The sequence below is a fragment of the Pseudomonas sp. ZS1P83 genome, assembly GCF_054897825.1.
In genome coordinates this window covers 1,139,726-1,370,411 of the sequence record NZ_CM142706.1, presented here as the reverse complement: position 1 = coordinate 1,370,411, position 230,686 = coordinate 1,139,726, and the positions used below count along the sequence as shown (strand labels likewise).

The 230,686-nt window shown below is 58.2% G+C and carries 201 protein-coding genes, 1 tRNA gene, 1 other RNA gene and 9 pseudogenes (2 of these 212 cut by a window edge); 97 read left to right on the top strand and 115 right to left on the bottom strand.

Annotated features, from left to right (window positions below; all coding sequences use genetic code 11):
* The 4 genes from ACYZT0_RS06540 to ACYZT0_RS06525 all read right to left on the bottom strand — a co-directional run.
* On the bottom strand, nucleotides 1–2,184 hold the 5' portion of the coding sequence (locus ACYZT0_RS06540; protein WP_462045118.1) for a VapE domain-containing protein. 33 nt of this gene lie to the left of the window's left edge; 2,184 of the gene's 2,217 nt are visible here — the first part of the coding sequence; it begins with the start codon at nucleotides 2,182–2,184; the stop codon falls past the left edge of the window.
* The gene (locus ACYZT0_RS06535) at nucleotides 2,174–2,401 is read right to left on the bottom strand and encodes a TraR/DksA family transcriptional regulator (protein WP_462045117.1); all 228 of its coding nucleotides are present in this window, start codon (nucleotides 2,399–2,401) and stop codon (nucleotides 2,174–2,176) included. Before ACYZT0_RS06535 ends, ACYZT0_RS06540 begins: the two co-directional genes overlap by 11 nt.
* The gene (locus tag ACYZT0_RS06530) at nucleotides 2,394–2,912 is read right to left on the bottom strand and encodes a phage regulatory CII family protein (RefSeq protein WP_462045116.1); all 519 of its coding nucleotides are present in this window, start codon (nucleotides 2,910–2,912) and stop codon (nucleotides 2,394–2,396) included. Before ACYZT0_RS06530 ends, ACYZT0_RS06535 begins: the two co-directional genes overlap by 8 nt.
* Nucleotides 2,913–3,247: 335 nt before the next feature.
* Nucleotides 3,248–3,508, bottom strand: a complete 261-nt coding sequence (locus tag ACYZT0_RS06525) for a hypothetical protein (RefSeq protein WP_442114647.1) — start codon at nucleotides 3,506–3,508, stop codon at nucleotides 3,248–3,250.
* Between the two features lie 79 nt (nucleotides 3,509–3,587).
* Between ACYZT0_RS06525 and ACYZT0_RS06520 the strand changes: the two genes are divergently transcribed.
* From ACYZT0_RS06520 to ACYZT0_RS06470, 11 genes are all read left to right on the top strand, one after another.
* A complete protein-coding gene (locus ACYZT0_RS06520) occupies nucleotides 3,588–4,319 on the top strand; it encodes a LexA family protein (RefSeq protein ID WP_462046511.1) in 732 nt (243 codons plus the stop codon).
* A gap of 23 nt (nucleotides 4,320–4,342) precedes the next feature.
* Nucleotides 4,343–5,887, top strand: coding sequence for an AAA family ATPase (locus tag ACYZT0_RS06515; RefSeq protein ID WP_462045115.1), 1,545 nt, complete (start codon nucleotides 4,343–4,345; stop codon nucleotides 5,885–5,887).
* Nucleotides 5,862–6,533, top strand: coding sequence for an HNH endonuclease domain-containing protein (locus ACYZT0_RS06510; protein ID WP_462045114.1), 672 nt, complete (start codon nucleotides 5,862–5,864; stop codon nucleotides 6,531–6,533). Before ACYZT0_RS06515 ends, ACYZT0_RS06510 begins: the two co-directional genes overlap by 26 nt.
* A 282-nt stretch (nucleotides 6,534–6,815) precedes the next feature.
* On the top strand, nucleotides 6,816–7,406 hold the full coding sequence (locus ACYZT0_RS06505; protein WP_462045113.1) for a hypothetical protein: 591 nt from the start codon (nucleotides 6,816–6,818) through the stop codon (nucleotides 7,404–7,406).
* A gap of 10 nt (nucleotides 7,407–7,416) precedes the next feature.
* On the top strand, nucleotides 7,417–7,701 hold the full coding sequence (locus ACYZT0_RS06500; protein ID WP_462045112.1) for a phage antirepressor KilAC domain-containing protein: 285 nt from the start codon (nucleotides 7,417–7,419) through the stop codon (nucleotides 7,699–7,701).
* A gap of 158 nt (nucleotides 7,702–7,859) precedes the next feature.
* Nucleotides 7,860–8,174 carry a pyocin activator PrtN family protein gene (locus ACYZT0_RS06495; RefSeq protein ID WP_462045111.1) on the top strand — a complete coding sequence of 105 codons (315 nt, stop codon included), beginning with the start codon at nucleotides 7,860–7,862 and terminating at the stop codon, nucleotides 8,172–8,174.
* A 57-nt stretch (nucleotides 8,175–8,231) separates the two neighbouring features.
* Nucleotides 8,232–8,651, top strand: coding sequence for a hypothetical protein (locus ACYZT0_RS06490; protein ID WP_462045110.1), 420 nt, complete (start codon nucleotides 8,232–8,234; stop codon nucleotides 8,649–8,651).
* Nucleotides 8,648–8,869, top strand: coding sequence for a hypothetical protein (locus ACYZT0_RS06485; protein ID WP_462045109.1), 222 nt, complete (start codon nucleotides 8,648–8,650; stop codon nucleotides 8,867–8,869). Before ACYZT0_RS06490 ends, ACYZT0_RS06485 begins: the two co-directional genes overlap by 4 nt.
* Nucleotides 8,870–8,958: 89 nt before the next feature.
* The gene (locus ACYZT0_RS06480; RefSeq protein ID WP_462046510.1) at nucleotides 8,959–9,216 is read left to right on the top strand and encodes a hypothetical protein; all 258 of its coding nucleotides are present in this window, start codon (nucleotides 8,959–8,961) and stop codon (nucleotides 9,214–9,216) included.
* Nucleotides 9,156–9,968 (top strand): DNA cytosine methyltransferase, encoded by an 813-nt coding sequence (locus ACYZT0_RS06475; RefSeq protein ID WP_462045108.1) that lies wholly within the window; start codon nucleotides 9,156–9,158, stop codon nucleotides 9,966–9,968. Before ACYZT0_RS06480 ends, ACYZT0_RS06475 begins: the two co-directional genes overlap by 61 nt.
* A 12-nt stretch (nucleotides 9,969–9,980) precedes the next feature.
* On the top strand, nucleotides 9,981–10,253 hold the full coding sequence (locus tag ACYZT0_RS06470) for a pyocin activator PrtN family protein (protein WP_462045107.1): 273 nt from the start codon (nucleotides 9,981–9,983) through the stop codon (nucleotides 10,251–10,253).
* Here the strand turns inward: ACYZT0_RS06470 and ACYZT0_RS06465 are convergent.
* Both ACYZT0_RS06465 and ACYZT0_RS06460 read right to left on the bottom strand, forming a co-directional pair.
* On the bottom strand, nucleotides 10,250–10,855 hold the full coding sequence (locus tag ACYZT0_RS06465; RefSeq protein ID WP_462045106.1) for a hypothetical protein: 606 nt from the start codon (nucleotides 10,853–10,855) through the stop codon (nucleotides 10,250–10,252). The two genes, ACYZT0_RS06470 and ACYZT0_RS06465, sit on opposite strands and share 4 nt — an antisense overlap.
* A gap of 41 nt (nucleotides 10,856–10,896) precedes the next feature.
* On the bottom strand, nucleotides 10,897–11,988 hold the full coding sequence (locus ACYZT0_RS06460) for a tyrosine-type recombinase/integrase (RefSeq protein ID WP_462045105.1): 1,092 nt from the start codon (nucleotides 11,986–11,988) through the stop codon (nucleotides 10,897–10,899).
* Nucleotides 11,989–12,090: 102 nt separating this feature from the next.
* On the opposite strand from ACYZT0_RS06460, the gene dusA reads away from it, so the two are divergent.
* From dusA to tal, 5 genes are all read left to right on the top strand, one after another.
* On the top strand, nucleotides 12,091–13,110 hold the full coding sequence (gene dusA, locus ACYZT0_RS06455) for a tRNA dihydrouridine(20/20a) synthase DusA (protein WP_462045104.1): 1,020 nt from the start codon (nucleotides 12,091–12,093) through the stop codon (nucleotides 13,108–13,110).
* Nucleotides 13,111–13,297: 187 nt separating this feature from the next.
* The gene (locus ACYZT0_RS06450; protein ID WP_462045103.1) at nucleotides 13,298–13,540 is read left to right on the top strand and encodes an AbrB/MazE/SpoVT family DNA-binding domain-containing protein; all 243 of its coding nucleotides are present in this window, start codon (nucleotides 13,298–13,300) and stop codon (nucleotides 13,538–13,540) included.
* Entirely contained in the window at nucleotides 13,537–13,932 is a 396-nt protein-coding gene (locus ACYZT0_RS06445) for a PIN domain-containing protein (RefSeq protein ID WP_462045102.1), read from the top strand. The genes ACYZT0_RS06450 and ACYZT0_RS06445 overlap by 4 nt, the downstream gene beginning before the upstream one ends.
* Nucleotides 13,933–13,989: 57 nt before the next feature.
* On the top strand, nucleotides 13,990–14,448 hold the full coding sequence (locus tag ACYZT0_RS06440; RefSeq protein ID WP_462045101.1) for a hypothetical protein: 459 nt from the start codon (nucleotides 13,990–13,992) through the stop codon (nucleotides 14,446–14,448).
* 209 nt (nucleotides 14,449–14,657) lie between these two features.
* The gene (gene tal / locus ACYZT0_RS06435) at nucleotides 14,658–15,584 is read left to right on the top strand and encodes a transaldolase (protein WP_462045100.1); all 927 of its coding nucleotides are present in this window, start codon (nucleotides 14,658–14,660) and stop codon (nucleotides 15,582–15,584) included.
* A gap of 127 nt (nucleotides 15,585–15,711) precedes the next feature.
* Here tal and rssC read toward each other — a convergent pair whose 3' ends face one another.
* The 3 genes from rssC to ACYZT0_RS06420 form a co-directional block, all read right to left on the bottom strand.
* On the bottom strand, nucleotides 15,712–16,194 hold the full coding sequence (gene rssC, locus ACYZT0_RS06430; RefSeq protein ID WP_007935262.1) for an anti-sigma factor antagonist RssC: 483 nt from the start codon (nucleotides 16,192–16,194) through the stop codon (nucleotides 15,712–15,714).
* Complete coding sequence (gene rssB / locus ACYZT0_RS06425) at nucleotides 16,194–17,375, bottom strand: two-component system response regulator RssB (protein WP_462045099.1); 1,182 nt, start codon at nucleotides 17,373–17,375, stop codon at nucleotides 16,194–16,196. The genes rssC and rssB overlap by 1 nt, the downstream gene beginning before the upstream one ends.
* Before the next feature lie 349 nt (nucleotides 17,376–17,724).
* Nucleotides 17,725–18,414, bottom strand: a complete 690-nt coding sequence (locus ACYZT0_RS06420; RefSeq protein WP_462045098.1) for an MlaA family lipoprotein — start codon at nucleotides 18,412–18,414, stop codon at nucleotides 17,725–17,727.
* Nucleotides 18,415–18,614: 200 nt separating this feature from the next.
* Between ACYZT0_RS06420 and ACYZT0_RS06415 the strand changes: the two genes are divergently transcribed.
* Together ACYZT0_RS06415 and ACYZT0_RS06410 are read left to right on the top strand one after the other, a co-directional pair.
* Nucleotides 18,615–19,235, top strand: a complete 621-nt coding sequence (locus tag ACYZT0_RS06415) for an HAD family phosphatase (RefSeq protein ID WP_462045097.1) — start codon at nucleotides 18,615–18,617, stop codon at nucleotides 19,233–19,235.
* Between the two features lie 110 nt (nucleotides 19,236–19,345).
* The gene (locus tag ACYZT0_RS06410) at nucleotides 19,346–19,609 is read left to right on the top strand and encodes a DUF4404 family protein (RefSeq protein ID WP_462045096.1); all 264 of its coding nucleotides are present in this window, start codon (nucleotides 19,346–19,348) and stop codon (nucleotides 19,607–19,609) included.
* A 51-nt stretch (nucleotides 19,610–19,660) separates the two neighbouring features.
* On the opposite strand, the gene queF is transcribed toward ACYZT0_RS06410, so the two are convergent.
* Nucleotides 19,661–20,491, bottom strand: a complete 831-nt coding sequence (gene queF / locus ACYZT0_RS06405) for an NADPH-dependent 7-cyano-7-deazaguanine reductase QueF (protein WP_449646005.1) — start codon at nucleotides 20,489–20,491, stop codon at nucleotides 19,661–19,663.
* Nucleotides 20,492–20,552: 61 nt separating this feature from the next.
* Nucleotides 20,553–21,089, bottom strand: a complete 537-nt coding sequence (gene copI, locus ACYZT0_RS06400) for a copper-resistant cuproprotein CopI (protein WP_462045095.1) — start codon at nucleotides 21,087–21,089, stop codon at nucleotides 20,553–20,555.
* 155 nt (nucleotides 21,090–21,244) lie between these two features.
* On the opposite strand from copI, the gene ACYZT0_RS06395 reads away from it, so the two are divergent.
* Both ACYZT0_RS06395 and ACYZT0_RS06390 read left to right on the top strand, forming a co-directional pair.
* Nucleotides 21,245–21,925, top strand: coding sequence for a heavy metal response regulator transcription factor (locus tag ACYZT0_RS06395; protein WP_462045094.1), 681 nt, complete (start codon nucleotides 21,245–21,247; stop codon nucleotides 21,923–21,925).
* Entirely contained in the window at nucleotides 21,925–23,274 is a 1,350-nt protein-coding gene (locus tag ACYZT0_RS06390) for a heavy metal sensor histidine kinase (RefSeq protein ID WP_462045093.1), read from the top strand. The genes ACYZT0_RS06395 and ACYZT0_RS06390 overlap by 1 nt, the downstream gene beginning before the upstream one ends.
* A gap of 99 nt (nucleotides 23,275–23,373) precedes the next feature.
* On the opposite strand, the gene ACYZT0_RS06385 is transcribed toward ACYZT0_RS06390, so the two are convergent.
* The 3 genes from ACYZT0_RS06385 to ACYZT0_RS06375 form a co-directional block, all read right to left on the bottom strand.
* A complete protein-coding gene (locus ACYZT0_RS06385; RefSeq protein ID WP_462045092.1) occupies nucleotides 23,374–24,618 on the bottom strand; it encodes a lipoprotein-releasing ABC transporter permease subunit in 1,245 nt (414 codons plus the stop codon).
* A gap of 65 nt (nucleotides 24,619–24,683) precedes the next feature.
* Nucleotides 24,684–25,367 (bottom strand): lipoprotein-releasing ABC transporter ATP-binding protein LolD, encoded by a 684-nt coding sequence (gene lolD, locus ACYZT0_RS06380; protein ID WP_462045091.1) that lies wholly within the window; start codon nucleotides 25,365–25,367, stop codon nucleotides 24,684–24,686.
* A gap of 7 nt (nucleotides 25,368–25,374) precedes the next feature.
* Nucleotides 25,375–26,625 (bottom strand): lipoprotein-releasing ABC transporter permease subunit, encoded by a 1,251-nt coding sequence (locus tag ACYZT0_RS06375; RefSeq protein ID WP_462045090.1) that lies wholly within the window; start codon nucleotides 26,623–26,625, stop codon nucleotides 25,375–25,377.
* Nucleotides 26,626–26,719: 94 nt separating this feature from the next.
* Here ACYZT0_RS06375 and ACYZT0_RS06370 point away from each other — a divergent pair, with 94 nt between their 5' ends.
* Both ACYZT0_RS06370 and ACYZT0_RS06365 read left to right on the top strand, forming a co-directional pair.
* Nucleotides 26,720–27,301 carry a PilZ domain-containing protein gene (locus ACYZT0_RS06370; protein WP_462045089.1) on the top strand — a complete coding sequence of 194 codons (582 nt, stop codon included), beginning with the start codon at nucleotides 26,720–26,722 and terminating at the stop codon, nucleotides 27,299–27,301.
* Nucleotides 27,302–27,315: 14 nt separating this feature from the next.
* Nucleotides 27,316–28,038 carry a glycerophosphodiester phosphodiesterase gene (locus ACYZT0_RS06365; protein ID WP_462045088.1) on the top strand — a complete coding sequence of 241 codons (723 nt, stop codon included), beginning with the start codon at nucleotides 27,316–27,318 and terminating at the stop codon, nucleotides 28,036–28,038.
* A 42-nt stretch (nucleotides 28,039–28,080) separates the two neighbouring features.
* Here ACYZT0_RS06365 and sthA read toward each other — a convergent pair whose 3' ends face one another.
* The 3 genes from sthA to ACYZT0_RS06350 form a co-directional block, all read right to left on the bottom strand.
* On the bottom strand, nucleotides 28,081–29,475 hold the full coding sequence (sthA, locus tag ACYZT0_RS06360; RefSeq protein WP_046047831.1) for a Si-specific NAD(P)(+) transhydrogenase: 1,395 nt from the start codon (nucleotides 29,473–29,475) through the stop codon (nucleotides 28,081–28,083).
* A gap of 207 nt (nucleotides 29,476–29,682) precedes the next feature.
* Nucleotides 29,683–30,663, bottom strand: a complete 981-nt coding sequence (locus ACYZT0_RS06355; RefSeq protein ID WP_462045087.1) for an FAD:protein FMN transferase — start codon at nucleotides 30,661–30,663, stop codon at nucleotides 29,683–29,685.
* Nucleotides 30,664–30,831: 168 nt separating this feature from the next.
* A complete protein-coding gene (locus tag ACYZT0_RS06350; RefSeq protein WP_462045086.1) occupies nucleotides 30,832–32,295 on the bottom strand; it encodes a glyceraldehyde-3-phosphate dehydrogenase in 1,464 nt (487 codons plus the stop codon).
* A gap of 362 nt (nucleotides 32,296–32,657) precedes the next feature.
* On the opposite strand from ACYZT0_RS06350, the gene mfd reads away from it, so the two are divergent.
* The 3 genes from mfd to ACYZT0_RS06335 all read left to right on the top strand — a co-directional run bounded on the left by mfd (nucleotide 32,658) and on the right by ACYZT0_RS06335 (nucleotide 39,656).
* Nucleotides 32,658–36,107 (top strand): transcription-repair coupling factor, encoded by a 3,450-nt coding sequence (gene mfd, locus ACYZT0_RS06345; protein WP_462045085.1) that lies wholly within the window; start codon nucleotides 32,658–32,660, stop codon nucleotides 36,105–36,107.
* Between the two features lie 10 nt (nucleotides 36,108–36,117).
* On the top strand, nucleotides 36,118–36,684 hold the full coding sequence (locus tag ACYZT0_RS06340) for a CsiV family protein (protein ID WP_462045084.1): 567 nt from the start codon (nucleotides 36,118–36,120) through the stop codon (nucleotides 36,682–36,684).
* A 278-nt stretch (nucleotides 36,685–36,962) separates the two neighbouring features.
* Nucleotides 36,963–39,656 (top strand): DEAD/DEAH box helicase, encoded by a 2,694-nt coding sequence (locus tag ACYZT0_RS06335; RefSeq protein WP_462045083.1) that lies wholly within the window; start codon nucleotides 36,963–36,965, stop codon nucleotides 39,654–39,656.
* A 105-nt stretch (nucleotides 39,657–39,761) separates the two neighbouring features.
* Here ACYZT0_RS06335 and ACYZT0_RS06330 read toward each other — a convergent pair.
* The 5 genes and pseudogenes from ACYZT0_RS06330 to ACYZT0_RS06310 form a co-directional block, all read right to left on the bottom strand.
* A pseudogene (locus tag ACYZT0_RS06330) lies at nucleotides 39,762–41,175 on the bottom strand (DEAD/DEAH box helicase); the annotation flags it as partial.
* Nucleotides 41,156–41,953 carry a hypothetical protein gene (locus ACYZT0_RS06325; RefSeq protein WP_462045082.1) on the bottom strand — a complete coding sequence of 266 codons (798 nt, stop codon included), beginning with the start codon at nucleotides 41,951–41,953 and terminating at the stop codon, nucleotides 41,156–41,158. The gene ACYZT0_RS06325 and the pseudogene ACYZT0_RS06330, both read right to left, overlap by 20 nt.
* A 45-nt stretch (nucleotides 41,954–41,998) precedes the next feature.
* The gene (locus tag ACYZT0_RS06320) at nucleotides 41,999–42,736 is read right to left on the bottom strand and encodes an S-methyl-5'-thioinosine phosphorylase (protein ID WP_462045081.1); all 738 of its coding nucleotides are present in this window, start codon (nucleotides 42,734–42,736) and stop codon (nucleotides 41,999–42,001) included.
* Nucleotides 42,737–42,752: 16 nt separating this feature from the next.
* Entirely contained in the window at nucleotides 42,753–43,751 is a 999-nt protein-coding gene (nagZ, locus tag ACYZT0_RS06315) for a beta-N-acetylhexosaminidase (RefSeq protein ID WP_462046509.1), read from the bottom strand.
* Between the two features lie 169 nt (nucleotides 43,752–43,920).
* Nucleotides 43,921–44,628, bottom strand: a complete 708-nt coding sequence (locus ACYZT0_RS06310; RefSeq protein WP_283190374.1) for a TetR/AcrR family transcriptional regulator — start codon at nucleotides 44,626–44,628, stop codon at nucleotides 43,921–43,923.
* Nucleotides 44,629–44,857: 229 nt separating this feature from the next.
* Here ACYZT0_RS06310 and lexA point away from each other — a divergent pair, with 229 nt between their 5' ends.
* Nucleotides 44,858–45,466 (top strand): transcriptional repressor LexA, encoded by a 609-nt coding sequence (lexA, locus tag ACYZT0_RS06305; protein ID WP_046047841.1) that lies wholly within the window; start codon nucleotides 44,858–44,860, stop codon nucleotides 45,464–45,466.
* Between the two features lie 10 nt (nucleotides 45,467–45,476).
* Nucleotides 45,477–45,950 (top strand): SOS-induced cell division inhibitor SulA, encoded by a 474-nt coding sequence (gene sulA / locus ACYZT0_RS06300; protein WP_462045080.1) that lies wholly within the window; start codon nucleotides 45,477–45,479, stop codon nucleotides 45,948–45,950.
* A gap of 94 nt (nucleotides 45,951–46,044) precedes the next feature.
* Here sulA and ACYZT0_RS06295 read toward each other — a convergent pair whose 3' ends face one another.
* The 7 genes from ACYZT0_RS06295 to ACYZT0_RS06265 all read right to left on the bottom strand — a co-directional run bounded on the left by ACYZT0_RS06295 (nucleotide 46,045) and on the right by ACYZT0_RS06265 (nucleotide 54,508).
* Nucleotides 46,045–46,278, bottom strand: a complete 234-nt coding sequence (locus ACYZT0_RS06295) for a hypothetical protein (RefSeq protein ID WP_140893639.1) — start codon at nucleotides 46,276–46,278, stop codon at nucleotides 46,045–46,047.
* A gap of 154 nt (nucleotides 46,279–46,432) precedes the next feature.
* Nucleotides 46,433–46,957, bottom strand: a complete 525-nt coding sequence (locus tag ACYZT0_RS06290) for a DUF6586 family protein (protein WP_046047843.1) — start codon at nucleotides 46,955–46,957, stop codon at nucleotides 46,433–46,435.
* A 139-nt stretch (nucleotides 46,958–47,096) separates the two neighbouring features.
* The gene (gene topA / locus ACYZT0_RS06285; RefSeq protein ID WP_462045079.1) at nucleotides 47,097–49,724 is read right to left on the bottom strand and encodes a type I DNA topoisomerase; all 2,628 of its coding nucleotides are present in this window, start codon (nucleotides 49,722–49,724) and stop codon (nucleotides 47,097–47,099) included.
* A gap of 114 nt (nucleotides 49,725–49,838) precedes the next feature.
* On the bottom strand, nucleotides 49,839–50,075 hold the full coding sequence (locus tag ACYZT0_RS06280) for a DUF1653 domain-containing protein (RefSeq protein WP_046047845.1): 237 nt from the start codon (nucleotides 50,073–50,075) through the stop codon (nucleotides 49,839–49,841).
* A 99-nt stretch (nucleotides 50,076–50,174) separates the two neighbouring features.
* Nucleotides 50,175–51,350 (bottom strand): acetyl-CoA C-acyltransferase FadA, encoded by a 1,176-nt coding sequence (gene fadA / locus ACYZT0_RS06275; protein ID WP_462045078.1) that lies wholly within the window; start codon nucleotides 51,348–51,350, stop codon nucleotides 50,175–50,177.
* A 32-nt stretch (nucleotides 51,351–51,382) separates the two neighbouring features.
* Entirely contained in the window at nucleotides 51,383–53,530 is a 2,148-nt protein-coding gene (gene fadB / locus ACYZT0_RS06270; protein WP_462045077.1) for a fatty acid oxidation complex subunit alpha FadB, read from the bottom strand.
* Between the two features lie 540 nt (nucleotides 53,531–54,070).
* Nucleotides 54,071–54,508, bottom strand: a complete 438-nt coding sequence (locus tag ACYZT0_RS06265; RefSeq protein ID WP_461973216.1) for a hypothetical protein — start codon at nucleotides 54,506–54,508, stop codon at nucleotides 54,071–54,073.
* Nucleotides 54,509–54,612: 104 nt separating this feature from the next.
* Between ACYZT0_RS06265 and ACYZT0_RS06260 the strand changes: the two genes are divergently transcribed.
* Nucleotides 54,613–55,050, top strand: a complete 438-nt coding sequence (locus ACYZT0_RS06260; RefSeq protein ID WP_462045076.1) for a universal stress protein — start codon at nucleotides 54,613–54,615, stop codon at nucleotides 55,048–55,050.
* A 63-nt stretch (nucleotides 55,051–55,113) separates the two neighbouring features.
* Here ACYZT0_RS06260 and ACYZT0_RS06255 read toward each other — a convergent pair whose 3' ends face one another.
* Nucleotides 55,114–57,030, bottom strand: a complete 1,917-nt coding sequence (locus ACYZT0_RS06255) for an ATP-binding cassette domain-containing protein (RefSeq protein WP_462045075.1) — start codon at nucleotides 57,028–57,030, stop codon at nucleotides 55,114–55,116.
* A gap of 213 nt (nucleotides 57,031–57,243) precedes the next feature.
* Here ACYZT0_RS06255 and ACYZT0_RS06250 point away from each other — a divergent pair, with 213 nt between their 5' ends.
* On the top strand, nucleotides 57,244–59,172 hold the full coding sequence (locus ACYZT0_RS06250; RefSeq protein ID WP_462045074.1) for a transglycosylase SLT domain-containing protein: 1,929 nt from the start codon (nucleotides 57,244–57,246) through the stop codon (nucleotides 59,170–59,172).
* Nucleotides 59,173–59,251: 79 nt separating this feature from the next.
* Here ACYZT0_RS06250 and ACYZT0_RS06245 read toward each other — a convergent pair whose 3' ends face one another.
* Entirely contained in the window at nucleotides 59,252–61,045 is a 1,794-nt protein-coding gene (locus ACYZT0_RS06245; RefSeq protein WP_462045073.1) for an ABC transporter transmembrane domain-containing protein, read from the bottom strand.
* A gap of 259 nt (nucleotides 61,046–61,304) precedes the next feature.
* Between ACYZT0_RS06245 and ACYZT0_RS06240 the strand changes: the two genes are divergently transcribed.
* Nucleotides 61,305–61,484: a PA1571 family protein gene (locus ACYZT0_RS06240; protein ID WP_449644286.1), complete on the top strand. Its 180-nt coding sequence runs from the start codon at nucleotides 61,305–61,307 to the stop codon at nucleotides 61,482–61,484.
* 93 nt (nucleotides 61,485–61,577) lie between these two features.
* Here the strand turns inward: ACYZT0_RS06240 and pdxB are convergent, their stop codons facing one another.
* On the bottom strand, nucleotides 61,578–62,720 hold the full coding sequence (gene pdxB / locus ACYZT0_RS06235; protein ID WP_462045072.1) for a 4-phosphoerythronate dehydrogenase PdxB: 1,143 nt from the start codon (nucleotides 62,718–62,720) through the stop codon (nucleotides 61,578–61,580).
* A 329-nt stretch (nucleotides 62,721–63,049) separates the two neighbouring features.
* Here pdxB and ACYZT0_RS06230 point away from each other — a divergent pair, with 329 nt between their 5' ends.
* Entirely contained in the window at nucleotides 63,050–64,459 is a 1,410-nt protein-coding gene (locus ACYZT0_RS06230; protein WP_462045071.1) for an MATE family efflux transporter, read from the top strand.
* Here the strand turns inward: ACYZT0_RS06230 and tusA are convergent.
* A complete protein-coding gene (gene tusA, locus ACYZT0_RS06225) occupies nucleotides 64,456–64,707 on the bottom strand; it encodes a sulfurtransferase TusA (RefSeq protein ID WP_095052036.1) in 252 nt (83 codons plus the stop codon). The genes ACYZT0_RS06230 and tusA overlap by 4 nt on opposite strands.
* A 182-nt stretch (nucleotides 64,708–64,889) precedes the next feature.
* The gene (gene rlmM, locus ACYZT0_RS06220) at nucleotides 64,890–65,963 is read right to left on the bottom strand and encodes a 23S rRNA (cytidine(2498)-2'-O)-methyltransferase RlmM (protein ID WP_462045070.1); all 1,074 of its coding nucleotides are present in this window, start codon (nucleotides 65,961–65,963) and stop codon (nucleotides 64,890–64,892) included.
* Between the two features lie 221 nt (nucleotides 65,964–66,184).
* On the opposite strand from rlmM, the gene acnA reads away from it, so the two are divergent.
* The 3 genes from acnA to ACYZT0_RS06205 all read left to right on the top strand — a co-directional run bounded on the left by acnA (nucleotide 66,185) and on the right by ACYZT0_RS06205 (nucleotide 71,491).
* Nucleotides 66,185–68,926, top strand: a complete 2,742-nt coding sequence (gene acnA, locus ACYZT0_RS06215; protein ID WP_462045069.1) for an aconitate hydratase AcnA — start codon at nucleotides 66,185–66,187, stop codon at nucleotides 68,924–68,926.
* Between the two features lie 104 nt (nucleotides 68,927–69,030).
* A complete protein-coding gene (locus ACYZT0_RS06210) occupies nucleotides 69,031–69,822 on the top strand; it encodes a CPBP family glutamic-type intramembrane protease (protein WP_462045068.1) in 792 nt (263 codons plus the stop codon).
* A 103-nt stretch (nucleotides 69,823–69,925) separates the two neighbouring features.
* Nucleotides 69,926–71,491, top strand: coding sequence for a methyl-accepting chemotaxis protein (locus ACYZT0_RS06205; RefSeq protein WP_462045067.1), 1,566 nt, complete (start codon nucleotides 69,926–69,928; stop codon nucleotides 71,489–71,491).
* 101 nt (nucleotides 71,492–71,592) lie between these two features.
* Here ACYZT0_RS06205 and ACYZT0_RS06200 read toward each other — a convergent pair whose 3' ends face one another.
* Complete coding sequence (locus ACYZT0_RS06200; protein WP_462045066.1) at nucleotides 71,593–72,282, bottom strand: alpha/beta family hydrolase; 690 nt, start codon at nucleotides 72,280–72,282, stop codon at nucleotides 71,593–71,595.
* Nucleotides 72,283–72,391: 109 nt separating this feature from the next.
* On the opposite strand from ACYZT0_RS06200, the gene ccoN (ACYZT0_RS06195) reads away from it, so the two are divergent.
* From ccoN (ACYZT0_RS06195) to ccoP (ACYZT0_RS06160), 8 genes are all read left to right on the top strand, one after another.
* Entirely contained in the window at nucleotides 72,392–73,816 is a 1,425-nt protein-coding gene (gene ccoN / locus ACYZT0_RS06195; RefSeq protein ID WP_462045065.1) for a cytochrome-c oxidase, cbb3-type subunit I, read from the top strand.
* Nucleotides 73,817–73,826: 10 nt separating this feature from the next.
* Nucleotides 73,827–74,435: a cytochrome-c oxidase, cbb3-type subunit II gene (gene ccoO, locus ACYZT0_RS06190; RefSeq protein ID WP_283183761.1), complete on the top strand. Its 609-nt coding sequence runs from the start codon at nucleotides 73,827–73,829 to the stop codon at nucleotides 74,433–74,435.
* A gap of 9 nt (nucleotides 74,436–74,444) precedes the next feature.
* Entirely contained in the window at nucleotides 74,445–74,663 is a 219-nt protein-coding gene (locus ACYZT0_RS06185) for a cbb3-type cytochrome oxidase subunit 3 (protein ID WP_462046508.1), read from the top strand.
* Nucleotides 74,660–75,613, top strand: a complete 954-nt coding sequence (gene ccoP / locus ACYZT0_RS06180) for a cytochrome-c oxidase, cbb3-type subunit III (RefSeq protein WP_462045064.1) — start codon at nucleotides 74,660–74,662, stop codon at nucleotides 75,611–75,613. The genes ACYZT0_RS06185 and ccoP (ACYZT0_RS06180) overlap by 4 nt, the downstream gene beginning before the upstream one ends.
* Before the next feature lie 482 nt (nucleotides 75,614–76,095).
* Nucleotides 76,096–77,538 carry a cytochrome-c oxidase, cbb3-type subunit I gene (ccoN, locus tag ACYZT0_RS06175; RefSeq protein WP_462045063.1) on the top strand — a complete coding sequence of 481 codons (1,443 nt, stop codon included), beginning with the start codon at nucleotides 76,096–76,098 and terminating at the stop codon, nucleotides 77,536–77,538.
* The gene (gene ccoO, locus ACYZT0_RS06170) at nucleotides 77,538–78,146 is read left to right on the top strand and encodes a cytochrome-c oxidase, cbb3-type subunit II (RefSeq protein WP_462045062.1); all 609 of its coding nucleotides are present in this window, start codon (nucleotides 77,538–77,540) and stop codon (nucleotides 78,144–78,146) included. The genes ccoN (ACYZT0_RS06175) and ccoO (ACYZT0_RS06170) overlap by 1 nt, the downstream gene beginning before the upstream one ends.
* 5 nt (nucleotides 78,147–78,151) lie before the next feature.
* The gene (locus ACYZT0_RS06165; RefSeq protein ID WP_003175465.1) at nucleotides 78,152–78,337 is read left to right on the top strand and encodes a CcoQ/FixQ family Cbb3-type cytochrome c oxidase assembly chaperone; all 186 of its coding nucleotides are present in this window, start codon (nucleotides 78,152–78,154) and stop codon (nucleotides 78,335–78,337) included.
* Nucleotides 78,334–79,317, top strand: a complete 984-nt coding sequence (gene ccoP, locus ACYZT0_RS06160; RefSeq protein ID WP_462045061.1) for a cytochrome-c oxidase, cbb3-type subunit III — start codon at nucleotides 78,334–78,336, stop codon at nucleotides 79,315–79,317. The genes ACYZT0_RS06165 and ccoP (ACYZT0_RS06160) overlap by 4 nt, the downstream gene beginning before the upstream one ends.
* A gap of 79 nt (nucleotides 79,318–79,396) precedes the next feature.
* Here ccoP (ACYZT0_RS06160) and ACYZT0_RS06155 read toward each other — a convergent pair whose 3' ends face one another.
* Nucleotides 79,397–79,645: a hypothetical protein gene (locus ACYZT0_RS06155; protein WP_462045060.1), complete on the bottom strand. Its 249-nt coding sequence runs from the start codon at nucleotides 79,643–79,645 to the stop codon at nucleotides 79,397–79,399.
* Nucleotides 79,642–79,878 carry a hypothetical protein gene (locus tag ACYZT0_RS06150; protein ID WP_462045059.1) on the bottom strand — a complete coding sequence of 79 codons (237 nt, stop codon included), beginning with the start codon at nucleotides 79,876–79,878 and terminating at the stop codon, nucleotides 79,642–79,644. The genes ACYZT0_RS06155 and ACYZT0_RS06150 overlap by 4 nt, the downstream gene beginning before the upstream one ends.
* 516 nt (nucleotides 79,879–80,394) lie before the next feature.
* Here ACYZT0_RS06150 and ccoG point away from each other — a divergent pair.
* The 8 genes from ccoG to ACYZT0_RS06110 all read left to right on the top strand — a co-directional run bounded on the left by ccoG (nucleotide 80,395) and on the right by ACYZT0_RS06110 (nucleotide 88,816).
* Complete coding sequence (ccoG, locus tag ACYZT0_RS06145) at nucleotides 80,395–81,801, top strand: cytochrome c oxidase accessory protein CcoG (protein WP_462045058.1); 1,407 nt, start codon at nucleotides 80,395–80,397, stop codon at nucleotides 81,799–81,801.
* An 11-nt stretch (nucleotides 81,802–81,812) separates the two neighbouring features.
* The gene (locus tag ACYZT0_RS06140; protein ID WP_462045057.1) at nucleotides 81,813–82,352 is read left to right on the top strand and encodes a FixH family protein; all 540 of its coding nucleotides are present in this window, start codon (nucleotides 81,813–81,815) and stop codon (nucleotides 82,350–82,352) included.
* Nucleotides 82,353–82,487: 135 nt separating this feature from the next.
* The gene (locus ACYZT0_RS06135) at nucleotides 82,488–84,938 is read left to right on the top strand and encodes a heavy metal translocating P-type ATPase (protein WP_462045056.1); all 2,451 of its coding nucleotides are present in this window, start codon (nucleotides 82,488–82,490) and stop codon (nucleotides 84,936–84,938) included.
* Nucleotides 84,939–84,960: 22 nt separating this feature from the next.
* Nucleotides 84,961–85,179, top strand: a complete 219-nt coding sequence (gene ccoS / locus ACYZT0_RS06130) for a cbb3-type cytochrome oxidase assembly protein CcoS (RefSeq protein ID WP_007905420.1) — start codon at nucleotides 84,961–84,963, stop codon at nucleotides 85,177–85,179.
* The gene (locus tag ACYZT0_RS06125) at nucleotides 85,172–85,855 is read left to right on the top strand and encodes a sulfite exporter TauE/SafE family protein (RefSeq protein ID WP_462045055.1); all 684 of its coding nucleotides are present in this window, start codon (nucleotides 85,172–85,174) and stop codon (nucleotides 85,853–85,855) included. The genes ccoS and ACYZT0_RS06125 overlap by 8 nt, the downstream gene beginning before the upstream one ends.
* A gap of 88 nt (nucleotides 85,856–85,943) precedes the next feature.
* Nucleotides 85,944–87,326 carry an oxygen-independent coproporphyrinogen III oxidase gene (gene hemN, locus ACYZT0_RS06120; protein WP_462046507.1) on the top strand — a complete coding sequence of 461 codons (1,383 nt, stop codon included), beginning with the start codon at nucleotides 85,944–85,946 and terminating at the stop codon, nucleotides 87,324–87,326.
* Between the two features lie 128 nt (nucleotides 87,327–87,454).
* Nucleotides 87,455–88,189 (top strand): fumarate/nitrate reduction transcriptional regulator Fnr, encoded by a 735-nt coding sequence (fnr, locus tag ACYZT0_RS06115; RefSeq protein ID WP_282380436.1) that lies wholly within the window; start codon nucleotides 87,455–87,457, stop codon nucleotides 88,187–88,189.
* Nucleotides 88,190–88,267: 78 nt separating this feature from the next.
* Entirely contained in the window at nucleotides 88,268–88,816 is a 549-nt protein-coding gene (locus ACYZT0_RS06110) for an adenine phosphoribosyltransferase (protein ID WP_462045054.1), read from the top strand.
* A 148-nt stretch (nucleotides 88,817–88,964) separates the two neighbouring features.
* Here ACYZT0_RS06110 and ACYZT0_RS06105 read toward each other — a convergent pair.
* From ACYZT0_RS06105 to dnaX, 5 genes and pseudogenes are all read right to left on the bottom strand, one after another.
* A pseudogene (locus tag ACYZT0_RS06105) lies at nucleotides 88,965–90,114 on the bottom strand (acyl-CoA dehydrogenase family protein).
* Between the two features lie 168 nt (nucleotides 90,115–90,282).
* Nucleotides 90,283–90,885: a recombination mediator RecR gene (recR, locus tag ACYZT0_RS06100; protein ID WP_064676559.1), complete on the bottom strand. Its 603-nt coding sequence runs from the start codon at nucleotides 90,883–90,885 to the stop codon at nucleotides 90,283–90,285.
* Nucleotides 90,886–90,963: 78 nt separating this feature from the next.
* A complete protein-coding gene (locus tag ACYZT0_RS06095; RefSeq protein ID WP_462045053.1) occupies nucleotides 90,964–91,998 on the bottom strand; it encodes an NADP-dependent oxidoreductase in 1,035 nt (344 codons plus the stop codon).
* A 267-nt stretch (nucleotides 91,999–92,265) separates the two neighbouring features.
* Complete coding sequence (locus tag ACYZT0_RS06090; protein ID WP_008028561.1) at nucleotides 92,266–92,604, bottom strand: YbaB/EbfC family nucleoid-associated protein; 339 nt, start codon at nucleotides 92,602–92,604, stop codon at nucleotides 92,266–92,268.
* A 66-nt stretch (nucleotides 92,605–92,670) separates the two neighbouring features.
* Nucleotides 92,671–94,764, bottom strand: a complete 2,094-nt coding sequence (dnaX, locus tag ACYZT0_RS06085) for a DNA polymerase III subunit gamma/tau (RefSeq protein ID WP_462045052.1) — start codon at nucleotides 94,762–94,764, stop codon at nucleotides 92,671–92,673.
* 95 nt (nucleotides 94,765–94,859) lie between these two features.
* On the opposite strand from dnaX, the pseudogene ACYZT0_RS06080 reads away from it, so the two are divergent.
* Nucleotides 94,860–94,994 (top strand): annotated as a pseudogene (locus tag ACYZT0_RS06080) (amino acid ABC transporter substrate-binding protein); the annotation flags it as partial.
* A gap of 31 nt (nucleotides 94,995–95,025) precedes the next feature.
* On the opposite strand, the gene ACYZT0_RS06075 reads toward ACYZT0_RS06080, so the two are convergent.
* Entirely contained in the window at nucleotides 95,026–96,726 is a 1,701-nt protein-coding gene (locus tag ACYZT0_RS06075; RefSeq protein ID WP_462045051.1) for a putative bifunctional diguanylate cyclase/phosphodiesterase, read from the bottom strand.
* Between the two features lie 270 nt (nucleotides 96,727–96,996).
* On the opposite strand from ACYZT0_RS06075, the gene ACYZT0_RS06070 reads away from it, so the two are divergent.
* Nucleotides 96,997–97,311 carry a helix-turn-helix domain-containing protein gene (locus ACYZT0_RS06070; protein WP_462045050.1) on the top strand — a complete coding sequence of 105 codons (315 nt, stop codon included), beginning with the start codon at nucleotides 96,997–96,999 and terminating at the stop codon, nucleotides 97,309–97,311.
* A gap of 182 nt (nucleotides 97,312–97,493) precedes the next feature.
* Here the strand turns inward: ACYZT0_RS06070 and ffs are convergent.
* The 6 genes from ffs to ACYZT0_RS06040 form a co-directional block, all read right to left on the bottom strand.
* An RNA gene (gene ffs, locus ACYZT0_RS06065) (signal recognition particle sRNA small type) lies at nucleotides 97,494–97,590 on the bottom strand.
* Nucleotides 97,591–97,735: 145 nt separating this feature from the next.
* Complete coding sequence (locus ACYZT0_RS06060) at nucleotides 97,736–98,899, bottom strand: zinc-binding metallopeptidase family protein (RefSeq protein ID WP_462045049.1); 1,164 nt, start codon at nucleotides 98,897–98,899, stop codon at nucleotides 97,736–97,738.
* A gap of 154 nt (nucleotides 98,900–99,053) precedes the next feature.
* On the bottom strand, nucleotides 99,054–101,411 hold the full coding sequence (gene ligA / locus ACYZT0_RS06055) for an NAD-dependent DNA ligase LigA (RefSeq protein WP_462045048.1): 2,358 nt from the start codon (nucleotides 101,409–101,411) through the stop codon (nucleotides 99,054–99,056).
* A gap of 142 nt (nucleotides 101,412–101,553) precedes the next feature.
* A complete protein-coding gene (gene zipA, locus ACYZT0_RS06050; protein WP_462045047.1) occupies nucleotides 101,554–102,408 on the bottom strand; it encodes a cell division protein ZipA in 855 nt (284 codons plus the stop codon).
* A 260-nt stretch (nucleotides 102,409–102,668) separates the two neighbouring features.
* Nucleotides 102,669–106,157 carry a chromosome segregation protein SMC gene (gene smc, locus ACYZT0_RS06045; protein WP_462045046.1) on the bottom strand — a complete coding sequence of 1,163 codons (3,489 nt, stop codon included), beginning with the start codon at nucleotides 106,155–106,157 and terminating at the stop codon, nucleotides 102,669–102,671.
* Nucleotides 106,158–106,159: 2 nt separating this feature from the next.
* Nucleotides 106,160–106,819: a GntR family transcriptional regulator gene (locus ACYZT0_RS06040; RefSeq protein ID WP_462045045.1), complete on the bottom strand. Its 660-nt coding sequence runs from the start codon at nucleotides 106,817–106,819 to the stop codon at nucleotides 106,160–106,162.
* Nucleotides 106,820–107,085: 266 nt separating this feature from the next.
* On the opposite strand from ACYZT0_RS06040, the gene xdhA reads away from it, so the two are divergent.
* From xdhA to guaD, 4 genes are all read left to right on the top strand, one after another.
* Entirely contained in the window at nucleotides 107,086–108,540 is a 1,455-nt protein-coding gene (gene xdhA / locus ACYZT0_RS06035) for a xanthine dehydrogenase small subunit (protein WP_462045044.1), read from the top strand.
* A complete protein-coding gene (xdhB, locus tag ACYZT0_RS06030) occupies nucleotides 108,533–110,932 on the top strand; it encodes a xanthine dehydrogenase molybdopterin binding subunit (protein ID WP_462045043.1) in 2,400 nt (799 codons plus the stop codon). The genes xdhA and xdhB overlap by 8 nt, the downstream gene beginning before the upstream one ends.
* Nucleotides 110,933–111,074: 142 nt before the next feature.
* A complete protein-coding gene (gene xdhC / locus ACYZT0_RS06025; RefSeq protein WP_462045042.1) occupies nucleotides 111,075–111,920 on the top strand; it encodes a xanthine dehydrogenase accessory protein XdhC in 846 nt (281 codons plus the stop codon).
* A 24-nt stretch (nucleotides 111,921–111,944) separates the two neighbouring features.
* Nucleotides 111,945–113,249, top strand: a complete 1,305-nt coding sequence (gene guaD, locus ACYZT0_RS06020) for a guanine deaminase (RefSeq protein WP_462045041.1) — start codon at nucleotides 111,945–111,947, stop codon at nucleotides 113,247–113,249.
* Nucleotides 113,250–113,360: 111 nt separating this feature from the next.
* Here guaD and ACYZT0_RS06015 read toward each other — a convergent pair whose 3' ends face one another.
* The gene (locus ACYZT0_RS06015) at nucleotides 113,361–114,125 is read right to left on the bottom strand and encodes a GntR family transcriptional regulator (RefSeq protein ID WP_462045040.1); all 765 of its coding nucleotides are present in this window, start codon (nucleotides 114,123–114,125) and stop codon (nucleotides 113,361–113,363) included.
* Nucleotides 114,126–114,483: 358 nt separating this feature from the next.
* Between ACYZT0_RS06015 and ACYZT0_RS06010 the strand changes: the two genes are divergently transcribed.
* A complete protein-coding gene (locus ACYZT0_RS06010; protein ID WP_462045039.1) occupies nucleotides 114,484–115,674 on the top strand; it encodes a benzoate/H(+) symporter BenE family transporter in 1,191 nt (396 codons plus the stop codon).
* A gap of 124 nt (nucleotides 115,675–115,798) precedes the next feature.
* Here ACYZT0_RS06010 and ACYZT0_RS06005 read toward each other — a convergent pair whose 3' ends face one another.
* A complete protein-coding gene (locus tag ACYZT0_RS06005) occupies nucleotides 115,799–116,143 on the bottom strand; it encodes a YggL family protein (protein WP_007896965.1) in 345 nt (114 codons plus the stop codon).
* A gap of 234 nt (nucleotides 116,144–116,377) precedes the next feature.
* On the opposite strand from ACYZT0_RS06005, the gene dacB reads away from it, so the two are divergent.
* Complete coding sequence (gene dacB / locus ACYZT0_RS06000; RefSeq protein WP_462045038.1) at nucleotides 116,378–117,838, top strand: D-alanyl-D-alanine carboxypeptidase/D-alanyl-D-alanine endopeptidase; 1,461 nt, start codon at nucleotides 116,378–116,380, stop codon at nucleotides 117,836–117,838.
* Nucleotides 117,839–117,968: 130 nt separating this feature from the next.
* Here dacB and ACYZT0_RS05995 read toward each other — a convergent pair whose 3' ends face one another.
* The gene (locus ACYZT0_RS05995) at nucleotides 117,969–120,368 is read right to left on the bottom strand and encodes a sensor domain-containing diguanylate cyclase (protein ID WP_462045037.1); all 2,400 of its coding nucleotides are present in this window, start codon (nucleotides 120,366–120,368) and stop codon (nucleotides 117,969–117,971) included.
* Between the two features lie 142 nt (nucleotides 120,369–120,510).
* Nucleotides 120,511–122,781: a bifunctional 23S rRNA (guanine(2069)-N(7))-methyltransferase RlmK/23S rRNA (guanine(2445)-N(2))-methyltransferase RlmL gene (rlmKL, locus tag ACYZT0_RS05990; protein WP_462045036.1), complete on the bottom strand. Its 2,271-nt coding sequence runs from the start codon at nucleotides 122,779–122,781 to the stop codon at nucleotides 120,511–120,513.
* 529 nt (nucleotides 122,782–123,310) lie between these two features.
* On the opposite strand from rlmKL, the gene rmf reads away from it, so the two are divergent.
* Complete coding sequence (gene rmf, locus ACYZT0_RS05985) at nucleotides 123,311–123,526, top strand: ribosome modulation factor (protein WP_003223300.1); 216 nt, start codon at nucleotides 123,311–123,313, stop codon at nucleotides 123,524–123,526.
* Between the two features lie 126 nt (nucleotides 123,527–123,652).
* Here the strand turns inward: rmf and ACYZT0_RS05980 are convergent, their stop codons facing one another.
* Complete coding sequence (locus ACYZT0_RS05980; protein ID WP_462045035.1) at nucleotides 123,653–124,672, bottom strand: quinone-dependent dihydroorotate dehydrogenase; 1,020 nt, start codon at nucleotides 124,670–124,672, stop codon at nucleotides 123,653–123,655.
* A gap of 229 nt (nucleotides 124,673–124,901) precedes the next feature.
* Between ACYZT0_RS05980 and ACYZT0_RS05975 the strand changes: the two genes are divergently transcribed.
* From ACYZT0_RS05975 to cobA, 8 genes are all read left to right on the top strand, one after another.
* The gene (locus ACYZT0_RS05975; protein WP_462045034.1) at nucleotides 124,902–126,113 is read left to right on the top strand and encodes a CmpA/NrtA family ABC transporter substrate-binding protein; all 1,212 of its coding nucleotides are present in this window, start codon (nucleotides 124,902–124,904) and stop codon (nucleotides 126,111–126,113) included.
* A gap of 15 nt (nucleotides 126,114–126,128) precedes the next feature.
* Nucleotides 126,129–126,704 (top strand): ANTAR domain-containing response regulator, encoded by a 576-nt coding sequence (locus ACYZT0_RS05970; protein ID WP_008146285.1) that lies wholly within the window; start codon nucleotides 126,129–126,131, stop codon nucleotides 126,702–126,704.
* A gap of 228 nt (nucleotides 126,705–126,932) precedes the next feature.
* Nucleotides 126,933–128,144, top strand: a complete 1,212-nt coding sequence (locus tag ACYZT0_RS05965; RefSeq protein ID WP_462045033.1) for a nitrate/nitrite transporter — start codon at nucleotides 126,933–126,935, stop codon at nucleotides 128,142–128,144.
* 7 nt (nucleotides 128,145–128,151) lie between these two features.
* Nucleotides 128,152–129,819 (top strand): protein kinase domain-containing protein, encoded by a 1,668-nt coding sequence (locus ACYZT0_RS05960; protein WP_462045032.1) that lies wholly within the window; start codon nucleotides 128,152–128,154, stop codon nucleotides 129,817–129,819.
* A 293-nt stretch (nucleotides 129,820–130,112) separates the two neighbouring features.
* Nucleotides 130,113–132,581, top strand: coding sequence for a nitrite reductase large subunit NirB (nirB, locus tag ACYZT0_RS05955; protein ID WP_462045031.1), 2,469 nt, complete (start codon nucleotides 130,113–130,115; stop codon nucleotides 132,579–132,581).
* The gene (gene nirD, locus ACYZT0_RS05950; protein ID WP_462045030.1) at nucleotides 132,578–132,895 is read left to right on the top strand and encodes a nitrite reductase small subunit NirD; all 318 of its coding nucleotides are present in this window, start codon (nucleotides 132,578–132,580) and stop codon (nucleotides 132,893–132,895) included. Before nirB ends, nirD begins: the two co-directional genes overlap by 4 nt.
* Complete coding sequence (locus tag ACYZT0_RS05945; protein ID WP_462045029.1) at nucleotides 132,895–135,612, top strand: nitrate reductase; 2,718 nt, start codon at nucleotides 132,895–132,897, stop codon at nucleotides 135,610–135,612. The genes nirD and ACYZT0_RS05945 overlap by 1 nt, the downstream gene beginning before the upstream one ends.
* Nucleotides 135,613–135,622: 10 nt before the next feature.
* A complete protein-coding gene (gene cobA, locus ACYZT0_RS05940) occupies nucleotides 135,623–136,387 on the top strand; it encodes a uroporphyrinogen-III C-methyltransferase (protein ID WP_462045028.1) in 765 nt (254 codons plus the stop codon).
* Nucleotides 136,388–136,472: 85 nt separating this feature from the next.
* On the opposite strand, the gene ACYZT0_RS05935 is transcribed toward cobA, so the two are convergent.
* The 8 genes from ACYZT0_RS05935 to ppsA all read right to left on the bottom strand — a co-directional run bounded on the left by ACYZT0_RS05935 (nucleotide 136,473) and on the right by ppsA (nucleotide 144,534).
* Entirely contained in the window at nucleotides 136,473–137,507 is a 1,035-nt protein-coding gene (locus ACYZT0_RS05935; RefSeq protein ID WP_462045027.1) for an OmpA family protein, read from the bottom strand.
* 107 nt (nucleotides 137,508–137,614) lie between these two features.
* Nucleotides 137,615–138,205: an RNA polymerase sigma factor SigX gene (gene sigX / locus ACYZT0_RS05930; RefSeq protein ID WP_449644329.1), complete on the bottom strand. Its 591-nt coding sequence runs from the start codon at nucleotides 138,203–138,205 to the stop codon at nucleotides 137,615–137,617.
* Between the two features lie 86 nt (nucleotides 138,206–138,291).
* Nucleotides 138,292–139,116, bottom strand: coding sequence for a mechanosensitive ion channel family protein (locus ACYZT0_RS05925; RefSeq protein ID WP_008027407.1), 825 nt, complete (start codon nucleotides 139,114–139,116; stop codon nucleotides 138,292–138,294).
* Between the two features lie 2 nt (nucleotides 139,117–139,118).
* Nucleotides 139,119–139,367 carry a hypothetical protein gene (locus tag ACYZT0_RS05920; RefSeq protein WP_045060997.1) on the bottom strand — a complete coding sequence of 83 codons (249 nt, stop codon included), beginning with the start codon at nucleotides 139,365–139,367 and terminating at the stop codon, nucleotides 139,119–139,121.
* A 63-nt stretch (nucleotides 139,368–139,430) separates the two neighbouring features.
* Nucleotides 139,431–140,426, bottom strand: a complete 996-nt coding sequence (locus ACYZT0_RS05915; RefSeq protein ID WP_462045026.1) for a zinc transporter ZntB — start codon at nucleotides 140,424–140,426, stop codon at nucleotides 139,431–139,433.
* Between the two features lie 38 nt (nucleotides 140,427–140,464).
* Nucleotides 140,465–140,956, bottom strand: a complete 492-nt coding sequence (gene rraA, locus ACYZT0_RS05910; RefSeq protein WP_462045025.1) for a ribonuclease E activity regulator RraA — start codon at nucleotides 140,954–140,956, stop codon at nucleotides 140,465–140,467.
* 121 nt (nucleotides 140,957–141,077) lie between these two features.
* Entirely contained in the window at nucleotides 141,078–142,067 is a 990-nt protein-coding gene (locus ACYZT0_RS05905) for an alpha/beta fold hydrolase (RefSeq protein WP_462045024.1), read from the bottom strand.
* A 91-nt stretch (nucleotides 142,068–142,158) separates the two neighbouring features.
* Nucleotides 142,159–144,534, bottom strand: coding sequence for a phosphoenolpyruvate synthase (gene ppsA, locus ACYZT0_RS05900; protein ID WP_462045023.1), 2,376 nt, complete (start codon nucleotides 144,532–144,534; stop codon nucleotides 142,159–142,161).
* A gap of 174 nt (nucleotides 144,535–144,708) precedes the next feature.
* Here ppsA and ppsR point away from each other — a divergent pair, with 174 nt between their 5' ends.
* Nucleotides 144,709–145,527 (top strand): posphoenolpyruvate synthetase regulatory kinase/phosphorylase PpsR, encoded by an 819-nt coding sequence (gene ppsR / locus ACYZT0_RS05895; protein ID WP_462045022.1) that lies wholly within the window; start codon nucleotides 144,709–144,711, stop codon nucleotides 145,525–145,527.
* 123 nt (nucleotides 145,528–145,650) lie between these two features.
* Here ppsR and ACYZT0_RS05890 read toward each other — a convergent pair whose 3' ends face one another.
* Nucleotides 145,651–147,060, bottom strand: coding sequence for an aminotransferase-like domain-containing protein (locus tag ACYZT0_RS05890; RefSeq protein ID WP_462045021.1), 1,410 nt, complete (start codon nucleotides 147,058–147,060; stop codon nucleotides 145,651–145,653).
* Nucleotides 147,061–147,197: 137 nt separating this feature from the next.
* Between ACYZT0_RS05890 and ACYZT0_RS05885 the strand changes: the two genes are divergently transcribed.
* On the top strand, nucleotides 147,198–148,085 hold the full coding sequence (locus tag ACYZT0_RS05885; RefSeq protein WP_462046506.1) for a DMT family transporter: 888 nt from the start codon (nucleotides 147,198–147,200) through the stop codon (nucleotides 148,083–148,085).
* A gap of 126 nt (nucleotides 148,086–148,211) precedes the next feature.
* On the opposite strand, the gene prpD is transcribed toward ACYZT0_RS05885, so the two are convergent.
* From prpD to ACYZT0_RS05855, 6 genes are all read right to left on the bottom strand, one after another.
* Complete coding sequence (prpD, locus tag ACYZT0_RS05880) at nucleotides 148,212–149,696, bottom strand: 2-methylcitrate dehydratase (RefSeq protein ID WP_462045020.1); 1,485 nt, start codon at nucleotides 149,694–149,696, stop codon at nucleotides 148,212–148,214.
* 191 nt (nucleotides 149,697–149,887) lie between these two features.
* A complete protein-coding gene (prpF, locus tag ACYZT0_RS05875) occupies nucleotides 149,888–151,090 on the bottom strand; it encodes a 2-methylaconitate cis-trans isomerase PrpF (protein WP_462045018.1) in 1,203 nt (400 codons plus the stop codon).
* Between the two features lie 67 nt (nucleotides 151,091–151,157).
* The gene (gene acnD / locus ACYZT0_RS05870) at nucleotides 151,158–153,752 is read right to left on the bottom strand and encodes a Fe/S-dependent 2-methylisocitrate dehydratase AcnD (RefSeq protein WP_462045017.1); all 2,595 of its coding nucleotides are present in this window, start codon (nucleotides 153,750–153,752) and stop codon (nucleotides 151,158–151,160) included.
* A 202-nt stretch (nucleotides 153,753–153,954) separates the two neighbouring features.
* Nucleotides 153,955–155,082 carry a bifunctional 2-methylcitrate synthase/citrate synthase gene (gene prpC / locus ACYZT0_RS05865; RefSeq protein ID WP_462045016.1) on the bottom strand — a complete coding sequence of 376 codons (1,128 nt, stop codon included), beginning with the start codon at nucleotides 155,080–155,082 and terminating at the stop codon, nucleotides 153,955–153,957.
* Nucleotides 155,083–155,235: 153 nt separating this feature from the next.
* The gene (prpB, locus tag ACYZT0_RS05860) at nucleotides 155,236–156,126 is read right to left on the bottom strand and encodes a methylisocitrate lyase (protein ID WP_149420202.1); all 891 of its coding nucleotides are present in this window, start codon (nucleotides 156,124–156,126) and stop codon (nucleotides 155,236–155,238) included.
* Nucleotides 156,123–156,842 (bottom strand): GntR family transcriptional regulator, encoded by a 720-nt coding sequence (locus tag ACYZT0_RS05855; protein ID WP_178122757.1) that lies wholly within the window; start codon nucleotides 156,840–156,842, stop codon nucleotides 156,123–156,125. Before ACYZT0_RS05855 ends, prpB begins: the two co-directional genes overlap by 4 nt.
* Nucleotides 156,843–157,144: 302 nt before the next feature.
* On the opposite strand from ACYZT0_RS05855, the gene rloA reads away from it, so the two are divergent.
* The 4 genes from rloA (at nucleotide 157,145) to pabB (ending at nucleotide 161,635) form a co-directional block, all read left to right on the top strand.
* Nucleotides 157,145–157,681: a retropepsin-like aspartic peptidase RloA gene (gene rloA, locus ACYZT0_RS05850; protein ID WP_462045015.1), complete on the top strand. Its 537-nt coding sequence runs from the start codon at nucleotides 157,145–157,147 to the stop codon at nucleotides 157,679–157,681.
* Between the two features lie 5 nt (nucleotides 157,682–157,686).
* Nucleotides 157,687–159,222, top strand: coding sequence for an osmotic stress tolerance membrane protein RloB (rloB, locus tag ACYZT0_RS05845; protein WP_462045014.1), 1,536 nt, complete (start codon nucleotides 157,687–157,689; stop codon nucleotides 159,220–159,222).
* Nucleotides 159,222–160,208 carry an alpha-L-glutamate ligase-like protein gene (locus ACYZT0_RS05840; protein ID WP_462045013.1) on the top strand — a complete coding sequence of 329 codons (987 nt, stop codon included), beginning with the start codon at nucleotides 159,222–159,224 and terminating at the stop codon, nucleotides 160,206–160,208. Before rloB ends, ACYZT0_RS05840 begins: the two co-directional genes overlap by 1 nt.
* Before the next feature lie 89 nt (nucleotides 160,209–160,297).
* The gene (pabB, locus tag ACYZT0_RS05835; protein ID WP_462045012.1) at nucleotides 160,298–161,635 is read left to right on the top strand and encodes an aminodeoxychorismate synthase component I; all 1,338 of its coding nucleotides are present in this window, start codon (nucleotides 160,298–160,300) and stop codon (nucleotides 161,633–161,635) included.
* An 87-nt stretch (nucleotides 161,636–161,722) separates the two neighbouring features.
* Here the strand turns inward: pabB and thrH are convergent, their stop codons facing one another.
* The gene (gene thrH / locus ACYZT0_RS05830; protein WP_462045011.1) at nucleotides 161,723–162,340 is read right to left on the bottom strand and encodes a bifunctional phosphoserine phosphatase/homoserine phosphotransferase ThrH; all 618 of its coding nucleotides are present in this window, start codon (nucleotides 162,338–162,340) and stop codon (nucleotides 161,723–161,725) included.
* 173 nt (nucleotides 162,341–162,513) lie between these two features.
* On the opposite strand from thrH, the gene ACYZT0_RS05825 reads away from it, so the two are divergent.
* On the top strand, nucleotides 162,514–163,254 hold the full coding sequence (locus ACYZT0_RS05825; protein WP_462045010.1) for a phosphoadenylyl-sulfate reductase: 741 nt from the start codon (nucleotides 162,514–162,516) through the stop codon (nucleotides 163,252–163,254).
* 249 nt (nucleotides 163,255–163,503) lie between these two features.
* Here ACYZT0_RS05825 and ACYZT0_RS05820 read toward each other — a convergent pair whose 3' ends face one another.
* Nucleotides 163,504–164,118, bottom strand: coding sequence for a YitT family protein (locus tag ACYZT0_RS05820; RefSeq protein ID WP_462045009.1), 615 nt, complete (start codon nucleotides 164,116–164,118; stop codon nucleotides 163,504–163,506).
* 162 nt (nucleotides 164,119–164,280) lie between these two features.
* On the bottom strand, nucleotides 164,281–164,487 hold the full coding sequence (locus ACYZT0_RS05815) for a hypothetical protein (RefSeq protein WP_462045008.1): 207 nt from the start codon (nucleotides 164,485–164,487) through the stop codon (nucleotides 164,281–164,283).
* Between the two features lie 281 nt (nucleotides 164,488–164,768).
* On the opposite strand from ACYZT0_RS05815, the gene ACYZT0_RS05810 reads away from it, so the two are divergent.
* A complete protein-coding gene (locus tag ACYZT0_RS05810) occupies nucleotides 164,769–165,515 on the top strand; it encodes a 3-oxoacyl-ACP reductase family protein (protein WP_462045007.1) in 747 nt (248 codons plus the stop codon).
* Between the two features lie 69 nt (nucleotides 165,516–165,584).
* Here ACYZT0_RS05810 and ACYZT0_RS05805 read toward each other — a convergent pair whose 3' ends face one another.
* Complete coding sequence (locus tag ACYZT0_RS05805) at nucleotides 165,585–166,280, bottom strand: HAD-IA family hydrolase (RefSeq protein ID WP_462045006.1); 696 nt, start codon at nucleotides 166,278–166,280, stop codon at nucleotides 165,585–165,587.
* 262 nt (nucleotides 166,281–166,542) lie between these two features.
* On the opposite strand from ACYZT0_RS05805, the gene ACYZT0_RS05800 reads away from it, so the two are divergent.
* Nucleotides 166,543–171,069 (top strand): RHS repeat-associated core domain-containing protein, encoded by a 4,527-nt coding sequence (locus ACYZT0_RS05800; RefSeq protein WP_462045005.1) that lies wholly within the window; start codon nucleotides 166,543–166,545, stop codon nucleotides 171,067–171,069.
* A 257-nt stretch (nucleotides 171,070–171,326) separates the two neighbouring features.
* Nucleotides 171,327–171,758, top strand: a complete 432-nt coding sequence (locus ACYZT0_RS05795; protein WP_462045004.1) for a DUF6896 domain-containing protein — start codon at nucleotides 171,327–171,329, stop codon at nucleotides 171,756–171,758.
* A gap of 139 nt (nucleotides 171,759–171,897) precedes the next feature.
* Here the strand turns inward: ACYZT0_RS05795 and ACYZT0_RS05790 are convergent, their stop codons facing one another.
* From ACYZT0_RS05790 to ACYZT0_RS05725, 14 genes and pseudogenes are all read right to left on the bottom strand, one after another.
* Entirely contained in the window at nucleotides 171,898–172,110 is a 213-nt protein-coding gene (locus ACYZT0_RS05790) for a hypothetical protein (RefSeq protein ID WP_462045003.1), read from the bottom strand.
* Between the two features lie 107 nt (nucleotides 172,111–172,217).
* Nucleotides 172,218–172,400: a hypothetical protein gene (locus ACYZT0_RS05785; protein WP_462045002.1), complete on the bottom strand. Its 183-nt coding sequence runs from the start codon at nucleotides 172,398–172,400 to the stop codon at nucleotides 172,218–172,220.
* Nucleotides 172,401–172,527: 127 nt separating this feature from the next.
* Nucleotides 172,528–172,956 (bottom strand): glycine zipper domain-containing protein, encoded by a 429-nt coding sequence (locus tag ACYZT0_RS05780; RefSeq protein WP_462045001.1) that lies wholly within the window; start codon nucleotides 172,954–172,956, stop codon nucleotides 172,528–172,530.
* A 183-nt stretch (nucleotides 172,957–173,139) separates the two neighbouring features.
* Nucleotides 173,140–173,511, bottom strand: a complete 372-nt coding sequence (locus tag ACYZT0_RS05775) for a hypothetical protein (RefSeq protein WP_059404653.1) — start codon at nucleotides 173,509–173,511, stop codon at nucleotides 173,140–173,142.
* Nucleotides 173,512–173,843: 332 nt separating this feature from the next.
* Entirely contained in the window at nucleotides 173,844–174,026 is a 183-nt protein-coding gene (locus ACYZT0_RS05770; protein ID WP_462045000.1) for a hypothetical protein, read from the bottom strand.
* Between the two features lie 144 nt (nucleotides 174,027–174,170).
* Nucleotides 174,171–174,485: pseudogene (locus ACYZT0_RS05765) on the bottom strand (YbjQ family protein); the annotation flags it as partial.
* A gap of 27 nt (nucleotides 174,486–174,512) precedes the next feature.
* A pseudogene (locus tag ACYZT0_RS05760) lies at nucleotides 174,513–175,793 on the bottom strand (serine hydrolase domain-containing protein).
* Nucleotides 175,794–175,890: 97 nt separating this feature from the next.
* Nucleotides 175,891–176,604 (bottom strand): phosphocholine cytidylyltransferase family protein, encoded by a 714-nt coding sequence (locus tag ACYZT0_RS05755; protein WP_462044999.1) that lies wholly within the window; start codon nucleotides 176,602–176,604, stop codon nucleotides 175,891–175,893.
* Between the two features lie 87 nt (nucleotides 176,605–176,691).
* A complete protein-coding gene (locus ACYZT0_RS05750) occupies nucleotides 176,692–177,279 on the bottom strand; it encodes a gamma-glutamyl-gamma-aminobutyrate hydrolase family protein (protein WP_462044998.1) in 588 nt (195 codons plus the stop codon).
* Nucleotides 177,276–179,591, bottom strand: a complete 2,316-nt coding sequence (locus ACYZT0_RS05745) for a PEP-utilizing enzyme (protein ID WP_462044997.1) — start codon at nucleotides 179,589–179,591, stop codon at nucleotides 177,276–177,278. Before ACYZT0_RS05745 ends, ACYZT0_RS05750 begins: the two co-directional genes overlap by 4 nt.
* Before the next feature lie 5 nt (nucleotides 179,592–179,596).
* Entirely contained in the window at nucleotides 179,597–180,346 is a 750-nt protein-coding gene (locus ACYZT0_RS05740; RefSeq protein WP_462044996.1) for a class I SAM-dependent methyltransferase, read from the bottom strand.
* Nucleotides 180,343–180,891 (bottom strand): adenylyl-sulfate kinase, encoded by a 549-nt coding sequence (locus tag ACYZT0_RS05735; RefSeq protein ID WP_462044995.1) that lies wholly within the window; start codon nucleotides 180,889–180,891, stop codon nucleotides 180,343–180,345. Before ACYZT0_RS05735 ends, ACYZT0_RS05740 begins: the two co-directional genes overlap by 4 nt.
* 46 nt (nucleotides 180,892–180,937) lie before the next feature.
* The gene (locus ACYZT0_RS05730; protein WP_462044994.1) at nucleotides 180,938–182,128 is read right to left on the bottom strand and encodes a hypothetical protein; all 1,191 of its coding nucleotides are present in this window, start codon (nucleotides 182,126–182,128) and stop codon (nucleotides 180,938–180,940) included.
* 423 nt (nucleotides 182,129–182,551) lie between these two features.
* Nucleotides 182,552–182,641 (bottom strand) — tRNA-Ser (locus ACYZT0_RS05725).
* Between the two features lie 308 nt (nucleotides 182,642–182,949).
* On the opposite strand from ACYZT0_RS05725, the gene ACYZT0_RS05720 reads away from it, so the two are divergent.
* The 3 genes from ACYZT0_RS05720 to ACYZT0_RS05710 all read left to right on the top strand — a co-directional run bounded on the left by ACYZT0_RS05720 (nucleotide 182,950) and on the right by ACYZT0_RS05710 (nucleotide 185,711).
* On the top strand, nucleotides 182,950–183,639 hold the full coding sequence (locus ACYZT0_RS05720) for a crotonase/enoyl-CoA hydratase family protein (RefSeq protein WP_462044993.1): 690 nt from the start codon (nucleotides 182,950–182,952) through the stop codon (nucleotides 183,637–183,639).
* A 214-nt stretch (nucleotides 183,640–183,853) separates the two neighbouring features.
* Complete coding sequence (locus ACYZT0_RS05715) at nucleotides 183,854–184,576, top strand: 1-acylglycerol-3-phosphate O-acyltransferase (RefSeq protein WP_462044992.1); 723 nt, start codon at nucleotides 183,854–183,856, stop codon at nucleotides 184,574–184,576.
* Between the two features lie 163 nt (nucleotides 184,577–184,739).
* On the top strand, nucleotides 184,740–185,711 hold the full coding sequence (locus ACYZT0_RS05710) for a magnesium and cobalt transport protein CorA (RefSeq protein WP_462044991.1): 972 nt from the start codon (nucleotides 184,740–184,742) through the stop codon (nucleotides 185,709–185,711).
* A gap of 114 nt (nucleotides 185,712–185,825) precedes the next feature.
* On the opposite strand, the gene ACYZT0_RS05705 is transcribed toward ACYZT0_RS05710, so the two are convergent.
* The 3 genes from ACYZT0_RS05705 to ACYZT0_RS05695 all read right to left on the bottom strand — a co-directional run bounded on the left by ACYZT0_RS05705 (nucleotide 185,826) and on the right by ACYZT0_RS05695 (nucleotide 190,020).
* Complete coding sequence (locus ACYZT0_RS05705) at nucleotides 185,826–186,548, bottom strand: amidotransferase (RefSeq protein WP_462044990.1); 723 nt, start codon at nucleotides 186,546–186,548, stop codon at nucleotides 185,826–185,828.
* A gap of 96 nt (nucleotides 186,549–186,644) precedes the next feature.
* Nucleotides 186,645–188,789 (bottom strand): 3-hydroxyacyl-CoA dehydrogenase NAD-binding domain-containing protein, encoded by a 2,145-nt coding sequence (locus tag ACYZT0_RS05700; RefSeq protein WP_462044989.1) that lies wholly within the window; start codon nucleotides 188,787–188,789, stop codon nucleotides 186,645–186,647.
* Nucleotides 188,790–188,814: 25 nt separating this feature from the next.
* Nucleotides 188,815–190,020 (bottom strand): acetyl-CoA C-acetyltransferase, encoded by a 1,206-nt coding sequence (locus ACYZT0_RS05695; RefSeq protein ID WP_462044988.1) that lies wholly within the window; start codon nucleotides 190,018–190,020, stop codon nucleotides 188,815–188,817.
* Between the two features lie 582 nt (nucleotides 190,021–190,602).
* Between ACYZT0_RS05695 and ACYZT0_RS05690 the strand changes: the two genes are divergently transcribed.
* The gene (locus tag ACYZT0_RS05690) at nucleotides 190,603–191,430 is read left to right on the top strand and encodes a c-type cytochrome (RefSeq protein ID WP_462046505.1); all 828 of its coding nucleotides are present in this window, start codon (nucleotides 190,603–190,605) and stop codon (nucleotides 191,428–191,430) included.
* A gap of 84 nt (nucleotides 191,431–191,514) precedes the next feature.
* On the opposite strand, the gene ACYZT0_RS05685 is transcribed toward ACYZT0_RS05690, so the two are convergent.
* The 8 genes from ACYZT0_RS05685 to ACYZT0_RS05650 all read right to left on the bottom strand — a co-directional run bounded on the left by ACYZT0_RS05685 (nucleotide 191,515) and on the right by ACYZT0_RS05650 (nucleotide 197,899).
* On the bottom strand, nucleotides 191,515–192,324 hold the full coding sequence (locus ACYZT0_RS05685) for a transglutaminase family protein (RefSeq protein ID WP_462044987.1): 810 nt from the start codon (nucleotides 192,322–192,324) through the stop codon (nucleotides 191,515–191,517).
* Nucleotides 192,321–193,271, bottom strand: coding sequence for an alpha-E domain-containing protein (locus ACYZT0_RS05680; protein WP_111450675.1), 951 nt, complete (start codon nucleotides 193,269–193,271; stop codon nucleotides 192,321–192,323). Before ACYZT0_RS05680 ends, ACYZT0_RS05685 begins: the two co-directional genes overlap by 4 nt.
* Nucleotides 193,272–193,283: 12 nt before the next feature.
* Nucleotides 193,284–194,693: a circularly permuted type 2 ATP-grasp protein gene (locus ACYZT0_RS05675; protein WP_462044985.1), complete on the bottom strand. Its 1,410-nt coding sequence runs from the start codon at nucleotides 194,691–194,693 to the stop codon at nucleotides 193,284–193,286.
* Between the two features lie 397 nt (nucleotides 194,694–195,090).
* Nucleotides 195,091–195,432, bottom strand: coding sequence for a ribonuclease E inhibitor RraB (locus ACYZT0_RS05670; RefSeq protein ID WP_059404670.1), 342 nt, complete (start codon nucleotides 195,430–195,432; stop codon nucleotides 195,091–195,093).
* 214 nt (nucleotides 195,433–195,646) lie between these two features.
* Nucleotides 195,647–195,880 (bottom strand): hypothetical protein, encoded by a 234-nt coding sequence (locus ACYZT0_RS05665; RefSeq protein WP_461973342.1) that lies wholly within the window; start codon nucleotides 195,878–195,880, stop codon nucleotides 195,647–195,649.
* Between the two features lie 130 nt (nucleotides 195,881–196,010).
* Nucleotides 196,011–196,886 (bottom strand): polyamine aminopropyltransferase, encoded by an 876-nt coding sequence (speE, locus tag ACYZT0_RS05660; RefSeq protein ID WP_462044984.1) that lies wholly within the window; start codon nucleotides 196,884–196,886, stop codon nucleotides 196,011–196,013.
* A gap of 208 nt (nucleotides 196,887–197,094) precedes the next feature.
* Complete coding sequence (locus ACYZT0_RS05655) at nucleotides 197,095–197,286, bottom strand: PLDc N-terminal domain-containing protein (RefSeq protein WP_262169451.1); 192 nt, start codon at nucleotides 197,284–197,286, stop codon at nucleotides 197,095–197,097.
* Nucleotides 197,287–197,368: 82 nt separating this feature from the next.
* Nucleotides 197,369–197,899 carry a hypothetical protein gene (locus ACYZT0_RS05650; RefSeq protein ID WP_462044983.1) on the bottom strand — a complete coding sequence of 177 codons (531 nt, stop codon included), beginning with the start codon at nucleotides 197,897–197,899 and terminating at the stop codon, nucleotides 197,369–197,371.
* Between the two features lie 178 nt (nucleotides 197,900–198,077).
* Here ACYZT0_RS05650 and ACYZT0_RS05645 point away from each other — a divergent pair, with 178 nt between their 5' ends.
* The gene (locus tag ACYZT0_RS05645) at nucleotides 198,078–199,559 is read left to right on the top strand and encodes a methyl-accepting chemotaxis protein (protein ID WP_462044982.1); all 1,482 of its coding nucleotides are present in this window, start codon (nucleotides 198,078–198,080) and stop codon (nucleotides 199,557–199,559) included.
* A 227-nt stretch (nucleotides 199,560–199,786) separates the two neighbouring features.
* Nucleotides 199,787–200,002 (top strand): annotated as a pseudogene (locus ACYZT0_RS05640) (DUF962 domain-containing protein); the annotation flags it as partial.
* 27 nt (nucleotides 200,003–200,029) lie between these two features.
* On the opposite strand, the gene ACYZT0_RS05635 reads toward ACYZT0_RS05640, so the two are convergent.
* The 3 genes from ACYZT0_RS05635 to ACYZT0_RS05625 all read right to left on the bottom strand — a co-directional run bounded on the left by ACYZT0_RS05635 (nucleotide 200,030) and on the right by ACYZT0_RS05625 (nucleotide 202,172).
* Nucleotides 200,030–200,827 (bottom strand): acyl-CoA thioesterase, encoded by a 798-nt coding sequence (locus ACYZT0_RS05635; protein WP_462044981.1) that lies wholly within the window; start codon nucleotides 200,825–200,827, stop codon nucleotides 200,030–200,032.
* Nucleotides 200,828–201,080: 253 nt separating this feature from the next.
* Complete coding sequence (locus ACYZT0_RS05630; protein ID WP_462044980.1) at nucleotides 201,081–201,848, bottom strand: CHAD domain-containing protein; 768 nt, start codon at nucleotides 201,846–201,848, stop codon at nucleotides 201,081–201,083.
* Between the two features lie 45 nt (nucleotides 201,849–201,893).
* Nucleotides 201,894–202,172 carry a hypothetical protein gene (locus ACYZT0_RS05625; RefSeq protein WP_462044979.1) on the bottom strand — a complete coding sequence of 93 codons (279 nt, stop codon included), beginning with the start codon at nucleotides 202,170–202,172 and terminating at the stop codon, nucleotides 201,894–201,896.
* A gap of 222 nt (nucleotides 202,173–202,394) precedes the next feature.
* Here ACYZT0_RS05625 and ACYZT0_RS05620 point away from each other — a divergent pair, with 222 nt between their 5' ends.
* The gene (locus ACYZT0_RS05620; RefSeq protein WP_462044978.1) at nucleotides 202,395–203,435 is read left to right on the top strand and encodes a patatin-like phospholipase family protein; all 1,041 of its coding nucleotides are present in this window, start codon (nucleotides 202,395–202,397) and stop codon (nucleotides 203,433–203,435) included.
* 110 nt (nucleotides 203,436–203,545) lie between these two features.
* Here ACYZT0_RS05620 and ACYZT0_RS05615 read toward each other — a convergent pair whose 3' ends face one another.
* From ACYZT0_RS05615 to kdpF, 6 genes are all read right to left on the bottom strand, one after another.
* Nucleotides 203,546–204,235, bottom strand: a complete 690-nt coding sequence (locus ACYZT0_RS05615; RefSeq protein ID WP_462044977.1) for a response regulator — start codon at nucleotides 204,233–204,235, stop codon at nucleotides 203,546–203,548.
* A gap of 68 nt (nucleotides 204,236–204,303) precedes the next feature.
* Nucleotides 204,304–206,949, bottom strand: a complete 2,646-nt coding sequence (locus ACYZT0_RS05610) for a DUF4118 domain-containing protein (protein ID WP_462044976.1) — start codon at nucleotides 206,947–206,949, stop codon at nucleotides 204,304–204,306.
* Between the two features lie 141 nt (nucleotides 206,950–207,090).
* The gene (gene kdpC, locus ACYZT0_RS05605; protein ID WP_462044975.1) at nucleotides 207,091–207,636 is read right to left on the bottom strand and encodes a potassium-transporting ATPase subunit KdpC; all 546 of its coding nucleotides are present in this window, start codon (nucleotides 207,634–207,636) and stop codon (nucleotides 207,091–207,093) included.
* Nucleotides 207,637–207,718: 82 nt separating this feature from the next.
* Nucleotides 207,719–209,776 (bottom strand): potassium-transporting ATPase subunit KdpB, encoded by a 2,058-nt coding sequence (gene kdpB, locus ACYZT0_RS05600; protein WP_462044974.1) that lies wholly within the window; start codon nucleotides 209,774–209,776, stop codon nucleotides 207,719–207,721.
* A 23-nt stretch (nucleotides 209,777–209,799) separates the two neighbouring features.
* Nucleotides 209,800–211,494, bottom strand: coding sequence for a potassium-transporting ATPase subunit KdpA (gene kdpA / locus ACYZT0_RS05595; RefSeq protein ID WP_462044973.1), 1,695 nt, complete (start codon nucleotides 211,492–211,494; stop codon nucleotides 209,800–209,802).
* An 8-nt stretch (nucleotides 211,495–211,502) separates the two neighbouring features.
* On the bottom strand, nucleotides 211,503–211,592 hold the full coding sequence (kdpF, locus tag ACYZT0_RS05590) for a K(+)-transporting ATPase subunit F (protein ID WP_007899818.1): 90 nt from the start codon (nucleotides 211,590–211,592) through the stop codon (nucleotides 211,503–211,505).
* Between the two features lie 382 nt (nucleotides 211,593–211,974).
* On the opposite strand from kdpF, the gene ACYZT0_RS05585 reads away from it, so the two are divergent.
* Together ACYZT0_RS05585 and ACYZT0_RS05580 are read left to right on the top strand one after the other, a co-directional pair.
* Nucleotides 211,975–212,166 (top strand): hypothetical protein, encoded by a 192-nt coding sequence (locus ACYZT0_RS05585; RefSeq protein WP_462044972.1) that lies wholly within the window; start codon nucleotides 211,975–211,977, stop codon nucleotides 212,164–212,166.
* 239 nt (nucleotides 212,167–212,405) lie between these two features.
* Entirely contained in the window at nucleotides 212,406–212,573 is a 168-nt protein-coding gene (locus ACYZT0_RS05580) for a DUF2897 family protein (RefSeq protein WP_462044971.1), read from the top strand.
* A gap of 101 nt (nucleotides 212,574–212,674) precedes the next feature.
* Here ACYZT0_RS05580 and ACYZT0_RS05575 read toward each other — a convergent pair whose 3' ends face one another.
* Together ACYZT0_RS05575 and ACYZT0_RS05570 are read right to left on the bottom strand one after the other, a co-directional pair.
* Entirely contained in the window at nucleotides 212,675–213,526 is an 852-nt protein-coding gene (locus tag ACYZT0_RS05575; RefSeq protein ID WP_462044970.1) for an urea carboxylase-associated family protein, read from the bottom strand.
* Between the two features lie 15 nt (nucleotides 213,527–213,541).
* A complete protein-coding gene (locus tag ACYZT0_RS05570) occupies nucleotides 213,542–214,195 on the bottom strand; it encodes a GntR family transcriptional regulator (protein WP_462044969.1) in 654 nt (217 codons plus the stop codon).
* Between the two features lie 176 nt (nucleotides 214,196–214,371).
* Between ACYZT0_RS05570 and ACYZT0_RS05565 the strand changes: the two genes are divergently transcribed.
* Nucleotides 214,372–214,932, top strand: a complete 561-nt coding sequence (locus ACYZT0_RS05565; RefSeq protein ID WP_462044968.1) for a TetR/AcrR family transcriptional regulator — start codon at nucleotides 214,372–214,374, stop codon at nucleotides 214,930–214,932.
* On the opposite strand, the gene fabF is transcribed toward ACYZT0_RS05565, so the two are convergent.
* From fabF to ACYZT0_RS05540, 5 genes and pseudogenes are all read right to left on the bottom strand, one after another.
* Nucleotides 214,929–216,203, bottom strand: a complete 1,275-nt coding sequence (gene fabF / locus ACYZT0_RS05560) for a beta-ketoacyl-ACP synthase II (RefSeq protein ID WP_462044967.1) — start codon at nucleotides 216,201–216,203, stop codon at nucleotides 214,929–214,931. The genes ACYZT0_RS05565 and fabF overlap by 4 nt on opposite strands.
* Nucleotides 216,204–216,269: 66 nt before the next feature.
* Nucleotides 216,270–216,566, bottom strand: a pseudogene (locus ACYZT0_RS05555) (SDR family NAD(P)-dependent oxidoreductase); the annotation flags it as partial.
* 206 nt (nucleotides 216,567–216,772) lie between these two features.
* A complete protein-coding gene (locus tag ACYZT0_RS05550) occupies nucleotides 216,773–217,108 on the bottom strand; it encodes a ComEA family DNA-binding protein (protein WP_462044966.1) in 336 nt (111 codons plus the stop codon).
* Between the two features lie 112 nt (nucleotides 217,109–217,220).
* The gene (locus tag ACYZT0_RS05545) at nucleotides 217,221–219,215 is read right to left on the bottom strand and encodes a polysaccharide biosynthesis protein (protein ID WP_462044965.1); all 1,995 of its coding nucleotides are present in this window, start codon (nucleotides 219,213–219,215) and stop codon (nucleotides 217,221–217,223) included.
* 87 nt (nucleotides 219,216–219,302) lie between these two features.
* Nucleotides 219,303–220,331 carry an MraY family glycosyltransferase gene (locus tag ACYZT0_RS05540; RefSeq protein ID WP_462044964.1) on the bottom strand — a complete coding sequence of 343 codons (1,029 nt, stop codon included), beginning with the start codon at nucleotides 220,329–220,331 and terminating at the stop codon, nucleotides 219,303–219,305.
* A gap of 365 nt (nucleotides 220,332–220,696) precedes the next feature.
* Here ACYZT0_RS05540 and ACYZT0_RS05535 point away from each other — a divergent pair, with 365 nt between their 5' ends.
* The 6 genes from ACYZT0_RS05535 (at nucleotide 220,697) to ACYZT0_RS05510 (ending at nucleotide 227,706) form a co-directional block, all read left to right on the top strand.
* A complete protein-coding gene (locus tag ACYZT0_RS05535; RefSeq protein ID WP_462044963.1) occupies nucleotides 220,697–221,722 on the top strand; it encodes a glycosyltransferase in 1,026 nt (341 codons plus the stop codon).
* Nucleotides 221,722–222,879, top strand: a complete 1,158-nt coding sequence (locus tag ACYZT0_RS05530; RefSeq protein ID WP_462044962.1) for an FAD-dependent oxidoreductase — start codon at nucleotides 221,722–221,724, stop codon at nucleotides 222,877–222,879. The genes ACYZT0_RS05535 and ACYZT0_RS05530 overlap by 1 nt, the downstream gene beginning before the upstream one ends.
* Nucleotides 222,876–223,613 (top strand): glycosyltransferase, encoded by a 738-nt coding sequence (locus ACYZT0_RS05525; RefSeq protein ID WP_462044961.1) that lies wholly within the window; start codon nucleotides 222,876–222,878, stop codon nucleotides 223,611–223,613. Before ACYZT0_RS05530 ends, ACYZT0_RS05525 begins: the two co-directional genes overlap by 4 nt.
* A 2-nt stretch (nucleotides 223,614–223,615) precedes the next feature.
* Nucleotides 223,616–224,557, top strand: coding sequence for an aldo/keto reductase (locus ACYZT0_RS05520; protein ID WP_462044960.1), 942 nt, complete (start codon nucleotides 223,616–223,618; stop codon nucleotides 224,555–224,557).
* Nucleotides 224,558–224,572: 15 nt separating this feature from the next.
* A complete protein-coding gene (locus ACYZT0_RS05515; protein WP_462044959.1) occupies nucleotides 224,573–224,941 on the top strand; it encodes a GtrA family protein in 369 nt (122 codons plus the stop codon).
* Between the two features lie 872 nt (nucleotides 224,942–225,813).
* Nucleotides 225,814–227,706, top strand: a complete 1,893-nt coding sequence (locus ACYZT0_RS05510; protein ID WP_462044958.1) for a hypothetical protein — start codon at nucleotides 225,814–225,816, stop codon at nucleotides 227,704–227,706.
* 449 nt (nucleotides 227,707–228,155) lie between these two features.
* On the opposite strand, the pseudogene ACYZT0_RS05505 reads toward ACYZT0_RS05510, so the two are convergent.
* A pseudogene (locus ACYZT0_RS05505) lies at nucleotides 228,156–228,479 on the bottom strand (transposase); the annotation flags it as partial.
* 14 nt (nucleotides 228,480–228,493) lie between these two features.
* Here ACYZT0_RS05505 and tnpB (ACYZT0_RS05500) point away from each other — a divergent pair.
* The 4 genes and pseudogenes from tnpB (ACYZT0_RS05500) to tnpC all read left to right on the top strand — a co-directional run.
* A complete protein-coding gene (tnpB, locus tag ACYZT0_RS05500; RefSeq protein ID WP_076962084.1) occupies nucleotides 228,494–228,853 on the top strand; it encodes an IS66 family insertion sequence element accessory protein TnpB in 360 nt (119 codons plus the stop codon).
* A gap of 17 nt (nucleotides 228,854–228,870) precedes the next feature.
* Nucleotides 228,871–229,533, top strand: a pseudogene (locus ACYZT0_RS05495) (transposase); the annotation flags it as partial.
* Between the two features lie 87 nt (nucleotides 229,534–229,620).
* On the top strand, nucleotides 229,621–229,980 hold the full coding sequence (gene tnpB / locus ACYZT0_RS05490; RefSeq protein ID WP_076962084.1) for an IS66 family insertion sequence element accessory protein TnpB: 360 nt from the start codon (nucleotides 229,621–229,623) through the stop codon (nucleotides 229,978–229,980).
* Nucleotides 229,981–229,997: 17 nt separating this feature from the next.
* Nucleotides 229,998–230,686: the 5' portion of an IS66 family transposase gene (tnpC, locus tag ACYZT0_RS05485; RefSeq protein WP_462044750.1), read on the top strand. It continues 847 nt past the right edge of the window; only the first 689 of its 1,536 coding nucleotides appear in the window; the start codon lies at nucleotides 229,998–230,000; the stop codon falls past the right edge of the window.

Here is a 230,686-nt window from a genome sequence, read left to right as displayed (position 1 = left end):
CTGCAATACAGACACACGCCCCCAAGTCGCAGGTTTCTGATAGGCCCACTGCCGGATACCACTCTTTGCCAAAGCCGGCATACGCTTCTTTCGCCAGCCCAGTCGGTGCATTATCGCGCCGACCCGCATCTGCTCCGGCTTGCCCCAATGGCCAACGTCCAACTTGAGCGCCTGGGTCAGGATTTCGTTGCCGGTAGCGGTTTCGCCGATCTGCGACTCCTCCAGCCAGGTCAGGATCGGCCCTTCCCACTCGTCGACAACGAAGCGCTCATCCTGTGCTTCAGCGAACATCCAGGACTCGTCCTTCGTCACCCACCAGATATCGCCAGCCTCAAAGCAGAACACCGCCTCTGCCCACAGCTGGTCGCGCATCTCACGCAACTGTTCCAAGTCAACCTTGTTGCAGAACACCGGCCAATAACGCCGGTTGCCCGTGGCGTCCTTGAGGTATTCCTCTTGGTTGGTGGTACCGACGAACACACACTGGCGTGGCACGTCGTTCGTTCTGCGGCCGTAACTCTCACGGTAAGTGTCGGTCGACGCAGAGAAGAACTGCTTGGCTTTGGTGCTTTCGGCCTTGTTGAAGCTATCCAGCTCCCCCAGTTCGACGATCCATTTGCCGCGAATCGCCTGAAAACTGTCCTTGTCGCCTAGAGCAAAAGGCGTGTCCATAAACCACTCGCCACCGAGAATGCCCATGGCGGTGGATTTACCTTCACCCTGTCCACCTTCGAGGATCATCACCGAGTCAGCCTTGCAGCCAGGGCGCATCACCCGAGCCACCGCCGAGATCGGCCAGCGTTTACCAACTTTGGCCGAGTACTCATTGGCCTGAACACCCAGTACATCGGTTAACCAGGATTCCAGCCGAGGTATGCGATCCCATTCGAGCTTTTCCAGGTATTCACGCACCGGGTGAAAAGCATGATCATGGGCGACCACACTCACCGCCTCGATCACATGGGACGCTTTGACCCGCAGGTTGTATTGCTGCGCGAGCCACTTCATCACCCGCATGTCATCAATGTCAGCCCAGTCGCCAGCACCGCCACCAAAAGGTGCGGACCGCAGCTTGACAATTTTGGAGCTGAACACGCTGTAACCGATGACACCGGCCCAGCGTTCGTCGTTACCCAGGATCAGCTCGACGTTCTGCATGTGTGCGATCAGAGAGCCGTTTTCAGTGCGGGCCAATTGATCCTTCCAACCGCCCGCTGCTGGAGGTTTGACCACTGCCAATACCTGGCGACGGACAGCCTCCAAGCCTTCAGCAAGGTGCAAGTCGTTGAAGTCGGTCCACTTGATTTCGCGGTCACCCGAAAAGACCGGCGCGACTACCTGGCCGCCGACGATCAACGCCGCGTTGTTGGCCTTTTCCTCACCCGGGTTCCATGGCTCGCTATTCGGACGCTTGGTTTTCCAGTCATCGTCCCGGCAGAGGATCAGCGGGCAGCCAGGAAATCGCTCGCGCATGGCCTTGGAGACTGGCAGCAAGTTGCCCGCATCAAAGGCAATGGCAACAGTGAGCGAAGTCGCCATGTGCAGGCTAGCGCCCGTGGCGTAACCCTCACACACCAATACCGGCTCACCGGGCTCAGGGTGCGGGCCAATCAGGTGAAAGGCACCTTCTTTCGACATGCCGTAAGGCCAGTAGGCTTTGTCGCGGCCAGTGTCTTCTTGCTTTGCCGGGAAAATCACCTGCAAGCCAACGATCTGATCCCGTACGTTACACATAGGAATCAAAAAAGCGCCGGTACGTGGCGCATAGCGAACCTTGAAACCAACAATCTGCTTTCGATCCAGGTAGGCACTCTTGCCCTTTTCCGGCATGCGTTTGAACAGGCCGGCTGCACGGCTGGCCGCTCGCCTTGCCGCGTTGGCTGCGATCTCTGCGGCCTTACGCTTGGCTTCTTCTTGACGGGCACGCATGACTTCGCGTTCTTCCGGACTCATGCGCCCAGCTTTCACCTTGATCTTTTGCGATTCGCCCGAACGCCAGTCACCGAAGCTGCCGAAGATCAGCGTTTCATTTTTCTCGGTGCGATGCTCGTGGACAACGTACCAACCGTTCTTTTCCTTGCCCTTGTCCTGAGTGGTTTTGCAGCGGGTCAACTTGCCAAAAATCAGCGGCTGCTCAGGCTCAAGCCCATAGTCTGCGAATTGCCCCAAAACCTCATCGAGCATGGCGGGCCTCCCGAGATTCGTCGATCGACCGGCAGATCACACACAGAGTGCAACCCGGTAGTGCGAGTCGACGTGCTTCAGGGATAGGATCGTCGCAATCCTCGCAAAATAGGAAAGAATGCGCCGCCGAAGCGGGCTTGGCGGCATTACGCGCAGCAAGCGCCTGATCAAGTCGTTCCTGCACCAGGTCATTAGCAAAATCTGCAATGTCAGCCACGTTCACCCCCCCGCGTCGTCTGGTTGACGTAAGTGGCGCGGTTGAACATCCCCAGCAAACCTTGAATACCGCGAAATACCTGCAGGCGAATCGCGGCCAGTTCTTGGTCCGTAACCACGCCGTCGCCAATACTCTTAGCCCAGGTATCCGCCAAATCAGCGACCTGCCGAAAATATTCAGCGATGCCGGTGGTCAACGTTTCAGGCATGTCGTTGGTGTACGCCTCGGCCAACTCCTGCCAGGTCGTATCCCCTACCAACGCGTGTACGGCATCCAGAATGCGGCGGTCCTTGGTCAGCTCCAGGATCTCGCCAAACTCCTGAATATTCACCGTGTGGCTGGGGTGGGTCGGCGACAGCTTGTGCTGCAGCGTGGTGGCGTTTCTGCCGGTGGTGGCGGCAATTGCAGCTGCGCCGCCGGGATAGTCCCGAGCAGCATGGTAAAGCGCGAGATCGAGCGGCAGAATTTCCCGCTGCGCTCGTTCGACAGAACTAAGAGCGATTCGGCTCATGGCATTAATCCTTAAGGTTGCCAGTGCCGCGCGACATGCAGTGGTGATACATTTGCCGCGTGGCTTGAAAGGGCCCAAACGCCGGCTAGATCTTCAGGATCGACACCGGCACCGTGCCGAGGCAAACGATCCGTCGTTTACCTCTGGCGCAACAGCTGCCAAATCTGTGGTGGAAAAGGCAGCAACACCAAGGCATCCGTGCCTTGGAAAACGCGGTAAAGGTCGACGGATCGCATGTGGTGTGCTCGCCTATCTTTATCGCGACCCGACAGCGCTGTGGTGGTGCGTGCCGGGAGGAACTGGGCGACCTTTGGGTCGCCTTTTTTCTGACTATGCTAAGCAGCAGCTTTCTGTGGCGCAGATGCATTCAGCAACCAGGCGGACTCAAACGAGTTGCCCTTCTGCTTCGCAGCCGATGCCAAAAGAACTGCGTATTTGGTTTCACCGGTATAGTCGGTTCGCGGCAGGCTGGCAGCCAGGCGCCACTTGTTCAACGCCTGATAACTCCTATCGCACACCTTCGCGGCCGCTCCGATACCACCTACTGCTTCAAAAGCGAACGCGATGGCGTTCGGAAAATCAGCGGGGTCCAGCATGGCAACCTCCAATTATCAACCCGCGGTTGATATTAAACATCAACTGACTATTGCGCAAGCTCCATGGCACTCTCAACCCATGGTTGATAAAAATGCACTACGCGCAGCTTTCAGCTCGCGCCTACACGAAGCCCTCGACGATGCCGGCGTACGCAGCCGGGGTCGAGGTGTGGATATACACCGCAAGTTAAAGACCTTGGGAGTTGATAAGACGACTCAGGCCGTCAGCAAGTGGCTGAACGGTGAGGCCATAGCCGAAGCAGATAGCATGGTCGTACTGTGCTCTTGGCTGAAAGTTCGCCGAGAGTGGTTGGAATACGGCGTACTACCTAAAGAGCAGACCGGTGAAAGCAACGTGTGTCAACTGGCTGTCGGTGATGAGAGCAACGTCAGAGAGATCAATCAACGCTTTGGCAAGGTTCCGTTGATTTCTTGGGTTCAAGCTGGATCCTGGTGTGAGGCGATTTCAAATTTTGAGTCATGTGATGCTGACTCTTGGTTATCTTGCCCTGTTCCGATCAGTAACCAAGGCTACGCTCTGAAGGTATTGGGCGATTCGATGACGAATCCGGGCCCAGGCCGTAGCTATCCAACTGGTTGTATTATCTTTGTTGATCCCGAAGCAGAGACTAAGACTGGAGACAGAGTGATCGCTAGGGTACCTCGTACTAATGAGGCTACGTTCAAGATTTTGGCAGAGGATGCAGGACGGCAGTTTTTACGACCAATAAATCCGCAATACCCAATCATAGACATTACTGAAGAAACGCATATTTGCGGCAAGGTTGTTGGCTCCTTTATTCCAGAGTAAAGTCTGAGGGAATACTTTCAGCAATGAAAAAACACTTATATTCATTCAAAGACATACCGCTAATAATTCCCGAAAAATATGATCATTTTAAAAATAGCTATACCATATTGGTTGGAAATAACGGCGTAGGTAAAAGTCGATTACTTAATGCACTCTCAAGATCCTTAATCCAGAAAACGCCTCACCACAACCCCGGCAATCCGTCACGCTTCACCAACATATTAAACCTACACTCTATTGCTGCAATACAGCCAATCCCTTCACCCAGTACTAATTTATTTCAAAATTATTACAGCATTGCAAACTACGCCACAGACAATGAAAATAACAGCCCTAAAGTAATCACGGTATCCACAAGCCCATTTGATGCATTCAAACTAGAAAGTATCACTAGCGACAGAAAAGGCGGACACGACTCTAACTATCGATATATTGGCATGAGGGGAGCCAACTCAAATTCATCCGCATCAATATCACTAATAAACTCCGCCTCTAGCGGGCTATTAGAAAAACTTCGATTCAACAACACCTTTGAACGCCTTAACAAAGTCTTCAATGTGCTTCAGTTTGATCCTACGCTAGAATTCACGTTTAAACCCATGTATCAAAAAATCCACGGAGATACATATGGTGATACACAGAACTTGACATACGGTGAACGATTAAATTTATTCCAACCTGACCAAGCGCACCGATTCCTACATACATTCTCACTTAAACGCATGGAGAATATTGAATCCCGCCTAGGTATAAAAGTTGATTCCCGAATATATTCAGGCTTAACAGACCTTCCTGAAAGTGCTCTATCCAGCATAAGAGATTCATTATCGATCATTTCTGAGTTCTTTTCAGATGGAAAGCATTTCAGACTAAAAGCTTCGTATGAAAACCAATGGACCTATAGCTTTAACGGCCAAAATTCAAATAACGAAAAAATACTGAACGCTGTACATTTATTACTGAAGTACGACTTATTGAAACTGATGGATTTGAAGCTATCAAAACCTTCAAACCCCGAAATATCGCTACGCAGAGCAAGCTCGGGCGAGCAATGCATGCTAGTTATTATGCTAGGTATAGCTGGTCATATTACTGATCATTCGAGCATCTTCATTGATGAGCCGGAAATCAGTTTACACCCTCAATGGCAAGAAAAGTTCATGAGCCTTTTGATAGAGGTATTCTCACCCTACGCAGGCTGTAATTTTTATATTGCGACCCACTCGCCTCAGATAATTTCAAAACTTAGTGAAGAAAATTGTTTTATAACGTCATTAACAAAAAAAGAAATATTTCACGCTTCTGACTACAGAGAACGATCTGCTGACTTCCAACTTGCAGAAATCTTCGATACACCAGGAGCAATGAATGAATATTTAATACGACTAGCATTCGGATTGATATCAAGAATAAAATCAACAAAAAAAGTCAGCAGTACCGATCTTGAAGAAATATACAAACTTCAAACATTTGTGGAAAAATTAGAGCCTAACGATCCATTGCTCGAGCTAATTAAAACAGTTTGTGGAATGTCCGAATATTATGCCGTTGATAACCAATCCTTATAGTTGCAGCAAGCACCAATCACTGATCATTCGGAATAAATTATTAGAGTCAAATTTCAATCATAAAGATTGGAACAGTGATGATCTTGAAAACATTCGCTCAGATATCAGGCAGCATTATCGAAACGAACAGAATGGACTTTGCGCATACTGCAAAAACATTATTTCCTTCAGGTCTGCGAGCAATGCACACATAGAACACATCGCACCAAAATCGATATATCTTGATTTTATATTCGAGACAAAAAACCTATGCGTCGTTTGCGCAGACTGCAACGAAATAAAAAGAAATCAAGAAGTATTGAGCGCAATCCCTGACACAATAAAGCCCCCATCAGGGGGAATAGCAAGAAAAATTTACCCGAGAAGTTCCGGCGCGTTCTTAATTATCCACCCTCACTTTGACGATTGGGATGATCACTTAATTAAATTTGGGCACCAATATACAGACAAATCCGAAAAAGGTGCCTTTACAATTCTTGCGTGCAAACTTAATAGATATTTTCACCAAGTTTTCAATATGGATGATTCATTTGTTAATGACGAGATCCTAGTTGAAAAAATGAAAGCATACATAGAATCAGGATCTTCTCTTCAACGTACCAAAATACTCGAAGACCTAAAAAAAGACTTGAGCAAATCCCTGTGAAGGATTTGGAGCGAGTGCCGCAACAAAAATATCAACCGCTGGTTGTTGACCTATCGAAACCAATGGTTGATATTTGTCTCACTCTTCCACCACAGAGCGAGGCAATACCATGCACACCACAGCTACTCTGCACATCCACCCGGCCGCAACTGACCCCTTCCGCATTTTCGAAATTCGCCGCCTAGCCCGCTTATGTGGCTGCACATTTGTCACCACCAAACCGAAGCAGAAAGATCGCACCGCTCCTAGCCCATTCGACCCAAATGGCGGAGGGCATGCAGCGTGATCAAGTACAAAATCGACAACCGTACTCTGCTGTTGCTCAACGCTCAGGTCAACCTGACAGAAACCTTCAACCACGTCCTCCGGACAGCGCCAAAGCGTGAGTGCCTTGCATTCCGCCTTAAGGTTGAACGAGGTACAGCTGAAAGCACTTTCGTCGTAGAGCTAGCCAGCGAACGCCACACGCTGACACTGCAGAACGACAAAAAAACGCACCTCAAACTGGCCGACTTCATCGAAGAGGTCGCCAATGGTCAATTCGATGCAAGCTACACCAACGATCTGGCGCACCGACCACACGCCGGCCGCGAATACGGCCGCTTTGTAGTCTCGGACAAGCAACGCGTGTTCGAACTGGTACGCACTGGCGGCGTACTTAGCCTCGACATGGGGTTTGACTACCCTCTACTCGTCGCTCTACATCGCACTCAATCTCGCTCGGGCGTCACCACCATTTTGAGCATCGGCAACAAAAGTCCGCACACCCGCTGCTTCACCGTTTACGGCAGCGATGTCGATATCTACGGCAAAGTCACCGAGTCCATCAATCACCTTGCTGCAGCGGCAACCCCTGCCGCGCACGCGGTATGAGGGCGACGCCATGGAACGCACTCTCGCCCAAGCCGCCAAACACCTGGGTATCACCCGCCCCAAGCTGATCAGTCTCATGCAAGAAAAGGCACTGCTGAACGCGCAAAACCTTCCCGCTTATCCGAACCGGGATCGCGATTACCTGGGAGTCAAAAATGGCAACTGGTACCACGAAAAGCTTGGCATGCAATACAGCCAGTCAACCCGGGTGAAGCAAGCCGGTATCCATTGGCTCGCTGATGAACTGGGGCTGAACCTGCCAGCAATCCCGGCAGATCACCGTGACGTGGCCTAGGGAGTACGCCCGCCAGATCATCGCCATGAGTACCCGCGAGGAGCGCAACGCTGCGCTCCTCGAAGTACCAGAGCATCTGCGGGAGTTGACCAGGCGCCACTGTTTGAACGCGTGGAATCACCCATCAAGACTTAAGCGCAAGGAGGCCGAGCACCACCATGAGTAACGTAAACCAAACACCGCTACGACTACTTCCCGCACCGGATAGCTCCACCGTCGAGATGCTGCACCAGATCTTTGGCGATGTGCTTATCCCCCTTGAGGAGCTGCGCGAGCGGTACTTCAAAAATCTCAACGAGAAGACGTTTTCGGAGGCGATCAACAGCGGGCGGATTCAGCTCCCGGTGACCACCATCGACGGAAGCGTGAAGGCTCTGCGGTATGCCCATATCAGGCACGTTGCCGCCCTGATCGACATCCGAGCCTACAAGGCCGACGAGGACATGCCACGCCCTCAAAACGAATCCAGCTAGAACCACCCACTGAATGGCTGCCACCACCAGCCAACTTCACTTCAAGGAGCACACCACATGACTGCAATTCAGATTTGCGCACTGATCGTTCTAATCGTACTTGTAGGCCTCACCTACTGGGCTGGCTATCGCGGCGGCCTGATCGATGGTCGCCTCGAGGGAATCGACGAAGGCAAAGACATTCAACAGTCTGACAACTCGGAGGCAATCCAAAACCTGAAGCTCTCACTTGACCAGGCCCGTGATCACCACAAGCAATTGTTCACCCACTACGAGCGTGCGTTAGCCGCCTCGAAATTGGGAGAACCAGCACGCCTAACCCTGCAGGAAATTGCGGAAAAACTGCGAATCGCGGCCGAGACATTCAGCGCATTCCGCACAGGTAAAAAACTCGAACGCGACACCCTTGCACTACGCGAGCAAGCAATCGCCATAGCCGCTCTCCTAGAGCCAGAAGTACAGGAGAACGCGGCATGAATCACCTTCCCCCAACGTTGCGCCTCACACCCCAGGCAGCCGGCAAGCTGCAGCAGCAATGCGCCAGGGTGATAACCGAACTACGGGAGCTAACGCGTATACGCAAAGAGTTCGATCGCCAACTCGCCGTGCTAATCGGCAATGACGCCCTACGCAAACTCCACAAAGACACCAAGAACGCGCTGCTACTGGTGGACCTGATCAAGGAGGCAGCATGAGTCCAAATTCCCGCCACCATCGCAGCGCGGCTCACGCTTTACCAGCGCCTGATGGACCAACTCACTATCGAGCACCGGAGGAAAGCGGCATGAAGATGGGCCTGAATACCAACCAAACATCAACCGCTTTGCTCTGCAATGCTAATGGCGTCGACGCAAAAACAACAAAGAGTCTCTGCTGCGCAGCAGCAGGCATTATTGCCCCTCTCAGCGCCACTGCCGAGGTGCTTATACCCCACGAAAAGCTGCGCGAGGCAGTCGCGCCTGATGCAACGCTGATCGCTCAGTGTCGCCCGCCCGCGCAGCCTGTCATGGGGTATGCACACCTTTCTATGGAGTCCATGTGAATGAGCTGGCTCTTTTCGCAGGCGCTGGCGGCGGAATACTCGGCGGACACCTTCTCGGATGGCGCACCGTCTGCGCCGTTGAGCGTGATGCCTACGCCGCACAGCTTCTGGCGCAACGACAAACCGATGGACTGCTCCCGCCTTTCCCGATTTGGTCTGACGTGTGCAGTTTTGACGGACGCCCATGGCGAGGCCTTGTTGACGTGGTTTCGGGAGGATTCCCTTGCCAGGACATCTCGGCCGCAGGCAATGGTCAGGGTATTGCTGGAGCCCGCTCTGGACTGTGGCGGCAGATGGCACGAATTACCGATGAGGTACGACCGCACTACGTCGAATTGGAAAACTCACCGTTGCTTGTGGGAAGAGGACTTGCCGTGGTGCTCGGTGACCTTGCCGAAATGGGGTATGACGCACGATGGGGTGTTATCGGAGCGGCTGACGTCGGAGCGCCCCACCAGCGAGACCGGATCTGGCTCATCGCAGAAGACACCCGGCAAGCGGTGGCCTACCCCCGTGGCGAGCATGTCAAAGGGGTCCTCACCAGCAGCGCTGACTCGCCGATCGGGAGCCGACCGCTCCAACGATCGCTTGGATCACGCCGTGATGGCATTTCATGGTGGTCATCTGAACCCGGAATGGGCCGAGTGGCTGATGGGGTGGCCCATCGGGTGGACCGACTTAAGGCCATTGGCAACGGACAGGTTCCAGTCGTGGCTGCGAGCGCATTCGAATTACTCTCCGACAGACGATAACCGGGAGGTCGCATGAACACCCTTTTCCTGTTAATGGCCCAGTACAACGGGCAAGCGGTCATCCCCTTGGATCGCGTGTGTGCCGATTACATGAATTTAACCGTGGAGAAATTCAAGCAAAAGCGCTTGGCCGGCGAAATCGATATTCCAGTGGTGCGACTGGGCGCCAATAGTCAGAAGGCCGGGCTGGGCATCCACCTGAAAGACCTTTCCGACTACATCGATCGCCAGCGCGAGAAAGCCGCGAAGGAGCAAAACCAGCTCATGGGAAGAGAACGGGATTAAGTGGCTGGAGATTGTATAGAGATAACCTTATTGCAATGAAAACTGAAAGAATGCTGCTCGTTACGAGTAAGAAACCCACGGTACTTCTTTTCCAGCGAATGAGCCTGAGCAAGAGCAGCAATCTCGGAAAATTTGGCTACTGCGGTGTTGAACTTGTTTAGATCCGCTTGGCTCCCGCAATAAGGATTGGCGTTCAGATTGACACCCAAAGCGGAAAACTCGGACATGAGGACCTGAAGCTGTCTCTCGGCAGCTTTTTCCTCCTGTTCCGCACTGAGCGACTGCTGATCCAGCTTGAGCTGTTCAGATAAACGCTGATACTGAAGTTCACGGGCCTTCAGCGCCTTATCTCGCTCGGCGTAATTCGATTCAACTTGCGCCGCTATATACTCACGATTCTTCAACTCAAGTTCACGCTTGTTCTGAGCTTCGGCCGCCTCAGATTTACGGTGTTCGAACTGGGCTGTTTGTTGCTGCAGATCTTTATACTCGCTCCACAGCCATGCGCCCACTGTCCCTGCCGCACCTGCGAACGTCCCACCAACAATCAGAAAAACAGCAAGGTTATGCTTGACGAAGCTAAGGGTATTGCTGGAACTCATATTTCACTCACTCGATAGAAAAAAAACAGTAAGGCCACTGGCTAGGCCAATACCTGTTTCAACCATTTCCAACCAGCGTACTGATCCCCTCTCCCGCGCAAATGTGTGTATCGCCGAAGTGAGTTCCAATCCCGATGCCCGGAAACACTCGACACCCTGGGAATATCCCAATCCATCTCGAACAGCCGGCTCACCCCGTCATGCCGCAGGTCATGAAAATGCAGGTCCTCAATGTCCAAAAGCGGACAGGCACGCGTAAAGGACGCCGACACCGACTTGCCGTTGTAGGGAAAGATTTCATCGGCCGTTTTCGGCATAGCTTGAATAATGGCCCAAGCCTCATCGGGCAAATGGCACCACACATTATTGCCAATTTTCTGCCCCGGGTTCTTCATGTCGCGCACCAGGACAGCCTGACGGGTGCAGTCGAGATCATGCCAGCGGATCCGTGTGATTTCCTCCTGCCGACGCGTCGAGAAGATCGCAAAGGCGATGATCTTCGGCATGTCGATCTGGGCCTTGCGGCGCGTCTGCATCTCGAAGTAATGCACCATGAGCTTGTCCAGCTCTGCCAACGTCGGCCGACGGTTGCGCTCTTTGCTTTTGCTCACCATACCGAGCTTGCGCAATACCTTGCGCGCGTCGGGCATGGCCAGCGGATCGACTTCATAGCCCCACGCCGGCCGCGCCACGGATAGCACCGCACCCAGGTGCGACAGATCGTTACCGACCGTCTGCGCCTGGACACCACCGCCCTCCTTGCTCATTCGCCATTGCGCGAACTCCACCAGCTTCTGGCTGGTCAACGACGAGTCGTCGAGCTCGCCCAGCCAGGTGTCCTTGATCGCAGTAAGCGTCGCGCTTTTGGTTTTGCCCAGCGGGCGAATCTTTTCGTACTCGTCCAAGTACTGCTCGATCATCTTCTTGATCGTCACACCCTTGCGGTTCGCGCGCTCGATACCACCGGGCTCTGCCAGCTCCGTCTCACGACGCTTGATCCAGGCCTGAGCGACCTGCTTGCGGTCGAAGGTCTGGCTTTCCTGATAAACTGTCTTCCCGTCCCGATTGATCCGTATCTGCGCCGTATAGGCCGTCGAGTTGTCCTTGCGCTTGCGTGATGTGATCGTGCCCATTTCCAGTTACTACATTGCTGATCTCGCTTGCTACATTGTAGCAACCGACTTCGAAAAACAAGGAAAAATGGGTAAAAACCGCTGTATAAAAGACCAGTATCAATGAATTTCGAAAAACCTAAAGCGCCCGTAAACACTAGCCAAGCCCGCTCCGAGCCGTCTCGTCGCTTCAGCGTGGCCCCGATGATGGATTGGACCGATCGCCACTGCCGTTTCTTCCTGCGCCTACTCTCCAAGCACGCGCTCCTCTACACAGAAATGGTCACCACAGGCGCGCTCCTCAACGGTGACCACGACCGCTTCCTGCGTCACAACGAAGCCGAACACCCGCTCGCCCTGCAACTTGGAGGCAGTGTGCCTCTGGACCTGGCGATGTGTGCGCGCATGGCCCAGGAGCACGGTTACGACGAGGTGAATCTGAATGTCGGCTGCCCGAGTGATCGGGTGCAGAACAATATGATCGGTGCGTGCCTGATGGGGCATCCGCAGTTGGTGGCTGATTGTGTGAAGGCGATGCGCGATGCGGTGTCGATTCCGGTGACGGTGAAGCATCGGATCGGGATCAATGGGCGGGACAGTTACGAGCAGTTGTGTGATTTCGTCGGCACGGTTCGGGATGCCGGGTGTACGAGTTTTACAGTGCATGCGCGGATTGCAATTCTGGAGGGGTTGTCGCCGAAGGAGAACCGCGACATTCCGCCCCTGCGCTATGACGTGGCGGCGCGGTTGAAGACGGATTTTCCGGAGCTGGAGATTATCCTCAACGGCGGGATCAAGACGCTGGAAGCCTGTCACGAGCATTTGCAGACGTTCGACGGTGTGATGCTGGGTCGTGAGGCGTATCACAATCCTTATGTGATGGCTGAGGTGGATCAGCAACTGTTTGGCAGCACGGCGCCGCTGATCAGCCGGGCCGAGGCGCTGGCGCAGTTGCGGCCTTATATAGTGGCGCATATTGATGCGGGTGGTTCGATGCACCACATCACCCGGCATGTACTGGGGCTGGGCACCGGGTTTCCGGGGGCGCGCAAGTTTCGGCAGTTGTTGTCGGTGGATATTCACAAGGCTAAAGAGCCTTTGGCGTTGTTGGATCAGGCAGCGGAGTTGTTAGAGGGGCGTTGATCAGCTGTGCTGGCCAACTCCTCCAGCCCGTGTTTGTTGTGCCGGGATAATGCGTCTTTACCGAAGCGGCTGGTCTGTTCCGATCAGCTTCGTTTTCACCGCCCATCGTTCTCCGTTCCGTTGAGCATTGATTTCCAGAAATCCTTACCATAATGTAAGGAAAATCTGACTTGACGGAGCATCCACCATGGCAACCGCCACACTGACCTCGAAAGGACAAATTACCATTCCGGCACAGGTTCGGGCTTCTCTTGGCCTCGACACTGGGGATCGCATTGAATTTGTAGCCATAGGCGATGGTAAATTCGCCATTATGGCCGCGACTCATTCGGCTCGCGACCTCAAAGGACTCATTCGTAAGCCCCCTAAAGCTGTAAGCATCGAGGACATGAACCAGGCCATCGCAGTACAAGGATCCAAAGCCATATGATAGGTCTGGATACCAACGTACTGGTCAGGTATGTCGCTCAGGATGATCCAGAGCAGTCAGCTAAAGCCTCCGAACTGATTGAGTCGCTGACGATAGCCTCACCTGGCTTCATCACGACGGTTTCGATAGTCGAGTTGGTCTGGGTACTTCAATCCTGCTACGAGAGCGCAAAAAGCGAGATCGTTACAGTCCTCGAAACGCTTTTGCGAACTCGTGAATTGACGGTGGAAAACCCCGAAATTGTTTGGCAGTCGCTGCGTAGTTACTCACAGGCCAACGCCGACTTCGCAGACTGCTTGATTGAGCGCAGCGCCAACGCGGCAGGCTGCGAGTACATCGTCACCTTCGACAGCAAGGCCGCCAAGACGGCAGGCATGCGTCGCCTGACTTGACTTGGCACCTTCAGATCAACCGCTTTGCATTCTTAGCGCGACACGCCCAGGAGAGAAATGGAATACCACCGAGCTCGCCTTCAGTATCAATTCAACAAACTTCAACCTATCCGCGATGGCATTTTTCCGGCCTATGGAGGGAACATCGAGTTTGAGTTATTTAACTTCTTCGAGGTCTGTTATCACCTCAAAGACTGGGTGAAACACTCCCCGAACTACGCCTCGCTCAGCAACGTGGAAGACTACATAAGCCAAAGCCCTGCACTGAGAATATGCGCCGACGTCTGTAACAAGCTTAAGCACAGGAAGCTTGATAGGAAGTTGCGCAGCGGGTCAGAGCCTGGATTCTTCATGATCACATCTACGATGACTGTCGGTCCAATTGGGACTACCTCGATCGTGAGCATCGACGAGGCAAGAATTGAGACTGAACGTGGCGATGAATGCTGTTTTGAGCTCGCTCAGGAATGCATGGAGGCGTGGAAGACGTATTTCATCTTGAACTATGCAACTTAGCCTCAGCTCCATCGGCATTAAGCCGCGTTAGCCGTCAGACCGGTTGAACCTGCGTCCCATTTCAGCATCGTATTTACCGACACCGCGCCCCGCCTTTCAAACGGCCGTTTTCCGGTTGTTGCCGCTGGGGCCATCGATACGTACACGCACCCTTGAGTGGCTGTCAGCGCTCGGGTAATGTCATTAGACCCATAGGACAGAGCACGCCCATGACTTCCAAGCTGGAACAACTCAAACAAATGACCACCGTGGTTGCCGACACCGGCGACTTCGAAGCTATCGCTCGCGTTAAACCCGTGGACGCTACCACCAACCCTTCCCTGCTGCTCAAAGCGGCGGCCATTTCCGGTTATGCCGAGTTGCTGAACACCTGCGTTCACGACTGCAAGGGCGATGTTGGCCTGGCCAGCGACCGTTTTGGCGTTGCGGTAGGGCAAGAAATTCTGAAGGTGATCCCTGGCCGTATTTCCACCGAAGTGGATGCGCGCCTGTCGTTCGACACTGACGCCGTATTGAAGCGTGCTCACCGTCTGATCGACCTGTACGACAAGGCCGGTATTGGCCGTGACCGCGTGCTGATCAAGATCGCTTCCACCTGGGAAGGCATCCGTGCCGCCGAGACGCTGGAAAAGGAAGGCATCCAAACCAACCTGACGTTGCTGTTCTCGTTCGCTCAGGCTGCGGCGTGTGCTGACGCCGGGGTTTTCCTGATTTCGCCATTCGTGGGTCGTATCTACGACTGGTACAAGAAGGCCAACGGCAACGACTACACCGGCGCGGATGATCCGGGCGTGCAGTCGGTGACGCGCATCTACAACTACTTCAAGGCCAATGACTACAAGACTGTGGTCATGGGCGCGAGCTTCCGTAACCTGAATCAGATCGAGCAACTGGCCGGTTGCGACCGTTTGACCATCAGCCCGGATTTGATTGATAAGCTGGCGGCGGATACTGGCAAGCTGGAACGCAAATTGGCGCCGGGACATGCAGGTGAAGCACGTTTGAGCCTGAATGAAGCGCAGTTCCGTTGGTTGTCCAACGAGGACGCGATGGCGACCGAGAAACTGGCTGAGGGTATTCGTCAGTTTGCTCGGGATCAGGAAAAGCTTGAGGCGTTGTTGCAGGCCAAGCTGTGATCCAGTAAGAGCAAACGCAAAAAGGGCGAACCCTCACAGGTTCGCCCTTTTTTGTGCACCATTTTTGGGTCTGCTTCGCAGCCCAGCGGGACGGTGCGGCGTTCCGACAAGCTCCCTTGCCAAAGGATCAGTGACGCTCGAGGGCGTTCACCAGATCATGGAATGCTTCACGATTGGAGTCGTTGAGGCCCATGAGGATCTTGTGTGCTTCGAGCACTTTGATCCGCACCACTTCTTCGGACTGATCCTGGTCCGGCAGGTCAGTCAGGCACTCAGGGCACGGGATCGGGCGGTCAACGATGTTGAACACTTGCTCGAAGCCCATGGACTGCAGCAGACGGGTGATGTCTTCGTGGGTGGTGACGACGGTCGGCAGCAGGCCTACCTTTTGCCGCGACAGGATCGACAGTTTGGCCAGCAGGCCCAACGTGGTGCTGTCGATGCTGCGGGTTTCGGTCAGGTCGATCACGATCGCATTGAAGTTCAACGCCGTGAAGATCCGCTCAATAGTCGCATCCAACGCCGAACACAGGGTCAGGCGAACTTCACCGACGAACTTCAGGACGAAGGTGCCATCCTGCTCGGCGAACTGGATTCTACCGGTACTCATTAAAGATTCCTGCTCAACACCAACAGGGCGATATCATCCGGCATCTCCCCTAGCGTGGCCAATCCAAAAACCTGCCGCAGACCATCCAGGCTGCCGCCCGCGGCCTTGACCCGTTGGGGCAAAGCCGCTTCTTTCTCTTTGAGTGTAGGTTCTGGCAAAAGGTCCAGAATGCCATCGGACATCAGCGTCAGGCTGAATGTCGGCGGCAGCTCCAGAACGTGATCTTCGTAGGTGGCTTCATTAAAGAGGCCCACCGGCAGACCACGCCCTTCCAGATAACGAACACTGTCTGGCGTGTACAACACTGGCAACGGCAAATGACCACCGATGCTATAGGTCAACAAACCTGTCTCCTCGTCGATGACTCCACCGACCATTGTGACGTGTTTGCCCAGCTTACAACTGATCAGGCCTCGGTTGATATGACCAAGGACCTCTGAAGGCTTGAATTCCGGCAATGTGCCGCTGCGCTTGGATTCGAACAGCAAGCGCGTGGTCATGAACTTCAGCAACACGGTAACGAAGGCTGAAGAGGCGCCATGACCGGAAACGTCCGCCAGGTAGAAGGCTACCCGACGCTCGTCGACCCGAAAGTAGTCAACGAAATCACCCGACAGGTACAGCGACGGGATGATCTGGTGCGCAAACTGGAACTCGTCGATGGTCCAGGGACTGACCGGCAGCATGTTCATCTGCACTTGGCGACCGGCGTTCTGGTCTTCCTGGAGCAGGTTCAGGCTGGCGGCGAGCTCGCGATTGGCCTCTTCCAGCTTCTCGCGGTAGCGCTGGTTTTCCAGCAGCAGGCGCGCACGATCCAGGGCCCGGCGAACAGAATGCTCGAGCACGGCAAGATCTTCGAGAGGCTTGATCAGGTAGTCCGCCGCGCCCAGGCGCAGGGCCTCGACCGCATCGTTCATCACGCCGGCACCCGAAACCACGATCACCGGGGTTTGTGGCGACAGCTCGGTGACCTGGCGAATGAGTTCGAGCCCGCCCATCTGCGGCATGCGCAGATCGCAGATGACCAAGTCGGGCTTGTCTTGCTCGAATACCTGAAGACCCTGCTGGCCATTGCTGGCCTGCAGGACACTGAAACCACTGTCTTCCAAGTAGGCCGCGAGGCTCGCGCGCACTACTTCGTCATCATCGATTATCAGCAGCGTGGCACTGGTTTTTGGCATGTGGGCAAACGGCGCCAGAATTAGGTTGGCGTAGCAGGCAGGGGCTTTGTCCCGGCTCACACTACTGGATTCGCTTTCTAGCCTCTCTACTGCACTGTTTTCGAGCGCTTGCCCTACACACAGGTACACCAAAGGTGCCCTTCTAAGGCGCAGACGGTACTCCCATCCGCGGGGCGTTTCAAGCTCACGCCGATCGTCGCTTGACGTCTTTCCATTTCAAATCACCGAGAGTTATAAGAACAGGCAAAACCGTAACCTAATGGAAGGTTAGAACCCATGGTCAAACCGGTCCCGGAGGCCAACGAAAGAAGGCGACCAACAGGCCGCCTTCTTGGTTTACCGGTCGAGATCAAAAATCGTCTTCGACCTGGCCGTCTTTGACTTTGAATTCGCGGTTCTGCAAGTACGCATTGCGGATGAAGGTGTACTTGTCGCCACTGATCAGCTTCTCGGCCGACAGCAGGCTGGCACGGGTATCGACAATGTTCAGGCCGAAGATCGAATTACGCACGGGCACATCGTGGATATATGGGTACGGGCCGGTATAGCCGTCGACATACTTGGACGGCGCGTCACGTAGCGTGCTTGGCCCCAACAACGGCAACATCACGTACGGGCCGCTACCCACACCCCAGTAGCCGAGTGTCTGGCCGAAGTCTTCGTCACTGCGTTGCAGGCCCATTTTGGTGCCCACGTCGATGAAGCCCAGCAGGCCGAAGGTGGTGTTGAAGATCAAGCGTGCGGTGTCGACGCCAGCGGCGGCCGGTTTGGCCTGCAAGATGTTATTGGCAAGGTTGGTGACATCACCGACGTTGCGGAACATGTTGTGAATACCGTCTTCAAGAAACTGCGGGGTCACGAACTGATAGCCTTGCGCCAAAGGCTTCAGTGCATAGGTATCGACAACGTCGTTGAACGTGTAGATCGGGCGGTTGATGCTTTCCCAAGGGTCGTCTTCCGAGGCTGCCTGGGCAACGAACGGAACCAGCAATACGCTGGCAAACACACAAAGCTGAGCTAGATGATTGCTCCAGCGCATAGAAAAACTCCTTGGATTGTACTGTCGAGGGCGCTTAGCCCAAGCGTGAAGCTGGCTAGTATAAGACGGAAAAGCCGCTTAAGGCAGCACCGTGCGAGGCAGCCTACGGATCATTCGCGATAATTATGAGCGATTCACATCAGTGTCACTCAACTGTCACCGTCACCGCCTAGCCTTCAGGCTATTTCAGGGACGTTGATATGCCGCACGCCGAAAAATTACCCCACATTGCGCCCAGCCTGACCGCCGTACTGTTCGGCCTCAGTGGTTGCCTGGTGGATTTCGGCGCCCGCACGCGCACGCAAGGCCGCCACTCTGCCGTGCACGCCGAGGCCACGCCCGGTGCCCTGGATAGCCTGCGCAGCTTGCAGCATCAGCAGATTCCCTGTGCCTGGCTCGATGAGCTCCCCCCTGCCCTCAGCAATTCCCTGGCCGCCGCATTGCCTTCATGGATCAAACCCTCGCAATACCCCGAAACAAACAATCCATGGCCGGCACCGCATGCCTGCTGGCAAGCCTTGATGACGCTGAATGTCGAACGACTGGAGGGTTGCGTACTGGTCAGCGGCGAACCGCGATTGCTGCAAGCGGGGCTCAATGCCGGATTGTGGACGATTGGGCTGGCGTCCTGCGGCTCACTCTGCGGCCTTGCGCCCAACGAGTGGCAGGCGCTGACTCAGCAGGAACGGGAATTCAAACGCGGAAAGGCAACGGTGCAACTGTTCAGTCTGGGTGTGCATTCGGTGATCGATCACCTCGGTGAACTTGACACCTGCCTGGCAGATATCAGCCTGCGCCGACTCAAGGGCGAAAAGCCCTGATGGAGATCATGCAGGTTGTGCGCGAGTGGATTAATCTAAAGGCCAAGCCATAGACCTTTGGCGTGCTGCTGCGGTCTATGCCAGTGCCTATCGATAAAAGGAAGAACGCCATGCCTGCCCGCGAACTGCAAGAACAGCTCAATACTCTGCGCGAGCAATTGGAACAGAATCCGCCGCTGACCGAAGCCGAGCGCGAAGACCTGCACGCGCTGATGGAACAGATCGAACTGGAGATTGAGCTCGAAACCAAGACCAAGGATTCAAGCCTGGCTGACAATGTGAACCTGGCCGTCGAACGCTTTGAAATCGAACACCCTACCCTTGCTGGCACATTGCGTAACATCGTGCAAACATTGGGCAATATGGGGATCTGAACCCGCCAGATGTAAAAAAGCCCCGCTAGTGATAGCGGGGCTTTTTTGCTCTTACTGGCGGACCAGCCGATGGTTCGGCAACTGCACTTCTTCAGTGCTGCGATACGGGTTGATGTCCAACCCACCGCGCCGCACATACCGCGCATACACCGTCAATTTCTCCGGTTTCAGCAACCGTTGCAGGTCGAGGAAAATCCGCTCCACGCACTGTTCGTGGAAGTCGGAGTGCTGACGGAAGCTCACGATGTATTCCAGCAAACTCGCGTGATCCAGCGCCGCGCCACGGTATTCCACCGCCACGCTACCCCAGTCAGGCTGACTGGTGACCGGGCAGTTGGATTTGAGCAAATGACTGTGCACGCTCTCCTCCACAATGCGCGATTCATCGCAACGCAGCAGTTCCGGACGCGGTTGCTCATAGTTGCTGACGCTGATATCCAGATCATCAATGCACACACCCGGTAACGCCACAACGCCTTCGGCCTCGACGTCCTTGAGCCTGCGAATCCGCACGCCGACCGGTTTACCGGCAGCAGCCGACAGGTCTTTGACCAGCGTCGATTCAATGCTTGCAGTGTCGGCAAACGGCGTCTGGTTCAGGGAGTTGAGATACAGCTTGAACGACTTCGACTCGATGATATTCGGTGAATCCGCCGGGATGCTGAATTCGCCAATGGCCACCACTGGCTTGCCCGAAGGCAATAGCCACGACAATTCGAAGCAGTTCCAGAAATCCACGCCTTTGTAGGGCAGGGTTTCAGCCGTCAGGCCCAGTTCGGCCCATTTCGCGGTGCGCGGGATCGGGAACAGCAACGACGGTGTGTAGGTGGCGATGTATTCGCTGGATTTGCCCAGCGGCGAGTGTTCGGCTGCGGGATGCATGGCGGAAACCTGACTGAAGAATCAGCGGATTCTACCAGTCTTTGCTCCCTCCTTTGAGTGCTTACTGACTGACAGTCAACTTGCCGACCATCCCGGCCTGGTAATGACCGGGGATGTTGCAGGCAAATTCCAGGTTGGTCGCCTTGCTGAAGGTCCAGGTCAGCTCGGTTGTTTTGCCCGGCTCGACGAGCACGCTGTTAGGGTCGTCGTGTTTCATACCATGCCCTTGAGATGAGTGTTCCATGCCGGGCATTGAGCCGTAGTCCATATCCGCAATGCCTGTAGGCGTGAGCATGCCGCTGCGCTGTATCTTCATCATTTCCTGCTGATGGCTGGCATGCATTGCCGCGTCATCGAGGTTGAATTCGTGCAACAACTGGCCTTTATTCACCAGCACAAAACGAACCGTCTCTCCGGCCTTGATATCAATCGCCTTGGGAGTGAACGACATGTCGCCCATGACAACTTCAACGCTGCGAGTCGCCTTGGCCGCCGGGGCCGGTTGACCGAAGTCGTAGGTAGGCGACGGGGAAGCCCACGCCGGCGAGCTCAGCACCAGCAAACACACGGCCCGCACCAGGGATTTGCGCAACAACATAGTCGTACTCCAACAAGGTAAGGTTCAGCCTGTGGAAAACTCTAAACTGCAGCGACTGCCCGCAACCTGACAGCCAAATTACAACGTTGTCAGGTTGGCCTGTATTAACGCCGCCCACGGTATAAAGCATTCGTTCCATTAGTCCCGAGTCGCCCATGAAACTGCTGATTGTCGAAGACCAACCGAAAACTGGCCACTCCCTGCGCCAAGGCCTGACCGAGGCCGGTTTCAACACTGAACTGGTGGCGGACGGCAGCACCGGCCAGCAACTGGCGTTGACCGGCGATTACGCCCTGTTGATTCTCGATGTGATGCTGCCCGGTCGCGATGGCTGGCAGATTCTGCAAGCGGTGCGCGATGCCGGCCTCGACACGCCGGTATTGTTTCTTACAGCGCGAGACGCAGTGGAGGACAGGGTTCACGGCCTCGAACTGGGCGCCGACGACTACCTGGTCAAACCTTTCGCCTTCTCCGAACTGCTGGCCCGGGTCCGCAGCCTGTTGCGCCGCGGTAGCGCCACACCTCAGGAAACCAGCCTGCAACTGGCGGACTTGCGCCTTGACCTGATCCGCCGCCGCGTCGAACGCAGCGGTCAGCGCATCGACCTGACGGCCAAGGAATTCGCCCTGCTGGAAATGCTCCTGCGCAGGCATGGCGAAGTCCTTCCCAAGTCGCTGATCGCTTCCCAGGTCTGGGACATGAATTTCGACAGTGACACCAATGTCATCGAAGTGGCGATCCGTCGTTTGCGCCTGAAGATCGACGATGAATTCCCCAACAAGTTGATCCACACCGTGCGTGGCATGGGTTACGTCCTTGAAGAGCGCCCCGCCTGATGCGTCGACTTTCGTTAAGCAGCCGTCTGGCGCTACTGTTTGCGGCGTGCACCGCCGTCGTTTCATTGTTCGCCGGAGTGTTGTTCAGCCGGGCCAGTGAAGCGCATTTCGTTGAACTCGATCAGCAGTTGTTGGACGGCAAGTTGATTGGGTTGCGCCGGGCACTGCATGACATTCAGTCGCGTGAAAGCGAAGTCAAACTGGCCGATGAGTTGAACCGACAGGCTGATCTGTCGCTGCGGATCACCGGCAGCGACGGCAGGCGCTGGTATGACAGCTCGACGCGCCTGCCCCAGGAATTGCCTACCCGACCGGGTTTGTCCACGGTGAGCAATGACGGTACTGATTACCGCGTCCTCAACGCTCCGTTGTATCTCGACAAATCCGACTCGCCGCAGCTGACCTTGCTGCTGGACATCACCCATCACCAGCACTTTCTGCAACGCATGCAGCATCTGATCTGGCTGACAGTCGGTTTGTCAGCACTGGCCACTGCCCTGCTCGGTGCGTGGGCAGCACGCAGTGGGTTGCGGCCGTTACGGCGCATGAGTGCAGTGGCGAGCGGCGTTTCGGCACAATCGCTCAATGCACGCCTGCCAGAAGAAAACATGCCGCCAGAACTCGCGGAAATGGCCCACAACTTCAACGCCATGCTCGGACGCCTTGACGACTCTTTTCAACGGCTCTCAGCCTTCTCCGCCGACATCGCCCACGAATTGCGCACGCCGTTGTCGAACTTGCTGACCCACACCCAGGTCACCCTCACCCGCCCACGCCCCATCGAGGACTATCGCGAAGCACTGCACAGCAACCTCGAAGAACTGCAATGGATGGCGCAACTGGTCAACGACATGTTGTACCTGGCCAAGGCAGACCACGGGTTGTTGATGCCCAAGCGCGAACTGCTGGAGCTGGCGGAAGAAGCGGACCTATTGCTGGAGTTTTTTGCGCCGCTGGCGGAGGACGCTCAGGTCAGGTTGAGTCGTGAAGGTAGTGCGCGCATGGAGGGCGATCGCAGCATGTTGCGTCAGGCGCTTTCCAATTTACTGGACAATGCGTTGCGGTTTACGCCTGCCCAGGGCGAGGTTCGGGTGCGGATAGTCGAGCAAGCCAAAGGATTGAGCGTGACGATTGAGAACAGTGGAGACGGAATTGACAGGGCGTTACTGCCGCGTTTATTTGATCGCTTCTACCGGGCTGATCCGGCGCGCCAGGAAGGCAGTAGTGAACATGCGGGATTGGGGTTGGCGATTACTCAGTCAATCATCCGTGCCCATGGCGGGCAGATTCGTTGCGAGTCGGATAACGGGTGGACGCGGTTTGTGATTGAGTTGCCCAAGGGGGATTGAGGCCAGCCGGGCAGGCCCCTTCGCGGGCAAGCCTCGCTCCTACTCGGAAATACGTACCACCGTAGGAGCGAGGCTTGCCCGCGAAGGCGATTTCAAAGCTTACGAATACCGCAACGCGTGAGCCGGTTCGATCTTCGCCGCACGCCATGCCGGGTAAACGGTGGCGAGGAAGCTCAGAATGAAACCCGCCGAGCAGATCAACAACACATCCCCACCCTGCAGTTCAGACGGCAAGTTACTGACGAAGTACACGTCGGAACTGAAGATGTGCTGTCCGCTGACCCGCTCCATCCAGCCCACCAGCTCACTGACGTTCAGCGCCGCAATCACGCCGAGCACACCGCCGATTAAGGTGCCGACAATCCCGATCACCGTGCCCTGGACCATAAAGATCGCCATGATTTGCCCCGGAGTGGCACCGATGGTGCGCAGGATCGCAATGTCGGCGCCCTTGTCGTTCACCACCATGATCAGTGTTGCGATGATGTTGAACGCCGCCACCGCGACGATCATCAGCAACAGCAGACCGATCATGGTCTTTTCCATTTTCATCGCGCTGAACAGACTGCCCTGAGTGTGGGTCCAGTCGTCAGCCTTGTAAGCGGTGCCCAGCCCGCCAGCAATATCGCTGGAAACCTTCGGCGCCGCGTACAAATCCTTCACTGCCAGGCGCACGCTCTGCACCTGATTCGGCGCCCAGTGCTGCATCTGCGCGGCATCGGCAACGTGGATCAGCGCCATGGAACCGTCCAGCTCGGCACCGACCTTGAACACGCCGACCACGTTCAACCGCTGCATGCGCGGGGTGATGCCGCCCGGTGCGTTGCTGACTTCCGGCACGATCAGGGTGATCTTGTCGCCGACGTTCAAACGGAAGCGGCGCGCCGTGATCTCGCCGATCACCACGCCGAACTCACCCGGCTTCAAGGCATCGAGACGGCCCTGAACAATGTGCTGGGCGACGATCGAAACCTTGCCTTCGAGCGCTGGATCGACGCCGCTGACCTGGATCGGCTGCATCGTGCCCTTGTAGGACAGCATGCCCTCCATCTCGGTGAACGGCACGGCGGCCGTCACTTCAGGATTCTTCATGGCCGCAGCGGCGACGGGCTGCCAGTCATCGATCGGATTGACGCCGACAATAGTCGCGTGAGGCACCATGCCGAGGATGCGCGAGCTCATTTCGCGCTGGAAGCCGTTCATCACCGACAGCACCACGATCATCGCCAGCACGCCCAGGGCGAGGCCGATCATCGAGGTCATCGAGATGAAGGAAACAAAGCGATTGCGGCGCTTGGCGCGGGTATAGCGCGTGCCGATAAAGATCGATAACGGTCTGAACATTCGCTGGGGCACCGTATAAAAATAAAAGACCCGACGCACTTTTCAGTACGCCGGGTTTCGGCCAATCAGATGGGCGTCAGGCAACCTTCCTGCAAATGCAGGACGCGATCCATCTGGCGAGCCAGGTTCATGTCGTGAGTCACCACCAGGAACGCCGTGCGCATCGAGGTGCTGAGTTCCAGCATCAAATCCTGAATGCCCTGGGCGGTGTGGGAGTCGAGGTTGCCGGTCGGCTCGTCGAGCATCACCAGGCCTGGCTTGTTCACCAGGGCGCGGGCGATGGCCACACGCTGACGTTCACCACCGGACAGCTCGGACGGTTTGTGTTCCAGGCGATGACCCAGCCCTACTCGCTCCAGCAATGCCGTCGCACGTTGACGCGCTTGCGGGATCGCGGTCTTGCCGATCAGCAGTGGCATGCAGACGTTTTCCAGCGCGGTGAACTCGGGCAACAAGTGATGGAACTGGTAAACGAAACCCAGCGACCGATTGCGCAGCAAACCGCGAGCCTTTTCGTTCAGCGCCGAGAGCTCTTCACCGGCCAGCCAGACGCTGCCCTTGGTCGGCGTATCGAGGCCGCCCAGCAGGTTGAGCAACGTACTTTTGCCCGAACCCGACGTACCGATAATCGCCACGCGCTCACCCGGATGCAATTCCAGTTGCAGACCCGCCAGAACTTCTACCGATTCCGGGCCTTCCTCGTAGGATTTGCCCAGGTTGCGGCAGCTCAAGATTGCTTTATCACTCATGCCCGACTCACTCATAACGTAGCGCCTCCGCAGGCTGGGTGCGCGCGGCACGCCAGGCTGGATACAGGGTGGCGAGGAAACTCAGGACCAACGCGGCGGCGCAGACCATCAACACATCCTGGCTCTGCACTTGCGACGGCAGGTAATCGATGAAGTACACGTCGGCGTTGAGGAACTTGTGCCCGATGAGGCCTTCGAGGGCCGAGATCGCGGCGCTGACGTTCAGCGCGGCGAAGATCCCGACCACGGCGCCGATCAGCGTACCGATCACACCAATGACCGTGCCCTGGACCATGAAGATCGCCATGATCTGCCCCGGCGTGGAGCCCAGGGTGCGCAGAATCGCGATGTCGCCCTTCTTGTCGTTCACCACCATCACCAGTGTGGAAATAATGTTGAACGCAGCGACGGCGACGATCAGCAGCAACAGCAAACCGATCATGGCTTTTTCCATCCGGATCGCTTGATACAGATTGCCGTGGGTGCGCGTCCAGTCGCGGGCATAAAAATGGTCTTCGCCGAGCTGCTGGGCGATGGTCCACGCGACACGTGGCGCCTGGAACAGGTCATCGAACTTCAGGCGAATGCCTTGGACCTGATCCGGTTTCCAACGATGCAACTTGGCCAGATCCTGAAGATTGGTGATGCCCAGGTAGCCATCCAGTTCACCGGCGCCGACATGGAAGATGCCGACCACAGTGAAGCGTTTCATGCGCGGGAACATCCCGGCCGGGGTCACGGTGACTTCCGGCGCCACAAAGGTCAGCTTGTCACCGATCGCCGCGCCAAGCTTGGCCGCCGCCTTGTCGCCGATGACGATGCCGAAACTGCCCGGCGCCAGGTCGTCGAGTTTGCCCTGCTGCATGAAGTTATCAATGATCGAGACCTGGCGTTCCAGCGCAGGGTCGATGGCATTGAGCAGGACTTTGGAGACCTTGCCGTTGTTGGTCAGCAAACCCTGCATCTGGGTAAACGGCGCCACGGCCGTCACCTGCGGGTTCTGCTTGACCTTGGAGGCCAGGCTTTTCCAGTCGCTGATCGGTTCACCGGATTCGATGGTCGCGTGGGGCACCATGCCCAGCACGCGGGTACGCATCTCATGATCGAAGCCGTTCATGACCGACAGCACAACGATCATCACGACCACGCCAAGGGCGAGCCCGATCATCGAAGTCAGGGAAATGAACGACACAAAATGATTGCGACGCTTTGCACGGGTATAACGCGTGCCAATAAATACGAAGAGAGGTCTGAACATGTCGGGGCTTGTTCGGAGGGAAAAGGAACGTCCTTGTGGCGGGGGTCGATAACCAGCTTTACACTCAGACCACCGCCGCTACCATGGGTTCGCCATGTCGACATTAGATGAAGAAGATCGCCGCGAATACTACCGTATCGAGGACACGATCGCACTGGAAATTCGGCCCCTGTCCGCTCCCGAAGCCGCAGGCCAGGAAGTGTTGCAGGATGCTTCCCCGCTGTTCAACTTGCTCAGCGAGCTGCACCTGAGCGAATTCGAGTCACAGCACCTGTTGCGCCAGATCAGTGAGCGCGACCGGAACCTCGCAGCGTTCCTGAAATCCCATAATAAACGCATCGAGTTGCTGAGCCAGGTGATCGCAATCACCGTGCTCGGGCAAATCGGCGAGCCGCAGCCGGTGATCATTTCCGAAGGCGGGATCGACTTTCAGCATCCGACGCCCATTGCCGAGGGCGCACACCTGTCGGTCAAATTGGTGCTGATGCCGCAAGCCCTCGGACTGTTGCTGCGGGCCCGGGTCACCCATTGCGATCGCAAAGGCGACGGCTACGATGTCGGTACCGAGTTCGAGTACCCGACCGATGCCCAGCGCCAATTGCTGGCCCGCTACATTTTGCAGAGGCAGGCCCAGGAACGACGTCTGGCCCGCGAACAAAACGAATCAGGCATTTAATTTAAGGAAGAACCGTGACTCTCATCTACGGCCATCGCGGCGCCAAGGGCGAAGCACCGGAAAACACGCTGACCAGCTTTCAGCAATGCCTCAAGCACGGCGTACGCCGCTGCGAACTGGACCTGCACCTGTCCATGGACGGCGAGCTGATGGTCATCCACGACCCGACGCTCAAGCGCACCACCGACCGACGCGGCAAAGTCGTCGAGCACACGGCGACCGAGCTGGCGACCTACGACGCGCGCAAGGGCGGCCCGGGCTGGATCAAGCCCTGCCCGATTCCAACACTGGAAGAACTGTTCGAGAAATGCGATTTCGAGCACTGGCAGCTGGAAGTCAAAAGCGCTTCACGCACCCGCGCCGCGACGACGGTGTTGGCGATTCGCGAAATGGCTCAGCGTTTTGACCTGCTCGACAAGGTCACGATCACCTCGAGTTCACGCGAAGTGTTGAAAGCCGCGCTGGACCTGGTGCCGGACGTGTCCCGCGGATTGGTGGCCGAGTACGCCTGGCTCGACCCGTTGAAGGTCGCGCAAAGCTATGGCTGTGAGATTCTGGCGCTGAACTGGACCCTGTGTACGCCGGAACGCCTGCAGAAGGCGCAGCGTCAGGGCCTGCATGTGTCGGTATGGACAGTCAACGAGCCCGCGCTAATGCGCAGACTCGCCGACTTCGGCGTTGACAGCCTGATTACAGACTTTCCCGGTTTGGCCAGCGCCACGCTCGAGAATTGCTGAAATCGGTCTCCCCGGCCGGCTCAGGCCACCGGCCGGAGCCACTTAAAAAAGCCGGTTGAGGCCATCGTACGCCGCTACCCGATAGGCTTCGGCCATGGTCGGGTAGTTGAACGTCGTGTTGACGAAGTACTTCAGCGTGTTCATTTCGCCCGGCTGGTTCATGATCGCCTGACCAATGTGAACGATCTCCGACGCCTGATAACCGAAGCAGTGGACGCCCAGCACTTCCAGGGTTTCGCGGTGGAACAGAATCTTCAGCATGCCCTGAGGCTCGCCGGCGATTTGTGCACGCGCCATGCCCTTAAAGAATGCCTTGCCTACTTCGTACGGCACCTTGGCCTGAGTCAGCTCCTGCTCATTCTTGCCGATCGAGCTGATCTCCGGAATGGTATAGATACCGGTCGGCACGTCGTTGACGAAGCGCCAGCTGTTGTTATCAACGATGCTGCCAGCGGCCGAACGACCCTGGTCGTGAGCAGCACTGGCCAGGCTCGGCCAACCAATCACGTCACCGGCGCCGTAGATGTTCGGCTTGCAGGTACGGTAGGCCTCGTCGACTTCGATCTGGCCACGGCTGTTGACCTTCACGCCGACGTTTTCCAGACCCAGCTGATCGGTGTTACCGGTGCGACCGTTACACCAGAGCAAGGCGTCAGCCTTGATCTTCTTGCCGGATTTGAGGTGCAGGATCACGCCGTTGTCCACGCCTTCGACGCGGTCGTAGTCTTCGTTGTGGCGAACCGTGATGTTGTTGTTGCTGAAGTGGTAGCTCAGGGCCTGGGAAATTTCCGAGTCGAGGAAGCTCAGCAACTGACCGCGGTTATCCACCAGTTCAACCAGTACACCCAGACCGCTGAAGATCGAGGCGTATTCGCAACCGATCACACCGGCGCCGTAAACGATGAGTTTGCGCGGGGTGTGGCCGAGGCTGAGGATGGTGTCGCTATCGTAGATACGCGGGTGGTGAAAATCGATGTCCGCCGGGCGATACGGACGCGAGCCGGTGGCGATGATGATGTGCTTGGCCACCAGTTTTTCGACCACGCCGTTGGCGCAGACCACTTCGATGGTTTGCTCGTCGGCGAAGCTGCCGGTGCCGAAGAACACGTCGACGCGGTTACGGGCGTAGTAGCCGGTGCGCGATGCGACTTGTTTGGAGATGACTTTTTCGGCGCTTTTCAACACGTCCGGGAACGAGAACCAGCGTGGCTCACCAATGGCCCGGAACATCGGGTTGGTGTTGAACTGCATGATCTGCCGGACCGAGTGACGCAGTGCCTTGGACGGGATGGTACCCAGGTGGGTGCAGTTGCCGCCGACCTGGCGACGGCTATCGACCATCGCCACCTTGCGCCCTGCTTTAGCGGCGTTCATTGCCGCGCCTTCTCCCGCCGGGCCGGAACCCAGCACCACCACGTCGTAGTTGTAGACAGCCATGCGTACTCCTCAGAACAGGCCGCGGCGCCCTCGGCACCTGCGGCTAAATCACGCCGATCTGCGGCGTGAAGGAACAATTTGGGGCCAGTGCAGAACCCGGACACAGTCTATATAAGCGTCAACGCCGGGCACATTAACCCTTGGTCGCGTCGTAGGCTACTTTTGCCTGCACTACAACGCCAGTCTTCGATGCTTGAATCGCCGTCATCACTCGGTTTTTGCGCCACTCAAGCGCTCAAAAGCCTGATTGGTTCGTGTGACGAAACCTGTATCGGCACGAATCACAAAGAATGCACCGATGTCGTGTTTTTCTGCGTAGTCCCAACCCCGTTCAGGACCCAGAATCAGCAACAGCGTCGATAAGCCATCGGCCATCAACGCTGAAGGATGAATCACCGTGACTGACGCCAGGGTGTGTAAGACCGGTGCCCCGGTGCGGGCATCGAAGGTGTGGGAATAACGCCGACCGTCCTGCTCGAAATAGTTGCGGTAGTCGCCGGAGGTAGAAACGCCATAGCCATCGACGGCAATGATGCGCTCGGCCACTTGCTGGTCGTCGCGGGGTTCCTCCAGGGCGATGCGCCACAATGAGCCGTCGAGTTTTTTACCGGCAGCCTTGAGTTCGCCGGTGGCTTCGGCGAGGTAGCTATGGATGCCCATCCCCTCGAGTTTTGCGGCAATCGTATCGACCGCGTAACCGGCGGCGATGCTATTGAAGTCGACCTCGACGGCGGCGTCCTTGCACAGCTGATCGCCATCGATACGCAGGTGCTGGTAACCGACTCGCTGCCGCACTTCGGCCAGCGCTTGGGCCCCGGGAATTTTTTCCTCACGAGCCTGCGGGCCGAAACCCCAGAGGTTGAGCAGCGGTTCCACCGTCAGATCGAAGGAACCTTCGCTTTGTTCCGACAGACGCTCAGCGACACGCACCAATTTAAGGATCGGCGCGGGCATTTTCTGACAGCGGTTGGCGGGTAGATCGTTGAAGCGCCCGATGTCCGAGTCGCTGCGGTAGGTCGACATTTGTTGATCGACTTCAGCGAGGATCTTTTCGACCTGAACACGGACCTCGGCTGGGGCGGGAAGACCGGCATGGCGCAGGTACTTGATCGAATACGTGCTGCCCATGGTCGGGCCGCCGAAGCTTTCCATGGAGTCGCCGTTGCCGCAGCCTGTCAGGGCGCCCATCAGGACCACAAAACCGCACAGCCGCCATTTCAACAATCCTGCATCCCCTGGAGAGTCCCATGACACAACGCCAAGGCTCGCCATTATGCGGTAGAAGTGTGGGAGCGGACACCGCACAAACGAAAACGCCCCGACCTAAGTCGGGGCGTTTTCATGTGCAGCTAAGGCTTAGCGCGGGAATGATGGCGGGTTTACACCGGCCATGTCTTCCATCACGCGAACCACCTGGCAGCTGTAACCGAACTCGTTGTCGTACCAAACGTACAGAACAACGCGGTTGTCTTGAGTGATGGTTGCTTCAGCATCCACAACGCCTGCGTGGCGCGAGCCAACGAAGTCGGTGGAAACCACTTCCTGCGAATTGACGTAGTCGATCTGCTTATGCAGATCGGAGTGCAGCGCCATGTAGCGCAGGTACTCGTTCATCTCTTCACGGGTGGCGGCTTTCTCAAGGTTCAGGTTGAGAATGGCCATCGACACGTTTGGCGTCGGAACGCGGATCGCGTTACCGGTCAGCTTGCCGGCCAGTTCAGGCAGTGCCTTGGCAGCAGCGGTGGCAGCACCGGTCTCGGTGATAACCATGTTCAACGCGGCGCTACGGCCACGGCGATCGCCCTTATGGAAGTTGTCGATCAGGTTCTGGTCGTTGGTGTACGAGTGAACGGTTTCAACGTGTCCATTGATGATGCCAAACTTGTCGTTAACCGCCTTCAGCACCGGCACGATGGCGTTGGTGGTGCAGGACGCGGCAGAAACGATCTTGTCGTCGGCAGTGATTTCGCCGTGGTTGATGCCGTGAACGATGTTCTTCAGCTTGCCTTTACCCGGCGCGGTCAGAACAACGCGGTCGATACCCGGGCAAGTGAGGTGCTGGCCCAAGCCTTCGGCGTCACGCCACACACCGGTGTTGTCCACCAGCAGCGCGTCTTTGATGCCGTATTGGGTGTAGTCGACTTCGGTCGGGTTTTTCGCGTAGATAACCTGGATCAGGTTGCCGTTGGCGGTGATGGTGTTGTTGGCTTCATCAATAGTGATGGTGCCATCGAACGGACCATGAACCGAGTCGCGACGCAGCAGGCTGGCACGTTTCACCAGGTCGTTCTCGGCGCCCTTGCGGACAACGATGGCACGCAGGCGCAGGCCGTCGCCACCACCGGTTTTCTCGATCAGGATGCGCGCCAGCAGACGGCCGATACGACCGAAGCCGTACAGAACAACGTCGGTGCCTTTGCGGGCGGCAATGTTTTGCTGACCAACGACGTCTGCCAGTTCTTCACGGACGAACTGCTCGGCAGTGCGGCCATTGCCTTCAGCCTTGAACTTGACTGCAAGCTTGCCCAGGTCTACCGAAGCGGCGCCGAGCTTGAGCTCGCTCATTGCTTTGAGCAGCGGGAATGTTTCGTGGACGGACAGTTCGCTGTCGTCGGACTGGCGATGGCGGGCAAAGCGGTGGGCTTTGAGAATCGCAATGACTGAACGATTGATCAGGCTGCGGCCATAGATCGAGCTCACCACGCTGTTGTTGCGGTAGAGCTGACCGATAAGCGGAATCATCGCTTCTGCGAGTGCTTCACGGTCGATCCATTCACCAAGACACTGGTCGGGCTTCTGAGTCACGGGAACCTTCCACATGTAGGGGCAGAAAAAAGGGGCTACATTATGCCGCCGAGTGCCTCCCGTAGCAATGCGCGCCTGTCGCGCGACCAGTAACAAAATCCTCTTCAAAAAAACCACGCACCGCTCAAGCCCAATAAAACCGGGGCCTCCAGCATCGCCAATTTTTCGGGAACAGCGCTGCCTTATCCGTAACCATCCGTAACACCTGTTCGTTTTGCCACTACATAATCGGTAGTTTTCACTAAAAAACGGCCGGATTTTGTCTTTACCACTACATTTCGCCCAACCCGCGTAATAGACATATCTGAAACTGACAGCCGGCACCTGAGACCGCTACAATTACCGACTTTGTCGCAACGCTTGGAGCTCAACCTTCCGTGCCCGTTCTGCGTCTACCGCTTCTCCCTGCCGCGGCAGGTAAACAGCACTGGGGCAATCTGCCCGGTGCCGCCCTGAGCCTGGCCATCGCCGAGGCCGCCAGCGCTGCCAAGCGCTTTACCCTGCTACTGACCGCCGACAGCCAAAGTGCCGAACGGCTGGAACAGGAGCTGAGTTTCTTCGCCCCGGATTTGCCGGTGCTGCATTTCCCGGACTGGGAAACCCTGCCCTACGATCTGTTTTCGCCGCACCAGGACATTATTTCCCAGCGAATTTCCGCGCTGTATCGATTGCCGGAGCTGAGTCATGGCGTTTTGGTCGTGCCGATCACCACGGCCCTGCATCGCCTGGCGCCGACCAAATTCCTGCTCGGCAGCAGCCTGGTGCTGGACATCGGCCAGAAGCTCGATGTCGAGCAAATGCGCACCCGGCTTGAGGCCAGCGGCTATCGCTACGTCGATACGGTCTACGAGCACGGCGAATTTACCGTACGCGGCTCGCTGATCGATCTGTTCCCGATGGGCAGCAAATTACCTTTCCGCATCGACCTGTTCGACGACGAAATCGAGACCCTTCGTACATTCGATCCGGAAAACCAGCGCTCCATCGACAAAGTGGAAACGGTTCGCCTCCTGCCAGCTCGCGAGTTCCCACTGCAGAAAGACGCCGTCACCCGCTTCAAGGCGCGCTTCCGTGAGCGTTTCGATGTGGATTTTCGTCGCTGCCCGATCTTTCAGGATTTGAGCAGTGGGATCACACCGGCCGGTATCGAGTACTACCTGCCGCTGTTCTTCGATGAAACCTCCACGCTGTTCGATTACCTGCCGCAGGACACGCAAGTGTTTTCCTTGCCGGGCATCGAGCAGGCGGCGGAAAACTTCTGGAACGACGTACGCAATCGTTATGAAGAGCGCCGCGTCGATCCGGCCCGTCCTTTACTGCCGCCAGCCGAGTTGTTCCTGCCGGTAGAAGATTGCTTCGCTCGACTGAAGAACTGGCCGCGCGTGGTCGCCAGTCAACAAGACGTTGAAACCGGCGTCGGCCGCGAGCGCTTCCCCGCTCGGGAGCTGCCGAACCTGGCCATCGAAGCCAAGGCGACTCAACCGTTGGCGGCGCTGGCAGGCTTCCTTGATGAGTTCCCCGGTCGCGTGCTGTTTACCGCCGAGTCTGCGGGCCGTCGTGAAGTGCTATTGGAATTGCTGGAACGCCTGAAGCTGCGACCGAAAACCGTCGACAGCTGGCCGGACTTCGTCGCGAGCAAGGAGCGCCTGGCGATCACCATCGCGCCGCTCGACGAAGGTCTGGTGCTCGACGACCCGGCGCTGGCCCTGGTCGCCGAAAGCCCTTTGTTCGGCCAGCGCGTGATGCAGCGCCGTCGCCGCGAGAAACGCGCCGACGCCAACAACGATGCCGTGATCAAGAACCTCACCGAGCTGCGCGAAGGCGCGCCGGTGGTGCACATCGATCATGGGGTCGGGCGTTACCTCGGGCTGACGATTCTGGAAATTGATAATCAGGCCGCCGAATTCCTGACCCTTGAGTACGCCGAAAACGCCAAGCTTTACGTGCCGGTGGCCAACCTGCACCTGATCGCCCGTTACACCGGCAGCGACGATGCCCTGGCCCCACTGCACCGTCTCGGCTCCGAGACCTGGCAGAAAGCCAAACGCAAAGCCGCCGAACAAGTGCGCGACGTCGCCGTCGAGCTGCTCGACATCTATGCCCGCCGCGCAGCACGCGAAGGTTATGCGTTCGCCGACCCGAAAGCCGATTACGCAACCTTCAGCGCCGGTTTTCCGTTCGAAGAAACTCCAGACCAGCAAACCACCATCGACGCGGTGCGCACCGACATGCTCGCGCCGAAACCGATGGACCGCCTGGTCTGCGGCGACGTCGGTTTCGGCAAGACCGAAGTGGCGATGCGTGCAGCGTTTATCGCGGTACACGGCGGTCGTCAGGTGGCGATTCTGGTGCCGACCACCCTGCTCGCGCAGCAACACTACAACAGCTTCCGCGATCGCTTCGCCGATTGGCCGGTGAGCGTGGAAGTGATGAGCCGATTCAAGTCGACCAAAGAAGTGAATGCTGCGGTCGCGGATCTGGCCGAAGGCAAGATCGACATCGTCATCGGCACGCACAAGCTGCTGCAAGACGACGTAAAAATCAAAAACCTGGGGCTGGTGATTATCGACGAAGAGCACCGTTTCGGTGTCCGTCAGAAGGAACAGCTCAAGGCCCTGCGCAGCGAAGTCGACATCCTCACCCTGACCGCCACGCCGATTCCGCGCACGCTGAACATGGCGGTCTCGGGCATGCGCGACCTGTCGATCATCGCCACGCCGCCGGCCCGTCGCCTGTCGGTACGGACATTCGTCATGGAGCAGAACAAGAGCACGGTCAAAGAGGCCTTGCTTCGTGAGCTGTTGCGTGGCGGTCAGGTCTATTACCTGCACAACGATGTGAAGACCATCGAGAAGTGCGCCGCCGACCTCGCCGAACTGGTGCCGGAGGCGCGGATCGGCATTGGCCACGGGCAGATGCGCGAACGCGATCTCGAACAGGTGATGAGCGACTTTTACCACAAGCGCTTCAACGTGCTGATCGCCTCGACCATCATCGAGACCGGCATCGACGTGCCGAGTGCCAACACCATCATCATCGAGCGCGCCGACAAGTTCGGCCTGGCGCAGCTGCACCAATTGCGCGGCCGAGTCGGTCGCAGTCACCACCAGGCCTACGCTTATTTGCTGACGCCGCCGCGTCAGCAGATCACTCCCGATGCGGAAAAACGTCTGGAAGCGATCGCCAATACACAGGACCTTGGCGCGGGCTTCGTGCTCGCCACCAACGACCTGGAAATCCGTGGCGCAGGCGAATTGCTCGGCGACGGGCAGAGCGGGCAAATCCAGGCCGTCGGTTTCACGCTGTACATGGAAATGCTCGAGCGTGCGGTGAAGTCGATCCGCAAGGGCGAACAACCTAACCTCGATCAACCACTTGGTGGCGGCCCGGAAGTCAATCTGCGAGTACCGGCGTTGATTCCCGAGGACTACCTGCCGGACGTACATGCTCGACTGATTCTCTACAAACGCATCGCCTCGGCCACCGATGAGGAAGGCCTCAAGGACCTGCAAGTGGAGATGATCGATCGTTTTGGCCTGTTGCCGGAGCCGACCAAGAACCTGATGCGCATCACCGCACTGAAATTGCAGGCCGAGCTACTGGGCATCAAGAAAGTCGATGGTGGCCCGCAAGGGGGTCGAATCGAGTTCGCGGCGCAAACCCCGGTTGACCCGCTGACGCTGATCAAGCTGATCCAGAGCCAGCCCAAACGTTACAAATTCGAAGGCGCCACGATGTTTAAATTCCAGGTACCGATGGAGCGCTCGGAAGAGCGCTTTAATACTGTAGAGGCGCTGTTTGAGCACCTCATTCCAAAAACTGCTTGAAGGACGCCGCATGCGCCTGTTTCGCTCACTGATCCTGTTGATGACCCTGGTTGCGCCGACGACGTTTGCCGAAGACCTGTATCAGATTGAAATGATTCTGGTCCGCCAAAACGCCGTACCTGCGATCGTCAGCCGCGCCGCGCCGGAAGACTGGTCTGCCGGAGCTCAGCCCATCAGCCCCGACAGCCTGCGCACGCCAAGCCTCAATGGCGAAGTGGAAAAACTCACCGCCAGCAATGAATACACGGTGTTGCTGCACAAGGCCTGGCAACAGAACCTTGGCGAAGAGGCCAGCAAAGTCGCGATCAGCGAGGGCAAAGAACAGTTCGGCCAATTCCCGATCGAGGGAACGCTGAGCCTGAAACTGGGGCGTTTCACCGACGTCGACGCCGACTTCTGGGTCAACCAGATCGACGCCAACGGCATGGTCACCGCCAGCGAACGCCTGAAACAGGAAAGCCACACCAAAAACGGCCAACTGAACTTCCTCGACAACGGCCACCTCGGCCTGCTGATCAAGATCACGTCCCTGACCGCCCCTGCGCCTCGGCCAGACGCTGTTGAAATACCGGACTGATTGAAGTCCTAGGGGGCGTTCTCAATTAGTTTTCACGCCGCGCCGGGTCTGCTGTTGTGCAGGGCAAGGCGCGAGAAGCGTGGTTTGGTCATTCCAAATAAGCTTCGAGCAACGCAGCCCTGCACAACAGCAGGCCCGGCCCTTCGGGTTGTGCCTTAAAGTGGGCCAGGCTGCGTTGCAGGCCTTGGAAAGGGAACAACCATTACCTGCGGCCTGCGCCTTGCCTGGCCCGCTTTAAGGCGACAACGCGGCGGGAAAACTAATTGAGAACGCCCCCTATGCCTGCGACCCTGAGCAAACCCCTGGCACCTTCCTGGGTCAGCCGATTCAAGGAACAAAGCCTGGAGCGTGGCCGCCGCTACGCGCTGGAGAACCGCGTCAGGATCGTCGAGGCCGGCGACGCCACGATCATCGCCGCCTGCGAAGGCTCTGGCGGTAACGTTTACCGTCAGACCATTCATCTGCGCGAGTCGGCCAAAGCCACCTTGCTGATGATTGACGCCACCTGCACCTGCCCGGTCCACAGCAACTGCAAACACTGCGCGGCGGTGCTTCTGAAAGTGCAGGAAACCCTCGCCTACCCCGCTGCGGCGCAAGACGCCGAGCTGCTGGAAAAACTTCAGGCCGTACTGGAAAACCGTAGCCCGAAAGCGCCGCCGCAGGTGCTGGTGGATAACGTGCAACCGGCGCCGCGCCTGTGGCTGGCGAGCATTGAATTCAGCGCGTTCGAACCGCGCAACGGCAAGATGCAGCGCTACATCCAGCATCGCGCGGCGCTGTCCTTCAACTATCTGGATGAGTACGTTAGCGGGCAGAAGAACGCCGACATCCTGATTCGTCAGGAAACCCAGACGCTGCGGATAAAACGCCACCCGGAAGTCGAACAGACCTACCGGGAACAGCTGCGAATCCTCGGCTTCAAAATCGCCACCCGGCAAAGTAAGGCCCTGCCGGAAAGTGCTGGCGAGCTCTTCGAGATGGTCAATGACAGCGCCTGGCTGACCTTCACCCTCAATGAGCTGCCGAAGCTGCGCACTCAGGGCTGGGAGCTGCAAATCGACGAAGACTTCGGTTTCGACCTGACTGCCGTGGACGATTGGTACGCCACCGTCGAACAGGCGCCGGAGCGCGACTGGTTCGACCTGGAACTGGGGATCATCGTCAACGGCGAGTGGCTGAGCCTGTTGCCGATCCTGTTGAACCTGATGCGTTCCCACACCGAGATCCTCAACCCGGAGCGCCTGGCCCGACGTCGCGACGACGAGTTGATCCTGGTAAACATCCCCAACCGCCCGAACTCCGAGTACGGCCCGTTGCAAGTCGCCCTGCCCTTCGGCCGATTGAAACCGGTGCTGGCGACCCTCGGCGAGTTCTACCTGCAAGGGCCCGGCGAAACTGCGCTGCGCCTGAGCAAGGCCGATGCCACGCGATTGAATCCGCTGGAAGACCTGCCGTTGCTCTGGGAGGGTGGCGAGCAAATTCGTACCTTTGCCCAGCGTCTGCGGGACATCAAGGACTTCACCGTGACCGCACCGGAAGGCTTGAACGCGACCTTGCGCCCGTATCAGCTGGAAGGCCTGAGCTGGATGCAGTCGTTGCGGCAACTGGAAGTCGGGGGGATCCTCGCGGACGACATGGGTCTGGGCAAAACCCTACAGACCCTGGCGCACATTCTCAGTGAGAAGAACGCTGGACGCCTCGATCGGCCGTGCATGGTGGTGATGCCCACTAGCTTGATTCCTAACTGGCTCGACGAAGCGGCACACTTCACACCGCAACTCAAGGTGCTGGCGTTGTACGGTGCCAGTCGCAAAAAGCATTTCGACAATCTGACTGATTACGATCTGATCCTGACCACCTATGCGTTGCTACCCAAGGACGTCGAACGTCTGGCGGTGCAGCCCTTGCACGTGTTGGTTCTGGATGAGGCGCAATACATCAAGAACCCCAACAGCAAGGTCGCCCACGCTGCCCGCGAGTTAAATGCTCGTCAGCGCCTGTGCCTGAGCGGCACGCCGCTGGAAAACCACTTGGGCGAGCTGTGGTCGCTGTTTCACTTCCTGCTGCCCGGCTGGCTTGGTGACGTGAAAAGCTTCAACCGCGATTACCGCGTGCCGATCGAAAAGCGCGCCAGCGAAGTACGACTTCAGCACCTAAATGGTCGGATAAAACCATTCATGCTGCGCCGCACCAAGGAACAGGTGGCGACCGAGTTGCCGCCGAAAACCGAAATCATCCATTGGGTCGAGCTCAACGAAGCCCAGCGCGACGTGTACGAAACCATGCGCTTGGCCATGGACAAGAAAGTCCGCGACGAGATCACCCGCAAGGGCGTAGCGCGTAGCCAGATCATCATTCTTGAGGCGCTGCTGAAACTGCGTCAGGTGTGCTGCGATTTGCGCCTGGTCAATGACGCCGCCCTACCCACTCGCGGCAGCACGTCCGGCAAGCTCGACAGCCTGATGGAAATGCTTGAAGAATTGTTCGATGAGGGTCGGCGGATTCTGCTGTTCTCACAGTTCACTTCAATGCTGTCGTTGATTGAAGATGAGCTGAAAAAGCGCGGAGTCGATTATGCGCTGCTGACCGGGCAGACCCGCGACCGGCGCGCCCCGGTAAAAGACTTCCAAAGCGGCAAGCGTCAGATCTTTCTGATCAGCCTGAAGGCAGGTGGCGTTGGCCTGAACCTGACCGAAGCCGACACGGTGATTCACTACGATCCGTGGTGGAATCCGGCGACCGAAAATCAGGCGACTGATCGGGCGTATCGCATTGGTCAGGAGAAGCCGGTGTTCGTCTACAAGATGATTGCCAGAGGCACGGTAGAAGAGAAGATTCAGCATCTGCAGAAGGAAAAATCCGACTTGGCGGCTGGCGTGCTGGATGGGCGCAGGACCGGGGACTGGAAGTTGCAGAGTGATGATATTGAAGCGTTGTTTGCGCCGCTGCCGGACAAGTTGGAAAAACGCTGAGATCGCCTTCGCGGGCAAGCCTCGCTCCTACAAGATCACAAAGTCCTGTGGGAGCGTGGCTTGCCCGCGATGGGGTCACCTCGGATTGACTGAAGACATCGGATATCAGGACTTGGGGTTGGGCAATGGCGCAAACAGCGCTTCAATGTCACTCTGCTCAAGCTTCCACCCGCCGGTGGTTCCACCTTCAAGTACCGCCCCGGCCAGCGCCGCCTTCTCTTGCTGCAGCGCCTGTATTTTCTCTTCCACCGTGCCGCGCGCAATCATCTTGTAGACGAACACCGGCTTATCCTGACCGATACGATAAGCACGGTCCGTCGCCTGGTTTTCAACGGCAGGATTCCACCAAGGATCGAAGTGGATCACCGTGTCCGCCGCTGTCAGGTTCAGTCCTGTCCCGCCTGCCTTGAGGCTGATCAGGAACAACGGCACCTTGCCGCCCTGAAAGTCTTTTACCGGCGTGCGCCGATCCGTCGTTTCACCCGTCAACAATGAATAACCGATCCCTCGCCGCTGCAATTCTTCCTCAATCAATGCAAGCATCGACGTGAACTGCGAGAACAACAAAATCTTGCGGCCTTCGCTGAGTAACTCTTCGAGCATCTCCATCAGGCCGATCAACTTGCCGCTGCCCGCACGGAGTGCTTTCGCCGTCAGGGGCATTTTGATCAGCCGTAGATCGCAGCACACCTGACGCAGCTTGAGCAAGGCATCGAGAATGATGATCTGGCTACGTGCAACGCCGCTTCGGGCAATTTCGTCACGCACCTTCTTGTCCATCGCCACACGCACGATTTCATAGACATCCCGTTGCCCATCGCTGAGTTCGACCCAATGCACAATCTCGGTTTTAGGCGGCAGCTCGGTGGCGACCTGTTCTTTCTTGCGACGTAGCAGAAAGGGTTTTATCCGAGCCGTCAGGTGCTGCATCCGTTCGATATTGCCGTGCTTCTCGATCGGGGTACGGTAGTCACGATTGAAGGTTTTACTGTCGCCAAGCCAGCCGGGTAACAAGAAGTGAAACAGTGACCACAACTCGCCAAGGTGATTTTCCAACGGCGTGCCGGACAAGCACAAACGCTGCCGAGCTTCCAGATCCTGGGCAGCTTGAGCGGCCTTGCTGAGCGGATTTTTGATGTTTTGCGCTTCATCGAGAATCAGCACGCTCCAGACCTGTGGTTGCAAAACCTCAAGATCACGCGGCAGCAACGCTTAGGTGGTCAGCACCAGATCGTACTCGGCAAGGTTGATGAAGTCCTTTTGCCGAGTGGCACCATGCAGTGCCAGTCTTTCAACTGCGGAGTGAAGCGTGCCGCTTCGTCTAGCCAATTGGGAATCAGGCTGGTCGGCATCCCGCGAGCGCCGGCCGATCGAGTCGACCCGTCTGCTTTTCCAACAGAAGATGAGCCAGGGTTTGCAGGGTCTTGCCCAAGCCCATGTCGTCGCCGAGGATACCGCCGACCTCCAGCTCACGAAGGGTTTGCATCCAGTTCAGGCCTTCATGCTGATAAGGCCGTACTGCCACTGGCTTGCTCGGCCCAGGAAAACTGCGCAGACCTGCTCATTCCAAATGCCAGGGGCTGCAATTGTTCGAAGTCGAGAAACAACCGCGAAGTTTTCAATGCCAACTGGAGGACTTCGGCCCCACTGCTGCCTTGCAGGGGGTAACCGCTGTAAAAAGAATGATAGGAGTGGATCGCGACCAGCAACCTGGCGATTCGCAGGTCAAGCTCGGACAGATAGCCAGGCTCTCGCATCAATGCTTCTGACGGCGAGAACACAGGTTTGATGTCCTGCAAGCGGCCGTCCTTGAGTTGACGAGCCTTGCAGATTTCCAGCAACCATTTGCCTGCAGTCGACATTGCTCTGAGTTTGTATACCCAGCACGTGCCGGTGCTCTTGGCAGACTCATCGCGAATTGCAACGTCGCGAGGAACATCATTGAGCCAGCGCTCCAGGTCGCGATTCAGCTGGACCGGGGCCGTGCTTTTGAACGAGTCCATGGGGAGTTCTTGCAAATGATAAAGCACGGTCGCGCAGTGCTTGCAGTTGACCACAACAGGGCACGAACAGCAGCACACCAGTTCAAACTCGCCGTTAAAGTCTTCGATGAGTTCAATGGTTTGCTCGTAGATATTCCCCTGGGAACCTTTGCAGGTTGCGAGAACGAGGGTGTCCTCCATTTCGCGGACCTGCACCCGATTTTCCACAGCGTATCGGCGAGCCTTATCCAGAGCGCGATGACTGAACTCATCCGCCCACGGTAGCTCATGGAGCTGTTCAATTATTGTCAGCATCAGATCCAATGCTTATGAAAATTGCTGAAGTCTGGAGCGTCAGGATCAGCTTTTCAACACCCGCGCCAACGTCGACTTCACCGTGCCCATCCCGTCATGCAACGCTTGCTCGATCTCGGCCATGGTGATCACCGACGTGGACTTGCCCGCTGCCGGGTTCACCACCAACGCCAGACAGGCGTAATCCAGTTCCAGCTCGCGAGCCAATGCCGCTTCCGGCATTCCGGTCATGCCGACGATGTCGCAGCCGTCGCGCTCCAGTCTCGCGATTTCAGCGACGGTTTCCAGCCGTGGCCCCTGGGTGCAGGCGTACACGCCTTGGCTGGCAAAACCAACGCCTTCAGCCACCAATGCCGCGATTAGCTGCTGACGCAGGGCTTCGCTGTAGGGATAGCTGAAATCGATGTGGGTAACTTGTTCGAGATTATCGGCGAAATAGGTGTGCTCGCGACCACTGGTGTAGTCGATCAACTGATCCGGTACGCAGAGAAATCCGGTGTCCATCACGGGATGAATCCCACCCACGGCGTTGACTGCGAGAATCGCCTCGGCACCGGCCTGCTTCAGCGCCCAGAGGTTGGCCCGGTAGTTCACCTGATGCGGCGGGAAACGGTGCGGATGACCGTGGCGCGCGAGGAACAGCACTTCTTTGCCGGCGTACTCGCCGATCTGCACTTCAGCCGAAGGCGCGCCGTAAGGAGTGTCCACCGCCAATGACTGACGAATGTTCAAGCCTTCGAGCTGAGTCAGGCCGCTGCCACCGATAATCGCGTAAACCGTCATAACGAAAAGTCCTCAATCAATCAATCAGCTGAGCTTCTTTGAGCGCGCCGACCGCTGCGAGCCAGCGCGGGTTCTGACGGTATTCAATGTTGGCGTATGACTGGCCGCGCATCCGCGCGATACGCTCGGACGGTTTTACCTTCAGACGTTGGGCGGCGCTCAGGGCCAATTCGGCGGCTGCACGATCGTTGCACACCAGGCCCATGTCGCAACCGGCGGTCAGCGCCGCTTCGATACGGCTGGCAGCATCGCCGACCACGTGGGCACCGGCCATGGACAGGTCGTCGCTGAAGATGACGCCGTCGAATTGCAGCTCACCGCGCAGAATGTCCTGCAACCAGCGGCGAGAGAAGCCAGCGGGTTGAGAATCGACTTGCGGATAGATAACGTGGGCCGGCATGACCGCGGCCAGTTGTTTGCTCAATTTGGCGAACGGCACCAGGTCGTTTGCGCGGATCTCCTCGAGACTACGCTCATCATTAGGGATGGCGACGTGGGAATCTGCCTCGGCCCAGCCGTGACCGGGGAAGTGCTTGCCGGTTGCGGCCATGCCGGCGCTGTTCATGCCACGAATAAATGCACCGGCCAGCAACGCTGCGCGCTCGGGGTCACCTTCGAATGAACGGGTGCCGACCACGGCACTGCGCTGATAATCGAGGTCCAGCACCGGAGCGAAGCTCAGGTCGAGACCGACGGCCAGCACTTCAGTCGCCATGATCCAGCCGCACTGTTCGGCGAGGTACTCGGCATTCGGGTTGTCAGCGATGGCGCGCATGGCTGGCAGTCGCACGAAACCCTGACGCAAACGCTGAACCCGGCCGCCCTCCTGGTCTACTGCCAGCAGCAGATCAGGGCGAATGGCGCGGATTGCGGCACTCAACTCGCGCACCTGGCGCGGGTGTTCGATATTGCGGGCGAAAATGATCAGGCCGCCCACTTCGGGTTGACGCAATAATTGGCGATCTTCGGCCGTCAGCCAGGTACCGGCGACGTCCACCATCAACGAGCCTTGCAGGCCAGCAGTCATAGAGATTCCTTGATAACGATAAACCCGGCTCGCACGAATTCACCGCCACGGGCTGTACCCGGCAGGTCGGTGATGTAAATGGGAACAGGTTCAGAACGGGAGTCGGCATGGGCGGCTAGCTTAGCGGATGTCAGCTGCCGCGCCCACCCGTGCGCGGTTAAACCTTGGCGGCAACCGGGGTCGATTTGCTGCGCGGACGCAACTGCGCAGTGGCCATCGCCACGTCAGTCACACCGGTTTCGGCGCGCATGCCCGCTGCCAGGAACGGCACCATCAGACGCATCACTTGCTCAATGGAGGTGTTGACGCCGAAGTCGGTCTCGGCAATTGCGCGCAGGGCTTTGATACCGGACATGCTGAATGCGGCGGCACCGAGCATGAAGTGCACGCGCCAGAACAGCTCAATCGGTGGAATACGCGGTGCAGCTTCGTTGACCAACATCATGTAGCGGCGGAACACCTTGCCGTACATGTCTTCCAGATAACGCCGCAAGTGCCCTTGGCTCTGACTGAAAGCCAGGCCCAGCAAACGCATGAAAATCGACAGATCGTTACCGCTGCGTGGTTGCACCACCAGGGCTTGCTCGACAAGGATTTCCAGCAGTTCTTCAAGTGTCGGCTTGTTCTCTGGCTTGGCCTGACGCCGCTCCAGCTCTTTATCAAGGCTTAAGCAGAACGGCCCGAGAAAGCGCGAGAAAACGGCCTGGATCAGCGCCTTCTTCGAGCCGAAGTGATAGTTCACCGCCGCCAGATTGACGCCGGCCTTGCTGGTGATCAAACGCAATGAGGTTTCAGCGAAACCTTTTTCCGCGAACAATTGCTCTGCAGCATCAAGAATGCGTTCAACGGTTTCCGACTGGGCCATGGCTACTCCGCCTGACAAACACTTGTTTGAAACATACGTTTCAGCCTGTGCAATGTCAAGCCTGCCGGTTCGTTTTGGGAATGGTCGGTCAGCTATTTAACCATACAACTCCCAAGCGTGAATCAGCAGGCTGATCGACCGTCTGGCGGTCGGCAAAAAAAGGGGCATTGCCAACACCGTTTCACTGTATATAATCCCAGTCACTGTATAAAAAGACAGAGCGATCAATATGCTAAAGCTGACGCCACGCCAAGCAGAGATTCTGGCCTTCATCAAACGTTGCCTCGAAGACAACGGCTACCCGCCAACCCGTGCGGAAATCGCCCAGGAACTGGGTTTCAAGTCCCCCAACGCTGCGGAAGAACACCTCAAGGCGCTGGCTCGCAAGGGTGCGATCGAGATGACGCCCGGCGCTTCCCGTGGCATTCGCATTCCCGGCTTCGAAGCCAAGGCCGACGAGTCCACCCTGCCGATTATTGGCCGAGTGGCTGCCGGTGCTCCGATCCTCGCCCAGCAACACATCGAAGAGTCCTGCAACATCAACCCGTCGTTCTTCCATCCTCGCGCCGATTATCTACTGCGGGTTCATGGCATGAGCATGAAGGACGTGGGCATTTTCGACGGTGACCTGCTGGCAGTGCACACCACCCGTGAAGCCCGCAACGGCCAGATCGTAGTGGCGCGGATCGGCGACGAAGTGACTGTCAAGCGCTTCAAGCGCGACGGCAACAAGGTCTGGTTGATTGCGGAAAACCCTGAATTCGCCCCTATCGAGGTGAACCTGAAAGATCAGGAACTGGTGATCGAAGGCTTGAGTGTCGGCGTCATTCGCCGCTAAAGGAGGCTTTATGCAGTTCCCACACACATCACAGCAAGCCCAACTGCCGTTGTTCGAGGCTTTCATGGTGCAGCCGTTGGCGCCGATCCTGAAGGACGTGGCCGAGTCACCCTGGAGCGCCGAGCCCGAAGTCTTCAGTGAGCTGTCGCTGCGCGGTGCAGCCGGGAACTGCCTGAACCTTCTTGCGCCGATCCTCAGGGAACTGAGCCAGGAACAGGACGCGCGCTGGCTGACGCTGATCGCCCCGCCCGCCAGCCTCACCCAGACCTGGTTGCGGGACGCCGGCCTTAACCGCGAACGCATCCTGCTGCTGCAACCGCGTGGCGCTCAGAGCGCACAGCAGTTGACCTGCGAGGCCTTGCGCCTGGGCCGCAGCCACACGGTGGTCAGTTGGCTCAACCCATTGAGCACAACTTCACGGCAACAGTTGATCAGCGCCGCCCGGATCGGGGACGCACAAAGTCTGAATATTCGATTGGGCTAACTGACAAACAATACGCGCTTTGAACAGCGCGGGGCTTCTCCAAGGATAGAGAAGCCGATCTGTAGCGATACCAGCACAAAACCGACGAGCGGGATCAATGAAGAACCCGTGATCCCTCATCTGTATTGAATTCGCCTTCAACCAGGCGCCCGGCCATCTGAACGCCGACGCTCAGCATCGCCTTCGCGACCTCAACGTGCTGGCCTTGCAGGAACGCTTTGGCATCCTCGGAGAAATCCAAAGTAACCAGAGAACCCTCGTCCTCGGCCCTGCGCAGCTCGATACGGCCGTCTGGTAACTCGACAATTTCTAGAAAGGACGTTGGCATAAAGGTCTGTTCTCCACGAAAGGCGGGGATTATATAGGCATCGGCCAGGCTTCGCTCAGGATCTTGACCAGATGCCACTACAAATAGAAATTTCCGACAGCACTCATCCCTGAACGGACAACCCACCGGGCCATCCGTTATTCCGCTCGATCCTTCAGCATTCGTTCAGACCTTCGCGAAAGCGAATCGCCAAGCCTTTGAGGTTCTGACGCCAGCTCTCCAGCTCTTCCCGGCTCAGCTCTTGCGGAGCCTCTTCTTCATCCAGGTTAACGGCCAGGATCAGCGGTTGCGTCACGTCACCCTTGGGTTTGTGCGGCGCCCGTGGCGGCTGAAACAGCGCAGCATGGGCCGCGAGCAGTTTGGCCAGCCAGGTTTCAGAATTATTGGCCAACTCGACCATCTCGGCCATTTCGGGAATAGCGATGGCTTCCAGCACTTCACGAGTCAGCAGCAACTCGGCCCGAGGTGCATTGGCCTGAGGCAAGCGATAGAAACCGGCGATTTCATGGCATAGCCCCAGCAACGCACCGTACAAGTGAAACAACGCCGATTCGCGTCCGGCCTGAATCAGCGCGAGCGAGTTCATCGCCCGCCCCTCTTCGGCTCTGGCGAGCGCTTCCAGCGACAGACCGGCGAAGTAAATCTTCTGGTTGGTACGGGTATAGAGTTCGTGGGCCATGACGGCAGCCTCCACAACGAAATAATTGCTTCACGCAGGTCAGACAGTGTCGTGGATCATCGAAGTTCACCGCAAGCACAAAACAAAAGGCCGCATGAAAACCCGAGGGTTGTCATGCGGCCTTTGTGTACAGCGCCTTTTAAGCCTTGGCTGATGGACGCTTATCTTCAACCTTCCACTTGCCGCCGTCGTAGTACGCCTTCCAGCCAGTCGGCTTACCGTCGACCTCAGTCTGCACGTACTGCTCTTTGGTCTTGCGGCTGTAACGGATCACGGCGGGGAGGCCGTCCGGATCTTTCTTCGGTGCTTCGCAGAGGAAGTGGTACTTCGGATCGATCTCATCCTTGTGCGGCACAATTTCCATGACCAGCGGAGCACGCGTCTCGCGGTTTTTCGGGAATTGGCTGGCCGCCAGGAACAAGCCGGAAGCACCGTCGCGCAGGATGTAGGTGTCGTTGACCTTTTCGCATTTCAGCTCAGGCATCTTCACCGGATCCATCTTCGGCGGCGCTGCATCACCGCTTTTCAGCAGTTTGCGGGTGTTCTTGCACGTCGCATTGGTGCAACCGAAGAACTTGCCGAAACGGCCGGTCTTGAGCTGCATCTCGCTGCCGCACTTGTCGCATTCCAGGCTCGGACCTTCGTAGCCTTTGATGCGATAAGTGCCCTCTTCGATTTCGTAGCCTGAGCAATCCGGGTTGTTACCGCAGATGTGCAGCTTGCGCTTCTCATCCAGCAGGTAAGCGTCCATCGCTGTGCTGCAGATCGGACAGCGGTGCTTGCCGCGCAGCACCAGCGATTCCGATTCACCCTCGTCGTCCGCCGCGATTTCGTCGCCTGGCACCAGGTTGACGGTGGCCTTGCAGCGTTCTTTTGGTGGCAGGCTGTAGCCCGAGCAGCCCAAGAACACACCGGTCGATGCGGTACGAATCTGCATCGGACGACCGCACAACACGCACGGAATGTCAGTCATCACCGGCTGGTTGGCGCGCATGCCGCCTTCGGCGCTTTCGGCTACTTCGAGTTTCTTCTTGAAGTCGCCATAGAACTCGTCGAGCACGCTTTTCCAGTCGCGTTCGCCTTGGGCCACGTCGTCGAGGTTCTCTTCCATGCCGGCGGTGAAGCCGTAGTCCATGAGGTTAGAGAAGCTCTCGGCCAAACGCTCGGTAACGATGTCGCCCATCTTTTCCGAGTAGAAACGACGGTTGTGCAGCGCAACGTAGCCACGGTCCTGGATGGTCGAAATGATCGCTGCGTAGGTCGAAGGACGACCGATGCCGCGTTTTTCCATTTCTTTAACCAGGCTGGCTTCCGAGTAACGCGCCGGCGGCTTGGTGAAGTGCTGGGTCGGATCAAGCTTGATCAGCTTCATCGCGTCGCCCTGGGCCATGTCCGGCAGCACGTCGTCATCACCAGGCTTGGCGATTTGCGGCATGACGCGGGTGTAACCGTCGAATTTCAGGATGCGGCCCTTGGCGCGCAACTCGAAGTCACCGGCACCGACGGTGACAGTGGTCGACAGGTATTGGGCCGGCAGCATCTGGCACGCGAGGAACTGGCGCCAGATCAGCTCGTAAAGCCGCTCTGCGTCACGCTCCATGCCCGACAGCTTGCTTGGCTCGGTGTTGGCGTCGGACGGACGAATCGCTTCGTGAGCCTCTTGTGCGCCTTCCTTGCTGCTGTAGACGTTCGGGTTTTCCGGCAGGTACTTCTTGCCGAACTCGCCTTCAATATAAGTACGCGCCATCGTCACCGCATCAACCGAGAGGTTGGTGGAGTCGGTACGCATATAAGTGATGTAGCCGGCTTCGTACAGACGCTGGGCCATCATCATGGTTTTCTTCACGCCGAAGCCCAGGCGGTTACTCGCAGCCTGTTGCAGAGTGGACGTGATGAAAGGTGCCGACGGCTTGCTGCTGGTCGGTTTGTCTTCGCGTTTGACGATGCTGTAGCTGGAAGCCTTGAGCTTCTCCAGCGCGGCCATTGCCTGCGCTTCGTTGAGCGGCTTGAAGGCTTCTCCTTTCTCGCGAGCCACGTCAAAGCGCACAGTTGCGCCTTTGGCGGTGCCGAGGTCGGCGTGAACTTCCCAATACTCTTCCGGGTTGAACGCGCGGATTTCGCGCTCACGCTCGACCACCAACTTCACGGCAACCGATTGCACGCGACCGGCTGACAAGCCACGGGCAACCTTGGCCCACAGCAGTGGCGAAACCATGTAACCCACCACGCGATCGAGGAAACGACGCGCCTGCTGGGCGTTTACACGATCGATGTCCAGCTCGCCCGGCTTGGAGAAGGCTTCCTGAATCGCCTTCTTGGTGATTTCGTTGAACACCACGCGCTTGTAGCGGCTGTCATCACCACCGATGGCTTCGCGCAGGTGCCAGGCAATGGCTTCCCCCTCGCGATCCAAGTCGGTTGCGAGATAGATGGTGTCAGCATCTTTGGCGAGCCGGCGCAGCTCTTCGATGACCTTTTCCTTGCCCGGGAGGATCTCGTACTTGGCTTTCCAGCCATGATCGGGATCGACACCCATGCGCGAGACCAGCTGCTTGCGCGCCTTCTCTTTCGGCGTGAGCACCGGACCTTCACCCACGGCGGCCTTGCCGCGCTTGGCGGCTGGCTCTTTGCTGGCGCTAGCCGAACCGCTGGTGGGCAGGTCTCGGATATGGCCGATACTCGACTTCACCACGTATTGGTTACCCAGATACTTGTTGATGGTCTTGGCCTTAGCCGGGGATTCCACAATGACCAGCGATTTGCCCATGGATCAGAAAATTCCTGAATTCTAGAAGTGAAAGGCGATTGGCGCCTGACGCGGCACCGCTATATATAGTGGCTACAAGGTGAGGTCAAGCGCAGGGTTTTGCGCGCACTCAGCTTATGGCTTCGAAAAAAGGCTCGGTTCGGCTTGCACCAAAGCAAAGCGTGGCACCTGTTCACCGTCAACCTCGACCGACTCCAGGAACATGCTCAAGGGACGCACCCAAAAGCCGTAATCGCCATACAGGGCTTGGTAGAAGACCACTTCTTCTTCGGTTTCCGAATGCCGCGCAATGCTGAATACGCGGTACTGCGGACCTTTGTAATGTTGGTAGAGCCCAGGTTGTATCGGCATGCTTTGGCCCTCAATCAAATCTTTTCAAAATAAAAATAAAAATAAATTCAGAAAAACAAAAACCGGGGCACTTGGCCCCGGCTTCCTTCGACGAAACGCTTAAATGCGTTCGAAGACGGTGGAGATGCCTTGGCCGAGACCAATGCACATGGTAGCTACCCCGAAGGTGCCGCCATTTTGCTTCATCACGTTCAGCAGAGTGCCGGAGATACGCGCACCTGAGCAACCAAATGGGTGGCCCAGGGCGATCGCGCCGCCGTGCAGGTTAACCTTCTCGCTCATCTTGTCGAGTACTTTCAAATCTTTCAGCACTGGCAGGGCCTGTGCGGCGAAAGCTTCGTTGAGCTCGAAGAAGTCGATATCGTTAATGCCAAGACCCGCGCGCTTCAGTGCTTTCTGTGTAGCCGGTACTGGACCATAGCCCATGATTGCCGGGTCCACACCTGCCACCGCCATCGAACGAATCACTGCCATAGGCTGAATGCCCAGGTCCTGTGCACGCTGCGCCGACATCACGATCATGCACGAAGCACCATCGGTGATTTGCGATGAAGTACCAGCAGTCACGGTGCCGCCCTTAGGGTTGAAAGCAGGCTTGAGAGCCGCCAGGCTTTCCAGGGTAGTTTCCGGACGAATGGTTTCGTCGTAGTCGAACAGTTTCAGGAAACCGTTCTCGTCGTAACCCTGCATCGGGATGATTTCGTCTTTGAACTTGCCCTCCAGCGTCGCTTTATGAGCGAGTTGGTGGGAGCGCACGCCGAAAGCGTCCTGTTGTTCGCGAGTGATGCCGTGCATTTTACCCAGCATTTCAGCGGTCAAGCCCATCATGCCCGAGGCTTTCGCCGCGTACAGGGACATGTGCGGGTTCGGATCGACACCGTGCATCATGCTCACATGGCCCATATGCTCGACGCCGCCCACCACGAACACGTCACCGTTGCCGGTCATGATTGCTTGCGCGGCAGTGTGCAGTGCGCTCATCGACGAGCCACACAGGCGGCTGACCGTCTGGCCGGCAGCGGTGTGCGGGATCTGAGTCATCAGGGACGCCATGCGAGCGATGTTCCAGCCCTGCTCCAGGGTCTGGTTCACACAGCCCCAGATCACGTCTTCGACTTCGTTCGGATCAACCTTGACGTTACGTTCCAGCAATTTGCTGATCAGGTGCGCCGACATGTCTTCGGCGCGGGTGTTGCGGTGCATGCCGCCCTTGGAGCGGCCCATCGGAGTACGACCAAAGTCGACAATCACGACGTCTCTTGGATTCAAGCTCATAAAATTTCACTCTCGCTCAAGTGTTTGGACGCTTAACCGAAGAACCGTTGGCCGGTTTTGGCCATTTCACGCAGCTTCGCGGTCGGGTGGTACAGCGCGCCCAAATCAGAGTACTGGTCAGCCAGGGCAACGAACTCAGCAACACCGATCGAATCGATGTAGCGCAGCGCACCGCCACGGAATGGAGGGAAACCAATACCGTAGACCAGACCCATGTCGGCTTCGGCAGCGGTTTCGACAATGCCGTCTTCCAGGCAACGCACGGTTTCCAGGCACAGCGGGATCATCATCCAGTTGATGATGTCTTCGTCTGTGACTTCGCGCTGCTCGTAAACGATCGGCTTGAGCACTTCCAGCACCGACGGGTCGGCGACTTTCTTCTGCTTGCCGCGCTTGTCGGTCTCGTAGGCGTAGAAGCCCTTGCCGTTCTTCTGGCCCAGGCGCTTGGCTTCGTAGAGCACGTCGATAGCCGAACGACGGTCGTCTTTCATGCGATCCGGGAAGCCTTCAGCCATGACGTCGCGACCGTGGTGGCCGGTGTCGATGCCGACCACGTCCATCAGGTACGCCGGGCCCATTGGCCAGCCGAATTTTTCCATAACCTTGTCGATACGGACAAAGTCCACACCGGCGCTGACCAGTTTGGCGAAACCGCCGAAGTACGGGAACAGCACGCGGTTGACCAGGAAGCCCGGGCAGTCGTTCACGACGATCGGGTTCTTGCCCATTTTCTTGGCGTAGGCAACGGTGGTGGCAACGGCCAGTTCGCTGGACTTCTCGCCACGGATCACTTCAACCAACGGCATCATGTGTACCGGGTTGAAGAAGTGCATGCCAACGAAGTTTTCCGGACGCTTGAGGGCTTTCGCCAGCAAAGTGATGGAAATGGTCGAGGTGTTGGACGCGAGGATGGTGTCCTCTTTGACCTTGTCTTCGACTTCGGCCAGAACGGCTTGCTTGACCTTAGGGTTCTCGACGACAGCTTCAACCACCAGGTCAACGTGACCGAAATCACCGTAGGACAGGGTCGGACGAATGCCGTTAAGCACTTCAGCCATTTTCGCCGGGGTCATGCGACCTTTATCAACGCGGCCTACCAGCAGTTTGGCGGCTTCCGCCAGACCTTGCTCGATGCCGTGCTCGTTGATGTCCTTCATCAGGATCGGCGTCCCTTTGGAAGCCGACTGATAAGCGATACCGCCCCCCATGATGCCGGCGCCCAATACGGCAGCCTGCTTCACGTCTTTGGCGATTTCGTCGTAGGCCTTGGCCTTTTTCTTCAGTTCCTGATCGTTCAGGAACAGACCGATCAAGCTCTGCGCGGCAGAGGTCTTGGCCAGTTTGACGAAACCGGCGGCTTCGACTTCCAGCGCCTTGTCGCGACCGAAGTTCGCCGCTTTCTGGATGGTCTTGATCGCTTCAACCGGCGCCGGGTAGTTCGGGCCAGCCTGCCCTGCCACGAAACCCTTGGCAGTTTCGAACGACATCATTTGTTCGATGGCGTTGAGCTTGAGCTTTTCCAGTTTCGGCTGACGCTTGGCCCTGTAGTCAAATTCGCCGGAGATGGCGCGCTTGATCAACTCCAGAGCAGCTTCCTGCAGTTTCTCAGGAGCAACCACCGCGTCGACTGCGCCGACTTTCAGCGCGTCTTCAGGACGGTTTTCCTTGCCGGCGGCAATCCACTCGATGGCGTTATCGGCACCGATGATCCGCGGCAGGCGCACGGTACCGCCGAAGCCCGGGTAGATGCCCAGTTTGACTTCCGGCAGACCGATCTTGGCCTTGGTGGACATGACGCGGTAGTCCGCCGCCAGGCACATTTCCAGACCGCCACCCAGGGCGATGCCGTTGATCGCGGCGACAGTCGGGACGTTGAGGTCTTCGAAATCGCTGAAAATCTTGTTGGCTTCCAGATTGCCAGCAACAAGCTCTGCATCCGGCAGCTTGAAGTTTTCGACAAACTCGGTGATGTCGGCGCCGACGATGAATACGTCCTTGCCACTGCTGATGATCACACCCTTGATCGAAGCATCTGCCTTGATGGTGTCTACGGCCTGACGCAGTTCGTTCAGGGTTAGACGGTTGAACTTGTTGACGGACTCACCCTTGAGGTCGAATTTCAATTCGACGATGCCACTTTCAAGAGCCTTAACCGTGATGGCTTTACCTTCGTAAATCATCAACTGATCTCCACGATATGGAAGCTGAACAGTACACGTCGGACGCAGGCGAATGGCTCGGCAGAGACGTTTATCGTCGATGCTAACGCCAACCCACCCGGCACACCCGCCAACGCGATAGTCGGGATTCTGTAGGAGCGGTCTGTAATACAAACGCTCAATTCATACGCCCGTTTGATTTGGGTACGTCACCTTCACGGAATTTCCGACAATTGTCAATCGCCCAAAATACTGGTTGAAACGCGACTTTCCGGTCATTCCGTACCGCGAAGACCTGCAACACGCGGCTGCATGTGAGGCCATTCATAGGATCAATAGTTAGAAAAGTCGCCCTAATTCGCTGCAGCCTTTGTTTAACACGCTACGCTGGCGGGACCTTGAGGAAAAAACATGAACGCTTTTGGCGAATGCCCAGCGTAAAATCAGCTCCACACCGAATTACCGGCCTGCCTGGCCAACTCCAGCCCGATGATTATGTCGGGCTTTTTATTGCCTGCCTGCCGGACGTTTCGCGCCGTTGCGGCGCGAAATTTCCGCGATTTATGCCAGCGCTTTCAGCAGCGCATCAATATCCTGCAAAACCGTCGCTTCGCCCTTTTCACCCCAATACAAAGTGATCATCTGCTTGTCTGCTTCGATCTTGTAAACGTTAGCTGGCAATTTCTCGAAATGATTCAGCAGTGCTCGATCCTCGCAGACCTCCTGCCACTGATTGACCCATACACCGGGTGCTTTTTGCCAGTAACTCCAGCACGCCGGCTGATTGCCACGCCGCGGCCGATGGTACTGGGCGCAAGGGCTCGGCGGCTCCTGGCTCAGCCAGTGCGGCCAGTCCTGGGGCGCCAGTTGCATCGCCAATCCAATGCGTCGCGCCTCCATGCGCAGGGCCATGCGGCCGCTCTGGTGGCGTGATGGCCGCAACCATGCCAGCGGACTCAGAACCACCAGCAGGATTGACACCACTATCCAGACCGTCATATGTGTACTCCCGATTCTTGATGAGCGCATTGAATCACTTTGAAACCAATGCGCTTGAAACCAGCCATACTTACCAATATCGCAATCCTCAGGAGGAGCACCTCATGCCCTACAACCACATTCTGGTCGCTGTAGATCTAACCGAAGAGTGCGATCCTGTCATCCACCGCGCTCGCGAACTGTCGGTGAGCAACGGCGCGAAATTATCCCTGGTGCACATTGTCGAGCCGATGGCCATGGCCTTTGGTGGCGACGTCCCCATGGACCTGTCACAACTGCAACAACAGCAGTTCGATCAGGCCAAGGAACGCCTGGACCGACTGATCGTGAAGTATCCGGAGCTCTCCAAAGAATACAGTCACCTGACCTACGGTCAGCCACGCCAGGAGATCCACCACCTGGCCAAGGAACAAACCTGCGACCTGATCGTGGTGGGCAGCCATGGCCGACACGGCCTGGCATTGCTGCTGGGTTCGACCGCCAATGACGTGCTGCACGGTGCGCCATGCGATGTGCTCGCGGTGCGCCTGCTCAGAAGCTAAACGACTCTTACGAAAAGCCCGGCGCTCATCACTGAACGCCGGGCTTTTTTATAGCAGGATCAATCAGGCATCCAGCTCGGCCCAGCGCTCTACCATTACATCGTGCTCAGCCTGCAACTGCTCCAACTGAGCGATCACTGCAGCGGTCTCGGCAGCAGGACGCTGATAGAAACCGGCATCGGCCATTTGCGCCTCAACGGTAGCGATCTGCTGTTCCATGGTTTCGATCTGACCCGGCAACATTTCCAGCTCACGCTGCAACTTGTAGCTGAGCTTCTTCTTCGCCACCGGCGCGTCTACCGCAGCAACTGGTGCAGCTTCGGCTGTCACGACCGCGGAGGTCAGGTCGGCTTTGCCAGACTTGCTCTCGGTCACGCCCAGCAGGCGCGGCGAGCCGCCCTGACGCAGCCAGTCCTGATAACCACCGACGTATTCGCGAACCTTGCCTTCACCTTCGAAGACCAGGGTGCTGGTGACCACGTTGTCGAGGAATGCCCGGTCGTGACTGACCATCAGCACGGTACCGTTGAAGGTCAGCAAGACCTCTTCCAGCAACTCGAGAGTTTCGACGTCGAGGTCGTTGGTCGGTTCATCGAGGACCAACAGGTTCGCTGGCTTGCTGAACAGTTTGGCCAGCAACAGACGGGCACGCTCACCACCGGACAGCGCCTTGACCGGCGTGCGGGCACGCTGCGGGCTGAACAGGAAATCGCCGAGGTAGCTCAGCACGTGACGGCTCTGACCATCGATATCGATGAAGTCGCGACCTTCTGCGACGTTGTCGATTACGGTCTTTTCCAGGTCCAGCTGATGGCGCAACTGGTCGAAGTAGGCCACATCGATGCGCGTCCCCTCTTCTACTGTGCCGCTGGTTGGCTGCAGACCGCTGAGCATCAACTTCAACAGTGTGGTTTTGCCGGTACCGTTGGCGCCGAGCAGACCAATACGGTCGCCGCGCTGCAGAACCATCGAGAAATCCTTGATCAGGAACGGGCCACCCGGGTGAGCGAAGCTCACATTCTCGAGGACCATCACCTGCTTGCCGGACTTGTCGGCGGTATCCAGCTGAATGTTGGCCTTGCCGGAGCGCTCACGACGCTCGCTACGCTCGTTGCGCAGGGCTTTGAGGGCGCGTACGCGGCCTTCGTTACGAGTGCGACGCGCCTTGATGCCCTGGCGGATCCAGACTTCTTCCTGGGCCAGTTTTTTGTCGAACAGCGCGTTGGCCGTATCTTCAGCCGCCAGAGAGGCTTCTTTGTGAACGAGGAAGCTGGCGTAGTCGCCGTTCCAGTCGATCAGGCCACCGCGATCCAGTTCGAGAATGCGGGTTGCGAGGTTCTGCAGGAATGAACGGTCGTGCGTGATGAACAGCACGGCGCCCTGGAAATCCTTCAGGGCTTCTTCGAGCCAGGCAATTGCACCGATGTCCAGGTGGTTGGTCGGTTCATCGAGCAGCAGCAGATCGGGTTCGGAAACCAGAGCCTGAGCCAACAGGACGCGACGACGCCAGCCGCCGGACAATTCGGCGAGGGTCTTGTCGGCCGGCAACTGCAGACGGCTCAAGGTGCTGTCGACCAATTGCTGCAAACGCCAGCCGTCACGGGCTTCGAGGTCGTGCTGGACGTGCATCAGTTTGTCCAGGTCGGCGTCGGTGACGATATTCTGGCTGAGGTGGTGATACTGCGCGAGCAACTCGCCGACACCGTCCAGGCCTTCGGCCACCACGTCGAACACGGTCCGCTCGTCGGCTACCGGCAATTCTTGCGGCAATTCGCCAATTTTGAGGCCAGGTGCACGCCAAACAGAACCGTCATCAGGCTTCTGGTCGCCCTTGACGAGCTTCATCATGCTGGACTTGCCAGTGCCGTTGCGGCCGATGATGCACACCCGCTCACCACGGGCGATCTGCCAGGACACCTTGTCCAACAACGGCATAGCGCCGAAAGCAAGGGACACATCGCTGAATTTGAGCAGGGTCATGAGCTTCTCCAAAAACCGGGCGCGCATTCTACCTGACTTGAGGCTTCAGAAGGCCGGCAATTTCACCTTCGTGGCACTCTGCATGACAAATGTTGCGAACTGATGCTGACAGGCCGGCAAAGCTTTCGCCCGCTGCTGGCAAAAGGCTAAGCTACAGATAATTCAGCGCGGGCATTGCCCGCGCTTGTCATGATTTCTCTGCCCGGACGTCTCATGCGCAGTCGCCTTTACAGTCTTTTATCCTGTTTTCTTCTCTCTGCCACTGCCGTTCAAACCGCCCAGGCGGTGGACCTGTCTACCCAGCGCCAGTATTACGATGAAGCCAAGCGTGCCCTCGCCAAGGGGGATACCGGTCCTTATTTCCGTTACAGCCAGGCCCTCAGCGATTACCCGCTGGAGCCGTACCTGGCGTATGACGAACTGACCGCCCGCCTTAAAACCGCGAGCAACGCCGAAATCGAGAAATTCCTCGCCGAGCACGGTGACCTGCCCCAGGCCAACTGGATGAAGTTGCGCTGGTTGCGTTGGCTGGCCGAACGCGGCGACTGGGCAACCTTCGTCAAGTACTACGACCCCAAGCTCAATTTCACCGAGCTGGACTGCCTGAACGCGCAGTACCAGATCGGGCATAACCAGAAATCCGAGGGTTACGCCAACGCCAATAAACTCTGGCTGACCGGCAAATCCCAACCCGCCGCGTGCGATGCGCTGTTCGGGCAATGGGCCGCCGAAGGCCAACTGAGCGAACAGAAACGCTGGGGGCGCACCAAGCTAGCCGCCCAGGCGCGCAACTATCCGCTGGCCAACAGCCTGGTCAACGGCCTGACCACCCTCGCCCCTCGCGGTCGTTTGCTGATTGATGTGGCGCAGAAACCCGAACTGCTCAACCAGCCGTCGCGCTTCACCCCGGCCGATGAGCCGATGTCTGACGTGGTCAGCCTTGGCTTGCGCCGCCTGGCACGCCAGGATCCAGACAAGGCCATGGAGCTGCTCGACGGTTATGCCAGCAGCATGCACTTCTCACGTGACGAAAAAGTGGCCATCGCCCGGGAAATCGGGCTGACCCTCGCACGACGTTTCGACAGCCGCGCGCTGGACGTGATGACCAAGTACGACCCGGAACTGCTTGATAACACGGTTTCCGAATGGCGCTTGCGTCTGCTGCTGCGCCTGGCCCGCTGGGACGATGCCTATCAGTTGACTCGGCGCCTGCCGCCGGATCTGGCGACCTCCAATCGCTGGCGCTATTGGCAGGCCCGCAGCCTGGAACTGGCGCAGCCGCAGAACCCGGAAGCGCAGACGCTTTATAAGGGCCTCGCCCGCGAACGTGATTTTTATGGCTTCCTCGCGGCGGATCGCTCGCAGTTGCCCTACTCGCTGAACAACAAACCGCTGGTGCTCAGTCAGGCGCTGATCAACAAGGTCCGCAATACCCCAGGCGTGCGTCGGGCGCTTGAGTTTCACGCTCGCGGACAGATCGTCGATGGTCGCCGCGAGTGGTATCACGTCAGCCGCCACTTCAGCCGCGACGAAATGGTTGCCCAGGCTAAGCTGGCCTACGACCTGAAATGGTATTTCCCGGCAATCCGAACCATCAGTCAGGCGCAGTACTGGGACGATCTGGACATCCGCTTCCCGATGGCCCACCGCGAAACCCTGGTGCGCGAAGCCAAGGTCCGTGGCCTGCATTCGAGTTGGGTGTTCGCTATCACCCGTCAGGAAAGTGCTTTCATGGACGACGCCCGTTCCGGCGTCGGTGCCAGCGGACTGATGCAACTCATGCCCGGCACCGCCAAGGAGACCGCGCGCAAGTTCAGCATTCCACTGGCTTCGCCGCAGCAAGTGTTCGATCCGGACAAGAACATCCAGCTCGGCGCCGCTTACCTTAGCCAGGTCCACAGTCAGTTCAACGGCAACCGCGTCCTCGCTTCCGCCGCCTACAACGCAGGCCCCGGCCGCGTGCGTCAGTGGCTGCGCGGTGCGGACCACCTGAGCTTCGACGTCTGGGTGGAAAGCATCCCGTTCGACGAAACCCGCCAGTACGTGCAAAACGTGTTGTCGTACTCGGTGATCTACGGCCAGAAGCTCAACTCACCGCAGCCGCTGGTGGATTGGCATGAGCGCTACTTTGACGATCAATGAGCCTGCTTTGAAGCACTGACAAAAATGCCCGCATCGATTGATGCGGGCATTTTTTTGGGTGCTCTACTTGGTCGGTTACTTAGTCGGTTACTTGGTCGGTTGGGGCATGGCGCCCATCACTGAACTGCAACGCCGCCAACCGCGCATACAGCGCGTTGCTCGCAATCAATTCCTGATGCGTGCCCACGGCTACCAATTTTCCCTGATCCATCACCGCGATCCGGTCAGCGTTTTTCACCGTAGCCAGCCGGTGGGCGATGACCAGGGTGGTGCGGTTTTTCATCAGGCTCGGCAAGGCTTGCTGGATCAGGTGTTCGCTCTGTGCGTCGAGGGCGCTGGTGGCTTCGTCCAGCAACAGGATCGGCGCGTCCACCAGCAGCGCCCGGGCAATGGCCAGGCGCTGGCGTTGACCGCCGGACAAACCGAGGCCACCGTCTCCAAGATGGGTTTGGTAGCCGTTGGGCATTTGCTCGATGAAGTCGTGGGCGTAAGCGATTTTCGCCGCTTCCTGAACCTGGGCCAGGGTTGCCGTCGGATTGCCGTAGCGGATGTTCTCTTCGATGCTGCCATAGAACAGTGCCGGCGCTTGCGAGACCAGGGCGAAGCAGCGGCGCAGATCCAATGGATCGAGTTGAGTCAGCGGCACACCATCGAGCAGAATGCGTCCTTCGACCGGGTCGTAGAAGCGCAGCAGCAAGTCATACACCGTCGACTTGCCGGCACCGGAGGGTCCTACCAATGCAACGGTTTCGCCAGCATTGATGGTCAGACTCAAACCATCAACGGCATAGCTCTCGGGGCGCGACGGGTAGGAAAAGCGCACGTCTTGCAGCACCAGGTCACCCTTCACCCGTCCAGGCAAGGTCACCAGGCCAGTGGTCGGTGACTGGATAATGTTCTCCGAGCGCAGCAACTCGGCGATCCGTTCGGCGGCGCCGGCGGCACGCTGCAGTTCGCCGATCACTTCGCTCAACGTGCCGAAGGCGCTGCCGACGATCAGGCTGTAAAACACAAACGCTGCCAGCTCGCCCGCGGAAATCCGCCCGGCGATGACATCCATTCCGCCGACCCAGAGCATCACCCCGACCGCGCCAAGCACCAGCACGATCACCAGAGTAATCAGCCAGGCCCGCTGGAAGATCCGCTTGCGAGCGGTGCTGAACGCCTCTTCCACCGTTACGGCAAAGCGCTGCTCGTCCTGGACCTGATGGTTGTAGGCCTGCACGGTTTTGATCTGGCCCAGGGTTTCGGAGACATAGCTGCCGATATCGGCAATCCGGTCCTGACTCAGGCGCGACAGGCTACGCACCCGACGGCCGAAGATCAGGATCGGCGCAATCACCAACGGCAAGGCGACCACCACGATACTGGTGAGCTTGGGGTTGGTGATAAACAGCAAGACGATCCCGCCGATCACCATCAACAGATTGCGCAGGAACAGTGACAGCGAAGAGCCGATTACCGATTGCAGCAACGTGGTGTCGGCAGTCAGGCGCGACTGAATTTCAGAGCTGCGATTGTCTTCGTAAAATCCTGGGTGCAGGTAGATCAGATGGTTGAACACCTGACGGCGGATATCCGCGACAACGCGCTCGCCGATCCATGAGACCAGGTAAAAACGCGCAAAGGTGCCAATCGCAAGGCCGACCACCAGCAGCATAAACAGGCCGATGGACTGGTTGAGCAAATGCGGTGACTGGGTCATGAAACCCTGATCCACCAGCAGGCGAATCCCCTGCCCCATGGACAACGTGATGCCCGCCGTGACGATCAATGCGAGCAAGGCACCGAAGGCCGGCAACCGATAGGGCGCGACGAAACGCAAAGCCAGGCGCATGGCGCGCCGTTGACGGGATGAGAGGATGGAAATCATTCGATGGCACAACCAGTAGGGTTTGACGCGATCAAGCCTACACCGGTCGATGGGATTGAACGCTGTAAATCATAATGAGTCAGGTTAATTATGACCGCAAAGACTAGGCCCTAGACGGTATTGGTCTAAAGTCCGGGTGGCAACGCCGCGGTATTTCTGGTGGACTGATGTCGCCGTTCTGGAAGATCGCAGGACGCTGTCACAGCCCGGTCACCTGGCGGTTCTACAGTAAGCACACAACCTGATGAGGAGACAGGCCATGTCCTTGCAAAACAGCAGTGATGACAAGATTGAAGTGATCCGAACACAGCCAGACCAGTCTCTGGGTTGCTCAATCATTGACGAAAAAGGGCGCGAAGTACCGATCACTGAAGGCATGATCCAGGACGCTTGCCGCGAACTGGAGCAGCGATTGGTCAAGCCTGCCAAACAAGATTGATATAGCCAACGTCTTCTTGACCCGGCCCCTCATGGCCGGGTTTTTTGTGGGTGCTTTTTGAGGGTGCTGCGCACCCTAGAGCCGACTCGGTCTCTAGACAGCCGTTGCGCCAAGTGCCGCTACAATCTTAAGCAAAGCAGGAGAATCCCCCTCAATCCGCACCTTCAACCCATCAATCTCTCGCCGCTGCGGATAATGCTTGCGCAGTGAATCGAACGCCGCACGCTGTTCGTTCACGTTGCCTACAAGGCTGCGACGGAAATCCGCATCATCACGGCGCGGGTCGTACACACCACGGCACAACATGGCCAGCGCCCAGGCCGGATTGCTTGCAGCGTTCAAGGTCACTTGCGACAACCAGGGCGCCGGCAGCAAGTCGCTCAAGGCGACCTGTGCCGGCTGCCCGATAAATTTGCAATACGCCTCATAGATCTGCGCGGTCCCACGCTGTTTGCCATCGAGGCTGTAACCGGCGATGTGCGGGGTCGCCAGCACGCAGAGATCGGCCAACGCCACATCGACTTCAGGCTCACCCTCCCAAACATCCAGCACCGCTTGCAGGTCTTCACGTTGCAGCAGCACTTGGCGCAGGGCGGCGTTGTCCACCACCGGGCCGCGACTGGCGTTGATCAGCCAGGTACCGGATTTGAGTTGGTTCAACCGGTTTTTATCGAACAGATGCCAGGTCGCCTGAGCGCCGTGTTTCTTCAACGGCGTGTGCAGACTGATGACATCGCACTGCTCGATGATCTGTTCGAGGCTGACGTAATCGCCACCTTCAGCGGCTTGCCTTGGCGGATCGCAGACCAGCACCTTCCAGCCCAGACCTTGCAGAACCTTGACCAAACGGCCGCCCACTTCACCGGCACCGACTACACCGTAGGTGCGCTGCGTCAGGTCAGCGCCTTCGATTTCGGCCAGGGTCAGCAGACTTCCGAGCACGTAGTCGACCACGCCGCGGGCATTGCAGCCGGGTGCGCTGGACCATGTGATGCCGGCTCGCTGAAAGTAATCCAGGTCCAGGTGATCAGTGCCGATGGTGCAGGTGCCGACAAAGCGCACCTTGCTGCCTTCGAGCAACGCGCGGTTGACGTTAGTCACCGAACGCACCAGCAGCACATCGGCCTGTTCGACGGTGGCGCGGTCAATGGAACGTCCCGGCACCTGGCGGATTTCACCGAAACCTTCAAAGAAAGCATCGAGCAGCGGGATATTTTCGTCGGCAACAATCAGCATGGCAGGCTCCTTTGGCGGATCGGCAGTGTAGGCGGAGACGACCGTAGTGGGCCAGCGGGCATTGCACCGTCCCTGTAGCAGCTGGCGAAGCCTGCGTTCGGCTGCGTAGCAGTCGCGAGACCTGAGCATGCGATTTTCCTGAATCACCGCAGAGCCTGATTTCACGACTGCTGCGCAGCCGAACGCAGGCTTCGCCAGCTGCTACAGGGCTGCGTTGTCGCAACGTTCGGAGGTCGATTACAAATCCGCAACACAGCTCTTTTCCTGACCACTGCGTCAAGGCGTAGAATGCGCCGCCTCGCGCATCAATTTCTTTGGACGTTTCGCCCTTGAATTCCGTGACTGACCGCCTCGCCGCTAATTCGCTCACCCGCCCGGCCCGGGTTCGCCTGGAGCTGAAAAACCTGCTCGGCCTGGCCCTGCCGATCATGATCGCGCAACTGGCGACCACCGCCATGGGCTTCGTCGATGCGGTGATGGCGGGCCGGGTCGGGCCACGGGATCTGGCGGCCGTGGCGCTGGGCAACTCGATCTGGGTGCCGGTGTTTCTGTTGATGACCGGCACTCTGTTGGCCACCACGCCGAAAGTCGCCCAGCGTTTCGGCGCTGGAAACCACAGCGAGATCGGCCCGATTGTGCGTCAGGCGCTGTGGCTGGCCTTGGTGGTGGGCTTGATGGCGACGTGCATGTTGTTCAGCGCCGAACCGATTCTTCACGTCATGAAAGTCGATCCCGAACTGATCGGCCCGTGCATGCAATACCTGCACGGCATCGCCAGCGGTTTGCCTGCGGTCGCGTTCTACCATGTGTTGCGCTGTTTCAGTGACGGCATGGGCCGCACTCGCCCGGCGATGATCCTCGGTTTGTGCGCCCTGGCGCTGAACATCCCGCTGAACTACGTCTTCATTTATGGCCACTTGGGCGTGCCCGCCATGGGCGGTGCCGGTTGTGGCTGGGCGACGGGGATTGTGATGTGGTTCATGGCCCTCGGCATGATGGCCTATACACGCTGGGCGCCGGCCTACCAGAAAAGCGAGCTGTTCAGCCGCTTCGACTGGCCACAATGGTCGGTGATCAAACGCCTGCTGGGCATCGGCCTGCCGATCGGCATCGCGGTGTTCGCCGAATCGAGTATCTTCGCGGTGATTGCCCTCCTGATCGGCAGCCTCGGCGCGACTGTCGTGGCGGGCCACCAGATTGCGCTGAACGTCAGCTCCCTGGTGTTCATGATCCCTTACTCGCTGGGAATGGCCGTCACCGTGCGCGTCGGCCAGGCACTGGGCCGTAGTGAACCCCGTGATGCCCGCTTCGCAGCGGGCGTCGGCATGGGCACTGCCCTGGCGTATGCGTGCCTCTCGGCGAGCATGATGCTGTTGCTGCGCGAGCACATCGCCACGATCTACACCGCCGACCCGACAGTGATTCACGTGGCGGCAATGCTGATTGTGTATTCGGCGCTGTTCCAGTTTTCCGATGCGATCCAGGTCACTGCGGCCGGTGCGTTGCGCGGCTATCAGGACACTCGGGTGACGATGATCCTGACGCTGTTCGCTTACTGGGGGATTGGTTTGCCGGTGGGTTACGCGTTGGGCCTGACCGACTGGTTTGGCACGCCGAGCGGCCCGAGCGGGCTGTGGCAGGGTTTGATCGTCGGCTTGAGTTGCGCGGCGCTGATGCTGTCGATCCGCCTGACGCGCAGCGCACGCAAGCGGATTCGTATCAGTCATTCGGCAAGTTAAGCGAGTTTCTTGCGGATCCAGTAGAGGTAGGTGCCTGCCTCTTCGTGCTGCGCGACCAGTTCGTGGTCGAGAAACACGCAAAACTTGGGAATGTCGCGACGGGTCGACGGGTCGGTGGCGATCACCTTCAGCAAGCCGCCGGGCGCCAGGTCACGGATATGCTGGTGCAGCATCATCACCGGTTCCGGGCAGTTGAGGCCGGTGGCATCGAGGGTGCCGTCTACCGGCGTATCAATCATTTCACTCATGATTCACTCCTGAAACTTGCCGGCATTGTCGCGCATTGCCGGGTGTTCGGTCATCTATGGCGTACACCGCCCACGCCCTTGTAGGAGCGAGCGGTGCGGCGATCCGACTTGCCCGCGAAGCTTTTGGCGTCCTCAAGGGCCCCTTCGCGGGCAAGCCTCGCGCCTACAGGGATCGCGGTGCGCTAGCGGGATTTCGGTTTCTTTGTGTCCAGTCGGCGCAAGTGGCACGTCACTTCTTCACGGTCGTGGTACAGCTGTTTGCAGCCGATCTCGACCCGAATGCCGCGCTCCTTGAACCCGTCGGCAATACGCTCCAGCAAACGCTTCACTTCGGCGTAACGCTGTTTCATTGGCAGCTTGAGGTTGACCACCGCTTCGCGGCAATGCCCCTCGCCAATCCATTCTTCCAGCATCGCGGCGTTGCGCGCCGGTTTCTCGACGATGTCGCAGACCATCCAGTCCACCGGTTGCTTGGGCTTGAACGTGAAACCGTCGGCCATCAAGTGTTGCACCAGACCGGTGTCCATCAGGCTTTCGGCCATCGGACCGTTGTCGATCGCGGTCACCAGCATGCCGCGGTTGACCAGTTGCCAGGTCCAGCCACCGGGTGCAGCGCCAAGGTCGACGCCAGTCATATCACTGTGCAGACGCTCATCCCACTGATCGCGCGGGATGAAGTGGTGCCACGCCTCTTCCAGTTTCAGCGTCGAACGGCTCGGCGCCTCACGCGGAAACTTCAGACGCGGGATGCCCATCGGCCACATGGCCGAGTTATTCGACTCGGCCAGCCCCATGAACACTTCGCGGCCACTTTTGAAAGTCAGCAGCAGGCGCGGTTTATGGGCATCTTCAACCAGTTTGCCAGCCGCTATCAGCGCCTTGCGCAGGTGGCCTTCGAACTTCTTGCAGAAGTTCGACAGTTCCTTGCCATCGTTGGTGTCGACCATTTCCAGCCACAGGCTGCCGCACAGCGGGAAGTCTGCCATGTGGGCGAGGATCACGCTGATGCGGTCGGTTTCCGGCAGATCGATGAAGATCCCGCGAGCCCATTGGCGCGGGAAGATCAGATCGGCGAAACGCTGACCACGCATCAGGCGCTGGGCGCCGTCTTCTTCGGTGCAGATGAATTCAGCGCAGGCGCTGGCAGTCTTGGCCTTGGCATAACCGGCCACGTTCAGCCGCGCGGCGTGTTCGGAAATCTCGGAACAGACTTCGCTTTCGAAGCCCGGCCGGCAATGCATAAAGAGGGTGTTCATTCTTACTCCTGGGCAGATGGCGAGAAATTCAACCACTGCGCGATGCCCAGACTTGCGTTGAAGCAAAGCCTGTCACGAAAACCGGCGCATGATAGCCGAGTTCGGAACCATGGACTTGGCCATAGAGTCCAGTTATTAGCTTTAGCGAATGAACAGGGCTAGGTTAAAGCTCTGTCTGCCCCCTCAGTCCGTAGCCGTGCGGACCCAAAGGAGTTATTTCAATGCCGTCCCTCGATAGCCTGAAAACCCTTAAAACCTTACAAATAGACGACAAGACCTATCACTATTTCAGCTTGCCGGATGCCGCCAAAAGCCTGGGCGATCTCGACAAGCTGCCCATGTCGTTGAAAGTGCTGCTGGAAAACCTGCTGCGCTGGGAAGATGAAAAAACCGTCACTGGCGCTGACCTCAAGGCGATTGCCGCCTGGCTCAAGGAGCGTCGCTCCGACCGCGAAATTCAGTACCGTCCCGCACGGGTATTAATGCAGGACTTTACCGGCGTACCTGCCGTGGTCGACCTCGCCGCCATGCGCGCCGCGATGGCCAAGGCCGGCGGCGACCCGCAGCGTATCAATCCGCTCTCCCCCGTGGATCTGGTGATCGACCACTCGGTGATGGTCGACAAATTCGGCAGTTCAAGCGCCTTCGAACAGAACGTCGACATCGAAATGCAGCGCAACGGTGAACGTTATGCGTTCCTGCGCTGGGGCCAAAGCGCCTTCGACAACTTCAGCGTGGTGCCCCCGGGCACCGGGATCTGCCACCAGGTGAATCTGGAATACCTGGGGCGCACGGTCTGGACCAAGGTCGAGGACGGCCGCACGTACGCCTTTCCGGATACCCTGGTCGGCACCGACTCCCATACCACCATGATCAACGGCCTCGGCGTGCTCGGCTGGGGTGTCGGTGGGATCGAAGCGGAAGCGGCGATGCTGGGCCAACCGGTGTCGATGCTGATCCCGGAAGTGATTGGCTTCAAACTCACCGGCAAGCTCAAGGAAGGCATCACCGCCACTGACCTGGTGCTGACCGTCACCCAGATGCTGCGCAAGAAAGGCGTAGTCGGCAAATTCGTGGAATTCTACGGCGACGGCCTCGCCGACCTACCGCTGGCTGACCGTGCGACCATCGCCAACATGGCCCCGGAATACGGCGCCACCTGCGGCTTCTTCCCGGTGGACGACATCACCCTGGACTATCTGCGTCTATCCGGTCGCCCCAGCGAAACCGTGAAACTGGTCGAGGCCTACAGCAAAGCCCAGGGCCTGTGGCGCCTGCCGGGCCAGGAACCGGTATTCACCGACAGCCTGGCGCTGGACATGGGCAGCGTTGAGGCCAGCCTTGCCGGGCCGAAACGCCCCCAGGACCGGGTATCGCTGCCGAATGTCGCGCAAGCGTTCAGTGACTTCATCGAACTGCAATTCAAACCAACCAGCAAGGAAGTCGGTCGTCTCGAAAGTGAAGGCGGCGGTGGCGTCGCGGTGGGCAATGCCGATCTGGCCGGCGAAGCGGACTACGAGTACGACGGTCAGACTTATCGCCTGAAAAACGGCGCGGTGGTGATCGCCGCGATCACCTCCTGCACCAACACTTCCAATCCGAGCGTAATGATGGCCGCCGGCCTGGTGGCGAAGAAAGCCGTGGAGAAAGGCCTCAAGCGCAAACCGTGGGTCAAGAGTTCGTTGGCCCCAGGCTCGAAAGTGGTCACCGACTACTACAAGGCTGCCGGCCTGACCCAGTACCTTGATGAACTGGGTTTTGCACTGGTCGGCTACGGCTGCACCACGTGTATCGGCAACTCCGGCCCCTTGTCGGAGCCCATCGAAAAAGCCATTCAGGCAGCCGACCTGACCGTCGCCTCGGTGCTGTCGGGCAACCGCAACTTCGAAGGTCGCGTGCATCCTCTGGTGAAAACCAACTGGTTGGCCTCCCCGCCGCTGGTCGTTGCTTACGCGCTGGCCGGCACGGTGCGCATCGACATCAGCAGCGAGCCATTGGGTACCGACAAAGAGGGCAACCTGGTTTATCTGCGGGACATCTGGCCGAGCAGCAAGGAAATCGCCGACGCCGTGAATCAGGTCAGTACCGCGATGTTCCACAAGGAATACGCCGAAGTGTTTGCCGGCGATGAGCAATGGCAGGCGATTGAAGTGCCGCAAGCGGCGACCTATGTCTGGCAGGACGATTCGACTTACATCCAGCATCCGCCGTTCTTCGATGACATCGGCGGGCCACCGCCGGTGGTCAAGGACATCGCCGGTGCCAGAGTCCTCGCGCTGCTGGGTGATTCGGTGACCACCGACCACATCTCTCCGGCCGGCAACATCAAGGCCGACAGCCCCGCAGGCCACTTCCTGCGCGAGAAAGGCGTAGAACCACGGGACTTCAACTCCTACGGCTCCCGTCGCGGCAACCACCAAGTGATGATGCGCGGCACCTTCGCCAACATCCGCATTCGTAACGAAATGCTCGGCGGCGAAGAAGGCGGCAATACGATTTACATTCCCACCGGGGAGAGGATGCCGATCTACGATGCGGCGATGCGTTATCAAGCCTCGAGCACGCCGCTGGTGGTGATTGCCGGGCAAGAATACGGCACCGGCTCGAGCCGCGACTGGGCGGCCAAGGGCACCAATCTGCTGGGGGTCAAAGCAGTCATAGCCGAAAGCTTCGAACGAATTCACCGCTCCAATCTGGTGGGCATGGGCGTGTTGCCCTTGCAGTTCAAGCTGGATCAAAACCGCAAGAGCCTGAACCTGACCGGCAAAGAGACGCTGGATATTCTTGGTTTGACAGGCGTCGAGCTGACACCGCGGATGAACCTGACGCTGGTGATCACCCGTGAAGACGGCAGCCGCGAGAAAATCGAGGTGCTGTGCCGGATCGATACCCTTAACGAGGTGGAGTACTTCAAATCAGGGGGGATTTTGCATTACGTGTTGCGGCAGTTAATAGCGTCGTAACAGCCCGCTGACACAGACACCGCCTTCGGGCGGTGTTTTTATTTGTGTGCCGCTTATAATCGCGCGCCTCGCCACAACAGCACTTCAATCTGAAAGGATTTTCAATGCTTGCCCTGCCATGGACCTACCTGGCCCTGCTCTCCCTCGGTTATGCCCTGTCCCTGTCCTACGGCCATCTCGGCTGGCTCGCCGCAATCTCCGTCGCATTGCTGCTGATCGCCGGTTTCGCCACTCGCCAGCAACAAGTCCCGATCGGCCGCCACTTCGGTCACGGCCTGTTCATATTCATGGCCCTGGCACTGGCCATGCACTGGCTTCCCGGCTTCTATAACGGTCCGGGCATCAATCCTCAACGATTCACCGATGATGCCGTGTCGTTTTTCATGTACCTGAATCTGGACAAACCCCTGATCGGTTTCTGGCTGCTACTGGTCTGCCCATGGATCGTCGGCCGGCGCTCACTGCGGCTTTCCATGTTGGCCACCGCCATGGCACTGCCCATCAGCGCCGTACTCGCCCTGGGTGGCGCGCTGTTGCTCGGCGTAATCAGCTGGGCGCCAAAATGGCCGGACCAGGCCTGGCTGTGGCTGCTGAACAATTTGCTGCTGGTGACACTGGTGGAAGAAGCGCTGTTTCGCGGCTACATTCAGGGCGGCCTGGCGCGGCAACTCAAGAACCTGCCTTATGGCGAAAATCTGGCGTTGCTGCTGACATCGCTGCTGTTCGGTCTGGCGCATGTGGGCGCGGGCTGGCATTGGGTGTTGCTGGCGAGTCTGGCGGGGGTCGGCTACGGTCTGGCCTACCGTTTCGGCGGGTTGGGTGCCGCCATCGCCACCCATTTCGGCTTGAACCTGCTGCACTTCGGCCTGTTCACCTATCCGATGCTCGCCGGCTGACGCAATGGCCGTTTTGCGACGCGATGCTGATTACTGAAAAATATTTTCAACTAATTCCTGACAGCGCCGACAACCATTCAAAGCCTTGCGGATTGAAATTGCCATGCGTAACAACCAACCCATTACACAACGCGAACGGACCTTCCCGGCTCAGCAACGGTTGATTTCCACCACCGATGCCAAAGGCGTGATCACCTACTGTAACGATGCGTTCGTCGAGATCAGCGGGTTTTCTCGTGAAGAGCTGATCCGTGCGCCGCATAACCTGGTCCGTCACCCTGACGTCCCGGCCGCGGTGTTCGCGCACATGTGGGGCACACTGAAGCAAGGCTTGCCATGGATGGGCATCGTCAAGAATCGCTGCAAAACCGGTGATCATTACTGGGTTAACGCCTACGTCACACCGGTTTTCGACGGCAACCAGGTGATCGGTTACGAGTCGGTGCGGATCAAACCCACCGCCGAACAGATCCAGCGTGCCGAAGCACTCTACCAACGCATCAACCAGGGCAAGTCGGCGATTCCTTCAACAGACAAATGGCTGCCGGTGCTGCAGGACTGGCTGCCGTTCATTCTGGTCAGCCAGCTGAGCTTCATGATCGGTGCGTCGCTCAACTCCCAATGGGGTTTTGCGTTGGCCGCCGGTCTCTCTGTGCCATTGGGCTTGCTGGGTTTGAGCTGGCAACAGCGCGGCCTCAAGCGTCTGCTGCAACTGGCCGGACAGACGACCTCCGACCCGCTGATCGCGCAGATGTACACCGACAGCCGTGGCGCTCAAGCACGTCTGGAGATGTCGATCCTCAGCCAGGAAGCGCGCCTGAAAACCTGCCTGACCCGTCTGCAGGACACCGCCGAGCACCTGAACGAGCAAGCGAAACAGTCCGACACCCTGGCGCACAAAAGCTCCACTGGCCTGGAACGTCAGCGCGTCGAAACCGAGCAAGTGGCCACCGCTGTCAACCAGATGGCGGCTACCACTCAAGAAGTCGCCAGCCACGTGCAGCGCACTGCCGACGCCACCCAGGAAGCCAATCGCCTCACCGGTCGCGGCCGCGACATCGCCGGGGAAACTCGCGAAGCCATCCAGCGACTGTCGGTGGTGGTCGGTGAAACCGGTATGACCGTGACCCAACTGGCCAAGGACAGCGACGAAATCGGTGGCGTGGTCGATGTGATCAAAGGCATCGCCGACCAGACCAACCTGCTGGCCTTGAACGCCGCCATCGAAGCGGCCCGTGCCGGCGAGATGGGGCGTGGGTTTGCTGTGGTTGCCGACGAAGTCCGTCAACTGGCGCAACGCACCAGCGAATCCACCGGGCAGATCCACGCGCTGATCGCCAAGCTCCAGCAAACCGCCAGCACTGCAGTTCAAACCATGGAAGCCGGGCATCGCCAGGCCGAAGAAGGTGTAGCGCGGGTACTGGAAGCGGACCAGGCACTGGTGGGGATCAGCGAAGCGGTGGCCAACATCACCGACATGACCACCCAGATTGCCGCCGCGACCGAAGAGCAAAGCGCTGTCGCCGAAGAAATCAGCCGCAACATCAGCAACATCTCGCAACTGGCAGATCAGACGTCGGAACAGGCTCAACACTCGGCGTTGTTGAGTGAAGAGCTGACGAAGACGGCGAATACTCAGTATTCGTTGGTGGAGCGGTTTAACCGCTGATCCTCACCTGATCATTCCCACGCTCCGCGTGGGAATCTCCGCGTCCCACCAGCGGACGCAGAGCGTCCATTGAGGCATTCCCACGCAGAGCGTGGGAACGATCACTGACCGAGAAACGCCGATACCTTCTGCGCCGCAGCCGCCAAATGCTGCTCATGCGTAAACCCGGAAGCCTTCAACGGCTTCAAGTCATGATCCCCCGCCACCAGCCAGAACACCTCGATACTCGGTGCCAATGTATAAGCCTCGACGGCCTCGCGATTCCCCAGCGCATCTCGCTCACCCTGCACAATCAACGTCGGTGTCTTGAGCGCGGCCAAATGCTCGATTCGGGGTTTCTCCGGTTTGCCGACCGCATAAAACGGATAACCCAGACACACCAACCCATCCGCCCCCAACTCATCGGCCAATAAACTCGCCATCCGTCCGCCCATGGACTTACCGCCAATGGCCAGGCGCCCAGCGACATGGCGTCGCACCACGGGGTAAACCTCACGCCAGCACTCCAGCAACTTTGGCGCCGGGTTCGGAGGACGTTTGCCGCCATCAATGCGCCGTTGTGCCATGTAGGGAAACTCGAAACGCAGCACATTGACGCCTTGAGCAGCAAGGCGCGCAGCCATGTCGTTCATCCAGCCACTGTCCATCGGCGCCCCAGCGCCATGAGCGAGAATCAGCGTCACAGGTTCAGCCGAGACCTTTAAAGCAGCCTCATTCCACAACCATCCATGATCCTGCACACACTGCGCCCATTGATCCCCGTCAATACTGGCCTTGTGCTCTTTGTCCATGCTTGCCTCGCTTTTAGTCTGCCTATAACTCCAGGCGAAGGGAGCGTCTGCCTTGCGGCTTACTCGCAAAGACGGGCCTTCACTTCGGCTGAACCGTGGATGGGGAACCATGAACACTTCTATCAGTACCGCCTACAACTACAAGGTGGTCCGCCAATTCGCCATTATGACGGTGGTGTGGGGCATCGTCGGCATGGGGCTCGGGGTTTTTCTCGCGGCCCAATTGGTCTGGCCTGAACTCAACTTCAATCTGCCGTGGACCAGCTTCGGGCGCCTGCGCCCGCTGCACACCAACGCAGTGATCTTCGCTTTTGGCGGTTGCGCCCTGTTCGCCAGTTCATTCTATTCGGTGCAGCGCACCTGCCAAACCAAGTTGTTCGCGCCGAAAATCGCCGCGTTCTGCTTTTGGGGTTGGCAAGTGGTGATCCTGCTGGCGGCCATCAGCTTGCCGCTGGGTTACACCAGCTCCAAGGAATACGCCGAGCTGGAATGGCCGATCGACATTCTGATCACCATCGTCTGGGTCGCCTACGCCGTGGTGTTCTTCGGCACGCTGGCGACGCGCAAGACCAAGCACATCTACGTCGGCAACTGGTTCTTCGGTGCATTCATCATCACCGTGGCGATTCTGCACATCGTCAACAACCTTGAGCTGCCGGTGAGCTTCACCAAGTCCTACTCGGTGTACGCGGGTGCGACCGATGCCATGGTTCAGTGGTGGTACGGGCACAACGCCGTAGGCTTTTTCCTCACCGCCGGTTTCCTCGGGATGATGTACTACTTCGTGCCGAAACAGGCCGAGCGTCCGGTGTACTCCTACCGCTTGTCGATCGTGCACTTCTGGGCGCTGATCACCCTGTACATCTGGGCCGGCCCGCACCACTTGCACTACACTGCGCTGCCGGACTGGGCTCAGTCGCTGGGCATGGTGATGTCGCTGATCCTGCTCGCGCCAAGCTGGGGCGGGATGATCAACGGCATGATGACGCTCTCGGGCGCCTGGCATAAGTTGCGCAGCGATCCGATCCTGCGCTTCCTCGTGGTCTCGCTGGCGTTCTACGGCATGTCGACCTTCGAAGGGCCGATGATGGCCATCAAAACGGTCAACGCCCTCTCCCACTACACCGACTGGACCATCGGCCACGTTCACGCCGGCGCTCTTGGCTGGGTAGCGATGATCTCTATCGGCGCGCTGTACCACATGATTCCGAAAATCTTTGGCCGCACGCAGATGCACAGCATCGGCCTGATCAACGCGCACTTCTGGCTCGCCACCATCGGCACCGTGCTCTACATCGCTTCGATGTGGGTCAACGGTATCGCCCAGGGCCTCATGTGGCGCGCAATCAATGAAGACGGCACGCTGACCTACTCCTTCGTCGAAACCCTGGTGGCCAGCCACCCAGGCTTCGTCGTGCGACTGGTGGGTGGTGCGGTCTTCTTCAGCGGCATGTTGCTGATGGCCTACAACACCTGGCGCACCGTGCGGGCCTCGCAGCCTGCCGAAGTCGCCGCTGCCGCGCAGATCGCCTGAGGAGGCCGCCATGAAACACGAAACAATCGAGAAAAACGTCGGCCTGCTGATGTTGTTGATGGTGCTGGCTGTGAGCATTGGCGGCCTGACCCAGATCGTCCCGCTGTTCTTCCAGGACGTGACCAATAAGCCGGTGGAAGGCATGAAGCCCTACACCGCGCTGCAACTGGAAGGTCGCGACATTTACATCCGCGAAGGCTGCGTCGGCTGCCATTCGCAGATGATCCGCCCGTTCCGCGCCGAGACCGAACGCTACGGCCACTACTCGGTGGCCGGTGAAAGTGTCTGGGATCACCCGTTCCTGTGGGGCTCGAAACGTACCGGTCCGGACCTGGCTCGGGTCGGCGGTCGCTACTCCGAAGACTGGCACCGCGCGCATTTGTACAACCCGCGCAACGTGGTGCCGGAATCGAAAATGCCCGGCTATCCGTGGCTCGTGGACAATCAACTCGACAGCAGCCACACCGAAAGCAAGATCAAGGCGATGCGCACCCTCGGCGTGCCGTACACCGACGACGACATCGCAGGCTCAGTCGCCTCGCTCAAGGGCAAGACCGAAATGGACGCACTGGTCGCTTACCTGCAAGTGCTTGGCACATCCATCAAGAGCAAGAGGTGAGTCATGGCCATGTTCTTTGGAATAAGTAGCGAATTGAGCAGTGGAATGATCCGCGGCCTGGGCACGGTCGTGGTGTTCGTGGCCTTTGTCGGCCTGACGCTGTGGGTGTTCAACGGCAAGCGCAATCCGGAATTTGCCGAAGCGCGTTTGCTGCCGTTCGCCGACGAGCCGCAGCCCGACAGCGTCATCACCCAAGAACCTGCAACAAAAAGGAGTACCCGGTCATGACCACCTTCTGGAGTACGTGGATCTGCGTACTGACCATCGGCAGCCTGATCGGCCTGACCTGGCTGCTGATCGGCACCCGCAAGGGCGAAACCAAGGGCAGCGTCGACCAGACCATGGGCCACAGCTTCGACGGCATCGAGGAGTACGACAACCCGCTGCCGCAGTGGTGGTTCATGCTGTTCGCCGGCACGCTGGTGTTTGCCGTGGGCTATCTGGTGCTTTACCCAGGGCTGGGCAACTGGAAAGGCATCCTGCCGGGTTACGAGGACGGTTGGACCGGCGTCCACGAGTGGGAAAAGGAAATGGCCAAGTCGGATGCGAAGTTCGGACCGATCTTCGCCAAATTCGCGGCGATGCCCGTGGAGGAAGTGGCCCAGGATCCGCAAGCGCTGACAATGGGCGGACGCCTGTTTGCCTCCAACTGCGCGGTCTGCCACGGCTCGGATGCCAAGGGCGCGTTTGGCTTCCCGAACCTGGCTGACAGCAACTGGCGCTGGGGCGGCAACGCCGACACCATCAAAGCCACGATCATGGGCGGTCGTATGGCCGCAATGCCGGCCTGGGGCGAAATCCTCGGTGATGCCGGAGTGAAGAATGTCGCCGCTTATGTGCGGCATGACCTGGCCGGCCTGCCGTTGCCTGCCGACAGCGGTGCCAATTTGCAAGCCGGACAGCAAGCGTTCAGCACCCTGTGTGTAGCCTGTCATGGAGCAAACGGCCAGGGCACTGAAGCCATGGGCGCGCCGAATCTGACGCAACCAGCCGGTTTTATCTATGGAACAGGCCTGACGCAGCTTGAACAAACGATTCGTCATGGCCGCCAGGGCCATATGCCGGCGCAGAACGAATTGCTCGGTAACGACAAGGTGCAACTGCTGGCCGCTTACGTTTACAGCTTGTCCCAGGGTCTGAGCACAGATCGTTTGCAGGCTGAAGGCAAACACGAATAAATCTCGACCGCTCTGCTGCCGCATTCTTCCGGATGCGGCAGTTCCCTGCTTCTTTGCGACCAAGTGTCGCACCCTCCGTTAGTCCTCCTTTCGGTTCCCCGGATTCGGGTCTAAGCTTGCTCCGATGCGGACTGGCATGAGCCGGTTCCAGGTCGACCCAACCCGATGTGTTTGACGAATCTGCTCGATGACAAGCCGCAAAGGCTGGTAGATACCGGCTGTCCTGCCAATTGCCATCTGTCACCCGATCGTTGGGTTTGAACACACCCCGTTACATCCGACCTGACCCCCTCACCATTTTCGTCTGCTGCGACATTTTGCTCTGGGGCAATTTTGTCCTTACTCGGCGCATGGAAAGGCCGCAGAATCAGCTTTTGAAAGCATTGACCCAGGTCATGGCGCGTTGCAATGACCCCTCGCTTTCTCCATACTTGCGACCGATTTTTACTCCTAATAAAACACCCAAACCGTGGAACCTTAGAATGAGCACAGCAATCAGTCCGACTGCTTATAACTATAAGGTAGTCCGCCAGTTCGCCATCATGACGGTGGTCTGGGGGATCCTTGGCATGGCGCTCGGTGTCTTCATTGCCTCGCAACTGGTCTGGCCGGAGTTGAACTTCGGTCTGGCATGGACGAGCTTTGGACGCCTGCGCCCGTTGCACACCAACCTGGTGATTTTCGCCTTCGGTGGTTGCGCATTGTTTGCCACTTCTTATTACGTCGTGCAGCGAACCTGCCAAACGCGACTGATTTCCGACAGCCTCGCCGCCTTCACCTTCTGGGGTTGGCAAGCGGTGATCGTCGGCGCGATCATTACCTTGCCGCTGGGTTACACCACCACCAAGGAATACGCGGAACTGGAATGGCCCCTGGCTATTCTGCTGGCCATCGTCTGGGTTACTTACGGTCTGGTGTTCTTCGGCACCATCACCAAGCGCAACACAAAGCACATCTATGTGGGTAACTGGTTCTACGGTGCCTTCATCGTTGTGACGGCGATGCTGCACATCGTCAACCACGCTTCCCTGCCGGTCAGTTTCTTCAAGTCCTACTCGGCCTACGCGGGTGCGACTGACGCGATGATCCAGTGGTGGTATGGCCACAATGCGGTGGGTTTCTTCCTGACCACCGGCTTCCTGGGGATGATGTACTACTTCGTTCCGAAGCAGGCCGAGCGTCCGATCTACTCCTATCGTCTGTCGATCGTTCACTTCTGGGCGCTGATTACCCTGTACATCTGGGCCGGTCCGCACCACCTGCACTACACCGCTCTGCCGGACTGGGCTCAGTCGCTGGGCATGGCGATGTCGATCATCCTGCTGGCGCCAAGCTGGGGCGGCATGATCAACGGCATGATGACCCTGTCGGGCGCCTGGCATAAGCTGCGCACCGACCCGATCCTGCGCTTCCTCGTGGTATCGCTGGCCTTCTACGGCATGTCGACCTTCGAAGGCCCGATGATGGCCATCAAGACCGTGAACTCGCTGTCTCACTACACCGACTGGACCATCGGCCACGTACACGCCGGCGCTCTTGGCTGGGTAGCAATGATCTCGATCGGCGCGATCTACCACATGATCCCGAAACTGTTCGGTCGTACGCAGATGCACAGCATCGGTCTGATCAACGCGCACTTCTGGCTCGCGACCATCGGTACCGTTCTGTACATCGCTTCGATGTGGGTCAACGGCATCACCCAGGGTCTGATGTGGCGTGCAATCAACGATGACGGCACCCTCACCTACTCGTTCGTCGAAGCGCTGCAAGCCAGCCATCCTGGTTTCATCGTTCGCGCCCTGGGCGGTGCGTTCTTTGCCAGCGGCATGCTGTTCATGGCCTACAACGTATGGCGTACCGTACGTGCCTCGAACCCGGCTGAAGCCGAAGCCGCCGCTCAGATTGCTGTAGTTGGAGCTCACTGATGAAGCATGAAGCAGTCGAGAAGAACATTGGCCTGCTGGCCTTCTTCATGGTAATCGCCGTCAGCATCGGCGGCCTGACCCAGATCGTTCCGCTGTTTTTCCAGGACGTCACCAACAAGCCAGTCGAGGGCATGAAGCCGCGCCCGGCGCTGGAACTTGAAGGCCGTGACATCTACATCGCCAACGGTTGTGTCAGCTGCCACTCGCAGATGATCCGCCCGTTCCGTGCTGAAACCGAACGTTACGGCCACTACTCGGTCGCCGGTGAAAGCGTCTGGGACCACCCCTTCCTGTGGGGTTCCAAGCGTACCGGTCCGGACCTGGCCCGTGTCGGCGGTCGTTACTCCGATGACTGGCAGCGTGCGCATTTGTACAATCCGCGCAACGTGGTGCCTGAGTCGAAAATGCCGGCCTACCCGTTCCTCGTGGAAAACAAGCTCGACGGCAAAGACACCGCCAAGAAAATGGAAGTCTTGCGTACGCTCGGCGTCCCTTACACCGACGAAGACATCGCCGGTGCCCAGGATGCTGTGAAGGGCAAAACCGAAATGGACGCGCTGGTGGCCTATCTGCAAGGCCTGGGCACCATCATCAAAAGCAAACGGTGATTTAGATGGATATCGGGATGATTCGTGGCCTGGGCACCGTTGTTGTGATGGTGGCCTTCATCGGTCTGGCGTTGTGGGTGTTCAGCCCCAAGCGCAAGTCGGAGTTTGAAGACGCGACCTTGCTGCCTTTCGCGGATGATCCCGAAGCCATCAAGCACGTCGAGCAAGCTTCTAGGAGTAACAAAGAATGACTACGTTCTGGAGTCTGTACGTCACAGTCCTCAGTCTCGGCACTATCTTCACCCTGACCTGGCTGCTGCTGTCCACCCGCAAGGGCCAGCGCAGCGAAGCCACTGAAGAAACGGTTGGCCACTCCTTCGACGGGATCGAGGAGTACGACAACCCACTGCCGAAATGGTGGTTCATGCTGTTCGTGGGCACCATCATCTTCGCCCTGGGCTACCTGGTTCTGTACCCGGGCCTGGGTAACTGGAAAGGCCTGCTGCCGGGTTACAACTACCTCGATAACGACAAGCAGACCGCGTTCGCCAACGGCCAGAACGGCTGGACCGGCGTTCACGAGTGGGAAAAGGAAATGGCCAAGTCGGACGCCAGGTTCGGCCCGATCTTCGCCAAATTCGCTTCCATGCCCATCGAAGAAGTGGCCAAAGACCCGCAAGCCCTGAAAATGGGTGGCCGCCTGTTCGCCTCCAACTGCTCGGTTTGCCACGGTTCCGATGCCAAGGGCGCTTATGGCTTCCCTAACCTGACCGACGCCGACTGGCGCTGGGGCGGCGAGGCAGAAACCATCAAGACCACCATCATGGGTGGCCGTCATGCGGTCATGCCGGCGTGGGCTGAAGTGATCGGCGAGCAAGGCGTTGCTAATGTTGCCTCGTTCGTGCTGACCAACCTCGATGGCCGCAAGCTGCCGGAAGGCACCAAGGCTGACCCGGTTGCCGGCCAGAAGCTGTTCGCTGCCAACTGCGCGGTGTGCCACGGCCCGGAAGGCAAAGGTACGCCAGCAATGGGCGCACCTAATCTGACCCACCCGGCAGCGTTCATCTACGGTTCGAGCTTTGCTCAACTGCAGCAGACCATCCGTTACGGCCGTCAGGGCCAGATGCCTGCGCAGGAACAGCTGCAAGGCAACGACAAGGTTCACCTGCTGGCGGCTTACGTCTACAGCCTGTCTCACGGTGAGAAAGCGCCGGTGGCGGACGCTCAGTAAGGCAAACGCTTGAGGCAACAAAAAACGGCCCCACCAATGTGAATTGGCGGGGCCGTTTTCATTTCTGCCTCAAGCCTGCTTACTTCAACACAGGAATGAGCCTCACGACTTCACGACTAGGCCAGTTGCTTTTGTGTGCTGCGCTGATTTTCAGAGACTTTCGATCTTCGGTAAAACTGCCAATCAGATAGGTTTGCCGAGAAGCAGATCCGCTCATGAATACCGGCACTTCGCCAAACAACTCCCATTTTTTGGAAAACCTATGGATCCCTACCCCCCAGTGATCATGCCCGCCAAACACAGCGGTCACTTTGTATTGCTCGATCATCTGTTTAAATCGGGAAATTTGCGCATCACTGCCTGCCCAGTCATAAACCTTGGCATATTGAGAATAATAATTTTTCCCTGCGCTCTCGCACTCTTCAGGTCACGCTCAAGCCAGTCCAGCGCATCAGTAATTTCAAAGGACGTTCGAGCAATCGGATTACCGGAAGTAAAATTTACGGCATAAGTCGGCTCGTTATTCAACTGAACCAAATGTACATCACCGAACTCAGCCAACCCAACAGTTATTCAACACACAAGGAAGTCATTATGTCCGAGCAAAACACTAGCACTCACCCCGACAACATTGAACATCCAAGGAACAATGAAGACGCACCACTGACAGAAGTGGTCAACGAGACAAGCATCCAGAAACCTCGTGTAAGATTCGCAAATATCGAAAGCAGCGCAGATAGAAAACGCGGTACCGGCGGACTGGGCAGCTTGGGAGGCGGCCGGCTTCCTTGAGGCTGGTCTAACCGCCGCAGTTATGGAGTGCAGCGCAGCGCGCTGCACTCCATTGTTGTATCGCGCGTCGGTTGCCAAGGAAGAACATGATTCGTTTATAGTCAATTGACCTGCATCACGCTTTGTTACATTCGCTACACCATTCGAGATTTTTCCCCAACGCGACCAAAGGTCGCACCCTTGAGTTAGAGCGACAGGCGTATCATTGCGCCACTGCAACACCCTTTTTGACCGCGGTCGGCATGTACTGACCGAGGCATTTTTCCACTGCCGTGGGATGCAATGATGAGCAACCAGATTCCGGTACACGACGTCACACCTGCCAAGAACAACAGTGTCGACCTCTACGCCTCTCGAGAAAAGATCTACACCCGCGCCTTCACCGGCCTGTTCCGCAACCTGCGGATGATGGGCGGTGCCGGGCTGTTTCTGCTGTATTTCGGTACGATCTGGCTGAGCTGGGGCGGCCATCAGGCCGTCTGGTGGAACCTGCCGGAGCGCAAATTCTTCATCTTTGGCGCAACCTTCTGGCCTCAGGACTTCATCCTGCTCTCGGGGATCCTGATCGTCAGCGCCTTCGGCCTGTTCTTCATAACCGTGTACGCCGGGCGAGTCTGGTGCGGCTATACCTGCCCGCAGAGTGTCTGGACCTGGATTTTCATGTGGTGCGAGAAGGTCACCGAAGGCGACCGCAACCAGCGCATCAAGCTCGACAAAGCGCCCATGAGCGCCAACAAATTCCTGCGCAAACTCAGCAAACACACAATGTGGCTGTTGATTGGCTTCGTGACCGGCATGACCTTCGTGGGCTACTTCTCGCCCATTCGCGAGCTGACCATCGACTTCTTCACCGGTGAAGCCGACGGCTGGTCGTATTTCTGGGTCGGCTTCTTCACCCTCGCCACTTACGGCAATGCCGGCTGGTTGCGCGAGCAGGTGTGCATTTACATGTGCCCGTACGCGCGCTTCCAGAGTGTGATGTTCGACAAAGACACCCTGATCGTTTCCTACGACCCACGTCGTGGTGAAAGCCGCGGCCCGCGCAAAAAAGGCGTCGACTACAAGGCCATGGGGCTGGGCGACTGCATCGACTGCACCATGTGCGTCCAGGTCTGCCCGACCGGTATCGACATCCGCGACGGCCTGCAAGTCGAATGCATCGGCTGTGCGGCCTGCATCGATGCCTGCGACAGCATCATGGACAAGATGGATTACCCGCGCGGCCTGATCAGCTACACCACCGAGCACAACCTGTCCGGGCAAAAAACCCATAAACTGCGCCCGCGCCTGATCGGCTATGCCACGGTGCTGTTGGCGATGATCGCTTTGCTGATGACCGCGTTCTTCATGCGTTCGTTGGTCGGTTTCGACGTCAGCAAGGACCGCGTGCTGTACCGCGAGAACGCCGAAGGCCGGATCGAAAACGTCTACAGCCTGAAGATCATGAACAAGGATCAACGCGACCACACCTACGTGCTCGAAGCCGCTGGCCTGCCGGACCTCAAGCTGCAAGGCAAGCGCGAGATCAAGGTCGCCGCCGGAGAGATTTTCAGCCAACCGGTCGAACTGTCCATCGCTCCGGAAAAACTGCCATCGAGCACCAACGAGGTGAAATTCATCCTCAAGGATGCCGATGACGACAACGTCCACATTGAAGCCAAGAGCCGGTTCATCGGTCCACAAGTTCGTTGAGAGAAGTGATCATGCCCGCACCAACTGCCGCAAGTCCCTGGTACAAGCACCTTTGGCCGTGGATCATCATCGCCATCCTGGCGTGTTCCGTGACCCTGACCTTGTCCATGGTGACGATCGCGGTGAAAAACCCGGACAACCTGGTCAACGACAACTATTACGAGGCTGGCAAAGGCATCAACCGCTCCCTCGACCGTGAACTGCTGGCGCAGACCCTGCTGCTGCGCGCCAGCGTTCATCTGGACGACGTGACCGGCGAAGTCGATCTGCGCCTGAGCGGCAACAGCCAGCCCAAAACCCTGGAGCTGAACCTGATCTCGCCGACCCAGCCGGAGAAAGATCGCAAGATCACCCTGGCGCAAAGCGAAACCGAACGGGGCCGCTATATTGGCCAGTTGAGCGACAAGGTCGAAGGTCGCCGCTTTGTAGAACTGCTGGGCGTACAGGACGACAAGACCTGGCGCATGTTCGAAGAAGAACAGGTCAGCCATGACAAGGATTTGCTGCTGGGTGATGAGCCGCTGCAGGGTGCGGAAGACCTGAAAAAGTAAGCCTTACCCTGATCGTTCCCACGCTCTGCGTGGGAACGCAGCCAGGGACGCTCCGCGTCCCAGCCGAAGCGGACGCGGAGCGTCCAGGGAGGCATTCCCCCGCAGAGCGTGGGAACGATCATCGGACAACGCCTCATGACCACGCCAACCCCCTGCTACCACTGCGCCCTGCCCGTCCCGGCCGGCAGCCGCTTCACCGCTGCCGTCCTCGGTGATACCCGCGAGTTCTGCTGCCCGGGTTGCCAGGCCGTGGCCGAAGCAATCGTGGCCGGCGGACTGGAAAGCTATTACCAGCATCGCAGCGAGTCATCGGCCAACCCCGAAGCGCTGCCGGTGCAATTAGTGGACGAACTGGCGCTGTACGACCGCGCCGACGTACAAGCACCCTTCGTCCGCCACGAAGGCGACCTCGCCGAAACCACTCTGTTGATGGAAGGCATCAGTTGTGCCGCTTGCGGCTGGTTGATCGAGAAACACCTGCGCGGCTTGCCGGCGGTGGCCGAAGCGCGCCTGAACCTGTCCAACCATCGCCTGCACGTGCGCTGGGCTGACGCGCAACTACCACTGAGCCAAGTACTCAGTGAGTTGCGCCACATCGGCTACGCCGCCCACCCGTATCAAGCCGACCGCGCCAGCGAACAACTGGCCAGCGAAAACCGCCTGGCCCTGCGCCAACTCGGCGTGGCCGGGCTGCTGTGGTTCCAGGCGATGATGGCGACCATGGCCACCTGGCCGGAATTCAACATCGATCTCAGCCCCGAGCTGCACACTATCCTGCGTTGGGTCGCGCTATTTCTCACCACCCCGATCGTGTTCTACAGCTGCGCGCCATTCTTTAAAGGCGCGATGCGCGATTTGCGCACCCGCCACCTGACCATGGACGTCTCGGTCTCGCTGGCCATTGGCAGTGCCTATATCGCCGGGATCTGGACTTCGATCACTGGCGTCGGTGAACTGTATTTCGATGCGGTGGGCATGTTCGCGCTGTTCCTGCTGGCCGGACGCTATCTGGAGCGCCGTGCCCGCGAACGCACCGCCGCCGCCACCGCGCAACTCGTCAATCTGTTACCCGCCTCGTGCCTGCGCCTGAGTGCAGACGGCCAGAGCGAGCGGATCCTGCTGAGTGAACTGCGCGTCGGCGATCAAGTGCTGGTGCATCCCGGCGCAATCCTTCCGGCTGACGGCAAGATCCTCGACGGTCAGTCGAGCATCGACGAATCCCTGCTCACCGGCGAATACCTGCCGCAGCCGCGCACGCCGGGTGATGCCGTCACCGCCGGCACCCTGAATGTCGAAGGTGCATTGACCGTGGAAGTCCTGGCGCTGGGTCAAGACACCCGACTGTCCGCCATCGTCCGCCTGCTGGACCGCGCTCAGGCCGAGAAGCCGCGACTGGCAGAAATCGCCGACCGGGCCGCGCAATGGTTCCTGCTGCTATCACTGATTGCCGCTGCCGTCATCGGCCTGATCTGGTGGGAACTGGATTCGTCGCGGGCCTTCTGGATTGTTTTGGCAATGCTCGTTGCGACATGCCCATGTGCCTTGTCCCTCGCCACGCCGACCGCCCTCACAGCCGCCACCGGAACACTGCACAAACTCGGTTTGCTGCTGACTCGCGGTCACGTGCTGGAAGGCCTGAACCAGATCGACACGGTGATTTTCGATAAGACCGGCACGTTGACGGAAGGTCGGCTGGCCTTGCGTTCGATTCGCCCGATCGGCGCACTCACCAGCGATCAATGCCTGAGCCTGGCCGCCGCCCTGGAAAACCGCTCCGAACACCCGATCGCCCGGGCTTTTGGCCGCGCGCCGCTCGCTGCCGAAGAAGTCCACAGCACGCCGGGGCTAGGCCTCGAAGGGTTGGTCGGTGAGCAACGCCTGCGGATCGGCCAACCGGGTTTTGTCTGTGCACTCAGTGGCGCTGCCGTGCCGTTGATGCCGGATGAAGCCGGTCAATGGCTGTTGCTCGGTGACAGCCAAGGGCCGTTGGCATGGTTTGTTCTCGACGACCGCTTGCGTGCCGACGCGCCCGCGCTACTCGCCGCCTGCAAGTCTCGCGGCTGGCGCACGCTGTTGCTGTCCGGCGACAGCTCGCCGATGGTCGCCAGTGTCGCCGCGGAACTCGGTATCGATGAAGCCCGTGGCGGCTTGCGTCCGGACGACAAATTGCAGGTCCTGCAACAGCTGCACAAGGAAGGCCGCAAGGTGTTGATGCTCGGTGACGGCGTCAACGACGTGCCAGTACTGGCCGCCGCCGACATCAGCGTGGCCATGGGTTCGGCCACCGACCTGGCGAAAACCAGTGCCGACGCGGTATTGCTGTCGAACCGCCTCGACGCACTGGTACAAGCCTTCAGCCTGGCTCGACGCACCCGTCGGGTAATCATCGAGAACCTGCTGTGGGCCGGGCTGTACAATGGCCTTATGTTGCCGTTCGCTGCCCTCGGCTGGATCACGCCGGTATGGGCCGCGGTCGGCATGTCCATCAGTTCGTTGACCGTGGTGCTGAACGCCTTGCGCCTGACTCGCATGCCAAAGACGCCTGCGGTCAGCGCCACGCCAGAAACCCGCCCGCTGCCGGCCTGAGCCGCGTGGGCATGGAGTCCAGATGCCAGCTCTCTATGTGATGATCCCGGCCGCGCTGCTGATCGTGGCCATCGCCATTTACATCTTCTTCTGGGCAGTCGACAGCGGTCAGTACGACGACCTCGACGGCCCGGCCCACAGCATTCTGTTCGACGACCAGGACCCGAACCACAAGGCGGCCGTCGACGAGGCCAGCGGCCATCCGGCCAAACCGGACGACAAGGCCCCACCCCATGCTTGAGTTAGCGCCGCTGCTGGTGTCTGCGGTGATTCTCGGTCTGCTCGGTGGCGGGCATTGCCTGGGCATGTGCGGCGGTTTGATGGGCGCACTGACCTTGGCGATTCCCAAGGAACAACGCAGCCGACGTTTTCGACTGCTGCTGGCCTACAACTTGGGGCGAATTCTCAGCTATGCAACGGCCGGCCTGCTGATCGGTCTGGCCGGCTGGGCGGTGGCCAACAGCCCGGCGGCGATGTTCATGCGCGTCATCGCCGGATTGCTGTTGGTCGCCATGGGCTTGTACCTCGCCGGTTGGTGGAGCGGCCTGACCCGCATCGAGAGCCTCGGTCGCGGCCTGTGGCGGCATATCCAGCCGATTGCCAATAAACTGCTGCCGGTGTCGAGCGTACCCCGTGCGTTGCTGCTGGGCGCGCTCTGGGGCTGGCTGCCGTGCGGGTTGGTTTACAGCACGTTGCTGTGGTCGGCGAGTCAGGGCAATGCGCTGGACAGTGCGCTTTTGATGCTCGCGTTCGGGCTCGGCACCTGGCCAGTGTTACTCGCCACGGGGCTGGCGGCTGAGCGGGTCACGGCGTTGTTGCGCAAACGTAGCGTGCGGATGGCTGGCGGGTTACTGGTGATTCTGTTCGGCATCTGGACCTTGCCTGGACCGCATCAGCATTGGTTGATGGGGCATTAATCGACCTTTGATGCAAATCAAGATCCCCCACCGCGCCGCCCCATAGACTCGCTGACACTGCCAGCCTATCCGGGGGAATGCCCGCATGTTGCTCGACGCCATTCGTTGGGACACCGATCTGATCCGCCGTTATGACCTGGCGGGACCGCGTTACACCTCGTACCCGACCGCCGTGCAATTCGACGGTCATGTCGGCACCTTCGACCTGTTCCATGCGCTGCGCGAAAGCCGTAAGGCCCTGCGTCCGTTGTCGCTGTACGTGCATGTGCCGTTCTGCGCAAACATTTGCTACTACTGCGCCTGCAACAAAGTCATTACCAAGGATCGCGGCCGGGCCCTGCCCTATTTGCAGCGTCTGGAGCAGGAAATCCAGTTGATCGCCTGCCACCTCGACCCCGCGCAGAAAGTCGAGCAACTGCATTTCGGCGGCGGCACCCCGACCTTTCTCAATCACGATGAACTGCGCCAGTTGATGGCCCAGTTGCGCAAAAGCTTCAACTTGCTGGACGACGATTCCGGCGACTACGGCATCGAAATCGACCCTCGCGAAGCCGACTGGTCGACCATGGGCTTGCTCCGTGAACTAGGCTTCAATCGGGTCAGCATCGGCCTGCAAGACCTCGACCCGGCGGTGCAACGGGCGGTCAATCGCCTGCAAAGCCTGGAAGAAACCCGCGCGGTGATCGACGCGGCACGCACGCTGCAGTTTCGCTCGATCAACATTGACCTGATCTACGGCTTGCCGAGACAGACACCCGAGAATTTTGCTCGCACCGTCGATGAAGTCATCAACCTGCAACCGGACCGCCTCTCGGTATTCAACTACGCGCACCTGCCGGAGCGCTTTATGCCGCAACGGCGAATCAACAGCGACGAACTGCCGACACCGGCGCAGAAACTGGAAATGCTCGAGGGCACCATCGAGCAACTGACCAACGCCGGTTACCGCTACATCGGCATGGACCACTTCGCGCTGCCCGACGATGAACTGGCGATTGCTCAGGAAGAATCAACGCTGCAACGCAACTTCCAGGGCTACACCACCCACGGCCATTGCGACTTGATTGGCCTGGGCGTCTCGGCCATCAGCCAGATCGGCGACTTATATTGCCAGAACAGCAGCGACCTGAATCAGTACCAGAACACGCTGGCCAGCGCGCAGCTAGCCACCAGCCGTGGGCTGCTGTGCACCACTGATGACCGCCTGCGACGTGCGGTCATCCAACAACTGATCTGCAATTTCAGCCTGGAATTCGCCCAGATCGAACAAGACTTCAACATCGACTTTCAGGGCTACTTCGGCGAACTCTGGCCACAGTTGCAGGGAATGGCCGACGACGGACTGATCGAGCTTGATAACGAACGGATCACCGTACTGCCCGCCGGACGATTGCTGGTGCGTTCGGTGTGCATGGTGTTCGACGCGTACCTGGAACAGCAAAATCGCCAGCGGTTTTCACGGGTGATCTAGAAATCACCGCACTGCAGGTCTACGAAATGCTGACTTTACGATCCTGCGACAAAATCGCCGCGTGCCTGAATGTCCTCCCGTGGGTTACCCTTACGGCTTATGTGTGTTTTCCCACAAGGATTGAAGAAATGTCCGAGCCAGTAAAATTGCGCGCTCATAATCAGGCCCATTGCAAGGATTGCAGCCTGGCCCCCCTCTGCTTGCCACTTTCTTTGAATCTGGAAGACATGGATGCGCTGGACGAAATCGTTAAACGTGGCCGCCCGCTGAAAAAGGGCGAATTCCTGTTCCGCCAGGGCGACACGTTCGATTCCGTTTATGCAGTACGCTCTGGCGCCCTGAAGACCTTCAGCCTCAGCGATGGCGGCGAAGAACAACTCACCGGTTTCCACCTGCCGAGTGAACTGGTCGGCCTGTCGGGCATGGACACCGAAAAACACCCGGTCTCGGCGCAAGCCATGGAAACCACATCGGTGTGTGAAATCCCTTTCGAACGCCTCGACGAACTGGCGCTGCAACTGCCGCAACTGCGCCGTCAGTTAATGCGCGTGATGAGTCGCGAGATTCGCGACGACCAGCAAATGATGTTGCTGCTGTCGAAGAAAACCGCCGACGAGCGCATCGCCACGTTCCTGGTCAACCTGTCGGCCCGTTTCCGCGCCCGGGGGTTCTCGGCCAACCAGTTCCGCCTGAGCATGTCGCGCAACGAAATCGGTAATTACCTGGGCCTGGCGGTGGAAACCGTGTCCCGGGTATTCACTCGTTTCCAGCAAAACGAACTGATCGCCGCTGAAGGCAAGGAAATCCATATCCTCGACCCAATCCAGCTCTGCGCCCTGGCCGGCGGTTCGCTAGAAGGCTGATTCGGCGATTGCGGCTGAGCGAAACGGTTCAGCCGCCGTTATACTGCGTCGTTTGCAGCCTGCCAGGATTCTTCGACTATGGCCTTCGACTCCTTCGACATAAAATCCCTCATCCGCCCTGTAATCGACTTTCCCAAGCCGGGCGTGATCTTTCGCGACATTACCCCGCTGTTCCAGTCCCCCACGGCCCTGCGCCTGGTGATGGACAGCTTTGCCCATCGTTATGTCGAGGCCGACTTCACCCATATCGGTGCGATGGACGCTCGTGGTTTTCTGATCGGTTCGGTCCTGGCCTATCAACTCAACAAGCCACTGGTGCTGTTCCGCAAGCAAGGCAAGCTGCCGGCCGACGTGCTAGCCGAGGGTTATGCGACCGAGTACGGCGAAGCGTTCCTTGAAGTTCACGCCGACAGCCTGTGCGAGGGCGATTCGGTGGTGATGTTCGATGACCTGATCGCCACTGGCGGTACGCTGATTGCGGCGGCAAACCTGATTCGACGCATGGGTGCTCGGGTTCATGAAGCGGCGGCGATCATTGATTTGCCGGGGTTGGGCGGGTCGCAGCGTCTGGAAGACATGGGGATTCCGACGTTTTGCCTGACGCAGTTTGCGTTGTCAGATAAGTAAGCAGCGCCTGGGCTGACGCCTTCGCGGGCAAGTCGGATCGCCGCACCGCTCGCTCCAGGTAAAGTGGCATCCGCAAATATGTGGCACGACGCTAACTTTGTAGGAGCGGGGCTTGCCCGCGAAAGCGTCAGTGGCAACACCATAGAACTCAAAGCCCCATCTGCTTACTGATGATCTCGTTCATCACTTCTCTGGTACCGCCACCGATCGACAGTATCCGATTGTCCCGGTACAACCGCTCAACCAGGCTCTCGCGCATATAACCGAGGCCACCGAGAATCTGCACCGCATCCGTAGTAATCCGATCAGCCGTGTCGGTAGCAAAATTCTTGGCCATGGAAATCTCCTTGATCACACTTTGCCCCGCCGCCATTTTCGCTGCCTGGCGATAGGTGAATTCCCGTGACACCTCCAGCGCCGTGGCCATTTCGGCCAGGCGATGCTTGAGTACCTGAAACTTGCCGATAGGTTTACCGAATGCCTCACGTTGGCGAGCCCATTTCAAGCTCTCTTCCAGCGCCATTTGGGCGGTCATGTTGGCCATTAGCGCCAGCGCCAGACGTTCGCTCTGGAAGTTGCCCATGATGCAAGCGAAGCCCATGTTTTCGGCGCCGATCAGATTTCCTACAGGTACCCGGCAATCGTCGAAGAACAGTTCGGCAGTGTCCGACGCCCACCAGCCCATTTTCTTTAAGCGACGACCGACCGTAAAACCGGGCGTGCCCTTCTCGATCAACAGCAGGCTGATGCCACCGAAACCCGGCACACCGGTACGCACCGCGACGGTGTAGAAATCCGCGCGGACGCCACTGGTGATAAAGGTTTTGCTGCCGCTGACCCGGTAGAAGTCGCCATCACGCACGGCGCGGGTTTGCAGGTTGGCGACGTCAGAGCCACCACTGGGCTCGGTAACCGCCAGGGCGCTGATTTTCTCGCCGGCGAGTACCTGCGGCACAACGCGATCGCGGACTTCAGGCCTGGCCCACTTGAGGATCGGCGGCAGGCCGATGTCCAGCGAGCCGAGCCCCGCCACCAAGCCGCCGGAGCCGCAGCGCATCAGCTCTTCGCTGGCGGCGACCTTGGCGAACAAATCGCCTTCGTGGCTGCCACCCAAGGGCCTCGGGATAACCGACCCCCAGAATCCCCGCCGCTCCGGCCTTTTGGTAGAGCTCACGGGGGAAGCTTTCAGCTTCTTCCCACTGGTCGATGTCCGGCAAGATCTCGCGCTCGACGAAGCGTCTGACGCTGTCGCGGACCAATTGGTGGCTGGGGTCGAAGTATTCCCGAAAGGCAGGCATCGGCGAGCTCCACTGAAGGTTCAGCGAACTTACCGAGCGCTTGCTTGGTTTTCAAGTGTCTTGCATTAATCAGATAGACCGTATCGCACCATTCGCGGGCAAGCCTCGCTCCTACAAGTGCAACGTTACAAGGAGCGAGGCTTGCCCGCGAAGGCGTCAGTTCAAACATTACAGAGTGATCGGTTTACGCCCGGCAAACGAATGCGCCAACGTCCCGCCATCCACCAATTCCAGCTCGCCGCCCAATGGCACGCCGTGGGCGATGCGCGAGGCGATCAGGCCTTTGTTGCTGAGCAATTGGGCAATGTAATGCGCTGTGGCTTCACCTTCCACGGTCGGGTTGGTCGCAAGGATGACTTCAGTGAAAGTGCCCGCCTCCTCGATCCGCGCCAGCAGTTGCGGAATACCGATGGCTTCCGGCCCGAGTCCGTCGAGCGGCGACAGATGACCCTTGAGCACGAAGTAGCGACCACGGAAACCGGTCTGCTCCACCGCATAGACGTCCATCGGTCCTTCCACCACACAGAGCAAGGTGTCGTCGCGACGGGTATCGGCGCATTGCGGGCAGAGGTCATCTTCAGTCAGCGTGCGGCACAACCGGCAATGGCCCACCCCCTCCATGGCCTGGCTCAGTGCCAGGGCCAGTCGCGAGCCGCCGCTGCGATCACGTTCGAGCAACTGCAACGCCATGCGCTGGGCGGTTTTCTGACCTACACCTGGCAAAATTCGCAGGGCGTCGATCAATTGGCGAATCAAAGGGCTGAAGCTCATGTGGAAAAGTCCGACAAAACAACGAGACGCGGTTTATACCCGCGCCTCTGTTTAGCGTCAAATTGCAGCGTCAATTACTCAGTCCTGGGCGACCCGAACAACCAGTTTGCCGAAGTTGCGTCCTTCCAGCAGACCGATGAACGCTTCGGGTGCCTGCTCCAGGCCATCGACCACGTCTTCGCGGAACTTCACCTTGCCGTCGCGCACCCACGGCGCCATGGCACTGACGAATTCCGGCTGACGGTCGCCATAATCGTCGAATACGATGAAGCCCTGGATGCGCGCACGTTTGGTCAAAATCGTCCGTTGCAACTGTGGCAGGTGATCCGGGCCGTTCGGCGCTTCGTGGGCGTTGTAGGACGCAATCAGGCCACAGAGAGGAATTCGTGCTTTAGGTTTGAGCAGCGGCAGCACTGCATCGAAAACCTTGCCGCCGACATTTTCGAAATAAATGTCGATGCCCTCGGAGCACGCCTTGGCCAATTCATCGGCGAAGTTCGGGCTCTTGTGGTCGATGCAGGCATCGAAGCCCAGCTCTTCAACCACATAACGGCATTTGTCCGCGCCACCGGCCACGCCGACCACGCGCAGGCCCTTGATCTTCGCCACCTGACCGACCACCGAACCCACCGCACCGGACGCCGCCGCAACCACCAGGGTTTCGCCGGCCTTGGGCTGACCGATGTCCATCAGCCCCATGTAGGCGGTTAGGCCCGGCATGCCCAGCACCCCCAGCGCCATCGATGGACTCGGCAGCCCGGACGGCACCGCAATGACATTGCGACCGTCACTGATGCTGTGGCTCTGCCAACCGGTGGAACCCACCACCAGATCACCTTCGTTGAATTTCGGATTCAATGAGCGCTCGACGCGACTCACAGCGCCACCGGTCATCACCTCGCCGATTTCAACCGGTGCGGCGTACGACGGCGCGTCGCTCATGCGTCCGCGCATGTAGGGATCCAGCGACAGAAAAAGGGTCTTGAGCAGCACCTGACCGTCGGCCAAGTCCGGTAGTGCAACGCGCTCCAGGCGGAAATTCTCCGGCGTCGGCGCGCCTACCGGGCGGGACGCCAGGACGATACGTTGGTTGAGGGTCAATGCGTCTGGCATGTGAGCGTCTCCTATGATCAATGAATTCGACGGTATAGGGGAGCAGACCGTTGTGGCGGTTTCGCGTTCGATGTTTCTACCTATTCTGATCGTTCCCACGCTCCGCGTGGGAATGCCTCAATGGACGCTCCGCGTCCGATTTGGGACGCGGAGCGTCCCGGGCTGCATTCCCACGCAGAGCGTGGGAACGATCGGTGTGGCAGAAACAAAAATGCCAGGCGCGATGCCTGGCATTTTTTTGTAACCCATCCGACGCGCTTTTGCGAATCAGAATGGCAGTTTCATACCCGGTGGCAGTTGCATGCCAGCGGTCATGCCGGACATTTTGTCCTGGCTGTTGGCTTCGATCTTGCGCACGGCATCGTTGACGGCGGCGGCGAACACAGCCTCCAGCATCTCTTTGTCGTCTTCGCTCAAGCCTTCGACCAGGCTTGGATCGATAGTCACGCGCTTGACGTCGTGACGACCGGTCATCACCACGGTGACCATATCGCCACCGGCTTTACCGGTGACTTCGGCGTTGGCCAGTTCTTCCTGCATCTTGGCCATTTTTTCCTGCATCTGCTGCGCCTGCTTCATCAGGCCGGCCATGCCACCTTTCATCATGGGAATCACCTCAAAAGTACTTGGATAAAAACAGCGCCCAGCCTTTCGACCGAACGCCTTCAGTTATTAGCCCTGAGTGACCAGAGTCTCGACAGGTTCAATAGTATCGTTACGGACCACTGCACCGAACTGCTGCATCATTTGCTGGATGAACGGATCACCGTGGATCGACTCTTCGGCCTCGCGCTGACGGTTCGCACGGCGCCGGGAGCCAGCCTGGGCCGGGGTTTCCTGCTCGGGCTTGATCAGCTCCACGCTCAGGCTCAGCGTACGCCCATGAAACTGATTCAACGCATCGTTCAACCGACGCTGTTGAGTCGCGTTGAACAACGCGCTGTGGGCAGGGTCCAGGTGTATCAGCCAGTTGTCACCCTCGACGGCGATCAGCGTGCAGTTGGCGGCGATGCTGCCGGTCATGCCGGAGATCGGCAGTTTCGGGAACAGCTCCAGCCATTGCAGCGCCAGACCGGTGGCCGGCATGGCGGCCGGTTCTGGCTCGGGTTCCGGCACTGGCTCGGCGGTGTGTTCGCTGGCCAGTTCGTCGAGGTAACTGTAGGCCGATTCCATATCCGGCTCGATGTAGTCTTCGTCCAGCGGCGGCTCGTCGTCCAGGTCGATGCCCGGCGTCGCGGCGTCGACTTCGGCCACCGACGGCTCTGGAATCGGCGCAGCGGCCCACTCCGGTGCGTCCGGCACCACGCTGTCGGGGGTCGGCAATGGCATCGGAGCCAATTCGGGTTGTTCGCCGGCAGTTTCCAGCACCGGCTCGACTACGGGTTCCTTAACGACTTCGGGCTCTATCGGGTCGTTCCAGGGCAGATCGACGATTGCTTCGACCGCTACTGCCTCAACCACAGGCTCGGGCACGACGACGGGCGCAATTGGCTCAGGCTCGGGCGATCGCACTGGAGCAACCACCGCCGCAACCGGCGCAGGCGCAACTGTTACCACTGCCGGTGCAACTGCCGCAGCGACAACCGGCGCAACAACGGGCGCAGCCACTGAGTTTGCGGAATCAACTGTGGCCTGGCTGATCCCCACTGGCTTTAGCGGTTGCCTCGGAGCGTCCGCGGTGTCTGCCGGTCGGAACGCGAGCATTCGCAGCAGGACCATTTCGAAACCACCGCGCGGGTCCGGCGCCAGCGGCAAGTCGCGGCGGCCGATCAGGCCCATCTGGTAATAGAACTGCACGTCTTCGGCCGGCAGCGCCTGGGCCAGTGCCAGCACCCGATCACGGTCGCCATGACCGTTGTCGACGCCTTCAGGCAGGGCCTGGGCGATGGCGACACGGTGCAGCACGTTGAGAATTTCCGAGAGCACGCCGTTCCAGTCCGGGCCTTGTTCGGCCAGATGACGGACGGCTTCGAGCAATGCCTTGGCGTCGCCTTCGATCAGCGCATGCAGAACGTCATAGACCTGACCGTGATCGAGCGTGCCGAGCATCGCCCGTACGTCGGCAGCCATGACTTTGCCTTCACCGAAGGCGATCGCCTGGTCGGTCAGGCTCATGGCGTCGCGCATCGAACCGTCGGCAGCACGGCCCAACAGCCACAGCGCGTCGTCTTCGAACGGCACGTTCTCGACACCCAGCACGTGGGTCAAATGCTCGACCACCCGCTCCGGCGTCATGTTCTTCAGAGAGAACTGCAGGCACCGCGAAAGAATCGTTGCAGGAAGTTTCTGCGGATCGGTGGTCGCCAGGATGAACTTGACGTAGGGCGGCGGCTCTTCAAGGGTTTTCAACAGCGCATTGAAGGAATGGCTGGAGAGCATGTGCACTTCGTCGATCAGGTAGACCTTGAAGCGCCCGCGGCTTGGCGCGTACTGCACGTTGTCGAGCAGCTCGCGGGTATCTTCGACCTTGGTCCGGCTCGCGGCGTCGATCTCGATCAGGTCGATGAAGCGGCCCTCATCGATCTCACGGCACACCGAGCACTCGCCGCAAGGCGTTGAAGTGATACCTGTTTCACAGTTCAGGCATTTGGCGATGATCCGCGCGATAGTGGTCTTGCCGACCCCGCGGGTACCGGTAAACAGATAGGCGTGGTGCAGTCGCTGGCTGTCCAAGGCATTGATCAGAGCCTTGAGCACATGGGTCTGGCCGACCATTTCGCGGAACGAGCGCGGACGCCATTTACGTGCAAGAACCTGATAACTCATCGAAAACCGTCGCAACGAAGGAACAGAAGCGGCTAATGCTAGCGGAGCAAGGCCAAAATTGCATCCGGTGTGCTCGTCTAATCTGGCTAAGAGGGTCTTTGCTGCAGGAACAGAGCGTCGGTTGCTATGTGCGCAACGATCCCGAGGTGCCCGCACAGCGCATTTTGCGCACCTTGCTGCGAATGAAAATGTCCGGTGAAATCGACGACATTATCCGGCTCTATATTGGCGCGGAGCCGCCAACGAGCACAATGGCAAGCCTTAGCCCGCCTGCTCCAGAATCTGCCATTGCGCTGGCGCGACAAAACCTTCGACCCAGCCCGGCACGTCTGCGGGCGGCATCGGCCGGGCAATGAAATAGCCTTGAGCAACTTCGCAGCCCAGGCGCAGCAGCAATTCACCGTGCTCGATACTTTCCAGCCCTTCGGCAATCACTTGCCGACCAAAGGCCCGAGCCAAGCCAATGACCGCCATGGTCAGGGCCAGATCATCACGATCATTAACGATGTCGCGCACGAACGACTGGTCGATCTTGATGGTTTGGGTTTGCAAACGCTTGAGGTAGCTCAGGGACGAATAACCGGTGCCAAAGTCGCCCAATGAAAACTGCACCCCCAGCGCCTGACAGGCCTGCATACAGTCACTGACATGCTGAATGTTCTCGATCGCCACCGACTCGACAATCTCCAGATCGAGCATCTGCGGAGCCACTTGGGCATGCCGGGCGAGCACGTGTTTGAGCCGGTCGACGAAATCCGTGCGCTGAAAATGTCGCGCCGCAATATTGATGCTGACTGGCCAGCCCTGCCCCACCTGCTGCCAGTGGTGCAACTGCGACAGGACCTGATCCATCACCCATTCACCAATATCGATGATCAGGTCCGTCTCCTCCACCAGCGGCAAAAACTCCCGTGCCGGTACCATCCCGTGTTGCGGATGCTCCCACCGCAACAACGCCTCGAAGCCGACAACCTCACCACGACGCATGTTCACCTTTGGCTGGAAATGCACGCGAAACTCACCGGCAGCCAGCGCCTGGCGCACTCGTTCGACCGTCTGGTGAGTGGCCTTGACCTCCTGATCCCGGGACACGTCGAACAAATGAAAGCGATTGCGACCGCTTTGTTTCGCCACGTACATGGCCTGATCGGCATGACGCAACAAGGTTTCGGCATCTTCATTGTCGTGAGGGAACAGGGTGACGCCGATACTGGCAAAAACATTGATGCCCTTGCCATGCAGCGAGTACGGCGCCGAAATGGCGCCGAGCACCCGGTTCAACGCCGCATGCAGTTCCGGCAGATCACGCACGTAACGCAGCACCAGCACAAACTCGTCACCGGCCAGCCGCGCCACCACATCTTCGCCGCGCACAATGACGCGCAAACGCTTGGCCACCTCGACCAACAGCAGATCGCCACTGGCATGCCCGTAGCCATCGTTGACCGCTTTGAAGCCGTCGAGGTCGAGCATGCACACCGCCAGCGGGATGTTTTCGTTCCGGGAGAACTCCAGCGCCTGATCCAGCAAATCCGAGAGAAACGCGCGATTCGGCAGCCCGGTCAGCACGTCATGCCCCACCCGCCATTGCAGTGAGTGCAGCAATTGGCGTTTTTCGCTGATGTCGAAACGAATCGAAAGATAACGGTCAACTCGCCCAGTGGCGTCATCGAGCACCGGCACCATGGTGCTCTCGACCCAATACAGGCTGCCATCCTTGGCGCGATTACAAATCTCGCCTTTCCAGATGTTGCCCAAGGCGATGGTGCGCCACATAGCAGCGAAGAAATCAGCTGAGTGCAGACCCGAGTTGAGGAGACGATGGTTCTGCCCGAGCAGCTCTTCGCGGCTATAGCCGGACACGGCACAGAATTGATCGTTGACGTGGGTGATCCGGCCGCTCAGATCGGTCTCGGAAAAAATCGCGGCAGCATCCACGGCCCTGCGGTATTTCTCATCCATGAGTCAGGCTCGTTGTCGCTAGCGGTGGTACCGCTCAACCAGTGCAGGATGCCTGGAGAGATGTTTTTATCGGTAATGCGAGGAGCACGATGTCTGCGGTTGATGGCCTCCTGACAGCAGAGATCAACTAACCTTATAGGTCCCAAATACCCTTTGGTAGCGGCGATTCTACGAAACGCATCACATTTTGCAAAGCAAGGTGATGGATCATGCAGTTGTCTAATGCAAAGATCTATCGTTAAGTTCTTGATTCTAAATGGGAATTAAGCGATGCAAATTTCAAGTTTGGGTGCGGCCATTCGACGCTACCGCAAGGTCGCCGGGCTTACTCAGGCTGAACTCGGCGAAAAAACCGGTTTTGACCCCAAAACCATCAGCCGCTTCGAAACCGGCACCTATACCCCCAGCGTGGAAGCCTTGTTCCTGCTTGCCGAGGCACTGGGTGTGAAGCTGAAAGCCTTTTTCGCAGATTTAGGCGATGAAGAAGAGCAGCGGGCGTATCTGTTCGGTGTCATACATAAAGCCACCCCAAAGGATCTGGGAAAGCTGATTGCAGCGGTTGACCAGGCCTTGTCCAAGCCTTAGTGCCAGAAATGAAAAAAGGAGGCCGAGTGTCGCATTCGACAACTCGGCCTCCTTTTATAGGTTCGTTCTGAGAAATCGGAAACGAAAAAACACCGCCCTGGACAAGATCCATGGCAGAGCAACAAGAATGTATTTTTAGACAGATAACGCGAGAGAGGACTCGCGGTGCGTTATGGAGGCAACCCCACCAGCCACACCCCGGCACACAATGTTCCCGCTGTGGCTGCTCCCTTCCGGGTCTGACCAGGTTCACGGGTAATCGTTGCGGGGGGACCGATGGGGTCACCATAACGACGCTCACCTGACGGCGAGCCGCGCCATTGTACCTATCTGAGACGAAGTTACAACCGTTCGGGCGGATTAAAAAATATGTGCTGCGTCAAGGACATGCGCAAGCCCTGAAAAGATCGGCCTGCGGCAGTTCCTACCCCTGCAACACCTCATCCGCCCGGCCGCCCTCCTGCTGGATCACCAGGTGGATGAAGTGCAGCTTGGCGATCACTGCTGCCGGCAGGACAAACGGATAGAAATCCGGCTGACCCATGCTGCGTGACAGTTCATTAAGCATGCCCGCCAGTTCGATCCACGCATTGACGAATGACAGGAACGCCGCGCCGCCGGGATGCTGCGGGTCGAAGAGAATGCTGGCCGGGAATGGCTTGTAGTCGAAGTCCATTTCCCGCGCGCTCATGCCGAATCCCAACGCCGTATCCACCGCGTCCATCATGTGCAGGTAGTGAGCCCAGGATTCGGCCCAATCCTCCCAGGGATGCATGGTCGCGTAGGCGCTGACGTAATGTTGCTGCCAGTCGAGCGGCGCGCCTTGCTGGTAATGCCGTTCGAGGGCCTCGGCGTAACTCGCGCGCTCGTCGCCGAACAGGCCGCGGAACGGCTCCAGCCAATGGCCGTTGGCGACCAGCCGATCCCAGTAATAATGCCCAACCTCATGACGAAAGTGCCCGAGTAGCGTGCGATAAGGTTCATGCATCTGCACCCGAATCTGCTCGCGATGTGCATCGTCTGCTTCTTTGATATCGAGGGTGATCAGACCCTTGGCGTGACCGGTGGTCGGCGGCTTGCCTTCGAGGTCGACACCAATGAAATCGAAGGCCAGGCCGGTCTCTTCGTCCAAGGTTTTGGGAATCACCTGCAAACCAAGACTGACCAACTGTGCAACCAGACGACGTTTGGCCGTTTCGACCTTGCGCCAGCGTTCGTGGTTTTCGGGAATCGACAGGTCGGGGATGGTGTGGTTCAGGCTACAGGCGATGCATAACGCATCGTGGTCATTGGCGGGGAGCAGCCAATTGCACGCGGCCGGGGAATCGAGGTTGGCGCAGCGGCGCAAGACACCCGCTTCGGGATCGGCGTCGAGTAACCAGGTATCGGCCTGCAAGCCGGGCTGCAGTGACGACAAGCGATTCTGCTCCGGTTGATAACCCAACGCCGCCGAACAGGCCAGGCACTGACTGTTGCGAAAAAACAGCGACTGCCCGCAGCGGCATTGCCAGACCTTACTGTTACGCGAGCTTTCGCCAATGAAGGGCGCAGCGATGCGTGAACTGAGCTGTTCAAAAAAGCGGTACATGGCGATCTCTCCCTGAGGCTTGCCAAGACTAGATCATTCTCTCGGCATGATCGTTCCCACGCTCTGCGTGGGAATGCCGCCCCGGACGCTCCGCGTCCGCTGTGACGCAGAGCGTCACGGGATGCGTTACCACGCAGAGCGTGGGAACGATCAACTAAACCGCAATACCGTGCTTACTCAGAAACTCGACAAAAGCCTCTTCATCGAGAACCTTCAATCCCAGCTCATTAGCCTTCGTCAACTTGGAACCTGCACCCGGCCCAGCGACCACGCAATGGGTCTTGGCCGATACCGAGCCCGCCACCTTGGCACCGAGGCTTTCAAGTTTGTCCTTGGCAATGTCACGGCTCATCAATTCGAGCGAACCGGTCAACACCCAGGTCTGCCCGGCCAGCGGCAAACCTTCAACGACTTTCTTCTCGCTCTGCCAGTGCATGCCGAAATCGCGCAGCTGTTTCTCGGCGGATTCAGCAGTTTGACGATTTTGCGCAACCGCGAAAAACTCGCGAACCGAGCTCGCCTGCTTCTCCGGCAGTGCCTGACGCATATCCAGCCAGTCGGCGCTGAAAACCCCTTCAAGCGAACCAAATTTATCGGCTAATTTCTGCGCCCCACCCGGCCCAACCGAAGGGATGTGCAACTTGTCGAGGAAGCCACCCAACGTGGTGCTCGCGGCAAACTCGGCACCCAGCTCGCCCTGATCCTGAATCTGCAGACCGTGCTTGAGCAGATCCTTGATCACCTGCTGGTTATGCGCATCTTCAAAGAAGCTGTGAATCTCATGAGCCACTTCCAGGCCAACGTCCGGCAAGTACGTGAGCACTTGCGGCAACGCCTGCTGAACCCGCTCCAGAGCGCCGAGGGAGCGCGCCAGCACCTTGGCCGTCTCTTCGCCGACATCGGGAATCCCGAGGGCGTAGATGAAGCGCGCCAGGCTCGGCTTCTTGCTGTCTTCGATGGCGCTGAGCAGGTTCTTGCTCGACAGTTCGGCAAAGCCTTCCAGGTCGACAATCTGCTCGAACGTCAGGGCGTACAGATCGGCCGGCGAATTCACCAGGCCTTCGTCCACCAGTTGCTCCACGCTCTTCTCGCCCAGGCCTTCGATGTCCATGGCGCGACGGGAGACGAAGTGAATGATCGCCTGCTTGAGCTGCGCACCGCAGGCCAGACGACCAACGCAGCGATACACCGCGCCTTCGCTGACGGTTTCGCGACCCTTGCTGCGCTTGACCAGTTGCGTGCGCTCGACATGGGAACCGCAGACCGGGCACTTCTCGGGAATCTGCACCGGCCGCGCGTTATCAGGGCGGCGCTCGGTGACCACTTGCACCACCTGCGGAATCACATCGCCGGCGCGACGGATGATCACGGTGTCGCCGATCATCAAGCCAAGGCGGGCCACTTCGTCCATGTTGTGCAACGTCGCGTTGGCCACGGTGACGCCGGCCACCTTGACCGGTTTCAAGCGCGCTACGGGCGTCACCGCACCGGTACGACCGACTTGGAATTCCACGTCGAGCAGTTCGGTGAGCTCTTCCATCGCCGGGAATTTGTGGGCAATCGCCCAGCGCGGTTCACGAGCGCGAAAACCGAGTTCACGCTGGGACGCAATACTGTTGACCTTGAACACCACGCCGTCGATTTCATACGGCAGCGAATTGCGGCGTTCACCAATGTCGCGGTAGTAATCCAGGCACTCATCGATGCCCTGCGCCAGCTTCAACTCATGACTGATTGGCATGCCCCAGGCTTTGAGTTGCTGCAGGTTACCAATGTGCGTGTCGGCAATATCGGCCGAAATTTGACCGATGCCATAGCAGCAGAATTCCAGCGGACGATTGGCGGTAATCTTCGAATCCAGCTGCCGCAAGCTGCCGGCCGCCGCGTTGCGCGGATTGGCGAAGGTCTTGCCGCCGACTTCCAGTTGCGTGGCGTTAAGGCGCTCGAAACCAGCCTTGGACATGAAGACTTCGCCGCGCACTTCCAGGGTCGCTGGCCAGCCAGTACCGTGCAGCTTGAGCGGGATGTTGCGCACGGTGCGTACGTTGACGCTGATGTCTTCGCCAGTAGTGCCATCGCCGCGAGTGGCACCGCGCACCAGCACGCCGTCCTGGTACAACAGACTGACCGCCAGGCCATCGAGCTTGGGTTCGCAGCTGTATTCCACCGCCGCACCGCCACCGAACAGATCACCGACCGGCAGGTCCAGCCCGTCGGTTACGCGACGATCGAACTCGCGCATGTCCGTTTCTTCGAAGGCGTTGCCGAGGCTGAGCATCGGCACTTCATGACGCACCTGAGTAAACGCCGACAGCGCCGCGCTGCCGACGCGCTGGGTCGGCGAGTCGCTGGTGATCAATTCGGGATTGACCGCTTCGAGGGCCTTGAGCTCATTGAACAACCGATCGTATTCGGCGTCCGGAATGCTCGGCTCGTCCAGCACGTGGTAGCGATAGTTGTGCTGATCCAGCTCAGCGCGCAGCTCTAGAATGCGGTTTTTGGCGGCGGTCATGGGTGTTCTCTCATAAAGCAAAAGAGCAGCCGAGGCTGCTCAATCTGTTGAAGCTGTACAAATCATTGTAATTGTAGGAGCCAGGCTTGCCGGCGAAGGCGTATTTAAGATCGCCTTCGCCGGCAAGCGTGGCTCCTACAGATCAACGCTTCTGGGTCAGGGCGCGACGTTCAAATTCAACGATGCGCTGACGGTAATGCTCAATCGTTTGGGCGGTCAGCACGCTGCGCTGATCGTCTTTGAGCTCACCGTTCAGCTCCTGGGACAGTTTGCGCGCGGCGGCCACCATCACGTCGAAGGCTTGCTTGGGATGACGCGGGCCTGGCAGACCGAGGAAGAAACTCACCGCTGGCGTGCTGAAGTGGTCGATGTCGTCCAGATCGAAGACGCCCGGCTTGACCGCATTGGCCATCGAGAACAGGACTTCGCCATTGCCGGCCATGCTTTCGTGACGGTGGAAGATGTCCATCTCGCCGAAACGCAGACCGCTTTCCAGAATGTTCTGCAACAGCGCCGGGCCTTTGAAGCCAGCGGCGTCGCGGCAGATCACGCTGATCACCAGCACTTCTTCGGCTTGCGGGTGTTCCTTTTCGCTGGTCGAACTCGACGCCTTGGTATCATCCGGGAAATCGTCGTCACGGCTGCTGAAGCTCGGGCCGCCGTCCAGATCCAGGTTGAGGTTCAAGTCGCCCTGGGATGGCTCGCCGTGGCCACGCTTGCCGCGTTTGGAACCCGATTCACGCGGTTCACGGGCAGGCATGCTCACCGACGGCAGATCGTGCTCGTCCAGATGCGGTTCTTTATGGGCATCCAGCACGCGGGGCGGGCCCAACAGCTCGGCGCTGGTGTCCTCGTCCGGCAGATTGGACAAACTCCGGTCAAGACGAAATTTCAGTTTTCCCTTTCCGCCGCGCATACGGCGCCAGCCATCGAAAAGAATACCGGCAATGACAATAATGCCGATGACGATCAGCCACTCGCGCAGACCGATTTCCATGTAATCCCGTGCCTCTATAAAAAATGCTGAAAAATAAGGGGTTTACAACTCGTAAACCGCTTTAAAACGTGGCGCCAACTCTATGTTCTGACAGGCGTTTTGCCCACGTATACGAAAAATTGACATTAAACTAGCACGACCAAAGGCAACTTTACACCGTCTGTCACAATGGCTTGCGCGAATATGTCGATTGGCCAGCAAGTCGGGGCAGGTAAAAAAGTCCTACAACTCGAAAAAACCTTTCCTACAAGCGCACCGACTCAGGCCTCCACCATCGCCATCGCCTCCTCAACATCCACTGCCACCAGACGCGAACAACCCGGCTCGTGCATCGTAACGCCCATCAGTTGATCGGCCATTTCCATGGCGATCTTGTTGTGGGTGATATAGATGAACTGCACCGTCTCGGACATCTCTTTGACCAGCCGTGCGTAGCGTCCAACGTTAGCGTCATCCAGGGGTGCGTCAACTTCGTCGAGCATGCAGAACGGCGCCGGATTCAACTTGAAGATCGCAAAAACCAGGGCCAGTGCGGTCAGGGCTTTTTCGCCACCGGAGAGCAAATGGATGGTGCTGTTCTTCTTTCCGGGTGGTTGCGCCATGATCGTCACCCCTGTATCGAGTAGATCTTCGCCCGTCAGTTCCAAATACGCGCGGCCTCCACCGAAAACTTTTGGGAAAAGCGCCTGTAATCCGCCATTGATCTGATCAAAGGTATCTTTGAAGCGGTTACGGGTTTCCTTGTCGATCTTGCGAATCACGTTTTCGAGGGTGTCCAGTGCTTCCACCAGATCGGCGTTCTGTGCATCCAGATAACGTTTACGCTCGGATTGTTGCTGGTATTCGTCGATGGCCGCGAGGTTGATCGCGCCGAGACGCTGAATGCGTGCGGCAATGCGTTCGAGTTCTTCTTCGGCGTCCTTCTCGTTGGCCTCGGCCACCAGCGTGGCGAGCACGCCGGGGAGGTCGTAGCCGTCCTCGAGCAATTGATCTTCGAGGGTCTTGCGGCGCACGGTCAGGGCTTGCCATTCCATGCGTTGGTGTTCGAGTTGGCCGCGGATCAATTGGGATTGTTGCTCGGCCTGATTGCGGCGTTTCTCGGCGTCGCGCAATTCGCGATCCGCATCTTCCAGGGCGATCTGCGCAGTCTTGAGTTCTTCGTCGACCGTCATGCGCTTGTCGAGCAGCTCTTCAAGTTTCAACCGCAGCTCTTCCAGCGGCGCCTCGCCCTCCTCCAGGTTGAGACTCAGCTGTTCGCGTTTTTCGGTCAGGCGCTCGGACTGCATTTCCAGACGTTCCAGCGCCTGACGCGTGGAATCGTGCTGGGCCTTGAGCGAACCCAGACGCACCGCCAGTTGATGCGCGTGATCCTTGTGCTGCCGGGCTTCCTGACGCACTCGATCGAGGCGCTCGCGCAGGCTGTCGCGTTGGGCCAGCAGCAATTCGCGCTGCTCGGTGTCCAGCGCCATGCTGTCGAGGGCATCCTGCAATTGCAGGCGCGCTTCGCCGATGTTTTCGTGTTCAAGTGCGCGCTGCTCGCCCAGCTCGGTCAGCTCTTCGTCGAGACGAGTACGGCGCAAGGTCAGTTGTTCGGCCTTGGCTTTACCGGCGGACAACTGGGCTTTCAGCTCACCTTGCTGACGCGCTTCGTCTTGCAGCAGACGGCGCAAATGTTCGCGACCGTTTTCCTGCTGACGCTGCTGCGCCCTGAGATTTTGAAGTTGGGTTTCCAGGGTTTCGACCGTGGCTTCGCGCTCATCGCGTTCAAGGCCCAGGCGCTGGATTTCCTGACCACGGGCCAGCACACCGCTTTGCGCTTCGCTGGCTCGGCGCACACGCAAAAAGTGTCGACCGACCCAGTAACCATCGCGGCTAATCAGACTCTCGCCGGCGCTCAATTGACTGCGCAGGGCCAAGGCCTGTTCGAGGCTGTCGACCGGTTTAATTTGCCCCAACCATGGCGACAGATCGATCTGCGCTTCCACTTTATCGAGCAAGCTGCCGGGCACGCGCGCACCATCACTGGCCGGGCTGAGCAACCGCAAATCGCCTTGGGCAAAACCGGCCAGATCGAAATCGCCGAAGTCATCCACCAACACCGCTTGCAGGTCGGCGCCGAGCACGGTTTCCACCGCCAGCTCCCAACCGGCTTCGACTTTCAGGTCTTCGGCCAGACGCGGACGGTCCGCCAAATGTTGTTCGCGCAGCCATTCGGCGGTGCCGGTGCCCGGATCGAGTGCGGCTTGCTGCAAGGCTTCAAGGGAAGCGAGGCGACCGTTGAGGCGCTGTAAATCACCTTGAGCCTGCTGCTGATTTTGCAGCGCCAATTGCAACTCCTGACGCAGTTGCTCAAGGCGTTCGACCTGAGCTTCTTCGCTGGCCTGCAAATCTTCAAGCGTGGCCTCGGAAGCGGCCAACTGCTCACTGAGCTCCATGATCGCCGCGTCTTCCGGGTCCGCCGACAGCAACGCGCGTTCCTCGCCAAGACGCTTCTGACGATCGGCCAGTCGCTCCATGCTGGTTTCCAGCTGCTGGATGCGCGACTGCTGCACTTCAGACTGACGACGAGGCTCGGCAGCGGTGAGGTTGAACGTGTCCCACTGCTCCTGCCAGCCGTGCATGGTGGTTTCGGATTCTTCCAGCGCGGCGGCGGCCTCTTCGGCGGCGGCGCTGGAGACCTCCTGTTCCGGGGTGAGCAAGTCCAGCTCTTCGCCGAGTGTCTGCAGCAAGGTGCGATCGAGGCCCAGATGAGACTCGGTTTCCAGACGCGCACGCTCGGCCTCTTTCAGGTCGTCCTGCAATTGGCGCAGGCGCTGCTGTCCATGCTGGATGCTCTGCTCGACCCGGGCGATGTCGCCGCCGACCGAATAGAAGCGCCCCTGCACCAGATTGAAGCGCTCGGACAGGTCGTGGTGACCGTCGCGCAGGCGTTCGATAGCCGCGTCGGCATTGCGCTGCTCAGCCACCAGAGCTTCGAACGTGACTTCCTGAGTGCCGATAATCGCTTCGCGTTGACCGACCTGCTCGTTCAACGCCTGCCAGCGCAGGGCCGACAGCTGAGCCTTGAGCTGACGCTCCTCGCCCTTGTATTCCTGATACTTCTTGGCAGCCTCGGCCTGGCGGTGCAAGCGTTCAAGCTGACGCTCGAGCTCTTCGCGCAGGTCGGTCAGGCGGGCTAGGTTTTCGTGGGTGCGACGGATGCGATTTTCGGTCTCGCGCCGGCGCTCCTTGTATTTGGAGATGCCGGCCGCTTCTTCAATAAAGTTGCGCAGGTCTTCGGGCTTTGACTCGATCAGCTTGGAGATCATCCCCTGCTCGATAATCGAATAGCTGCGCGGGCCCAGGCCTGTACCGAGAAAGATGTCGGTGATATCGCGGCGGCGGCATTTGGTGCCGTTGAGGTAATAGGTTGTCTGGCTGTCGCGGGTTACTTTGCGGCGAATGGAAATTTCCGCATAGGCGGCGTATTCGCCGAGCAGAGTGCCGTCGGAGTTATCGAACACCAGCTCGATGCTGGCCTGACTCACCGGTTTACGACTGGTGGAGCCGTTGAAGATGACGTCAGTCATCGACTCGCCGCGCAGGTTCTTGGCCGAACTCTCGCCCATCACCCAACGGACGGCGTCGATGATGTTCGACTTGCCGCATCCATTGGGCCCGACCACTGCCGCCATGTTACTGGGGAAGTTCACCGTGGTCGGGTCGACGAAGGATTTGAACCCCGCCAGCTTGATGCACTTTAGCCGCACGCTTAAGCGTCCGTCAGGGCAGAAACCACCAGATCGCAGCTACGCTGGGCATACGCCGTCAGCACGATGCGGATCTGCGGAAAATCTCGGGCCAGCACGGCGGCGAGCAAGCGTTCGAACAGCTCGAGGAACTCGCTCATCGAGGCCTTGCGCTGTTCCAGGGCGAGGAAATACGCGCGGCTCATGGCCGGCTGCAGGTTCTCGACGGTTTCCTGCAAGTACGGGTTGTTGGCGAACGGATACGCGGCACGCATCACACTGAAGCTGTCGTCGACGAAGGTGCGAATGTCCTGACGTTCGTAGCTGGCGGTCAGACGCTGCTGGATTTGCACGAACGGCGCCATGTCGGCCTGGACTTGCCAGCCGCTGGCCACTGCATTGCCCAGCAGAATGTAAAGCTCGCTCATCAGCGTGCACAGGCTCCGGACCTTGTGGACCGTGAGCTCAGTCACGTGGGCGCCGCGTCGCGGTAGAATCGCGATCAGGTGGCGGCGCTCGAGGATCAGCAAGGCCTCACGGACCGAACCGCGGCTGACATTGAGGGCCAGCGTGACCTTCTGTTCCTGGATGCGCTCCCCGGGCTTCATTTCGCCACGAATGATGCGTTCGGCGAGGTGGTGAGCAATTTGCTCGGCGAGGCTGTCCGGCGCCTTGAACGTCATGGTTGTCCTTCAAACTCTTCGATCTGCACAAGCGGCGCAGTGTACCGCACATAAAGGGTCATGGCGGAGTGCCCACTCGGCGGTTTTTGGCACGATTCAAGCAAAAAGCAGGCTATCCCGTGAGGGTCAATAATGAAGTAACGAGTCGTTGATCGACAAAATGCTATTTCCTGACCTTTAAGTCAGAAAATCATTGACCGGAAAGTCAGACCTGATAAATTCGGTTCAAGTCGGTTAACAACAATAATGAGTCTGCGAGGCCTTCCGTGATCCAGTTTTTACTTAACCAGGAACTCCGTAGCGAGCACGCCCTGGACCCAAACCTGACCGTGCTCAATTATCTGCGCGACCATGTGGGCAAACCCGGCACCAAAGAAGGCTGCGCCAGCGGTGACTGCGGTGCATGCACCGTGGTGGTCGGCGAGCTGCAAACGGATGACGATGGCCGCGAACATATTCGCTATCGCAGCCTCAACTCGTGCCTGACGTTCGTTTCGTCACTGCACGGCAAACAACTGATCAGCGTCGAAGACCTCAAGCACCAGGGCCAACTGCACAGCGTGCAGAAAGCCATGGTCGAATGCCATGGCTCGCAATGCGGTTTCTGCACGCCAGGCTTTGTGATGTCGTTGTTCGCGCTGCAAAAGAACAGCGATCAACCGGATGCTCATAAAGCTCACGAAGCGCTGGCCGGCAACCTCTGCCGCTGCACCGGCTATCGGCCGATTCTGGCTGCCGCCGAACAATCCTGCTGCGGCAAGCAACCGGATCAGTTCGATGTTCGCGAAGCCGACACCATTGCTAGACTGAAAGCCATCGCACCTACCGACATCGGCGAACTCAACAGCGGCGACAAACGCTGCCTGGTGCCGCTGACCGTCGCCGATCTGGCTGACCTCTACGACGCTTATCCAGAGGCTCGCCTGCTGGCTGGCGGTACGGATCTGGCGCTGGAAGTCACTCAGTTCCACCGCACCCTGCCGGTGATGATTTATGTGGGCAACGTCGCCGAGATGAAGCGCGTCGAACGCTTCGACGATCGCCTGGAAATCGGCGCCGCCACGTCCCTCTCCGATTGCTACGAGGCCTTGAAGGCCGAGTACCCGGACTTCGGCGAACTGTTGCAGCGTTTCGCCTCTTTGCAGATCCGCAACCAGGGCACCCTCGGCGGCAATATCGGCAACGCCTCGCCGATCGGTGACTCCCCGCCCCTGCTGATTGCACTCGGCGCGCAGATTGTCCTGTGCAAAGGCGAAGTCCGCCGCACGATGGCGCTGGAAGATTACTTCATCGATTACCGGGTCACCGCGCGTCAGGAAAGCGAGTTCATCGAAAAGATCATCGTGCCTCGCGCCAGCGCCGAACAATTGTTCCGCGCCTACAAGGTGTCGAAGCGTCTGGACGATGACATTTCCGCGGTCTGCGCTGCGTTCAACCTGCGCATCGACAATGGCGTGATCGCCGATGCCCGCGTCGCCTTCGGCGGCATGGCGGCTACACCAAAACGCGCCAAGGCCTGCGAAGCTGTATTGCTCGGCGCCACTTGGAACAACGACACCGTCGAACGCGCCTGCACCGCATTGGCCGAAGATTTCACGCCGCTCTCGGACTTCCGCGCCAGCAAGGAATACCGCCTGCTCAGCGCGCAGAACCTGCTGCGTAAATACTTCATCGAACTGCAAACACCGCACATCGAGACTCGGGTGACCGCTTATGTCTAATCATCACGCCGTAGAGAAGACTCAAGCCGAATTGGCTGAATTGTTCGCCAAGGACCTGACCACCGGCGTCGGCCGCAGCGTCAAGCACGACAGCGCCGACAAGCATGTGTCCGGTGAAGCGCAGTACATCGACGATCGCCTGGAGTTTCCGAACCAGCTGCACGTTTACGCACGCCTGTCGGACCGTGCTCACGCGAAAATCATCAGCATCGACACCCAGCCTTGCTACGCCTTCGAAGGCGTGCGCATCGCCATCACCCACAAAGACGTGCCGGGTCTGAAAGACATCGGCCCATTGCTGCCGGGCGACCCGCTGCTGGCCATCGACGATGTGCAATTCGTCGGTCAACCAGTGCTCGCCGTCGCCGCGAAAGACCTGGAAACCGCACGCAAAGCCGCCATGGCCGCGATCATCGAATACGAAGATCTCGAACCGGTGTTGGACGTGGTCGAAGCCCTGCGCAAACGCCACTTCGTACTCGACAGCCACACCCATCAGCGCGGCGATTCGGCCAGTGCGTTGGCCACCGCCGAGCATCGCATCCAGGGCACGCTGCACATCGGCGGCCAGGAACACTTCTACCTCGAAACCCAGATCTCTTCGGTGATGCCGACTGAAGATGGCGGGATGATCGTTTATTGCTCGACGCAGAACCCCACCGAAGTGCAGAAACTGGTGGCCGAAGTGCTCGATGTGTCGATGAACAAGATCGTCGTCGACATGCGCCGCATGGGCGGTGGTTTCGGCGGCAAGGAAACCCAGGCCGCCAGCCCGGCATGCCTGTGCGCAGTGATCGCGCACCTCACCGGGCAACCGACCAAAATGCGCCTGCCGCGCGTCGAAGACATGCTGATGACCGGCAAGCGTCACCCGTTCTACGTCGAATACGACGTGGGCTTCGACAGCACCGGTCGGCTGCACGGAATCGCTCTGGAGCTGGCTGGGAACTGCGGTTGCTCGCCAGACTTGTCGGCGTCGATTGTTGACCGCGCAATGTTCCACGCCGACAACTCGTACTACCTGGGCGATGCGACCATCAACGGTCATCGCTGCAAAACCAACACCGCGTCGAACACCGCTTACCGTGGTTTCGGCGGCCCGCAGGGGATGGTCGCCATCGAAGAAGTGATGGACGCGATTGCCCGCCATCTGGCCCTTGATCCGCTGGCCGTGCGCAAGGCCAACTACTACGGCAAGACCGAGCGCAACGTTACCCATTACTACCAGACCGTCGAGCACAACATGCTCGAGGAAATGACCGCCGAACTCGAAGAAAGCAGCCAGTACGCCGAGCGCCGCGAAGCGATTCGTCGCTACAACGCCAACAGCCCGATCCTGAAAAAAGGCCTGGCGCTGACCCCGGTGAAATTTGGTATTTCCTTCACCGCCAGTTTCCTCAATCAGGCCGGCGCACTGATCCACATCTACACCGATGGCAGCATCCACCTGAACCATGGCGGCACTGAAATGGGCCAGGGTTTGAACACCAAGGTCGCGCAGGTTGTGGCCGAAGTGTTCCAGGTGGAAATGGACCGCGTGCAGATCACCGCGACCAACACCGACAAGGTCCCGAACACTTCGCCGACCGCCGCTTCCAGCGGTGCCGACCTCAACGGTAAAGCCGCGCAGAACGCCGCTGAAATCATCAAGAAACGCCTGGTTGAATTTGCCGCGCGGCAGTACAAGGTCAGCGAAGAAGACGTGGAATTCCACAACGGTCACGTGCGGGTTCGCGATCACATCCTGACCTTTGAATCGCTGATCCAGCAGGCGTATTTCGCTCAGGTGTCGCTGTCGAGTACCGGGTTCTACAAGACCCCGAAAATCTTCTACGACCGCAGCCAGGCCCGAGGTCGGCCGTTCTACTACTACGCCTTCGGTGCAGCCTGTTGCGAAGTGATCATCGACACCTTGACCGGTGAGTACAAGATGCTGCGCACCGACATTCTGCATGACGTCGGCGACTCGCTGAACCCGGCGATCGACATTGGCCAGGTCGAGGGTGGTTTCATCCAGGGCATGGGCTGGCTGACCATGGAAGAACTGGTGTGGAACAACAAAGGCAAACTGATGACCAACGGCCCGGCCAGCTACAAGATCCCGGCGGTGGCGGACATGCCGCTGGACCTGCGCGTGAAGCTGGTGGAAAACCGTAAAAACCCGGAAGACACGGTGTTCCATTCCAAGGCCGTGGGTGAGCCGCCGTTCATGCTTGGCATCGCGGCGTGGTGTGCGATCAAGGACGCCGTGGCGAGCCTTGGCGACTACAAGCATCAACCGAAAATCGACGCACCGGCGACGCCGGAGCGGGTGTTGTGGGGCTGTGAGCAGATGCGCCAGTTGAAGGCGGCCAAGGCTGTCGAAGCTGAGCCGGAGTGGGCTTCGCTTTAAGACCGAGGCGCGGCCTTCGCGGGCAAGCCTCGCTCCTACAGATTGGCGGTGTATCGCGATAATACATTCGCCGCAAAACTTGTAGGAGCGAGGCTTGCCCGCGAAGAGGCCCGAACAGACAACAGAGATGTTGAGGTGAAACATGTACAACTGGATCGACGCCCTCGCCGACCTGCAAACCCAAGGTGAACCCTGCGTGTTGGTGACCATCATCGAAGAGCTCGGCTCGACGCCGCGCAATGCCGGTTCGAAGATGGTCATCAGCACCACCCAGACCTTCGACACCATCGGTGGCGGGCATCTGGAATACAAGGCCATGCAGATCGGCCGGGAAATGCTTGCCAGTGGCAGGCAGGACACCCATCTGGAGCGCTTCAGCCTCGGCGCCAGCCTGGGCCAGTGCTGCGGCGGCGTGACCGTGTTGCTGTTCGAGCCGATGGGCCAGGTCCAGGCGCAAATCGCCGTGTTCGGCGCCGGCCATGTCGGTCGGGCGCTGGTGCCGCTGCTCGCCAGCCTGCCCTGCCGGGTGCGCTGGATCGACTCGCGGGAAGCCGAGTTCCCCGAACAGATCCCTCATGGCGTACGCAAAATCGTCGCCGAGGAACCTGTGGATGAAATCGATGACCTGCCCGCCGGCAGCTATTGCATCGTCATGACCCACAACCATCAGCTCGACCTCGAACTCACCGCCGCGATCCTCAAACGCAACGACTTCGCCTACTTCGGCCTGATCGGTTCGAAGACCAAACGAGTGAAATTCGAACACCGATTGCGTGACCGTGGTTTCGACAGCGCCGTGCTGCAACGCATGCGCTGCCCGATGGGCATCGGCGAAGTCAAAGGCAAGTTGCCTGTGGAAATCGCCATCTCCATCGCCGGCGAAATCATCGCCACCTATAACGCCAATTTCGGCCAGCACACTGCCAGCGCCGGATCATCGATTGCCAAACTGCTGCCTGCTTCACGCCGCAGCCAAGCCTCGAACTGACAAGTCTAAAAATTGAGAGCTCCCATGCCTTTGACTCGAAAAGCCTACCGCGCCGCCATTCTGCACAGCATCGCCGACCCCGCTGAAGTGGGCATCGAAGCCTCGTATGAGTATTTCGAGGACGGCCTGCTGGTGGTCGATAACGGCCAGATCAGCGCCGTCGGCCACGCCAGCGAATTGCTGCCGACCCTGCCGGCCGACATCGAAATCACCCATTACCAGGATGCCTTGATCACCCCAGGCTTCATCGACACCCACATTCATTTGCCGCAAACCGGCATGGTCGGTGCCTACGGCGAGCAACTGCTGGACTGGCTCAACACTTACACTTTCCCGTGCGAAAGCCAGTTCGCCGACAAGGCCCACGCCGACGAAGTCGCGGGCATTTTCATCAAGGAACTGCTGCGCAACGGCACCACCACCGCGCTGGTATTCGGCAGCGTGCATCCACAATCGGTGAATTCGTTCTTCGAGGCCGCCGAGCAGCTAGACCTGCGGATGATCGCCGGTAAGGTGATGATGGACCGCAACGCCCCGGACTACCTGACCGACACCGCTGAATCCAGCTATGTCGAAAGCAAGGCGCTGATCGAACGCTGGCACGGCAAGGGTCGCCTGCACTACGCGGTCACCCCGCGCTTCGCCCCGACCAGCACCCCGGAACAGCTGACCCTTGCAGGCCAGTTGCTCAGCGAATTCTCCGACCTGTACATGCAGACCCACATCAGCGAAAACCTCAAGGAAGTCGAGTGGGTCAAGGAGCTGTTTCCGGAGCGCAAGGGCTACCTGGACGTCTACGACCACTACAAACTGCTCGGCGAGCGCTCGGTATTCGCCCACGGCGTGCACCTGTGCGACGACGAGTGCGCGCGGCTGGCGGAAACCGGCTCGGCGATCGCCTTCTGCCCCACCTCGAACTTCTTCCTCGGCAGCGGCCTGTTCAACCTGCCGATGGCTGAGAAGCACAAATTGAATGTTGGTTTGGGCACAGACGTCGGTGGCGGCACCAGTTTCTCGCTGCTGCAGACCCTGAACGAAGCCTACAAGGTCATGCAGATGCAAGGTGCGCGACTGAGCCCGTTCAAGTCGCTATACCTGGCGACCCTCGGCGGTGCCCGCGCGTTGCGCCTGGAAGACAAGATTGGCACCCTGCAACCGGGCACCGACGCCGACTTCCTGGTACTGGACTACAACGCCACGCCGCTGCTGAGCTATCGCTTGAAGCAGGCCAATAACATTGCAGAAACGTTGTTTGTATTGATGACGCTGGGGGATGACCGGACTGTTCTGCAGACGTATGCGGCGGGGAATCAGGTGCATCAGCGCTAAAAACTCTTCACGCTGATCGTTCCCACGCTCTGGTCTGCGTAGGAACGATCAGATACTCAAAAAAAATCCCCCGCAACCGGAAGGCTGCGGGGGATTTTTATCATCGGTACTTCAGAGTTTCGCGACCGGCCGCCCTGGCTTCTTGGTCTGCAACAAATGCGAGAACACCGCATGCAAATCATCCGATGCGCTTTCTTCGTCGAGGTTGAGTTTGCTGTCGATGTGATCCATGTGATGCATCATCAGGTCCACCGCCAGCTCAGCGTTGCGCGCTTCGATGGCGTCGATCAGCTGGGTGTGCTCATCGTAGGAACAGTGGGAGCGATTGCCGCTTTCGTACTGGGCAATGATCAACGAAGTCTGGGACACCAGACTGCGCTGGAAGCTGATCAGCGGCGCGTTTTTCGCCGCTTCGGCCAACTTCAAGTGAAACTCGCCCGACAGACGGATACCGGCACCGCGATCGCCACGGGAGAAGCTGTCGCGCTCGTCGTTGACCATCTGGCGCAACTCGGCAATCTGTTCGCCAGTGGCGTGCTGCACAGCCAATTCAGTGATCGCTCGCTCCACCAGACGCCGGGCCAAGAACACTTGGCGAGCCTCTTCGACACTCGGGCTGGCGACGACAGCGCCACGGTTCGGACGCAGCAGCACGACGCCTTCATGGGCCAGGCGCGACAGCGCGCGGCGAATGATGGTGCGACTGACCCCGAAAATTTCCCCCAGCGCTTCTTCGCTCAACTTGGTGCCGGGCGCCAGACGCTGTTCGAGGATGGCCTCGAAGATATGCGCGTAGACAATATCGTCCTGGGTACCGCTACGGCCGGCTTTGCCTGCTCGCGGTTGTTTCTTTAGGGGTTGCAACTGTTCGTTCATGGGCACTCGAGTCGGAAGAACTGCGGCGAATTGACCGTGACTGTAATACGGCACAGTGGGTCGCTGGCAAGTATCGCGTAAAAAACACTGCGATTGTACACAATGGAGGGTGGCTACACGACTGTACCGTTGTTTGCGGCCTCGGCTGTATTGCAACGCTTGGTTACTTTTGAGTTTAGGCTTGATCGCAGGATCCGCAGCTTGAACGCGATCCCCTGTAGGAGCAGAGCTTGCTAGCGAAGGCGGTTTAACATTCAACATTTATGTCGACCTGAGCCTCTGCCTTCGCGGCAAGCTCCGCTCCTACATTGTTCAGCGTTGATTCGACATCTTTATCAGAACAAGGAACACCGCGGTCATGAACGACGCCACGCACACGCAGCTCCGCCCTTTTGCCGATACGTCGCCCTCGGCGATCGTCGCCGGATTCATTGCGATGATGACCGGTTACACCAGCTCGCTGGTCCTGATGTTCCAGGCCGGGCAAGCGGCGGGTCTGACCAGCGGGCAGATTTCGTCGTGGATCTGGGCGATCTCCATTGGCATGGCGGTGTGCTCGATTGGCCTGTCTTTGCGCTATCGCACCCCCATCACGATCGCCTGGTCGACCCCCGGCGCGGCGTTGCTGATCACCAGTCTGGGCGGCGTGAGTTACGGCGAAGCCATTGGTGCCTACATTACCTGCGCGGTACTGGTGACCCTTTGTGGCCTGACCGGCAGCTTCGAACGGCTGGTGAAGAAGATTCCAGCGTCATTGGCCGCAGCCTTGCTGGCGGGAATTCTGTTCAAGATTGGCAGCGAAATCTTCGTCGCCGCCCAGCATCGCACTGCTCTGGTACTGGGGATGTTCTTCACTTACCTGGTGGTCAAGCGCCTGTCGCCGCGTTATGCCGTGCTGGCCGCGCTGTTGATCGGCACGACGCTGTCGGGGTTCATGGGGCTGCTGGATTTCAGCGGTTTCCATCTGGAAGTGGCGACGCCGGTCTGGACCACGCCGCACTTCTCCCTGGCCGCGACCATCAGCATCGGCATCCCGCTGTTTGTCGTGGCAATGACGTCGCAGAACATGCCGGGCATCGCCGTGCTGCGCGCTGACGGTTACACCGTGCCGGCCTCGCCGCTGATCACCACCACCGGCATCGCCTCGTTACTGCTGGCGCCGTTCGGTTCCCACGGGATCAACCTGGCGGCCATCAGTGCAGCGATTTGCACCGGGCCGCATGCCCATGAGGATCGTAACAAGCGCTACACGGCGGCCGTCTGGTGCGGGATTTTCTACGGGATCGCCGGGGTGTTTGGCGCAACGCTGGCAGCGTTGTTTGCCGCGCTGCCGAAAGAGTTGGTGCTGTCGATTGCGGCACTGGCGTTGTTCGGCTCGATCATCAATGGCTTGAGCATTGCCATGAGCGAAGTGAAGGAACGTGAAGCGGCGCTGATTACCTTTATGGTCACAGCGTCGGGGCTGACGCTGTTTTCCATCGGTTCGGCGTTCTGGGGGATTGTGGCGGGGGTTCTAACGTTGGTGGTTCTGAACTGGCGTAAAGCTTAAAGACCCGTAGGAGCAAGGCTTGCCCGCGATAGCGTCCCTGAGATCGCCATCGCGGGCAAGCCTTGCTCCTACAAAAAGCGGGCATAAAAAAACGGCGACCCTTGGGTCGCCGTTTTTTAGAACATCAAGCTACCGGATTGATCGGCTTTTCCGGGTACCAGACGTCGATCAGCGGGCTGACGGTTGCTTCAGTCAGTTCGCTGCGGCCTTTGAGCCAGGCTTCAACTGCGGCACGCTGCTCTTCGGAAACCGAGCCACGCTTCTGCAGGCAAACCAGACCGAAGTCGTCGCCGCCAACATAGCCCAGACCGTTGGCTTCCATGGCTTCTTTCAGGAACGCGTCGAGGAAAGCATCAATGGCTTCATCAGCCAAATCTTCTTTGAAATCCAGGTTCAGTTCGAAACCCAGCTCTTGAAATTCATCGACGCACAGTTTTTTGCGCAGACGCTGGGAACGGTTAGTCGCCATTGGAACAATCCTCATAAGTAATAACGGGCGGCACTTTAGCAGTTTAAGGCGCCGATTGCCCGTCTCTCTGGGTTGCAGGCCCTACCGTCGGTAAAAAAATAGCGGATTAGAGGACCAGGGTACGGCACAAGCCGCTACACCTTGGGGCATAATGCCGACACTTTCATGACCGCTGAGGGAATTTATCTTCATGCCCTCGTCTTTTTCCCCCTCGGCTGTAGGGTTTTATTTCACATGATCAAATCTTTGCGTCCATTGTTACTGGCCGGTTTTCTACTCCCTCTGGCCTTCACTGTTTCCGCCGCCCCGATCAATACCGCGCTGTCGCCTAACGTTGAAAAAGCCCTCAAGGCCAGCAAGCTGCAGGACAACGCCCTGTCGCTGGTGATGATCCCGCTCAATGGCCCTGGCACCCCGACCATTTTCAACGCTGACGTGTCCGTCAATCCGGCCTCGACCATGAAACTGGTCACCACTTACGCGGCGCTGGAAATGCTCGGCCCTAACCACCAGTGGAAAACCGAGTTTTACACCGATGGCACCCTCAGCGGCGGCATCCTCAACGGTAACCTCTACCTCAAGGGTGGCGGCGATCCGAAGCTGAACATGGAAAAACTCTGGTTGCTGATGCGTGATCTGCGCGCCAACGGCGTGACGCAAATCACCGGCGACTTGGTGCTGGACCGCAGTTTCTTCGTACAACCGCAACTGCCGCAGTTCAACGACGATGGCAATGACGAGAACAAACCGTTCCTGGTCAAACCCGATTCGTTGATGGTCAACCTTAAGGCCCTGCGTTTTGTGGCGCGTAACGACAACGGCAGGGTTCTGATTTCGGTAGAACCGCCGATTGCCACGATTCGCATCGAAAACCAGGTCAAAGCCGTCAACTCCAAGCAATGCGCCGGTGGCGTGCGTTACAACCCGGTAACCCAGGCCGATGGCAGCGTGACCGTGACGGTCGGTGGCCAGTTGGGCGAGGGCTGCAGCTCCCAGACTTATCTGTCGCTGCTCGACCACGCGACCTACACCGCGGGCGCCGTGCGGGCGATCTGGAAGGAACTGGGTGGCAGCATTCAGGGCAAGGATTTGCTGGCGGCTACCCCGAGCAATGCCAAATTGCTGGCCCGGGCGTTCTCGCCGGACCTGGCTGAAATCATCCGTGACATCAACAAATACAGTAACAACACCATGGCTCAGCAGCTGTTCCTGAGTCTGGGTCAGAAATTCCGCACCGACGCTGATGGTGATGATGCTAAAGCCGCGCAGCGTGTGGTCCGTCAGTGGCTGGCGAAGAAAGGCATCACGGCGCCGCACCTGGTGATGGAGAACGGCTCCGGCCTGTCCCGCGCCGAACGAGTCAGTGCCCGGGAAATGGCCGCGATGCTGCAAGCCGCATGGCGTAGTCCTTATTCCGCCGAGTTCATCAGTTCGATGCCGATTGCCGGCACCGACGGCACCATGCGTAAACGCCTGAAGACCACAGCGATGCGCGGTGAAGCTCACGTCAAGACCGGCACCTTGAACACCGTTCGTGCCATCTCGGGTTTCAGCCGCGACATCAACGGCAATACCTGGGCGGTGGTGGCGATCCTCAACGACAAGGCACCGTTTGGGGCCTCTTCGGTGCTGGATCAGGTGCTGCTGGACCTGTATCGCCAGCCGAAACTGCCGGAAACGGCTTCGGTGTTGTAACCCCCAACTTGATCGTTCCCACGCTCTGCGTGGGAATGCAGCCCGTGACGCTCCGCGTCACTGGACGCAGAGCGTCCCTAGAGGCATTCCCACGCGGAGCGTGGGAACGATCATCACGTGCAGCCAGCACTTAGCTCATCTCCCCCTCAACCCGATCCCGTCCTGCCTGTTTCGCCGCATACACCCCCGAATCCGCCCGCAACAGCAGCGCATCCGCGCCCTCCCCGACTCGCCAACTGGCAATCCCGAAACTCGCAGTCACTGTCCCGACGCCTTCGATCGGCGAACTGCGCAACCCCTGCCATAACTGCAAGGCCAGGACATGCGCATGCACGCCGTTGATGTCCGGGCAAAGCACCATGAACTCCTCGCCACCCAAGCGACAGAACACGTCGGTGCGCCGCAGCCGATGGCCGATACGTTCGCACACGATCTGCAACACCCGATCGCCAACAGCGTGGCCATGCTGGTCATTGATACGTTTGAAGTAGTCGATATCGAGCATGATCACTGACAGTTCGCCGCCACCGCGCTCGACCCGGGCCATTTCGGTGGTCAGGCGTTCCTGGAAATAGCGGCGGTTGTGGATCCCGGTCAATGAGTCAGTGATCGACAGCGCGCGCAATTCTTCTTGCACCCGCTTGAGGTCGGAAATGTCCGAGACGTAGCCATGCCAGAGCACGCCGCCGCCGGGCAGTTCCTCTGGCGTCGCCTCGCCACGAACCCAACGCAGGCCGCGCACGGGCAGCTGCACGCGGTATTCCTCGCGCCAAGGGCTGAGTGTGTCCGCCGAGGCCCGGATCGAGGCGCGGACTCGGGTGGTGTCCTGCGGATGAATCCGCGTGAAAATCGCTTCGGCGTTGAGCAACAGCACCTCCGGCTCAAGTTCGTAGATCTCGCGAATACCGTCGCTGGCGTAGATCACGCTGAAGCGCCCATCGAATTCCATCTTGAACTGGTAGATCCCGCCGGGCACATGAGCGCTGAGTTTCTTCAACAACAGGTCCCGTGCCGCCAGGGCCTCGTGGACTCGCTTGCGTTCAGTGATGTCGATACAGATCGCCAGGTGCCCGACCCACAGGCCTTGCTCGTCGAGTACCGGGGTCGCGAGCATGTTCACCGTCAAATGGCTACCGTCGCTACGTAGCAACGTCCATTCCCGCGCTTCGTGACCGCCCTCCTCGCCGCCCTCGACCAACATCGCCTGGCAGGTCGGAATCGGCTTGCCATAGCGCGCACTCAACTCCGCCGAGCGTGCGAGGAGTTCCCGGGGCAGGTGCAGGTTTTCCAGGGTCATGTGGCCCACCACCTCAGCGCTGGTGTAGCCGAGCATTTGCTCTGCACCGGCATTAAAGGTACTGATGACCCCGCGCAAGTCAGTGGCGATGATCGCCACCTGAGTCGCGGCATTCAGCACGCCGCGCAACTGGCCATGGGTGCCGCGCAACTCCTGCTCGCGGGCCCGTAGTTCCTGGGTTCGTTGCTCGACCATTTTCAGCGCGCGTTGACGCTGACTGACCAGCACATAGAGCAAGGCACAGAGCAACAGACTGAGCAAGCCACCCAGCACCACCAGGCTGGTCACCGAAGAGTGGTTGGCTTTCAGGAAGGCATCGCTGGGCTGGATGTCGACTTGATAGTCATGGTCGGCAAGCCGCAGCAGCCGGGTCGCGGCCAATTCACTGGGGGCCGGTGTGTTGGGAGACTCATACAGCACTTCGTGCTGATCATCGGTGGATAAGTCGAGGATGCGCACCGAAAGGTAGTCACGGCCCGCCTCCGGCAGCCCGTCCGCGAGCAACTGGCGCATGCTTATCACGGCCATGACATAACCGAACGGTTTCAACCCCGCCGTTGCCGGGTTACTACGCAGCAGCACCGGCGCGACCAGCAGCACGCCGCGCGCATAGGCCGGCTCGATATTGACCAGGTGCATTGGCTGCGATACCGCCATACCGCCGTGCTGATCGGCCCGTTCAAGGGTGGAACGGCGCAAGGGTTGAGCCAACAAGTCGTAGCCCAGCGGCGAGCCAAGTTTGCTTTGGGTCTGGCTATAAAGCACCACCACATACTCATCCCGTTCGGCCGCCCGTTGCAGCTGGCCGTCGGCATTGAGTTCACGCAGGGTGAAGTCGGGTAAACCCTCTGCACGCACCTGGCGTTCAAATTCCGCTCGTTCGGCGCGGGTTATCCGCTTGGCGAAGGAGTAGGCCTGAGTCCGGTGCAGCAGCGGTTGGGTGTAACCGTCGAACTCCTCGCGGGAGACCGAATCGGAATTGGCAAAGAACCGGCGCAGGCCATCGAGACGCTGCTCCTGATCTTCGAAACGTTCTTCGATACGGCTGTAACGTTCACTGGCCAGCAGTTGGAAACGTTGCCGCAATTGATGGTGAAACAGATTCAGCGTCGACCACGCCAGCAATCCCGTGAGAATTGCGCCGACGACCAATACCAGCAGCGCGACCAGCCAGGCCGAGGCATCTTCACTGATAAAACCCAGGATCTTCGGGCGCACGGCGTGCAACGACATAGACGCAACTCAAAACGCCAGGTGCGGGAAAGCCCATTGGCCCTGCGTTGAGTTATAGCTATTAGCCATCAATTTGACCAGCCCGGAAAGAATCCAAGGGCCTTTGAAAATCAAGGCTCTGTGGATCCAATGCGGGGAAATGTCAACGGGCCGCGATTCTCCAGGCACGGTGGATCTTGCCATTACGGGCGAAATCCGGATCGATGGTCTGGGCGGTGATTTCCTCGACCGCGTAACGCTCGGTGAGGTTTTCCTCGAGCTGGAACTTGCGGAAGTTATTGGAGAAGTACAACACCCCGCCCGGTGCCAAACGCGCCATGGCCAGATCGATCAATTGCACCTGGTCGCGCTGCACGTCGAAGATCCCTTCCATGCGCTTGGAGTTGGAAAACGTCGGCGGGTCGATGAAGATCAGGTCGTACTCGTCACGGCAGGCGTCGAGCCAGGCCATCACATCGCCCTGCTCCAGACGGTTCTTGTCAGAGAAACCGTTCAGCGACAGGTTGCGACGCGCCCAGTCCAGATAAGTTTTCGACAAGTCGACGCTGGTGGTGCTGCGTGCGCCGCCCTTGGCTGCGTGAACACTGGCGGTCGCGGTGTAGCTATACAGGTTGAGGAAGCGTTTACCGGCCGCCTCTTTCTGGATTCGCATGCGCATCGGCCGGTGGTCGAGGAACAGCCCGGTGTCGAGGTAATCCGTGAGATTCACCAGCAGCTTCACGCCACCTTCATTGACCTCGACGAACTTGCCCTGTGCCGCTTGGCGTTCGTACTGCTTGGTGCCGCTCTGACGTTCACGACGCTTGACCACCACGCGGCTCTTGTCGATGTTCAGGGCCTGCGGAATAGCGGCCAGGGCATCGAACATACGCGCCGAGGCTTTTTCCGGATCGATGGATTTCGGCGCGGCGTACTCCTGGACGTGGACCCAATCCTGATACAGGTCGATGGCCATGGAGTATTCCGGCATGTCGGCATCGTAGACGCGGTAGCAGTCGATGCCTTCACGCTTGACCCACTTGCCGAGGGCCTTGAGGTTCTTTTGCAGACGGTTGGCAAACATCTGCCCGCCTTCGCTCAAGCGCGGTTGCTCAATCACCACCGGTACCGGTTTGATCGGGTTGCCGTTCTTGTTGTACTTCTCGTACTTGCCAGGTGCTACGTCGTTGTCTGCGACCTCGACTTCGGCCTGCTCACGCTCGACCTGACGCTGCTCCGGAGTGCGACGTTCGCCCGTGACGAACTGGTCCGGCGTGACTTTGATCAGCAGCAATTTGCACGGCAAGGCGCCGTTCCAGAACGAATACTGTTTGTGGCTGCGAATGCCCATGCGCTTGCCCAGATCCGGGGCGCCGGTGAATACCGCCGCTTCCCAGTTCAAGCAGGCCTGTCGCAGACGTTCGCCGAGATTCTGGTAGAGATAGAGCAAGCTCGCTTCGTCACCCAGACGCTCGCCGTACGGCGGGTTGCAGATCACCAGACCTTTCTGGTTCTGGTCCGGACGCGGCTCGAACGTCCCGACTTCGCCCTGGTAGATCTTGATCCACTCGCTCAGGCCGGCACGTTCGACGTTGTTGCGACCCGGTTGAATCAGGCGCGGATCGGCTTCGTAACCGCGAATCCACAGCGGTGGCTTGGCCAGACCGGCAGCGGCACGGGCGGTGGCTTCTTCGTGAAGCTTTTTCCACAGCGCCGGGACGTGACCGAGCCAGGCCGTGAAGCCCCACTGCTCGCGGCGAAGGTTCGGCGCCATGTCGGCGGCGATCATCGCCGCTTCCACCAGGAACGTACCGACACCGCACATCGGGTCAGCCAGCGCGCCGCCATCGGCCGCAATGCGTGGCCAACCGGAACGGATCAGGATCGCTGCCGCGAGGTTTTCCTTCAACGGCGCCGCGCCCTGCTGCAAGCGATAGCCGCGCTGATGCAGGCTGTGGCCGGAGAGGTCGAGGGACAGAATCGCTTCACCACGGTCCAGGCGCAGGTGAATGCGCAGGTCCGGGTTGAGTTTGTCGATGGATGGGCGGTCGCCCTGCGGCGTGCGCAGTTTGTCGACGATGGCGTCCTTGACCTTCAACGCACCGAAATGGGTGTTGTCGATGCCCGAGCCGTGACCGCTGAACTCGACGGCCAGGGTGCCATCGTTGAGCATGTGGTCTTGCCACTCGATATCGAGCACGCCGTGATAGAGGTCTTCAGCGTCCTTCATCGGGAAACGCTTGAGCACCAGCAGCACCCGGTTCGCCAGACGCGACCACAGGCACAGGCGATAAGCGGTTTCCATGGTCGCCATGCCGCGCACGGCAGAGGTGTGCTCACGCGCTTCTTCAAGGCCAAGCCCGACGGCTTCCTCGATGAGTAGGCCTTCAAGGCCTTTTGGGCAAGTGAGGAAGAGTTCGAATTGATCGGACATTGGAATTTCAGAGCCTTTGGCTTAGTGAACCGACAACGCATTGCCGGCCCGGTTTTCAATCAGGCGCTTTTCTAAAAGAGCGCCCGCGTGGCACGAAGGTGTGCCGTTCCACCCTTGCTGCTCGGGTTAAAAGAGCTTAGATGCAAAGGCAGATAAAAAAGTTGATGCAACAAAATGTCATAAAGCGACCCTTCGTCGAATAGTCCCCCTGCTCAACAGGAGGCATTCTCACTTAGGTATTCAATCCATCATGCAGCGCAGGGCCGATCATACCGGGGTTTTGCCAATAAACACGGGACAACATCGTGTTACTTATGGCCATACCACCTTAATAGTTACGTCCTTATGACAAAACGATCATTCCCTCGATGTGACGCATTGGTTAGAACTCAACACAGGTTGACGCCGCAATGACGCCAACACCTTGGCTCGCGACGCCGGCAGCGAGCCCCAACGGCAGGAGTTTTTCTGCCAGACCTCGATTGAGGTCAACGCGATTAATACAGTCAACAAGTGAGGGCAACACCCTATGAGAAGACTTAAGCGTGATCCGTTGGAAAGAGCATTTTTGCGCGGATATCAATATGGCGTTGGTGGCAAATCCCGTGAGCTTTGCCCATTTACTCTACCGTCGGTACGCCAAGCCTGGATTAACGGCTGGCGAGAAGGACGCGGCGACAACTGGGACGGTATGACCGGCACTGCGGGAATCCATAGACTCAACGAACTTCACGCCGTCGGCTAATGACAGGGCTTAACACACTCCGACACGACAATCTGATGACTGAATGACTTAACCACGCACGCCCCATCCGGGCGGCGGGCTCCGGCCCAGGGGCTCCTTCGAGGAGCCCTTTTTTATGCCTGTCGTTTACCGCAAAGCCGCGATCGCATCCACCGATTCACGAATCAACGCAGGGCCTTTATAGATGAAACCGGAATAGAGCTGCACCAGGCTCGCGCCCGCAGCGATTTTCTCAGCCGCGTGCTTGCCTTCGGTGATGCCGCCCACGGCAATGATCGGCAAGCGACCGGCCAACTCTGCCGCCAGCACCTTCACGGTGTGGGTGCTCTTGTCGCGAACCGGTGCGCCGGACAGACCGCCCGCCTCGTCGCCGTGTTCCATGCCTTCAACGCCGACGCGGCTCAGGGTGGTGTTGGTGGCGATCACCGCATCCATCCCGGTTTCGATCAGCGCTTGCGCGACCTGAGCGGTTTCTTCGTCGGTCATGTCCGGCGCAATCTTGATCGCCAGCGGGACATGTTTGCCATGGCGCAGCGCCAGTTCTGCGCGGCGCGTAGCCAGGTCAGCCAACAATTGCTTCAGCGAATCGCCGAACTGCAAGCTGCGCAGACCAGGGGTGTTCGGCGAGCTGACGTTGACCGTCACGTAGCTGGCGTGGGCGTAGACCTTGTCCAGACAGATCAGGTAGTCGTCGACCGCCCGCTCAACCGGGGTATCGAAGTTTTTGCCGATATTGATACCCAGTACGCCCTTGTACTTGGCCGCCGCCACTCGGGCCAACAGATTATCGACGCCGAGGTTGTTGAACCCCATGCGGTTGATGATCGCCTCGGCATCCGGCAGACGGAAAATTCGTGGCTTCGGGTTGCCCGGCTGCGGACGCGGGGTGATGGTACCGATTTCGACAAAACCAAAACCCAGTTGGGCAAAACCGTCGATGGCCGCGCCGTTCTTGTCCAGACCGGCCGCCAGACCTACCGGGTTCGGGAAGTCCAGGCCCATGACGGTCACCGGCATTTTCGCCGATGCCTTGCACAGCAAGCCGTTGAGGCCCAAACGCCCGCCCGCGCCGATCAGGTCCAGGGACAGATCGTGGGAGGTTTCCGGGGAAAGTTTGAACAACAGCTGACGGGCCAGGGTGTACATGGGCGGGTTTGACTCTGGGCTACGAAAAGTGGCGGCGATTATAGCCGGGCATCGAGGTTGCAGGCGAGACGCGCGACAAAATCAGTGAGCGATGGCATATGCCTTGCACCGTCACTGACATCAGCACTCATGCCAACGGCGGGATGAGTCGAAAGACAAAGGCGTCGTCACTTGGCCTTGCTCTGACAAGCAGCCCGGTCCGGCGCTTTTTTATGGAAGGTGATTACTGATGATTGAAGTTCCAGCCAACCCTCTGGCCTGGGTCAACGGCAGCGATGCCCCGGAAAGGACCGAAATCAACCTCGGCTTCATGGCCCTGAGTGACTGCGCCTCCGTGGTGGTCGCGGCCACGCAGGGCTTCGCCCAACCTTATGGCCTGACCCTGAACCTCAAGCGCCAGTCGTCCTGGGCCAACTTGCGGGACAAGTTGGTCAGTGGCGAACTCGACGCCGCCCACAGCCTGTACGGTTTGATCTACGCCGTGCATTTGGGCATCGGCGGTGTCGCATCGACCGACATGGCGGTGCTCATGGGCCTGAATCAGAATGGCCAGAGCATCAATCTCTCCCATGGCTTACAGGCCCTGGGCGTGACCAGTCCTGAAGCACTCGACCGGCACGTGCACCAAAGTCGCCCAAAACTCACTTTCGCCCAGACATTTCCTACGGGCACTCACGCCATGTGGCTGTATTACTGGCTCGCGAGTCAGGGCATCCATCCGCTGCAGGACATCAACAGCGTGGTGGTGCCGCCGCCGCAAATGGTCGCGCACCTGCAAGCCGGACGCATCGATGGTTTCTGCGTCGGCGAGCCATGGTCCGCCAACGCGGTGCAGCAGAACCTGGGGTTCACCCTGGCCACAACACAGACCATCTGGCCCGATCATCCGGAAAAAGTCCTCGGTTGCACCCGCGTTTTTGTCGAGCAATACCCCAACACCGCCCGGGCGCTGGTGATGGCGATCCTCGAAGCCAGCCGCTTCATCGAACAAAGCACGGAAAATCGCTGCAGCACCGCGAAGCTGTTGAGTGCGCCCGAATACCTCGACGCGCCACTCGACTGCATCGCGCCAAGGTTGCTCGGTGACTACGCCGATGGCCTCGGTAATCGTTGGCAGGATCCGCATACCCTGCGTTTCCATGCGGACGGCGAGGTCAACCTGCCTTACTTGTCCGACGGCATGTGGTTCATGACCCAGTTCCGTCGCTGGGGTTTGTTGCGCGATGACCCGGACTACCTCGGCGTGGCCCGTCAGGTCCAGCAACTAGACTTGTATCGAGAGGCCGCCACGGCGGTGGGTGTCGCCGCCCCGGGTCAGGAAATGCGCAGCAGCCAGTTGATCGACGGCAAGGTCTGGGACGGCTTGGACCCCGCCGGCTATGCCCGCAGTTTCAAGCTGCACGCCCTGAGCGACAGCTCACCCCTTCTCGCCAGCCGCTGACAGGAGATTGCGAATATGTTGCGTATCCTGCTGATCAACGACACAGCGAAGAAGGTCGGTCGCCTGAAGGCGGCCCTGACCGAAGCCGGGTTTGAGGTGATCGACGAGTCGGGCCTGACCATCGACCTGCCTGCGCGCGTCGAAACGGTGCGTCCGGATGTGATTTTGATCGATACCGAGTCACCGAGCCGAGATGTGATGGAACAAGTGGTGCTCGTGAGCCGCGACCAACCGCGGCCGATTGTGATGTTTACCGATGAACATGACCCCGATGTGATGCGTCAGGCGATTAAGTCCGGAGTCAGTGCCTACATCGTCGAAGGCATCCACGCACAGCGCTTGCAGCCGATTCTCGACGTTGCCATGGCACGTTTTGAAAGCGACCAGGCCCTGCGCGCCCAACTCAACGCCCGCGACCAGCAACTGGCCGAGCGCAAGCGCATCGAGCTGGCCAAAGGGCTGTTGATGAAAATGAAGGACTGCAACGAGGAAGAGGCCTACACCTTGATGCGCCGCCAGGCGATGAGCCGGCAGCAGAAGCTGATTCAAGTGGCGGAGCAGATCATCGCCATGAGCGAGTTGCTCGGGTAACCGATCCTGAATCTGGCACAGATCTCGCTAGGTAATCGCTACAGGTAACCAACGGCGGTTGCCCCACCTACGACAAAGACGTCGCTCACCTCATTTGCCCATGGCGAATCCGGTGGCGGCGTTTTTTTGTTTTGGCCCCAGAGACCGGGGCCGGTGGTGCGGCCGATGCGGCGCCCCACCTGCAAGCTCATGACTCCTTCTCGAGACTATTAACAGCTGAGGTGCGCGATGAATTCAAGCTTCTGGAAATCTGGCCATACCCCGACATTGTTCGCGGCCTTCCTCTATTTCGACCTGAGTTTCATGGTCTGGTACCTGCTTGGCCCATTGGCAGTGCAAATCGCCGCCGACCTGCACCTGACCACCCAACAGCGCGGGCTGGTGGTGGCCACGCCGATTCTGGCCGGGGCCGTATTGCGCTTTGTAATGGGCTTGCTGGCTGATCGCCTGTCACCCAAAACCGCCGGGCTGATTGGCCAAGTGATCGTCATCTGCGCACTGTTCGGCGCCTGGAAACTCGGTATCCACAGCTACGAGCAAGCGCTGGTGCTGGGCCTGTTCCTCGGCATGGCCGGCGCGTCCTTCGCCGTCGCCCTGCCGCTGGCGTCGCAATGGTATCCGCCACAACACCAAGGCAAAGCCATGGGCATCGCCGGTGCCGGTAACTCGGGCACCGTACTCGCTGCACTGATCGCCCCGGTGCTGGCCGCTGCATTTGGCTGGAGCAACGTGTTCGGCTTCGCCCTGATCCCGCTGATCCTGACGATCATCATCTTCGCCTGGTTGGCCAAAAACGCGCCTGAGCGGCCAAAAGCCAAGTCCATGTCCGACTACTTCAAGGCGTTGGGCGACCGCGACAGCTGGTGGTTCATGTTTTTCTATAGCGTGACCTTCGGCGGCTTCATTGGTCTGGCCAGCGCTCTGCCTGGCTATTTCAACGACCAATATGGCCTCAGCCCGGTGACCGCCGGCTATTACACCGCAGCCTGCGTGTTCGGCGGCAGTTTGATGCGTCCGTTGGGCGGCGCTCTGGCCGACCGTTTCGGTGGCATTCGCACCCTCTTGGGGATGTACACGGTGGCGGCGGTCTGCATCGCGGCGGTGGGTTTCAATCTGCCGAGTTCCTACGCTGCACTGGCACTTTTCGTCTGTACCATGCTCGGTTTGGGTGCAGGTAACGGCGCTGTTTTCCAATTGGTGCCACAGCGTTTTCGTCGGGAGATCGGTGTGATGACCGGTTTGATCGGCATGGCCGGCGGTATCGGTGGGTTTGCACTGGCAGCGGGCATGGGCGCGATCAAGCAAAGCACCGGCAGTTATCAACTGGCCTTGTGGTTGTTCGCCAGCCTCGGCGTACTCGCCTGGTTCGGCTTGCACGGCGTGAAACGTCGCTGGAGAACCACGTGGGGTTCGGCCGCCGTGACGGCTGCACGGGTCTGAAGCCTCAATGAGCCTGCAACTGAGTTTTGCCGAAGCCAGCGCCATCGGCCCTCGCGAGGAGAATCAGGACGCCCTGCGCCTGGTGACCCCGGCCCCGGCGCTGGCAGCGAGCAAGGGTTACCTCTTCGCCATCGCCGATGGCGTCAGCCAGTGCGCCGACGGTGGCCTCGCCGCCCGCTCGACGTTGCAGGCCCTGGCGCTGGATTACTACGCCACACCGGAAACCTGGGGCGTCGCTCAAGCGCTGGATCGCCTGCTACTGGCGCAAAATCGCTGGCTACAGGCCAACGGCGGTGGGCAGCCGCTGCTGACCACTGTCAGTGCTTTGGTCATGCGCGGTAGGCGTTTTACCCTGGCCCATGTCGGCGATTGCCGGGTTTATCGCTGGCACGCCGACACCTTGCAGCGGGTTAGCGAGGATCACGTCTGGGACCAGCCGGGCATGCAGCATGTGCTCAAGCGGGCGCTCGGGCTCGATCAGCATTTGGTGCTGGATTTTCTCGATGGCGAACTGCGCCTTAATGAGAGCTTCGTGCTGCTCAGCGACGGCATCTGGGCCGTGCTGGGCGACACGGCCATTGCCGCGATTCTGCGCGACCAGCCGGATCTGAACAGCGCTGCGCAGACCTTGGTCAACGCGGCGCATCTGGCCGGCAGCCAGGATAACGCCAGCGCTTTGTTGGTGCGGGTCGATGCCCTCGGTGAAACGAGTATCGGCGATGCGTTGATTCATTTGCAGCAATGGCCGCTGCCGCCAGCACTGAAACCGGGTCAGACGTTCGAGGGTTGGCAAGTCGAAGGGATACTTGGTCAGAGCCAGCAGTCGTTGCTCTATCGGGTACGCGACGGGCAACAACAACCCTGGCTGCTGAAAACCTTGCCCGGAGCTCTGCGCGACGATCACTTGGCCGGACAGGCGTTGCTGTCGGAAGAATGGTTTCTCAAGCGCGTGGCCGGGCGGCATTTCCCAGAGGTCCATGCCGCCAGTCAGCGTCAGCATTTGTACTACGTGATGCGCGAATATTCCGGATCTACGTTGGCTGCGTTGCACGCGGATGTCGGACCGCTACCTCTGCCGCAATGGCAGGATCTGGCCGAACGTCTGCTGCGAGCCGTTGGCATGCTGCATCGACGGCAGATTCTCCATCGTGATATCAAACCGCCGAACCTGCTGCTGGGGGACGACGGCGAATTACGCCTACTGGACTTCGGCCTCGCCTACTGCCCAGGACTGTCCGAAGATCAACCTTCTGCCCTGCCCGGAACGCCCAGCTATATCGCGCCGGAAGCCTTTCGCGGGGAAGCACCGACACCGCAACAGGACCTGTACGCCGTCGGCGTGACCTTGTATTTCCTGCTCACCGGGCATTATCCCTACGGCGAAATCGAAGCCTTCCAGCGCCCCCGGTTCGGGGTTCCTGTCAGTGCCAGTCGCTATCGACCTGACCTGCCGGAATGGATCGCGCAAAGTCTGGAGCGCGCCGTGGCGGTGGATCCGGGTCAGCGATTTGAAACGGCGGAAGAATGGTTGTTGCTGCTGGAACAGGGTGAGCGACACAGTTTGAGCGTACGACCCAGACCGTTGCTTGAGCGCGAGCCATTGAAGGTCTGGCGGACCTTGGCACTGGCGTCATTGCTGGTGAATCTGGTGCTGTTGTTCGTGGCGCTCCATTAATGGGCGAGGTGCTTTGATTCGGTGCAACAAATCACACCCCTCGCTTTGACACCGCGACCAAACCCAACAAATCCGGGACTCTGAAGAACTTGGCACAACCACTGCATTACCTCTCTCATCAACTATAAAGCCCAGCCTTCAACGACGAAGGATGCGCTTCCCGAGAGAACGGGACCAGGACAAAGGCGTCCTCGCTAGGCAACTAGCGGGACGCCTTTTTTTGTTTGCGCAAAATTTGTCGAGCAAGACCTGAAAGCCCTGATGAGGCGGGTCTGAGCTCCCCGGAGAACCTGATGAAAAAACTAAAACTGGTGATGATCGGCAACGGCATGGCCGGGGTTCGCACCCTGGAAGAGCTGCTCAAGCTGAGCAATGAGCTGTACGACATCACGGTCTTCGGCGCCGAACCCCATACCAACTACAACCGCATCCTGCTGTCGCCCGTGCTGGCCGGTGAACAGACGTTTGAAGACATCGTGCTGAACGATCTGGACTGGTACCTGGACAACAACATCAAGCTGATGTTGAACCGCAAAGTGGTGGAGATCGATCGGGTCAAACGCCGGGTCATCGCCGAAGACGGCAGCGAGGCCGAATACGATCGCCTGCTGATCGCCACCGGCTCGACCCCGTTCATCCTGCCGATCCCCGGCAACACCTTGCACGGCGTGATCGGCTACCGCGACATCGCCGATACCCAGGCAATGATCGACACCGCGAAAACCCGCAAGCACGCCGTTGTGATCGGTGGCGGCCTGCTCGGCCTGGAAGCCGCCAACGGCCTGATGCTGCGCGGCATGCACGTCACTGTGGTGCACATCGGTGAGTGGCTGCTGGAACGGCAACTGGACAAAACCAGCGGCCAGTTGCTGCAAACCGCCCTGGAAACCCGCGGCCTGCATTTTCGTCTTTGCGAGCAAACCCAGGCCCTGCACGATGCCGGCAATGGCCGGGTCGGTTCGGTTGAGTTCAAGAATGGCGACATCATCCCCGCCGACCTGGTGGTGATGGCCGCCGGCATTCGTCCCAACACCGAACTCGCGGAAAAATCCGGCATCCCTTGCAACCGCGGAATTCTGGTCAACGACACCCTGCAAACCTACGACCCACGCATCTACGCCATCGGCGAATGCGCCAGCCACCGCGGCATCGCCTACGGCTTGGTGGCGCCGCTGTTCGAACAGGCCAAGGTCTGCGCCAACCACCTCGCCCAACTGGGCTTCGCCACCTACAAGGGCTCGGTGACGTCGACCAAACTAAAAGTCACCGGCATCGACCTGTTCTCCGCCGGCGACTTCATGGGCGGCGAAGGCACCGAAACCATCACCCTCTCCGACCCCATCGGCGGGGTCTATAAAAAACTGGTGATCAAGAATGACGTGCTGGTCGGGGCCTGTCTGTACGGCGATACGGCAGACGGTGGCTGGTATTTCCGACAGATCCGTGAGAATCACGACATCGCGCAGATCCGCGATCACCTGATGTTCGGCGGCTCTTCATCCATGGAGCTGGCTCTCGGCGACGTAGGACATCAAGGCCAGGACAAAGCCATGAGCATGGCCGACACCGCCGAAGTCTGCGGCTGCAACGGCGTGTGCAAAGGCACCATCGTCAAGGCGATTCAGGCGCACGGGTTGTTCAGCGTCGACGACGTCAAGAAACACACCAAGGCGGCCAGCTCCTGCGGCTCCTGCGCCGGCCTGGTGGAACAGATTCTGATCAACACCGTGGGCGGCGCGGCGGACGTCAAACCGAAAAGCGAAAAAGCCATCTGCGGTTGCAGCGACCTGAACCACGGGCACATTCGTCAGGCCATCCGCGAGCAGCATTTGCTGACCATCGCTGGCACCCTGAGCTACCTGAACTGGCGCACCCCGAACGGCTGCGCCACGTGCCGCCCGGCGCTCAACTATTACCTGATTTCCACCTGGCCGGGCGAAGCCAAGGACGACCCGCAATCGCGCCTGATCAACGAACGGGCCCACGCCAACATTCAGAAAGACGGCACTTACTCTGTAGTCCCACGGATGTGGGGCGGTGTGACCAATCCCTCGGAGCTGCGGCGCATTGCCGACGTAGCCGACAAATACAACGTGCCCATGGTCAAGGTTACCGGCGGCCAGCGTATCGATTTGCTGGGGATCAAGAAGCAGGACTTGCCGGGCGTCTGGAAGGATCTCGACATGCCGTCCGGCCACGCCTACGGCAAATCCATCCGCACCGTGAAGACTTGCGTCGGCAGTGAGTTCTGCCGCTTCGGCACTCAGAACTCCACGCAACTGGGCATCGAGCTTGAGCACGACCTGTTCAACATGTGGTCGCCGCACAAAGTGAAACTGGCCGTCTCCGGTTGCCCACGCAATTGTTCGGAAGCGGGCATCAAGGACGTCGGAATTATCGGCGTGGATTCCGGCTGGGAAATGTACATCGGCGGCAACGGCGGGATCAAAACCGAAGTCGCGGAATTCTTCGTCAAGCTCAAGACTGCCGAAGAAGTGCGCGAATACAACGGCGCCTTCCTGCAGCTCTATCGCGAAGAAGCCTTCTACCTCGAACGCACCGTGCATTACTTGCAACGGGTCGGCATGGAGCACATCAAGAAAGCCGTGCTGGAAGACCCGGAGCGACGCAAGGCACTCAACGATCGCCTGCAATTCTCCTTGTCGTTCGAACAGGACCCGTGGAAGGAACGCCTGGAGCAGCCGCTGCTGAAAAAAGAATTCGACGTCATTGCGGTGAAGAATCTGGAGGTGCTCGCATGAACTGGCTGGATATCTGCGCACTGGAAGAAATCAATGCCCTCGGCTCGCGGATCATTGCGGGACCGAAAGGTGACATCGCGATTTTTCGTACAAGTGACGATGAGGTTTTCGCACTCGATGACCGCTGCCCGCACAAGGGCGGTCCGCTGTCCCAGGGTTTGATCTACGGCAAACGGGTCGCCTGCCCGCTGCATAATTGGCAGATCGACCTGGAAACCGGCGAAGCACAGGCCCCGGACATCGGTTGCGCTCACCACCATTGCGCACGGGTCGAGAATGGCCGGGTACTGCTGGCTCTGCGGGAAGCAAACTGATGAACCGCCAGATCACCGCTTCTACCTGCTGCTACTGCGGGGTCGGCTGCGGCGTGCTGATCGAGCATGACGGCGAGCGCATTCTCGGCGTCAGCGGCGATTCGGCCCACCCGGCCAATTTCGGCAAACTGTGCAGCAAAGGCTCTACATTGCACCTGACCGGCGACCTCGCGGCCCGGGCGTTGTATCCCGAGCTGCGTCTGGGTAAAGGGCTCGCCCGCAGCCGCACCGACTGGGACACCGCCCTCGATCACGCCGCCAGCGTTTTTGCCGAGACCATCGCCGAACACGGCCCGGACAGCGTGGCGTTCTACATCTCCGGGCAATTGCTGACCGAGGATTACTACGCGTTCAACAAACTGGCACGAGCGCTGGTGGGCACCAACAACATCGATAGCAATTCGCGCCTGTGCATGTCTTCAGCAGTGGTCGGCTACAAGCGCAGCCTGGGTGCCGACGCACCGCCGTGCAACTACGAAGACCTGGAGCTGAGCGACTGCGTGATGATCGTCGGCAGTAACATGGCCTACGCCCACCCGATACTTTTCCGTCGGCTGGAGGAAGCGAAATCCCGTCGGTCGCAAATGAAAGTCATCGTCATCGACCCGCGTCGTACCGACACCTGCGATTTGGCTGACCTGCACCTGGCGATTCTGCCGGGCACCGATGTCGCGTTGTTCCATGGGATTTTGCACCTGCTGTTGTGGGAAGACTGGGTCGACCGCGACTTCATCAAGGCCCACACCGAAGGCTTGGCCGAACTGAAAAACCTGGTGCGCGATTACACGCCGCAGATGGTTTCGCAGCTCTGTGGGATCAGCGTCGAACAACTGCAGCAATGCGCCAAATGGGTTGGCACCTCGAAGAGTTTTCTGTCGCTGTGGTGCATGGGGCTTAACCAGTCCACCGCCGGCAGCGCAAAGAACAGTGCACTGATCAATCTGCACCTGGCCACCGGGCAAATCGGCCGCCCCGGCGCAGGACCTTTCTCGCTGACCGGTCAGCCGAATGCTATGGGGGGTCGGGAAACCGGCAGTTTGTCGAACCTGCTGCCAGGCCATCGCGAAGCCGCCAATGCTGAACATCGCGCGGAAGTGGCGGCCTATTGGGGCGTTGCACAACTACCCGAGAACACCGGACTTACCGCCATTGAACTGTTCGAGCAGGTGCATAGCGGGAAAATCAAGGCGCTGTGGATCGCTTGCACCAACCCCGCGCAGTCAATGCCGGATCAAACTGCCGTGCGCGCGGCACTGCAAGCCTGTCCGTTCGTGGTGTTGCAGGAAGCCTTCCGCACCACCGAAACCGCAGCGTTCGCTGACCTGTTGCTGCCCGCCGCCAGTTGGGGCGAAAAGGACGGCACGGTGACAAACTCCGAGCGGCGCATTTCCCACGTTCGTCGAGCTGTCGTCGCACCGGGCGAAGCCCGCTCCGACTGGGCGATCACTGTAGATTTCGCACAACGCCTGGAAAAACATCTGCGTCCGGGGCAAACCAGCCTGTTTACCTTTGAAACGCCGGCGCACGTCTTCGATGAGTACAAACAACTGACCCGCGGGCGTGATCTGGACTTGTCCGGCATCAGTCACGAGCTGATTGACCGCCTCGGCCCTCAGCAATGGCCCTTCCCCACGGGTGCCAGCGAAGGCACGGCTCGGCTGTACCTGGACGGGATTTTCCCGACGGCCAGTGGACGCGCGCAATTCGTGGCCGACCCGTATCGCGCCGCCAAGGAACAACGCGATGCGCGCTTCCCGCTGACCCTGATCACCGGCCGCCTGCGGGATCAATGGCACGGCATGAGCCGCACCGGCACCGCCGCGCAGCTATTCGGCCACGTCAGCGAAGCCGTGTTGAGTCTGCACCCGGATGAACTGCGTCGGCATCGGCTGCAATCGGGCGACCTTGTCAGCCTGAAAAGTCGCCGTGGCGCGGTGATTGTCGCCGTCGGCAGCGACGACAGCGTGCGCCCGGGCCAGGCCTTTCTCCCCATGCATTGGGGTGACCGCTTCCTCAAGGGCGGCGTAAATGCACTCACCCAACCGGCTTTCGACCCGCTGTCGAAACAACCCGAACTCAAGCACAGCGGCGTGCGCCTCGAACCTGTGCAACTGCCGTGGAACCTTTTCGCCCTGATCGAGGGCGATGTTCAACAGCATTTTGAGACGCTACGACCGCTCTGCGAGGCGTTTTCCTACGTCAGCCTCAGCTTGGTTGGCCGTGAACGCCCCGCGTTGCTGATACGCGCTGCCAGCGCCGGCGCGCCAGATCCGCAACTGCTGCGTGATATTGATCACTGCCTGGGGCTCAATGACGGCCCGGTTTTGGCTTACGACGACCCTCGACGCTCCATCGGCAAACGCGTGCGGATTGAGAACGGTCGGATCACCGCGATTCGTCTGGCCGGCGAAACCCTCGCCCAACACTGGCTGCAAAGCCTGTGGCTCGAAGGTCGCGCCGACGAACAACTGCGGCGCTGGCTGCTGGCACCGTTGAGCGCACCACCGGGCAACGCCATTACACCGACCGTCGGTCACAAAACCCTGTGCAACTGCAAAAACGTCAGCCAGAGCGCGGTCTGCGCGGGCATTAGCCGCGGCCTGGATCTGCAGGGTTTGAAACAAGAATTGGGCTGCGGTACGCAATGCGGCTCCTGCGTCCCGGAAATCAAGCGTTTGCTGGCCGCCACTGCGCAGCCGATCGCCGTCATCTCGTGAGGAAAACACTATGAGCGCAAAAGTCTGGCTGGTGGGTGCGGGCCCAGGGGATCCGGAATTATTGACCCTCAAGGCTGTGCGAGCGTTGAGAGAAGCGGATGTGGTGCTGATCGATGACCTGGTCAACGGCGCGGTGCTGGAGCATTGCCCACAGGCGCGGATCATTCCCGTGGGCAAGCGCGGCGGCTGTCGCTCTACGCCTCAGGCATTCATTCATCGCCTGATGCTGCGTTATACCCGCCACGGTAAATGCGTGGTGCGGCTCAAGGGTGGTGATCCGTGCATTTTCGGCCGTGGCGGTGAAGAGGCACAGTGGCTGCGTGAACGCGGCGTCGAGGTTGAGCTGGTCAACGGCATCACGGCCGGGCTTGCCGGCGCAACGCAATGCGATATTCCGTTGACCCTGCGGGGCGTCGCGCGCGGCGTGACGCTGGTCACCGCCCACACTCAGGATGGCAGCAGCTTGAACTGGCAAGCCCTGGCGCAAGGTGGCACGACGCTGGTGGTGTATATGGGTGTCGCAAAACTGAGCGAGATTCGTGAGCAGCTGCTGGCCGGCGGAATGGCGGCGGATACGCCTGTGGCGATGATTGAAAATGCTTCCCTGCCACACCAACGGGAATGTCGGAGCGATCTGACAGCGATGGAAGACGATGCCTACGCCTTTGAGTTGAAGAGTCCGGCAATCCTGGTCATCGGCGCGGTCGCGGCCTGTGCAGAAGTATCCCTGTCGGTATCTGATTTTCCCGCGAATGCAGTCAATCAGTCAGCCTGACTCTCCCTGCTTCAACCCTGCCCTCACCAAATCGCAGACAAAGAAAAGCCCGGCCTAAGCCGGGCTTTTCTGAGCTGCAAGCTAATTACTTAGCTTTAGCTTCAACCTGCGCTTCTACGCGACGGTTTACAGCTTGGCCAGCTTTAGTAGCGTTGTCAGCAACTGGGCGGGATTCGCCGTAGCCAACAGACTGAACGCGGGTCGATTCAACACCGTACTGGTTGGTCAGAACTTGCTTAACGGCGTTTGCACGACGCTCGGACAGTTTCTGGTTGTAAGCGTCAGGACCGACGGAGTCAGTGTGACCTTCAACAGTAGTGCTGGTGGATGGGTACTGCTTCATGAAGTCAGCGAGGTTTTTGATGTCGCCGTAGCTGTTAGGCTTGACTACCGACTTGTCGAAGTCGAATTTCACGTCCAGCTCAACACGAACAACTTCAGCAACTGCTGGGCAGCCATCAGCGTCAACAGTTACGTTGGCTGGGGTGTCCGGGCACTTGTCAACGTTGTCGCAAACGCCATCGTTGTCGCTGTCGGAGCAGACTTCAGCTGGTGCTTGAACTGGAGCAGCAGCAGGCTTGGAGCCGCCACCGAAGTTCACACCGATACCGACGCTTGGAGCCCACTCGGTGTCGCCCTGGTCGATGTTGTATTGAGCTTCAACGCCAGCACGGGCGTAGAAGTTGTCGGTGAAGTACAACTTCGCACCGCCGCCAACGTTGGCGAAGGTGGAACGGTTACGACCGCCACCGCCGTTCTGGCCAATGCTCTGGTCCGAGAAACCGGCAGAAACGTATGGACGGACCATGTCGCCTGGGTTGTTGAAGTGGTACAGAGCGTCCAGAGCGGTATCAGCGCCCTTGATGTTACGACCGTCGTCGGAACGCACGTTGTGCACTTCGTCGTAGCCCAGACGCAGTTCAACGTCGTCGGTGATGAAGTAGCCGACGGAAGCGCCGAACAGGTTGCCGTTGTTTTTGAAGTTACGATCGCTGTCGTACTGCTCTTTCTTGGCAAAGCCTTCGATTTCAACTGCGCCTTGGCCTTGTGCCAGAGCGCCGAACGAAGTGGCGGCAATCAAAGAACCAATGGCCAAGCCCAAGGTGTTTTTCAGTTTCATCCGTTAAATCCCCATCTGGTGATTGTGAAGCAGTCCCGCAAACCGGGGGACAACTCGGCGGCAAGTCTATCAGAACTTGCCTACACGTAAGAGATATTTGCGCCGAACTAAGTTTCAGCAATGCCTGCAAATTTCTCACGCAATTTATCTAGAGCGCGTTTGTACCGCATTTTTGTTGCACTCAAACCCATGTGCATGATGTCTGCGATCTCCTGAAACTCCAGCTCTGCGACAAATCGTAGCACCAGAATTTCACGGTCAATCGGGTTCACATACACCAACCAGCGATCAAGTCCACCCGCTTCCTCAGGTTTCGGCGCCTTTTCTTCAGACGCTTCCTCGAGGGGGTCCAGACTCAAAGCATCCATCAAGCGACGCTTTCGCCGTTCTTTCCGATACTGCGTGATGCATTCGTTGTACGTGATGCTGTATAGCCACGTCTTGAACTTCGATTTACCCTCGAAGTTCTTCAGGCCATACAGCACCTTCAACATCACTTCCTGACAGACATCGTCTGCATCACGATCGTTCCCAAGATATCGCGCACAGACGTTAAATAATGTTCGCTGGTAACGCCGCATCAGTTCTTCATAGGCGCGCGTTACGTGAAACAGCTCGGTATGCGAGCGCGCGACCAACTCCTCATCAGAGAGCTCGCGGGGGTCGTAGCGCGTGGACAGCGATTGAGCTTTATTCAAAACAAGTCGGGCCGACAGTCAGGTCAATGTCCGCCGAAGCGCTTTCAGGGCACTTTGCGGCGGCATACAATACAGGGTTTGCCGGATTAGCGGCTACTCACATGCTGCTCCAGGAGGATCCGATTGGAGAGAGAGACTAGCTCACCTTCATCGGTCAGCAATGTGGTTTTAACCGTGCCGATCTCTTCGATCTGGCCTTCGACCTCGCCAACACGCACTTGTTGCCCAACCTGATACAACTCACGCACATAAATTCCCGCAAGAATTTGACCGGCAATTTCCCGGCTTCCCAACCCCATGGCCAGCGCAACCGCCAGACCAACGGTAATCAAAACAATCACAATCACATGGTTGAGCAGGTCAGTCTTGACCTCCAACTGGCTGATTGCGACCGAAATACTGATGATAATCACCAGGCCCTGGGCAATTCGCCCCAGACCCGCAGCGTAATCCAGACCTACGCCCTCTGCCGCACCCCGCACCAGCCCATTGGCCAGTTGCGCGAGCAACACACCTACCAGCAGCACCAGCGCGGCGCCGAATACTTTCGGCAAATACAGCGCAAGCATATCAAGCGTAGCCGAAACTCGCTCAAGTCCAAGGGATTCTGCGGCCGAAACCAGAAAAATCAACAGAACGAACCAATAGACGATTTTGCCGATCAACGTCGAGATCGGCACTTGAAGGCCGGCCCGGGACAGCAATTTAGTCAGACCGGTGCCGCCCATCAAGCGATCAAGTCCCAGCTTGGCGAGCAACTTGGACAACAAAGTATCCAAAAGTTTCGCCACGACGAAACCCAACAGCAGCACAACCAGTGCGCCGAACAGGTTCGGGATGAAATTTGCAACCTTGGTCCATAACGCAGTCATTGCAGTGACGAGGCTCTGAGTCCAGAGATCAAGTTCCATATTCAATCAGCCTTATCAGCAGTGCGAACGGTAGGTTTACGGTGGCGGGATACCGGCGAGACGTGGGCCGAGCCGTTGTTGAGGGCAATCATCAGCGCGGGCAGCCAACGGCCCAGCAGGCTGAACAGATCACCGGCGCCGACCTGTCGGTTGGCGGTTTTCAGTACGCGCCCAAGGCACGCATCGTCGTCCCGGGTGGACGGTGATGCTTTGAGCATGTCACGCAAAGACTGTTCAAACGGATCGTGCATACGCACCTCTCGTGATGTCTGTGAAAGACGCGATCAAATTTGGTCGGGTCACATGGCTCACCCTCAGACCCAGCGCAAACGTCGGAATAACCACCACTGCCCCAACGCCACCGAGACCATCATCAGGCAGGCAATCGGGAAGCCATAAGGGCTAGCAGAGAACGGAATCCCGCCGACGTTGATACCCAAGAGACCTGCCAGAAAACTCATCGGTAAAAAGATCCCGGTGATGATCCCGAAGCGATACATCGTGCGGTTCATGCGCACGCTCAAACGTCTATCTTCGGCCTCGAGGACCAACCCCACCCGCTCCCGAGTCAATTCAAGCTCTTCGAGATACCGGGTCAGGCTGTTGTTCAATTCGTTCCAGTAATCACCGTCATCATCGACGAACCAGGGCAGTTTTATCCGTGTCAGCTGACCAAAAATATCCCGCTGCGGCGCAAGAAAACGTTTCAGTGCGGCAGCCCTGCGACGGATCTGCAAAACGGCTCCGTGCTCGGGTGTATACCGTTCGTCGGAATCCAGCTTTTCTTCTTCCTCATCGACCACTTCCGAGAGGCAACTGATCAGATCCTGCACCTTGTTGGTGAGGTATTGAGCCATATAAAGGATGAGTTCTGAGGCAGTTTTCGGTCCTTTACCTTCGGCGAGCTGCACCAGCAACTCATCGGTGGCGCGCAACGGACGCAAACGCAGAGAAATAACCCGCTGGGCCGACGCAAAAATCCGCACCGAGACCATGTCTTCCGGCTCGGCACCCGGGTTCAGATTGACTCCACGCAAAAATAGCAGCAGCTCGCTGTCCGAAAGCTGTACTAGACGCGGTCGGGTGTTTTCTTCAAGCAACAGGTCACAGCTGAATTCACTCAGACCGCTGGATTTGCGCAACCATGTCTGGGTTTGCGGGTGACTTCGATCCCAGTGCAGCCACAGGCTTTCATGGGCCAGCAGCTGCAAGTCATCGAGTTCAGTCCGGGCTATCGAACGCGCACCGCCTTTACCGTCCAGCACCAGGGCATGCACCAGGCCCCACTGCGCGTTTTCTTCCTCGAACATCCTTACCCCTATTCTTGAAACAAAAAGCCAGCAGTGCTCTATTCAGGCATCGCAAGCGGGCTTGGCGAAATGATCACGCCGTTGTTGTCCGCATAGACGTAGTGACCTGGATGGAAGGTCACGCCAGCAAAGGTCACCACAACGTTGAGATCGCCGAGCCCGCGCCTGTCGGATTTCCTGGGGTGGCTGGCGAGGGCCTGAACCCCCAGATCGGTCTGCGCGATGATATCGACGTCGCGGATGCAACCGTAGATCACCAGCCCTTCCCAACCGTTTTTCGCGGCTTTCTCGGCCAGCATGTCACCCAGCAACGCATGACGCAGGGACCCGCCGCCATCGACCACCAACACCTTGCCATTACCCTTCAGCTCGACCTGTTCTTTGACCCGCGAGTTGTCTTCGAAGCACTTGATGGTCACGATTTCGCCGCCGAAGGAATCTCGGCCGCCGAAATTGCTGAACATCGGTTCCAGCACCTGCACCAGTTCCGGATAGGCGTCGCACAGGTCAGGCGTGAGGTAATGGTTCATCGAGAAACTCCTGTAAAGAGGAAGACAATCGAGGATGTCGCAAAGTGACCAGAAAAGCTCAATGCGTCATATCTTAGCCGCAAGCCGATCCGAGCGGAATGCCCTTGTTAGAGCATCCAGCTTAGTTCGCCGCCGCCAGATCCGTTTTTTCACCGAACAATGGCGTCTGCTGATCTACCAACCAGCGCGCCACAAACGGCCAGACTTCAGTCTGGGCGGCTTTGCTGACGAGCATTTCCACATGACCGAAATTCTCGCCAAAGCCCTGCTCGCGCCCCAGGTTGATAAATTGCTTCTGCTCGGAACCGAGCTGATCGAACAGTTTGCGACAAGCCCAGGTCGGGTCCTGATGATCGCCCACTGCGCTCACAGCCAACACCGGCAACTGAACATCAGCCAACCCGGCCCACCAATCCTTGTCGGCATCACCAAAGCGCCCGAACAGGCCATACCAGCGCATGCTTTCCAGGGCCAGGCCAATCGGCTCGTCCTCCGGACCGCGCTTGAGCCGTGAACCGGACAACTGGGCAAAGCGTTTAAGAATGAAGCGCCCGCTCCACTCCACCGGCGGAATCTTCAACGGCCAGTAGGTGCGACTGACTTGCGTACCAAAAAACGCCGCGGAAGCCACGACCGGCTCGCCGATGTACTTGCCACCCAGCGCCGCCGCCAGCGTAATCCCGCCCAGCGAATGACCGATCCAGTGCGGGACCTGGCCGCTCTGCTCACGCACGAACGCGCCAATGGCCGGCAGATCGTAACGAGCGTAGTCGGCGACGCGGTTCTTGCGATAGTTCTGGTTGCGCTGGGACAGGCCATGACCGCGCATTTCCGCAATCCATACATCGAATCCCAGGCGCGTCAGATAGGCGCCCAGACCCAGGCCTTTTGGGGAAAACCAGAACCGGCGATTGGAAAAGCTGCCGTGCAACAGGATCACCGGCACGCCACGCACGGCCGGCTCGTCGGCCATGCCGAGACGTGTCACAGCCAGTTCGACGGTGCCATCAGGGCTGTTGCCGGGTTTCAGACGATAGACGTCTTCGCTCAGATCGCCGCGCCGCTCGGCGCTGATCAGGGCGACAGGAAATAGGTTGCTGCTGCTTTGCATAATGCTCTTGCACAAAAAAGGGCGGCTTCCAGAGGAGCCCGCCCTACTTGAACCTAAAAGCCTCGGCCACTTGACCGAGGCTTCATTCACATCAAGCCGGAGCTTGACCTTCAGCCAGGAAGAACCAGGTTTCCAGTACGGAATCGGGGTTCAACGAAACGCTTTCTATGCCCTGTTCCATCAGCCATTTGGCCAGATCAGGGTGGTCCGAAGGGCCCTGACCGCAAATGCCGATGTATTTGCCAGCCTTGTTGCACGCGGCGATGGCGTTGGCCAGCAGCTTCTTGACCGCAGGATTACGCTCGTCGAACAGGTGAGCGATGATCCCGGAGTCACGGTCCAGGCCCAGTGTCAGCTGAGTCAGGTCGTTGGAGCCGATGGAGAAACCGTCGAAGAACTCGAGGAACTCTTCAGCCAGGATCGCGTTGGACGGAAGCTCGCACATCATGATGATGCGCAGGCCGTTTTCGCCGCGCTTCAGACCGTTCTCCGCTAACAGGTCGATGACCTGGCTGGCTTCACCCAGGGTACGGACGAATGGCACCATGATTTCGACGTTGGTCAGGCCCATCTCGTTGCGCACGCGCTTGAGGGCACGGCATTCGAGTTCGAAGCAGTCACGGAACGCTTCGCTGATGTAACGCGAGGCGCCGCGGAAGCCCAGCATCGGGTTCTCTTCTTCCGGCTCGTAGAGCTTGCCGCCGATCAGGTTCGCATATTCGTTGGACTTGAAGTCCGACAGACGCACGATGACCTTTTTCGGCGTGAACGCAGCGGCCAGTGTGCTGATGCCTTCAACCAGCTTCTCAACATAGAAACCGACCGGATCGTCGTAGCCGGCAATGCGCTTGTCGACGCTGTCTTTGATTTCCTGCGGCAGCCCGGCGTAGTTCAGCAGCGCCTTGGGGTGAACACCGATCATGCGGTTGATGATGAACTCCAGACGGGCCAGGCCCACACCAGCGTTCGGCAGCTGTGCGAAGTCGAAGGCACGATCCGGGTTGCCGACGTTCATCATGATCTTGAACGGCAGATCAGGCATGGCGTCAACGGAGTTTTTCTTGATGTCGAAGCCCAGTTCGCCTTCGAAGATGTAACCGGTGTCGCCTTCAGCGCAGGAAACGGTCACGCCCTGGCCGTCTTTCAACAGCTGGGTGGCGTTACCGCAACCGACCACGGCCGGAATGCCCAGCTCGCGAGCGATGATCGCCGCGTGGCAGGTACGACCGCCACGGTTGGTGACGATGGCGCTGGCGCGCTTCATGACCGGTTCCCAGTCCGGGTCGGTCATGTCGGAGACCAGAACGTCGCCTGGCTGGACTTTGTCCATCTCGGACACGTCCTTGATGATCCGCACCTTGCCGGCGCCGATGCGCTGGCCGATGGCGCGACCTTCAACCAGCACGGTGCCGGTTTCTTTCAACAGGTAGCGTTCCATGACGTTGGCCGAGGTACGGCTCTTCACGGTTTCAGGACGGGCCTGAACGATGTAGAGCTTGCCGTCGTCGCCGTCTTTGGCCCACTCGATGTCCATCGGGCACTTGTAGTGCTTCTCGATGATCATCGCTTGCTTGGCCAGTTCGTTGACTTCGGCATCGCTCAGGCAGAAACGTGCGCGATCAGCCTTGTCGACATCGATGGTCTTGACCGATTTACCGGCCGTGGCGACTTCGCCGTAGATCATCTTGATGGCTTTGCTGCCCAGGTTGCGACGCAAGATGGCCGGGCGACCGGCTGCCAGCGTGCCTTTGTGAACGTAGAACTCATCCGGGTTCACCGCGCCTTGTACAACGGTTTCACCCAGGCCGTAGGCGCCGGTGATGAACACCACGTCACGGAAGCCCGACTCGGTATCGAGGGTGAACATCACGCCGGCGGTGCCGGTTTCGGAGCGGACCATGCGCTGCACGCCAGCCGACAGGGCAACCAGCTTGTGGTCGAAGCCCTGGTGCACGCGATAGGAAATCGCGCGGTCGTTAAACAGGGAAGCGAACACCTCTTTGGCGGCGCGAATAACGTTTTCGACACCACGGATGTTCAGGAAGGTTTCCTGCTGACCGGCAAAGGAAGCGTCCGGCAGGTCTTCGGCGGTGGCGGAAGAGCGCACGGCCACGGCCATGTCAGGGTTACCGGCCGACAGCGTGGCGAACGCGGTGCGGATTTCGGCGTTGAGCTTCTCGGGGAATTCGGCTTCCATGATCCATTGACGGATCTGGGCGCCGGTCTTGGCCAGGGCATTGACATCGTCGACGTCCAGGGCGTCGAGGGCGGCGTGGATCTGATCGTTCAGGCCGCTCAGTTCCAGAAAATCACGATAAGCCTGAGCTGTCGTGGCGAAGCCACCGGGCACCGATACACCGGCACCTGCAAGGTTACTGATCATCTCGCCGAGGGATGCGTTCTTGCCCCCCACATGCTCTACATCATGGACGCCGAGCTTATCGAGGGAAACTACGTACTCTACCAAGGTGATCTCTCCACTAACTGTGTTGGAAAAGCTCAGAAGCCGGCTGCTACAGGGAGCGTTTGCCGGCTGTATGGCCTGGACCTGGAAAATAAGTGAGAATGCGGGCCACTGGCGGCCGGCAAATCGCGCCTATCATATCCAAGAATGATCATTAGCTTAAGGCCCAAGGTGCAAATGAAACGATCTGCTTTCTTTATTTCCGACGGCACCGGCATCACAGCCGAGACCCTCGGCCAAAGCCTCCTGGCGCAGTTCGAAAACATTACCTTCAGCAAATTCACGCGGCCCTACATCGACAACGTGGATAAAGCGCGGGCCATGGTACAACAAATCAACAAAGCCGCCGAAAACGACGGCTTTCGGCCGATCATCTTCGACACCATCGTCAATCAGGACATCCGTGAGATCCTCGCAACGTCCAATGGTTTCATGATCGACATTTTCTCTACCTTTTTGGCGCCGCTTGAACAGGAACTGACCGAGCATTCTTCCTACACCGTCGGCAAGTCCCACTCGATTGGCAGCAACTCCAATTACATGGAGCGGATCGAGGCGGTGAACTTCGCCCTCGACAACGACGACGGTGCGCGCACGCATTATTACGACAAGGCGGACCTGATCCTAGTGGGCGTGTCGCGTTGTGGTAAGACGCCGACGTGCCTGTACATGGCCATGCAATTTGGCATCCGTGCGGCCAACTATCCGCTGACCGAAGACGACATGGAGCGCCTGCAACTGCCAGGCAGCCTGCGTGCCCACCAGCACAAACTGTTTGGCCTGACCATCGACCCGGACCGCCTCACCGCGATCCGCAACGAGCGCAAACCCAACAGCCGCTATTCGAGCTACGCCCAGTGCGAATTCGAAGTGCGCGAGGTGGAAAATCTGTTCCGCCGCGAGAACATTCCGCACATCAATTCCACGCATTTTTCGGTGGAAGAGATTTCGGCGAAGATTCTGGTGGAGAAAGGCGTGGAGCGGCGGTTCAAGTAGTTTTGCGGTACCTGTTACACCGCTTTCGCGAGCAGGCTCGCTCCCACATTGGATCATCAGTAGGCACAGTATTTGTGTACAACCGAAACCCCTTGTGGGAGCGAGCCTGCTCGCGAAGAACGATTACACGGTGTTTGTTAATGCCCGCGCCAGCGCTTCAAACCCTCGCAGCAACAACCGATCATCCCCCGTCGAATTACAAACACTCGCCCGAACAAACTGCGGCACCGCCCCATGCCCGACCGCAAACGCCTCGGCGGTGGCGATCAGATAATTATTCTCCTTGAGCTCGGCCGCAATCTGCGACGCCCGCCAAGGCTCAGGCACTTCAATCCAGAAGTGGGGACTATGGGGGTGGGTTTTGTACGCCAAACCCTCCAACAGCCCACTGACCAACGCCTTGCGCCGACCGATCTCACCAATCTGCTGGCCCAGCAGCTGTTCGGCGATTCCGTTTCCTATCCACAAACTCGCCACTTCCAGCGACAGCGGGCTGGCCATCCAGCACGTCCCGCGCACCGCTGCGCTCAATCGTCCGATCAACGGTTGCGGCGCATGCAGGTAACCGACCCGCAAACCTGCCGATACGGCCTTGCTCAAACTGCCGATCAGCACCGAGCGCTCCGGGGCGAAATGACTGAGTGGTAACGGACGCTGTTGCGCCAGCACGGCATGGGCCTCGTCTTCGAAGATCAGCAGGTTGTGCTGACGACACAGCTCAGCAATCGCCACGCGTCGTGCGACGGACATCACTGCAGCCGTAGGATTCTGGATCGTCGGCGTGCAGTACAGTGCTGAGACACGATGATTGCGGCAAACCGCCTCTAGGGCATCGGGCATCAGCCCTTCATCATCCATCCCGACGCCGATGAGTTTTATCCCGAGTTGGCGTGCGACGCTGATCAACCCAGGGTAGGTCAGGTGCTCCGTCACCAACGTATCGCCCGCCTTGAGCAACCCCATCAAGGCACACAACAGACCATGCTGGCCGCCGTTCACGCAAACGATCTGCTCGGCGCTCGGGACAAACGCTTGATGCCTGAGCCATTTCGCGCCCGCCGCACGATTGCGTGGCAAACCGACATCGGCGGAGTAGCCACTGATGCGTTGCAACGCCTCAGGATCAAGGGACAACGCTTGCAGGCTGTGACTCAAAAACAGCGCTTCCTGCCCCGGAATCGGTTGATTGCGGCTCATGTCGAAAAACGCCTGCGGCTCATCGCTGACATTGCGAAAGGCACTGTCCCGCGGCCGTTCCATCCCGCGCTGACGCACATACGTGCCATCTCCTACGCGAGCGACTACCAAACCCACACGTTCGAGTTCCCCGTAAGCACGGCTGATGGTGCCGATGGTCACTTGGAGGCTGTCGGCCAACAGTCGATGAGGCGGCAATTTGCAGCCGGGCTCGATCACGCCCTCGGCGATGCCTTTGCCGATCGCGTCGGCGAGGCGTTTGTATTTCACACCCAAACCGTTGGTGAGGCCGTCGCGCAGGATTGACACCATGGCAATACTTGTTTTGACAGTCATTACAGCCCCGAATAGCGTGCTTAAAACAGGTTCAATCAGGGATAGACCTTTTGCAGATGAAGGTCAATTCCGACAATAACAGGAGCTCGATCATGTCCATTACCGTCAGTGCGCCTTCAAGTCCTGCAAAACCCTGGCTGGCCGCCCTGGTCACCAGCGTGTTGTTCCTGATCGTTTGCCTGAGCTGGGGCACGACGTGGCTCGGGATCAAGATTGCCGTTGAAAGTGTGCCGCCGCTAACCGCTGCCGGGCTGCGGTTCCTGATCGCCTTTCCGTTGTTCCTCAGCTTTGCCCTGCTGCGCCGCGAACCGCTGCTGTTTCCGAAGGAGAGCCGCGGATTCTTTGTCTTCGTCACGCTGTCGTACTTCAGCCTGCCGTACTACTTGCTCAACTACGGCGAGATGCACGTTTCGTCTGGTCTGACGGCGCTGTTGTTCAGCTGCATGCCGGTGTTCATCCTGATGTTTTCCGCGCTGTTTCTGCGGGAGAAAATCTACCCCTCACAACTGCTCGGGATCGCCATCGGGTTCGGCGCCCTGTTCATGATTATCCGCAATCAGGGGCTGCATCTGGACCACGCCGAGTTGTTCGGGGTGCTGGCGATTCTCTGTGCCGCCATGATGCATGCGCTGTGTTACGTGGTGACCAAGAAACACGGCAGCGCGATCAGCGTGATCACCTACAACACCCTGCCGATCGGCATCGCCGGGTTGATGCTGTTTGTCGCGGGATTGAATGTCGAAGCACCGGTGTTCGATGCCGTCACCGCGCGGTCGTGGAGCGCCCTGCTCTATCTGGGGCTGGTGGCGTCGGTGGGCGGGTTTATCGTTTACTTCCTGCTGCTCAAGCGACTGAGCCCGATCATTTTGTCGTTTGTGTTCATCATTTTTCCGGTGTTCGCGGTGATCATCGGCGCCTGGTATGAGGGGCAAAGTCTTTCGCCGGAGCTGATGGTTTACTCGGCGGTTCTGCTGACAGGGTTTGCCATTACCAAGTTGCCGGTCGAAAAATGGCTGAGAACCTGAACACATCCCTGTAGGAGCCAGCGGTGCGGCGGTCCGACTTGCCGGCGAAGGCGTCCTTGAGAGCGCCTTCGCCGGCAAGTCGGACCGCCGCACCGCTGGCTCCTACAGGGTTTTGCGAAGGTTCAATCAGATAACAAACAAATCCACAAACCGATTCACCGGTGTCGCCTCAAGCGCCGCCTGGTCCTTGCACAACGCAAAGATCTCAGCGCTGCGCTGGGCGTTGAAGCGGGTCGCCAGGTTGGCCTTGAACTTGTCTTCCAGCAACGGGATGCCGTCGCTGCGGCGACGGCGATGGCCGATCGGGTACTCCACCACCACGTTCTCGGTGCTGGAGCCATCCTTGAAGAACACCTGAATCGCATTGGCAATGGAGCGCTTATCGGCCTCCAGGTATTCGCGGGTGTAGCGCGGGTCTTCGACGATGACCATTTTTTCGCGCAGCACGTCGATGATCGGATGCGCCGCGTGGAAGTCGTCCTCGTACTGCTCGGCCACCAGATTGCCGAACGCCAGCGGCACGGCAGTCATGTACTGAAGGCAATGGTCACGGTCCGCAGCGTTGGCCAGCGGGCCGACCTTGGAGATGATGCGGATCGCCGATTCGTGGGTGGTGATGACGATTTTATTGATTTCGTGCAGGCGATTTCTGACTTGCGGGTGCAGGGTCACCGCCGCTTCGCACGCCGTTTGCGCGTGGAATTCGGCCGGAAAGCTGATCTTGAACAGCACGTTTTCCATCACGTAGCTGCCATACGCCCGCGAGAAGCTGAACACGCGTTTGTCTTCAGGCTTGAGCGCCAGATCGTTGTTGGTGTGGCTGAACAATACGTCGTAAAAGCCCCACTGCCTGGCGGTCAGCACACCGGGAATGCCCATCTCGCCGCGCATCGCAATGTCCGCCAGCCGCACGCCGCGACTGGACGCATCGCCTGCCGCCCAGGATTTACGCGATCCGGCATTCGGCGCATGACGGTAAGTGCGCAGCGCCTGACCGTCGGCGAAGGCATGGGACAACGCGGACAACAACTGCTCGCGATTGGCGCCCATCAACTTGGCGGTGACAGCGGTCGAGGCGACTTTCACCAGGATGACGTGATCGAGGCCCACGCGATTGAAGGAGTTTTCCAGCGCGATCACGCCCTGGATCTCGTGGGCCATGATAATGGCTTCGAGTACCGCGCGAACGGTCAGCGGCGCGTCGCCATTGGCCAGGCGTTTTTGCGAAAGATGATCGGCCACCGCAAGAATGCCACCGAGATTATCAGACGGATGGCCCCACTCGGCCGCAAGCCAGGTGTCGTTGTAGTCGAGCCAGCGGACGATGCAACCGATGTCCCACGCCGCTTTGACGGGATCGAGACGGTAAGGGGTGCCGGGGACGCGAGCACCGAAAGGGACGACGGTGCCTTCCACCATGGGCCCGAGGTGTTTGGTGCATTCGGGGAAACGCAGGGCCAGGAGACCGCAGCCGAGGGTGTCCATCAGGCAGTTGCGGGCAGTGTCCAATGCTTCTTGGGATTCGATTTTGAAGGTCAGGACGTAATCGGCAATGTCCTGCAGGACCGTGTCGTAGTCGGGGCGGTTGTTCAGGTCGACGTTGGCGCTCATGTTCGATTCACTCTTGAAGTGGTTCGTTGATGGGACCTCGGTTCAGGTTAAATCTAAGTCGGCGACACCATTCTTATTGTTGAAATGCGGTCCTGTAGGAGCCAGCGGTGCGGCGATCCGACTTGCCGGCGAAGGCGATCTTGAGGACGCCTTCGCCGGCAAGCCGTGCGCCTACAGGGGACAGGTGTCAGTCAGAAAGAGTCGCCCGGCACACGGACGTAACCTTCCATCAACACCCGAGCACTGCGGCTCATGATGGCTTTGTTCACGGTCCATTCACCGTTGACCTGACTGGCTTCAGCACCCACGCGCAACGTGCCGGACGGATGCCCAAAGCGCACAGCATTACGTTCAATACCACCCGCCGCAAGATTCACCAACGTGCCGGAAATCGCCGCCGCCGTACCGATCGCCACCGCCGCCGTGCCCATCATCGCGTGGTGCAACTTGCCCATGGACAACGCGCGCACCAGCAGATCGACATCACCCGCCGCAATCGCCTTGCCACTGGAGGCAACGTAGTCCGCTGGCTTGGCAACAAAGGCCACCTTGGGCGTGTGCTGACGCTTGGCCGCTTCGTCCAGATTCTTGATCAAGCCCATGCGCAACGCGCCGTAAGCCCGAATGGTTTCGAACATCGCCAACGCTTTCGGATCGCTATTGATCGCGCCCTGCAACTCGGTACCGGTGTAACCGATGTCTTCGGCGTTGACGAAAATCGTCGGGATGCCGGCATTGATCATGGTCGCCTTGAAGGTCCCGACACCCGGCACCTCCAGGTCATCCACCAGGTTGCCAGTGGGGAACATCGAACCGCCACCGCCCTCTTCTTCCGCCGCTGGGTCCATGAATTCGACCTGCACTTCCGCAGCCGGGAAGGTCACGCCATCGAGTTCGAAATCGCCGGTTTCCTGTACCTCACCCTGGGTGATCGGCACGTGGGTGATGATGGTCTTGCCGATGTTGGCCTGCCACACGCGAACCACCGCAACGCCGTTCTGCGGAATGCGGCTGGCGTCCACCAGGCCGTTGCTGATGGCGAACGAACCCACCGCTGCCGACAGGTTGCCGCAGTTGCCGCTCCAGTCGACGAAGGGCTTGTCGATGGAGACCTGGCCAAACAAGTAATCGACGTCGTGATCGGCCTTGATGCTTTTCGACAGGATCACGGTTTTGCTGGTGCTGGAGGTCGCGCCGCCCATGCCGTCGATTTGCTTGTCGTACGGGTCGGGGCTGCCGATCACGCGCAGCAACAAGGCATCGCGAGCGGGGCCGGGAATCTGAGCCGCTTCCGGCAGGTCTTTCAGGCTGAAAAACACGCCTTTGCTGGTGCCGCCACGCATGTAAGTGGCGGCGATTTTAATTTGAGGGGCGATCTGAGGTACGTGAGCCATGGTGCTCTTTACTCCTTACCTAAAAACAGACACGGGATTTAAAAGTCCCGTGCCCGCACAGCGGGATTTAGACGGCTACCGCCGATTCTTCGAGGAAGTCCTGAGCGAAGCGCTGCAGCACGCCGCCGGCCTCGTAGATCGACACTTCTTCGGCGGTGTCGAGGCGGCAGGTCACCGGCACTTCGACGCGCTCGCCGTTCTTGCGGTTGATCACCAGCGTCAGCTCGGCACCCGGGGTGCGCTCGCCAATCACGTCGTAGGTTTCGCTGCCATCGATGCCCAACGTCTTGCGGTCGGTGCCCGGCTTGAACTCCAGCGGCAACACGCCCATGCCCACCAGGTTGGTGCGGTGAATGCGCTCGAAGCCTTCGGCCGCAATCGCTTCCACACCCGCCAGACGCACACCTTTGGCTGCCCAGTCACGGGACGAACCCTGACCGTAGTCGGCGCCGGCGATGATGATCAGTGGCTGCTTGCGCTCCATGTAGGTTTCGATGGCTTCCCACATGCGCATGACCTGGCCTTCCGGCTCGACGCGAGCCAAAGAACCCTGTTTGACCTTGCCGTTTTCCTGAACCATTTCGTTGAACAGTTTCGGGTTGGCGAAGGTTGCGCGTTGCGCAGTCAAATGGTCGCCCCTATGAGTTGCGTAAGAGTTGAAGTCCTCTTCCGGCAGGCCCATTTTCGCCAGGTATTCGCCGGCGGCGCTGTCGAGCATGATCGCGTTCGACGGCGACAGGTGATCGGTAGTGATGTTGTCCGGCAGCACCGCCAGCGGGCGCATGCCCTTGAGCGGACGAGCGCCAGCCAACGCGCCTTCCCAGTACGGCGGACGGCGGATGTAGGTGCTCATCTCGCGCCAGTCGTACAGCGGCGTCACTTTCGGGCCGGTGTCTTCGTGGATGGCGAACATCGGGATGTAGACCTGACGGAACTGCTCAGGCTTGACCGATGCCTTGACCACTGCGTCGATTTCTTCGTCGCTTGGCCAGATGTCTTTCAGGCGGATTTCCTTGCCATCAACCACGCCCAACACATCTTTTTCGATGTCGAAACGGATGGTACCGGCGATGGCATAGGCGACCACCAGTGGCGGCGAAGCGAGGAACGCGTTCTTGGCGTACGGGTGAATCCGACCGTCAAAGTTGCGGTTGCCGGACAATACCGCAGTGGCGTACAGGTCGCGGTCGATGATCTCTTGCTGGATCACCGGGTCCAGCGCGCCGGACATGCCATTGCAGGTGGTGCAGGCGAAGGCGACGATGCCGAAACCGAGTTGCTCCAACTCGCTGGTCAGGCCGGCCTCGTCGAGGTACAGCGCCACGGTTTTCGAACCCGGCGCCAGGGACGATTTGACCCACGGTTTACGGGTCAGCCCGAGCTTGTTGGCATTGCGCGCCAGCAGGCCGGCGGCAATGACGTTGCGCGGGTTGCTGGTGTTGGTGCAACTGGTGATGGCGGCGATGATCACCGCACCGTCCGGCATCTGGCCGGGCACTTCGGTCCACTGGCCGGAGATGCCTTGGGCGGCGAGGTCCGAAGTGGCGACACGGGCGTGCGGGTTGCTCGGGCCGGCCATGTTGCGCACCACCGAGGACAGGTCGAAGCTCAACCCACGCTCGTATTGCGCATTCTTCAAGCTGTCAGCCCACAGACCGGTGGTCTTGGCATATTGCTCTACAAGCTGCACCTGCTCGTCTTCACGGCCGGTGAGTTTCAGGTAGTCAATGGTCTGCTGGTCGATGTAGAACATCGCCGCGGTAGCACCGTATTCAGGGGCCATGTTGGAGATGGTCGCGCGGTCGCCGAGGGTCAACGCGCAGGCGCCTTCGCCAAAGAACTCCAGCCACGCACCGACCACTTTTTGCTGACGCAGGAACTCGGTCAGCGCCAGCACCATGTCGGTGGCGGTGATACCCGGCTGCAGCTTGCCCGTCAGCTCGACGCCGACGCTTTCCGGCAGACGCATCCACGACGCGCGGCCGAGCATCACGCTTTCAGCTTCCAGACCACCGACACCGATGGCAATCACGCCCAGTGCATCGACGTGCGGGGTGTGGCTGTCGGTACCGACGCAAGTGTCGGGGAACGCCACGCCGTCGCGCACCTGGATCACCGGAGACATTTTCTCCAGGTTGATCTGGTGCATGATCCCGTTGCCAGGCGGGATCACGTCGACGTTCTTGAAGGCCTTCTTGGTCCAGTTGATGAAGTGGAAACGGTCTTCGTTGCGACGGTCTTCGATGGCGCGGTTCTTCTCGAACGCCTCAGGATCAAAGCCACCGCGCTCGACGGCCAGGGAGTGGTCGACGATCAATTGCGTCGGCACTACCGGGTTCACTTGCGCCGGATCGCCACCTTGCAGGGCGATGGCGTCACGCAGACCGGCGAGGTCGACCAGCGCGGTCTGGCCGAGAATGTCGTGGCACACCACGCGGGCCGGGAACCAAGGGAAATCGAGGTCGCGTTTGCGCTCGATGAATTGCTTCAGGGATTCGGTGAGCGTGGCCGGGTCGCAGCGACGCACCAGGTTTTCCGCCAGCACACGGGAGGTGTACGGCAGAGTGTCGTAGGCGCCGGGCTGGATGGCTTCGACCGCCGCGCGGACGTCGAAGTAATCCAGATGGCTGCCGGGCAGCGGTTTACGGAATTCAGTGTTCATCGTCAGGACTCGGTCACGGTGGTTTCAAAAGGTGGGCTTGGCACGGCTCCTGAAGTGAACACAATCGACTGTGGGAGCGAGCCTGCTCGCGAAAGCGGTGTATCAGTCGACATCATTGCTAGATGTCAGTCCGTCTTCGCGAGCAGGCTCGCTCCCACAGGGTTTCCGGTTCCTACAGTAACAGTGCCGGTACCCCCACCATTCAGCGTTGTTCGATTGGCACGAACTTGCGCTGTTCGACGCCGACGTACTCGGCGCTCGGGCGGATGATGCGGTTGTTGGCCCGTTGTTCGAACACGTGCGCCGCCCAGCCGGACAGGCGCGAGCAGACGAAAATCGGTGTGAACAACTTGGTCGGAATGCCCATGAAGTGGTACGTCGACGCATGGTAGAAGTCGGCGTTCGGGAACAGTTTTTTCTGCTCCCACATGGTTTTGTCGATGGCTTCGGAGACCGGGAACAACACCGTGTCGCCCACTTCGTCAGCGAGTTTTTTCGACCAGCCCTTGATCACCTCGTTGCGCGGATCATTGTCCTTATAGATCGCGTGGCCGAAGCCCATGATCTTGTCCTTGCGCTCAAGCATGCCGAGGGTGCCTTTGATCGCCTCTTCCGGTGAGCTGAAGCGCTCGATCATTTCCATCGCCGCTTCGTTGGCGCCGCCGTGCAGCGGACCGCGCAGCGAGCCAATGGCTGCCGTGACGCAGGAATACATGTCCGACAGGGTCGAGGCGCACACCCGGGCGGTGAACGTCGACGCGTTGAACTCGTGCTCCGCGTAGAGGATCAGCGAAACGTTCATCACTTTGACGTGCAACTCGCTCGGCTTCTTGTCGTGCAGCAGGTGCAGGAAGTGACCGCCGATGGATTGCTCGTCACTCACGCAGCTGATGCGTTTGCCGTCGTGGCTGAAGCGATACCAGTAGCACATGATCGCCGGGAACGCGGCCAGCAGGCGGTCGGTCACGTCGTGTTGTTCAGAGAAGTCCTTCTCCGGCTCAATGTTGCCCAGGAACGAGCAACCCGTGCGCATCACGTCCATCGGATGGGCGTCGGCGGGGATGCGTTCCAGCACTTCTTTCAGCGCTTGCGGCAGGTCACGCAGCTTGCCCAGTTTGCTCACGTAAGCGGCGAGTTGTGTTTTGGTCGGCAGTTCACCGTAAAGCAGCAGGTACGCCACTTCTTCGAATTGTGCGTCAGCCGCCAGGTCGCGAACGTCGTAGCCGCGATAGGTCAGGCCTGCGCCCGACTGGCCCACGGTGGACAATGCGGTTTGCCCGGCAACCTGGCCACGGAGCCCGGCGCCACTGAGTACTTTTGCTTCGGCCATTGCTGTCTCCAGTTTTCTTGAATTTGTTAGGGAAACTCGTAGGAGCGAAGCTTGCTCGCGAAGACGGACTGACATTCAACATTAATGTCGTCTGAGACACCGCTTTCGTCGGATCGCCGCCCGGACCAAGCTTCGCTCCTACAGGGGCTTTCATTACTTCTTCGCGGCAAACAACGCATCGAGCTTCTGCTCGAAGGTGTGGTAGTCGATGCGATCGTAAAGCTCCATGCGCGTCTGCATGGTGTCGATCACGTTCTGTTGTGTGCCGTCGCGGCGAATCGCGGTGTAGACGTTTTCCGCAGCCTTGTTCATCGCGCGGAACGCGGACAATGGATACAGCACCAGCGACACGTCGGCAGCGGCGAGTTGCTCGGTGGTGTACAGCGGCGTCGCGCCGAATTCGGTGATGTTGGCCAGGATCGGCGCTTTCACGCGGCTGGCGAACAGCTTGTACATGTCCAGTTCGGTGATGGCTTCCGGAAAGATCATGTCGGCGCCAGCCTCGATGCACGCCGCGGCGCGATCCAGCGCAGATTCCAGACCTTCCACTGCGAGGGCGTCAGTGCGGGCCATGATCACGAAGCTGTCATCGGTGCGCGCATCGACGGCAGCCTTGATGCGGTCGACCATTTCCTGCAGGGACACGATCTCTTTATTAGGACGGTGACCGCAGCGCTTGGCGCCGACCTGGTCTTCGATGTGAATTGCCGCCGCGCCGAACTTGATCATCGACTTGACGGTACGCGCGACGTTGAACGCCGAGGAACCGAAGCCGGTGTCTACGTCCACCAACAGCGGCAGGTCGCAGACGTCAGTGATGCGACGCACGTCGGTCAGCACGTCGTCCAGCCCGGTGATGCCCAGGTCCGGCACGCCGAGGGAGCCGGCAGCCACCCCGCCACCCGACAGATAAATAGCCTTGAAACCGGCGCGCTTGGCCAGCAGTGCGTGGTTGGCGTTGATCGCGCCGACCACCTGCAAAGGATGCTCGCTGGCGACCGCATCGCGGAAACGCTGGCCTGGAGTGCTCTTGTTCAAACTCATGACTCACCTCGTTCAGTGGCTGTCGGGTTAGCGCCGTCCTGGTAGTGACGGGCAATATTGCGTTTGGAGGCGCCGATGTGACGGCGCATCAACAGCTCGGCCAGTTCACCGTCACGGTCGGCGATAGCATCGAGAATTCGGTGGTGCTCGGCAAAGGCCTGACGCGGACGATTGGGCGTGGTGGAAAACTGGATGCGGTACATGCGCACCAGCTGATAAAGCTCGCCGCAGAGCATTTGCGTCAGGGTGCGGTTGCCGCTGCCCTGGATAATTCGGTAGTGGAAGTCGAAATCGCCTTCCTGCTGGTAGTAGCCGACACCGGCCTGAAACGCCGCATCACGCTCATGGGTTTCGAGGACCCGGCGCAGTTCGTCGATTTCTTCGAGGGTCATGCGCTCGGCCGCCAGACGGCAGGCCATGCCTTCGAGGGATTCGCGGATCTCGTAGAGTTCCAGCAGTTCGGCGTGGCTCAGCGACACCACCCGCGCCCCGACGTGCGGCACACGAACCAGCAGGCGCTGGCCTTCCAGACGGTGGATCGCCTCGCGCAGCGGCCCGCGGCTGATGCCATAGGTGCGCGCCAGTTCCGGCTCGGAGATCTTGCTGCCCGGGGCGATCTCGCCCTTGACGATGGCCGCCTGAATGCGTCGGAAGACGTTCTCGGAAAGTGTTTCCGAATCGTCTTGAGCGATGACCGGGGGATCGAGTTGATCCAGCATATTGTCGACACCTTGAAAGCTGATGCCGCAAAAACTAGCGAATACAGACCTTTTAGTCAAAGGATAAATGGGTATTGTCGACAATCGTCTAATAACCGACAGCACCATAACGACGCAGCCCCTCTGTTTATAGCCGCCTCCCGGCGGTGGCGCCATAAAACCACCGTGCTAGAATGCCGGCCGCATTTGTTTGTGACATCTGCACTGCTTGTCATAAATAGTTGATAGGCATACGAGGGAGCTTGCGCAGCGATGCCAGGGTCTTGAATAGAAGTACGGACCGCTGCGCACCAGGATTTATGAGACTCAAGCCCTTCCCCGCCTTCCTTTATCTTCTTTGCCTGCCAGGTGTAGCCGCGGCGGGGGAAAAGACCGTGTACGGCCTCAACGAGTACGCCTCCCTGGACGGCATCGACCTGGAAGTCGCCGCCAAACTCGACACTGGGGCGAAAACCGCGTCCCTGAGTGCCCGCGACATCAAACGCTTCAATCGCAATGGCGAGTCCTGGGTACGCTTCTATCTGGCGATTGACGCTGCGCACTCGCATCCCATCGAACGGCCACTGGCCCGGGTCAGCAAGATCAAGCGCCGGGCCGGCGACTACGACCCGGAAGAAGGCAAGAAGTACACCGCCCGTCCGGTCATCGAGCTGGATATCTGCATGGGTTCGGCTTTGCGCAGTATCGAAGTGAACCTGACCGACCGCAGCGCTTTCCAATATCCGCTCCTGATCGGCTCCGAAGCACTGAAACGCTTCGATGCGCTGGTCGACCCCAGTCTTAAATACGCTGCTGGCAAACCCGCCTGCGCCACCGACGCTCATACCGCAGAGTAATTCCAATGCGCTCTCTTACCCTCCACCTGAAATTCCTGATCGCCATCCTGGTGGTGCTGGGTATTTCAGTCACGGCCTATCAGATCTTCGTGCTCGGCATTCCCGTGACCGAAGACGCCACCGACGACTTGTGGAACATCGACGCCAAAGTCGAGTTCGTCGCCAGTGCCAAGGACCCGGTCAAGATCCAGATGTTCGTGCCGCCGCTGAGCCGCGATTACGTCAGCCTCAACGAGAGCTTCATTTCCAATAACTACGGCGTGGCCGTGAACCGTGCCGACGGCAACCGCAAAGTCACTTGGTCGGCCCGCCGGGCCAAGGGCAATCAGACCCTTTATTACCGCCTGGTACTGACCAAACGCTACACCGGCGAAAAATCCAAGATCAAAGGCCCAACCTTCCGCGACAGCATCGCGGTTGAAGGAGCAGAAAAAGTCGCCGCCGAAGCCCTGCTTGCGCCCATTCGCCAGCACTCGGCCGACGTCGAAACCTTCATCGGTGAAGCCATCAAGCGTGTCAACAATCTCAACGACGACAACGTGAAGCTGCTGCTGGGTGGCGATCCTTCCACCGCGCACAAGGCCAAAATCGTCGAACTGGTGCTGTCCATCGCGCACGTGCCGGTGGAAAAGGTCCACACCATTCGCCTGGCGGCCGACCAGCCGCAAACGCCGGAACTCTGGCTGCGCAGTTTCAACGGCACCGACTGGCTGTACTTCAACCCGGAAACCGGTGAGCAGGGCCTGCCAACCGACCGCCTGCTGTGGTGGACCGGCGACGAAAACCTGATCACCGTCGATGGCGGCAAGAAAGCCAACGTGACCTTCAGCCTGAACAACAGCGAAATGAACGCGATTCGCCTGGCCAAGCTGACCGACGAAAACACCGACGCCAACTTCCTCGAATACTCGCTGTACGGATTGCCGCTGCAAACCCAGCAGACCTTCATGATCATGGTGATGATCCCGATCGGCGTATTGGTGATCCTGATCCTGCGCAACCTGATCGGCATTCAGACCCTGGGCACGTTTACCCCGGTGCTGATCGCCCTCGCCTTCCGCGAAACCCAGCTGGGCTTCGGGATCGTGCTGTTTACGATCATCACGGCGTTGGGGCTGACGCTGCGCTCCTACCTTGAACACTTGAAGCTGCAAATGCTGCCGAGGCTGTCGGTGGTGCTGACCTTCGTGGTGGTGCTGATCGCCGCGATCAGCCTGCTCAGCCATAAACTCGGTCTGGAGCGCGGGTTGTCGGTGGCGTTGTTCCCGATGGTGATTCTGACCATGACCATTGAACGCCTGTCGATTACCTGGGAAGAACGCGGTTCCGGCCACGCCATGAAAGTGGCGATCGGTACGCTGTTCGCCGCGTCGCTGGCGCACCTGATCATGAGCATTCCGGAGCTGGTTTACTTCGTATTCACCTTCCCGGCGATCCTGTTGATCCTGGTGGGCTTCATGCTGGCTATGGGTCGCTATCGCGGCTACCGCCTGACCGAACTGGTGCGTTTCAAGGCGTTCCTGAAAGAGGCTGACGCCTGATGTTCGGCCTCTGGAAGACCTGGAAGGCCCTGGAAGCCCGGGGCATCATGGGGATCAATCGGCGCAACGCCGACTACGTACTCAAGTACAACAAGCGCAGTCTGTACCCGATCGTCGATGACAAGATCATCACCAAGGAGCGCGCCATCGCCGCCGGCATTCACGTGCCGGAACTGTACGGCGTGATCTCCACCGAGAAAGAAATCGACAACCTCGACGACATCATCGGCGGGCGCAACGACTTCGTGATCAAACCGGCCCAGGGCGCGGGCGGTGACGGCATCATTGTGATTGCCGACCGTTTTGAGGGCCGCTATCGCACGGTGTCCGGCAAGATCATCAGTCATGAGGAAATCGAGCACCATATTTCCAGCATCCTGACCGGCCTCTATTCGCTGGGCGGACACCGGGATCGGGCACTGATCGAATACCGCGTGATCCCGGACCAGATCTTCAAAAGCATCAGCTACGAAGGCGTGCCAGATATTCGCATCATCGTGCTGAAGGGCTATCCGGTGATGGCCATGCTGCGCTTGCCGACGCGCCAGTCCGGCGGCAAGGCCAATCTGCACCAAGGCGCCATCGGCGTCGGTGTCGACCTCGCGACCGGGCAGACGTTGCGCGGGACCTGGCTGAACAACATCATCACCAAACACCCCGACACCACCAACGCGGTGGATGGCGTGCAACTGCCTTACTGGGACGGTTTCATGAAACTTGCCGCGGGCTGCTATGAGCTGTGCGGGCTGGGTTACATCGGTGTCGACATGGTGCTGGACCAAGAGAAAGGGCCGCTGATTCTTGAGCTCAATGCCCGGCCTGGGCTGAACATTCAGATTGCCAATGATTGCGGGCTGACGTTGCGTACCCATGCGGTTGAAGCGCGGCTGGAAGCGTTGAAGGCTCGCGGGATTGTTGAGACGGTTCAGGAACGGGTTGAGTTTGTTCAGGAAATGTTTGGGCATATTCCGGCGGTTGAGGGTTGACCTGCCAATCCCCGACATCCCCTCTAGGAGCAAATCCTGCAGAGGACTACAATCGCCACCCCCGCCTCGATGGCTGATCTGCCCCGCCCATGTTGACCTGTTCCGTACACCCGCTCCCCTATCGCGCCAACCCCGCCGAGTACTTCGCGGCGATTCGTCATGCCCCCGGTGCTGTGCTGCTCGACAGTGGCCGACCCACTGCCGAGCGTGGGCGTTATGACCTGCTCAGCGCTTGGCCGCAGGAACAACTGGCGGTGTTGCCTGACGAAAGTGGCAGCGTTTTCCTGCAACGTCTTCGCGACAATCTGACACGACTCGGTGAAGCGACGGTGCCTATTGACCTGCCCTTCGCGGGTGGCTTGATCGGTTACCTGAGCTATGACTTCGGTCGGCATCTGGAGAATTTGCCGACTCAGGCGCAGGACGACCTGCAATTGCCCGACGCACGTTTGGGACTGTATGACTGGGCACTGATCAGCGATCACCAACTGAGTACCAGTCAGTTGGTCTTCCACCCGTCGCTGGTCGACAGCGAACGTCAGCGTCTGATCGCCCTGTTCAGTGAGCCTTCGGCTGAAGCGCTCGAGCCTTTCAAGTTGAAAGCCCCGATGAAGGCCGACCTGAGCGTCGACGAGTATCGCCACGCGCTAGAGCGCATTCAACGGTACATCCAGGCCGGCGACTGCTATCAGGTCAACTTCGCCCAGCGTTTCCGCGCGCAGTGCCAAGGCGATCCATGGGCTGCGTATTGCGCACTGCGGGCGGCGTGCCCGACGCCGTTCTCCGGATTTCAGAGCCTGCCCGACGGCGGCGCGGTGCTGAGTCTGTCGCCGGAGCGTTTCGTCAAAGTCAGCGAACGCCATGTGGAAACCCGCCCGATCAAAGGCACCCGTCCTCGCGGACTGACCGCTGCCGAAGATGCGGCAAACGCCGCCGAACTGCTGGCCAGCCCAAAGGACCGCGCGGAAAACCTGATGATCGTCGACCTGCTGCGCAATGACCTCGGCCGAACCTGCCGTATCGGTTCGGTGCGGGTGCCGGAGTTGTTCAGCCTGGAAAGCTACCCGAATGTGCATCATTTGGTGAGCAGCGTGACTGGGGAACTGGCGGATGACCGGGATGCGCTGGACCTGATCGCTGGCAGCTTCCCCGGCGGCTCGATTACCGGTGCGCCGAAGATTCGCGCAATGCAGATCATCGACGAGCTGGAGCCGACGCGTCGTGGGTTGTACTGCGGGTCTTTGCTCTATCTGGACGTGCGCGGCGAGATGGACAGCTCCATCGCGATTCGCAGTTTGCTGGTCAAGGATGGGCAAGTGTGTTGCTGGGGCGGTGGCGGGATCGTCGCGGACTCGGAGTGGCAGGCCGAGTATCAGGAATCGATTACCAAGGTAAAAGTACTGCTCGATACCTTACAGGGCCTCTAAAAGCTTCGCGGGCAAGCCTCGCTCCTACAGGGTTCGACGATCCTCTGTAGGAGCGAGGCTTGCCCGCGAAGGCGTCCTCCCGGACGACTACAGGCTCAACGCCCGATTCGAAGCCTTGATGAATTCCTGCTTCAGCGCTTCAAAGCTGTGCACCGCCGGAAACTGCGGAAACTCGCGAATCACATTGTCCGGCGCATGGAACAGAATCCCCGCATCCGCCTCACCCAGCATCGTGGTGTCGTTGTAGGAATCCCCCGCCGCGATCACCCGGTAGTAAAGGCTCTTGAAGGCTAATACCGACTGACGCTTGGGATCTTTCTGACGCAACTGATAGTTGGTCACCCGCCCTGAATCGTCAGTAATCAGACGATGGCAAAGCAAGGTCGGGAAGCCCAGTTGACGCATCAGCGGCTGGGAGAACTCGTAGAACGTGTCCGACAGAATCACGACCTGAAAGCGTTCTCGCAGCCAGTTGACGAATTCGATGGCACCGTCCAGCGGCTGGAGCGTGGCAATCACTTCCTGGATGTCAGCGAGTTTCAGACCATGCTCGTCGAGAATTCGCAGGCGCTGCTTCATCAAGACGTCGTAGTCGGGGATGTCCCGGGTGGTAGCCCTCAAAGATTCAATCCCGGTTTTTTCGGCGAAGGCAATCCAGATTTCCGGGACCAGTACACCTTCAAGATCCAGACAGGCAATTTCCACAAGACACTCCCATTTGTATTGATTATTGAGTCAAGCGAACAAAAAGACTGCCAAACTCTAGCGACTCAGGCTGGCCTGCGCAACGCAGAGTGTGCGCCAGCGGCTGCAGGATTTTGTTACCATCAGGGCCATATAGAGCGCCCAGCGCCACCGACCTGTAGGAAGCCGCCCTGATGAGCCCATCGTTCGATGTCGTGGAACTCGCCACGACTTATGCCAACAAATCCGCCCAGGACATCCTGAAACTCGCGTTCGCCGAGTTTGGCGATGACCTGTGGATATCTTTCAGCGGCGCCGAAGACGTGGTGCTGGTGGACATGGCCTGGAAGCTGAACAAGAACGTCAAAGTGTTCAGCCTCGACACCGGCCGCTTGCACCCCGAGACCTACCGTTTCATCGATCAGGTGCGCGAGCACTACAAGATCGACATCGAACTGGTGTCGCCGGACTACACCAAGCTCGAACCTTTTGTGAAGGAAAAGGGCCTGTTCAGTTTCTACAAGGATGGCCATGGCGAATGCTGCGGCATCCGCAAGATTGAGCCGCTTCGTCGCAAGCTCTCCGGTGTGACTGCCTGGGCGACCGGCCAGCGTCGGGATCAGAGCCCTGGAACTCGAAGCGCCGTCGCGGTGCTGGAAATCGATACCGCGTTCTCCACTCCGGAACGCACCCTGTATAAATTCAACCCGTTGGCACAAATGACCAGCGAAGAGATCTGGGGTTACATCCGCATGCTGGAGCTGCCGTACAACAGCTTGCACGAACGCGGTTTCATCAGCATTGGCTGCGAACCGTGCACCCGTCCGGTGTTGCCGAACCAGCACGAGCGCGAAGGTCGTTGGTGGTGGGAAGAAGCGACACAGAAAGAATGCGGCTTGCATGCCGGCAACATCATCAGCAAATCCAAGACCTGACTTCCAGCCTTGTGAGATCCCCTGTGGGAGCGAGCTCGCTCCCACAGGTTTGATGTACGCCTTACAAAGTGTGTACACATGAATGTCACCATAGGTGCCGTTTGTGTGTGTGTGCACTTTTAATTTCTGCGCCCCCAAAAGTTACACGCTCCCGCCCTGACTTCCCCAGTCGACCTTTCATGCAAACTTCACCGAAAAAATAAATACCTGTTCATCATCGCTCGTGAGTGTGTGCGGACAGGCCGAAAATTACGCTGCGTAGCGGTTAGGCCGATGATTCATCGCGATGATCAGGTTCAACACCACCGCTCCCGCGATTGAAATGATGAGCGCTGGCACAGTCACTACGTACAGCGAAGCGAACATGACCATAACGTCCACCATCAATTGCAGTTTACCGGCACGTATACCGAATTGGTCCTGCAGGTAGAGTGCGAGAATGTTGACCCCTCCCAGGCTCGCCTTGTGCCTGAACAGCACAATGAACCCCAGCCCCATGATCAGATTGCCGAACAAGGTGGCATAGATCGGCTGGAGTTGATCGATATGGATAAAGCGCAAATGCAGGTCAGTGAACAGCGACACCAATGCGACGGCACAAAAGGTCTTGAGGGTGAACGCCCAGCCCATGCGCCGGATGGCGAGGTAATAGAACGGCAGATTGATGAAGAAGAAGGCCGTACCGAATGAAACACCCGACGCGTAATGAATGAGGAAGGCTATCCCTGCCGTACCGCCGGTGAGTGCACCCGCCTGGCGTAGCAACATGATCCCGAACGAGACCATCAGCGTGCCGACCAGCACGGCCAGAACATCTTCTAGCAGGGTGTGTTGCACACTGGGAATTGGAGTGACTTGGACCATACAGAATGCTCAATCGCAGGGAGTTTCGCGGAAGATTGATCCTCAGCATCCGAAACAGAATCCGGCCTCAGATGGCTGATTCACGGCACTCAAGATCAACAACTCACGCAAGAACAATAAAACGAAGGCAATTGGACACATATAATTATTATCGATACACCATTAACGCACACATAAGTAAACAATACCCACATCAAACATTGTCAGCACGCAAGCGACGATGCCCGCCCGTTGCAGGCCGGCCATCGACCAGGAATCCCTCTGACCTGAACGAGTATCGTCCCCGTCGAACGAGCGTTTGGAGTCAGCAAGATAGGCCGCAAAACACTCGGCACTTTGTTCAAGGTTGCCACCGAAAACTTCAAACACAAGAATCACCCATGGGCGCGGTATGGCCCTCAGCGAAAGACGATTTTGATTCGTTTCGCTGAAGGTAGGCTTAACTTAAATGAATCATTATTCATGCCAAACATTAACTGGCTATTTATCAATAGCTTGAAATTGTCAGGGTGATTTTAACTACAACATGAAGGGTTAAATTAACCCTGTATTGGGGTAGTAATGACCTTGTCATAGCCTGCAGCGGGCAACCGAATCGATACTAGGCTCCATCAACCGAGACATTTCGCCTCGGGTCTTTGGAGATCGATATGACTACTCAGAACCTCAGCGGCAAAGTGGCATTGATTCAAGGCGGATCCCGCGGTATCGGCGCCGCCATTGTCAAACGCCTGGCGGCTGAAGGCGCGACAGTCGCCTTCACCTACGTCAGCTCCACGGCCAAAGCCGAAGAATTGCAAAACAGCATCACCGGTAACGGCGGTAAAGCCCTCGCCATCAAAGCTGACAGCGCCGACGCCGAGGCCATCCGCAACGCCGTGACCGCCACCGTAAAAGCCTTTGGTCGCTTGGACATTCTGGTCAACAACGCTGGAGTGCTGGCCGTTGCATCACTGGAAGACTTCAAGCTCGAAGACTTCGATCAGACCCTCGCGATCAATGTGCGCAGCGTATTCATCGCCACCCAGGCTGCGGCCAAACACATGACCGAAGGCGGTCGCATCATCAACATCGGCAGCACCAACGCCGACCGCATGCCCTTCGCCGGTGGCGGCCCCTACGCCATGAGCAAATCGGCGCTGGTCGGCCTGACCAAAGGCCTGGCGCGCGACCTCGGCCCGCGCGGGATCACCATCAACAACGTGCAACCGGGCCCGGTCGACACCGACATGAACCCGGCCAGTGGTGACTTCGCCGAAAGCCTGATCCCGTTGATGGCGGTGGGCCGGTACGGCAAAGCGGAAGAAATCGCCAGTTTTGTCGCCTACCTCGTCGGCCCCGAAGCCGGCTACATCACCGGTGCCAGCCTGACCATCGACGGTGGTTTCGGCGCCTGATGCTCTGAATCACGCATAAAAAACGCCGGCAACCCTGATCAGGTTGCCGGCGTTTTTATGTGCGCAGCTTTAAGCCCATTCGAGCGCTGGCAAACCGCAAGCGCTTGGTTTAAACGCTTTCAGCGTACGAAGAATGCCATCGGCGTGTGCGTATTTTTCGTCAGCCATCGCCGCATCCGGGATCGCAATTGCCGTCATCCCCGCCGCTTTCGCCGCTGTGACACCGAACGGCGAATCCTCAAATACCAGGCAATCCTCGGGCGCGACACCCAGGCGCCGCGCCGCCGTGAGGAAGATGTCCGGCGCCGGTTTGGCCGCGCCGACTTCCGGATCATCCGCCGTCACGATGAAATCGAACAGCGCGAACCAGTCGCGGTGCAAGGTGGTTTTCTGGCCGAATGACTGACGCGAAGAGCTGGTGCCCACCGCGATCGGAATGTTATTGGCCTTCAAGTGCCGAACCAACTCCTGTGCGCCAGGCATCGCCAACGCCGTAGGAAAACGCTCGCGCATCAGCGGTTCGCGGATCACCAGAAACTCTTCGGCAGTGATCGGCAAGTCCAGCGCGTCGACCACATAGCGCGCCAGATCTCCTGCACCACGGCCGATGATGTTCTGTTTGACGCTCCAGTCGAAGACCCGACCGTAACGCGCGGCAATCATGGACGTGACCTCGGTGTAAATGCCCTCGGTGTCCAGCAACAGGCCGTCCATATCGAAAATCACGGCCTTGATCGGGCCGAATTCATTCAGCGGTGCATTCATCGCGTCTGATCCGTTTTCTAATGACATCCCAGAGGCGGCTCAGGTACGGCCGGGTCCGCGATCGATTAAAGGATTCAGCAGCATAGCGAGCGCGACTGGCATAGGGCAACGGGCAATGCCTGATCGGTACTAAAACCTGCGCCGAAGTGCTCTCCGTCATTTAAAGATTCTCCCTACACCAAACACCTACTTTCCCGACTTCTTTCCACGTCGATCCCCCGCAAAGTCCCGCGTTCTGAATTGATCCGCGCGAGAGCTGTGAATGTTCGTACCTGACAAGGTCCTGGCCTTGAATAACACCATCGGGCTGTTGGTGGTTGCCGCCATGGACCCTGAGCAGCCGAATGTCGAAGCGCTGCTCGGTGATTTTCGACTGTGTCTCAATGACTACGACGCCTGGGCTGAAAGTTTCTGGACCGGCAGGGCATTGGATGTCGAGCAGGTGTTCAAGGTCGGCAACGAAGTCCGTCTTAGCGCACCGAAGAACTCCACCGCGCCAGTCAGTTCAACAGTCACTTCGTGCTCGGCCAGTGGTTCTTTGACCCTGGTGCACATGTTCGATGCCGCGCGGTTTGTGCCGATCGGCAATACGCCGGTGATGCTTGAACCTTACCTCTCTGAAGACAGGTTTGGCGAACCGATCTACCGCGAGATCGGTCCCAGCGGCATTCTGGAAATCCCCGATTGCGAGCGCAGCCTGCGTTATCGCATCACCTTTTTCCCCAATGTTTGCGCTAATCACGTCAAAGCGCTGTACGACTCGTATCAGGGCGTGATCGGCGAACTGGAAGGCTGGCTGCGCAACGAGTGGGCCACCGAGTTCCAACCGCTGTGGGCAGAGTTTTCCGAGGCCGGTTTCGCCAAACGCTACGGCATGCTGCAACAGGCTGATTGGCGCGGTTTCGAGAACTCGCTGAACGGTTTGTGGGATGACGTAAAGCAGGTTTACGCCTTGATCGCGGACCTGCAAGCCAATAGCGAAAAGCTCCTTGAGTACCTGACCGAGGTCGAACTTAAAGCGCTGCTGAATGCTTCGGCCGAGACCATTGCCAATGTGTTGCTGATGCTGAGCGACGAGCCGTTGATGTTCATTCATCTCGCGGCGATCACCCGTTGGCTGAGGATGTTGCCACCGCAGCATATCGCTGAGGTCGTGGCGCAAATTCGTACAGGAATATTGATCGGACTGCTGTTGGCGCGCTTCACAGGTCCTACAGGACTGACACTTGGCATAAGCGCCAAGGTGCTGAACAAGGTCAAGTCGGAGCGAGCACGGAACTGGCTGGCGGCCGCGAGTTTGCGGTTGGCCGAACTGACCGCCAAGTCCGACCTGACAGCCCACGCTGGCGTACTCAAACCCCTCGCAGTCAGCGCCCCGAATGTTCCGTTGAACCCCGCACCCGCGGTGTCACTGCAGATCAGCGCGGGGGCTGCACCGATTGTGCTGGTAAAGAACCCGGTCGCAATCGCTCGCGACAAGTCCAAGGCCATGACCCGCTTGGTTCGTCAGGAACATCGCGACGATGCTCCCGATCAGGCGAAAAACCCCCACGGCGACAGCGCCGATTGCGGACCGTTGACCTGTACCCATGGCTGTCCGGTATCGATGGTCACGGGCGAAGAACTGCTCACGCTGACCGATGGTTCGCTGGACGGGATTTTGCCGTTCGACTTCACCCGGCTCTATCGCACCAGTGCTGTGGAGATCGATTGCGGGCTCGGATTCGGTTGGAGTCATTCCCTCGCACATCGGCTGGATCTCGATGAAGCACAGGTCATCTGGACCGACCACGAAAACCGTCGTACGACTTTTCCTCTTCCGAGTGTCGAGCGCCCGGCAATTCATAACAGCCTGTCGCGAGCGGCGATTTATTTGGGGGACGAGCCGGAAGAGCTGGTCCTTGTATTGGCTGGCGAGACAGCTCGGTTTTACCACTTTCGTACAGGGCGACTGATGGCCATCAGCGATGCCTATGGCAATCGGCTGACGGTGCAGCGGGACATTTCTGACAGGATCAAGCGCCTCGACAACGGCGCCGGGCGTTCCTTGCTGTTGCGCTATGAGCGCCGACACATAGTTGCCGTCGAGTATCAGAGTTTTCATCCGGCCGAATCCCTGGAAGACGCCTGGCATACCGAGCAAACACTGGTTGCCTACCGCTACGACGCTTGTCAGCGCTTGATCGAAGCGACCAATGCCGCCGGTGAAAGTGAACGGTACGACTACGACGAGCAACACGTGATTCTGCAACGGCAATTGGCCGGCGGAGCAAGTTTTTACTGGGAGTGGGAAAGGTCCGGCAAGGCTGCCCGATGCGTCCGCCATTGGGCGTCGTTTTCGCAGATGGACGCGCGGTATGTCTGGGATGACAACGGCAGTGTGCTGGTAAAAAACGCCGACGGCAGCGAGGAGATTTACGAGCACGACGAACAGGCGCGACTGGTGCGTCGGGTCGAACCCAATGGCGCAGAACACCTGAAGGCCTACGACGACAACGGCCGGTTGCTGGCCGAACAGGATCCGTTGGGGGCGATTACCCAATACCGCTATGACGAGATCGGGCGGCTGATTGCCCTGATCCCACTCGAAGACGAGCCGACGTCCTACGAATATCGCAATGGTTTCCTGCTCGCGCGGTATCGCGGTAAAGCGGTATGGAAGTATCAGCGCAATGTTCAGGGTGACGTCACGGAAGCGACCGATCCTGACGGTCATGTCACTCACTATCACTACGACGCTCAAGGACGGGTGCTGTCGATCCGTTATCCAGACAACAGTCGGCATGTCTTCGGGTGGAATGCATTAGGGCAACTGCTCGAAGAAACGTTGCCGAACGGCGGCCTGCGGCGGTTTTCCTACGACGCTTTGGGTCGGCAGATTAGCCGTCAGGACGAACACGGCGCTGTCACTCAATACCAATGGGACGCTGTCGGGCGTCTGATCCAGACGATTCTTCCCACAAGCGCCAGCCGCGCTTTCAGCTACAACGCCTACGGCAAGATCACCGCCAAGCGCGATGAACTGGGGCGCGTCACTCGTTTTGAGTACGACGATGATCTGCATCTGGTCAGTCGCCGGGTCAACCCTGACGGAACGCAATTGCGTTATCGCTACGACAACGCGCAGCTACTGCTGACGGAAATCGAAAACGAATCCGGCGAACACTATCAACTGGACTACACACCGAACGGATTGATCCGACAGGAAATCGGCTTCGATGGCCGACGCACGGCGTATGCCTACGACCTCAACGGCCACCTGCTGGAGAAAACTGAGTTTGGCGATGACGGCTCACAGCTGTTTACAAGTTACCAACGGGATTCGGCTGGACGTCTGCTGGTCAAAAACCTGCCCGATGGTGTCAACGTCGAGTATCGCTATGACAGCTTCGGCCGGTTGGTCAGCGTCGATGACAGCACCGATCACCCGCTGGAATTCGAGTACGACCAACAGGATCGCCTGATCACCGAGCATCAGGGCTGGGGCACCCTGCGCTATGGCTACACCGCCTGCGGCAAGCTCAACCACCTGCGCCTGCCGGACAACAGCAAACTCGATTACCACCACGCCAAGGGTGGCGCGTTGACGGCGATCGACCTCAATGGCGCCCGACTAACAGCGCATACTTTCTTCGCCGGTCGCGAACTAAACCGCCAACAAGGCCTGTTGCTCAGCGAATATGCCTACGACGATCAGGGTCGCCTGAAGGCCCACGCCGTCAGTCAACAGCAACAACCGCTGTATCGCCGCGACTATGCCTACAGCGCCAACGGCAATCTCGACAACACTGCCGACAGCCGTCACGGCCAACGCAGCTATCAATACGATCCCCTCGACCGCCTGATCCGCGTCCGCCACGCCCGCGACCAACAGCCCGAAAGCTTTGCCCATGACTCGGCCGGCAACCTGGTGATGCAGGATCGTCCAGGCCCTACCACTGCCAAAGGCAATCGCCTATTGATACAAGGCGACCGCCATTACGATTACGACGCCTTCGGCAACCTGATCCGCGAACGCCGCGGCACCGCGCAAAAACTCGTCACCGACTACCGCTACGACTGCCAACACCGCTTGATCGGCGTCACCACCCCGGACGGTCGTTGCTCCAGCTACCGCTACGACGCCTTCGGCCGCCGCATCGCCAAAACCGTCGACGGCCACACCACCGAGTTCTTTTGGCAGGGCGACCACCTCGTCGCCGAAAGCAGCCGAGAGCACTACCGCAGCTACGTCTACGAACCGGGCAGCTTCCGCCCACTCTCCATGCTCGACGGCAAAGGCCCGCGCCAGGCCTGCCCGTTCTATTACCAACTCGATCACCTCGGTACGCCACAAGAACTCACCGACTACAGCGGCGACATCATCTGGGCCGCCCGGTACACAGCGTATGGCCGCCTGACTCGCCTCAACCGCGACACTCATCAAGTGCTTGATCAGCCATTGAGGTTTCAGGGGCAGTATTTCGATGCGGAAACGGGCCTGCATTACAACCGGCATCGCTACTACAATCCGGATGTTGGACGGTATCTGACACCGGATCCGAGCAAGTTGGCGGGTGGGTTAAACGGGTATCAGTACACGCGGAACCCTACGGGGTGGGTCGATCCGCTGGGGTTGAATGAGTGTCCAGGGGGGGATGGGTGTAAGAAGCCGGCGTTTGGGGATGAGGATCCGGCGGGGACGGCTAAGGTTGATGAGGGTGAGCCAGATCTCCCTTCCCTGATACATGACGTTGACCCAAGCAGTTTATTTAGAACGCATTCGTTGTCTGGCAAAGGTTCAACTTAGCGTGTAGAAAATATCGCAAAGGATATGCGTGAAACTGGTTTCGACGCGGGTTTCCCGATAGATGTCGCCGAAAATGATGGCAAGCTCTATATCCTTGATGGACATCACCGTGCTACAGCAGCAAGGCAGACATCAACAAGAGTTATCATTAGACTTGTGAGAGATATCGCGGGCCATAGAGGAACTCTGAACAATATTGATGAAATTATAGATTCCGCAAGCAACGTTGGGCATGACAGACTGGAGCATCGAAGAAGATGAACTACAGGAACGAGAGTCTTGAGCAACTCATATTCGACTTTCTTTCGATGGTCGATAAAGCCACTTCTTTGCTCGAAGAAAAATTTGGCACTCGATGCATTTTAAGGCTGTGGCGCACCAATAAAATAGAGCGATGTGGAACCGTGGTTGGCGACGTAACCTATGAGTTACACGGAGTTGGCTGTGCTGTTTATTTTCCTGACCTCTGTATAGATTTTGACTACGGGCCTGAAGGCAGGACAGATGGGTTTGATGTTTGGAGACTTTATATTTTTGCTTGCGAACTGCCATTAAAATACAAAAAGTATACTGACAAAGCCGTTTTGGAGTCTGAGTTCAAACAATATGTCGCCATAGGCAAAGTTGAAAAAATGTCAAATTCTACAGGCGAGCTTTATTTCTTCAAGAACAATGTTACTTCTAATTAATTGACTAGATATTCGGGGTCCCGTGAAACAAACGCCCCTAGCATGAGGTGCTAGGGGACGTGTGTTTCAACCACCCAAACCACTCATACCAGCTTCCCCCGTCCCTCCTCCCGAACTCCCGCCACTCCAACTCATATGTTCAGCTCGGTTCGTTTGAGCAGTCATCACCGGCGATGTCCGGGTCTTCAGGGTCAGCTTCCACGTCCCCTCGCTTCACGTCATCAGATGGCAATTGCTCCACAGCAGTGTCGTCGTCAGGCGGACGTTGATCGCGACTCAGGGAATCGGTCGGTGAAGGCAATGGATATTCGGGGGTTTCGTCGATGTCGGAGTCTTTCGGATCAGCGTTCATAAAGCACCTCTCGAGGGGCCTGAAAAGCAGGCCCTGACATTTCGAGAATTGCGCCATGCATGCGTTCGATCAGAAAGACGATCGGTCGAGCCTGTCGCAAAGCAGGGTCAATCGTCGTCCTGGCCCTCTTCCTCGTCTTCGATATTTCCGACATCGCCCGCATCATCGGAATCGTTGAGCGGCACCGTTGCGTCATCCATCAGCGAGCCAGGGTCTTCGTTGCCGGGATCGTTAATGAACGGAAGCCCGCTCGGGCCTTTTTCTTCATTGCCTTCGGTTTCAGGAGTCATGGCATGCCTCACAACGTTCTGGGGTGTATGAAGTTCGAGGCGAGCTACGACCAAACGTTCCAGAATCCTACTACCACAAACGAAAAACCCGGCGCTGGGCCGGGTTTCTGGTGTAGCTGATGTCGAATCAGTGATGTTTGTTTTTATGCTTATTTTTTTGCTTATACTTGTGGCCGCTTCCGGAGTGCGAACTGCCGCCGTCGCTACCCAAGTTGTTGCCGACTGCCCCACCCGCCGCGCCGCCCAGCCCTGCGCCAATGGTCGAGCCGGTAGAACCGCCGAGGCTGTTGCCGATCACCGAGCCACCCGCCGACCCCAAACCACCACCAATCGCCGCTTCTGTGCGACTGCCCTTCTTCGCGCCGACCGCGCTACCTGCCGCGCCTCCCACACCGGCGCCAATCGCGGCACCTGTGCTGCCGCCCATTTGCTGGCCGACCACGTTACCTAGTGCACCGCCAATACCACCGCCAACTGCAGCGGTGCCGTCACCGGCTGCCATTGCACCTTGAGCGACCAAAAGTCCCAGAACCAACGTGGACAATGTCAAACGCATGATATGAACCTCTAAATTCCGTATCGGGGGTAAAAGAACGCGTCACGGATGGCGTGAGTCTAGCTTTTTCCCCACGTCAGCGCTGATCATTGGACAGCTGTAGACCCGAAGAGCGTGAAGTAGAAACATCCAGATACGAAAAGCCCGGCATCAAGCCGGGCGTTTTGAACTTATCGATCAGGATCAGTGACGCTTGTGACCTTTGGCCAGGTTGCTGCCCACGCCGCCGCCCAATGCGCCGCCCAAGCCTGCGCCGATGGTGGAACCGGTCTTGCCGCCCAGGCTGTTGCCGATCACCGAACCGCCGGCAGCGCCGACACCACCACCAATGGCTGCTTTAGTGCGGCTGCCTTTGCGTGCGGCAACAGCGCTGCCGGCCGCGCCCGCGACACCCGCACCAATCGCTGCACCGGTGCTGCCGCCCATACTCTGGCCGACCACATTACCCAGCGCGCCACCCAAACCACCACCGATCGCGGCAGTGCCGTCACCAGCAGCCATCGCACCTTGAGCAACCAAAAGCCCCAGAACCAGAGCAGGCAATGTTAAACGCATACAAGAACCTCAAAAAAGGGGGGGTAACCGAAAGGGGCGAGATTGAATACTTTAGAGGAGAAAAAGTCCAGACACGCACGGTTTCAACCTCGCTATAGGCGACGGTTGGACAGCGTTTATAGAAAAGGTTTTATGACAGGCAAAAAAAAGCCCGCTGGGGAACGGGCCAGGTACTGCTTTCTAACGGATGAGTTGAGCCTACGTAGGTAGGTGTGAAAAGCTTGTGAAAGAAATACCATCAGCTGGTTGTGTTGCCTGTAGTCCAAATCCCAAGAGCCAACCTCATGAAAATGAAAACCCCGCTCAATGGCGGGGGGCTGTACGGTTGATAATTACTTCCTGGTAGGCACCTTGGGCATAAACTTCGCCTTGGGCCCTCGGCGCACCGCAGCTTTCAATTTGTTGTTTTGGACCGTGTCTTCGCCAAAGCCTGACACATACTCCGTTTGGCCACACTGGACGCAATTGTTGATCGGAAACTCTGCCCCTTCCTCTTCGATATACGGATTAGCCATACCTTTCCCCTCTCAAAAGGGTCGACTCAAGCAAGCCCTGTTTGCCTAAAAAATATCGACCACTCAGGCTTTTGAGACTAGCCGGTCATTACTGGACTTGTGATTCAGATTGTTGCATGCCCGACGAACGGCCCCATCCTCACTCACCTCGACCGCCGTCCCGGTCACAAATACCACCACCATCCCGCCCTTCCCGGCTGGCATGCTGATCTCATAAACAAGCCCCACCACCGCATCAGCCTGAAGTGCCCGTGCCCGCTCCTTAAGCTCGTCGGTAGCCTGAATCCGTGCTTCCTTCAACGCCCGCTCCAATGTCTGAGAGCGCCCACCGAAGAAATCCCGCATCCCGGCGAACATATCGCGGATAACGTTGACACCCTGTACCGACTCGGCACTGACGATGTCCAGATAGGCGGTGATTTGTCGGCCTTCAATGGTGTGGGTTGTGGTGGTGATCATGGGTTTTCCTTCTTCATGAATAGTTTCTCAAGGCGAATTGGATAAATGCTGCGCCAATGCCTCAAACGCCGACAAGGTGACGGGGTCATTGGCCGAGTTACTGGCCACCGGATGCGACGCATAACGCACAATCACCATCTCAGCCTTCGGGTCGACATAGATTCGCTGCCCATGCACCCCACGCGCCATAAACGCCCCGCCCTCCTTGTTCGTCACCCACCACATCGATCGGTAACTCCACCCCTTCAACAAACCGTAACCGGCCTTGGCGAAGGCTGGTTTGTCGCCGCCGCGGCGAATGTCGTCCACCACCGCTTTGGGCACGATTTGCTGGCCATTTAACACGCCGTTATTGCGCAGCATTTCGCCAAACCGCGCCAGGTCCCGCAGGCCGGTGTTCAAACCGCCGCCAGCAAATGGCGTACCGATGGAGTCCACAGTGAAATAGGCATCCTGCTCGGCGCCCAAACGGCTCCAGATGCGCTCCGACAACAACTGCGCGACGGTTCGGCCACTGGCCCGGGCGATGATCCAGCCCAGTACGTCGGTGTTGACCGTTTTGTAGCTAAACGCGTCGCCGTGCTCGCCTTGCAGTTGAACCGTCTGCAAAAACTCGTAGTAACTTCGCGGACCGTTGTAATCCTTGGGCGTGGGCAAAGGGCTGCCGGCCTTGGCGTGGGCCCAGACCTCGGCGTTCGGGTCCGAATAGTCTTCGCTGTATTGAAGGCCCGTGGTCATATCGAGCACCTGACGCACCGTGGCACTGCCAAACGCTGATTTCGCCAACTCGGGAACGTACTCGGCGACAGGCTTGTTCGCATCGATTTGCCCTTCCGCCACCAACATGGCCCCTAACGTGCCGATCACGGACTTGGTCACCGACATCGCCGCGTGCTGGCCTTCAGGTTTCAGCACGCCAAAGTAACGCTCGTAGACAATCTTGCCCTTATGAAGCACCACAATGCCGTCGGTGTAAGTGGCGGCGAGGGATTGATCTCAGGTCATCGGGGCCTTAACGCCGAGCGGGGTGAAACGGATGGCATCAATGTCTTTGCGCAGCGCCAACTCCAAAGCAATCGGCGCACCCATACCGCGGGAGACGTTGGTCGTCGGCATTAATTGGCGGAGGTTCGAAACGCTCCAGCGCATGGCCGGGAACTGGAAGTAGCTGCCATCTTCAAAGCGAACAGTACGATCGACCGGTGGTGGCGAGCCAACCATCCAGCCGAGTTTGGCGGGATCGCTGGCGATGGCATCTGGAAAGATTGTGGGGGTGGCGGCGTTGGCGAGTGATGACATTAAGCACATCAACAGCGCGATGCGGTGGAATGGCATGGTGTCGATTCCGAAGGGTTCGGCAGTCTATAACAGGCGAGACGAAATTCGCCCGTCCCGAGTATCCCGATTATTGATACAAAAAGAGATCCTCGGCAGAGTCCACCTCTCCCCACTCTCCGGAGTACGCAACGGTTTGTATCGGAACCCGATCCGCCTCAATCACTTGCTGGAGGGTGTTGGTCATGTGCACGTTGTCACACTGCTGCGGGGTTAATGCCGAGCGAAGCCGAACGACTTCTGCCCACCCTTCAGGCGTGAAGCGCAGGAGCCCCATGTATTGGCCCTGAACATCGTCCACGGATTTCGGTTTGTTGCCGATTTCGGCCAAGGTGCCAGCCGCTGTCAGACGGAACGTTTCGGCATCCAGCAATGGATCGCCAAAACGCTGCGTCCAAAGCGCCAGCCAATTCGGGTCATAGGTGACCGCTAGGGAAGCTTCGCAGGTCATCAACGACTGAACCGCATCGGAGCTGTAGAAGATGTCGGAATAACTCACGATGCACGGTGCTTGCTGCAACCAGGCTGCAGCGCACGCCAATGACGACACCATGTTGGTATTCGCCCAGCGTGAATTATGGAATTCGACTAATCCTTCCTCTGCCAACAATTCGCGTTTGTAGCCAGTGACGATGGCTATCTCGCTAATGCCGGCGCCGCGCAGCGCCTCAAGTTGCCATGCCAGCAGTGCCTTGCCTCGCAATTCAACCATGCATTTCGGACGTTCATCAGTGAGGCTTTTCATGCGACTGCCACGTCCGGCAGCCAAAATAATGGCTTTCACAACAGTTTTACCTCATGACATTTCAAATGGAAGTCGTCTCGGCGAGTTAGGTCAGAGTCGAAGTCCGAATAGCCTGTTATAGCCGCTCTACTCACCAAATAACCGCTGCAATCGCTGTACGTCATGTGATGCAAAAACGTCCTCTCGCTCCGGGTGCCACATCCAGCCTTCCCAAGGCAGGCTGAGGTGGCGGACGGCTTCGATTTCCCCATCCTCGCTGCGCGCCAAGACGTCAAATTGCTCAGGACAACCGGTAAGCGCCAGACCGTGATAACTGTTTACCTCGGCAACAATCTGTCCTGACAACTGATGCCGGGTTCGCACATGACCTGTCACCGGTTTTAGTTCGCCACCAGACCAATGCGCGATCATCTGCATCCCCCGGCAAATACCGAGGACTGGCAAGCTGTGAGCCCGCGCATGGTCGAGCAATCTGCTTTCAGTCCGGTCGCGCGCCGAACATTGGCCGATGTCATTCCCGCCCGAAAGCACAATGGCCTGTGGCGAAAGTGTGTCTAGCCAGTCCTGCAGGACATCCTGCAAGCCGTTGGGGACTGGCACCGGCAAATAGCCTGCGGCCAGAAGGAAAGCGATCAGGCGCTGGTCGAGCGCATCACGGCTTTCGCCGCGTTCTGGAAACGCGTCTACACGCTGGCTGATGGCAACGACTTTCATGCAAGCATCTCCACCCAACGCCCAGGACAATTCAGGTGTAAGCGCTGAGCCGTCGACCAGCGACGATAGAGCACTTCACCGGCTCCGATAACCGCTGGCAAGCCCAGTTCGCCGGCGCGAATGGCCATGTGCGAATTGGCGCCGCCCCACGCGGTGATCAATCCGGCAATCGGGTAGGCAAACAACCAGTCAAACCCCGGGTCCGCGTTGGGAATGCAAACAATCGCCCCGGCGAGCTGGTCTCGGTCATCACTGCCCACCACGGGGGCTGTCACCTGTTTCTGGGTGATAAAGTTGGGGGCTGTTTCCGGCCATTCGAAGGACCAGACATCCTCAGGGCACGTAATCACCGGCGGGAGCGATACCTTGAGGGTCTCTTCGTAGCGGGCCTTGCCCTGTTCAATGCTGCGCAAAAGCACATCCTTGGGATCGACTGCCGCAATGTGCAGTTCCTTGAAAGCACTGATGTCGCAATAGGCGATGTCTTCGCGGCTAATGCCATGCTGGGCGCCCACTTCGGCAATCAATGCCAAGGCATCCGATAGATTGCGGGTGAAGTGGAACTTGGCCAATTCGCGCAGTTCGATCCCGGCTTGCATGAAGTCCAGCAAACCGACCGGATCCGGCTGCAAGCCGTGCTCTTCCAGTTGCTGCACGATGGCGCGCATCTGTGGAAGGGTCAGCGAAAAGGGTTTTACCGGCTCTGGAGCTTCTGGTCGCTGAGTCCAGTCGAAATAGAGTTCCGGCGCTTCATCGTAACGGGGCGACAGAATGTCGTAGGTGCCCGGGCGCAAGTGGCCGTAACGCGCGAGGAACGTTGCCTTGTCCAGGATTGCCCGGTCTCGCGCCAACTGACCGCTGACGGTCGAGACGCCACCCATGAAGCAGTCGTAGTCAGCCTGTGAGAACACGCCCACTGTCACCAGAGATTTGAGCATCTGCACCGCGACGAAACCGGCACGCGCCAGACCGGCAAATGGCAGGGTACCGTAGCGCTTGGCATCCTCCAGCAACCAGTAAATCCGCTCCAATGGGTCCGCGTTGGAGGCCAGTAACGCTTCGCGTCGTGCATTGAGGATGTCGAGTTTATTGGCATCGGCACGCCACAAGCCGTCCTTGGGATGAACGATACGGTTGGTCAGCTTGCGCAAACTGCTGCTGATGGCTTCCAATTCATGCTCCAGGAAACCGGCACTGGCCAAACGCTCCAGCCGCTGCGATAAGTCTAGTGTGTAGCACGAGAATACGATCTCGAACTCGACCTTATCGTGCAGCGTCGGTTCTGCCAGCAGCCGATCAATGTAGTGATCGACCAGCCGCCCGGCCAGCCCCTCATTGAGGTCTGCCGGAATGAAAGAGTTAAACGACAAGCGCACATCGATGTACGGCAACCCGAAGAAGTGCGGCATCAGCGGGAAGCTGCGCAAGTTGCGGTAGCCATAGTTATGGCGCTGGTAGGCCCAGATGGAGTCCGTCACCAAATCCCGGTAAAGCGACAGCGCGAGCGGTTTAGGACGGATGCCGATAATCTCGGCCGGATTCCAGTCCGGCATCACGCCATAGACCGTACGCTGGCCCATCAGGAATGGGTGCGGCTGCATGCCCCGCGCGACCTTGCGCTGAATACTGTCCAGCCGAGCGGCCTGGTCTGTTTCGGACTCTGCAGGGGTTGGCAAAATCAGCGGCCGGGCTTGTAACAGCCACAGCACCTCGTCCTCTGCTTCGCGCGTGACCGCGAACTCGCAATCGACCGGTGCGCCATCGAACAACGCCACCAACTCTTCGAGCAAGGCAACAATCGGGGCGAGACATGGCGGGGGCGGCACTTCGCTGCGTGCCGCCTGCTGCCACAATCGACCACCCATGCCGCTGGTGACTGAGGCGGTGTCACTGCCTTCGGACCAGTTCACCACCCGATACGGCGCACAGGTATTCGGGTCGTGGGAAAAGGCGACGCCGGAACGAAGTACATTTCCCAGCATCGGCTGAATCAGGACCTCGTCGGCCGGGTGTGCATCACCATAACTAGCGATCACCTGTTCAATCGCCGATTCCAATGCTGCTTCGTTGACATCCGGGATCGACAGAAACGCTCCCGCGCAGGACGCTTGGGCACTATCTTCACGCAGACAGCTGGAACGCACGATCCACGGCCCGTCACCTAATCGCCCGCGGACGGCACGAAAACAGGCGTGCCGCCCCGTCTGCCATTCCCTCACGGTGAACGACAGCAAGGGCGCAATGCGGGCCGACCTGAGTCGTTCCTGAAGGCCGATCAATGTGCCGGCCTTGGTCGAGAAATGCAGCGACATCGGCATTATCTCAACTGAGCAACCCAGATATTGGTCGAGTACGGAATCTGGATCGAGGCCGTATCAAGGCTTCTCAGGTAGTCATCGATGGCGCTGATCACTTCATGGAATTTGACGCCCGCTTGACGCTCCAGCGTCGCGTGGGAGCGCCAGGCTTCCAGACACTCTTCGATGGTTTGTTCGTGAATAACCCGCGCATCAAGGTGAACAACCGGGCCGAACAGCGCGCTGGCGTCGATGACGGCGGTTTGATCTTCACGACGAGTACCGTAGCCATAGCCCTGTACCCGCTCTTTGATGATGGCTTCGATCCGGGCCTGGATAGGATCATCAAGATGACGATGATTCCACATGCAGGCGAACCAGCCTCGAGGCTTGAGAATGCGCGCGGTTTCCTTGAGTGCCTGCTGGCGGTCGCAGACATTGAAGGAACTGCCAAAGGTGACCATGTCGAACGCGTCGCAAGTTTGCCCGGTGACTTCGCCGGTACCTTCATGCCAACGAACATTGGTCAGGTCGACGGTACGCTTGATGCCATTGGCACGCATCGCATCATTCGGTTCCACGGCCACAACATCCAGGCCACGAGTCGCCAGCATCAAGGTCAGGTGAGCAACGCCTGCGCCAACATCGCAAAACTTATCGCCTTGCTCGGCACCGGCAATTGAGAGCATCGCATCGATTGCGGCATCGGCGTAGTCAGGACGTTTCAAATAAGCGTCAGCCAGGGTGGAGTAATCCCATTCGGTTTTCATACCAACTTCCTTTTAAAAAAATGGTGGAGCAAGTTATCGGTCAACGTTTGTAGAGAGCGGTGTGGATCGAACACCACTACCCAATCTGCCGCGTCCGGTTCATCGATCGATAAATCGAGCCCCGCGACATTGTTCAACTCGCCGGCATCGAACCGGCGATATATTCCCTTGGGATCCCGGCGACGCAGTTCTTCCACCGGCACCTTCAAATAAACCTCGAAATAACCCGGCAAGTGGGCACGGTTCCAGGCATGGACTTCGCGAAACAGCGAAATCGTGGCGATCACTACCGTGTGTCCCTGCGCCGCAATCACCCTGCACAGATGGGCGTATTGCATGGCCAGCGCCAATCGCCCTTCACGCCCATGGTTTTGCGAGTTGGCAGCTGCTGCACCAAAGACATCGCGCAGTTCATCCCCGTCCAGCATGACAACCGAGTGGCGATGGCTTCGAAGCCCGGCCACGAACGCCTTGGCCAATGTTGATTTGCCCGCGCCCGACAGACCGGTTATCCACACTACTTGCCCGGCAACGTCACCTTTCATATCGACCTGACTCATATGCAGTTTAGAAACGCTAGTGACCTAATATTTATGAAGGCTGCAGCGCGCTTCTTTGATCTTCGATCTCGCTGGCTTTTCCAGAAGAGTCGATCACACAGTAGCGAAAATCAGATTCTTGCTTTTTCTGAACCAGATCCAGGAACACCTCATCCGGGTGATGCCGTTCGCCGTACTCTGACGCGTAAAACTTCTTATAAATAGAATAACTTTGCTCGGGGGCCAGCAATTCAAGCCCAAGCACGAGGTCTTTTAGCTCAGCGCCATTTTTAGCAATGGGCAGCAAACTGTCCATTTGTCCCAGCCAGGCCATAACGACGGGGTGGCTGTTATTGGTTTCCGGAACATAATAAATGGGCAGTTTGCAAGTATTCAGCATAAAGGAAACACCACCACTTGAGGCATCGGTGATGAGGGTGTCACATTGCTGATAGAATTCTTTGCTGCTTCCTTTAGTCGTATCGATTGTGATCCATTGATACTGAGAAAGCTTTTCACACATTTCCTTTACATACGGACGTGCGAAATCAGTCATGTAAGGGCGCAAGATAAACGTCGCATGCGGAACCTGGGACTTGACTGTATTAACCACCACTTCCATATTTTCATACAGGGAAGCGCCGCTCGGGCATATGCCTACCTGGGTTGGCAGAAGACCCACGACATACTTCCCGGAAGTCCGCTGGATGTCAGGAGCAGATTTGAAAGGTTCAGATATCTTGACTGGCAGCACTGATATTAAATTAGTTTTCCGAAGGTCCGAGCGCAATGTATTTCTTACCGATGAGATGCGTGACGCGTTCCTTTCGCGCCTATATAGCTGCAGACCAGATTTGATCAAGTCTGAAAGCGATTTAGAAGAGGAAACAACTGCATCCCAATACGATATCAATTCAGAAAAATAGTATCGATCCTTGACGGGCATACCGACATTGCCATGCGCAATAAAAATGCCAAAATTTGAATCATCCAGCATCCGCCCAACCCAGGCATCATTTGAGATAACGACTTGCGATTTTATCGCCACGACAACGTCTAGCCCAACTTCTTCAACTGGATAATTCAGTAACTGCTCGGCGTCGAGCTTGCTTATACCCGTGCTCGCTGTTTGAAGTACGACACAATTATATTGATCGCGAAGGGCATTAAGCGCGGGCAGCAAGTATTCAAGATAGGTTTTTCCGCCATCTTTGACGTTACTAATCAAGTAAACGATTTTCATAAATTACAGGTGCACCTTCAAAGCTATCCCAGGCTAGCCAGGTTTAGGCCAAGTAAACGCACAGAAAAGGGAGAAGCATTTGATCCATCACAAGCGCAATCCCTTTAGCACGTGTACATCCTTGTTGTGAGGCAAATCAGACTGGTTTAAAAATCAATAACAGGCCTTGGCCCTGAACGTAAAAAACCGCGTTAATGTACCACACGATGGCAAATTGACATCCTGCCGGACGGCAAATATTTTCGCCTTTTACGGCTCTAGTGTTTCGTCTAGCCAGAAATTTTTTTTATGCCTGCAGGGCCATTGCCCCCTTGCAGGCACGTAGTTTCACAAATAGGGCGAGGGAAGCAGAGGGAGGGGGGGGAAATTAGAAACCGCAGAATGCAAAAAGGCCCCATAAGATGGGGCCTTTCAGTACAAATGTGGCGGTGAAGGAGAGATTCGAACTCTCGATACAATTTCTTGTATACACACTTTCCAGGCGTGCTCCTTAAGCCACTCGGACACTTCACCGTATCTCTTCAAACATGTTCTGTCTGTCGAGGCGCGCTAATGTAGTCGAAAGCTTTTCCGATGGCAAATATTTTTTTGAGAATTTTCATGCGGTTAGCGATTTAGTCGTTCCGGTGAGGTCCGGGCCATGGCAAACCGGCCAATCTCCGGCGTCGCGCCCCGCTTCTATATAGAGGGGAATGCGCGGCTGGCGTGGCGGGCGATGCTCGCCGAGCGGGAAAAGGATGACTGGTTGGTCAGTCACGGCGCTTTACCTGGCCTACGGCGGTGGGTAACGTCTGCCCTACTTTATTCAAAGGAATAGCGTCATGAGTGAGTTGATTTCCTACCATCTCGAAGACGGTATCGCGACCCTGACCTTGAGCAATGGCAAGGTCAATGCCATCTCCCCGGACGTGATTGCTGCGTTTAACGCTGCGCTGGATCAGGCGGTGACTGATCGTGCGGTGGTGATCATTACCGGTACGCCCGGGATTCTGTCGGGCGGTTATGACTTAAAGGTGATGACCTCCGGCCCTAAAGAGGCCGTTGCGCTCGTGACTGCCGGTTCGACGCTGGCTCGTCGTCTGTTGTCGCACCCGTTCCCGGTGATCGTGGCGTGCCCTGGGCATGCGGTGGCCAAGGGCGCGTTCCTGCTGTTGTCGGTGGATTACCGCATTGGTGTCGACGGCCCGTTCAGCATTGGTTTGAACGAAGTGCAGATCGGCATGACCATGCACCACGCCGGTATCGAGCTGGCCCGTGATCGCCTGCGCAAGTCGGCGTTCCACCGCTCCGTCATCAACGCTGAGATGTTTAATCCGCAGAGCGCCGTGGATGCCGGTTTCCTCGATCTGGTGGTGTCGGCCGAAGAGTTGCAGGGCGCGGCGCTGGCGGCGGCTCGTCAGCTGAAGAAGATCAACATGACGGCTCACAAAAACACCAAGTTGAAAGTGCGCAAAGCGCTGCTGGAGACGCTGGACAACGCGATCATCCAGGATCAGGAGCCTTTGGTTTAAGCCTATATCTGGAAAACCGAAAAGCCCGACCGTCGTGTCGGGCTTTTTCTTACGCACCCTGTTGAAAAGCCTAAAACCGCTCTAGGTCGCGTCTGACTCATAAGTCGGAAACATGCGCTCAAACATCGCCTATCTCCCACCTCTATAGCGGCAATTGCCGAAAACAGTGCACATCCGTACACTGCGCCACCTTTTGTCCCGGTGGGGCCTGTAAATGCTCTTTGTGTTTCGTATGTTATTGATGGGCCTGCACTTTATTCTGGCCGGTGTGCTCGGGGTGATTCTCGGTCTGTGCCGACCGTTCAATCCGGACAACAGCCGTTTGTGCGCGCGTCTTTATGCATGGCCGGCGATGTGCATTTTGCGTCTGCGGGTGAAGGCCGAAGTCGGACCGTTGATGGATAAACCCGACAGCTGCGTGATCATCGCCAACCACCAGTCCAACTACGATCTGTTTGTGTTCGGCAACGTGGTACCCCGCCGCACCGTGTGTATCGGCAAGAAGAGTCTGAAGTGGGTACCGCTGTTTGGTCAGTTGTTCTGGCTGGCAGGCAACGTGCTGATCGATCGCGGCAATGCGCAGAAAGCGCGCCAGTCGATGTTGACCACGACCCACACGCTGCAGAATCAAGACACCTCGATCTGGGTCTTCCCGGAAGGCACGCGCAACCTGGGCGAAGAGTTGCTGCCGTTCAAGAAAGGCGCCTTTCAAATGGCCATTGCCGCCGGGGTGCCGATCGTTCCGGTGTGTGTCAGCAGTTACGTTAAACACATGCGATTGAACCGCTGGCGCAGTGGGAAGATTCTGATCCGCTCGCTACCGGCGATTCCTACGGCAGGATTGAGCCTGGATGACATGCCGCTGCTGATTGCCCAGTGCCGCGAACAGATGCGCGAGTGCATCGCGTCAATGGATCGGCAACTGCAAGCCGCGTAAAAGAAACCCGCCCAGTGCGGGTTTTCTTTTGCCTGCGAACTCTGCAGACTTTGCTGACTCTCAAGCAGCAGACAGGGCTAAGCTGAGCACAGCCTGGCACCTCCATTCTTTACCAATAGAAAGCTGCCAATAAACAGCTGCCACTAAGAAGTGAACCACCATCATGGGTAGAGTTGTTGCGGCGGCGGTGTACAGCGCCGGTAAAAAAGTCACCAATATCACCCTCGACGAAGGCGCTGCCTGGGCGGCCAAGCCTGACCACTTTGTGTGGATCGGCATGGAAGAGCCGAACGCGCAGGAGCTGGCCAACCTGCAACGCCAGTTCAACCTGCACGAACTGGCTATCGAAGACGCCCTGGAAAAACACAGTCGACCGAAGCTGGAAACCTTCGGCGATGCGCTGTTTATCGTCACGTATTCGCCGATCCGGCATGAAGGCAAACTGCAGTTCATCGAGACTCATATCTTTGCCGGCAACGGTTACATCATTACCGCACGCAACGGCCACTCGGCGTCCTACGCTCATGTCCGACAGCGTTGTGAGGCGCGACCGCTGTTGCTCGAACATGGGGAGGATTTCGTTCTTTATGCCCTCCTCGACTTCGTGATCGAAAACTACCAGCCGGTGGGCGAAGCGATCCATGCCGAGATCGATGCGCTAGAGATCAACGTGCTGTGTAGCCACCTGAATGAACACGACATCCAGAAGCTCCACAGCTTGCGCCGCGATGTAGTGCGTTTGCGCCGGTATGCGGCGCCGATGGTGGAGATCAGTGAGGAACTGCAGAAACTGAACTTCCCGTTCATCGACAAGAACATGCGGCCGTACTTTCGCGATGTGCAGATTCACGTGACGCGGCAGATGGAAGACCTGACGACCCTGGCCGATATTGCCAGCCAGACCATCGAGGTCGGGGTGTTGCTGGAGGCGTCACGCCAGAGCGTGGTGCAGCGCAAGTTTGCGGCGTGGGCGGCGATTCTGGCGTTCCCGACGGCGGTGGCGGGGATATACGGGATGAACTTCCAGAACATGCCGGAATTGACGTGGCATTACGGGTATTTCTCGGTGCTGGGGTTTATTGCGGTCGGGTGTGTGGGTTTGTGGGCGAGCTTCAAGAAGTCGGGTTGGCTGTAGCAATTACCGCGGCGTCTGTGAGATTCGCGGGCAAGTCGGACCGCCGCACCGCTCGCTCCTACAGGATTGCGGTGATCTGTAGGAGCGAGGCTTGCCCGCGAAGCTTTTCAAGGTTTAAACAGATTCTGGCTTGTGCGCCACAAACCGCATCATCCACTCGGCAACGGTAGTGCCGTGGTGCTCGTGCTCAAGGCTCGCCATACCTTTCGAATAAATCTGCTCGCCTAGCGCTTGCTGACGAATATCCAACAGCGCGCGCGAGTAATCGTGAATGAATTCCGGATGCCCCTGGAAGCACAGCACCTGATCGTTGATGTGGTACGCGGCAAACGGGCAGAAATCGCTGGAAGCGATGACCGTGGCGTTTTCCGGGAGCGCGGTGACCTGATCCTGGTGGCTGATCAACAAGGTCAGCTCTTCCCTCACCGGGCTCATCCATGGTGCCTTGGCGGCGAGTTTGTAGTTGTGGGTGCCGACGCCCCAGCCTTGGGTCGCACGTTCGCTCTTGCCGCCCAGCAGCAGCGCCAACAGTTGATGGCCGAAGCACACGCCCAACAGTTTGTCGCCGCGCTCGTAGCGGGTCAGCAGGTAAGTCCTGAGGGTTTCAATCCACGGGTCGGTGCCGAAGGAATCGGCCTTGCTGCCGGTGACCAGGTAGGCGTCGAACGTCAGCTCTTCGCCGGGATACTCACCCTGCATCACGTTGTAGACGGTGAAGTCGGCAGCGATGGGTTGCTGCGAAAACAGACGCTGGAACATCTGCCCGTAACCCTGATATTGATCGACCAGCTCCGGACGCAGGATGTCGGTTTCCAGAATGCAGATGCGTAACGACATAAAAAGTACCTGACACGTGATGGGAATAATGCACACCCCCAGAGCCTGCCTTGAAACACGGTGGCAAGGCAAGCCCCGGAATGCGTCGCCCGTCCCCTAGAACGCCTCCCCTTTGGCCGCTTTTTCCAGCAGCAGCGCAGGGGGTGCGAATCGCTCGCCATATTGCTCCGCCAGGTACTGGGCGCGGGCGACGAAGTCTTTCACCCCGTACTGGTTGATGAACTGCAGCGCGCCGCCGGTCCAGGCGGCGAAGCCGATACCGAAGATCGAACCGACGTTGGCGTCCGCCGTCGAGGTCAACACACCCTCCTCCACACAGCGCACCGTTTCGATGGCTTGCACGAACAGCAGCCGATCACGCACGTCCTTCGGCGAAATCTGCCCGTCAGCCTTCTCGAAACGGGACTTCAGCTCTGGCCACAGATGCTTCTGGCCACGGGCCGGGTAATCGTAGAAACCGCCACCTGCGGCTTTGCCGGGCCGCTTGTATTCGTTTAGCAGCACGTCGATCACGGCAAACGCTGGATGCTCAATCAGTGCTTTCCCTTCTGCTTGCAGGTCTTTGGCGGTTTGCTGGCGGATATGGCTCATCAGGCTGAGGGAAACTTCGTCGGAAATCGCCAGAGGTCCGATCGGCATGCCCGCCTTGCGCGCTTCGGTCTCGATCATCGGCGCGCTCACGCCTTCGCCAAGCAGGGCGATGCCTTCGTGGGTGAACGTGCCGAACACCCGCGAGGTGAAGAAGCCACGACTGTCGTTGACCACAATCGGCGTTTTCTTGATTTGCAGGACGAAATCGAAGCCGCGAGCCAGGGTTTCGTCGCTGGTGTGGGCGCCTTTGATGATTTCCACCAGCGGCATTTTCTCCACGGGGCTGAAGAAATGCAGGCCGATGAATTTCGTCTGATCCGGCACGGCGGTAGCGAGGCCGCTGATCGGCAAGGTCGACGTGTTGGAAGCAATCACCGCGTCCGGGCCAACGACTTTTTGCGCCGCCGAAGAGACGTTGGCTTTAAGATCGCGATCTTCAAACACCGCTTCAATGATCAGATCGCAACCGTCCAGATCGGCATCGCTTTCAGTGGGGTGAATTCGCGCCAATGTTGCATCGCGCTGATCAGCGCTCAATTGGCCACGAGCAACCTTCTTGTCCAGCAGCGCCGCCGAATGCGCCTTGCCCTTCTGCGCTGCCGCAAGGTTGATGTCCTTGAGCACCACGTCGATGCCGGCCGACGCGCTGACAAAGGCGATACCGGCGCCCATCATGCCGGCGCCCAGCACACCCACGCGACTCGTCACGTAAGGCGCAAAGCCCTGGGGCCGCGAGCCACCGGCATTGATCTCGTTGAGCTGAAACCAGAACGTACCCATCAGGTTTTTCGACACCTGGCCGGTAATCAATTCGGTGAAGTAACGGGTTTCGATCAGGTGCGCAGTGTCGAAATCCACCTGAGCACCTTCCACCACGGCGCAGAGGATTTTCTCTGGCGCGGGCATGCAGCCATTGGTTTTGCTGCGCAGGATCGACGGCGCGATGGCCAGCATTTGCGCGACTTTCGGGTCCGACGGCGTACCGCCCGGAATCTGGTAACCCTTCACGTCCCAGCGCTGCACAACCGAAGGATTGGCGATAATCCAGGCGCGAGCCTTGGCCAGCAGTTCATCACGATCCGTCGCCAACTCATCAAGCAACCCTGCCCGCAACGCCTGCTGCGGCCGGACTTTCTTGCCCTCGAGCAGGTACGGCAAGGCTTTTTCAATGCCGAGCATCCGCACCATGCGCACCACCCCGCCACCGCCCGGCAGCAGGCCGAGGGTCACTTCCGGCAAGCCGAGTTGCACCGAAGAATCGTCCAGCGCAACCCGGTGATGGCAGGCCAGGCAGATTTCCCAACCGCCGCCCAACGCGGCGCCGTTGATGGCCGCGACCACCGGTTTACCGAGGGTTTCCAGGGTGCGCAGCTGCCCTTTGAGGGACAGCACCCTGTCATAGAAGGCTTTGGCTTGGGGCTTGCCGACCTTGATCAACTCATTGAGGTCGCCGCCGGCGAAGAAAGTTTTCTTGGCCGAGGTGATGATCACGCCAGCGATGGAATCCTTGTCGGCAACGAGTCTGGCGACACAAGCAGCCATGGCTTCGCGGTAGACCGCGTTCATGGTGTTGGCGCTCTGCCCCGGCATGTCGATGGTCAGGACGACGATCTGGTCCTGACCTTTTTCGTAACGAATGGCTTCGGTCATGTCACTTGTTCCTTAAGGTCAGGGCTCAGAGGCGTTCGATGATGGTGGCAATGCCCATGCCGCCGCCGACACACAACGTCGCGAGGCCATAGCGCAGACGCCGGGTTTCCAGTTCATCGAGCAACGTGCCGAGGATCGCGCAGCCGGTGGCACCCAGTGGGTGGCCCATGGCGATGGAGCCGCCGTTGACGTTGACCTTGTCCGGGTCGATCGCCATGTCCTTGATGAATTTCAGCACCACCGAGGCGAAGGCTTCGTTGACCTCGAACAGGTCGATGTCTTCGACCCGCAACCCGGCCTTGGCCAATGCCTTGCGGGTAGCCGGTGCGGGGCCGGTGAGCATGATGGTCGGATCGGTACTGGTGACTGCGGTGGCAACGATCCGCGCCCGTGGCTGTAAGCCCAACGCCCGACCCTTGGCCTCGGAACCGATCAACATCAGCGCCGCGCCATCGACAATGCCGGAGCTATTGCCCGGGGTGTGCACGTGGTTGATCCGCTCGACATGGCTGTAGACCCGAATCGCGGTGGCGTCGAAGCCCATTTGCCCGATCATCTCGAAGCTCGGCTTGAGCTTGCCCAAGCCTTCCAGGGTCGATTCGGCGCGGATGAATTCATCGTGATCGAGCAGGATGATGCCGTTCTGGTCCTGCACCGGCACCAGCGACTTGTTGAACGAACCGTCGGCCCGCGCCCGCGCAGCCTTTTTTTGGGAGTGCAGCGCATAGGCATCGACGTCCTCACGGCTGAAGCCCTCCAGCGTCGCGATCAGGTCGGCGCTCACGCCCTGAGGGACGAAATGGCTGTGAAGATTGGTTTGCGGGTCATGTGCCCAAGCACCGCCATCGCTACCCATCGGCACGCGGGACATGGACTCGACGCCGCCGACCACCACCAGGTCTTCGAAGCCGGAACGCACTTTCATCGCGCCGAGGTTCACCGCCTCCAGCCCCGATGCGCAGAAGCGATTGATCTGTAGACCCGACACGCTGACGTCCCAATCGGCCACTTGGGTCGCGGTTTTGGAAATGTCTGAGCCTTGGTCGCCGATGGGCGTCACGCAGCCAAGCACCACATCGTCAACCTGACGGGTGTCGAGGGAAGTGCGCTGTTGCAGCGCCTTTAGCAGCCCGGCTACCAGGTTCACCGGTTTGACGCTGTGCAAGGCGCCATTGGCCTTGCCTTTGCCGCGGGGCGTGCGTAACGCGTCGAAAATCAATGCTTGGGTCATGACGTCCTCGAACCTGGGCGGGGAGTAAATACAGAGTTCCCACCTTAGGCCGAGCGCCCATGGATTCAATGACCGCAGCGCTCACTGACGTTGACGGACACGCTCAGACGGACGGTAGTCAACCACCGCTTTAACCGATTCCGGACACCAAGCTGTCTAGCAAACGGGCGCCGAAGAAGCTGGCAATAGGCCTCATGCCTTTTTAAAAGCAATTTATATTAAGTTCATACGAAATGGATCTAAACCAAGCGTGACGCGGGCTCTAAGGTGAACTTGTACGAAGTTGTCGTCGGGTTTTGCCGAGGCGCTCGTCAAACAGGAAGTGCAACGCTCTGCCGTCATGGAGAAATGTAGGCAGGCATCGGGAAATAACAATAAAGGCGGTCAAGCCATGTTCAAACAATCGAAAGTACGTCAAGCCGGGCTCATTCTATTCGCCACCACGCTGTTGTTGATTTTGCCGAACCTGACCAAGGTGATCGGCTGACTTAGCTACAGATTTTATATCGCCCTAATAAAAATGTGACTGGCTCGCTACCCGGGCCAGCGTGGGTGTGCCAACCTTTGCGGCACTCCCACGACATGGACGGCGATCACTTGAAAACGCTCATTCTGTTCGGGGCCTTGCTGCTCAGCACGCCTCTGTCTGCCGCACAGCTGAACCTTGAGCTGGGCGCGAGCAGTCGCACCTGGCAAACCGAGGAGTTGCTCAAGCATCCTCAGGTTCAGACCATCACGATCAGTAACGACGTGTCTTACAAACGGGACATGCGCTATCGCGCTGTTCCGGTGGCTGCGTTGTTGACCGGCATCAAGCCAGAAGATCATTTACAGGCTGTTGCCCTGGATGGTTTTGCCGCAGAACTGTCGGCTGCGCCGTTGCTCAATACCCAAGGTGCGCGCGCATGGTTGGCAATTGAAGAGTCCACCAAGCCGTGGCCAGCGCTGTCGGAGGGCAAGCCCGGCGCCGGACCGTTCTATCTGGTCTGGACCGATCCGCAGGCGGGCGACATCAGTCCCGAGCAATGGCCATTTCAAGTGGCGAGCATCAAGCGCATGGCACCGGTGGCCGAGCGCTTTCCTGCCCTGCTGCCCGATCCGGCGTTGAAGGCTGAGGATCCGGTGAATAAGGGATTTGCGCTGTTTCAGAAGAACTGCCTGGCGTGTCATCGATTGAATGGTGCCGGGGATGCGCAGTTTGGGCCGGATCTGAATATTCCGTTTAACCCGACCGAGTATTTCGGTGCGGATTTTCTTAAGCGCTACATTCGCGATCCGCAGAGTTTGCGTCAGTGGCCGCAGGCGAAGATGCCCGGGTTCTCGGCGACGGTGTTGCCGGACGGGGATCTGGAAATGTTGGTGGGGTATTTGAAGCATATGGCTGGGCGCAAACAGAGTTCAGCCAAATAACACGGTCCTGTGGCGAGGGGATTTATCCCCTCGCCACAGGTCAGCCCCTCACCCTGGAAGTCGCCCCGCCGCAGTGAATCGCGATTACTGTTGTTGGACTGAGATAACAGGCATCGGCGTTGGCGACACAAACACTTTCGCATGCATCTGCTCGCAACCTCCGCCCCGCCGCATGCCTCGCACCGGGCAGGCATCCAGGTAATCCAGACCCACCGCCAGTTTCAGATGACGCTCAGGCCGCGCCAATTCATTGGTCACGTCGAAGCTGTACCAGGCGTCATCGAGCCAGGCTTCCGCCCAGGCGTGACTGGCCAGGTGTTCGCTGTTCTCGCTGTACAAATAGCCCGACACATAACGTGAAGGAATGCCCAGGCTGCGAGCACAAGCGAGAAACGCATGGGTGTGGTCCTGGCAGACGCCCGAACGCCCGGCGAAAGCCTGAGCAGCGCTGGTGTCCACTTCGGTGGAGCCCGGCGTGTAGGTCATGTGTTGGTTCAAGCCTTGCATCAAGTCGATCAGCGCCGTGCGATCCCGGCGTTGCTTGCATTCTTTCTCGGCGAACGTACGCAGGGCTTCATCGGCTTCGGTCAAGCGCGTGAAACGCAGGAACGGCAGCGCCGACTGGCTTTCATGCTCCGCCTCACGCAATTCGTCGATGTCCACCTGCCCACGCGCGCCGATGATGATCGCCTCGTGGGGCTCGTCCATGGTCAGCACGTGCAGGATGTTGCCGAACGGATCGAGTTGCGCGCGCACCGGGCGCGGCAAGTCGAGCTGCCAGCTGAGCACGTGCTGGCGCTCGCTGTCGTGGGGTGTCAGTCGCAGGTACTGGATGCTCGCCCGCACCTGATCTTCGTAGTGATAGGTGGTCTCGTGGCTAATGGAAAGTCTCATGCAGCCTCCAGGTAGGAACTGTGTATGGCGTTACCCAACTGGCGCACCAGCGGGATGAACTCGGTCAGCCAGGCGTGGAGGCCTTCGTCGAGAATTTCGGTGATGCCGGTGTAGCGCAGGCGTGCGTCGATTTCCGCGGCCAGGCGCTGCGCAGGACGACCGTTGGCCCCCGGCAGTTGGGCGAGGATCTGGTCAATTTCTTCGGTGCAGGCGCGCAGGGAACGCGGGACATCGGCCCGCAACAGCAGCAGTTCTGCCACATGCCGGGCGCCGGGGGCGTCGCGGTAGATTTCGGTGTAGGCCTCAAAAGAGGACAACGCCCTTAGCAAAGCACTCCACTGGTAGTAAGCGTGCGCCGTGCCATCGCTGACCGCTTCGGCCTGATCGCCGGCCATTTCGTAGCGGGCATCCAGCAGGCGCAACGTGTTGTCAGCCCTTTCGATAAACGTCCCCAGGCGAATGAAACGGAACGCGTCGTTACGCATGATGGTGCCGTAGGACGCTCCGCGAAACAGGTGGGAACGTTCCTTGATCCACTCGCAGAAACGGCTCATCCCGTAGCGACTCAAGCCTTGATCGGCTATCCCACGAATTTCCAGCCAGGTGGCATTGATGTTTTCCCACATGTCGGCGGTGATTCGCCCACGTACCGCATGGGCACTGGCCCGCGCGGCGCCGAGGCAGCTGTAGATACTCGCCGGGTTGGCCGCGTCCAGGGCGAAGAAATGCAGCAGCCGTTCGGCGTGCAATTCGCCGTGGCGCTCCAGGTAATCGTCCAGGGTGCCGGTAATCAGCAATGGCATGGCAAGTTCATGCAGGCCATCACCTCGGCCATCCTGCGGCATCAGCGACAGCGAATAACTGATGTCGAGCATCCGTGCGAGGTTTTCCGCCCGCTCCAGATAACGCGACATCCAATACAAATCCGAGGCAGTTCTACTTAACATGGCAGGCTTCCTTCAATCCTCGACCACCCAGGTGTCCTTGGTTCCGCCACCCTGGGATGAATTCACCACCAGAGAGCCTTCGCGCAGGGCAACACGGGTCAAACCGCCGGGTACAACCCGGGTTTCGCGGCCAGACAATACAAACGGACGCAGGTCGATGTGGCGTGGAGCGATGCCGTTTTCGACAAAGGTCGGACAGGTCGACAGCGACAACGTCGGTTGCGCGATGTACGCATGGGGCTTGGCTTTGATCCGCGCGCGGAAAGACTCGATTTCCGCCGCCGTCGCCGCCGGCCCCACCAACATGCCGTAACCGCCTGAACCCTGGGTTTCCTTGACCACCAAATCCGGAAGATTGGCCAGTACGTGGGAAAGTTCGGAGGGATTACGACACTGCCACGTCGGTACGTTCTTCAGAATCGGCTCTTCATCCAGGTAGAAACGGATCATGTCCGTGACGAATGGATACACCGACTTGTCATCCGCGACCCCGGTACCGATAGCATTCGCCAGCACGACGTTGCCGGAGCGGTACGACGACAGCAGCCCTGGAACGCCGAGCATCGAGTCCGGGTTGAACGCCAGCGGATCGAGGAACGCATCGTCGAGGCGACGGTAGATCACGTCGACGGCTTTCGGCCCGTCTGTGGTGCGCATGAAGACCTTGTCGTCTCGCACGAACAGGTCCGCGCCTTCCACCAGCTCAACGCCCATTTCCCGCGCCAGGAATGCATGCTCGAAAAACGCGCTGTTGAAACGACCCGGCGTCAGCACCACCACGCTCGGGTTATCGATCGGACTGGCGCTTTTCAGGGTGTCGAGCAACAGGTTCGGATAATGGTCGATGGGGGCAATGCGTTGCGCCGCGAACAACTCGGGGAACAACCGCATCATCATCTTGCGGTCTTCGAGCATGTAGCTGACACCGCTCGGTGTACGAAGATTGTCTTCGAGCACGTAGTACGTGCCGTCGCCATCGCGCACCAGATCGACGCCTGAAATGTGGGAATAGATATCCCGGTGCAGATCTAGCCCTTGCATCGCCAACTGGTATTGCTCGTTGGCCAGCACTTGCTCGGCCGGGATGATGCCGGCCTTGATGATGCGTTGCTCGTGATAAAGGTCGGCGAGGAACATGTTCAACGCCTTGACCCGCTGAATGCAGCCGCGCTCGACGACTCGCCATTCACTGGCGGGGATGCTGCGGGGGATGGTGTCGAAGGGAATCAGGCGCTCTGTTCCTTGCTCATCACCATAGAGCGTGAACGTAATCCCGGCGCGATGAAATAACAGATCGGCCTCGCGTCGCCGTTGTGCCAAAAGCTCGTCAGGCGTTTCGGCCAGCCAACGGGCAAACTCCCGATAATGCGGGCGGACCTGGCCGCCGGCATCGTACATCTCATCAAAATAGGTGCGGATCATGCCGTACTCCTTGTCACCCGGACATTTGGGCTTCGCAAAGCCCGTGCCATCGGCATAAACGCTTTGATATCAATCAGTTGGATAATTGCACTGCACGCACCGCACCAATCCTGTGCGGTAAATGCCCCCACCTGATCACCCCCGCTTCATTGCGAAGCAATGTTGTCGCCTATCACCAGCATAGTCAGCGTTGATTTCACTGCTCGGGAGTCGATGCGGATAATCCGCGCATTCGCTGGAAATCTTGACGAACTTCCCTTTAGCCGCCTGCTCAGGCGGTTTTTTTTGCGCCGGATTCTTGTTTCAGGGTTTTGCCGGGGGCGTTTTCTATCCCGCGAAAACGAAAACGGCCAACCCTGAGGTCAGCCGTTGCTGAGTGTTGTTACTGTTCATAAGGTTATGCGAGTAGCCCTCGTACCTCCTGCTTGACGCCCCATCCTTCGATGATGCCGCCCAATGGCTCGACCACCGCCTCGAAATCCTGCTCAAAGTCGCCGATGCCGTCATAGGTGGCGTACATCACTTTGCTCAGTTCCAGGTACCACGCGCCGTCGTCGCGCACGCTGATTTGTGCATTCAAGGATTCACCACAGTAATGCCCTGCCGCCCTGCGCGCCCGCTCCTCGTCCGGGAAAATGGCGTAGAACTCGATGGGATGGAATCGTGAAAAGTCGAAACCGCCTTCTTTCATGCGGCGCAACACGCTGCTGCTGATGTCTTCTTGATAGGCTGTGCTCATGAAACGTCCCCCTCAGACTGATGGATAGACTTTCCGTATTCCCGGCACTCGCAACCGAATGGGGCGAGCGATGCGGCAACAACATTGCCGGTGGGAAGCAAGCATGTAGCTGACAAGACCAGACCTTAGCGATCCGTTCGCTGATCTCGCTTGCAGAGTAGCCCCAAGATAGAGCCGCTGCCAAGGCCTGGTTGTGAATGTGAAGGGAGAGGTATCAGACGGGAGTAATGCCGAGGATTTGTATGCTGTTCTGAGTTTTAAGATTTTTGACGCTCGCGTCAGCGGTTCGCCCTTCCAGATCATTCAGATCCAGTTCGGCGGCGACAGGAAGGAGCCGGGCCTTGATGAGCTTGGCGGCTTGCTCGTTGTCCGGGCACTCGTCGCACTCAAAGACTTCGTCGACTGTTTCGCCGTGATCATCCACGAAAGTGATTTTCCACTTTTGCATCAGTGCCTCCTCGATCAAACCCGCAAATGGGCTTACATCTATCTGGACTTTTGCCCTGACTGATCGTTCAAATCGATTACCGCGCGCAAGCATGAAAAAACACAGAAACCTGTAGGGGTTATGTGTAGTTTTAGTCGTTACTTGGCTTGTTCACCGCTTGCAGGACATATTGCGGCAAGGCGAAAGCGCCGATGTGGATTTCCGGGTTGTAGTAGCGGGTGATGATGCCGCTGCCGGCGAAGCGCTGCTGCAGGGTTTCGCGGGACAACTTGCGATAGGCGGTAGTGGTCGCGCCCCAGGCGAAAGTCATGGCGCCGCCGATGTAGGTCGGCACGGCCGCCTGATAGAAATGCCAGTCCGGGAACAGACTGCGCAAGCGCCCCGCGGTAGTTTTGACTTCTTCGATTTGCATGAACGGCGTGCCGTTCTGGGTCACCAGGATGCCGCCTTCGTTCAGGCAGCGACGGCAAGCCTGGTAGAAGTTTTCCGAGAACAGCACTTCACCCGGGCCAATCGGGTCGGTGGAATCGGAAATGATCACGTCGAATTTTTCGGTGGTGGTGGCGACAAAACGCATGCCGTCGTCGATCACCAGGTTCAGTCGTGGATCATTGAACGCACCCTTGGAGTGGTTCGGCAGGTATTCCTTGCACATGTCGACCACAGTGCCATCGATCTCGACCATGGTGATGTGCTCGATGCTGCGGTGCTTAGACACTTCACGCAGCATGCCGCCGTCGCCGCCACCGATGATCAGCACGCGCTTGGCGGTGCCGTGCGCCAGGATCGGCACGTGGGTGAGCATCTCGTGGTAGATGAATTCATCGGCTTCGGTGGTCTGGATCACGCCGTCCAGCGCCATCACCCGACCCATGCGCGAGTTTTCGAAAATCACCAGGTGTTGGTGTTCGGTGCGCACTTCGTGCAGCAGTTTATCCATGCGAAAACGCTGGCCGTAGCCTTCATAGAGGGTTTCCAGGTATTCGCTGGTCGGTGAGTTGCTCATGGGAAGTGCTCCGGTGAATGCGGTGGCAAGGCGCGCATTCTACGTCGCAGAACATGACAGGTGGAACCTCGCTTGACGCCTCGACACAATCCCCTGTGGGAGCTGGCTTGCCTGCGATGGGATCGCCGCGGTATGCCTGACAGACCGTGGCACCTGAATCGCAGGCAAGCCAGCTCCCACAGGTTCGGTGTCGTTTTCGGGAATGCAATCAGATCCGTACGTTACCCCGCGGCCCGGCGATGGCCCAGATGATCAGGCCAAGGACCGGCAGCAGCAGGATCAACAGCACCCAGACGATTTTCATCCCGGTAGTGGCGCCACTTTTCAGCACGTTGATGATTGCCCAGATGTCCAGGGCAAGAATAATCAGGCCAATCAGACCGTTGAACGTGGAACCCATGGTGACGCTCCCAAAGAGTGGTATGCACTCTTAGGATAGCCGGCCATTGCGAGGGTTCCGTTTTATTAGCGCCTTGTAGGCTTCAGACGTGGATCGCCACTTTCAGGGCTTCCAGGGAAGGTGCGGCAGTGATGCCGACTTTGGCGCACAACTCGAGCACGCGCGGCACGTCGTTGCCGTAGACCAGCACCACTTGCAGTTGGTCGTCGAGCAACTGACTGAAGTTCATCAGCACGTAGCCGCCGTTTTCCTTGTTCATGCTGCTCATCTGTACCTGAATGCGATTGAGCGCGGTCAGGGCTTCGGTCTTGGCCAGTTGCTTGGGTTTGATGTTGAAATCAACGCCAGGCCCGAACGAGGCGACGATCTGGGCGAACAGGTCCATGTAGGTGTCAGCCTGAAACAGCACGGTTTCCGGCAGGCTGCCCACGACCACCCACTCACCCAGTGGAATCGGGAACGTGTCGTCGTAGTTGATATCTGGTTTGGCCGTCAGAAAAGCCTCGGGATCGGCGTAGGCCTGGGCCGCTTCGTCAGCGGTTTTCAGGATTTCGTCAGCGCTCATGCACCCTGAGCTTATTTTGCTGATGAGTTCGACGAGTGCGGCTTTCATGGGGCGGAATCCTGTAGCGAGGGAATTTTGAAGCCGCGAAGGATAGCGCATTACGCCCCGCAATTCCTGTGCGCGAGCAAGGCCCGGATTGTTGACACACATCAACGTCCGACGTAATGAGTAGCGGCAAAATACTGGCACCTTGCCGAAACTGTTTCCGCTATCAGAGAAGACCTCCATGGGTGCCTGGCTTAGCAATATCTCATTGAAATACAAATTCTGGGCGGTCAACGCCGTCGCCTTCGTCACGACCCTGTTGCTGGTGATCTATGCCGTGCAACTCGAACAGCAGGCCCGCAGCCATGCCTCCCAGGCATCGGCACAAGCCCAGGCGCGACTGCTCAGCGCCTGGCCCGCCGGGCAACCGCTACCCAAAGCCGATTACGTGCTGACTTACAGTCGCGGGCAGGCACCGTTGCTGAACGGGCAGCCGGTACTGGAACTGGCCGATACCAACGGCTGGGTCGGGATCAATGCCATGCCGTTGTTCGGCGACAACCCGTTGATGGGCGCCGACGTGTTCACGCGCACGGATGGCAATCAGGTCGCGGTGATTGCCCATGGTCCGAGCCTGATCCAGGTATTTGGCGAGCGTTTTCCCAACTATGCAGTGGCGGTAGCGATCCTGATGCTGGCGATGCTCGGCGCTTCGCAGTTGTTGATCCGCTTCCTGCTCAGCCAGCTCAATACGCTGAAGGACGTCATGCTTCACGTCGAGAAAACCGGTGACCTGTCGGCCCGTGTGCCGTTGGCCTGCACTGACGAAGTCGGGCAAATGGCCAATGCTTTCAACGCCATGCAGGCCGGTTACCAGCGGGTGGTCAACACCGTTGCCAGCACCGCCCGGCAACTGGATGTCGGCGCGGCGCGGCTGGCGTCGAGCATGAATGAGGTGCGTCACGGCATGCTCGGCCAGCAAAGCGAAACCGATCAGGCCGCCACGGCGATCAACGAAATGACCGCCACGGTCTATCACATTGCCCAGCACGCCGGCGCCACTCGCGACCTCTCGCAAACCGCCGACACCCTGGCCGGCAGCGGGCAGCAAGTGGTGAGTCGGGTGCAGAAGTCGATTGCCGGGTTGTCCAGCGGGGTGCAGCAGACTGCCGAGATGATTCAGCGTCTGGCCGAGGACAGTCAGAAGATCAACAGCGTGGTCAGTGTGATTCACAGCATTGCCGAGCAGACCAATCTGCTGGCCCTGAATGCGGCCATCGAAGCGGCCCGTGCCGGTGAAATGGGTCGCGGCTTTGCGGTTGTCGCTGATGAAGTGCGCAACTTGGCCAAGCGTGTCCAGACGTCCACTGACGAAATTACGATCATGGTTTCGGCGTTGCAAGCCGGGACTCGGGACGCAGTGGACTTCATGCAGGAAAGCTCGTTCAAGGCCGACGATTGCGTGCAGCAGGCTCAGGAAGCCGGCGCAGCGTTGGCGGAAATCACCAGCGCAGTGGCGCAGATGCGTGAAAGCAATACGCAGATCGCCGTGGCAGCCGAGCAGCAGAGCCACGTGGCGGAGGAGATGAATCGGTCGGTCGTGAGCATTCGGGATGTGACCGAGACCACTGTGCAGCAGACTGTGAATTCGGCGACCACCAGTCATGAATTGGCGGCGTTGGCCGGGGAATTGAGCAAAGCTATCGGGCAGCTCAAACTTTGACGGCCCCTTCGCGGGCAAGCCTCGCTCCTACAGGATTGATGTCGATCACAAATTATCGCCACGACTCAATTCTGTAGGAGCGAGGCTTGCCCGCGATGGCGTCAGACCGGTCAACATCAAATTTGACCATGACACCTATCACTTCGATAGCCAACCTTGATTCGCCGCCCGTAAGTGCCAAGCCTATTCTTCAATCATGTGTTCAACATGGATCGAGGATTATCATCATGGGCAAACGTCACCCCAACCTTCCCGCCTGGCAATGGCGAACGTCCCCGAACAATCATCAGCACCCGACCAATCGGGTGCTGCACCTGATTGCCGTGCCGCTGTTCATCGTGGCGTTTCTGCTGATTGTCTCGGGGGTATTCAGCCTGAGCTTCGCCAATGTCGCGATTGGTGTGATCGGCCTGCTCGCAGCGCTCGGCCTGCAACGCCACGGTCAGCGTGAGCGCCACCGTCGTCACTGATCAGGCGAAAACCGTCACCGTCTGCCGGCTCATGGCAATCAACTGACCGTCCGCGCTCCACAGCTTCGCGGCCGCATGACCGTAGCCGTCAGCGGCATGCTCGATGTCGACGAGGTATTTGCACCAGTCCAGCGTGCTCAGTTCAAGCAATGGCTGAACGAATTCGATGGTCCAGGTCAGCGTACTGCCCATCGCCGGTTTCTTCAGGTGCGGTAACAGCGCCGGTGGCCAGGCGTCGACCAACGCCAGGATATGCGACTCGCTGACCGCCTCTTCCTTCACGTCCCCGCGCAAACGCACCCAGCCGCCCATCTCGCGGGATGTGTTGCCAGTGAACGGCAGACCGCCGACGCTCCAGCGCATCGCCAGATGCCGCATGAATTCCGGGGTCACGCCTTTGATGTAAGGCAATTCCTGGCAGTCGTCCCAATGCTTCATCTCGGGTGCCGGCTCGGCGTTCACCGCCACTTCCGACGCTCGCGAGGCGCCGAAGCTGCCCTGGATCAACGTCACTACCTGGCCCTTCTGCATCGCCCTGCCCAGCACTTGGCTGACCGCTTTGCCTTCGCGCAGCACATCGACTTCAAAGCTGACCGGCACATCAGGCTCGACAGGGCCGACAAAGGTGATCGCCAGCGAGCGCACCGGACGATCCGCCGGTACTTTTGCGCGCATGGCTTCGTATTGCAAAGCGGCCACCAGGCCACCGAAACTGGCACGCCCCTGAGCCCATTCGGCCGGAATAGAAAGCTCCAGCGGCTGGCTGCGAACAGCGTCGAGCAGATCGGAAAAGCGCATAGAAACCTCGGTGCGGGAAAAGGATGAAGGGATCTTAACCAGCCCGCGAGGATGGCACAGCGCTTATTCCGGCCAAAGAGGCGGACAGATAGGCCGCATGCCGGACATCGAATCCAAATACAACAGTGATCACTGTGGGAGCGAGCTTGCTCGCGATATAGGTAGAACAGCCAACATATAAGTTGAATGTTACGACCTCATCGTCGGATCGCCGCCCGGAGCAAGCTCGCTCCCACAGGGATATGTGGTGGTTTCAGGATTTGAAACAGGCGGCACTGAGTTTGTCGAGGACGCGGTCGGCGCGGCTTTCGGCCTTGGCCATGGTGGTTTTCCAGACGGCCACACAAGGCTGCAGATCGGCTTCCTGTTCGGACCGGGCCAGCCATTGCCAGCAATCGTGCCAATCGCCCAAGGCACCCTGGGCCGATTTGAGTCCGGGCAGCGCCGGTTTCGGCAATCGATCAAGCTCGGGATAGGCTTCGATCCCATAGCGCACACGTTTGATCAGCAAGCGCAAACGATGACGATCATGGGCAGGGTCGTGCAGGGCCTTATCGAGTTTTTTCCATTGTTTGGCCAGGCGTTTTTCGATGCGCTGGCGCAAGCCCTTGAGTAAGCCCTGACGGTGGGAGGCCCGCAAAAAACGCGGGAAGGCGTCGAGGATCATCAGCAACTGCGCCACTTCCGGACTCGCCGCCACCGCCGGATAAGCCTCAGCCATTTGCGCCATGCGCCGATGGGCAGCCTGGGGTTGATCATATTGGAGCAAGTACGCCGCCAGCACTTCGCGATCACGCAAAGGCGTGGTCAGGTCGCCGACCCGGGACGCCGCCGCTTCCAGCTGTTCGACCCCGGGCAAGCCGCACAATGGCCGCAACAAACTGCGCAAACGGCGAACCGTGGTGCGCAGATCGTGCAGCGCTTCAGGGTCGGTGCGGGCACTCAAGCGTGCCTGACAGGCTAGCAATCGAACTTCCAGGCCCAGGACGCGAGCCACCAACCGATCAACCAAGGCAGACATCACTTGCTCCCTGAATCGAATTGCCCTTAATGCCTACATCATGCCTCAACGGCCAGCGCGCGACTCACGAATATAGAATCGCGCCTTCTCGGCCTTCTTGGCGCAGCCTTCGAACGCTTCGAATTGCTGCTGGGTCTTGGCGCCGGTCAACAGCGACAGCGCCTTGGAGTAACTGACATTCCCGGCGAAACCTTCAGCCTTGGCCAGGTCCAGCTCATGCCACGCGGCATCGATCCCGTTGGCGCAGCTGTCACGATAAGCGGTTTTGCCGGCGCAACCGGCGAGTGCCAGGGCAATCAATGGCAAACAGATCCAGGCTTTCATTACTCACACCTCAAAAATAGATCAACAGTCGTGCAGTTAAGACGGTCTGGCGCGTGAAAAGTGCCTTGGTCCCACCGCGGAAACTTCAGCGCTCGCGAGAATACCCATCTGCCGCCATGGAGTGTCGAAAAAACGACGCACTCGCCTCACGAAACGACCTTAGCGATTGAAGCGCGCCCCTCGATGGGTGCATTGTTGAACCTTGTCAGACGAGGGCGATTCATGAAAAAGCGTGTCGCACTGGTGCTGGGCTCAGGTGGGGCCCGGGGCTATGCCCATATCGGTGTCATTGAAGAGATCGAGCGGCGTGGCTACGACATCGCCTGCATCGCCGGTTGCTCCATGGGCGCGGTGGTCGGGGGGATCTATGCCGCCGGCAAACTCGACGAATATCGCGACTGGATCGAAAGCCTGGACTACCTCGACGTCTTGCGTCTGGTGGACGTCAGTTTTCGCTTGGGCGCGATTCGCGGGGAGAAGGTTTTCGGGCAGATTCGCAAGATCGTCGGCGAGATCAATATCGAAGACCTGCGCATCCCTTACACGGCGGTGGCAACCGACCTGACCAACCAGCAGGAAATCTGGTTCCAGGAAGGCTGTCTGCACCAGGCCATGCGCGCCTCGGCGGCGATACCCAGCCTGTTCACCCCGGTGATGCAGGGCAATCGCATGCTGGTGGACGGCGGCATCCTCAACCCTTTACCGATCGTGCCGGTGGTGTCGAGTCATTGCGACCTGATCATCGCGGTCAACCTCAACTCCACCAACCAGCGCCACTATCAACTGCCGGTGATTCAGCGCCCGGCGGCGTTCAAGAGCCGTTTCGACAGCCTGATCAACTCGCTGGGGTCGAAATTGCCATTTCGCCGCAAACAGGCGGAACAATTGCTGCTGCTGGAAAAGGAAGCGTTGATGGCAGAAGCCGCCGAGATCAACCCGTGGATCGAATCCGCCGCACCCGAAGCCCAGCAACCGGCAGCCGCCCCTGAACGCGCCGGCGCCCCAAAGTCCGCCACAGGTTCGTTCATCATCGACAACGTCGGCCCGGCCTCATTGCTGGACCTGATTAACCAGAGTTTCGAGGTGATGCAAACCTCATTGGCGCAGTACAAGATCGCCGGTTATCCGCCGGATATTTTGATCAACGTGCCCAAACGAGTGTGCCGGTTTTTCGAGTTCTATAAAGCGCCGGAACTGATCGCGCTGGGGCGGGAGATTGCGCGGGATACGATGGATCGGTATGAGAATGAGCGCGATTCCTGAGATCTGACGATCGTTCCCACGCTCTGCGTGGGAATGCCGCCTCGGACGCTCCGCGTCCGCTGTGACGCGGAGCGTCACGGGATGCGTTACCACGCAGAGCGTGGGAACGATCAGGCATCCAGCAACCGATACCCGACCCCCGCCTCGGTGGCGATGAACCGCGGCTGCGTCGGGTCGTCTGCCAGTTTCTGACGCAAGTGCCCGACCACAATCCGCAAATAGTGAGTGTCCTCGGTATGGGTCGGCCCCCAAATGTCCTTGAGCAGTTGCTGCTGGGTGATGACCCGCCCCGGATGCCGCGCCAGTTGCGCCAGCACCGCGTATTCCTTGCGGGTCAGCGCGACCTCGGTGCCATCGAGCAGTACCCGGCGATAAGCCAGATCGACGGTCAACGGGCCGAACGTCAGCGCCGCCGTTTGAGCTTCTCCCGCCGGCGCCTGACGCAATAACGCACGAACCCGGGCCAGAAACTCCTGAATACCAAACGGTTTGGTCACGTAGTCGTTGGCGCCGCCATCGAGGGCTTCAACTTTCTGACCTTCACTGGCACGCACGGAGAGCACCAGCACTGGCACCTTAGACCACTCGCGAAACTCGCGCAGCACGTGCTGGCCGTCCATGTCCGGCAAACCGAGGTCAAGCACCAGCAGGTCCGGTTTATTCAGCGCAGCCTGGGCCAGGCCTTCGGTTCCGGTACCGGCTTCGAGCACTTTGTAGCCTTGGGAGGCGAGGCTGATGCGCAGGAATTTGCGGATCTGCGGTTCGTCGTCGATGACCAAAATGGTCGCGGTCTGGCTCATGAATTCACATCAACACAAAAAAGTGGCAAGAGAGTAGCGCAAACGTGATCAGGCTTCACTTTCGGCTCTTAATTTTCAAAGGCCGGCTGAGCCTGCAACGGCAGGTGCAAAGTGATGCAGGTGCCTCGCCCGTCGATGCCATCGGCGACGCTGATCCGCCCGCCATGGGCACCGACCATGCCCTGACAGATCGCCAGCCCCAGCCCAGTGCCCTGCCCGCCTCGATCACCGCGCGCGGCGGTGTAGAACATGTCGAAAATCTTCGCCCGTTCTTCCTGCGGAATCCCCGGCCCTTCATCGCTCACTGAAAAAAACAGCTCGCTGTCATCGGCTCCGGCGCGCAATTGCAGGCGGCCGTGAGACGGTGAAAACCGCGCGGCGTTTTCCAGCACGTTGACCAGCGCCTGTTCGATCAGCGCGGCGTGGACGTAAAGCAGCGGCAACTCCGGCGGCACTTCGGTGGCCACCTGCAACGGCGCCAGCACTGCGCGCAGACGATTGAGTGAACTGCCGACGATGTCGGCCGGCGACACCCAGTCCCGCGCGAGCTTCAGGGCGCCGTGCCCGAGCCGGGTCATGTCCAACAGGTTTTGGATGTAGCGATCGAGGCGTTCGGCTTCATCGCGAGTGCCTTCGAGCAGTTCGCGGCGGTCCTCCAGCGGGATCGCTTCACCGAGGGCCAACAGGCTGTCGATGCTACCGCGCATGGAGGTCAGCGGCGTGCGCAAATCGTGGGACACCGAGGCCAGCAAGGCACTGCGCAGTTGCTCGGTTTCGCCGTGCAGCCGAGCGGCTTCCAGGTCCTCGGCCAATTGCGCACGCGCCAGCGCCTGGGCCAGCGGTTGGCTCAACGCGGTCAACAAACGGCGACGCTGCCCGCTCAAGGTCTGGCCCTCTTTGGCACACACACCGAGCAATGCCAGCGGCCCGTCTTCCACCGACAACGGCCACCACCACCAGCGTCCGAGTGGCAGCGTGCCGGTGCCCGCGCCGGCCGGTTGATCGTGTTTCCAGGCCCAATCAGCGGCAGCGCGCTCGGCTTCGGAAAACTCCAACGGGCCACCGGTTTCGACTTTCCAGCCGCCCTGCCCGTCTTGATTGAGCAGGCACAGTTGCAGATCACTCCAGCCGTTGAGGTGCTGGGCCGCTGCGCTGACCACCGCCTGGCGGTCGGTGGCGGCAGTGAGTTTGCGTGACAGGTCGAGCAGTTCGGTGGTCTCTTCCTGAGTGTCGCGCAGGGCTTGTAACTGCCGCCGCTGTCGGGCCGCGAGGTTACCGGTGAGCGCCGCCATCAGCAGGAAGAACAGCAAGGTCAGCACGTCTTCTTCGCGCTGGATGCTGAAAGAGAAAGTCGGCGGAATGAACAAAAAGTCGTAGGTCAGAAACGACAACGCCGCACAGGCCAGCGCCGGGCCGAGGCTGCTGCGCACCGCCACCAGCAACACCGCGGCGAGAAACACCAGCGAGATATTGGGCAGCGGCAAGACACTCGCCACCGCCCAGGCCAAGGCACTGGCGAGCACCGTCGCCACCAGCGCCAGCGCGTAGTCGAACCACATCAGCGTCTGCGCCGAACGCTGACGCGGCTGATGCTGTTCGTGGTCGCTGTCGAGGACGTTGATTTCCAGCCCGCGCGCATCGCGCAGCAAACGTGACGCCAGGCCGCCGCCGAACAACCGCCGACGCAACCGCTGCCGGGACTGACCGACCAACACCAGGCTGGCGCGACGTTCGGCGGCGTGCTGGATCAAGGTTTTCGCCACCTCTCCGGCGCGCAACAACACCACTTCGCCACCGAGGCGTTCGGCCAATTGCTGGGCACCTTGCAGACGCAGGCGCGACTGCTCGTCACGCACGCTGCCGTTGTCCACATGCACCAGGCTCCACGGCAAATGCCGACGCTGGGCGACGCGACTGGCGTGACGCACCAGGCGCTCGGCCTGAGCATCGCCATCGACACCCACCAACAGGCGACCGCGTACCGCCGGCGCCGCTTGGCCGAGCTGACGATAGCCCTGGGCCAAATCATCATCGACTTGAGCGGCGGCGGTTTGCATCGCCAGTTCACGCAGGGCCGTGAGGTTGGTCTGGGTGAAGAAAGCATCAATGGCCGCCCTCGCCTGCTCCGGCACGTAGACCTTGCCATCGCGCAGACGCTCGAGCAGCTCGCGCGGCGGCAGGTCGATCAGCAGCAGTTCGTAGGCCTCTTGCAGCACCCAGTCCGGCAGGGTTTCGCGGACCTGCACGCCGGTGATGCCACGTACTTTGTCGTTAAGACTTTCCAGGTGCTGGACGTTGACCGTGGTGAACACATCAATGCCTGCAGCGAGCAGTTCCTGAATGTCTTGCCAGCGTTTGGTGTGGCGACTGCCGGGCGCATTGCTGTGGGCCAGTTCGTCCACCAGCACCAGTTTCGGTTTGGCCGCGAGCAAGCCGTCGAGGTCCATTTCTTCGAGCATCACGCCACGGTATTCCGAGCGCACCAACGGCTGCTGCGGCAAGCCGCCGAGCAGCGCTTCGGTTTCGGCGCGACCATGGGTTTCGACCACGCCGGCAATGACTTTCACACCCTGGCGCAGTTGAGTGTGGGCCGCTTGCAGCATGGCGTAGGTTTTGCCGACACCGGGTGCGGCGCCGAGAAAAACCTTGAGCCGGCCACGGCCATCCCGGGGCAGGTCTGCTAACAACGCGTCGGCGCGGCCGGAGTCACTCATGCTTGAAGTTCTCTTAATTCAGATTGATCGTTCCCACGCTCTGCGTGGGAATGCAGCCCGGGACGCTCCGCGTCCCATCCAGAAGCGGACGCAGAGCGTCCATTGATGCATTCCCACGCGGAGCGTGGGAACGATCATCTGCTATAGGTTTTCCAGCGCCAGGTTCAGCGCCAGCACATTGACCACTGGCGGGCCAACGAGCGGTTGCTCGATATGCGCGTCCAGCAGTTGCTGAAGGGTCGCCACCGGCAGATTGCGCGCGGCCGAAACACGCGCCAGTTGATAGGCAATTGCTGCCGGTGGCAAGTGTGGATCGAGACCGCTGCCAGAGGTTGTCAACATGGCCAATGGCACCGGACCCTGGCCCGGCACCTGAAGTTTATTGGCATCGTCGATCACCCGAGTGGCCAAGGCCGGGTTGCTCGGCGAGAGGTTACTGGCACTGCTCGACACGGTGGCAAATGCACCGGCTGATGGCCGTGGATGGAACCAGGCGTCACCGACGAAATCCTGCGCAATCAGCGACGAGCCACGGACCTTGCCATCGGCGTCGTGGACCAGGCTGCCGTTGGCTTGATCGGGGAATGCGACCTGGGCGACACCGGTGACCACCAAGGGGTAAGCGACGCCGGTGATCAGGGTCATCAGGACGAGCAGGCTCAGGGCCGGGCGTATCATTGTGGACATTTCAGAATCCTCGAGTCTGGGGAATTTGGAACTGTGGCGTGTCAGGTGGATCCACCCCCTGGGCAGGGAGTGGATTTCAAAGTCAAACCAAATGCAACGCCGTCAGCAGCATGTCGATCGCCTTGATCCCCACAAACGGCACCACTATCCCGCCCAGCCCATAGATCAATAGATTGCGACGCAGCAACGCCGCCGCGCTCGCCGCTTGCACCCGCACACCGCGCAGCGCCAGCGGAATCAGCACCACAATGATCAAGGCGTTGAACACAATCGCCGACAGAATCGCGCTCTGCGGACTGCTCAGGTGCATGACGTTCAGCACGCCCAATTGCGGGTAGATCGAGGCGAACAGCGCCGGCAGGATGGCGAAGTACTTGGCCACGTCGTTGGCGATGGAAAACGTCGTCAGCGCGCCGCGGGTCACCAGCAGTTCTTTACCAATCTGCACCACGTCCAGCAGCTTGGTCGGGTCGCTGTCGAGGTCGACCATGTTCGCCGCCTCACGCGCCGCTTGCGTCCCGTCGTTCATCGCCATGCCCACGTCCGCCTGGGCCAGGGCCGGGGCGTCGTTGGCGCCGTCGCCGCACATGGCGACCAGGCGACCGTCGTTCTGCTCGTGGCGAATGCGCGCCAGTTTCTTCTCCGGTGTGGCTTCGGCCAGCACGTCATCCACGCCCGCCTCGGCCGCAATCGCTGCGGCGGTCAGCGGGTTGTCGCCGGTCACCATGACCGTGCGAATCCCCAGTTTGCGCAGCTCGGCGAAACGCTCGCGGATGCCGGGCTTGACCACGTCCTTGAGGTGGATCGCGCCGAGCAATTTACCGTCGGCGCAGACCAGCAACGGCGTGCCGCCGCTCTGGGCGATTTTGTCGATTTCCCGGGACAGCGGCGCGGCCAGGTCGGCGCGTTTCAGGCCGACGAAGGCCAGCAACGAGTCCACCGCGCCTTTGCGATACACACGGCCCTGATAGTCGACACCGGACAGGCGCGTCTCGGCACTGAATGGCACGGCGGTCAGCAATTCGGTGGACGGCTCAGCCTGTGGCTGAGTGCTGCGCAGGTACTCGACGATGGATTTACCTTCAGCCGTGTCATCGGCCAGCGAGGCGAACAACGCACCCTCGGCAAGTTCCTTGGCGGTGACGCCAGGTGCCGCGTAAACCGCGGTGCAACGACGGTTACCGAAGGTGATGGTGCCGGTCTTGTCCAGCAGCAGGACGTGCACGTCCCCCGCCGCTTCCACGGCGCGACCGGATTTGGCGATCACGTTGAGGCGCACCAGACGGTCCATCCCGGCGATACCAATGGCCGACAGCAAACCGCCAATGGTGGTCGGAATCAGCGTGACCAATAACGCCACCAGGAACACCAGCGGCAGGCTGCCGTTGGCAAAGTGGGCGAACGGTTGCAGGGTGACAACCACCAACAGAAAGATCAGCGTCAGGCCGATCAGCAGGATGTCGAGCGCCACTTCGTTCGGGGTTTTCTGGCGTTTGGCACCTTCGACCAGGGCGATCATGCGGTCCAGTGTCGACTCGCCAGGGTTGGCGGTGATCCGCACCAGCAACCAGTCTGAGACCAGGCGAGTGTTGCCGGTGACGGCCGAACGGTCGCCGCCGGATTCGCGAATCACTGGCGCGGATTCACCGGTAATCGCCGCTTCGTTGACCGCGGCGATGCCTTCAATCACCTCGCCGTCACCGGGGATCATTTCCCCGGCTTCAACGCGCACCACATCGCCCTTGCGCAGGCTGGTGGCCGGCACCACTTGAAAGGCACCGTTGCTGGTTTTGCGTCGAGCGCTCAAGCCTTCGCTGCCGGCCTTGAGGCTGTCGGCGCGGGCTTTGCCGCGACCTTCGGCCAGGGCTTCGGCGAAGTTGGCGAAGAGCACGGTGAACCACAGCCACAAGGCGATTTGCGCGGCAACAAAGGTCGGCACGTTGCTGTCGGGAATGAAGCACAGCACGGTGGTCAGGATCGCGGTCAGTTCGACCACCAGCATCACCGGCGCACGCTGCAATTGCCGTGGGTCGAGCTTGACGAAGGCTTGCACCAGCGCCGGGCGCCAGAGGGCCGAGATCGCGGTTTTCGGTTGTTCCGGCGCCTTGACGGTGGCGGTTTTAGTGACGGGCATATTCATCATCGTGCTCCTAAAAAAGCGGCTCAGAAGCCCAAGCTCAAATGTTCAGCAATCGGACCCAGCGCCAGCGTCGGCAGGAAGGTCAGGCCGCCCACCAGCAAAATGGTCACGGTCAACAGGGTCACGAACAGCGGGCCATGGGTCGGGAAGCTGTTCTGGCCGATCGGCGCGGTTTTCTTCATCGCCAGGCTGCCGGCCAGGGCCAGAACCGGGAGGATGTAACCGAAGCGACCGATCAACATGCCCAGGCCGAGCATCAAGTTGTGGAACGCGGTATTGGCTCCGAAACCGCCGAACGCCGAACCGTTGTTGGCACTGGCCGAGGTGTAGGCGTACAGCAACTGGCTGAAACCGTGAGCGCCGGGGTTGCTGACTGCTGCGACCGGGCCGGGCAGGCTCGCGGCAATCGCGCCGAGCACCAGCACGCCGACCGGCATCACCAGCAGGGTCACCACCAGCAACTGGACTTCCTTGGCTTGCAGTTTCTTGCCGAGGTATTCCGGGGTGCGGCCGATCATCAGGCCGGCGAGAAACACGGCAATCAACACGTTCAACAACATGCCGTAGAGCCCGGCACCGACGCCGCCGAAGATCACTTCGCCGACCATCATGTTGACCAGCGCGACCATGCCGCTCAACGGGTTGAGGCTGTCGTGCATGCCGTTGACCGAACCGTTGGACGCCGCGGTGGTGGTGACCGACCACAGCACCGTGGCGGTGGTGCCGAACCGTGCTTCCTTGCCTTCCAGCGGCGCGGTCTGTTCGACGGCGACGTTGTTCAGGGTCGGGTTCGGCTGGTATTCAGCCCACAGCGACGTCGCGCCGCCGATCAGGAACAGCGCCAGCATGCAGGCGATGATCGCGCGGCTCTGACGCAGGTCTTTCACGTAGTGGCCGAAGGTGAACACCAGCGCCACCGGTATCAGGATGATCGAGGCCATCTCGAACAGGTTGCTCCAGGCCGTCGGGTTCTCGAAGGGGTGCGCGGAGTTGACGCCGAAGAAGCCACCACCGTTGGTGCCCAGTTGCTTGATCGCAATTTGACTGGCGGCCGGGCCGAGCGGGATCACCTGATCGATGCCTTGCATCGTCACGGCATTCACGTACTGCGCGAAAGTTTGCGGCACGCCCTGCCAGACCAGATACAGCGCCAGCAACAGGCACAGCGGCAACAAGCCGTAGAGGGTGGCGCGGGTCATGTCGACCCAGAAGTTGCCGAGGGTTTTGCTCGACTTGCGGCCGATCCCGCGACACAGGGCAACCAACACCGCCAGGCCGGTGGCGGCGCTGACAAAGTTCTGCACGGTGAGGCCGACCATCTGACTCAGGTAGCTCAGGGTCGCTTCGCCACTGTACGACTGCCAGTTGGTATTGGTCATAAAGCTGACGGCGGTATTGAACGCTTGCGTCCACTCTTGACCCGGCAGGTTCTGCGGGTTCAGTGGCAAGTGGTCCTGGAACAACAGAATCGCGAACAACAGCAAAAAGCCCGCGAGGTTGAAGGCGAGCAAGGCCAGAGTGTACTTCTGCCAGCTCTGTTCGGCCTGCGGATCAACGCCGGCCACCCGATAACATCCACGCTCCACCGGTCCGAGGATCGGTGAAAGCCAAGTGCGCTGACCTTCCATCACCTTGTAGTAAAAGCGCCCCAGGAACGGTGCCGGAATCAGCACCACGGCGAAGAAGGCGAGGATCAGCCAATAGTCATAACTGTGCATAGCCGCTCCTAGTTCCGGTCCGCGCGCAACAGCGCAACCAACAGATAAATGAACAGCCCCACTGCCAATAGCAGTGACACCCCGTCCAGAACGCTCATGGAAATTCTCCGTGTTACGGCGTATTGCCGCGTGTGGAGCCATTGTCGGCAGGGAGGCTGTAAAGGAACGAGATCGAGGGTGTTGGCTGTGAATAAAGAAAGCGTAAAGAGTGGGTTTATGCCGGCGTTACAGCGGTGTCTGGGCGGGCCTCTTCGCGGGCAAGCCTCGCTCCTACAGGCTCCTGACCTTGTAGGAGCGAGGCTTGCCCGCGAAGGCGGCATGACAGACAACAACGCTCCCAACTGGAGCACGAAACACTCATATCCAGCACCGAACATCCGACACCACGTCTTTTGCGCTTTACGACTGCCATCGCAACACTGGCACGCCCGCTGCAAACGCCCTCCCCCGAGCTGTCCAAACCGTTCAGGGAGCAAACGCATGAACACACATCTCAAACCCACACTCGGCACGCTGCATCTGTGGGGCATTGCGGTCGGGCTGGTGATTTCCGGTGAGCACTTCGGCTGGAGTTACGGCTGGGGCGTGGCGGGCACGAAGGCCTGCCGGCATCCCTGGCCAAGTTGTCACGTTTTCAGACCCCGCACCGGGCAATCATCGCCCGCGGCGTGATCGGCATTGCCGCGATCTACAGTGATGGTTTGATCAACCTGGGCGGCATGACGCTGACTGCGTGCCGATGCGCCGGCGGACGCGATGCTGACAGGACTTTAAACAGGCGAAGTGTTGCTGTCTTTCAGGCATAGAATGGAGCGACTGCGATGGAACCGGTGCGTAACTCCATCGCTCAAAGTGATATGCACGATCGATTGGCGAAACCCGCCAATCGACCTGCCCTTAAGGAGAGCCCTATGCCCTGGTATGCCTGGTTAATTCTGGTCGTTGCAATCGGCTCGATCGTTGGTGGTTTGATGATGTTGCGTGACACCGCCACCAAGGTCGATCTAACCGATGAGCAACGCAAACGCGTCGCTGAACGCAACGCACAAGCGGATGCCAAGGATGCGCAGGACCGCTGAAAAAACAGCTGAACCGCTTCTGTAGGAGCGAGGCTTGCCCGCGAAGGCGATATCAAGGACGCCTTCGCGGGCAAGCCTCGCTCCTACGACTGTAGTGCCGATTATTTTTCCCAAACCGCCTTGGCGATGTGCAGGCCATGCAGCCCTTTATAGGCCGCTCGTTCCGGCTGGCTCCAGCCCTCAAGCAACGAATCCTCCAACCGATAAATCTCCACCCCGAGCGGACGACACACGCTCAGCGGATCCTGCGCATCCGGCCCCCACATGGCCAGCGACAGGTCACCGCCCGGGCAGGTCGAGAGCGCACACAACAAATCGATTTCGGCAAAAAATTCCAGGTAATCGCCCTTCTGCGCCGGACAGGCTTTCATGAAATACATGTCGTCGTGGTTCAGGCCCGTGCACTGGAAAATGTTCAGCACGTCATGCACGTCAAATTCGGTCAAGCCATGGGGCAGCACCGCGCGGGTCAGGTTCGAGTGGCAGTGATGATGGAAGTCTTCGCCGGTGAGCATTTTGTTCACATAGGGATCGCAACGGGTGCCCAGCAAATCATGCAAGCGACCGCCATGTTCATCGATCCCGTAACCGGCCAGGCTGTCATCGGTGATGGTCACCAGCGGACGTAAAAACGGCAGGTTCGACCAGAGCCGGTCATGGGTGCTGACGTGAGCGCCCTGTAATTGCCGGGTCCGTGCCGCCCACAAACGCTCCCGTGGATCGTTGGCATTCCAGACGTTGAAGTCGCCCACTTGCGGGCCGACGGGTGTGGTCACCCGGAACACATGCCCGGCCGGCACTTTCCAGGCTCGACCGGTGCGGATCGGCACCTCGAATGCCTCGATCAGCGTGCGCCCGTCCTTCGCATCGCGAATCCGCTCGTAGAAGGTTTTGTTCACCTGCAAGGCTGAGCCTTTGCTGACTTGATAGGCCGCCGGATAGTCTTTGTACATGGCACGAATCCTCGATCAGTGATGGGAAGAACGGGTAAGCATCTGCAACAGGAGGTGTTCGGAATCGTCGAGATAAAGGCTCATGGCATCCTCGGCCGCGCGTTTGTCGCCCTCGGCCAGCCACTCATGTATTTGCCGGTCGCGCGCCAGCCAGGGCGCCTGAAAACGTGACTCATCGGGAGCGGTACAGAACACCAGGCGCAGTTGCGCTACGACGTTAGTGAAGAACTCATCGAACAGTGGACTGCGCAGCAATCCGACGATGTGTTGATGAAACGCCAGGCTGTGGGTGCCGACGGCGCGCCAGTCCTCGCGCTCCCGGGCAAGCTCGGTGGCCTCCAGGGCTTCGAGCATTCGGTCGGATTGATAGTCGCGCAGCGGCTGACTCGCGCTGATGGCCTGCAGCTCCAGGGTGCGCCTGACCTTGAACAGATCCCGCACGTCCTCGACGCCCAGCCTGCGCACCATCACGCCCTTGTTGCGCACATAACGGGTCAGGCCTTCCTGCCCCAGGCGATGCAACGCTTCGCGAATGGTATTGCGAGAGGCGTTGTAGACAGACACCAGATCGTTTTCCACCAACGCCATGCCGGGCAGCAAACGACCGCCAATGATGTCGGCGCGCAATTCAAGGGTGATGTGGTCGGCGAGGGACAGTCCGCTGTTCATACTCATTGCCTCGTGATTGTTCAACAATCGTCAATGAATGAGTAATCACTATTCGTGCCAGTTAATTCGAAACAGCAAAATGGAGTTGGACGCATCTGCATGCTTTTTAGAAGTAGAAGTACAGTCACCATCCCATTTTCATTGGTTAAGATGGCGCATCGTTGCGGAGATACCCGATGCGTTACTCGCAGAACCATAAAGCCCAGACCCACGAACGCATCATTAAGGAGGCTTCGGCGCGCTTTCGCCGCGACGGCATTGGCGCGACAGGTCTGCAACCGCTGATGAAAGCACTGGGTTTGACTCACGGCGGCTTCTACTCGCATTTCAAGTCCAAGGACGAACTGGTAGAAAAGGCTTTGCAAGCCGCAGGCGAGCAGGTCGATATCATTTGCGCCCAGCTCTTCGCTCAGGATCGCCCGCTGGAAGCGTTCATCGACGCCTATTTGTCCGAATGGCACCAGACCTCACCCCATGAAGGTTGCCCGCTGCCGACCATGTCATCGGAACTCGGCCTGCGCGGGCAGCAGAGCCCGACCACTGACGTGGTGCTCAACGCACGGCTCGAACAAGTGCAAGGCACGTTTGCAGACGAAGACGTCGCCGCCGACCAAAGCATCGTCATCATGTCGACGCTGGTCGGGGCGTTACTGCTGTCACGCAGTGTCGAGAATCCTGAGTTGGCACAGCGAATTCTCGACGTTACTCGCGCCTACCTCAAACAAACTCAGGACTAGCCCTCCCAACGCTTGAACAGCACGCTGGCATTCACCCCACCAAACCCGAAGCCGTTGGACAGCGCGTATTCGATTGCCATCGGCCTTGCCTTACCGTGGACGATGTCCACGCCTTTAGCGGCGGGGTCCGGGTTATCGAAGTTGAGGGTGGCCGGCACGACCTGATCGCGAATCGCCAACAGCGTGAAGATCGCCTCGATACCGCCCGCTGCGCCGAGCAAATGCCCGGTGGCCGACTTGGTCGACGTCACCGCAATTTTGTTATCAGTGCCGAACAACGCCTTGATGGCAGCCAACTCTCCCAGATCCCCGACCGGCGTCGAGGTTGCGTGAGCATTGAGATGCTGCACCTGCGCCGGCGAAATGCCCGCCTGGGCCAACGCCAGCGACATCGCCCGTCGCGCACCGCTGCCATCCTCGGGCCCCGCCGTCAGGTGATAGGCGTCGGCACTGGTGCCGTAACCGACCAGTTCCGCCAGCGGTTGAGCACCACGGGCCAAGGCATGCTCCAGGGATTCAATCACCAGAAGGCCCGCGCCCTCCCCCATGACAAAGCCATCGCGACCACTGTCGAACGGCCTCGAGGCACGCTCCGGGGTTTCGTTGTAACCACTGGACAAGGCGCGAGCCGCGGCAAACCCGGCGAGACTGACGCGATCAATCGCCGCTTCCGCGCCGCCACACACCGCAATGTCCGCCTCGCCACAACGAATCAGCCGCGCCGCATCACCAATCGCTTGCACCCCGGCCGCGCACGCCGTCACCGGAGCACCCAACGGGCCCTTGAAACCGTGCTGGATCGACACATGACCCGCGGCCAGATTGACCAGGAATGAAGGAATGGTGAACGGCGACAAGCGTCGCGGCCCACGACTGTCCGTGGTGCGCACCGCGTCGGCAATCGCACCGAAACCACCCACGCCAGAACCGATAATGGTTGCAGTACGCTCCTGGGCATTAGCGTCCGCCGCTTGCCAACCGGCCTGCTCCAGCGCCTGACGCGCCGCCTCCATAGCGAACATAATGAAGCGGTCCATCTTCTTCTGCTCTTTAGGCGGCGTCGCCCGATCCGGGTCAAAACCCGCCTCGGCATCGTCCTCCAGCGTCGGCACTGCACCACCGACCTTGGCCGGCAAATCGGCAACCACCGCGTCCGGCAAAATGCGCAACCCGGAACGTCCTGCCAACAGACGCGACCAGACAGCTTCGACGCCAGAACCCAATGGAGACACCAGGCCCATGCCCGTTACAACTACTCGACGATCACTCATACCGCAGATACCTCTAGCCGATTCATGAAGCCTCACGTGTAACGTGCGGCGGCCTTACTTTTGGACCAACAACCCATCAGCGGCAACACCGGCGTTGTTCAGTAACAGGCTGATACTCGAATCGCTGCGAAGGCGCTGTTCGAGCTTCAGCACATCATCCTTTTGCGTCAGATCCGCCTTGAGCACCTCGACCTGAACGCCATGTTCGGCGCGCAACGTGGTCGCCGCCGCTTCCAGCCGCGCTTGATCACGGGCAACCAATAAAAATCAACCACGCGCCGCCAACCGCTCGGCGTAAATCGCACCGATACCGGAAGAAGCACCGGTGACGAGGGCCGTAACTTGGGACTGGACAGAATTCATGACTGTGCTCCTGGGAGATGCCTACGGGAAAGACAAGCGCCTGAGGCTCAAACGCTATGGCGGAAACCTAATTTATTATAGGCATAATCCGAAACGCATATGATAGACGTAATTTTTCCCATATCGACGAAAGGCGCACCCTTACAGCGGTCGCCAGATAGCAAAAAGGCCGGTCAATGACCGGCCCCAGGCGCTGACGTATAAGCTTAGTTCACCTCAAGCTTCTCGCGATTCTTATCCAGAATGGCTTTACCGATTCCCTTCACTTCGAGCAACTCGTCCACGGACGCAAACGGCCCATTACTCTCACGATAGGCAATAATCGCCTTGGCCTTGGCCTCGCCTACACCAGACAACTCGCGCTGAAGGGTTGGCGCATCGGCCTGATTCAGATCGACCTTGCCGCTCTGTGCCTTGGGAGAAACTTCCAGCACCAGAGGTGCGTTGCCAGCCTCGGGCTTGGCCGTCGGCGCAGCAATGGCCGCAATAGAAGCGCTGGTGAGCAGGGCAAAAACCAGAGAGTAGAAATAGCCAGTACGCATAAATGACGCTCCATGACATCGATTGAGAAAGCAGCTTTTCCGAAGCTGCCTCCCAAACTTAGGCGATGTCTGGAGCCTGTCAAAAATGTGTCCGTTACAGGATGTGAAACAATCAGGGTTCGAGGCGACGTTGCTGGTAGATCCAGTCAACGATATCGCCGTCGGGGGTGTAGCCGCTGACGGTTTCGCGCAGGAGCTGACGGACCCGACTGTAATCGTCATGATCAACAGCAATCAGCAACTCCCTCAAACGGCCCTTGAGTACATCCCAGGGCAAATGATCTTCGTTGGCGCTCATGATCATCGGATGTTGCGTCGCTGCCACGTTGTCGCCGATCAGCAACTCCTCGTAAAGCTTCTCGCCGGGACGCAGACCGGTGAATTCGATGGAGATGTCACCCTGCAAATTCTTGTCCGAACGAACGCTTAAACCCGACAGGTGAATCATCTTCTCTGCCAGTTCGACAATCTTCACCGGCTCACCCATGTCCAGAACGAACACATCACCGCCCTGCCCCATGGAACCCGCCTGGATCACCAGTTGCGCGGCCTCGGGGATGGTCATGAAATAGCGAGTGATTTTCGGGTGGGTGACCGTCAACGGGCCACCGGATTTGATCTGGCTGTGAAACAGCGGGATCACTGAACCGGAAGACCCCAGCACATTGCCAAAGCGCACCATGGTGAAACGGGTCTTGTTGACCCGGGATACATTGGCATTGTCGCCGAACAGCACTGGGGCAATTTCACGACTCAACGCTTGAAGCGTCATTTCGGCGAGACGCTTGGTACTTCCCATCACATTCGTGGGGCGTACAGCCTTGTCGGTGGAGATCAACACAAAGTTCGCAACACCCGACTGCAATGCAGCCTGAGCGGTGTTGAGCGTGCCAATGACGTTGTTAAGCACGCCTTCGGCAATGTTGTGTTCGACCATTGGGACGTGTTTATACGCGGCAGCGTGGTAGACGGTGTCCACGCCCCAGGTCTTCATCACATCCAGAAGTTTGTCCTGGTGTCGGATCGAGCCGAGGATAGGAAGCAGCCGAACAGAGACAGACTCCCGACAACCGCGCCGTTCAAGCTCCGAAAGAATGCTGTAGAGGTTGAATTCACTGTGTTCGAACAGTAAAAGCGTGGTCGGGCCCAGCGCGAAAATCTGCCGGCACAGTTCCGCACCGATCGATCCACCGGCGCCAGTGACCATCACTGTCTTGCCTTTGATACACCGTTCAAGCAGGTCTGGTTGCGCTGGTACCGAATCGCGCCCCAGAAGGTCGGCGATATCCACTTCCTGGATGTCTTCGACCTTTACCCGGCCACTTGCCAGATCGGTGAAGTTGGGTACGCTTCGGATGTGAAGCGGGAAACGCTCCAGAATAGTGAGAATTTCCCTACGGCGTGCGCGGGTAGATGACGGCAGCGCCAGAAGGATTTCCTGCGCGCCTGTTACGTCGATCATCTGTTGGATGTGTTTGGGTTTGTAGACTTGGAGGCCTGCGATCGAACGATCCGCGATGCTTGGATCATCATCGATAAACGCTACGGGACGCATGACTCGGCCCATGCGAAGTGCTGCGACAAGTTGGTTGCCGGCCACACCTGCACCGTAGATGGCGACTTTGGTAAGGCCATCATCTCGATTGGTGAACGGTACGTGCTGCGCGGCGGTGAACCAGTCGCCCATGAAATATTGACGCATGCACAGGCGCAGACCGCCGATGATGACAAGGCTTAGCCACCAGTAGTTGAAGATGATAGAGCGTGGGACGACGGTTTGGTGGTTGCTGTACCAGTAGACGACGAGTGCCAGGATCAACGACGAAAGGCTGACAGCCTTGATGATGGCAATGAGTGCATCGTTTCCGAAATAGCGCATGACAGCGCGGTACATGCCAAAACGGATGAACAGAGGAATTGCGATTACGGGTGCACAGGCGAATAGCCAGAAGTGGACCCTCAGCGGGTTGTACATATCATCGATGCCAAGGCGGACGATGAATGCAAGCCAGAGAGAGGCCCAGACTAGAAAAACATCTGTGGCAACTTGAATTAGTCGTTTTTGCCTGCGTGGCAAACCTAGCAAAAAGGCGCGTATTTTATCCATAAACCTCAACCGACCCGGCCCGTTCCCTGACGAAATCCAGCGTCATTGTACGGAATAATCTGAAACCATTCTGAATTTATCCCGTGATCAGCGCTTAACGGTCAACACTTCCATTTCCCCCGCGTGATATCTAACGGCTATTACCAGTAACGGGATGTAAGCCATTACCACCCCAAGCGCACCATCCAACCCAAAAGAAGTCACGCAAAGCGCAAGGGGCAACAACCAGAACACATTGATCAAGGCCACCGCGGTTGTCACTGGTAAATGCCGTCCATGTTGGCGCGAGGCGTACTGATAAGCGTGGCTCCTATGGGCTTCATAGACCTTGTCACCACGCAACAGACGTCGTAGCAAGGTAAACGTCGCATCAACAATAAAGACACCGAGCAGGATCAGCCACACCCACAGAAAACGCGGCTCGACCGCTGCGGCCTGAAGAGACAACACTCCCAGAATGATTCCCAGGAAACCGCTTGCTGCGTCGCCCATGAATATTTTCGCGGACGGAAAATTCCAGAACAGGAACCCAAGCACCGACATCGCCAGCAACAGAGGCGCCCAAATCAGATCCTTGTGCCCACTCACCCAGTAAAGCAGGCAAGCTCCCAAGCACACGCAGATAGCTTCAACGCTGGCAATTCCGTCAATCCCATCCATGAAATTGTAAAGGTTCAGCAGCCACACCAGATAAAACAACGCAAAAAAATCTCCGGCCCAGCGCAAGTTCAGGACCATCCCAGCCACTTCTATCGGCGCAAGTCCCCCCGTCCAGGCCAGCACCCATGCAGCGCCAGCGAAATGACCAAGCAAGCGCCAGCGGGCAGCAATGTGGCCATGGTCATCCATGAACCCGACGACAGCTACCAGCAACCCCGCACCCGCCGCCCCGAAAAAAAACCGGAGATCAATAAGCTCCCAGCCCCACATTACCGCCAGGGACATCAGAAAAGTCACTACAATTGACACACCCCCACCCCTCGGGGTCGGTACTGTATGCGAGCTGCGATCATTCGGCATATCGAGCATGCTACGTGCCAATGCATATCGACGCAGTACTGCAGTCAAAACAAAAGAGAGGCCGCAGACAGCCGGTATGAGCCACCAGAAAATCATTTATTACATCACTCCGAAAATGTAAGTCGATACACGCGGCACACCGCCATGTGCGCAAAGGGGCGCCCAGAAGCGCAGAAGACCATTTGCACTGATATCGACCACACGCCATTTTGCACGGCCGAACCGAACCAGCCACGTATACCTGTGATTGCCAAAGTGATAAAGAATACACGATGTATCATGGCGTCGTGCGTGGGGAAAGATCGATTCAAGAAGCCCTGAAATGCTGCGTCTACGCATGGTTGCCTGGAAAAGGCCATGAACGAAAAGAGTGACGTCCTCTTCCCTGCAGATTAAGATTACGCGCTTTTTTTCGAAAATATGGACGACAGCCAAATGGCGGGCGTCTGGAGGAACTCTAAATGGTCTTTTTTCCGGTATTTCTCTCGGTTGTGTTTGTTGTGCGCAACCAATCAAACCATATAGGAAGTATCCTGGCAGATGCGGTCGAACGGATGTCTTCGCTCGTTAGTGATTACGAACTAATTGTTGTCGACAATGCCTCGGACGATGAAAGTATATCAATACTAAAAAATCTGACTGCCGAAAACGGCCTCCCAAATTTGCAAGTTTACGCACTGACCAAGGAAGTCGACACTGACACCGCATCCTGGGCGGGTCTGGAAAACGCCTTGGGGGACTTCGTGGTCGTGATCGATCCGTTGGCCGATGACATCGCCTTTCTGCCCAAAATGCTCGATAAGGCAACCAGTGGAGCGGACGTGGTATTTGCCAACAACAAGCAAAAGCCACCACAAAGCTTCGCTTACGAGACCGCCTACAAAATATTCAACAAGGTCTACAAGTCATTCAACGGCATTCATCTGGCCACCGAAGCGCCCCAGTATCGCCTGCTCAGCAAACGAGTGATCAACTTCATCCTGCAACACCCGCAGCCTTCAGTCACCTACCGACACCTTCCGGCCACCGGTGGGTTTGCTCGCGCCAATCTGGAATACAGCTCCAAGCCTCGAGTGACACAAACCAAGCGCCTGCGAGAGAGCATGGACAGGGGCATGCTGTTATTGGTCTCAACGACTCGAGCCCCGATGCGTTTAGTCACCTCGCTCTCGTTGTTTGGTGCCATCGCAAACTTGATCTACTCGTTTTATGTCGTCGCCAGTGGCTTCCTGAATCCACATATTGCACCAGGCTGGATCAGTCTTTCTCTGCAACAGTCCGGCATGTTCTTCCTGATATCGCTGGTTCTCATGGTGCTTGGAGAATACATCCTGCACATGACCAGCCTATCGAATGAAGGTCCGCTGTATCACATCGCCCAAGAGTTCACGAGCGCGCGCATTACGCGGCTCGAAAAACTGAACATTGAGGAAGTAGCTTCCCGCACGCCTCCTCCTTCCCCGTCTGCATCTGGACGAGTAGCCTGATGGCACCTGATAACACACAAGATGCAGTTGTCATCGGAGGGGGGTTTTACGGTGCGGCAATCGCCGTCTACCTGGCCAAGCAGCGCGGCATGAAACGTGTAACCTTGATCGAACGTGAATCCACGCTGTTGTCTCGCGCCTCGTACAACAACCAGGCACGCGTACACAATGGCTATCACTACCCGCGAAGCTTCACCACGGCATACCGCAGTCGCATCAACTTGCCAAAATTCGTTCAAGACTGGCCTGACGCGGTCAAGCAAGACTTCACCAAGCTGTATGCCATTGCCCGGCGCAACTCCAAAGTAACGGCCAACCAGTTTGAACGCTTTTACCGAGAAATCGGCGCCAGGATCGAACCAGCCGCCCCTGCCCTACGGGCGTTATTTGAACCACGACTGATCGAAGAGGTTTTTCTGGTTGAAGAATATGCATTCAATACCACTGAACTGGCTCGATGGGCCCAGCTTGAACTGAACGAAAGTGGAGTGAACATTCGCCTGCAGACACGGGCTGTTGCAATTTCCAACAGCTCTGACAACACTCTGAATGTCACCCTCGCGCCCGATGGCAAAACGCACGAACTAATCACCTGCCGATATGTTTTCAATTGTACCTATAGCGGTCTCAATCAGTTTGGCGGTGACTTTCCAGGTACACAGACGGGCTTGAAGCAGGAAGTTACAGAAATGGCGCTGATGCAGGTACCGCCAGTGCTTCAGGACGTGGGGATTACCGTTATGGACGGGCCATTTTTTTCCATCATGCCGTTTCCTGCCCGAGGCCTGCATACAGTCTCGCACGTACGGTACACACCTCACTTGCACTGGACTGACGAGCCGGGTAGCGACCCGTACCAAAAGCTGGACAATTACGATCGAGCAACCCGTGTCGATCGCATGATTCGCGATATAGGTCGCTATCTGCCATCGGCACTGGATGCCAAGTATGTAGAATCACTTTTTGAAGTGAAAACCATTCTTATAAAGAATGAAGGCGACGATGGCAGACCCATTCTGTTCGAAAAACACGATGTGCTTCCGGGGTGCTACTCAATCTTGGGTGGGAAAATCGATAACATTTATGATGTTTTGGAAAAGCTAGAAACTGAAAATCTCGTCAGCACCCAAACCAACCTTTCAGAGCAAAGAAGATGAATGTATCGATCGAAATTACCATTCCCATCCTGAACGAAGAAGCGACGCTGGCGGATCAAGTCAATAAAACCCATGACTATATCCTCACTAACCTGACGGATATTGGCGATATCCATATCGTCCTGGCCGACAATGGATCAACCGACAAAACGCAAGAAATTGCCCGTGAGCTGGAAAGCACGCTGCCCGGTGTGAAGTATCTGCGCCTGGAAGAACGTGGCGTTGGCCGCGCCCTCAAAGCGTCCTGGACACAATCCACCGCAGACATTGTCGGCTACATGGATCTGGACCTGGCAACCGACTTGCTCCACCTGCGCCCAGCGCTGGAAGCACTCAAAGCGAACAGCGCTGACATCGTCACTGGGTCTCGTCTCGCAAAGGGAGCGAAAGTAATTGGTCGAAGTCCTATGAGGAACGTTACAAGCTTTGGCTTCAACTATATTGTGAAACTTATTTTCAATACCTCGTTCAGTGACGGCATGTGCGGATTCAAATTTCTACAGCGAAACACTCTCGGATCGCTAATGAAATCCGGCGCGCAAAGTGATGGCTGGTTCTTCGCCACCGAAATCCTGGTCACTGGCGAACACCTGAAATACCGTGTACTGGATCTGCCGGTCACCTGGACCGATGACCCTAATTCAAAAGTCAAAATCATCAAATTGATCATTGAATACCTAAAGGCAATGTTCTCCTTGCGCCAGCGCCTGAACAACACCAAGCCTGGAGCATGACCATGTCGACGTTCACGCCTGACAACAAAAAACTGGTGCTGGGCACGGCACTCTGGGGCTGGGGCATAGAGCGCCGCGAAGCGTATCAGCTCCTCGAACACTTCTTGCAACGTGGCGGCAGCATTGTCGATACCGCAACCAATTACCCTATCAACAAGCACAAGGAACACTTTGGACTTGCGGTTAGCTGGATGGCTGACTGGGTACAGCAACACGGTGACAGCAGCCTTGAGTTAATAGTAAAAATTGGCTCCAGAGACAATATGGGATCCCCTGATGTCAACCTCACGCCCGACCATATCGAGCGAGCTGCCGACACCTTGAATAATCAGTTTGCCAATGCACTGTCTTGCATCTCGATCCACTGGGACAACAGGGCAGATGACGAGCACCAAATGGCAGCCATTGCGCAAACCGTCGAGGCCATGTCAAAGCTAGAGCAAGCAGGGTTGTCCATTGGCTTGTCGGGCATAAAGTATCCGCAACTTTATTTCAAGGCCGACCCGACCCTGGCAGAAAAGTGGATCATCCAGGTCAAAGAAAACTTCATGACACACGCCGCACGCGAGGCCTACCAAACATGGTTTCCGAAGGCAAAGTATCTTGCTTACGGGATCAACTTGGGTGGACTGAAAATCGAAGCGCCGAAAACAAATAGCTCAATAGAACTGCGACAGATAAATATCCCGCAATTGCTGACTGAGAGGCTTGGACACTTCCTCAATTCAAACCATGGGTTCGAGCCACGCCCCATGACACTCAATGAATTAGCATTGGCCGCATCTTATGTAAACCCTGTGTTGTCTGGAGTGGTGATAGGACCAAGAAACCTTGAACAGTTGGAAAACACCCTCGGCTATTGGGAATCGTTAAATGAATACGCAAACAAATCCGTAAACGTGCAAATTTTCAATCAATTGTCTAAAGAATTATCGCCCATCTAGGAAGCCTCGCACACCATGCAAGCCCTAAGGTATATTTTTGCAGGCGTAGCCAATACAGCAATTGGCTACGGAGTATTTTTAGCACTGATGATTCTGTTCAACACAAAACCTGCATACGCTAACGCTATCGGCTATGGTGTTGCGTTGATTGTAGCTTTTGTACTTAACAAAATTTTCGTATTTAACCAGTCAACAACTGACCGAAGCACGATTCCGAAATTCATTCTCGCCTTTGCCATCTCTTTTGCTATAAATCAGTTGGTACTATTGATCGTTTACCGAGGGATGGGTGTACGCCCCGAAATAGCGCAAATTTTCGCAATGGTCTCGTACACAGTAGTCTTTTATTTTCTCAACAAAAAATTTGTATTCAACAAAAACTAAAGCCAGTCATAGGCAGACTAAAAATCATCAAGGCACAAGCAGCGCAGAAAATAGTAGTAATAGATCAAAAACTTACTTACCCCACTCAAAACGCAGCCAAGTATTCCACCGCCACTTTTAGCGCCTTCATTATCTTCATAAACAATATTACAGAATACGCTCCCTTACGCGTAATAAAAAAGTGGAACCTCCAATAGAAAATTAGGAACCACAAATCGCGCTATGCAGAAATTAAATTATGATTGCACGGAGACCGTTCGAAACGACTTACTCTTTTGTGGCCTCTCTGCGTCTCCCGACTGCACGTGTTTGATAGGTGAAAGGGGAACTGCATCATCGACATGTGAGCTCTCCAACGCCTTCAGCATATTCATGCGTTCGATTATATCAATGGCTGGGCATTACTAGGCCATCGCTCCCAAATGATCACACTTGAGACTGATAATATTGCCATTCCAGAGCACCTTCGGAGCTCTCAACTGCTCGAGCAGCGCAGGGTCATCAGTAAGGCTTAATTTACAGTTCGATCAGAGCCGCAAGGACTTCGATGGACTTTTGGAAGTCTATGGGCTTCGGGCTGAGATAAATTATTTGACGCTCACGTCAGGGACGCATCATTGCAGCGGCCCCGGAAAGAGATCGGAAGCATGGCTTCAGGTCTCAATGGACGGCTTTGAACGTGTAGGCGATGGTTCCCTTACGGAGGCACAAGAAATCTCACTCCCTTTCACGTTACGATCAGGTTAATATTAGCTTTCATCCGGCGCTCCTAAACCTTGGTTTAGACTTGTCTAGCCAAAAGCGATGACCGCCCCTCTAAAAAGTTAGAGTATAAAATCCATTTTCAACAAAACACGATAGGCATTGGAAGCATGAACTTACCATCAGTGCAATTTTTAAAAAAAACAATGATCTTCTACCTGACTTCCCTGATTATTTCTGGATTAGTTATTTTCGGCATCAGCTTAATACACAAGGATACGATCGTCTTTTTCGTTGATGCAAAAACATCCGACTTTATACAGCTCTATTTTCCAGTAAACTCAATGTACACTGAAGAATTTAGTGAGCGGAAAGTATACAACGGAAGCTCAACGCGCGGAGTCGAATTTACTATTGCAGGGAAAAATTTAGACCATGTTCGCGTAGACCCGGCGGACAAACCATTAGAGATCATAGTTAAGAGAATAGAAGTTCGATACCTCTTCAATAGCAAGATTTTTTTGCCAAGTGAACTATTAGATCGTATTGTACCCAAGCAAGGTATCGATTCAGTAACAATAGGGCGGGCGGGTCTTGAAATTATAACCAGTGGTAACGATCCACAATTTGAACTATCAATTCACAATCAGCTGAGTTTTCGCGAAAAGACAAAGCCATTCACGGTTATACTCGCACTATCTCTAGTTATATACTTCACAATGCTTGCTTTCTCAGTAAAAAATATACATCAGCTACCAAAAGCAATAGCATTGATTGCGGTTCCTACCGTTATTTCCTTAGTAGTTTCCTGGTCATTTTACCCAGGATTCATGACATTCGATACATTTCATGCATTAGATGGCGCTCGAGATGAGGTGACAGACTCTACTTGGCCGCCAATGATTAGTTATATCTGGAGATTGATCGATGTAATTTCACAGAACCCAATGGTTATGCATTTTGCGCAGGTACTACTTTTATTGTTATCTTTCTTTTATATAGCACAATATTTTTCCAAGAATTTTAGATATACATTTTTACTTGTAATATTTTATCTAAGCATTCCAGTTATACTTGGAACCCTGGCAGCAATTTGGAAGGATGTCCTAATGACCTCTTTTCTATTGGCAAGCTTTGCAACAGCTTTGGCGATGAAATCCACAGAGCGAAAGCTACCCTTTATTGCTTTATCTATACTTACAGTAGCGTTAATTTTTTTGGGTGTTGCATCTAGGCATAACGCTATTACGGCAGCTATTCCTCTAATTTTTTACCTAGCGTGGATCATATCTTGCCGTAAATCAATAAAACGCGCTCAGACTATAATTACCTTTCTGTGCCTAGGAATATTGTTGACAGTAGGAATATACTCTGCAAAAATCCAACTAGATAGATACTCACTTCCAGAATTTCACAAGCTAAAGGGGGCCACCGCTCTAATAAGGGTAACTAGATCGATGGACATAGCCGGCGCAAGTATCTGCTTAAATAGAAATCTATTTAAAGAGCAGTCCCCTCATCTAACGTTGGAAGGCATAAGTGAAAATTACGACCCTCGACACTCAAACCTCTCGCTAGATTTTATCAACAATGTGAATTTTGATAACACACTAGATCAATTGTGGATCAGCACTGCGATAACCCACCCAATCTGCTTCCTCTATAATAAATTTCAACTAACAAGACAGTTAATTGGCGCGCATGACGGAAATCAATTTATAATAATTGCCCCGGAGATTGAAGAAAATACCTACGGATATAGCCTGCCGAAATCGACAATAAGGGAGAATCTCGTTAATTATGTAATTGATTACTCCAGCAAAAGCCTACTTAAACCTTGGTTTATATATTTTGTCTGTTTGGTATTACTTACGCTCCTCTTATTTATCGGTAGAATAAATCTTGAGTTGGTAATAATTCTTCTGTCTGCCACTTTGTACCTTGGAGGTCTTGTGGCTTTCGGAAATGCCGCTGATGCCCGCCTGCTATTTTACACTACGACACTAATTATATTGGGCGGTTTTATTGGCATAACCCGATTAACGAGACCTATAAATAAGTAACATCAGAAATTTTCAGACATGCAAAATGTAAAGCTCATTTCAATGTGAGCTTTACATTACTCGTTGGCGTTATAGTTTTCATGTGCCTCGAAGAGGCACTCACGCAAGCTATAACTTTGAACAAGCCAGTATAAAGCGAGGCACTAGGTTAAAATATTTTACATACTTCAGACGCAAGTAAAAAGTCTACCTAGCGCAGTAAATACAGAGTGTTGTTTGCAAATTGAGACTCTCGTAATTAAGAGGCGCCTGAAAGTTGGCAACACTGTTCTGGCTACCCATGTAACGCGAACCCCGCGACCTAGGGAAGGTCTGAAGTACCCACCGATTTTTCATGCCCTCGCTACTTGAGGCTCAAAAATCATAAGTCGGTCGAAAATCAGACCTTTCTTGCCCTTAATTCATGGTTCTTTCCTCTGAACGCGCTGTTTCAGGGCGATCAGCCTGCATTACAGACGCACCTCGCCCATACCCATCAACCGTTTTCGCACCATCCACAAGTTCGACAAAGCGAACAACGTTGTCTGCTGCGCGATGTTTTTCGACAAACCACGAAAGCGCACTTTCGTATAACCAAACTGGCGCTTGATCACGCGAAACGGATGCTCAACCTTGGCCCGCACCTGCGCTTTCGCGTATTCGATCTTGCGTCGCATGCGCCCGATCAGACTCTTTTTTGCGTGCTTTTTATAGCTGTTTGGCCGTAAGCGATCCACCGTACCCACATTCAAAGCCGCCAGTTGAAGCCTGATGCTGTGCTCTTGATCTCTTTCAGGAGCTCGCAACCATGATGCGTCCCGACGCCAAAGTCGAAAAAGTTTATCTGTACCCCAAACCCGTGGACTTCCGAAAATCCATCGACGGCCTGTCCGCCCTCGTCGAATTGGATATCAAGGTCGCGGTGTTCGATCCCGTGCTTTTCGTTTTTCTGAATCGCCACCGTAATCGAGTAAAAATCCTCTATTGGGAGCGCAACGGCTTTTGCCTTTGGCTCAAGCGCCTGGAGTCCGAACGTTTCAAAACATCACCTGAGCTCAGCGATGAAGCTATCGTGCTGAGCGTGCAAGAGTTGAACTGGTTACTGGACGGCTTTGACCTCTGGCGCAACCGCCCACATCAAGTTTTAACCCCTCGATTCGTCGCCTGATCGGATATAATCCGGGCATGAATTTGATGCCCGAAATGCTCCCTGATGATCCTGTTCTGCTCAAGCAAATGCTTGTGCAGATGCTCAGTGAGCGTCAGTTGGACAAGGGCCAGATTGTTGATCTGAAAGAACAGATCAAGTTGCTACGTGACCGTTTATTTGGCCGCAAATCCGAGCAGACGGTCGACGCTGAGACACCGCAATTGGCGCTGTTCAACGAAGCCGAAAGCGTTGCCGTGCTGGAAGAAGGTATTGCTGAAGACGAAGAAGTCGTTGCCCCGACCCAGCGCCGCGGTAAACGCAAACCGCTATCCGCCGACCTGCCGCGCATTGAAGTCATCCACGAACTGCCCGAACACGAACTGACTTGCCTTTGCGGTTGCCGCAAACACGTCATCGGCGAAGAAACCAGCGAACAGCTGGAAATCGTGCCGATGCAGATCCGCGTCATCAAACACATCCGCAAGGTCTACGCGTGCCGTGGTTGTGAAACGGCACCGGTCACTGCTGACAAACCGGCACAACTGATCGAAAAGAGCATGGCCAGTCCCAGCGTCCTGGCGATGCTGCTGACCACCAAATACGTCGACGGTTTGCCACTGTATCGGTTCGAAAAAGTACTTGGCCGACACGGCGTCGATATCCCCCGACAAACCTTGGCGCGCTGGGTGATCCAGTGCGGCGTAAGCGATCCACCGTACCCACATTCAAAGCCGCCAGTTGAAGCCTGATGCTGTGCTCTTGATCTCTTTCAGGAGCTCGCAACCATGATGCGTCCCGACGCCAAAGTCGAAAAAGTTTATCTGTACCCCAAACCCGTGGACTTCCGAAAATCCATCGACGGCCTGTCCGCCCTCGTCGAATTGGATATCAAGGTCGCGGTGTTCGATCCCGTGCTTTTCGTTTTTCTGAATCGCCACCGTAATCGAGTAAAAATCCTCTATTGGGAGCGCAACGGCTTTTGCCTTTGGCTCAAGCGCCTGGAGTCCGAACGTTTCAAAACATCACCTGAGCTCAGCGATGAAGCTATCGTGCTGAGCGTGCAAGAGTTGAACTGGTTACTGGACGGCTTTGACCTCTGGCGCAACCGCCCACATCAAGTTTTAACCCCTCGATTCGTCGCCTGATCGGATATAATCCGGGCATGAATTTGATGCCCGAAATGCTCCCTGATGATCCTGTTCTGCTCAAGCAAATGCTTGTGCAGATGCTCAGTGAGCGTCAGTTGGACAAGGGCCAGATTGTTGATCTGAAAGAACAGATCAAGTTGCTACGTGACCGTTTATTTGGCCGCAAATCCGAGCAGACGGTCGACGCTGAGACACCGCAATTGGCGCTGTTCAACGAAGCCGAAAGCGTTGCCGTGCTGGAAGAAGGTATTGCTGAAGACGAAGAAGTCGTTGCCCCGACCCAGCGCCGCGGTAAACGCAAACCGCTATCCGCCGACCTGCCGCGCATTGAAGTCATCCACGAACTGCCCGAACACGAACTGACTTGCCTTTGCGGTTGCCGCAAACACGTCATCGGCGAAGAAACCAGCGAACAGCTGGAAATCGTGCCGATGCAGATCCGCGTCATCAAACACATCCGCAAGGTCTACGCGTGCCGTGGTTGTGAAACGGCACCGGTCACTGCTGACAAACCGGCACAACTGATCGAAAAGAGCATGGCCAGTCCCAGCGTCCTGGCGATGCTGCTGACCACCAAATACGTCGACGGTTTGCCACTGTATCGGTTCGAAAAAGTACTTGGCCGACACGGCGTCGATATCCCCCGACAAACCTTGGCGCGCTGGGTGATCCAGTGCGGCGAACACTTGCAACCGTTGCTGAA

Coding starts and splice junctions, on each gene's coding strand:
- ACYZT0_RS05790 (WP_462045003.1), bottom strand. CDS start 172,110: ATGAACGCTGATCCGAAAGACTCCGACATCGACGAAACCCCCGAATAT.
- ACYZT0_RS05615 (WP_462044977.1), bottom strand. CDS start 204,235: ATGAGCCAGACCGCGACCATTTTGGTCATCGACGACGAACCGCAGATC.
- ACYZT0_RS06200 (WP_462045066.1), bottom strand. CDS start 72,282: ATGGACAAAGAGCACAAGGCCAGTATTGACGGGGATCAATGGGCGCAG.
- pabB (WP_462045012.1), top strand. CDS start 160,298: ATGTTGACCTGTTCCGTACACCCGCTCCCCTATCGCGCCAACCCCGCC.
- ACYZT0_RS06395 (WP_462045094.1), top strand. CDS start 21,245: ATGAAACTGCTGATTGTCGAAGACCAACCGAAAACTGGCCACTCCCTG.
- ACYZT0_RS05550 (WP_462044966.1), bottom strand. CDS start 217,108: ATGCGTACTGGCTATTTCTACTCTCTGGTTTTTGCCCTGCTCACCAGC.
- tnpB (WP_076962084.1), top strand. CDS start 228,494: ATGATGCGTCCCGACGCCAAAGTCGAAAAAGTTTATCTGTACCCCAAA.
- ACYZT0_RS05945 (WP_462045029.1), top strand. CDS start 132,895: ATGAACCGCCAGATCACCGCTTCTACCTGCTGCTACTGCGGGGTCGGC.
- ACYZT0_RS05685 (WP_462044987.1), bottom strand. CDS start 192,324: ATGAGACTTTCCATTAGCCACGAGACCACCTATCACTACGAAGATCAG.
- ACYZT0_RS06295 (WP_140893639.1), bottom strand. CDS start 46,278: ATGCCAACGTCCTTTCTAGAAATTGTCGAGTTACCAGACGGCCGTATC.
- ACYZT0_RS05610 (WP_462044976.1), bottom strand. CDS start 206,949: ATGAGTGACTCCGGCCGCGCCGACGCGTTGTTAGCAGACCTGCCCCGG.
- ACYZT0_RS06530 (WP_462045116.1), bottom strand. CDS start 2,912: ATGAGCCGAATCGCTCTTAGTTCTGTCGAACGAGCGCAGCGGGAAATT.
- ACYZT0_RS05645 (WP_462044982.1), top strand. CDS start 198,078: ATGGGTGCCTGGCTTAGCAATATCTCATTGAAATACAAATTCTGGGCG.
- ACYZT0_RS06040 (WP_462045045.1), bottom strand. CDS start 106,819: ATGACGTTCAAGGCGCCGGACAGCCTCGCCGAGCAAATTGCTCACCAC.
- ACYZT0_RS06165 (WP_003175465.1), top strand. CDS start 78,152: ATGGATATCGGGATGATTCGTGGCCTGGGCACCGTTGTTGTGATGGTG.
- ACYZT0_RS05570 (WP_462044969.1), bottom strand. CDS start 214,195: ATGAACAGCGGACTGTCCCTCGCCGACCACATCACCCTTGAATTGCGC.
- ACYZT0_RS05535 (WP_462044963.1), top strand. CDS start 220,697: ATGGTCTTTTTTCCGGTATTTCTCTCGGTTGTGTTTGTTGTGCGCAAC.
- ACYZT0_RS05920 (WP_045060997.1), bottom strand. CDS start 139,367: ATGCACGATCCGTTTGAACAGTCTTTGCGTGACATGCTCAAAGCATCA.
- pdxB (WP_462045072.1), bottom strand. CDS start 62,720: ATGCTGATTGTTGCCGACGAAAATATCCCGCTGCTCGATGCTTTCTTT.
- ACYZT0_RS05515 (WP_462044959.1), top strand. CDS start 224,573: ATGCAAGCCCTAAGGTATATTTTTGCAGGCGTAGCCAATACAGCAATT.
- rlmKL (WP_462045036.1), bottom strand. CDS start 122,781: ATGTCCGATCAATTCGAACTCTTCCTCACTTGCCCAAAAGGCCTTGAA.
- ACYZT0_RS05540 (WP_462044964.1), bottom strand. CDS start 220,331: ATGATTTTCTGGTGGCTCATACCGGCTGTCTGCGGCCTCTCTTTTGTT.
- ACYZT0_RS06240 (WP_449644286.1), top strand. CDS start 61,305: ATGTCCTTGCAAAACAGCAGTGATGACAAGATTGAAGTGATCCGAACA.
- ACYZT0_RS05805 (WP_462045006.1), bottom strand. CDS start 166,280: ATGAATGCACCGCTGAATGAATTCGGCCCGATCAAGGCCGTGATTTTC.
- ACYZT0_RS05715 (WP_462044992.1), top strand. CDS start 183,854: ATGCTCTTTGTGTTTCGTATGTTATTGATGGGCCTGCACTTTATTCTG.
- kdpA (WP_462044973.1), bottom strand. CDS start 211,494: ATGCACAGTTATGACTATTGGCTGATCCTCGCCTTCTTCGCCGTGGTG.
- ACYZT0_RS05665 (WP_461973342.1), bottom strand. CDS start 195,880: ATGCAAAAGTGGAAAATCACTTTCGTGGATGATCACGGCGAAACAGTC.
- tusA (WP_095052036.1), bottom strand. CDS start 64,707: ATGAGTGAAATGATTGATACGCCGGTAGACGGCACCCTCGATGCCACC.
- ACYZT0_RS06075 (WP_462045051.1), bottom strand. CDS start 96,726: ATGGATGAGAAATACCGCAGGGCCGTGGATGCTGCCGCGATTTTTTCC.
- ACYZT0_RS05670 (WP_059404670.1), bottom strand. CDS start 195,432: ATGAGCACAGCCTATCAAGAAGACATCAGCAGCAGCGTGTTGCGCCGC.
- ACYZT0_RS06450 (WP_462045103.1), top strand. CDS start 13,298: ATGGCAACCGCCACACTGACCTCGAAAGGACAAATTACCATTCCGGCA.
- fnr (WP_282380436.1), top strand. CDS start 87,455: ATGTCCGAGCCAGTAAAATTGCGCGCTCATAATCAGGCCCATTGCAAG.
- ccoG (WP_462045058.1), top strand. CDS start 80,395: ATGAGCAACCAGATTCCGGTACACGACGTCACACCTGCCAAGAACAAC.
- ACYZT0_RS05735 (WP_462044995.1), bottom strand. CDS start 180,891: ATGAAAGGTGACGTTGCCGGGCAAGTAGTGTGGATAACCGGTCTGTCG.
- ACYZT0_RS06245 (WP_462045073.1), bottom strand. CDS start 61,045: ATGATTTCCATCCTCTCATCCCGTCAACGGCGCGCCATGCGCCTGGCT.
- ACYZT0_RS05710 (WP_462044991.1), top strand. CDS start 184,740: ATGGGTAGAGTTGTTGCGGCGGCGGTGTACAGCGCCGGTAAAAAAGTC.
- ACYZT0_RS05700 (WP_462044989.1), bottom strand. CDS start 188,789: ATGACCGAAGCCATTCGTTACGAAAAAGGTCAGGACCAGATCGTCGTC.
- ccoP (WP_462045064.1), top strand. CDS start 74,660: ATGACCACCTTCTGGAGTACGTGGATCTGCGTACTGACCATCGGCAGC.
- ACYZT0_RS05810 (WP_462045007.1), top strand. CDS start 164,769: ATGACTACTCAGAACCTCAGCGGCAAAGTGGCATTGATTCAAGGCGGA.
- ACYZT0_RS05565 (WP_462044968.1), top strand. CDS start 214,372: ATGCGTTACTCGCAGAACCATAAAGCCCAGACCCACGAACGCATCATT.
- ACYZT0_RS06205 (WP_462045067.1), top strand. CDS start 69,926: ATGCGTAACAACCAACCCATTACACAACGCGAACGGACCTTCCCGGCT.
- rloA (WP_462045015.1), top strand. CDS start 157,145: ATGAGACTCAAGCCCTTCCCCGCCTTCCTTTATCTTCTTTGCCTGCCA.
- ACYZT0_RS05995 (WP_462045037.1), bottom strand. CDS start 120,368: ATGTCGTTGCACGCCGTGCGCCCGAAGATCCTGGGTTTTATCAGTGAA.
- ACYZT0_RS06485 (WP_462045109.1), top strand. CDS start 8,648: ATGAATCACCTTCCCCCAACGTTGCGCCTCACACCCCAGGCAGCCGGC.
- ACYZT0_RS05675 (WP_462044985.1), bottom strand. CDS start 194,693: ATGATCCGCACCTATTTTGATGAGATGTACGATGCCGGCGGCCAGGTC.
- ACYZT0_RS06500 (WP_462045112.1), top strand. CDS start 7,417: ATGGAACGCACTCTCGCCCAAGCCGCCAAACACCTGGGTATCACCCGC.
- acnA (WP_462045069.1), top strand. CDS start 66,185: ATGCCGTCCCTCGATAGCCTGAAAACCCTTAAAACCTTACAAATAGAC.
- kdpB (WP_462044974.1), bottom strand. CDS start 209,776: ATGAATATGCCCGTCACTAAAACCGCCACCGTCAAGGCGCCGGAACAA.
- ACYZT0_RS05680 (WP_111450675.1), bottom strand. CDS start 193,271: ATGTTAAGTAGAACTGCCTCGGATTTGTATTGGATGTCGCGTTATCTG.
- ACYZT0_RS06375 (WP_462045090.1), bottom strand. CDS start 26,625: ATGTTCAGACCTCTCTTCGTATTTATTGGCACGCGTTATACCCGTGCA.
- lolD (WP_462045091.1), bottom strand. CDS start 25,367: ATGAGTGATAAAGCAATCTTGAGCTGCCGCAACCTGGGCAAATCCTAC.
- ACYZT0_RS05925 (WP_008027407.1), bottom strand. CDS start 139,116: ATGGAACTTGATCTCTGGACTCAGAGCCTCGTCACTGCAATGACTGCG.
- ACYZT0_RS05970 (WP_008146285.1), top strand. CDS start 126,129: ATGTTGCGTATCCTGCTGATCAACGACACAGCGAAGAAGGTCGGTCGC.
- kdpF (WP_007899818.1), bottom strand. CDS start 211,592: ATGAGCGTTCTGGACGGGGTGTCACTGCTATTGGCAGTGGGGCTGTTC.
- ACYZT0_RS06265 (WP_461973216.1), bottom strand. CDS start 54,508: ATGACGGTCTGGATAGTGGTGTCAATCCTGCTGGTGGTTCTGAGTCCG.
- sthA (WP_046047831.1), bottom strand. CDS start 29,475: ATGGCTGTCTACAACTACGACGTGGTGGTGCTGGGTTCCGGCCCGGCG.
- nirD (WP_462045030.1), top strand. CDS start 132,578: ATGAACTGGCTGGATATCTGCGCACTGGAAGAAATCAATGCCCTCGGC.
- ACYZT0_RS06005 (WP_007896965.1), bottom strand. CDS start 116,143: ATGGCGACTAACCGTTCCCAGCGTCTGCGCAAAAAACTGTGCGTCGAT.
- ACYZT0_RS06370 (WP_462045089.1), top strand. CDS start 26,720: ATGTCGACATTAGATGAAGAAGATCGCCGCGAATACTACCGTATCGAG.
- ACYZT0_RS06460 (WP_462045105.1), bottom strand. CDS start 11,988: ATGGGCACGATCACATCACGCAAGCGCAAGGACAACTCGACGGCCTAT.
- ACYZT0_RS06255 (WP_462045075.1), bottom strand. CDS start 57,030: ATGACCCTGCTCAAATTCAGCGATGTGTCCCTTGCTTTCGGCGCTATG.
- ACYZT0_RS06410 (WP_462045096.1), top strand. CDS start 19,346: ATGCCTGCCCGCGAACTGCAAGAACAGCTCAATACTCTGCGCGAGCAA.
- ACYZT0_RS05575 (WP_462044970.1), bottom strand. CDS start 213,526: ATGTACAAAGACTATCCGGCGGCCTATCAAGTCAGCAAAGGCTCAGCC.
- ACYZT0_RS05915 (WP_462045026.1), bottom strand. CDS start 140,426: ATGTTCGAGGAAGAAAACGCGCAGTGGGGCCTGGTGCATGCCCTGGTG.
- ACYZT0_RS05905 (WP_462045024.1), bottom strand. CDS start 142,067: ATGCAAAGCAGCAGCAACCTATTTCCTGTCGCCCTGATCAGCGCCGAG.
- ACYZT0_RS05650 (WP_462044983.1), bottom strand. CDS start 197,899: ATGAAAGCCGCACTCGTCGAACTCATCAGCAAAATAAGCTCAGGGTGC.
- ACYZT0_RS06520 (WP_462046511.1), top strand. CDS start 3,588: ATGGTTGATAAAAATGCACTACGCGCAGCTTTCAGCTCGCGCCTACAC.
- ACYZT0_RS06350 (WP_462045086.1), bottom strand. CDS start 32,295: ATGTGGAAGGTTCCCGTGACTCAGAAGCCCGACCAGTGTCTTGGTGAA.
- topA (WP_462045079.1), bottom strand. CDS start 49,724: ATGGGCAAATCGCTGGTCATTGTGGAATCCCCGGCTAAGGCCAAGACC.
- ACYZT0_RS06465 (WP_462045106.1), bottom strand. CDS start 10,855: ATGAGTTCCAGCAATACCCTTAGCTTCGTCAAGCATAACCTTGCTGTT.
- ACYZT0_RS05960 (WP_462045032.1), top strand. CDS start 128,152: ATGAGCCTGCAACTGAGTTTTGCCGAAGCCAGCGCCATCGGCCCTCGC.
- ACYZT0_RS05580 (WP_462044971.1), top strand. CDS start 212,406: ATGCCCTGGTATGCCTGGTTAATTCTGGTCGTTGCAATCGGCTCGATC.
- ACYZT0_RS06015 (WP_462045040.1), bottom strand. CDS start 114,125: ATGAACGAACAGTTGCAACCCCTAAAGAAACAACCGCGAGCAGGCAAA.
- rloB (WP_462045014.1), top strand. CDS start 157,687: ATGCGCTCTCTTACCCTCCACCTGAAATTCCTGATCGCCATCCTGGTG.
- ACYZT0_RS05975 (WP_462045034.1), top strand. CDS start 124,902: ATGATTGAAGTTCCAGCCAACCCTCTGGCCTGGGTCAACGGCAGCGAT.
- dnaX (WP_462045052.1), bottom strand. CDS start 94,764: ATGAGTTATCAGGTTCTTGCACGTAAATGGCGTCCGCGCTCGTTCCGC.
- ACYZT0_RS06060 (WP_462045049.1), bottom strand. CDS start 98,899: ATGTACCGCTTTTTTGAACAGCTCAGTTCACGCATCGCTGCGCCCTTC.
- ACYZT0_RS05545 (WP_462044965.1), bottom strand. CDS start 219,215: ATGGATAAAATACGCGCCTTTTTGCTAGGTTTGCCACGCAGGCAAAAA.
- ACYZT0_RS06335 (WP_462045083.1), top strand. CDS start 36,963: ATGCCTGCGACCCTGAGCAAACCCCTGGCACCTTCCTGGGTCAGCCGA.
- ACYZT0_RS06110 (WP_462045054.1), top strand. CDS start 88,268: ATGGCCTTCGACTCCTTCGACATAAAATCCCTCATCCGCCCTGTAATC.
- ACYZT0_RS06390 (WP_462045093.1), top strand. CDS start 21,925: ATGCGTCGACTTTCGTTAAGCAGCCGTCTGGCGCTACTGTTTGCGGCG.
- ACYZT0_RS05510 (WP_462044958.1), top strand. CDS start 225,814: ATGAACTTACCATCAGTGCAATTTTTAAAAAAAACAATGATCTTCTAC.
- ACYZT0_RS05635 (WP_462044981.1), bottom strand. CDS start 200,827: ATGCGCTTTTCCGATCTGCTCGACGCTGTTCGCAGCCAGCCGCTGGAG.
- ccoN (WP_462045063.1), top strand. CDS start 76,096: ATGAGCACAGCAATCAGTCCGACTGCTTATAACTATAAGGTAGTCCGC.
- rmf (WP_003223300.1), top strand. CDS start 123,311: ATGAGAAGACTTAAGCGTGATCCGTTGGAAAGAGCATTTTTGCGCGGA.
- ACYZT0_RS05705 (WP_462044990.1), bottom strand. CDS start 186,548: ATGTCGTTACGCATCTGCATTCTGGAAACCGACATCCTGCGTCCGGAG.
- ACYZT0_RS06320 (WP_462045081.1), bottom strand. CDS start 42,736: ATGACGGTTTACGCGATTATCGGTGGCAGCGGCCTGACTCAGCTCGAA.
- ACYZT0_RS05935 (WP_462045027.1), bottom strand. CDS start 137,507: ATGAAACTGAAAAACACCTTGGGCTTGGCCATTGGTTCTTTGATTGCC.
- ACYZT0_RS05840 (WP_462045013.1), top strand. CDS start 159,222: ATGTTCGGCCTCTGGAAGACCTGGAAGGCCCTGGAAGCCCGGGGCATC.
- zipA (WP_462045047.1), bottom strand. CDS start 102,408: ATGGAAATCGGTCTGCGCGAGTGGCTGATCGTCATCGGCATTATTGTC.
- ACYZT0_RS06355 (WP_462045087.1), bottom strand. CDS start 30,663: ATGGGCGCCCTGACAGGCTGCGGCAACGGCGACTCCATGGAAAGCTTC.
- tnpB (WP_076962084.1), top strand. CDS start 229,621: ATGATGCGTCCCGACGCCAAAGTCGAAAAAGTTTATCTGTACCCCAAA.
- ACYZT0_RS06250 (WP_462045074.1), top strand. CDS start 57,244: ATGCGCAGTCGCCTTTACAGTCTTTTATCCTGTTTTCTTCTCTCTGCC.
- ACYZT0_RS06260 (WP_462045076.1), top strand. CDS start 54,613: ATGCCCTACAACCACATTCTGGTCGCTGTAGATCTAACCGAAGAGTGC.
- rssB (WP_462045099.1), bottom strand. CDS start 17,375: ATGCCAAAAACCAGTGCCACGCTGCTGATAATCGATGATGACGAAGTA.
- ligA (WP_462045048.1), bottom strand. CDS start 101,411: ATGACCGCCGCCAAAAACCGCATTCTAGAGCTGCGCGCTGAGCTGGAT.
- queF (WP_449646005.1), bottom strand. CDS start 20,491: ATGCATCCCGCAGCCGAACACTCGCCGCTGGGCAAATCCAGCGAATAC.
- ACYZT0_RS06385 (WP_462045092.1), bottom strand. CDS start 24,618: ATGTTCAGACCGTTATCGATCTTTATCGGCACGCGCTATACCCGCGCC.
- ACYZT0_RS06495 (WP_462045111.1), top strand. CDS start 7,860: ATGAGTAACGTAAACCAAACACCGCTACGACTACTTCCCGCACCGGAT.
- ACYZT0_RS05785 (WP_462045002.1), bottom strand. CDS start 172,400: ATGACTCCTGAAACCGAAGGCAATGAAGAAAAAGGCCCGAGCGGGCTT.
- prpD (WP_462045020.1), bottom strand. CDS start 149,696: ATGAGCGCCAACGTCGACCTGAACAACCGCCCCGACTACGACACGGTC.
- ccoN (WP_462045065.1), top strand. CDS start 72,392: ATGAACACTTCTATCAGTACCGCCTACAACTACAAGGTGGTCCGCCAA.
- ACYZT0_RS06210 (WP_462045068.1), top strand. CDS start 69,031: ATGCTTGCCCTGCCATGGACCTACCTGGCCCTGCTCTCCCTCGGTTAT.
- ACYZT0_RS06125 (WP_462045055.1), top strand. CDS start 85,172: ATGCTTGAGTTAGCGCCGCTGCTGGTGTCTGCGGTGATTCTCGGTCTG.
- ACYZT0_RS05620 (WP_462044978.1), top strand. CDS start 202,395: ATGAAAAAGCGTGTCGCACTGGTGCTGGGCTCAGGTGGGGCCCGGGGC.
- ACYZT0_RS06415 (WP_462045097.1), top strand. CDS start 18,615: ATGCCGCACGCCGAAAAATTACCCCACATTGCGCCCAGCCTGACCGCC.
- ACYZT0_RS05745 (WP_462044997.1), bottom strand. CDS start 179,591: ATGTCGCTGCATTTCTCGACCAAGGCCGGCACATTGATCGGCCTTCAG.
- ACYZT0_RS06420 (WP_462045098.1), bottom strand. CDS start 18,414: ATGCGCTGGAGCAATCATCTAGCTCAGCTTTGTGTGTTTGCCAGCGTA.
- ACYZT0_RS06515 (WP_462045115.1), top strand. CDS start 4,343: ATGAAAAAACACTTATATTCATTCAAAGACATACCGCTAATAATTCCC.
- rlmM (WP_462045070.1), bottom strand. CDS start 65,963: ATGAACACCCTCTTTATGCATTGCCGGCCGGGCTTCGAAAGCGAAGTC.
- dacB (WP_462045038.1), top strand. CDS start 116,378: ATGATCAAATCTTTGCGTCCATTGTTACTGGCCGGTTTTCTACTCCCT.
- tal (WP_462045100.1), top strand. CDS start 14,658: ATGACTTCCAAGCTGGAACAACTCAAACAAATGACCACCGTGGTTGCC.
- cobA (WP_462045028.1), top strand. CDS start 135,623: ATGAGCGCAAAAGTCTGGCTGGTGGGTGCGGGCCCAGGGGATCCGGAA.
- xdhC (WP_462045042.1), top strand. CDS start 111,075: ATGTACAACTGGATCGACGCCCTCGCCGACCTGCAAACCCAAGGTGAA.
- ACYZT0_RS05820 (WP_462045009.1), bottom strand. CDS start 164,118: ATGGTCCAAGTCACTCCAATTCCCAGTGTGCAACACACCCTGCTAGAA.
- prpF (WP_462045018.1), bottom strand. CDS start 151,090: ATGGCTCACGTACCTCAGATCGCCCCTCAAATTAAAATCGCCGCCACT.
- ACYZT0_RS06340 (WP_462045084.1), top strand. CDS start 36,118: ATGCGCCTGTTTCGCTCACTGATCCTGTTGATGACCCTGGTTGCGCCG.
- prpC (WP_462045016.1), bottom strand. CDS start 155,082: ATGGCCGAAGCAAAAGTACTCAGTGGCGCCGGGCTCCGTGGCCAGGTT.
- ACYZT0_RS05750 (WP_462044998.1), bottom strand. CDS start 177,279: ATGAAAGTCGTTGCCATCAGCCAGCGTGTAGACGCGTTTCCAGAACGC.
- ACYZT0_RS06480 (WP_462046510.1), top strand. CDS start 8,959: ATGAAGATGGGCCTGAATACCAACCAAACATCAACCGCTTTGCTCTGC.
- fabF (WP_462044967.1), bottom strand. CDS start 216,203: ATGAGTGATCGTCGAGTAGTTGTAACGGGCATGGGCCTGGTGTCTCCA.
- ACYZT0_RS06090 (WP_008028561.1), bottom strand. CDS start 92,604: ATGATGAAAGGTGGCATGGCCGGCCTGATGAAGCAGGCGCAGCAGATG.
- ACYZT0_RS06440 (WP_462045101.1), top strand. CDS start 13,990: ATGGAATACCACCGAGCTCGCCTTCAGTATCAATTCAACAAACTTCAA.
- ACYZT0_RS06310 (WP_283190374.1), bottom strand. CDS start 44,628: ATGGCCCAGTCGGAAACCGTTGAACGCATTCTTGATGCTGCAGAGCAA.
- recR (WP_064676559.1), bottom strand. CDS start 90,885: ATGAGCTTCAGCCCTTTGATTCGCCAATTGATCGACGCCCTGCGAATT.
- rssC (WP_007935262.1), bottom strand. CDS start 16,194: ATGAGTACCGGTAGAATCCAGTTCGCCGAGCAGGATGGCACCTTCGTC.
- ACYZT0_RS05980 (WP_462045035.1), bottom strand. CDS start 124,672: ATGTACACCCTGGCCCGTCAGCTGTTGTTCAAACTTTCCCCGGAAACC.
- ACYZT0_RS05825 (WP_462045010.1), top strand. CDS start 162,514: ATGAGCCCATCGTTCGATGTCGTGGAACTCGCCACGACTTATGCCAAC.
- ACYZT0_RS05775 (WP_059404653.1), bottom strand. CDS start 173,511: ATGCGTTTAACATTGCCTGCTCTGGTTCTGGGGCTTTTGGTTGCTCAA.
- prpB (WP_149420202.1), bottom strand. CDS start 156,126: ATGAGTTTGAACAAGAGCACTCCAGGCCAGCGTTTCCGCGATGCGGTC.
- ACYZT0_RS05800 (WP_462045005.1), top strand. CDS start 166,543: ATGTTCGTACCTGACAAGGTCCTGGCCTTGAATAACACCATCGGGCTG.
- ACYZT0_RS05890 (WP_462045021.1), bottom strand. CDS start 147,060: ATGACTGTCAAAACAAGTATTGCCATGGTGTCAATCCTGCGCGACGGC.
- ACYZT0_RS05780 (WP_462045001.1), bottom strand. CDS start 172,956: ATGCGTTTGACATTGTCCACGTTGGTTCTGGGACTTTTGGTCGCTCAA.
- ACYZT0_RS06070 (WP_462045050.1), top strand. CDS start 96,997: ATGCAAATTTCAAGTTTGGGTGCGGCCATTCGACGCTACCGCAAGGTC.
- ACYZT0_RS05740 (WP_462044996.1), bottom strand. CDS start 180,346: ATGAAAACCGAATGGGATTACTCCACCCTGGCTGACGCTTATTTGAAA.
- lexA (WP_046047841.1), top strand. CDS start 44,858: ATGCTAAAGCTGACGCCACGCCAAGCAGAGATTCTGGCCTTCATCAAA.
- ACYZT0_RS05730 (WP_462044994.1), bottom strand. CDS start 182,128: ATGAAAATCGTTTACTTGATTAGTAACGTCAAAGATGGCGGAAAAACC.
- ccoO (WP_462045062.1), top strand. CDS start 77,538: ATGAAGCATGAAGCAGTCGAGAAGAACATTGGCCTGCTGGCCTTCTTC.
- ACYZT0_RS06525 (WP_442114647.1), bottom strand. CDS start 3,508: ATGCTGGACCCCGCTGATTTTCCGAACGCCATCGCGTTCGCTTTTGAA.
- speE (WP_462044984.1), bottom strand. CDS start 196,886: ATGAGCAACTCACCGACCAGCGAATACCTGGAAACCCTCTATGAAGGC.
- ACYZT0_RS05625 (WP_462044979.1), bottom strand. CDS start 202,172: ATGAAAGCCTGGATCTGTTTGCCATTGATTGCCCTGGCACTCGCCGGT.
- ACYZT0_RS05795 (WP_462045004.1), top strand. CDS start 171,327: ATGAACTACAGGAACGAGAGTCTTGAGCAACTCATATTCGACTTTCTT.
- nirB (WP_462045031.1), top strand. CDS start 130,113: ATGAAAAAACTAAAACTGGTGATGATCGGCAACGGCATGGCCGGGGTT.
- ACYZT0_RS05630 (WP_462044980.1), bottom strand. CDS start 201,848: ATGTCTGCCTTGGTTGATCGGTTGGTGGCTCGCGTCCTGGGCCTGGAA.
- ACYZT0_RS06445 (WP_462045102.1), top strand. CDS start 13,537: ATGATAGGTCTGGATACCAACGTACTGGTCAGGTATGTCGCTCAGGAT.
- sulA (WP_462045080.1), top strand. CDS start 45,477: ATGCAGTTCCCACACACATCACAGCAAGCCCAACTGCCGTTGTTCGAG.
- kdpC (WP_462044975.1), bottom strand. CDS start 207,636: ATGTCCACAATGATACGCCCGGCCCTGAGCCTGCTCGTCCTGATGACC.
- dusA (WP_462045104.1), top strand. CDS start 12,091: ATGAATTTCGAAAAACCTAAAGCGCCCGTAAACACTAGCCAAGCCCGC.
- ACYZT0_RS06290 (WP_046047843.1), bottom strand. CDS start 46,957: ATGGCCCACGAACTCTATACCCGTACCAACCAGAAGATTTACTTCGCC.
- ACYZT0_RS05520 (WP_462044960.1), top strand. CDS start 223,616: ATGTCGACGTTCACGCCTGACAACAAAAAACTGGTGCTGGGCACGGCA.
- xdhB (WP_462045043.1), top strand. CDS start 108,533: ATGTCTAATCATCACGCCGTAGAGAAGACTCAAGCCGAATTGGCTGAA.
- ppsR (WP_462045022.1), top strand. CDS start 144,709: ATGAAACGATCTGCTTTCTTTATTTCCGACGGCACCGGCATCACAGCC.
- ACYZT0_RS06280 (WP_046047845.1), bottom strand. CDS start 50,075: ATGCCGATACAACCTGGGCTCTACCAACATTACAAAGGTCCGCAGTAC.
- rraA (WP_462045025.1), bottom strand. CDS start 140,956: ATGAACCATTACCTCACGCCTGACCTGTGCGACGCCTATCCGGAACTG.
- fadA (WP_462045078.1), bottom strand. CDS start 51,350: ATGAGCTTGAATCCAAGAGACGTCGTGATTGTCGACTTTGGTCGTACT.
- ccoS (WP_007905420.1), top strand. CDS start 84,961: ATGCCAGCTCTCTATGTGATGATCCCGGCCGCGCTGCTGATCGTGGCC.
- guaD (WP_462045041.1), top strand. CDS start 111,945: ATGCCTTTGACTCGAAAAGCCTACCGCGCCGCCATTCTGCACAGCATC.
- ACYZT0_RS06325 (WP_462045082.1), bottom strand. CDS start 41,953: ATGCTGACAATAATTGAACAGCTCCATGAGCTACCGTGGGCGGATGAG.
- ACYZT0_RS05720 (WP_462044993.1), top strand. CDS start 182,950: ATGAGTGAGTTGATTTCCTACCATCTCGAAGACGGTATCGCGACCCTG.
- ACYZT0_RS06095 (WP_462045053.1), bottom strand. CDS start 91,998: ATGCCAGACGCATTGACCCTCAACCAACGTATCGTCCTGGCGTCCCGC.
- ccoO (WP_283183761.1), top strand. CDS start 73,827: ATGAAACACGAAACAATCGAGAAAAACGTCGGCCTGCTGATGTTGTTG.
- ACYZT0_RS05690 (WP_462046505.1), top strand. CDS start 190,603: ATGGACGGCGATCACTTGAAAACGCTCATTCTGTTCGGGGCCTTGCTG.
- ACYZT0_RS06470 (WP_462045107.1), top strand. CDS start 9,981: ATGAACACCCTTTTCCTGTTAATGGCCCAGTACAACGGGCAAGCGGTC.
- ACYZT0_RS06490 (WP_462045110.1), top strand. CDS start 8,232: ATGACTGCAATTCAGATTTGCGCACTGATCGTTCTAATCGTACTTGTA.
- ACYZT0_RS06135 (WP_462045056.1), top strand. CDS start 82,488: ATGACCACGCCAACCCCCTGCTACCACTGCGCCCTGCCCGTCCCGGCC.
- ACYZT0_RS05965 (WP_462045033.1), top strand. CDS start 126,933: ATGAATTCAAGCTTCTGGAAATCTGGCCATACCCCGACATTGTTCGCG.
- ACYZT0_RS06155 (WP_462045060.1), bottom strand. CDS start 79,645: ATGATCGAGCAATACAAAGTGACCGCTGTGTTTGGCGGGCATGATCAC.
- ACYZT0_RS05585 (WP_462044972.1), top strand. CDS start 211,975: ATGAACACACATCTCAAACCCACACTCGGCACGCTGCATCTGTGGGGC.
- ACYZT0_RS06185 (WP_462046508.1), top strand. CDS start 74,445: ATGTTCTTTGGAATAAGTAGCGAATTGAGCAGTGGAATGATCCGCGGC.
- ACYZT0_RS05525 (WP_462044961.1), top strand. CDS start 222,876: ATGAATGTATCGATCGAAATTACCATTCCCATCCTGAACGAAGAAGCG.
- copI (WP_462045095.1), bottom strand. CDS start 21,089: ATGTTGTTGCGCAAATCCCTGGTGCGGGCCGTGTGTTTGCTGGTGCTG.
- ACYZT0_RS06510 (WP_462045114.1), top strand. CDS start 5,862: ATGCCGTTGATAACCAATCCTTATAGTTGCAGCAAGCACCAATCACTG.
- ccoP (WP_462045061.1), top strand. CDS start 78,334: ATGACTACGTTCTGGAGTCTGTACGTCACAGTCCTCAGTCTCGGCACT.
- ACYZT0_RS05695 (WP_462044988.1), bottom strand. CDS start 190,020: ATGACCCAAGCATTGATTTTCGACGCGTTACGCACGCCCCGCGGCAAA.
- ACYZT0_RS05530 (WP_462044962.1), top strand. CDS start 221,722: ATGGCACCTGATAACACACAAGATGCAGTTGTCATCGGAGGGGGGTTT.
- fadB (WP_462045077.1), bottom strand. CDS start 53,530: ATGATTTACGAAGGTAAAGCCATCACGGTTAAGGCTCTTGAAAGTGGC.
- ACYZT0_RS06140 (WP_462045057.1), top strand. CDS start 81,813: ATGCCCGCACCAACTGCCGCAAGTCCCTGGTACAAGCACCTTTGGCCG.
- ACYZT0_RS05770 (WP_462045000.1), bottom strand. CDS start 174,026: ATGGCTAATCCGTATATCGAAGAGGAAGGGGCAGAGTTTCCGATCAAC.
- ACYZT0_RS05655 (WP_262169451.1), bottom strand. CDS start 197,286: ATGGGTTCCACGTTCAACGGTCTGATTGGCCTGATTATTCTTGCCCTG.
- acnD (WP_462045017.1), bottom strand. CDS start 153,752: ATGAACACTGAATTCCGTAAACCGCTGCCCGGCAGCCATCTGGATTAC.
- ACYZT0_RS06010 (WP_462045039.1), top strand. CDS start 114,484: ATGAACGACGCCACGCACACGCAGCTCCGCCCTTTTGCCGATACGTCG.